This is a genomic window from Streptomyces asiaticus, from assembly GCF_018138715.1.
GTDB classification, from domain to species: domain Bacteria; phylum Actinomycetota; class Actinomycetes; order Streptomycetales; family Streptomycetaceae; genus Streptomyces; species Streptomyces asiaticus.
The window spans coordinates 57672-288357 of sequence record NZ_JAGSHX010000006.1; the positions used below are offsets into that span (position 1 = coordinate 57672).

The window sequence follows — 230686 nt, forward strand, 5'->3', positions numbered from 1 at the left end:
TGCGGAACCACCGGCTCTCACCGGCAGTGGGCAACGCCATGGCTCTCGTCATTCCCTTCTCTGGTGTTCCTGTCCTCTCGTGGACGAGAGATTCCCTCAGCTTCGAGAGTTCCCTTCCGCGCGCCCACCCACTATCTACTCACCTTCAGTGGCTCCCACCAATCGCGCCGCCCCGCATACCATTTCACGGTATCCGCCAGGCCCTCCTCGAGGGACACGGCGGGCCGGTAGCCGAGTTCGCCGGAAATCTTGGTGATGTCCAGCGAATAGCGACGGTCATGTCCCTTTCTGTCCGGCACCTTCCGCACCATCGACCAGTCGGCGCCGAGCAATGCGAGTATTCTCTCCGTGAGCTCCCGATTGGCCAGTTCCGTACCACCGCCGATGTTGTACACCTCCCCCGCCAGGCCCCTATCCGCGACCAGGGCGACGCCCCGGCAGTGGTCTTCGACATGCAACCAGTCCCGCACGTTCGCGCCGTCGCCGTACAGCGGCACCGGCTCACCATCCATGAGGTTGGTGATGAACCGCGGGATGGCCTTCTCCGGATGCTGGTAGGGACCGTAATTATTGGCGCACCGGGTCACGCACACGGGAAGCCCGTGGGTGCGGTAAAAGGCCCGTGCCAGGAGATCGGACGATGCCTTGGACGCGGAATAGGGAGAGTTGGGATCGAGTGGTTCGTGCTCGGTCCAAGAACCCCGGTCGATAGAGCCGTACACCTCGTCCGTGGAGACGTGGACGAATTTCGCCACCTCGGCTTCGGCCGCCGCCTCAAGGAGAGTGTGTGTGCCCAGCACATTGGTCCTGACGAACTCCTCGGCGCCCGCTATGGAACGGTCGACGTGCGATTCGGCGGCGAAGTGGACTACCTGGTCGGCCCCGCGCAACAGGTCGTTGACGAGCGCCGCGTCGCAGATATCACCCCGCACGAAGCGCAGCCGGGGACTGGTGGCAACTTCCGCCAGGTTGGCCTCGTTGCCGGCGTAGGTGAGCTTGTCGACCACCACCACCTCCGCGTCCACCAGGGCCTCGTACGCCCCTGTCAGTGCCTGACGGACGAAGTGCGAGCCGATGAAGCCCGCGCCGCCAGTCACGACTATGCGCATGAGTTCTTCCCCTCAGCGGTTTTCGGCCGTGATGTCCATGAGATACTTTCCGTAGTCCGTGTGTCGCAGTTGTTCGCCGAGCTCGTAACAGGCCGCGGCGTCGATGAACCCCATGCGGAAGGCGATCTCTTCGAGACAGGCGATCCGCACTCCTTGGCGCTGTTCGAGGAGCTGGACGTACTGTCCGGCCTGGAGCAGCGAATCATGCGTTCCGGTGTCGAGCCAGGCGAAGCCGCGGCCCAGGCTGATCAGCCTGGCTTTCCCGCGCTCCAGATAGACCCGGTTGACGTCGGTGATCTCCAGTTCGCCGCGCTCGGACGGCCGGATATTCTTGGCGATGTCCACGACGTCGTTGTCATAGAGATAGAGTCCGGTGATCGCCAGATTTGACGTGGGCTCCGCCGGCTTCTCCTCCAGGTGGATCAGCCGGCCCCGCTCGTCCATGGTGCCAACGCCATAGCGCTCCGGGTCCTTGACCGGGTAGCCGAAGAGCACGCAGCCGTCGATGTTGCCTGCCTCCCGGTGCAGCATCCTCGAAAAACCGGGACCATGGAAGATGTTGTCCCCGAGCACGAGTGCCACGGGCTCGTCCCCGATGAATTCCGCACCGATGACGAAGGCTTCGGCGATTCCGTTCGCCGCACGCTGCTCCGCGTACTCGATCGACATCCCCAGTTGGCTGCCGTCGCCCAGGAGCACACGGAACAAGTCCAGATGGCGCGGAGTCGATATGACGAGGATTTCCCTGATCCCGCCGAGCATGAGCACCGACAGCGGATAGTAGACCATCGGCTTGTTGTAGACGGGCAGGATCTGCTTCGACACCGCATGCGTCAATGGATGCAGCCGGGTACCGCTCCCGCCCGCGAGGACTATCCCCTTCATGCCGTAACGCGCGCCGAGGACGGGCTCAGCCGCCCATCGCCTCGATCAGGCTCTTGGGCCGCATGTCCGTCCAGTTCTCCTCGATGTACGCCAGGCACGCTTCACGGGTGTCCTTGCCGTGGGCGACATGCCAGCCCTCGGGCACGTCCGCGAAGGCGGGCCACAGCGAATGCTGCCCCTCGTCGTTGACCAGCACCAAGAACTCGGCGTCGGGGTCGTCGAAAGGATTCACGCCAGTCTCTGCCTCTCATGCCGTCCTGCGGTGGACAGGCCACCTGAACGCCACCATCCTCACGTGCCCCGGCGGGAGGGGCGTCCGCGAGAGCCACAGTTACAGGTCCCGTCACACCCTGAACCGGTGCCAGGCAATCCCTCCTATGGCACTCTTGCTGCGCAACAGCCGCCGCAAGATCCGCCCTTTGTACCCACCGTTGGGTGGCGGCGCGGTGCCGATGTCGCGCACCAGGCGGCCCGCGGATCGCCGAGCGCTCGGCGGCCGTGTATCCCGGAACGAGTAGAGGCGGAGTCGATGACCGCGACAGGTCTGATGTTGCCGTCCCGCACCGCGGAGCCCCGTAGCGTGTCGAGGCTTGCCGCTTCCGCCGCCGCGGTCGACGGCGGGGTGATGAGTAACCCGGAGGTGCTGGCGTGGCTCGACAGACGTCGTCGCGAGCACGCGCAGCGAGTGGAGCGGGTGCCGTTCGCCGCCTTGCGCGGCTGGGGCTTCGACGAACGGACGGGCGATCTGCGGCACGCGAGCGGACGGTTCTTCTCGGTGCACGGGCTGCGGGTGCGATCGGACTTCGGCCCGGTGTCCGCATGGTCGCAGCCGATCATCCGACAGCCGGAGATCGGCCTTCTCGGCATCGCGCTGCGGGACTTCGACGGTGTGCCGCATCTGCTGATGCAGGCGAAGCCCGAACCGGGGAACGTCAACGGCGTGCAGCTGTCGCCGACGGTGCAGGCGACCAAGAGCAACTACTCGCGGGTGCACGGTGGTTCCGCCGTCCCCTATCTGAAGCTCTTCCGCCGCGCGGCACCCGAATCCGTCGTCGCGGACGTTCTACAGTCGGAACAGGGCTCGTGGTTCCTGCGCAAGCGCAATCGCAACATGGTCGTGGAGGTCGGCCCCGAGGCCGAGGCGGGTGAGGACTTCGCCTGGCTGACGCTGGGACAAGTCCACGCGCTACTGCGGCAGGACAACCTGGTCAACATGGACGCGCGGACTGTCCTGTCCTGCCTTCCGGACTGGCGGCAGGAGGACACGCGGCGGGCGCTCCACACGGACCGGGAGATCCGTAGCTGGATCACGCGGCGCCGGGCCGAGCACGAGGTCGAGGTGGTGCCGATCGGCCTCGCGGAGACCGCGGGCTGGCACCGCACCGCGGACGAGGTGGCCCATGAGCGGGCGCTGTACTTCAAGGTGGTGGCGGTCGATGTCTCCTCGCGCCGGCGTGAGGTGCCCTCCTGGTCCCAGCCGCTGCTCGAACCGCACGGCACTGGAGTCGTGGCCCTGTTCGTCCGCCGTGTCGGCGGTGTACCGCACGCGCTGCTGCGGGCGCGGGCGGAGCCGGGATTCCTCGACGTGGTCGAGCTCGGCCCCACGGTGCAGTGCGTGCCGGAGAACTACACCCATCTGCCCGCCGCCGACCAGCCGCCCTATCTCGCCGAGGCACTGGCCCGCGCCGACGGCGCCGCCTACGACGTGGTCCTGTCGGAGGAAGGCGGCCGGTTCCGGAACGCCCAGAGCCGTTATCTGATCATCGAGGCGGAGAGCGACCTCCCCACCGTATCGGACGATTTCCGTTGGGTGACACCATGTCAGTTGGACGAACTGCTCCACTACAGTCATCACGTGAATGTGCAGGCCAGGACCCTGGTGGCGGCACTGCGGGCGTTGTGAGCCCGGCCAGAGTCCGGCCATTGCGGCTGGGGGCGCTCGCCACGTCGTCGATCGCCCGCAGGCGCGTGCTACCCACCGCGGTGAGCATGCCGGAGGTCGATCTCATCGCGGTCGCCGGCAGGTGCGTGGAGAAGGCGGGCCGTTTCGCCGAGCAATTCGGCTGTGCGGCGGAGACGGACTACGCGGCGCTGCTGAAGCGCCCGGACGTGGAGGCGGTGTACATCTCGACGCCGACGGCGCTGCACCGCGCGTGGGCGGACCGCGCGCTACGCGCCGGCAAGCATGTGCTGGTCGAGAAGCCGATCGGGGTGAACGCCGACGAGGCACGCCAGTTGTACTCCCTCGCGCGGGAGCGCGGTCTGGTGCTGCGGGAGAACTTCATGTTCCCGCACCATCCGCAACACGCGTTCGCCGCCGACCTGGTGCGGCGCGGACGGATCGGCACTCCGAGCACGTTCCAGGCGTCCTTCTGCATTCCGCCGCTCCCCGCTGACGACATCCGGTACGCACCCGGCCTCGGCGGCGGGGCACTGCTCGACGTGGGCGTCTATCCGTTGCGCGCCGCGGCGCTGCTGCTGGGGCCCGGGCTGCGGGTGGCGGGGGCGACGCTGCGCACGCGTGCCTCGGACGGGCTCGACCTGTCGGGGCAGGCGTTGCTGATCTCGCCTTCTGGGGTACTGGCCCAAGTGACGTTCGGCTTCGAGCACGTGTACGCGTCGTCGTACACGCTGTGGGGAGACCGGGGTCGACTGTCGGTGACGCGCGCGTTCACTCCGCCCGCGGCTCACCAGCCGGTGCTGGTGCTGGAGGAGCAGGACCACGAGGAGCGGTTCACGCTGTCGGCGTCCGACCAACTGCGCGTCTGTCTCGAGGACTTCGTGGCCGCGGTGCGCGGGGGCGAAGTGGGCGACGGGAGCGCGGAGGCCGACAAGCGGAGAGACGCGGTCGCCCTGCTGGAGTGCGTGGACGAAGTGCGCAGACAAGCCGTGCGCGTCATGACCGATGACCGATGACCGCTTATAGGCGCTGGCCGCGGCGAGGAGCGAGCAGCGGAGGGAGTCGGACATCTGGCGGCGCGGGCTACAGCTCGATGTGGAGTCCGGCCACGGCACGCGTGCGGGTACGCGGCGGCACGGTCGGGGTCGGCCCCTCTCCCTCGGCGCGCCGCGCCGCGCCGCCGTGGCCACGGACCCGCAGCGCCTACTTGCCGCGCCCGGTGACGAAGTCGCGTGCTCGGTCCACCAGCCCCGCTCCGGGGGCGAGCAGCTTGTTACCCGGCGGAGTGTCCGGAGCGCTGGGATGCGGCCGGGTGGGGGCGGTCTTCTTCGCGCGACGAACCCTCTCCCCCAGTTCGCTCAGTTCATTCTTGTCACACGCTTGCCGAAGCTGGACGAAGAGATTCTGTTCCTCGTCCTGGACGTGACTGGTGACCTCTGCTTTCAGCTTCGTGACGAGCTCGTCGAAGTCGACGGCGTCCGCCCCGCGCCCCTCCAGTTCCTTCAGCAGCTTTTCGACACGGGAATGGTCGGCGATCTCCTTGTCGGCGACCGCGTCTCCTCCGGCCAAGTGACGGCGGACGGCGGGATAGAGATGCTCTTCCTCAGCGACTGAATGTCGCACCAATTCGATGGTCACCTTGTCCAGCAGCCGCTTGCGCTCGGAACTTCCCGGAGCGGCGGCCTGAAGCTCTTCAAAGAGCGCATCAACCTCACGGTGGTCGGTGGTCAGTTCGTCGATGACATCCCCGCCATGTCCCACTACCATCACAGCCCTTCACTGTCCCTGACACCTATGGCGCCTGTCGCGTCACGGCCGGGTTCCCTCGATTCCCATCCGCTAACAAGCCTGCCGCCAGGGTTTCGGACGTCCGATGGTTTGCACGTGTTGCCGAGGGGAACTCAGGGCACCCGATCTTCTGGTTTCGGAGGCCATCACATGAGCGGACAGGACCAGCGTCATCCAGGGAAGCGCTACCCTCAGCCCGAATTTCCGCGGCAGGACCAATCCCATCCCGGCGCCACGGACCACATGGAGCCGCGGCCCGACCACGGAGAAGGCAGCTACCAGGGCCGTGGCCTGCTTGAGAACCGACATTCTCTGATCACCGGCGGTGACTCCGGGATCGGGCGGGCCGTAGCCCTCGCATTCGCCCGTGAGGGCGCCGACGTCGTTTTCAGCTATCTGCCCGAGGAAGAAAAAGACGCCCAGGAGACGGCACGTCTGATCAAAGAGGCCGGGCGCCGCGCCGTTCCGGTGTCCTGCGATATCCGTAATGAATCCGAGTGCAGGGACTTGGTGGACCGCGCGGTCGACGCCTTCGGCTCGATCGACATCCTCGTCAACAATGCCGCCTTCCAAATGGCACAGTCGGGAGGGCTCGAAGACATCACCACCGAGCAGTTCGACCGCGTGATGCGCACGAATCTGTACGGGATGTTCTGGCTCTGCAAGATGTCCCTGCCGCATATCCCGGAAGGTGGCAGCATCATCAATACCACCTCGGTGCAGGCGTACAAGCCCAGCCCCCATCTGCTCGACTACGCCACGACCAAGGGAGCCATCGTGACCTTCACGCAGGGCCTGGCCGGCAATCTGGCGGAACGCGGCATCCGGGTGAACGCCGTGGCCCCCGGCCCCGTGTGGACGCCGCTGATCCCCGCCACCTTGCCCGACACCTCGCAATTCGGCGAGCAAAGCCCCCTGGGGCGTCCGGCCCAGCCGGCCGAGATGGCCCCCGCGTACGTTTTCCTGGCCTCGCAGCAGGCCAGCTACGTCACCGCCGAAATCCTCAATGCCACCGGCGGCACGCCCCTGCCTTAGTTCCGGCCCTGCCCCGCGTCATCGGACACGTAGGAGTGCTCGACAGCGGCACCACGCCGAAAACCCCCGCGCTCCCCAACCCCGTCTCCTAACCCCGGGGGCTGCCTCGCCCGAGCTGCCGAGCACTTCACAGCCCAGTGCAACACGCTTTAGGGCCAATGCCGTTGTTTTAGGCCTTGGGCGTGGGTTCTTGGGTAGTGGTCCCGGGGGGTGGTTCGGGTGTCTGCGCGTGTGTCTGAGTTATCGGGCCTGGGGCTGTTGACCTGGGTGTATCCGCCGGGGTTGGTGGATCGGGTGGTGGCGGCTTGCGGGTGCGGGGAGCAACGCAGACGGCTGCTTCCCGCGCGGCTGGTGGTGTACTTCGTGCTGGGGCTGGCGTTGTTCTCTCCGGCTCCGTATCTGGAAGTCATGCGGCACCTGGTGGAGGGACTGCGGGGCCAGGGGCTGCTGGGCGACTGGCACGTGCCGGCGAAGTCCTCGCTGTTCCGGGCCCGGCAGCGGCTGGGCTGTGAGCCCCTGCGGGTGCTGTTCGCCACGACCGCCAAGCCGATGGCTACCGAGACGACCCCCGGCGCGTTCTGGCGGGGCTTGCGGCTGCTGGCGGTGGACGGGACCTGCTGGGACGTCGCGGACAGCGAAGCCAACGAGGCCGCCTTCGGGCGTCCGGGCAACGGCCGCGGGCCGGGCAAGAGCGCGTTCCCGCAGGTGCGGATGGCTGCTTTGGTGGAGGTGGGCAGCCATGCGGTGCTGGACGCGGAACTCGCCGGCTGCCGCACCGGGGAAGTCACCCTGGTCGGCCGCCTGCCACGGTCGCTCGGCCCGGGCCAGCTCGTCCTGGCCGACCGTGAGTTCCTCGGTGTCCCGTTGTGGCAGGCCTTCACCGCCACCGGCGCCGATCTGCTGTGGCGAGTGCCCGCCAACCGCGTCCTGCCGGTCATCAAACAGTTCCGGGACGGGTCATGGCTGTCACAGATCCGGGCAAGCTGCGGCCCTGCCCGGTATGAGCCGGTCACCGTCCGGGTTCTGGCCTACCAGCTCAAGGGCCAGGGCGGTGAGGGTGCCGCTGACGGCTACCGGCTGGTCACCACCCTGCTGGATGCCCGACGCCATCCGGCCCGGCAGCTGGCCGCGCTCTACCGCGAACGCTGGGAGGTCGAGTCCGTCTTCGCCGAGATCAAGACCCATCAGCGCGGCGCCCGTGTCGTACTGAGCAGCAAGACCCCTGATGGTGTCCGTCAGCAGATCTGGGCACACCTGCTGGTCCACCACGCCCTGCGCGAGCTCATGCTGAGAACGGCCGCCACCCGTGGTCTGGACCCCGATCGGGTCTCCTTCACCGAGACCCTGCGCTCTGCCCGGCGCAGCGTGACCGTTACACCGGGCAGCTTTTCCCCCTGATCTGCTCGTCAGGGCCTTGGTGATGCTCGAGCAGGACCTTTTGGAACGACTCCTGCCCGCCAGACGCCTGCGCAGCCAGCCCCGAGCCGTGAAACGCAAGATGTCCAGTTACCAGCTCAAACGGGCTGAACACCGTCTCGGGCCGCAACCGACCCGCACCGGCACGCAAGCCATCCTCATCACAAGACCCCAACCCGCAGGCCCGTAATGCAACGGCATTGGCTTTAGGGCGTGCATCGAAAGTATTTCCGGAGCGGTTGTCGTGCCGCTCCGCTACGGTGCGGCCATGGCGAACTTCGTGCTGGTTGCAGGTGCGCGGCTCGGATCGTGGGCGTGGGACGAGGTGGTGCCGTATCTGGGCGAGGCCGGTCATCGCGTCCACCCGCTGACACTGTCCGGTCTCGCCGAGAAGCAAGACGTGCCGGCCGGGCAGCGGACCCACGTTCAGGACATCGTTGACGAGGTCGAGCGCCAGGATCTGCGCGACGTCGCCCTGGTAGGGCACAGCTACTCGGGCATCCCAGTCGGTCAGGCCGCCGGGCTGATCGGCGACCGGCTGGCCTGCGTGGTCTTCGTCGACGCCAGTGTTCCGGCCGATGGCGAACCGTTCGTCTCCGCCTGGCCGGACGGTGGGGCGATGGTGCGGGCAGCCATCGCCGAGAACGGAGGATTCTGGCCGGTCGCGCCCGCGGCCCACTACAAAGGCCACGGTCTCACCGATGAGCAGATCGCACGGATCGTGGGCGGCTCGACGCCGCACCCGGGCGCCACGCTGACCGAACCCGCCGCGCTGGAACGGCCGCTCGACGATCTCCCGGCGACGTACATCAAGTGCACGCTCGGTGACCCGGAGCCGAGCGACGACGTGGCGAGGCTGCTGACCAACGAGCACTGGCGGCTGATCGAGATGGACACCGGTCACTGGCCGATGCTTTCCCAACCACGCGAACTGGCGCAGATCCTTCTCGGCATAGCTGCGAAGTGACTGCAGTTCCATGCTTACGGACTCCTTGCCGGCGTGCATCACGCGCGCTGGTCACAGCCACTCGTTGATGGCTGCGAGGAGGACGGTCGCCTCGTAGTGGACCGCGAGCTTGTCATACCGCGTGGCCACGGCCCGGTGCCTTTGAGGCGATTGATGCTTCAGGGGCTTCCAGTCCCTGAACGGGGTCAGTGTCTGCTACCAGGACGCCTGGGCGAGCGCGTGGCCCGGCGCCGCGGGCCCCACCTTCAGCCGGCCCTGCCAACCCCTTGGTACGGCAAGGAGACATGCCCGAAGCGACGGACCGCCGGATCGACCATGTCATGGTCCGCTGTGGTCCGCACGAGCCCACCCTTCGGGTCACCGCCTGCGAGCGAGCGCGCCGGGCAGGCGCCCGGTGTGCTTCGGGCTGGAGGCACACCCACGGGAGCAGTTCGGCTGCTCGGGGTGCGTCCTCTCGGCAGGCCCCGTCGGAGACCACGGCCCAGCTTCGGCTTCCGGGCCCTGTGGGCCCGGCCGGTGCCGGGCCCACAGTGGGGTTTCTCAGGAGTCGGGGATGAGGAGGGAGTCGTCTTCGGTGCGGGCGCCGGGGAGTTGGTAGCGGGCGGCGATCAGAGCGGCGTCGACATCGCGGGTACCGGTGGCGATGCACAGCGTGTAGGAGACATCATCGAGCCGCTGCTGAGCCTCCGGGCCGCCGTTCTCGGCGTGCAGGCCATGGAGGGTCTCGTACTGCTGGACGAGGTCGGCGAGAACCGCGGGGTGGGCCATGAGCATGAAAGGCTCCTCTTCGCTCTTCGTAGCGGTAGCGGTAGCGGTAGCGATGCGCGCTGCGCTGCCCGGCGCCCGGTGCCGGGCGCCGGGCATCAGGCGGCAGCCGGGATCGGCTGGGGCCGCGGCTCGGTCTCGACCTGTTCGCGGATGTCGTGGCAGCTGCGGGAGATGAGACGGGAGACATGCATCTGGGAGATGCCCAGCTCATCGGCAATGCGGGCTTGGGTCATATCGCGGAAGAACCGCAGGTACAGGATGTGCTGCTCCCGCTCCGGAAGCCGGTGCAGGCAGGGCTTGACCGCTTCGCGGTCGAGGACCGTCTCGTAGCGGGCCTCGGGCCGGCCGAGGGTGTCGGCCAGGGAGTAGCCGTCATCCGCACCCGTCAGCTCGGCGTCCAGGGAGAGGGAACGGTAACTGCCGAGGGCTTCCATGCCGGTGAGCACGTCCTCCTCGTTCATACCGGCGGCTTCGGCGACCTGCGCCACGGTCGGGGAGCGGTCGGCGCCTTCGGTGGTGGCCATCTCCTGGACGGTGGCGCGGACCTTGTTGCGCAGCTCCTGCACCCGCCGGGGAACGTGCAGGTCCCAACTGTAGTCGCGGAAGTACCGCTTGAGCTCCCCGACGATCGTGGGGATCGCATACCGCTCGAACGCGCCGCCGCGCTGCGCGTCGTAGCGGTCGACGGCCTTGACCAGGCCCATCGCCGCGACCTGTTCCAGGTCCTCCAGGTTCTCTCCGCGGTTGCGGTAGCGGCGGGCGAGGCGGTGAGCCATCGGCAGCCAGGCCGCCACCAGCTCCTCCACCAGCACCTCCCGCTCGGGCCCATCGGAGGCCGCGGCCAGTCGCTCGAAGTCGGCCTGGGTGTCGGGGGCGTCGTCGTGAGAGTGGCGGGCACGTGCGGGTGCGGTGATCATCGGTGTCATCTCTGCTTCCTGCTCGTTGCTGTCCAGCAGCACGGAAGCCCAGCGCGGCACATCTGGGGCTCACAGCGCGTTACGCGCGGCTCCCGCGGGGTGTGCCTGCTTTCCGAAGCACCTCGGTTGCCGACTCTCCTAGCCCCGCATACTGATGTCAAACCGTTGTGTTCCAGTGCTTGGCCGTGCCGTCGCCCTGCTCTACGCACGCGAGGGCGCCGACGTAGCCATCGTCTACCTCCCCTACGAACGGTGCGGAGGTTCGGCCGGGGTGTCCGCGCCAACGTCGTCGCACCGGGGCCCACTTGGACCGTCCTCAACAACTCCGACGATCACATGCCGCGCGAAGGGCTCGCCGATCTCGGCAGCGAGGCGCCCTGGGCCGCCCCGCCCAGCCGGAGGAAATCGCGCCGGCGTACGTGTGACTGGTTCTCCACCGCCAGCCAGCCGGCCAGTCCCAGCATCGCCGCCCGGGTCAGCGCGTCCAGCAGCCTTCGGATCCGCCGAGTGAGCCCCATGAACAGAACAACCGCGCCCTCTGCCGGCGCCAGCTGAGCTCCTGTTGTCTTCTGTCCCTGATCAGCGCCCTTTGGGCATCAGGCTGACTGCCACTCTCGCATTCCGGTTGCCCGGCCTTCACCATCCCACTGGATCTCCAGGACACCCGTGACAGCATCACGGTTGATCGGGCCGAACACATGCGGAAACAGGATGTCCGCGCCGACCCCGGGCGGTGGTACGGGGGCCGCCTCTTCCCATTCCACCCGAGAGGCAAGACGCTCCTCGTCGAGCAGTAGCACCAGCAGCGGCCTGGGCGCATCGCGGTAGAAGGCGTTCACGACGCTCAGGGTGGTCGCCTCGTCGGGGGAGCAGTGGACAAAACCGTCCTCCGCAAGCGAAGCAGGTCCGTATGGCTGCTCGGGATGGGCATTCCAGTCAGCGGCGGTCACAACGTGACGGATCATGGCCCGGTTATACCGCAGTGGGCACGACGAGGCTGCTGCCCGCTCGGCCCTTGCAGCCGTCGGCGGTGACCGACGGGCCACGACGGGCCAGGCCACCAACCGCTCAGGACCGCCGGCAAGCGCCAAGATCACCCGACGGCGGGCCCACCGTGCAGCCGTCTCACCCCCGCCACCCGTCCACTACGCCCCTTGTGGAGATCCCACAGTCCAGCCTCCCGGCCAAGCGGGAGAAAAATGAGACACCTTGGCCGCTTTCCTCGGACACTCGTCCGCCGTCGCGCACATCGTGCAACTATGGCCGGGCGATATCCGGCTGATCGACGGGGAAGATCCTCGCTCCCCTCGGCGTTGCTGCCTCGCATAAGGATTCGATGCGCGTGACAGGAGTGGAACACCGTATGCCCAGCCCTTCCACCGCCCAGCCCACCGCCCAGATCGGCGTCACAGGGCTCGCCGTCATGGGGAGCAACCTCGCCCGCAACTTCGCCCGGCACGGGCACACCGTCGCTCTCCACAACCGCACGTTCGCCAAGACCAAGGCGCTGATGGAGGAGCACGGTCACGAGGGGAACTTCGTGCCGGCGGAGAGCGCCGAGGAGTTCGTCGCCTCGCTCCAGCGGCCCCGGCGGCTGATCATCATGGTCAAGGCGGGTGCGCCCACCGACGCCGTCATCGAGGAGTTCGCACCCCTCCTCGAAGAGGGCGACGTGATCATCGACGGGGGCAACGCCCACTTCGAGGACACCCGGCGCCGGGAGAAGTCTCTGCGCGAGCGCGGGCTGCACTTCGTGGGCACCGGCATCTCCGGCGGCGAGGAGGGCGCCCTCAACGGGCCCAGCATCATGCCCGGCGGATCGGTGGAATCCTACAAGTCCCTCGGCCCGCTGCTGGAGTCCATCTCCGCCAAGGTGGACGGCACCCCGTGCTGCACCCACATCGGGCCGGACGGCGCCGGCCACTTCGTGAAGATGGTGCACAACGGCATCGAGTACGCGGACATGCAGCTCATCGCCGAGTCGTACGACCTGCTGCGGCGGGCGCTCGGCATGTCGCCCGGTGAGATCGCGGAGGTGTTCCGCACCTGGAACGGCGGCCGCCTGGAGTCGTATCTGATCGAGATCACCGCCGAGGTGCTCGGGCACACCGACGCCGCCACCGGCAAGCCGTTCGTGGACGTGGTGCAGGACCAGGCGGAGCAGAAGGGCACCGGCCGCTGGACCGTGCAGACCGCGCTGGACCTGGGCGTGCCGGTGAGCGGGATCGCCGAGGCGGTGTTCGCCCGCTCGCTGTCCGGCCACGCGGAGCTGCGGGACGCCTCGCAGGGGCTGCCGGGCCCATCCGGCAAGGGGCTCACGGGGGCCGCCGCGGAGCGGTTCGCCGACGATGTCGAGCAGGCGCTGTACGCCTCGAAGATCGTGGCGTACGCGCAGGGCATCCACCAGATCGAGGCGGGCAGCCAGGAGTACGGCTGGGACATCGACCCCGGGGCGGTCGCGCGGATCTGGCGCGGTGGCTGCATCATCCGGGCGCGGTTCCTCAACCGGATCACCGAGGCGTACGCCAAGGACCGCAAGCCCGTCACGCTGCTGACCGACGACCACTTCGCCGAGGCGCTGGGCGCGGCGCAGGACGCCTGGCGGCGGGTGGTGGCCACCTCGGTCGAGCTGGGCGTGCCGGCCCCGGGCTTCTCGGCGGCGCTGGCGTACTACGACGCGCTGCGCTCGGAGCGGCTGCCCGCCGCGCTGGTCCAGGGGCAGCGGGACTACTTCGGCGCGCACACCTACCGGCGGGTGGACCGCGAGGGTTCGTTCCACACGCTGTGGGGCGGCGACCGCGACGAGCGTACGGCCTGAGGGCCGCGACGGCCGTGCCCCTGCCCAGGATTCCGGCGGGGCACGGCCGTCGCGCTGTGGTGCCGTTGTGCCGCGGCCGCGCCGTCAGGGCGTGTAGCCGCGGCCGCGCCGTCAGGGCGTGTAGCGGCGGAACGCGGGCACCGCGACGGCGAGCCCGAGTGTGCTGACGGCCACCAGCAGCCCGCCCGCGGCGACCGCCGCGCGGGCCCCGAGGAGCGAGCCCGCGGTGCCGTGCAGCAGATCGGCGATGCGCGGGCCGCCCGCCACCACCACGGTGAACACGCCCTGCATCCGGCCGCGCATGTCGTCGGTGGCGGCGGCCTGGAGGATCGTCCCGCGGAAGACCATCGAGACCATGTCGGCCACGCCCGCGAGGGCGAGGAAGGCCACCGCCCACCACAGGTTGAGGCTGAGCCCGAATCCGGTGATGGCCACGCCCCAGGCCACCACGGCGGCGATGACCATCAAGCCGTGGCGGCGGGCGCGGGAGAAGGTGCCGGACAGCAGACCGCCGGCCACCGCGCCGAGCGGGATCGCCGCGAAGAGCAGGCCGAGCGCGAACCCCTCGCCCCAGGGCGCGTAGGTGTGCGCGGCGAGCTGGGGGAAGAGCGCGCGGGGCATGCCGAAGACCATGGCGATGATGTCGGCGAGGAAGGACATCAGCAGGATGCGGTGGGCGGCGATGTACCGGAAGCCGTCGGCCACATCGCGCCATCCGCCCCGCCGCGCGCCGCCCGTGGCGCCCTCGGTGAGGGGCGGCAGGGCGGGCAGCCGCCAGACGGCCCACAGGGTGACGCACAGCGCCACGGCGTCGATGAGGTAGAGCGCGGGCAGGCCGAGGACGGGGATCAGGGCGCCCGCGAGCAGCGGGCCGAGGATCATGCCCGTCTGGGCGACGGTGGACTGGAGGGCGCCCGCGGCGGGCAGTTCGTCGGCGGGGACGAGACGGGCGACGGAGGCGCTGCGGGCCGGGGAGTTCATGCCGAAGAAGCCCTGCTGGACGGCGAGCAGCACCATGAGCAGCGCCACCGAGTCCAGACCGGCGAAGGACTGCGCCCAGAACAGCACCGAGGTGACGGCGATGCCCACGTTGGTGACGAGCATCAGGGTGCGCCGGTCCATCCGGTCGGCCACCACCCCGCCCCACAGCGCGAAGACCACCAGTGGGAGGAGTCCGGCGAAGCTGGCGTAGCCGACCCACGCCGACGAGCCGGTGATGTCGTAGATCTGCTTGGGCACGGCGACGGCGGTGAGCTGGCTGCCGATGGCGGTGACGGTGGTGGAACTCCACAGCCGGCGGAAGGGGCGGTGGCGCAGCGGCCGGGTGTCCATCACCCAGCGGCGCCAGCCGGGTCTCGGCGGCGGGGCGGTGTCCCCGGCGCCGAGGGGCGCGTCCTCGGCGGCGGCTGTGGGTTCTATGTCGTCGTCGCTGCTTCGAGCGGTCTCCACGGCTGGTTCGATTCCTCCTACATCCATTCGGGCCGGGAACCATTGTGACGATCCCCGGCCCGGGCCGTGGCCCCGTCTCAGCCTCCGGCCGCGGACCGCATCGGCTCCTGACTGTGGATGCTGCCGCTGAGGGAGGTCAGCCGGGTGCCGCTGCCGCCCCAGCGGTCGGCGATGATCTCGGCCGCGATGCTGACGGCGGTCTCCTCCGGGGTACGGGCGCCGAGGTCCAGGCCGATCGGCGAGGCGAGCTTGGCCAGCGCCTCCTCGCCGAGACCGGTGGCGCGCAGCCGGCGGAGCCGGTCGTCGTGGGTGCGGCGCGAGCCCATGGCGCCCACGTAGGCCAGCGGCAGGCGCAGGGCGACGTCCAGCAGCGGCACGTCGAACTTGGGGTCGTGGGTGAGCACACAGACCACCGTGCGTTCGTCGATCCGGCCCGCCTCCGCCTCGGCGCGCAGATAGCGGTGCGGCCAGTCGGTCACCACCTCGTGTGCCTCGGGGAAGCGGCGCGGGGTGGCGAAGACGGGCCGTGCGTCGCACACGGTGACGTGGTAGCCGAGGTAGGCGCCGATCCGGGCCATGGCCGCCGCGAAGTCCACGGCGCCGAAGACCAGCATCCGCGGCGGGGTGGCGTGGACCGAGACGAACAGGGTGAGTTCCTCGTCCATGCGGACGCCGTCGTAGCCGAAGCGCAGGGTCTCGGTGCGCCCGCCCGCCAGCAGTCCGCGCGCGTCCTCGGCGACGGCCCCGTCCAGCCGTCCGGAGCCGAGGGATCCGGAGGTGCCGTCGGGCCGTACGACCAGCCGGCGGCCCAGCCGTCCCTCCGGGTCGGGCCCGTCGACGGCCACGCAGATCACCTCGGCCACCGGCTCCCCGGCGGCCACCGCCTCGGCCACCTCGCCCAGTTCGGGGAAGCCCGTGGGGTCGATCCGCTCCACATAGACATCGATGATTCCGCCGCAGGTCAGCCCGACCGCGAAGGCGTCGTCGTCGCTGACGCCATAGCGCTCCAGCACGGGCCTGCCGCTGTCGGTCACCTCCTGGGCCAGTTCATAGACGGCGCCCTCGACACAGCCGCCGGAGACGCTGCCGATCGCCGCGCCATCGGGTCCGACCAGCATGGACGTCCCGGGCGGCAGCGGAGAGGAATGCCAGGTCGCCACCACCGTGGCCCGGGCGAACGGCTCGCCCTCGCCCCACCATCGGTGCATCTGCGCTACGACGTCCCGCATGGAATTCATATCTCCTCGCCACGGATGTAAGAGGTTGATACATTCAATGTATGAGCCTCTCACATCACTCACCGAGTAGCGACATCACCTTGCGGATCAACGGCACGTCCCATTCCCTGACGATCGACAACCGGACGACCCTGCTCGATGTGCTGCGCGAGCGGCTGGGGCTCACCGGCACCAAGAAGGGCTGTGACCACGGTCAGTGCGGGGCCTGCACGGTGCTGGTGGACGGTGAGCGGGTGAACAGCTGCCTGATGTTCGCGGTGACCGCCGAGGAGCGCGAGATCGTCTCCATCGAGGGCGTGGCGGCGCTGTCGGACGGCGGGGAGCTGCACCCGGTGCAGCGCGCCTTCCTCGACCACGACGGGCTCCAGTGCGGCTATTGCACCCCGGGCCAGATCTGCTCCGCCATCGGGGCGCTGGGCGAGGCCGGGCGCGGCTGGCCCAGCCATGTCACCGAGGACACCGCCACCGGGGTGGCCGATGTCTCCGCGCTGGACGCGCGGGAGGTGCGCGAGCGGATGAGCGGCAACCTGTGCCGCTGCGGCGCGTACAACGGGATCGTCGAGGCCGTGCTGGAGGCCGCGGGCGCCCGAGGCGCCCAGGACACGGCCACCGTCGGGGGTGCCCGATGAAGGAGTTCGCCTACGCCCGCGCGGGCGACGCCGCCGAGGCGGCCGCGCTGATCGCCCAGCGCCCCGATGCCACCTATCTCGGCGGCGGCACCAATCTGGTGGACCTGATGAAGCTCGGCGTCACCGACCCGGGTCTGCTCATCGACGTCTCCCGGCTGCCGTACGACCGGATCGAGCACCGCGCGGACGGCTCCGTGCTCATCGGCGCCACCGTGCGCAACGGCGCGCTGGCGGGCGATCCGGGCATCCGTGAGCGCTTCCCGCTGCTGTCCCAGGCGCTGCTGGCGGGGGCCTCCGGGCAGCTGCGCACGGTCGCCACGGTGGGCGGCAATCTGCTCCAGCGCACCCGCTGCGGGTACTTCCAGGACGTGACCAAGCCGTGCAACAAGCGCGAGCCGGGCACCGGGTGCCCGGCGATCCAGGGCGCGCACCGCGATCTGGCCGTGCTGGGCACCTCCGACCACTGCGTGGCCTCCCACCCCTCCGACATGGCGGTGGCGCTGGTGGCGCTCGACGCGGTGGCGCACGTGCGGTCGGTGGACGGCGGCTCGCGCGCCGTTCCGGTGGCGGAGTTGTATCTGCCGCCCGGCGACACACCGCACCGGGAGACCGTCCTGGACCACGGCGACCTCATCACCGCCGTGGAGCTGCCCCCGCCGCCGCACGGTGCCCGGATGCGCTACCGCAAGGTGCGCGACCGCTGGTCGTACGCCTTCGCGCTGGTGAGCGTCGCCACCGCGGTGTCCGTGGCCGAGGACGGCTCGCTGCGGGACGTGCGGATCGCGCTCGGCGGAGTGGCGCCGCGGCCGTGGCGCGCCCGGATCGCCGAGGAGCGGCTGCACGGCGCCCGGCCGGACGAGGAGACGCTGCGCGAGGCGGCGCAAGCCGAGCTGGCCGAGGCTCGGCCACTTCCCGACAACGCCTTCAAGGTCGACCTGGCCACTGATCTGATCGTCGCGGGCGTCCGCGACCTCGTCGCGAGGAGGGATCGCGCATGACCACCGTCGAACAGAGCGTCGGCGCCCCGGTGACCCGGGTCGACGGCCTGGACAAGGTGACCGGGGCGGCGCGCTACGCCTATGAGTTCCCCACCCGGGACGTGAGTTACGTATGGCCGGTGCAGGCCACCATCGCCCGCGGCCGGGTGACGGAGGTGGACTCCGCCCCCGCGCTGGCCCTGCCCGGTGTGCTGGCGGTGCTCGACCACACGGGCGCCCCGCGGCTGAACGCGGAGGCGCAGGCGAGCGCGGACCTCTTCGTGCTTCAGTCCCCTCAGGTGGCGTACCACGGCCAGATCGTGGCCGCCGTGGTGGCCACCTCGCTGGAGGCGGCGCGCGAGGGCGCGGCGGCGGTCCGGGTGAGCTATGAGCGGGAGCCGCACGATGTGGTACTGCGCGCCGACGACGAGCGGCTGGAGATCGCCGAGACGGTGACCGACGGCAGCCCGGGTCTGGTGGAGCGCGGTGACGCCGATGGCGCCTGGGCCACCGCCCCGGTGCGGGTGGACGCCACGTACACCACTCCGGTGGAGCATCCGAGCCCGATGGAGCCGCATGCCACCATCGCGGTGTGGGACGAGGACCGGCTGACGCTGTTCAACTCCGACCAGGGTCCCTATATGAGCGCGCAGCTGATGTCCGCGCTGTTCGGGATCGAGCTGGGCGCGGTGGAGATCGTGGCCGAGTACATCGGCGGGGGGTTCGGCTCCAAGGGCATTCCGCGCTCGCCGACGGTGCTGGCGGCGCTCGCCGCGCGGGCCGTCGAACGGCCGGTGAAGATCGCCCTGACCCGGCAGCAGATGTTCCAGCTGATCCCCTACCGCTCCCCCACGATCCAGCGGGTGCGGCTGGGCGCCGAGCGCGACGGCCGGCTGACGGTGATCCAGCACGAGTCGGTGCAGCAGCGCTCGACCCAGGTGCCGTTCGCCGACCAGACGGTGTCCTCGACGCGGATGATGTACGCGGCGCCCCACGCCCGTACGACGGTGAAGGTGGCGCCGCTCGATGTGATGACGCCCGCCTGGTTCCGCGCCCCCGGCCACACCCCGGGGATGTTCGCGCTGGAGTCGGCCGTCGACGAGTTGGCCGGGGCGCTGGGCATGGACCCGGTGGAGCTGCGGATCCGCAACGAGCCGGAGACCGACCCGGAGAGCGGCAAGCCGTTCAGCAGCCGCAACCTGGTGGCCTGTCTGCGCGAGGGCGCGGCGCGGTTCGGCTGGGAGCGCCGTGATCCGGCGCCGGGGATCCGGCGTGAGGGGCGCTGGCTGCTGGGCACCGGTGTGGCCGCCTCGCACCACCCGGACTACACCTTCCCCTCCTCCGCGGTGGCGCGCGCCGAGGAGGACGGGACGTACCGGGTGCGCATCGGCGCGGCCGACCTGGGCACGGGCGCCCGTACCGCCCTCACCCAGGTGGCGGCGGACGCGCTCGGCATTCCGCTGTCGCGGCTGCGGCTGGAGATCGGGCGCGCCTCGCTGGGCATGGCGCCGTTCGCGGGCGGTTCGCTCGGCACCGCATCGTGGGGCTGGGCGGTGGACAAGGCGTGCCGTGCGCTGTTGAAGGAGCTGGACACCTACGGGGGTGTGGTCCCGGACGGCGGTCTGGAGGTGGTGGCCGACACCGCCGAGGACCTGGAGCAGCGGGCGGATCTGTCACGGCACACCTTCGGGGCGCAGTTCGCCCAGGTGCGGGTGGACGGCGACACCGGTGAGATCCGGGTGGACCGGATGCTGGGCGTGTTCGCCGCCGGGCGGATCGTCAATCCGCACACCGCGCGCTCCCAGTTCCTCGGGGCCATGACGATGGGTCTGTCGATGGCGCTGCTGGAGATCGGCGAGGTCGATCCGGTCTTCGGCGACTTCGCCAACCATGACTTCGCGGGCTATCACATCGCCGCCCACGCCGACGTTCCGCGACTGGACGTGGTGCTGCTGGAGGAGGACGACAACACCACCAACCCGGTGGGCGCCAAGGGCATCGGCGAACTGGGCATCGTGGGCGCGGCGGCGGCCATCGGAAACGCCTTCCACCATGCCACCGGAGAGCGGGTGCGGGATCTGCCGATCCGCATCGAGCGCTCGCGGGACGCCCTGCGGGCCGCCCGGGCCGCCGAAAGGCGCAGGCCAGGGGCGGGTGAGCCGGAATCGCGGGTCGGGTAGGGTCACCCGAATGGCACCCACCCCGAAGGGACGCGCCACCTACCACCACGGCGACCTGGCCGCCGCGCTGGTGCAGACGACCCTGGAGATCATCGACGAGGTCGGAGTGCGCGGCTTCTCCGTGGCGGAGGCCGCGCGCCGCACCTGTGTGAGCCCGGGCGCGCCGTACCGCCACTTCGCCGACCGTGACGCGCTGCTCGCGGCCGCCGCCCTGGAGGTCTCGCGGCGGCTGCGGGCCATCTACCTGGACACGGTGGCCGACGTCGAGTCCGCCCAGGAGCGGCTGGCGACGGTGGCGGGCACCTTCGTGCGCACGGCGGCCCGCTACCGCGGCGGGCTGGACATCCTCTTCGCGCCGGGGCTGCGGGCCACCCATCCGGAGCTACGGGACAGCAGCAGGGAGTTCGTGGATCTGCTGCTGCCCAGCGCCTTCGAGGTGGTCGCCCCGGGCGATGCCGCGGTGACGGCGGTGGCGTTGCTCGACGCCCTGCACGCGCTCGCCCGCGGCTATGTCGCCCAATTGCTGGAAGGGAAGTTCGGCGATCCGGATGACGTGGTCGAGGAGGTCGCCATCCGGGCGACCCGGGCCGCGAGGGCGCTGGTGGCGGGCTACGGCGTGCCGTCCGGGCCGTTCGGCGAGGAGGGCCGGGACCGCTGACGGAGGGACAGAATTTCCCGTTCCGCTTCACGTTCTTCGTTCGGCGCGCATACCGTCGATGCGGAACGGATCGGAGGAACAGATGTCCCTGAAATCCGGTAAGAGCCTGTGTCATATCCCCGGTCGGATCAGCGTGCGGCGTCTGGTGCGTGCGATCGCAAGGCGCCGGAGCGCCCTCGTGGCGGAGCCACATGGGCGTTTCGGCAACGCGGCGAGCGTGCGTGCCAGGCGTCGCACGCCCGGCCGGGGATATGACACAGGCTCTAAGGGCGCCCACCGGCGCCCCTCGCGTCTGCGCTCGCCCTACGCCCTCGGCGGCCTGGGAGTGGCGGTCACCGCCACCGTCCTCGCCACCCTCCTACCGGCCACGGCCTCGACGACCGACCCCGGCCACGACGCCGGCAACGGCCCGGCCCCCGCGGCGTCCGTCCCGCACCCCGAGCGGGACTGGATGGGCTCGACCATCGCCCGTCACGAGAAGACCGACCCCGGCGCCACGCCCCGGGCCACCAGAGCGGCCTCGGTGGAGGGCGTGGACGTCAGCGACCACCAGGGTTCGGTCGACTGGGCGGCCCTGTGGGACGACGACGTCCGATTCGCCTATGTGAAGGCCACCGAGAGCACGACCTACAAGAACCCCTCGTTCGCCGCGCAGTACAACGGCTCCTTCCAGCAGGGCATGATCCGCGGCGCCTACCACTTCGCCCTGCCGGACCGTTCCAGTGGCACCCGTCAGGCGGACTTCTTCGTCGCGGGCGGCGGCGACTGGTCGGACGACGGCAGGACACTGCCGCCCGTCCTGGACCTCGAGTACAACCCGTACGGAGCAACCTGCTACGGCCTGTCCGCCGCCCAGATCGTGAACTGGATCGGCGACTTCACCGCGCGGGTCAAGGAGCGCACCGGGCGCCAGCCGGTGATCTACACGACCACCGGCTGGTGGCAGACGTGCACCGGCGACAGCGCCGCCTTCGCCGAGCGGAACCCGCTGTGGCTGGCGCGGTACGCCGCCACCCCCGGGCCGCTGCCGGCCGGCTGGAAGGCCCACACCCTGTGGCAGTACACCTCCAGCGGGCCGCTGGTGGGTGACCACAACCGGTTCAACGGAAGCCTGGCGGGCCTCAAGGCGCTGGCCACGGGGTGAGGCGGCGGCGCCAGGGTCCTTCTGACGGACTAGCCGCCGAGCACCCCACCGACCCCGCCGAGCACCCCGTCCAGGGTGTCGCCGACACCGTCCACCAGTCCGCCCACCACGCCCTTGCCGTGGTGGCCGCCCTGACCGGGGGTCTGCGACGGCTGGCTGGGCTGCTGCGACGGAGTGGTCGGGTCGGCGCTCGGGGTCGTCCCGCTCGGTGCGGAGGGCGACGAGGGCACCTGGTCGTTCCGCTGCGCGGGGGCGGTGGGCGCCATGGTGGGCGCGGCCTTGGAGGGGGCCGCGTCCGGGGTGGCCGGGGCGGCGTGCCGCGGTGTGCCGGCGCTTCGGTCCGAACCGCCGCCGCCGGAGGTGGCGTCGGTGTGGTCGGAGATCAGCTTCGGCTTCGAGGACTCGCTGGGCGAGACATGGCTCTGCGAGGGCGAGTGATCCGCGGTGGGCTCGACGTCGTCCGGCGCCTGCGCCTGCTGTGCGTTCACATCGGACCGGGCCTCGACGGACTTGTCACCGCCGACCGTCGAGTGGAGGCCGAAGGCTATGGTTCCGGCCACTCCGAGGGCGGTGGCCGCCTTGAGCGTCGTAGTACGCGCCTGCTGTGCGGCGGTCGGTCGGCTGTGTCGACCCATTTCGCTGGTCTCCCCGTTATGGCATGGGTTGGGTGGGGTGCCCCGGAAGCCCGATTCCCAGCGGAACAGATGTCCGACGCACACGTATTAGACAGTAAAGAACCAGCCAGATGATAACCACCGCCCCCCGGTGTACGGCCACCCGTGCACCGGGGAACGTGTGTTCCTGGCTAGCGCGCGGCCTCCGGATAGAAGTCGCGCGAACGGCCCTTGCCGTCCTTGAGCTTCCCGAGCAGGCTCGCCGGGTACTCGATGGCCCAGTAGCTCACCGCGGCGGCGGCCACGGCCACCACCAGCACGATGACCAGGGCCAGCGGGAAGCCCTCCTGGCCGTCGGGCGGCAGCAGCCCCGCGTTGTACAGGCCCAGCATGATCGGCTCATGCCAGACAAAGAGGCTGTAACTGGCGAGGCCGACACCGGTGAGCCAGCGGGCCGTGAGCCATGCGTGCCACCGCCCCTGCCGCCGCACATGGATGGTGCTGTACAGCAGCAGCGTCCACAGCAGGGCGGACAGCGGATGGTAGAAGGTGGTCGGGAAGTCCTCGGCCTCCGTACCGGAGTAGGACAGCAGGTACAGCCCTACGAGGACGGCCGCCCGCAGCGGGATCGCCACCTTCGCGTCCAGCCGGCCGCGGTCGCCGAGGGCGACCATCGCCACGGCGAGGCCCATGCCCGCCGCGAACCCTCCGAAGCGGGCCTGCGGTCCGAAGTACACCGGCCATTCGGTGTGCGGGATCTCCAGCCCGTAGCGGGCGACCGCGATCCAGATGAACGGCCCGATGTACAGCAGCGCACAGCCCACGGCGCACACCGCCACCCGGGAGGCCCTCCGGCGCAGCGGACGGCAGGCGCGGACGGCCAGCGGGCCGAGCCCCACCAACGCCACATAGAACATGATTTCCAGCGACAACGACCAGGTCGGGCCGATGGTGTAGAAGATCTGCTCCTGGTCGAAGACCTGGGTGAAGGTGAGATGGTGCAGCAGATCGGACCACTCGCCGGGCAGGGTGGGATTGCGGGTGGCCCAGATGAACGTCACCGCCAGGAAGTACAGCGGGACGATCCGGATGGCCCGCCGGAAGAGGAACACCCGGCCGGGCCGGGTCGAGCCCCCCTCGATCGCCGCCCGTGCGTAGGACAGCGTCAGCAGATACGCGGACAGCACGAAGAAGAGGTCGATGACCTCCAGCGACACCAGCGCGTTCGCGTACCGGTTGGGCACCGGTGAGTGGGCGCCGTTTCGGTCGTAGACGAAGTACTGCTGCCAGACGTGGAAGACGACGGTGAGGAGCGCCGCGATTCCCCGTAGGCCCTGGATCTCCTGGCTCATCCGGTTCCGCGAGGGCGCGCCCTTGGCGGGCGTGCCGTTGACCGCCCGGGGGGCGGTGGTGGACGCGATGGCCGTGGACAGCGTGCTCATGTCCGCTTCACCGCCTTGTCACCGGGGCGCGGGGTGACCCGCCACTGGCGGTCCCGCAGCACCTCCTTGAGGAGCGACTGACGGGCCACGATGTTCTTGAAGTGGCTGTAGAAGACGGTGGACACCAGCAGATACCGCCAGAACCACGCCCTGCGGCGGCGCAGTTCGGGCGCCGCGAGCCGCCACGCGAACAGCGCCTGCACCAGCCCTGCGGACAGCGTGAACAGGGTGGCCAGCAGGCAGACCGGCACCGCCCAGTCGAGATGGTCCACTCCCCCGGCCCGCCACGCCGAGTACAGCAGTACGGGCAGGATCTGGAGGGTCAGCCACGGCTGGATCTCCCGCCACCCCAGCAGCACCAGCAGCCCCGCCTTCTGGCGGGCGGTGAAGGCCGGGGAGCGCAAGCCGCGCCACAGGTACTTCAGCGACACCTGGAGCCAGCCCTGGGCCCAGCGCGACCGCTGGTTCCACAGCGCCTTGAGGGTGGTGGGCGCCAGTTCGCGCGAGATGAGCGTGCGGTCGGTGGCGATCCGGGCGCCCTCGTGCAGGGCGCGCATCGTGGAGTCGATGTCCTCGGTGAGCATCGTGCCGTGCATCCGGGTCCTGGCGAGCAGATCGGTGCGCCAGAAGCCGTTGGAGCCGCCGAAGACGCCGAAGGTGTAGAGCCGGGTACGGCCGGGGTGGCTGACGGCGTAGATGGCCTCGAACTCCACGCCCACCAGCTTGGAGACCCAGGAGCTCTCGCCGTTGCGGATCACGCAGTGGCCCTGGACCACGTCGTAGCCGCCTGACAGCCAGTGCCAGGCGTGCTGGAAGGCGTCGGGCACCGGGTGGTGGTCCGCGTCGAAGATGCCGACGAACTCACCGCGCACCCGGGTGACCGCGGCGTTGACGTTCTGCGCCTTGGAGGTGCTGCCCGCCACCGGCATCAGCACCAGCCGCGGGTCGCGGCGGGCCATCTCGCGCAGGGTCTCCTCCACGGGCATGGGGTGCGGCGTGTTGTACGCGAGCACGATCTCCAGCTCGTTGGGGTAGTCCAGGCGCAGGAAGGACTCGATGGTGTCGACGATGGTCGCGGCCTCATTGGGCAGATACGCGGCGATGACGGCGCTGGCCGGTGGATACGGCTGCGCGGGCCGTTCCGGCCGGGGTTTGGCGTCCAGCGAGAAGAGGCACTCCAGCACGATCAGCGCGGCCGAGAGCACCAGACCGGACACCACGACCCAGTACGCGGCCGAGCCCACGTCCCAGCCCAGTTCGTACATCTGCTGGTAGAAGACGAACGGGATGCCCACCCCGAAGAGCAGCACCAGGACGGGCGAGAGCGCCGACAGCAGGGTGCGGAGCGCGGTGGCGAGGGTACGGCGGCCGCGCCGGTGGGTGCCGCGCATCCACGCCGCGTACTTGACCGGCCGCAGATCCCGGTGGCGGATCGACTCCTCGACCGCGTTCCGGGCGTTGGCGACGGCCTGGGCGCGGTCCGGGCAGTCGGCCAGCGGGGTCCAGCCGATCGCCGGGGTCAGCCGCACGTTCTCATCGGCCACCACGAAGCGGGTCCCGGCCACGGCGTTGGCGAAGTTCTGGAGTTCGCGGCGCGCGGTGTCCTCGTCCACACCGGGCATCAGCATCAGCAGATGGCCCTCGTCGTCCCAGCCGAGCCGGTCGCAGACGCCGCCCAGCTTCTCGGCCACGCCCGCGAGACGTTCGGCCACCTCCCGGCGCACCCGCGGCCCCAGCCGGGCCTCGAGGGCGGCGATCTCGGCCACGCCCACCATGGCGACGACGCCACCGGTGCGGCTGTCGTCGACCCGCTTGAGCTCCCGGTCGAGCTCGCCCAGGAAGTGGGGCTGGGAGTACAGGCCGGTGCGCGGGTCGAGCAGCAGGTTCTCGACGGGGACCGGGACCCGGCGCAGCTTGGCCTCGATCCGGGCGGAGAGCTCGACGGGGTCGGAGGTCTCCGCCACGCAGTCGTCGGCGCCGCCGCGCAGCATGTCGGCGACGCCGGTGGGGCCGGGGTCGGAGGTGACCATCAGCAGGGGGAGCGCCCGTCCCGCGGGGACGGCGCGGACCTCGCGTATCAGGTCCAGTCCGTCGTCGGCGTCGTCCAGGGCGACGATCGCGTCCGGCGGGGAGTGCCGCATCTGTCGGCTGACGTCGCCGGGCTCCGCATGGGTCACCTCATGCCCGGTGGAGACGAGTGTCCGGGTCAGCCGGTCGAGCCTGGGGCCCGGTTCGCCAACCGCCAGCACATGCCCGCTCTGTCCCGCCACGTCGCCGCGAGCGGCGGGCACGGGTTGCTGGGGTTCGCGTGATCGTGGGTGGTGCGAAGTAAGCACCTGAGGGGTTCCTTTCGTGGGGGGTGCGTCACCGAACGGGCCGTGGGCACGCGGACGTTCCGGCCTGGGTCATGGCAGGCCGCGTGGTCATGACAGACCACCGCGGTCAGGGCAGACCACGTGGCCCGTGGGCGGGTGCACAGGGGCAGGCGCCTACGGGCAGGCCGGAGGACGGCGTCGCCGGGAAGGCCGGGGCGATCCGCCGTTCGGTGAGTGGTGAGCGGCGGCTACGCCGCTACCGTGGCCGATCCGCGCGGGGAGAGGTGAGATCTCCGGCGGGGTCTCGGACAGACGGGCACGACGGCGGCGGGGATCACGCGGGCGTGCTCCAGTGAATTGCGCATTAGGTCCCATCCTGTTCGGATCGTGGGGGGCGGACCGAACATCACCAGTGCGGGGCGACCGGCCTTTTGGGCCGACCGGTCGGATTCCCCAGTCTCATCGATCACTACGGAACCACACAACACATCGAAGTAACACTCTCATTAAGCGATGAGAGAGTGCCGTTCGCCTGCCGATCGACCCCGGCCATCCCCAACTGCCCTGCGACACCCGCGTGTCGGAGCCCTGTCGGTACCGCGTCGGCCCGTCATCGACCCGGCGTCGGCGCCGCGTCGGTGGCGTGTCGGTGGCGTGTCGGTGGCTCCGGCCAGTCTTTATCGAGGCACCACATTCGGTGGTTGAATTCGGAAGGGACAACGCCATGCGGAATGCACGGGTTCTGATTTCCGGGGCCAGTATCGCCGGCCCCGCGCTCGCCTACTGGCTGGATCGTTATGGCTTCCGGGTCACCGTCGTGGAGCGCGCCGCGCGCCCGCGCCCGGGCGGACAGGCGATCGACGTACGGGGCCCGGCGCTCGAGGTGTGCGAGCGGATGGGCGTGCTGGAGGAGGTCCGGGCGCGCCGCACCGGGCTGCGCGGCATGTCGATGGTCGACGACGACGGCAAGGAGCTGTTCAGCACCACCGAGCGGACCGCGAGTGGCGGAGATCTCAACAGCTCCGACATCGAGATCCTGCGGGACGATCTGTCCTCGGTGCTGATGGCCGCGGGCGGCGACGGGATCGAGTACCTCTTCAACGATTCGATCGCCTCGCTCGTCCAGGGCCCCGACGAGGTGGCGGTCACCTTCCACCGGGGCGGTGCGCGCGCCTTCGACATCGTGGTGGCGGCCGACGGGGTGCACTCCTCCACCCGGGCGCTGGTCTTCGGCCCGGAGGAGGACTTCCTCCGCCATCTGGGGGGCTATCTGGGCGTGTGGACGGTGCCGAACTATCTGGGCCTCGACCGCTGGGAGGTCATCTACCAGATGGCCGGGGACGTCTGGGGCGGCATGATGATGAGTGTCCGCGACAACACCGAGGCACGGGTCTACATCGGCATCGACTCCGAGGAACCGCCCGCCACGCTCCTCGGCTCCCGGTCCGTCTCGGAGCAGAAGCGGCTGGTGGCCGAGCGGTACAAAGACGCGCGCTGGGAGATGCCACGGCTGCTGGAGTACATGTGGGGGGCGCCGGACTTCCACTTCGACGCGGCGGCCCAGATCCACATGGACTCCTGGTCCCGTGGCCGGGTGGCCCTGGTCGGCGACGCCGGATACTGCGGCTCGCCTGCGTCCGGGCAGAGCACCAGCGTGGCCGTGGTCGGCGCCTATGTCCTGGCGGGCGAGCTCAGGGCCGCGGACGGCGACCACACCGCGGCCTTCGCCGCCTACGAGCGCGAGCTGCGGGGCTATGTGGCGGCCAACCAGCAGCTCGCGCTGGACAACATGGCCCGGAAGCAGGCGCAGGACGCATCGGCCGGGCAGGAGCCCGACACCAACCCGACCAATATCGACGACAGCTTCTACGAGGTGGTCAACTCCTACACCCTCAAGGACTACTGACCCGGCCCGGCGGCCGTGGCCGGGTCAGCATCCGTGGCCGGATCAGCGGCCGTGGCCGGGCTAGGACACCACGTCCTTGCGGCCGAAGCCGCGGAAGGCGAACGCGACGAGCACCAGGGCGTACGCGGCGGACACCGAGACGCCCTTCACCATTCCGCCCCACTCCATATGGGGCTGGAGCGCGTCCGCCCACGCGAACTGCCAGTGCGCGGGCAGGAAGTCGCGCCACGAGCCGAGCGCGGTGACCGCGTCCAGCACATTGCCGACGATGGTGAGCCCCACCGCGCCGCCCACCGCGCCCAGCGGCGCGTCCGTGACGGTCGACAGCCAGAACGCCAGGGCGGCCGTGACCAGCTGGGACAGGAAGATGTACAGCACCACCAGAGCCAGCCGGACGAGGGCGTCCCCGACCGGCAGCTCACCGCCCGTGGGCATCCGCAGCGGCCCCCAGCCGTACGCCACGGTGCCCACCCCGAGCGCGACCAGCGGCAGCAGCACCATGGCGGCCGCGCTGAACACCAGGGCCACCGCCAGCTTGCTCACCAGCAGCCGGGCCCGGGGCACGGGCGCGGCCAGCAGATAGCGCAGCGAGGACCAGCTGGCCTCGGAGGCCACGGTGTCACCGCAGAACAGCGCGACCGGCACCACCAGCAGGAAGGCGGCGGAGACGAACAGCGCGGTGGCGGCGAGGTTGGCGCCGGAGGCGGTGGCCGTGGCCATCAAGGTGCCCCGGTCCTCCTGCCCCTCGGGGGTGCCGCCGATGGCGAACGCGATCACGAGGACGAACGGCAGCAAGGCCAGCACCAGGCCCATCACCAGGGTCCGGCGACGGCGCAGCTGCCGTACGGCCTCGACTCGCAGCGGCAGGGTGTGGCGGGCCCGGTAGCCGGGCGCGACCTCGGTGACCTGGGACAGGGAGCTCACGAGGATCCTCCTCCGATCAGCGTCAAGAAGGCGTCTTCCAGACGCCGGTTGGGCCCGAAGCTGGTCACCGGGACCTCCAGCCGCACCAGTTCGGCGAGCAGCCGCGCCGGAGTGGTCCCGTCGAGCTGGACGAGCAGTCCGTCGGTGGTGCGGCCGGCGGAGGCGACCCCGGACAGCGCGCCCACCTTGCCCACCAGGGCCTCGCTCAGCTCGCCGTCGTGGCCCACCAGCACACTGCCGCCGTTACCGGTGATCTCGCCGACCGCGCCCGCCTGGACCAGCCGGCCGCGGTCCATCACGACCAGATGGGTGCAGGACTGCTCGACCTCCGCCAGGAGATGGCTGGAAACGATCACCGTGCGCCCCGCGGCGGCGTACCGGATCATCACCTCGCGCATCTCCCGGATCTGCGGCGGGTCGAGGCCGTTGGTCGGTTCATCGAGGATCAGCAGATCGGGCAGGCCCAGCATGGCCTGGGCGATGGCCAGCCGCTGTCGCATGCCCTGGGAGTAGGTGCGTACGGCACGCTCCAGCGCGCTGCCCAGGCCCGCGATCTCCAGGGCCTCCTCGATGTGGGCGTCGGCGGCGGGGCGGCCGGTGGCCCGCCAGTACAACTCGAGGTTGGCGCTGCCGGTCAGATGCGGCAGGAAGCCCGCCCCCTCGACGAAGGCGCCGACGCGGGAGAGCACGGGCGCGCCGGGCCTGATGGCCTGGCCGAAGACCCGGATCTCGCCGTCGTCGGGGGCGATGAGCCCCATCAGCATCCGCAGGGTGGTGGTCTTGCCGGCGCCGTTGGGCCCGAGGAGCCCGAGCACCTGCCCCTTCTCGACGCGGAAGGACAGATCGCGCACCGCGTAGCGGTCGGCGGACTTGGCGTAGCGCTTGCTCAGACCGGTGATCTGAAGGGGTACGTCGGCCAGTTCGGGGTCGGGCGGCGGAGTGGCCGTACGCCGCCTGCCGGTCAGCAGCAGCGCGAGCGCCACCACGGCCGCGCCGAGCGGCAGCCCCCACACCCATGCGGGCAGCGGGGCGGGCTGGGTGTGCACGCCGGGCGCGGTGGGCACCGTCAGACCGCCGTCCGCGAGCCCGACCGTGTAGGTGGCGGGCTCGTCCGGGGAGGCGTAGCCGAGGTCGGTGGAGGCGAGCACGAGCCGCAGCCGGTGGCCCGCGATGAACTCGTGGTCCACGGCGGGCAGCCGGACGGTGACGGTACGGCCCTGCTTCGCGCCGTCGACGCGCACCGGCGCGACCAGTTGCTCGGGCAGCACCTGCTGTCCGTCCCGCCCCACGTCGTAGACCTTGGCGAAGAGCACGGCGTCGTCCGTGTCGGCCTTGACCCGCACCTTCACCTCGGGCGATCCGGTGATCCGCAGGGGCCGGTCCAGCGGCGCCGAGTCGAACCGGGCGAACTGGCCGGGGACGTCGAGGGAGAGGCCGACGCCGAGCGAGGACGCCTGGGACAGTCCGGCGATGCCCGGCACGGTGGAGATGGAGGGCGGCCCCGCCCCGGGCGGGTTGGCGAACGACTGCTCGCGTCCGCGCAGCGCCACCTTCCGGCCGCCGTCGCCGAGGCCGGGGTAGCGGTCGCCGGTGGCGCCGCGCAGCTGGACCGCGCCGTTGGTGGTGTCGATGCCGCCGGTGCGGCTGATCCGGAAGGCGGGTCCGGTGTCGGTGCCCTTGTCGCCCTTGAGGTAGCGGTCGAACCAGGCGCCGGTGCGGGCCGCCACCCGTGAGGTCTCGCGGTCGCCGCCGTCGTGCCCGCCGGCCGTCCAGTCGACGGCGACCGGCGCGCCGTTGGCCCGGATCGCCTTCGCCATGGCGTCGGCGTGGCCGAGCGGGAAGAGGGAGTCGGCCTGCCCCTGGAGGATCAGCGTGGGGACCTTGATCCGGTCGGCGACGGCGGACGGGCTGCGGGCCTCGAGCAGCCGGCGGGCGGCGGCGTCGGGCTTTCCGGCGACCGCGACCCGCTCGTACATCTCGCACAGCTCCTTCTCGAAGCGACCGCAGCCCTGGCCCTGGTCCGTCCTGGCCGCTCCCCCGCCGTTCGTCTCTCCCGGGTCCTCCTGGGCTCCTTGGCCCGCCCCGCCGCCTCCGCCTGACTGGCCGCCCTGGCCTCCCGGACCCATCCCCCCGCTGCCGCCGCCCGCGCCGCTCGTGTCGCCCTGGGCACCGCCGAAGGGGGCCGAGCCGGTGGTGAAGAACAGCCCGGCCCAGAGCTTCTTGTAGACGCCGTTCGGGAAGAGCGCGTCGGCGAGGTTCCAGTAGGTGATCTCGGGCGCGATCGCGTCCACCCGGCGGTCGTATCCGGCGGCGAGCAGGGAGATCGCCCCGCCGTAGGAGGCGCCGGCGACGCCCACCCGGGGGTCGCCCTGGCGGTCGAGTCGCACCTCGGGACGTTTCGCCAGCCAGTCGATCAGCCGCCGGACATCGGCCACCTCGTGGTCCGGGTCATTGAGCCCGATCTTCCCCGTGGATCTGCCGAAGCCACGCGCCGACCAGGTCAGCACGGCGTATCCGTCGCGGGCGAGTTCCTCGGCGTGGTCGCGTACGTCCTCCTTGCTGCCGCCGAAGCCGTGGCCGAGCAGGACCGCGGGCCTGCGGCCGGTGCCCGCGGTGAAGTACGAGGTGTCGATGCGTGCGCCCGGCATGTCCAGCACGCGGTCCTGGCGGTGCACGGTCGGCCGGTCGCCGGAGGCGGCCACCGCCCAGGTGCCCGCGCCCGCGAGGAGGACCGCGGCGGCCGCGGCGGCGACCAGGCGCCGGCCCCTCGGCCGGGTCTTTCGGAGTTTCATAGGTGAAACCCTAAGAGGGGGAGGCAAACGCCGCGGCTGACACCAGACGGATTCTCGTCCACTCCCCGGGGAGTACCCGGACACCGTCCGTACACCCGGCGCGGTATGCCCCGACCGTGGTGGCCAAGCTTTTGGATCAGTCGGATGATGCTCCATAAGATGCGCCGGTGATCATAAAGAAACGTCTGGCGACAGGCGCGTTGGGGCTGCTCGCGGCCCTCGCCTGCGGCCTGATATCCCCTCCGGCCGCGATGGCCGGCGAACCGGCTCCCGATTCCCCCAAGGTCGAACTGGTGCTCGACGTCAGCGGGTCCATGCGGGCCCGCGACGTCGACGGCGACACCCGGATGGCGGCAGCGAAGCAAGCGTTCAACGAGGTGCTGGACGCCACACCCGAAGAGGTGCGGCTGGGTATCCGCACCCTCGGCGCCAATTACCCCGGCAAGGACCGTAAGGCCGGCTGCCAGGACAGCGAGCGGCTCTACCCGGTGGGCCAGGTGGACCGCACCGAGGCCAAGGCGGCCGTCGCCACGCTGCGCCCGACCGGCTGGACGCCCATCGGGCTCGCGCTGCGCGGCGCGTCCAAGGACCTCTCCGGCGGCGAGGGGACCCGCCGGATCGTGCTGATCACGGACGGCGAGGACTCCTGCGGTCTGCCGGACCCGTGTGATGTGGCCCGGGAACTGGCCGCCCAGGGAACCCACCTGGTCGTCGACACGCTCGGGCTGACGCTCGACCGCAAGGTCCGCGAGCAGCTCAGCTGTATCGCCGAGGCCACCGGTGGCACGTATACGGCGATCCAGCACCGGGACCAGCTCTCCAGCCGCATCAAGCAGCTGGTCCGGCGCTCCGCCGACACACCCGTGGAGACGCCCACGCCGGTGCTGGGCGCCGCGCAGTGCGCGAAGGCCCCGTACCTGGGCTCCGGCCTGTACAGCGACCGGGAGAGCTTCGGCGAACACCGCTGGTACCGGATGCGGGTGGCGCCCGGTCAGGAGCTGCGGGCCTCGGCGAGCGTGGCCGTGGACCGCGCCGTGGACCCGGACTACGGCGTGCTGGTGCGGGCGGTGACCCCGGGCGGCCGGGAGCTGGTGCGCGGCAGCGAGGCGGGCAGCGGCCGTACGGACGTCATCTCCAGCGGGCTGCGCTATCCGGTCGCGGATGTGGACGACGACGAGGACGAGACGGCGCGGACGGTGTGCGTGGAGCTGAGCCAGTCGTTCTCCGCGCCCGCCTCGGTCAAGCGCGCTCCGGGCCTTCCGGTGGAGCTCGCCGTCGACGTGGTGGACAACGACGATCCGCCCGCCGATGTGGCCGCCTTCGGCCTGGGCCGCGGCTGGGTGCTGCTGGGCGTGCTCACCGTGGGCGGGCTGCTCGTGGGGTTGCTGTGGGGCTGGCTGGCCCGCTGGCGTGTCACCGTCTGGAGGTCCAACTGATGCGAGCCCTGCGTACTCTCGGCGCCGCGCTCACCCTGTGCGCCGCCGCCTGGCTGACCGCCGCCGCACCGGCCGCCGCGGACGGTAAGGACGGCACGGACGGCACGGACGGCAAGAGCGGTACGGAGGCGCCCACCGAGGCGGGGACGGGCTTCCGTACCGCCACCGAGATCAAGCCCGGTCAGCAGGCCACCGCGGCGGCCTCCACCGGCGACTATCTGTACTGGGTGTTCCCGGCCGCCGCCGGGCAGATCCCCGAGGTCGAGGCGGAGCTGAAGCTGCCCGACGCCTCGAGCCGGCACGGCAGCGCCACCTGGCAGCTGGATGTCTACGACGGTCTGCGCCGCCACCAGCCGTGCGCCTCGGGCACCCCGGCGCGCCGGGCGGCCCAGCAGGACCGGACGGTCACCGTGAGCTGCACCCTGCGCCAGGTGCGGTCCTGGTCCGAGCGCTGGGCCAACGACCCTCTACAGGGCGCCTATTACGTGCGGCTGACCGTCGTCGATCTGCCCGCCCAGGACCTCGGGCTGCCGATCGACGCCGAGGTCGAGGCGTCCGTACGGGACGCGGGCGGGTCGCACGCCGACGGCGGGGACATGACGCCGCTCAATCCGGTACTGCGGGCCGGAACGGCCCCGGGGACGGATTCCGAGCCGCCGGACGACGACACGGCCTCGGATTCCGCGGACGACAAGGGCGGGGAGGTCCCGCACGCGGTCGCCGAGCCGGAGGACGGCTGGGGCTCCGGCTGGTGGTCGGACCGCTGGGTGTGGACCGTGATCGGCGCGGCGCTGGCGGCGCTCGCCGGGGTGGGCGGCTACACCCTCACCCGGGGGCCGCGCTCTCCTGGGCATCCGCCGATCGGACCCGGATCCGACATCTGACCTGATGTCCGGAATCGGTGCGGGGCCCGCACGGCGATCGTGCGGGCCCCGCGCCGCATCGGCCCCGGTGGCCCGGTCTTCAGGGAAGCTCCCGGGAAGTCGCCGCCCGGACGCTCAGGAATAGTCCTTGCCCATGAGCTGCCCAAAGCCCTCGGGATCCGCGTCGAATCCACGAATAGCGCTCTGAATTCCCCATTCCCCCGCATCGTCCCGGGTGAATACCGCGACCGTGGCGGAAGTGGCTTCTGAGACACCGGTGAAGTCACTCGCCATGAGTTCGGTGTATCCATTGAGAATCCGGACACTGGTGTTCGGAACATCCCCGAAGGTCTTCCGCCCCGAACCCTGCTGGATGGTTATCCCGACGACCACCCGCGCGTATTCGGACGACAGCCGTTCGAGCTCGAGGGTCATGGACTCGTCGGTGCCAAGGCCCTGACCGGTGCGGCTGTCCCTGTTGAGGTTGATGGTGCCGTCCGGTGAGCGGCTGTCGAAGTGGACCAGGTACGCGGGCGCACCGTACGGATCGGCGGCGCGGTACGTCCCGGCCACGATGTCGAGATCATGGGGCGGCTCACCGAGGGGACTCGGATCCCACTTGAGCGCCACCTCGATTTTCTGAAGCCCCTTGTTGAGACCAGTCACCCGGACTTCCCTTCCCTCGAACCGTGCGGATTTGAATGCGCGTGGCGTCAAGCCTATCGCGGGCAGGGCGAGTTGAGGATTTTTCCACAGCCGGGTGCGGCGCCCCGCCGAGAGGTCTCTACTATGGGCCTCCGTACTAACGGCGGAAGGAAGCGTCCATGCGACGGTTGGGGGAGCTCGAGGCGGAGATCATGGACCGTCTCTGGGCTTGGCAGCGTCCCACGACGGTGCGGGAGATCGTGGACGACATCAACGAGCACCGTCCGGTCGCCTATACCACGGTGATGACCGTCGCTTCCATCCTCTACAACAAGGGCTGGCTGCTGCGCGCCAAGGAGGGCCGGGCGTGGGTGTACTCACCGGTCCGCAGCCGCGAGGAGTACACCGCGGCGCTGATGGAGGACGCCCTCGGCACCAGCGAGGACCGCTCCGCCGCACTCACCCACTTCGTCGAGCAGATGGGCCCCGAGGAGGTCAGCGCGCTGCGCAAGGCCCTGCGGACCGCGGGGCGGCGGACCAAGGCGTGACGGCCGCCCTCGCCCTGGCCTGCTACGCCGCCGTCGTCGGCTCAGTGGCCCCGAAGGCGCTGGCGCGCAGCGCCTGGCCGCATCGCGCCCCCGCCTTGGCGGTTGCCGTTTGGCATGGGTTGGTCCTTTCGTTCACCATCGCGTTGGCTCTGACCACTTATCACCTCGTCACCCCAACTTGGCATCTTCATAGTGGAATGTCCGGCTTGCTCCGGTTCTGCGGGTTGACGCCGGACGCCCGGATCCCGGGCACGGGCCCGGTCGGCGTTCCGGCCATCGCCGCACCGGCGTCGGTGGCGCTGATCGCGCTCGCCTTCTTCGGCCATGAGGTGCTGCGGGCCCGGCGCGTCCGCGCCCGCCACCGGAGCGTTCTGGACCTGGTCGGCCGGCGCTCGGCCCGGCTGCGCGCCACCGTGCTGGACCATGACACGCCCGCGGCCTACTGCCTGCCCGGCCGCAGGCCGCGGATCGTGGTGAGCGCGGGCGCGCTGCGGCTGCTCTCCCCCGCGCAGCTGGAGTCCGTACTGGAGCATGAGCGTGCGCACATCGCGGGCCGCCACCATCTGGCGCTGGCGGCCACGGAGGCGTTCGCGCGGGCGTTCCGGTGGCTGCCGCTGGCACGCGAGGCCAGGGCGCAGACGGCGCTTCTGCTGGAGATGGCCGCGGACGACCGCGCGCTGCGCCGCCACCCACGCCAGGCGCTCGTCTCCGCCCTCTGCGCGATGGCGGCGAGCCAAGCCCCCCATGCCCCCGGCGGCGCCTTCACCGTCGGCGGACCGGGCGCCGTGGTCCGGCTGCGGCGGATGCTGGACGCCCGGCGGCGTCCGCATCCGGCACTGTGCGGCGTGCTGGCGGCGGTCGCGGTGGGCTTACCGCTGCTGCCGCCTCTACTGGGCTGCACCCCCGGGATGTAGCGCTCCGAGGGCGCCCCAGGGCCCGCCCCGGGCCGCGCCGTGGCGCATTCCGGGCATCTCGCCCGAGGACGCCTTCTCCGGCTTGCCCCGGCCCTTGAGCCAGGACTTCAGAGTGGCGATCTCCGGGTCCTGGGCCTTCTCGATCTGCCCGGCCAAGCTCTTGATCCGCGCGTTCGACGCCCGCTCATCCGGCGACGGCGCCCACGAGCGCGAGACGGCGGTGCAGCGGCCGGCGCGGGACACGCGTGAATGCGGTGATGTCGATATACCTCTTTTTGCCAAGTATTGACTGTTCCATGGGGCGTATCGGCGCTTTACGCGCGGTTCGGCCTATATCCGCAGAACAGACCGGGCAGTGAGGTCGGGGCCGGCGAGGGAGGATCGGGCCGCGCGACGACCGCCGCCGCCACGGGAAGCCTCAGCGGCGGACCGCTCCGGCGGGCGAGCACCGCATGCAGGAGCGCTCCGAGCACCCAGACGCCGAGTACCGCCGCCGTACGGCCCGGGGGCGCCGCCGTACGGCCCGGGGGCACCGCCGTACGCCGCGGGAGCACCGTTGTACGCCGCGGAGCGCATCTCACCGGACGCATGGCCCGCCGAATGGGTCATGCCCGAGCCGGAGCCGCCGTCGGGGTGGCCCAGGGGGTGCATGACGAAGACCCCGAGCGCGAGCACGACGACGAGCAGCAGCCGCGGAAGGACTCCGTCCGCGCGCAATGGAGTACGTGCGCGGACCCCCCGAAAGCCCCCGGAGCCGCTCAGCCCTCCCGCATCGCCAGCCTGGCCAGCATGTTCTTCGCGTCATCGGCGACCTGGGCGTCCGCGACCACCTCATAGCGCGCGGCCACGATCTGGCTGCGGGACGCGAAATCTCGCCGCCCTCCGGTCATGGCATGCCCGACGAAGCCGAAGATCGCGCCGAACACCGCACCGTAGACCAGACCGCTCACCAGCAGCACGATCACGTTGTGGGCGCCCGCCGCGAACACGGACAGCAGCAGCCCGATCAGCAGTCCGAACCAGGCTCCCGTACCGGCACCCGCAAGCGCCGCCCGGCCCCTGGTCAGCCGCCCGAGCACGGTCTCGACCATCCGGAGGTCCGAGCCGATGATCGCCGTGTGCTCCACCGGGAACTTGTTGTCGGCCAGGAAATCCACCGCGCGCTGGGCGCCTTCGTAGGTCGGGTACGAGCCGACGACCGGGCGGTCGACCACCTCCGACGGTGGTTGCTGAGTCATCGCTGGCTCCCTCCGTCAAGGAGAGCGTGCGCCCGCGCCTGCCCCCTCGCAAACGGGAGCGGGACGGGAGCGGGACGGGAGGGGCGGAGAGAAACCCGCCGAGGGTCCGCGCGGCCGGATATCCGGGAACGGCCACCGCGGCTCTCCGCGGCACATTTCCCCGGCACTCCTCGTCCCTCAATTTGCGTCCGGCCCGACACCTCGCGATTCCCGGAAACCTCCGGTTCCTTTCCGCTCGGCGGAAAGGAACCGGAGGCGCGGCGGACCTTACGGGTATCAGCCGCGGGCGGCGCGGCCGGTGTGGTGGTCGGTGCGGATGAGGGAGCGCACCATCCGGCAGGTGGTGTCGGACGGCGGATGTACCCCGATCCGGGCGGCCGTGGACCGTATCTTGCGGTTGGGCGCCTGCTCGGGGCGGTAGACACCGGAGTTGAGCAGCGCGATGGCCAGGCGCATCGCCTTCAGACGGCGGTTGTGGGACTCGTACCACTCACGCGGGCGCCCGGCCGGCATCCGCTTCTTCGGCAGGGTCGGAAAGGTCGGAAGATCCTGAAGAGGGGGTCCGGCAACGGCCATCGGCAACCTCCTGAGTTGGTCGGGAAACCTTCCCTTCAACTCCCTCCATTCTACGGCCCGGTACTGACAAAGGCCCCTGGTCAGACCCCGTTCCAGGGTGCTTTCGCGGTACCGTGTGCGACATGGAGATCTGGATCAATCCGGCATGCTCGAAGTGCCGTAGCGCGCTCACCCTGCTCGACGCGGAGGGCGCCGGTTACACCGTGCGCCGCTATCTCGAGGACGTACCCGGCCAGGACGAGATCCGCGCGGCGCTCGACCGGCTCGGGCTGGAGCCGTGGGACATCACCCGCACCCAGGAGGCGGCCGCGAAGGAGCTGGGGCTGAAGGACTGGCCGCGTGAGGAGAGCGCCCGGGACCGCTGGATCGCCGCGCTCGCGGAGCACCCCAAGCTCATCCAGCGGCCCATCATCACGGCGGACGACGGTTCGGCGGTGGTGGGGCGCACCGAGGAGGCGGTGCGGGAGGCGCTGTCCCGGTCCCGCGGCTGACCTCAGGGCCAGGTCACGGGGCCACGCCTCAGGACCGCGGAAACGCCCCGGCAAACGGAAACGCCCCGGCGCCCCGTGTACCTACACGGGGCGCCGGGGCGTACGTGGTGCCCGCTGCCTCACCCGGGCCGACTCAGCGGCTCCGCGGCGCGGCCTGCTGCGGGCGCAGCAGGAACCGCTGCGTCTTACCGCTGGAGGTCTTCGGCAGCTCGGATACGAAGTGCACCTGCCGCGGATAGGCGTGCTTGGCGTACCGCTCCCTGACCAGTTGCTGGAGCTCGGCCGCGAGCGCGTCGCCCGCCTCGATTCCCGGGCGCGGCACGACGAACGCCTCGACGACCTCGCCGTACTCCTCGTCCGGTACGCCGACCACGGCGACCTCCGCCACCGCGGCGTGCCCCAGCAGCACGGTCTCCACCTCGAAGGGGCCTATGCGGTAGCCGGCCATCAGGATGATGTCGTCGCCACGCCCGGAGAAGAACAGATGGCCCTCCTCGTCGCGGGCGGCGGTGTCACCGGTGTAGAACCAGCGCCCGTCGGGGCTGAACTTCTCGGCGGTCTGCTCGGGGGCGTCGCGGTAGCCCTTGAACCACATCAGCGGGCTGCCGGCGATGTCCACCACGACCCGGCCGGGGATGTCCACGCGGGCCTGCGCGGAGTTGGTGTCCTCGCGCAGGATCTTCATTTCCCAACCGGGCAGCGGACGGCCCATGGAGCCGGGCTTGATCTCCTCGCGCAGGGCCGGGTGCCAGGCGTGTGCGATGACCATGCCCAGCTCGGTCAAGCCGTAGTGGTCGCGTACGGGCGCACCGAGCGTCTCGAGCGCCCAGTCGACGACGTCCGGGGGCAGCGGTTCGCCCGCCGCGGAGCAGCAGCGCAGCCGCAGATCGGCGGGGGCGGGGATGCCGGAGGCGCGCAGCTTGCGGTAGACGGTGGGCCCGGCGGCGAAGTTGGTGACCCCGAAGCGGGAGAGCACCTCCCAGGTGGACTCCGCGGAGAACAGGCCGTTCAGCAGCAGTCCGCGCTGGCCGAGGGCGAGGGGCCCGATGAGCGCGTAGTACAGGCCGTACGCCCAGCCCGGGTCGGCGGCGTTCCAGAAGACGTCGGTGGGCCGGTGGTCCAGGCCGAACTGCTGGTACATGGCGAAGCCCGCGACCGCCCGCAGCGGGATCGGGACGGCCTTCGGCGTGCCCGCGGTGCCCGAGGTGAACAGCTCCACGATGAGCCCGTCGCCGCCCACGGCCGCCGGCTCGGACAGCGGTTCGTGCCCCTCGGCCAGCTCCGCGAAGGACAGATCGGCCCCGGTGACCGGCCCGGTGGTGACGATCCGCCAGGGGCGCTCGCCGGGGAAGCCCGACTCCGGGTCCAGCTTGGGACGTTGATCGGCGTCGGTGATCACGACCTTGGTGTCATTGTCCGTGATCCGCAGCGCGATGGCCGGTGGGGCGAACGCGGTGAACAGTGGCACCTGGACGGCCCCGAGCCGCCAGATCGCAAGGCTCGCGACCAGCAGTTCGGCGGATTTGCCCATCAAGGTGGCGACGCGGTCGCCCACTCCGACTCCCTGGGCGGCCAGGGCGCCGGCCATGCGTGAGGAACGGTCCCGAAGCTCCCCGTACGTCATGTCATGGCCGGTCATGTCCTTGCCCACCACCGTGAACGCGACGGCGTCGTCCGGGTGCCTGTCACACAGCAGGTACGCGGTGTTCGCCGCAGGCTCACCGAAGGTCTTGAGCAGGTCAGCCATGCGCTCTTCTGGGCTGGTCAAGAGGGCTCCTAGTGCTGGTATCCACGAGTCGCGCCGGACGGGAGGGAGGGCCGGTGCCCGGCTTCGGGCGAGCGCGGACGCACCTCGGGGCGCGAGCGCACCTCGCCTTCCGGGGTGGGCTGTTCCCGGGTTGTGCTGACGAAGTCCCAGGCGGCGGCAGCTCCCGTTGGCCGGTACACGCTATCGCGCTTTCCGACCGGCGTCCCGACGCACTCCGGTCCCGCCGCACTACGGCAGTCCCGAGGCACTCCGGCACCCCGACGCACTACGGCAGTCCCGAGGCACTCCGACGCCCCGAGGCACTCTGGCGTCCCCCCTTTCCCCGTCCTACCTTTGGGCAGCGGTAGGCATACCGCTCGCACGGCTTGTCATGTCTGAGCTCCGAGACGCCCGACACGAGGTGAGCCTTGATCCTCCCCCGAAGACCCGTCGGCCGGTTGACCGTCGTCGCCACCGTCCTCGCCACCGCGGCGGCCATCGCCGCCGGACCCGCGCGGGCCACCCCCGACGGCACACCGTCGGCCGGCCCCGCCCGGCCGTCGCTGGTGCGGCCGATCGATCCGCAGCAGTGGCGCAACCCCGACGACATGACCTGGGCCGACTACCGCGCGGTCCCCGGTACCCACTGGGCGGACCCCGCCGTCAAGCCCACCCGGCGCACCTTCAAGGGCGCGCTGGTGCTCCTGGACTATCCGGACGAGGAGTTCACGGTCAGCCGGCCGGCCGGGTCCACCCTGTTCGGCAATCCGCAGCCGAGCGCCTCCGACGTTCCGCGCGACCGCCTCCCGCGCTTCTACCAGGACTTCCTCAACACACCTGGACCGCTGAACAACGGGCACACCATCAACGAGTACTGGATGGAGGACTCCGGCGGCCGCATCGGTGTCGGTCTGACCGCCTTCGGTGTGTACCGCATGCCGGGCAAGTCCTATCAGTACGGCGTCGAGGACTCGATGAACCCGGGCGCCTGCCCGGCCGGGGACACCTGCGGCAAGGACATCCGGGAGGACGGCAAGGCCGCCTGGGTGGCCGATGTCGGCGCCGACAAGGCGGATTCGTTCGACTTCGTCTTCTATCTCACGGCCGGACAGGACGAGTCGTCCACCTGGCAGGAGTTCGGCCCGATGAAGTTCCCGGGCGCACCGGACATACCCGCCGCCTGGGGGCCGCCGGCCGCCGCGGGCGACAACTCCGCCCGGACCCGCTATGTGCCGTGGACGTCCTGGCAGGCCGCCGCCCGTATCTGGCCCAACGCCGCCGACGGGTCGTCGGTGCAGGCCGAGAGCTCCGGCATGGCCGTGTACGCCCATGAGCTCAGCCACATCCTGGGCATCGGGGACAACTACAACAACCCGTACGGCACCCCCCTCAGCCGTTCGTACACCGGTATCTGGAGCATGCTCTCCCGCGGCTCCTTCAACGGCCCCGGCGGACCGCACACCCGCTGGCAGATCCCCGCCACGGCCGGGGGCTCGATGGGCTCCCAGCATGTGCTGCGCGACAAGCTGAAGCTCGGCATCGTGGACGAGAAGAACGTGCTGCGGCTGGACCGCGACGCGCTGAAGAACTCCGGCCTCGTCGTCGCCCGGGTCACCGCACGCTCGGCGCCACCGGGCGAGAAGGGGCTCTCCGGGGTCAACATCACCATGGGCAGCGATCTGTCGGAGCCCTGCGACAACGGCACCGACCCGCTGTGCGACGGCGGCGGCTACGACAACTACACCGTCGAGGTCGTCGACCGGATGGGGATGGACTCGTTCACCCCGGACCACGGGGTGCTGCTGGCCAAGACCAAGAACAAGGACCGGGCCCCGTTCGCCTGGGTGGTGGACGCCCACCCCGAGGACATCGACCTGGTGGACTTCCGGCGGCCCGACGGCACCGACCAGAAGATCACCATGGGCGACTACCGGCAGCTCAGCGACGCCCTCTTCCACGCCGGAGCCGACTCCGGCAGCCAGTACGAGTACGTCGACCGGGCCAACCGGCTGCACTTCTATGTGCTCGACCTCAAGCGCGACAGGTCCGGAGTGCTCTCGTACACCATCGCCGTGAAGTCCCTCGACGGCGCCGGACCGCAGCGCCGCGGGCTGGCCCTGCACCGCGGCGAGGCCAAGGGGGACCCCTCCCGCTCCCGGGCCGTGTGCACCTTCGACCTGGACAACACCGGACGCGCCACCGGGGACCGGGCGACGGCTCCGGCCACGTCGGTGGACTCGGATGTCTACCGGCTGGCGGCGAGGGCCTTCGGCCGAGGCTGGTCCGCCTGGCTGCCCAACCGTCTCGCCACCGCCAGGGCCGGTGGCTCGGTGGCTGTGGAGGTGGCCGTGACCGCGCAGAAGGGTGCCGAGCGGCGGGGCGCGGTCGTCCTCACCGCCCGCTCCGAGAGCGATCCGCACCGAACCGCCAAGGCGCTGTGCCGGCTGTCGGGTCGCCGGTAGGGCGACGGGTGGCGGCCCGCCGGAACCCGGCGGGCCGTCCCCGTTCGACGGTGCCACTCCGTCGGCGGTCCTACTCCGTCCCGTCGGCCGCGGTCTGGATCGGCACCCGGAGGGTGTCGGGCTCACAGCCCGCCGTACCGGCGATGATCCGCGCCGCCCCCTTGGTGAGCGGCACCAGGCTCTGCTCGTCCACCTTGTCCGGGGTGTCCCGCGGATCGAAGATGTACATGGGCGTGGTGATCAGCTGCACCAGCGGCACACCCGTGTAGTAGAAGTAGGCGCCGTCGGTGGCCGGGTTCGGCGCGAAGGCGGTCGGCGACAGGATCCACGAGCGGCGCAGGTCCTCCGCCGCGAGCGACTCGGCCACCAGCTGCTCCAGCTGGGGCGCCTGGGTGGTGAACCACCAGCGCACCTCGGGGTCGTCGGTGGGCACGACCTCCCCGTCGACCACCTCGGCCTGGCGTGCGGCGTGTTCCAGATGCATTTCGAGGACGACCTGCGGGAACAGCTCGGGGTGCGCCGCGATGAACGCCTGGGTGCCCGCCGCCCCCGCCATGTGGCCTGACGTCAGCACGAACAGCATGTTGTGCGGCCGCAGTTCCCGCGGCACCGACGCCCAGAACGTGGCCTGCGCCAGGACGAGCGCCACCCCGGAGGCGTCCTCCACGGCCGACGCCCAGGGACCGTCGTGGTGTGAGCCGACGATCACCCAGTGGTCGGAGGCGCCGGGCAGGGTGCCCACCACATTGTGGGTGGTCTCCTCGGTGATGGTGGCATCGGAGACGATCCGGCCCTCGCACTCCCCCGACGCCATCAGCTCGCGGACCCGCTGCCCGTCCTTGCCACTCAGCCAGATGCCCGGGATGGAGCGCCGCTCGGCGTCATAGGGCCAGTAGAAGTCGCTGGTCTCCCAGGGCAGTCCGGTGAGCAGGCCGACATAGGCCGTGGCGCCGTCCTTGATGGCGATGTCGAAGTCCAGCACATGGGGAAGGTCGAAGGGCACGGTCTGAACGAGGTCGGGGAACACGCCCTCGGGGTCGTAGGAGCCGGTGGCGCGGGCCTGCACCTCGGTCTGCGGCAGCCGGGTGAAGCCGATCTCCTGCACCGCGATGGAGCCCCGCACCTCCCCGTCCTCCATCCGCACCAGCCGGCCCTCGGTGCCCTCGGTCGGGGTGGTGTACGGCAGGGCGAGTCCCTCGAAGCGGATGACCTCATCGGGCCGGTCGGAGGGCCAGATCTCGAAGGCGGCGGACCGCGGCCGCCAGATGGGCGTGTCCAGCGGCTCCAGCCGTACGTCCGCCAGGCCCGTCTCCCGGAATTGTTCGGCGGCCCACTCCTCGGTCCAGCCGTCCGCCGGATAGCCCGCCCGGCGAATGCCCTGGCTGACGATCAGTTCGATCCAGGCCATCATCTCCTTCGAGGTGGGGGCCCGATCGATGTACTTCTCCAGCTCCGGCCAGCCGCTCATCGTCATCCTCCTCATCGCCATGGTCGGCATTCATGGTCGGCGGGCGGGCTAAAGCTGGCCTAATGCGATGGCTCATGCGATGCCACGTCTCGTCCGGGAGGAGGCCAAGCCGGGCGTTAGACCCACTTTGGCGGCGGCACAAATGATGGTCGCCGTATCCGGACAAGCCGCCGATCAGGTGGCTCAGCCGCAGGTCAGCGCCCGATTGACGGTTGGGAGTCGAGTGTGCGTGCCGAAAGCTCGGAGGAACGGGAACGGGAACGGGAACGGGAACGGGAACGGGAACGGGAACGGGAACCGCGGGGCACGGCGCGGCGGCGGAGGTGGACCCGGCAGGTCCCGGCCGGTGTCGTGGGCGTGGCCGCGGTGAGCCTGATCGCGCTCACCGTCTCCCCGGTGAACGCCGAGCCCGATACCAGAGCCAAACCGCCGCGCGGCAGGAATCCGCTCCCCGCTCCCCCGCAGATCCGCGACCTGGACTTTCTGCTCGGCTCCTACACCTGCGACTACACCCCACCGCCGGGCGGAAAGCCGGCCGTGCTGAAGCTGAACACCAAGCGGGCCATGGGCGGGCACTACCTCTACACGGACGCCACGCTCGAACCCGGAAGCGTGGTCGGCCGTTCGTCCTTCGGCTGGAATCCCGTGGACGGGAAATTCATCACCCAGTACCACGACAACTGGGGTTCCTCCGGAAACTACACCTCGTCCGGCTGGAAGGACGGCCACCTGATATTCAAGGGGCCCCTCACCCAGGTGATCACACCGAATGCCTCCGGGCAGACGACGGGCGTGAAGCTGGACCTCAAGGATGACTACCAGGTGCTCGGACCAGGGCATTTCAAGGACACCACGAGCTTCACCTTCCCCGACGGAAGTACTTTGCAAGGCAGTTACGACTGCCGCCGCCAATAGCGTTCAGCATTCCGGACCGAGGGAAGTGGGGGTGGCCGACCATGGCGAGCAATGAAGAGAAGCTGCTCGACTATCTGAAGCGGGTGACGGCGGATCTCCGGCAGACGCAGCGCCGTCTGAAGGATGTCGAGTCCGCGGGGCATGAGCCGGTCGCCATCGTGGGAATGTCCTGCCGCTTCCCCGGAGGCGTACGGTCCCCCGAAGAACTGTGGGAACTGGTCGCGACGGAGCGGGACGCCATTTCGGAACTCCCCACCGACCGCAATTGGGATCTGGAGAACCTCTTCCACCCCGACCCGGACCATCCGGGGACGAGTTATACGCGCGAGGGCGGCTTCATCGACGACCCCGCGGGATTCGACGCCACGTTCTTCGGCATCAGCCCCCGCGAGGCACTTGGGATGGCGCCGCAGCAGCGGCTGGCCCTGGAGGCGTCCTGGGAGGCCATCGAGCACGCCGGGGTCGACCCGGAGTCGCTGCGGGGCAGCCGGACCGGCACCTTCATCGGCTGCGACCACCTCGACTACTGCTCCGACGCCTCTCAGGTGCCCGAGGGCTCGGCCGGCTACTTCACCATCGGCAATTCCGCCAGCGTGGTGTCCGGCCGGGTGGCGTACACCCTCGGTCTTGAAGGGGCCGCGGTGACAGTGGACACCGCGTGCTCCTCCTCCCTGGTGGCCATGCATCTGGCCTGCCAGGCGATCCGGCAGGGCGAATGCGATATGGCGCTCGCCGGGGGTGTGGCCGTGATGTCCTCGACCGCACCGTTCATCGGCTTCAGCGAGCTGCGGGGGCTCGCGCCGGACGGCAGGTCCAAGGCGTTCTCGGCCAACAGCGACGGCATGACCCTGGCCGAGGGCGTGGGCGTCCTGCTGCTGGAACGGCTGTCGGACGCGCGGCGCAACGGCCACGAGGTACTGGCCGTGATCCGGGGCACGGCGGTCAACCAGGACGGCTCCAGCAACGGCCTGACCGCGCCGAACGGGCCCTCGCAGCAGCGGGTGATCCGGCAGGCGCTCGCCAACGCCCGGCTGTCGGCGTCCGAGGTGGACGCGGTGGAGGCACACGGTACCGGTACGTCGCTGGGCGATCCGATCGAGGCGCAGGCGCTGCTGGCCACGTACGGGCAGGAGCGGCCCGCGGGACACCCGCTGTGGCTGGGGTCCATCAAGTCCAACATCGGGCATGCGCAGATGGCCGCGGGCGCGGCCGGGGTCATCAAAATGGTGATGGCGATGCGCCACGAGATGCTGCCCGCATCGCTGCACATCGACGAACCGACGCCCCATGTGGACTGGAACGCGGGCGATGTCCATCTGCTGACCGAGGCGCGGGAGTGGCCGCGTGGCGAACATCCGCGGCGGGCGGGGGTCTCGTCGTTCGGCATCAGCGGGACGAACGCCCATCTGATCCTGGAGCAGGCCCCGGAGGGGGTCGCTGAGGCGGGGCCGGTGGAGTCGCTGAAGCCGGTGGGTGGGCCGGTGCCGTGGGTGGTGTCGGCGCGCGGTGCGGAGGCGTTACGAGGCCAGGCGCGGGCGCTGGTGGCACAGGTGAACGCCGACCCGGGGGTCAGTGCCGCGGAGGTGGGGTGGTCCCTGCTGCGGTCCAGGACGCTCTTCGACCACCGCGCCGTGGTCATCGGCCAGGACCGCGAAGAGCTGGTGGCCGGGCTGGAGGCACTGGCCGCCGGGGAGCCGCATCCGGGCCTGGTGCACCCCGGCGGGGCCGCCGAGGTGGTCGGTCAGACGGTCTTCCTGTTCAGCGGGCAGGGCAGCCAACGCCCCGGCATGGGCGCCGAACTCTACGACCGCTTCCCCATCTTCGCCGAAGCCTTCGACGAGGTGTGCGCCCTTCTCGATCCGCATCTGGAACACCCGCTACGGGAGCTGGTCTTCAGCCGCGACCCCGAACAGGCGGCGCTGCTGGACCACACCACCTACGCCCAAGCCGGACTCTTCGCGCTGCACATCGCCCTGGCACGGCTCCTCGACTCCATCGGCGTACGCCCCGACGCCGTCATCGGACATTCGATCGGGGAAATCGCCGCCGCCCATATCGCCGGAATCTTCGACCTCCCCGACGCCTGCCACCTCGTCGCCGCCCGCGCCACCCTCATGGGAGGACTCCCCGAAGACGGAGGCATGGCCACCATCGCCGCCACCCCCGACGAACTCACCCACGACCTCACCGCACACAACGACCAAGTCAGCATCGCCGCCCTCAACACCCCCGGCAACACCGTCATCTCCGGACCCCTCGACCTCGTCGCCGACATCAGCGCCACCTGGGCCGAACGCGGCCGTAAGACCCGCGCCCTCACCGTCAGCCACGCCTTCCACTCCCCCCTGATGGACCCGATCCTGACGCCGTTCAAGGAGGCAATCAGCGGGCTGACGTACCACCCGCCCACCATCCCCCTCATCAGCAACCTCACCGGACAACCAGCCGACGAGCAGATCACCACGCCTGACTACTGGGCCCAACACATCCGCCAACCCGTCCACTTCCACCCCGCCATCACCCACACCACACCCCACACCAGCATCTACCTCGAACTCGGCCCCGACCCCACCCTCGCCACCGCCACCCACCACACCCTCCACCACCACACCACCGAACCCGACCAACCCACACCCCTCATCACCTCCACCCTCACCCACAAACAACCCGACACACACGCCCTCACCCACACCCTCGCCCGGCTGCACACCGCCGGTGTCAATGTCGACTGGACCAGCTGGTTCCCCGCCGACCCGGCCCCCCAGGTCGTCGGGTTGCCGACGTATGCCTTCCAGCACCAGCGTTTCTGGCTGGCCCCGCCCGCCGCCCGTACGAGTTTCGAGGGGGCTGCCGGGGACCCGGCCGAGGCGCAGCTCTGGCATGCCATCGAGGAGCTCGATGTCGACGCCCTCACCAGCACACTCCAGCTGGACAAGGACAGCCCCGGCATCGACGCCCTGTTGCCCGCACTCCCCGTACTGTCCGCCTGGCGGCGTCAGCACCGTGAACGCTCCACCATCGACTCCTGGCGCTACCGGGCCACGTGGCAGCAGCTCCCCGACCCGGCCGCCCCGGCCCTGACCGGCATCTGGCTGATGGTCGTCCCTGCCGGGCAGGAGGAGCACACCACGGTCCAGGTCACTCTCCAGGCGCTACGGGCGCACGGCGCCACGGCGCTCCCGTACGCGGTCGACGCTCATCACATCGATCGCGCCACGTTCCGCGAACGTCTCGACCAGCTGACCGAGGAGTCCCAGCCCGCCGGGGTCATCAGCCTGCTCGCCCTCGACGCGGAACCGCTCGCCGGCCACTCCGCGGTGTCCGCCGGGCTCGGCGCCACCACCGCCCTCCTCCAGGCCCTCGATGACGCAGGAATCGACGCGGGAATCAGCGCGCCCCTGTGGTGTGTCACGCAGGGCGCCGTCGCCACCGGCCGCAGCGACCTCCTCCCCCACCCCGAGCAGTCGCCGATCTGGGGTTTCGGCCGCGTGGCCGCACTGGAGCATCCGCAGCGCTGGGGCGGTCTCATCGATCTGCCCGTCGCCATGACCCACCACACCGCGGGTCGGCTGGCGGCCCTTCTCGCCCCCGGGCAACCCGAGGACCAGGTCGCCATCCGCACCACCGGTACGTACGCACGCCGCCTCACCCGGGTGCCCGCCGCCGACACCGCCGCCGCTCCCGCTCCCTGGGAGCCGTCGGGCACCACGCTCATCACCGGCGGCACCGGAGGTCTCGGCGCTCAGGTCGCCCGCTGGCTGGCCGACCGGGGCGCACCCCGTCTCCACCTCGTCAGCCGTTCCGGGCCCGACGCGCCCGGCGCGTCCGAGCTCAGCGAGGAGCTCACCGCGCTGGGGACGGACGTCACCATCACCGCCTGCGATGTCTCCGACCGCGCCGCGCTCCGGCGGCTCATCGACTCTGTCCCCGCCGAACACCCCCTCACCGTGGTCATCCACACCGCCGGCACGATGGAACTGGGGCAGATCGGCGAGCTGGACCCCGGGCGGTTGCAGCCCGTTCTGCGGTCCAAGGCCCTGGCCGCCGCGCATCTGCACGACCTCACCCAGGACCTCGATCTCACGGCCTTCGTACTCTTCTCGTCGAACGCCGCGACGTGGGGCAGCGGGCAACAGGCCGCCTACGCCGCCGCGAACACCTACCTGGACGCGCTCGCCGAGCACCGCCGGGCCCGGGGTCTGCCCGCCACCAGCCTCGCCTGGGGGCCGTGGGGCGAGGCGGGCATGGCCGCCGACCAGCACACGCTCTCCCACCTCGAGCGGCGGGGGCTCTCCCCTCTCCCGACCGACCTCGCCATCGCGTCGCTGCAACACGCGCTGACACACGACGACACCGCCGTCACGATCGCGGATGTCGACTGGGAGAGGTTCGGCCGTACGTTCACCGCGCAGCGCCCGAGCCCGTTCCTGACCCGACTGATGCCGTCGAGCGCGGAGCCCGCCACGTCCACGGCGATCGCGGCCGACGACAATCCGCTGCGGCAACAGCTCAGCGCGGCGCCCGCCGCTCAGCGCCATCAGCTCCTGGTCCGCCATATCCAGACCCTGGCCGCGACGATCCTCGGCCACTCCGGCCTGGACGCGGTTCCCCCGGGGCAGCCCTTCCAGGAGCTGGGCTTCGACTCCCTCACCGCGGTCGAGCTGCGCAATCAGCTCGCCGCCACGACGGGCCTCGCCCTCGCTCCGGCGCTGGTCTTCGACCATCCGACGCCGAACGCGCTCGCCACGTATCTGGGCGCCGAACTCACCGGGCAGAAGGCCGCCGTCACCACCCACACGTCGTCCGCGGCCGCCGACGACGAGCCGATCGCGATCGTCGGCATGGCCTGCCGCTATCCGGGCGGCGTGCGCTCTCCGGAGGAGCTGTGGGAACTGGTCGTCGCGGGCCGGGACGCCATCGGGGAGATGCCCGCCGACCGCGACTGGGACCTGGACACGCTCTACGATCCCGACCTCGAGCGTCTGGGCACCAGCTATGCGCGCGAGGGCGGTTTCCTCCACGACGCGGCCGGGTTCGACGCGGCGTTCTTCGGCATCAGCCCGCGCGAGGCGCTCGCCATGGACCCCCAGCAGCGGCTGCTCCTGGAAACCGCGTGGGAGACCTTCGAGAGCGCGGGCCTGGACCGGGACACGCTCGCCGGGAGCACCACCGGCGTCTTCGCGGGCGGCACCTATCAGGGCTACGGCGCCTCCGGCAACTCCTCGGCGCGGGAGGTCGAGGGGTATCTGCTCACGGGCGGTACGCCGAGTGTCATGTCGGGCCGGGTGGCGTATGCGTTCGGCCTCGAGGGCCCTGCGGTGACGGTGGACACGGCGTGCTCGTCCTCGCTGGTGGCCATGCAGCTGGCCGCCCAGGCGCTGCGACAGGGCGAGTGCACGATGGCGCTGGCGGGTGGCGTGACGGTGATGGCCACGCCGACCACCTTCATCGAGTTCTCCCGGCAACGCGGTCTGGCGGCCGACGGCCGGTGCAAGCCGTTCGCGTCGGCGGCCGACGGCACCGGCTGGGGCGAGGGCGCCGGGCTACTGCTGCTGGAACGGCTGTCGGACGCGCGGCGCAACGGCCACCGGGTGCTGGCCGTGATCCGGGGCTCCGCGGTCAACCAGGACGGCACCAGCAACGGTCTGACCGCGCCGAACGGGCCCTCGCAGCAGCGAGTGATCGGCCAGGCGCTCGCCAACGCCCGGCTGTCGCCGGCAGAGGTCGATGTGGTGGAGGGACACGGCACCGGAACCACACTCGGCGATCCGATCGAGGCGCAGGCGCTGCTGGCCACGTACGGGCAGGAACGGCCCGAAGGGCGTCCGCTGTGGCTGGGGTCCATCAAGTCCAACATCGGCCACACCCAGGCCGCCGCCGGAGTGGCCGGGGTCATCAAGATGGTGATGGCGATGCGCCACGGGGTGCTGCCCGCCTCACTGCACATCGACGAACCGACCCCGCATGTGGACTGGAACGCGGGCGATGTCCATCTGCTGACCGAGGCACGGGAGTGGCCGCGGGGCGAGCGTCCGCGCCGGGCGGGGGTCTCGTCCTTCGGCATCAGCGGGACCAACGCGCATGTCATCGTGGAGCAGGCGCCCGAGGCGGCCGAAGCCGTCGAGGCGTACTCGGTGGAGCCGGTGGGTGGGCCGGTGCCGTGGGTGGTGTCGGCGCGCGGTACGGAGGCGTTACGAGGCCAGGCGCGGGCGCTGGCCGAACGGGTGAACGCCGACCCTGAGGTGAGTCCTGCCGAGGTGGGGTGGTCCCTGCTGCGGTCCAGGACGCTCTTCGACCACCGCGCCGTGGTCATCGGCCAGGACCGCGAAGAGCTGGTGGCCGGACTGGAGGCACTGGCCACCGGAGAACCCCATCCGGGTCTCGTACACCCCGGGGAGACGGCCGAGTCCACCGGTCAGACCGTGTTCCTGTTCAGCGGACAGGGCAGCCAACGCCCCGGCATGGGCGCCGAACTCTACGACCGCTTCCCCATCTTCGCCGAAGCCTTCGACGAGGTGTGCGCCCTTCTCGACCCGCATCTGGAACACCCGCTACGGCAGGTGGTCTTCGACAGCGATCCGGAGCGTACCGGGCTGCTGGACCACACCACCTACGCCCAAGCCGGACTCTTCGCGCTGCACATCGCCCTGGCACGGCTCCTCGACTCCATCGGCGTACGCCCCGACGCCGTCATCGGACATTCGATCGGGGAAATCGCCGCCGCCCATATCGCCGGAATCTTCGACCTCCCCGACGCCTGCCACCTCGTCGCCGCCCGCGCCACCCTCATGGGAGGACTCCCCGAAGACGGAGGCATGGCCACCATCGCCGCCACCCCCGACGAACTCACCCACGACCTCACCGCACACAACGGCCAAGTCAGCATCGCCGCCCTCAACACCCCCGGCAACACCGTCATCTCCGGACCCCTCGACCTCGTCGCCGACATCAGTGCCACTTGGGCTGCCAAGGGCCGCAAGACCAGGACACTGACCGTCAGCCACGCCTTCCACTCCCCCCTGATGGACCCGATCCTGACGCCGTTCAAGGAGGCAATCAGCGGGCTGACGTACCACCCGCCCACCATCCCCCTCATCAGCAACCTCACCGGACAACCAGCCGACGAGCAGATCACCACGCCTGACTACTGGGCCCAACACATCCGCCAACCCGTCCACTTCCACCCCGCCATCACCCACACCACACCCCACACCAGCATCTACCTCGAACTAGGCCCCGACCCCACCCTCGCCACCGCCACACACCACACCCTCCACCACCACACCACCGAAACCAACCAACCCACACCACTGATCGCCTCCGTCCTCACCCACAAACAACCCGACACACACGCCCTCACCCACACCCTCGCCCAACTCCACACCAACGGCACCACCATCGACTGGACCAACTGGTACCCCGCCACCCCCACCCCCCGCACCATCGACCTCCCCACCTACGCCTTCCACCACCAGCACTACTGGCTGTCGTCCGCCGCCCCCTCCGGACCGGAGCCCACCGAGAGAGCGGCTCTGGTCGACAGGGAGTTCTGGGAGGCGGTGGAGCGCGAGGATCTGGAAGCTCTGGCGGCGACCATCGACTCACCGGCGGACCAGCAGCCCATGCTGGGCGCTGTTCTCCCGACGCTGTCCGCCTGGCGGCGACAGCACCGGGAGCGGTCGGTCATCAATTCCTGGCGATATCAGACCACTTGGAAGCGCCTTCCCACTCCTTCCACACGTCCGGACCTCTCCGGCACCTGGCTGCTGATCATCCCTGCGGGCCAGTCCGACCACCCTGCCGTGGCAACCGCCGCACAGGCCCTGACCGGCCACGGCGCCACCCCGCTCCGCCATGTGCTCGACACCCGTACCGTCCATCGTGACGCCTTGGCGGACCACCTCACGCGTCTGGCCACGGAAAGCGAACCCGTCGGAGTGCTGAGCCTGCTCGCCCTCGACGAGGAGCCGCACCCCCCATACGCCGCCGTGCCCTCCGGACTGGCCGCGACCACCGTGCTCGTCCAGGCCCTCGGCGACGCCGAGATCCCGGCGCCCCTGTGGTGCCTCACTCAAGGCGCCGTCGCCGCGGGTCCCGGCGATCCGCTCCCCAGCCCGCGGCAGGCGCAGACCTGGGGACTTGGCCGCGCCGCGGCCCTGGAACACCCTCGCCGCTGGGGTGGCCTGATCGACCTTCCGACCGTCATCGACCACCACACCGCGGACCGTCTGGCCGCCCTGCTCGCCCCCGGTGGGCCGGAGGACCAGACCGCCATCCGCGCCACCGGCAGCTACGCCCGGCGCCTCCGTAGGGCCGGTACGCCCACCACTGCCCCCAGGACCTGGCAGCCCACGGGCACCACTCTCATCACCGGCGGCACCGGCGGTCTCGGCGCCCATGTGGCCCGCTGGCTCGCCCGCCACGGCGCGCCTCATCTCCACCTCATCAGCCGCTCCGGCCCCGACGCACCCGGCGCCACCCAACTCGTCCAAGAACTCACCGACCTGGGCACGACCGTCACCATCACCGCCTGCGACGCCTCCGACCGGGCCGCGCTCCAGCACCTCCTCGACACCATCCCCGCCGAACACCCCCTCACCACCGTCATCCACGCCGCCGGAACGTCGGACACCGAGCTCATCGCCGATCTGGGGCCGGAGCGACTCCAGCATGTGCTCGGGCCCAAGGCCCTGGCCGCCGCCCATCTGCATGAGCTGACCCAGGGGCTCGACCTCAGCGCCTTCGTGCTCTTCTCGTCCGGCGCGGCCGCGTGGGGCGGCAGTCGGCAAGGGGCCTACGCCGCCGCGAACACCTATCTCGACGCCCTCGCCGAGCACCGCCGCGCCCGGGGACTCCCCGCCACCAGCCTCGCCTGGGGCCCCTGGGGCGACGCGGGCATGGCCGCCGACGAGACCGCGCTCGCGTTCTACGGGCGGCGTGGGCTGTCCCCGCTGAGCCCCGAACTGGCCGTGGCATCGCTCCAGAACGCCCTGGACCACCGTGACACCACGGTCACCGTGGCGGACATCGACTGGGAGAAGTTCCCGACGGCGTTCACCGCGCAGCGCCCCAGCCCCCTTCTCGACGAGCTGGTCACGGCCGCCGAGAACCCCACCGGGCGAACCGCGGGCACGTCCACGGACACGTCCGTCGGCACCTCGCTCCAGCAGCGGCTCTCCGCCGCCACGCCCGAGCAGCAGCACCAGCTCCTCCTCGAGCGGATCCAGTCCCTCGCGGCCTCGATCCTGGGGCATTCCGGACCGGACGCCATTCCGCCCGGCCAGCCGTTCCAGGAGCTCGGGTTCGACTCCCTGACCGCCGTGGAGCTGCGCAACCAGCTCGCCACCGCCACGGGAATCGACCTCGCGCCCGCGCTCGTCTTCGACCACCCCACGCCCAACGCCCTCGCCACGTACCTGCGCGCCGAACTCACCGGTCAGCAGATGGCCGTCACCGCTCACACCCCCACCACCACAGCCGCCCAGGACGAGCCGATCGCGATCGTCGGCATGGCCTGCCGCTACCCCGGCGACGCACACTCCCCGAAGGAGCTGTGGGACCTGGTCATGGCCCATCGCGATGCCATCGCGGAGATGCCCACCGACCGCAACTGGGATCTGGACGCGCTCTACGACCCCGATCCCGACCGCTCGGGTACGAGCTATGTCCGCGAGGGCGGATTCCTCTACCGGGCGGCCGAATTCGATCCCGCGTTCTTCGGCATCAGCCCGCGCGAGGCGGTCGCCATGGACCCGCAGCAGCGGCTGCTCCTGGAAACCGCGTGGGAGACGTTCGAGAGCGCGGGTCTGGACCGGGACACACTCGCGGGCAGCAACACGGGCGTGTTCGCGGGGGTGACGTCCCAGGACTACATCTCCCTCACCGGCGATACGACGAGCGACGTCGAAGGCTATGTCGCCACGGGCAATATCGGCAGTGTGGTGTCCGGCCGGGTGGCCTACTCCTTCGGCCTCGAAGGCCCGGCGGTCACGGTGGACACCGCCTGTTCGTCCTCGCTCGTGGCCATGCATCTGGCATCCCAGGCCCTACGGCAGGGCGAATGCACGATGGCTCTGGCCGGCGGGGTGACCGTGATGGCCACCCCGGGCGCGTTCATCGAGTTCTCCCGCCAGCGCGGTCTGGCGCCCGACGCCCGGTGCAAACCGTTCGCGGCCGCGGCGGACGGCATGGCGTGGGGCGAGGGCGTCGGTCTCGTCCTGCTGGAACGGCTGTCGGACGCGCGGCGCAACGGCCACCGGGTGCTGGCCGTCGTCCGCGGCTCCGCCGTCAACCAGGACGGCACCAGCAACGGCCTGACCGCGCCGAACGGGCCCTCGCAGCAGCGGGTGATCCGGCAGGCGCTCGCCAACGCCCGGCTGTCACCGTCCGAGGTGGACGCCGTCGAGGCACATGGCACCGGGACCACCCTCGGCGATCCGATCGAAGCGCAGGCGCTGCTGGCCACGTACGGCCAGGGCAGGTCGGAGGACCAGCCGCTGTGGCTCGGCTCCATCAAGTCCAACATCGGCCATACGCAGGCCGCCGCCGGAGTGGCCGGGGTCATCAAGATGGTGATGGCGATGCGCCACGGGGTGCTGCCCGCCTCACTGCACATCGACGAACCGACCCCGAATGTCGACTGGAGCGCGGGCGACCTGCGCCTGCTCACCGAATCCGTCCCATGGCCCCACGCCGAGCGGCCCCGCCGGGCGGGGATCTCCTCCTTCGGCATCTCCGGTACGAACGCCCATCTCATCCTGGAGCAGGCCCCCGAGCCGATGGCGCCCGCTCCCGTATCGGACGCCGCTGGTGTGGTGCCCTGGGTGATCTCCGCACAGAACGATGCGGCGCTACGAGGCCAGGCACGGGCTCTGACCGGGCACATCATCGGCGAGCCCGAGGTAAGCGCCTCGGAGGTGGGGTGGTCCCTGCTGCGGTCCAGGACGCTCTTCGACCACCGCGCCGTGGTCATCGGCCAGGACCGCGAAGAGCTGGTGGCCGGGCTGGAGGCACTGGCCGCCGGGGAGCCGCATCCGGGCCTGGTGCACCCCGGCGGGGCCGCCGAGGTGGTCGGTCAGACGGTCTTCCTGTTCAGCGGGCAGGGCAGCCAACGCCCCGGCATGGGCGCCGAACTCTACGACCGCTTCCCCATCTTCGCCGAAGCCTTCGACGAGGTGTGCGCCCTTCTCGATCCGCATCTGGAACACCCGCTACGGGAGCTGGTCTTCAGCCGCGACCCCGAACAGGCGGCGCTGCTGGACCACACCACCTACGCCCAAGCCGGACTCTTCGCGCTGCACATCGCCCTGGCACGGCTCCTCGACTCCATCGGCGTACGCCCCGACGCCGTCATCGGACATTCGATCGGGGAAATCGCCGCCGCCCATATCGCCGGAATCTTCGACCTCCCCGACGCCTGCCACCTCGTCGCCGCCCGCGCCACCCTCATGGGAGGACTCCCCGAAGACGGAGGCATGGCCACCATCGCCGCCACCCCCGACGAACTCACCCACGACCTCACCGCACACAACGGCCAAGTCAGCATCGCCGCCCTCAACACCCCCGGCAACACCGTCATCTCCGGACCCCTCGACCTCGTCGCCGAGATCAGCGCCACCTGGGCCGAACGCGGCCGTAAGACCCGCGCCCTCACCGTCAGCCACGCCTTCCACTCCCCCCTGATGGACCCCATCCTGACGCCGTTCAAGGAGGCAATCAGCGGGCTGACGTACCACCCGCCCACCATCCCCCTCATCAGCAACCTCACCGGACAACCAGCCGACGAGCAGATCACCACGCCTGACTACTGGGCCCAACACATCCGCCAACCCGTCCACTTCCACCCCGCCATCACCCACACCACACCCCACACCAGCATCTACCTCGAACTCGGCCCCGACCCCACCCTCGCCACCGCCACCCACCACACCCTCCACCACCACACCACCGAACCCGACCAACCCACACCCCTCATCACCTCCACCCTCACCCACAAACAACCCGACACACACGCCCTCACCCACACCCTCGCCCAACTCCACACCGCCGGTGTCAATGTCGACTGGACCAACTGGTACCCCGCCACCCCCCCCCCCCCGCACCATCGGCCTCCCCACCTACGCCTTCCACCACCAGCACTACTGGCTCGCCCCGCCCGCCCCGCGCGCCGACGGTCATCTCAATGGCCACCACCCGGCCGAAACCAGGCTCTGGGACGCCATCGAGGAGCTCGACGTCGATGCCCTCACCAGCACACTCCAGCTGGAGAAGGACGGCCCCGGCATCGACGCGCTGCTGCCCGCGCTCCCCGTACTGTCGACCTGGCGGCGTCGGCACCGCGAACGGTCCACCATCGACTCCTGGCGCTATCGCGTCGCGTGGAAGCAGCTGCCGGACCCCGCCACCGCGCCGACGCTCAGCGGAACCTGGCTGCTGCTCGTGCCCTCCGGGCTGGAGGAGCACCCGGCCGTCCACGCCACCGTCCAGGCGCTGGATGCCCATGGCGCGGCCCATGAAGTCCTGTCGCTCGATGGCGTGGAGGCCCGACGCGACGCCCTCGCCCCACTGCTCTCACACCTCCCCGACGGCAGCACACCCGAGGGCATTCTGAGTCTGCTCGCGCTCGACCAGACGCCCCACCCCGACCACCCGGCCGTCCCCACCGGGCTGGCCGCCACGGCCGCCGTTGTCCAGGCCCTCGGCCAGACGCCGCTGATCGCGCCCCTGTGGTGCGTCACCCAAGGTGCGGTGGCCGCCACCGCCACCGATCCGCTCCCCCACCCGCACCAGGCCCAGATCTGGGGTATGGGCCGGGTCGCGGCGCTGGAGCACCCCCACCTCTGGGGCGGTCTCATCGACCTCCCGGCCGACGTGGACGCCCGTACCCCCGCTCGTATCGCCGCCGTACTGGTGCCTGGTCAGCCCGAGGACCAGGTGGCGATCCGCGCCACCGCCCTGGCCCGCCGGCTGGAGCGCGGCGCCTGCCCGGACACCGCGCCCACCGCGTGGCGCCCCGCCGGCACGACCCTGATCACCGGCGGCACCGGCGGTCTGGGCGCCCATGTGGCCCGCTGGCTCGCCCGCCAGGGCGCACCCCGCATCCACCTCGTCAGCCGCTCCGGCCCCGACGCACCCGGCGCCACCCAACTCGCCCAGGAACTCACCGCGTTGGGCACGGCCGTCGCCATCACGGCCTGCGACGTATCCGACCGCACCGCACTCCGGCACCTCCTCGACACCATCCCCGCCGAACACCCCCTCACCGCCGTCGTCCACGCCGCCGGGCTCGCGGAGAACATCCCGCTCGCCGAGCTGGACCTTCCGGGGATCGCGGCGGTGCTGCGGCCCAAGGCGCTCGCGGCCGCCCATCTCCATGAGCTCACCGAGGACCTCGACCTCAGCGCCTTTGTGCTCTTCTCGTCCGGCGCGGCCGCGTGGGGCGGTAGCCGACAGCCCTCGTACGCCGCCGCCAACGCCTATCTGGACGCCCTCGCCGAGCACCGCCGTGCCCGTGGCCTGCCCGCCACCAGCCTCGCCTGGGCACCGTGGAGCGATGCGGGCATGGCCGCCGACGAGGCCGTCATCGACTACTACCGCCGGCGCGGGATGCGTCCCCTGGACACCGACCTCGCCATCGCCTCGCTCCAGCACGCCCTGGACCACGCCGACACCACGATCACCATCGCGGACATCGACTGGGAGAGGTTCCCAGCCGGTTTCACCGCGCAGCGGCCCAGCCCGCTGCTGTCCGACCTGGCCGCCACCGCGTCGCCGGGCGCCGATGCCACCCCGGACGTCGACGCGACGTTGAGCAGCTCGCTGCAGCGGCAGCTGACCACCGGCTCCCCCGCCCAGCAGCATCAGCTCCTGCTCCATCACATCCAGACGCATGCCGCCGCGATCCTCGGCCATCCGACCATCGACGCGGTCCCACCCGCCCAGCCGTTCCAGGAGCTGGGGTTCGACTCCCTCACGGCCGTCGAATTCGGGCACCGGCTCTCCGCCGCCACCGGGCTCGACCTTCCGCCCACCCTGGTCTTCGACCACCCCACCCCCAAGGAGCTGGCCGACTATCTGCGCGAGCGGCTCGTCGAGGGGCAGCTGACCTCCGAGGGACATCTGCTCTCGGAGCTCGACCGGTGGGACTCGGTCTCGGAGCCATCGGCGGTGGACGAGGCGGCCCGTCGCCGGATCACCGGGCGGCTGCGGCTGCTGCTGGCCAAGTGGAGCGACACGGAACGGGAAACGGAGCGTTCCACGGCCCACAGCGAGCTCGAGACGGCGACGGCAGAAGACATCTTCGACCTCATCTCCGACGAGTTCGGAAAGTCCGACGAGCTCGGAAAGTCGTGAGCCCGATGACCCCCATCCTCCGCGACGCGCCAAGGAGCCTCCGCTAGATGTCGAACGAAGAGAAGCTGCTCGACCACCTCAAGTGGGTCACGGCCGAGTTGCGCCAGACCCGTGAGCGTCTGCGGGAGGCCGAGTCCGCCGAGCCGGAGCCCATCGCGATCGTGGGCATGGCCTGCCGCTATCCGGGCGGGGTGCGGTCGCCGGAGGAGCTGTGGCGGCTGGTGCGGGACGGCGAGGACGCCGTCTCCGGCTTTCCCACGGACCGGGGTTGGGGCGTTGAGGAGCTGTTCGACCCGGATCCCGAAAGCTATGGGAAGTCGTATGTGGACCAGGGCGGATTCTGTTACGACGCGACCGGGTTCGACGCGGCCTTCTTCGACATCAGCCCCCGTGAGGCCCAGGCCATGGACCCCCAGCAGCGGCTGCTGCTGGAGACCGCGTGGGAGGCGTTCGAACGCGCCGGGCTCAATCGAGCGGCGCTGGGCGGCAGCAACACCGGGGTGTTCGCCGGGGTGGGTTCGCACGACTATCTGTCGGTCATCGGCGACATCACCAGCGAGGTGGAGGGCTATGTCGGCCCCGGGAACCTCGGCAGTGTGGTGTCCGGACGGGTGGCGTACTCGCTCGGCCTGGAGGGGCCCGCGGTCACGGTGGACACCGCGTGTTCCTCGTCGCTGGTCGCCATCCACCTGGCGTGTCAGGCGCTGCGCAACGGCGAATGCGATCTGGCCCTGGCCGGTGGGGTGGCCGTGATGGCGACGCCCGGCGCCTTCATCGAGTTCTCCCGTCAGCGCGGCATGGCCCCGGACGGCCGCTGCAAGCCGTTCGCGGCGGCCGCCGATGGCACGGGGTGGGGCGAGGGCGCCGGGTTGGTCGTCCTGGAGCGTCTGTGTGAGGCGCAGCGCCGCAACCGCCGTGTCCTCGGGGTGATCCGGGGTTCCGCGGTCAACCAGGACGGGGCCAGCAACGGTCTTACGGCGCCGAACGGGCCGTCGCAGCAGCGGGTGATCCGGCAGGCCCTGGCCAACGCGCAGCTGTCCACCGCCGAGGTGGACGCGGTCGACGGACACGGTACCGGGACCACCCTCGGCGATCCGATCGAGGCGCAGGCGCTGCTGGCCACGTACGGCCAGGGCAGGCCGGAGGACCGGCCGCTGTGGCTGGGCTCCGTCAAGTCCAACCTGGGGCACACGCAGGCAGCCGCCGGTGCGGCCAGTGTGATCAAGATGGTGATGGCGATGCGGCATGAGCTGCTGCCCGCCTCGCTGCACGTCGACGAGCCGACGCCGCACGCCGACTGGGCGTCGGGTGCGGTACGGCTGCTGACCGAGCCGGTCGCGTGGCCGCGCGGGGAGCGTCCGCGCCGGGCCGGTGTGTCCGCGTTCGGGATCTCCGGTACGAACGCGCATCTGATCCTGGAGCAGGCACCCGAACCCGAACCGGCCGAGGCCGCCCCCGCGCCGGACACGTCGGGGGGCGGGGTGTCGGCAGGTGGTGTGGTGCCGTGGGTGGTGTCCGGGCGTGGCGCCGAGGCATTGCGCGGTCAGGCACGCGCACTGGCCGAACGAGTGGCCGCCGACCCCGAAGCATCGCCGGCGGAAGTCGGCTGGTCACTGATCGCCACCCGGTCCGTCTTCGACCACCGCGCCGTCATCGTCGGCGAACACCAAGACGAACTCCTCACCGGACTCAACGCCCTGGCCGCCGGCACCACCCACCCCACCATCATCGAACCCAACACCATCACCAGCGGCGGCATCGGACCAGTCCTGGTCTTCCCCGGCCAGGGCTCCCAATGGCTCGGCATGGGCGCCGGACTCCTGGACGCCTCCCCCGTCTTCGCCGCCCGCGTCGCCGAATGCGAACAAGCCCTCACCCCCCACGTCGACTGGTCCCTGACCCAAGCCCTGCGCGGCGGAGTCAACGCCGCCGACCTCGCCCGCGTCGACGTCGTCCAACCCGTCCTATGGGCCGTCATGGTCTCCCTGGCCACCGTATGGGACCACCACGGCGTCACCCCCACCGCCGTCGTCGGCCACAGCCAAGGCGAAATCGCCGCCGCCTGCGTCGCCGGAGCCCTCTCCCTCGACGAAGGCGCCCGCATCGTCGCCCTCCGCGCCCACGCCCTCCGCCGCCTCACCGGCCACGGCGCCATGGCCTCCCTCACCCTCAGCCACAACCAAACCCAAGAACTCCTCACCAAACTCGGCGAACCAGCCCGCAACGTCGGCATCGCCGCCGTCAACGGACCCGGCTCCGTCGTCATCTCCGGACCACCGGACCAGGTCGCCCACACCGTCACCGCATGCGAACAAACAGGCCGCCGCGCCCGGCTCATCGACGTGGACTACGCCTCCCACAGCGCCCAAGTCGACGAAATCGCCGAGGAGTTGAAGGAGGTGCTGTCGGGGATCGAGCCCGTCCAGGCCGAGGTGGCGTTCTACTCGACCGTCACCGGCACCCGCATGGACACCAGCGGGCTCGACACCACCTACTGGATCAAGAACCTCCGCGAACGAGTCCGCTTCGCCGACGCCATACGAGCACTCCTCGACGACGGCCACCGCGTATTCATCGAAGCCAGCACCCACCCCGTCCTCACCATCGGCATGCAGGAGACCTTCGAGGAAGCCGGTGTGCCCGCGGCCGCGGTGCCGACCCTGCGCCGGGACCACGGCGACCACGCCCAGTTGCTGCGCTCGGTGGCGCAGGCGTTCACCGCCGGGGTCACCGTCGACTGGACCCGCTGGTTCCCCACCGACCCCACACCCCGCACCATCGACCTGCCCACCTACGCCTTCCAGCGGCGGCGGTACTGGCTGGACGGGCGGGGTGGCCACAGTGGCGACCCGGGAGACCTCGGGCTGGGGTCCGCCGAGCATCCACTGCTCGGCGCCGCCGTGGAACTCGCGGAGGGCGGCGGCACCCATCTGCTGACCGGCCGCCTGTCGCCGCGGACTCATCCGTGGCTGAACGACCACCGGGTGCTGGACACCGTCCTGCTGCCGGGCACCGCCTTCGCCGAGCTCGCCCTCCACGCGGCCGCGCGGACCGGCTGTGACCACGTGGCGGAGCTGACCCTGCACGCACCACTGGTGGTTCCGCAGGGCGAGGCGGTCGATGTGCAGATCGCCGTGGCCGCTCCCGACCACAGCGGTGAGCGTCCGATCACGGTGCATTCACGGCCGGCGGCCGACACCGGCGACGCGGCCTGGACCCGGCACGCCACCGGGGCGCTCGCCACCTCCGCCGCATCCAACTCCGCGGCTATGAAGGCGGCTTGGCCGCCTCCCGGGGCGACACCGCTGCCCGTCGAGGACTTCTACCGGCAGCTCGCCGACCACGGCTACCACTACGGACCGTCCTTCCAGGGCCTCACCGCCGCGTGGCGGCTGGACGGCGATGTCTACGCCGAGGTGTCCCTGCCCGAAGGGGAGCGCGAGGGCGCGGCCGCGTACGGCATCCATCCCGCCCTGTTCGACGCCGCTCTGCACGCCCGTGCCCTGGACGTCGCCCCCGACTCCGAGGACGCGCACCGCATCCTGCTCCCGTTCGCCTGGAGTGGTCTGCGGCTGCGCGCCACCGGCGCGGACACCCTGCGGATCCGCATCACCCCGACGGCATCGGACCGGCTCACCCTGCTCGCGGCCGATCCGACCGGCGCGGCCGTGGCCGTCGTGGACGATCTGATCCTGCGCCCGGTGCCGGACGGGCAGTTGGGGCGGGCGCGTGCGGCGGGCAGGAATTCGCTGTTCCAGCCGGTCTGGACGCGGCTGACACCGGCCGAGGGCGGCTCCGCGGGCCGTTGTACCGTGATCGGTCCTGAGGGCGGTCCCCTGGCCGACGCGCTGCCCGACGCCTCCCACCTCCCGGATCTCGCGGCCGTGCGGGCGGCCGTGGCGGACGGGGCCCCGGCCCCCGATGTGGTGTTCGCCTTCTTCGGCTCTTCCGCCGACGGCCGGGACGATCCGGTGGAGCGCGCCCATGACCTGAGCAGGGAGGCCCTCGGGGTGCTGCGGGAGTTCCTCGCCGCTTCCGAATTCGCCGACACCCGGCTGGCGGTGGTCACCCGTGGGGCGGTCGCCCCGCAGAGCCATGACGATGTCCACGATCTGCCCGCCTCCGCCGTGTGGGGTCTGGTGCGCAGCGCTCAGTCGGAGAACCCCGACCGGGTCCTGCTGCTCGACCTCGACGGAATCGACCCCGACGGAGTCGGCCCCGACGGAGTCGGCCCCGACGCACGGGACGACTCGCGGCGGGCCCTGGTCGGCGCCGTGGCCTCGGGCGAGCCCCAGCTGGCGCTGCGCGACGGGGTGGCGTACGTACCGCGGCTGGTCCACGACGACGCTGCCAAGCGGCTCACCCCGCCGGAGGGGTCGGCCGCGTGGCGTCTGGGGCTGACCGGCCACGGCAGCCTGGACCAGCTCGCGCTGGTCGACTGCCCGGACACCACCCGCCCGCTGGGCCGGGGCGAGGTCCGGGTGGCGCTTCGGGCGGGCGGGGTGAACTTCCATGACGTCGTCGTGGCGCTGGGCATGGTGGAGGACCCCAGGCCACTGGGCGGCGACGGTGCGGGCGTGGTCGTCGAAGTGGGGCCCGGTACCGCGGAGTTCGCGGTGGGCGACCGGGTCATGGGTCTGTTCAACGGCACCGGACCGCTGGTCGTCACCGACGTCCGGATGATCACCGGGATCCCCGCGGGCTGGTCCTATACACAGGCGGCCACCACACCGTCCGCCTTTCTCACCGCCTACTACGGCCTCGCCGATCTCGCGGGGCTGCGGGCCGGGGAGAAGCTGCTGCTGCACGCGGCCACCGGTGGGGTGGGTCTGGCGGCCGTGCAGCTGGCTCGCCACTGGCAGGCCGAGGTGTTCGCCACTGCGGGACCCACGAAGTGGCACGCCCTGCGGGAGCGCGGTTTCGACGACCGTCATATCGCCTCCTCGCGCACCCTCGACTTCGAGGAGGTCTTCCGCACCGCCGCCGGATCCGTCGACGTGGTGCTCAATTCCCTGGCCGGTGACTTCATGGACGCGTCGTTGCGGCTGCTGGCCCCCGGCGGTCGCTTCATCGACATGGGCCGGACCGACGTCCGCGACCCCGAGGAGGTCGGAGCTCGCCATCCGGGGATCGTCTACCGCGCGTTCGACCTGGTCGGCGGGGCGGGTCCGGACCGCATCCAGCAGATGCTGGCCGAGTTGTCGACGCTGTTCGAGAACGGGACGCTGCAACCGCTGCCGACCACGCTGTGGGACATCCGCAGGGCCCCGGAGGCATTCCGCTACTTCAGCCAGGCCCGCCACATCGGCAAGATCGTGCTGACGCTCCCGACCGCCCTCGATCCGGAGGGCACGGTCCTCATCACCGGTGGCACAGGCACCCTCGGCGCCGCCACCGCCCGCCATCTGGTGGCCCACCACGGCGTACGGCGGCTGCTGCTCATCAGCCGCCGGGGCCCCGACGCCCCGGGGGCCACGGAGCTGGCGGCCGAACTGACCGAACTCGGCGCACACGTGTCCATCGCGGCGTGTGACGCGGCCGACCGGGCCGCCCTGGCCAAGCTGCTGGAGACCGTTCCCGACCGCCATCCGCTCACCGCCGTCGTCCACGCGGCCGGGCTGCTGCGCGATGCCACGGTCGAGGCGCTCACGCCCGATCGGCTCGATGAGGTGTTGCGGGCGAAGGCCGACGCGGCGTGGAATCTGCATGAGCTCACCCGCGACACCGGGCTGTCGGCGTTCGTGTTGTTCTCCGCGGCCGCCGGGCTGCTGGGCGCCGCGGGCCAGGGCAACTACGCGGCGGGCAACGCCTTCCTGGACGCGCTCGCCGTGCACCGTCATGCCCAGGGCCTGCCCGCCACCTCCCTGGCCTGGGGGTACTGGGCCCAGGCCACCGGGATGACCGGGGGGATGACGGATGCCGACCGGGCGCGGCTGGCGCGGGCCGGGATGGTGGGGCTGGAGACCGAACAGGGTCTCGCACTGCTCGACATCGCGCTCGACAGCGGTCTGCCAACCCTGGCGCCCATCCGGCTCGACCTGGCCACCATGCGGCGTGAGGCCCATGCCGACGATCTGCCGCCCCTCTTCAGGAGCCTGGTGCGCGGCGCCGCCCCGCAGGCGGCCACCGGGGCCATCGCCTCGGGCGGGGCGGCACCCGCGGAGGCGTTCGCCGCCATGTCCGGGGAGGACCGGCAGCAGACGCTCCTGAAGCTGGTGCGCAACGCCACGGCGACGGTGCTGGGCCATGACACGGCGGATGCCGTCCACCCCACCCAGAACTTCCGGGAACTGGGCTTCGACTCGCTGACCGCCGTGGAGTTGCGGAACCGGCTGGGCGCCGCCACCGGTCTGCGGCTGCCCGCCACGCTGGTCTTCGACCACCCCACGCCCACCGCGGTGGTGCGGCTGCTGGAGGAGCTCCTGGTCCCGGCCGGGGTCACATCGGCGGACTCGCTCCTCACCGGCCTCGACTCCCTGGACGCCGCCTTGACCGGGGGGATCGCCGACCGGGAGCAACGGGCCCGGATCGCGGCCCGGCTGCGCGAACTGCTGCGCAAGGCGGACGGCCCGTGGCAGGACGCGGACGGCGACGCCGACGCCGAGGCGGATCTGGCGTCGGCCAGCGACGAGGAGTTGTTCCGGGCGCTCGACAACGAACTGACCGTCTCCGACGACGGCCTCCGATGAACCAAGACCACTGGAACAGGACCACGGGATCAAGACCACTGGACCAGGACCGCTGGGCCAAGACCACCGGACCAGGACCGCTGAATCAGGACAGCCGTGACGATCGGGTTGATGCGATATGACGGATGACGAGAAGCTCCGCAGCTATCTCAAGCGGGCGACCGCCGATCTGCGTCTGGCCAGGCGGCAGTTGCGCGAGGTCGAGGACCGTGCCCGGGAGCCCATCGCCATCGTCGGGATGGCGTGCCACTTCCCCGGCGACGTGGCGACCCCCGAGGACCTGTGGCGGGTGGTGGACGAGGGGGTGGACGTCATCTCCTCGTTCCCCGAGGACCGTGGCTGGGACCTGGAGAACCTCTACGACCCCGATCCCGAGCACGCCGGTACCAGCAGCGCCCGCGAGGGCGGGTTCCTGCGCGATGTGGCCGACTTCGACGCCGAGTTCTTCGGGATCAGCCCGCGTGAGGCCGCGGCGATGGATCCGCAGCAGCGGCTGCTGCTGGAGACGGCGTGGGAGGCGTTCGAGCGCGCGGGGCTCACGCGGGAGGCGCTGAGCGGCAGTGCCACCGGGGTGTTCGCCGGGGTGGACTCGTACCACTATCTCTCGCTCATCGGCCAGACGACGAGCGACTCGGCGGGCTATGTGGCCACCGGGAACCTCGGCAGCGTGGTCTCGGGCCGGGTGTCGTACTCGTTCGGCCTGGAGGGGCCCGCGGTCACGGTGGACACGGCGTGCTCGTCGTCACTGGTGGCCACGCATCTGGCCGTGCAGGCGCTGCGGCAGGACGAGTGCTCGCTGGCCCTCGCGGGCGGGGTGACGGTGATGGCCACGCCCGGTGGGTTCACCGAGTTCTCGCGTCAGCGCGCGCTGTCCCCGGACGGGCGGTGCAAGGCGTTCGCCGCGGCGGCCGACGGCACGGGCTTCTCCGAGGGCGTCGGCCTGGTGCTGCTGGAGCGGCTGTCGGACGCACGGCGCAACGGGCACCGGGTGCTGGCGGTGATCCGGGGCTCGGCGGTCAACCAGGACGGTGCGTCGAACGGTCTGACGGCGCCGAACGGGCCCTCGCAGCAGCGGGTGATCCGGCAAGCACTGGCCAACGCCGGGCTGTCGCCGTCCGAGGTGGACGCGGTGGAGGCACACGGTACGGGCACGACGCTGGGTGATCCGATCGAGGCGCAGGCCCTGCTGGCCACGTACGGAGTGGACCGGCCGGAGGGACGTCCGCTGTGGCTGGGCTCCATCAAGTCCAACATCGGGCACACCCAGGCCGCCGCCGGGGTGGCGAGTGTCATCAAGATGGTGCAGGCCCTGCGGCATGAGGTGCTCCCCGTCTCGCTGCACATCGACGAGCCGACCCCGCATGTGGACTGGGGTGCGGGTGCGGTGCGGCTGCTGACCGAACCGGTCGCGTGGCCGCGCGGGGAGCGTCCGCGCCGGGCCGGTGTGTCCGCGTTCGGGATCTCCGGTACGAACGCGCATCTGATCCTGGAGCAGGCACCCGAACCCGAACCGGCCGAGGCCGCCCCCGCGCCGGACACGTCGGGGGGCGGGGTGTCGGCAGGTGGTGTGGTGCCGTGGGTGGTGTCCGGGCGTGGCGCCGAGGCATTGCGCGGTCAGGCACGCGCACTGGCCGAACGAGTGGCCGCCGACCCCGAAGCATCGCCGGCGGAAGTCGGCTGGTCACTGATCGCCACCCGGTCCGTCTTCGACCACCGCGCCGTCATCGTCGGCGAACACCAAGACGAACTCCTCACCGGACTCAACGCCCTGGCCGCCGGCACCACCCACCCCACCATCATCGAACCCAACACCATCACCAGCGGCGGCATCGGACCAGTCCTGGTCTTCCCCGGCCAGGGCTCCCAATGGCTCGGCATGGGCGCCGGACTCCTGGACGCCTCCCCCGTCTTCGCCGCCCGCGTCGCCGAATGCGAACAAGCCCTCACCCCCCACGTCGACTGGTCCCTGACCCAAGCCCTGCGCGGCGGAGTCAACGCCGCCGACCTCGCCCGCGTCGACGTCGTCCAACCCGTCCTATGGGCCGTCATGGTCTCCCTGGCCACCGTATGGGACCACCACGGCGTCACCCCCACCGCCGTCGTCGGCCACAGCCAAGGCGAAATCGCCGCCGCCTGCGTCGCCGGAGCCCTCTCCCTCGACGAAGGCGCCCGCATCGTCGCCCTCCGCGCCCACGCCCTCCGCCGCCTCACCGGCCACGGCGCCATGGCCTCCCTCACCCTCAGCCACAACCAAACCCAAGAACTCCTCACCAAACTCGGCGAACCAGCCCGCAACGTCGGCATCGCCGCCGTCAACGGACCCGGCTCCGTCGTCATCTCCGGACCACCGGACCAGGTCGCCCACACCGTCACCGCATGCGAACAAACAGGCCGCCGCGCCCGGCTCATCGACGTGGACTACGCCTCCCACAGCGCCCAAGTCGACGAAATCGCCGAGGAGTTGAAGGAGGTGCTGTCGGGGATCGAGCCCGTCCAGGCCGAGGTGGCGTTCTACTCGACCGTCACCGGCACCCGCATGGACACCAGCGAGCTCGACACCACCTACTGGATCAAGAACCTCCGCGAACGAGTCCGCTTCGCCGACGCCATACGAGCACTCCTCGACGACGGCCACCGCGTATTCATCGAAGCCAGCACCCACCCCGTCCTCACCATCGGCATGCAGGAGAGCATCGAGGAGGCGGGGGTCGACGCGGTCACCATCCCGACCCTGCGGCGCGACCACGGTGGCCCCGCCCAGCTGGCCCGGTCGGTGGCGCAGGCGTTCACCGCCGGGGTCACCGTCGACTGGACCCGCTGGTTCCCCACCGACCCCACACCCCGCACCATCGACCTGCCCACCTACGCCTTCCAGCGGCGGCGGTACTGGCTGGACGGCGAGGGCGGGCCGGGGGGCGATCCGGCCGATCTGGGGCTGACGGCCGCCGGACATCCACTGCTCGCCGCCGCCGTGGAACTCGCCGACGGCAGCACTCACGTGCTCACCGGCCGGATCTCCACGCGGTCCCATCCGTGGCTCGCCGAGCATGTGGTGGCGGGTGCGGTGCTGGCGCCGGGCGCGATGCTGGTGGAGTGGGCGCTGCGGGCGGCCGACGAGGTCGGCTGCGGAGGGGTGGAGGAGTTGGCGCTCCAGGTTCCGCTGGCGCTGCCCGAGTGCGGTGGGCTGCGGGTGCAGGTGGTGGTGGGTGCCGCGGCGGAGGACGGGCGGCGTGAGGTGCGGATGTACTCGCGCCCCGACCGTCCCGACCGTCCCGACCGGCCCGACCGGCCCGACCGGCCCGACGGCCCCAACGGCGTCGGCCCCGCCCCGGCCCTCGATTCCGACCCGGACACGGAGTGGGTGTGTCATGCCGTGGGCGTGCTCGCGCCCGCCGCCGACGCACCCGCGCCGGTGGAGGGCCTGGGCGGGGCATGGCCGCCGCCGGGCGCGGAGCCGCTGGACGTCGGCGCCTTCTACGAGCAGGCGATGGCGGCGGGGTACGGCTACGGCCCCGCGTACCAAGGGCTGACGGCCGCGTGGCGCCAGGGCGGGGATGTCCTCGCCGAGGTGGCGCTGCCCGATGCCGCCGGAGGCCGGGACGGATTCGGCATCCATCCGGTGCTGCTCGACGCGGCGCTGCACACGTCGCTGCTGATGGACCGGCCCGAGGGACAGGAGGACGACGGCCAGGTGTGGTTGCCGTTCGCCTGGAACGGCGTGTCCCTGTGGGCCACCGAGGCGGCCACGGTACGGGTACGGCTGTCGCGGGACGAGGAGCGGCAGTCGCTGCGGCTGACGGTGGCGGACACGGTGGGCGCGCCGGTGCTGACGGTCGACTCACTCGTCACCCGTCCGGCCGCGACGGACCGGCTGCGCACGGCCACCCGCACCGTGGACGGGCTGTTCACCCTGGACTGGACGCCGCTGCCCGCTCCGGCCACCGCGCCGTCCCCCACCTCGGTGGTCGGCGACGGCGGTTGGGTGGTGCTGGGTGAGGACCGGCTGGGGCTGGCGGAGCCGGTCCGGGCGGACATGGGCGATGCGGTGGCGTGCCATCCGGACCTGGAGGCGCTGATCGCGGCCGTCGACTCGGGCGAGCCCGCCCCTGCCGTCGTCCTGGCCCAGCCGTACGCCGCCGAGGGCGGCCACGGGGACGGGCTGGAGGCGACCGAGGAGTTGCTGGGGCTGGTGCAGTCCTGGCTGCGGCGCCCGGCGCTGGCCGACACGCGGCTGGTGGTCGTCACACGTGACGCGGTGGCAACGAACAAAAGCACCGATGGCGCCGATGACATCCACGACAACACACTGGACCCGTCCGGTGCCGGGGCATGGGGGCTGATCCGCAGCGCCCAGTCGGAGAACCCGGGCCGGTTTGTGCTGCTCGACCTCGCTGAGAGCCACGAGAGCCACGAGAGCCACGAAAACCGCGAGGGCCTCGTGGCGGCCGTGGTGCGCGCGATCGAGGCGCATGAGCCCCAAGTGGCGGTGCGGGGCGGACGGGTGCTGGTGCCCCGGATGGTCCGCGCGACGGCCACGGCCGGCCCCGCCATCGACGGCCAGGACCAGGAGGACACCACCCGACTCGGCACCGATGGCACCGTACTGATCACGGGTGGCACCGGCACCCTGGGCGCTCTGGTCGCCGAACACCTGGTGCGCACATGGGGAGTCAGGCATCTGCTGCTGGTGAGCCGGAGCGGCCCCGAGGCCGCCGGAGCCGATGAACTCACCGACCGGCTGGTCGAGTTGGGGACTCGGGTACACATCACCGCAGCCGATGTCACCGACCCGGACGCGGTGGCCGAGCTGGTCGCCGGGGTCGATCCCGCACATCCGCTGACCGGTGTGATCCACGCGGCCGGGGTGCTGGACGACGCCGTACTCACCACCCAGACCCCGGAGCGGCTGGCGCGGGTGTGGCGCCCGAAGGCCACGGCCGCGGCCCATCTACACGCCGCGACCGCGGAGCTGCCGCTGTCCCTGTTCGTGATGTTCTCCTCCACGGCGGGCACACTGGGCGCCTCCGGACAGTCCAACTACGCCGCTGCGAACGCCTATTGCGACGCCCTGGCCGCCCGGCGCCGCGCCCTCGGTCTGCCGGGGCTCTCGGTGGCGTGGGGCCTGTGGGCGGATGCCAGCGGGATGACCGGGCATCTGGGGGAGACGGACCGGGCCAGGATGAGCCGGTCGGGTATCGGGGCGATGTCCAGCGAGCGGGCGCTGGGGCTGCTCGACGCCGCCGTGCGCCATGGCCACCACCATCTGATCGCCATCGACCTGGACGTACGGGCGCTGGCGGGTCAGCCGGCGCTCACCCTGCCCGCTCCCCTGCGGGCGCTCACCGGAGGCGTTACGACCCGGCGTACGGCGGCCACCGCCCGGCCGCACACCGACTGGGCCGGTCATCTGGCCGCGCTGCCGGTGGCGGAGCAGCGCCGTACGCTGCTCAATCTGGTCCTCACCCATGCCGCTGCGGCGCTGGGCCACTCCGACCCGGGGCGGATCCAGACCGAGCGCGGCTTCCTGGAGATCGGCTTCGACTCGCTCACCGCGATCGAGCTGCGCAACAGGCTGACGGCCGTGACCGGGCTGCGACTTCCCACCACTCTCATCTTCGACCACCCGAATCCGGCCGCGCTCGCCGTCCATCTGCACGCGGAATTGGCGCCCGAGGATGTGGATCCGCTTTCCCCCATGCTGGGGGAAATCGACAGGCTGGAAACCGCGCTGCTTTCCGTGGCCCAGGACGGGACGGCGCATGAGGCGCTGCTGAAGCGCCTTCAGTCCACGCTGTCGAAACTGGGCGCCCTGCACGACGGCGGGACGGAGGAGGGCCAGGCGGCAAGCCGTATTCAGGACGCCACGGCCGACGAGATCTTCCAGTTCATCGACCAGGACCTGGGCCGGAGCGAAAGCGACGGAGAGCATGCACATGGGGGCACACGGTGATTGATGAGCGAAGCCGGAAGAAGCTCATTCTCGAACACAGCCGCCGGATGAACGCCGCGGATATCGACGGGCTTCTCGAACTCTACGCGGACGAGGTCACCTTCGAGGATCCGGTCGGATCGGGGCGCAGGACCGGGCGGGACGCCCTTCGTGCGCATTTCGAGGAGCTCGCCGCGGCGGGTATCACCGAGATTCCCGGTGAGCCGGTCGCGGGGCAGGACGGGGTGCATGTCCTGGTGCCGGTGACGGCCACCATGGACTATCTGCCCAAAGGCCCCGGCTTCGCCGAGCGCGGCTGGCTGACGGCCCCGGACGCCCCGGAGAACTCCCGTATCACCTGGGACTACGTCCTGATGATGCGCGCGGGGTCCGGTGGCCTCATTCAGGAATTGCAGATGTTCTGGGGGAGGTCGGACATTGGTATCGCCGGCTGATCCCCCACGACCCCGGCACCGCACAGGAGGCGTTCATGGCCGATGAGGCGACCCTCAAGAAGATGGCTCTGGAATACGCCCGGCGCATGAACGAGGGTGATGTCGAGGCCGTATTGGAGCTCTTCTCGGACGACATCGTCTTCGAGGACCCGGTCGGCGCGCCCCCGCTCATCGGAAAGGACGCGCTTCGCGAACACATCGCCTGGTCCATCGAATGCCAGGTGCACGAGACCCCGGGCCGTCCGGTCACCTCGATGGACGGCCGCAGGGTGGCGGTGCCGACCACGGTCACGGTGTACGCGCCGGCCAAACTCACCTTCAGCATCATCGGCGTGATCGAACTCGGTGATGACGGACTGGTCCATCACGCCCAGGCGTTCTGGGGCATCACGGATACCAAAGTGGGCGACGGCCCCGAACTCACCGGTGTCGCGCATTTCATGGCGGTCACCCAGAACCTCGCCAAGATGGTCCAGGCCAAGGGCAGCCCCAGTCCGATGTAAAGCCGTAAGCGGTGAAGGGACGAAAGCGAAACCATGACCGAACCCACACACGGAATCGTTCTGGGCGGAGGCTGGGCGGGAATGCTGGCTGCCCATGTGCTGGCCCGCCATGTGGAGCGCGTCACCGTCGTGGAGCGCGATGTGCTGCCGGACGGCCCCCGGCACCGCAAGGGATCGCCGCAGGGACGCCATGTCCATGTGCTGTGGTCCAGCGGAGCGCGCATCGTGGACACACTGCTGCCGGGCATGATCGACCAACTGCTCGACGCGGGCGCCCGCCGGATCGGATTCCATCAGGACCTGGTGACCTTGACGTCCCACGGCTGGCAGCACCGCTTTCCACCGCGGCAGTACGCCCTGATGTGCACCCGTCCGTTCCTGGACTGGAAGGTCCGCGACCGGGTGCTCGCCACCGGGCGGATCACCGTCCGCCAGCGCGCCGAGATCCTCGATCTGGTCGGCGACGCCAAACGGGTCACCGGGGTCCGGGTGCGCGACATGGACACCGGGGCGGGCGAAACCCTGGAGGCCGATCTGGTGGTCGACGCGTCCGGGCGCGGTTCCCGGCTCCGGCACTGGCTGTCGGCGCTGGAGGTGCCGCCGCTGGAGGAGGACATCGTCGATGCGGGCATCGCCTACGCCACCCGCGTGTACCAGGGTCCGCCGGGCGCCGCGGCCGGATTCCCCGCCGTCAACGTGGCCGCCGACCACCGGCTGCGCGAACCGGGCCGGTTCGGGGTGGTGTATCCGCAGGAGGACGGCACCTGGATGGTGACCCTGTCGTGCACCCGGGGCGCCGGACTGCCCACCCACGACGACGAGTTCCTGCCCTACGCGCGGACACTGCGCCATCCGCTGGTCGCCGATCTCATCGCGCTCGCGAAGCCACTGACCTCGGTGGCCGTCTCGCGGGTCGGCGCCAACCGGCGGCTGTATCCGGAGCGTCTCGACATCTGGCCGGAGGGGCTGCTGGTGCTGGGGGACGCGCTGGCCGCGTTCAACCCGATCTACGGCCACGGCATGAGCTCGGCGGCTCGCGCGGCCGCCGCCCTGGACACCGGGCTCCAGCGGTCCGGGATCGCCGGGGGAACCACGCACCGGATCCAGCAGGCGATCAGCACCACCGTGGACGACCCCTGGATCATGGCCGCGTCCAAGGACGTGGAGTACGTCAACTGCCGGATGAACACGACGGATCCACGGCTGACCGGCGGGGCCGTGGCGCGGCAGCGCTTCTCCGATCTGATCGCCGACCGGTCGATCCGCTCCTCGGCGGTGTGTGATGTGGTGACCGACGTCATCAGTCTCACCGCCCCGCAGTCCGAGCTGGCGTCCAGCGGCTTCCTTTCGCTGATGCAGAAGGACCGGGTCCTCCCGGAGCTCACGGAGCCGCCGCTGACCGCCGATGAGCTCGCGCTGGTGGATCTGAGCCCGCGCAGCGCAGTGGGTGCGGGCGGCTCATGAGCAACGAGGAAAAGCTCGTCGACTATCTCAAGTGGACCACCGCCGAGCTCCATGAGACCCGGCAGCGGCTGCGGGAGGTCCAGGAGGAGCTGGAGGAGCCGATCGCCGTCGTCGGCATGGCCTGCCGCTTCCCCGGCGGGGTGCGCAACCCGGCCCAGCTGTGGGATCTGGTGGCCGACGGGCGGGACGCCGTCTCCAGCTTCCCCACCGACCGGGGCTGGGACCTGGAGAACCTCTACCACCCCGATCCGGAGCACCACGGCACCTCGTACGTCCGGGCCGGCGGCTTCATCTATGACGCGGCCGACTTCGACGCGGAGTTCTTCGACATCGGCGCCCGGGAGGCGGCGGCCATCGAACCGCAGCAGCGGATGCTGCTGGAGCTGGCGTGGGAGGCGACGGAGAGCGCGGGCATCGATCCGCACACCCTGCGGGGCAGCCGGACCGGCGTCTACACGGGGGTGATGTACCACGACTACGCCTCGCGTCTGGACGAGATCCCCGAGGGTCTGCTGGGCCATGTGGGCAACGGCAACGCGGGCAGTGTGTCCTCGGGCCGGGTGGCGTTCACCCTCGGTCTGCGGGGCGCGGCGGTCAGCCTGGACACCGCGTGTTCGTCGTCGCTGGTGGCGATGCATCTGGCGGCCGGGGCGCTGCGGCGGCGCGAGTGCACGCTGGCGCTGGCCGGTGGCGCCGCCATCATGTACACCGCGAGCGTGTTCCAAGTGGCCTCCAGTCAGCGCCAGTTGTCGCCCGATGTCCGGTGCAGGTCGTTCGCGGACGCGGCCGACGGCATGGTGTACGGGGAGGGCGCCGGTCTGCTGCTGCTGGAGCGGCTGTCGGACGCACGGCGCAACGGCCATCCGGTGCTGGCCCTGGTCCGCGGCTCGGCGATCAACCAGGACGGTGCCAGTACGGGCATGGCCGCGCCCAACGGCCCCGCTCAGCAGCAGCTGATCCGTGACGCGCTGGCGAACGCCCAATTGTCCACGGGGGACGTGGACGCGGTGGAGGCGCATGGCACGGGTACCGCGTTCGGTGACTCCATCGAGCTCCAGGCGCTGCTCGCCACGTACGGGCAGGAGCGTCCGGACGACCGGCCGCTGCTGCTGGGATCCATCAAGTCGAACATCGGCCATACGCAGGCCGCCGCCGGAATGGCCGGTGTGATCAAGATGGTGATGGCGATGCGCCGGGGCGTGCTGCCGCGTTCGCTCCACATCGACCGGCCTACCCGGCTGGTGCACTGGCGCAAGGGCGCGGTGCGGCTGCTGACCGAGCGGATGGACTGGCCACGGGTGGACCGACCACGGCGGGCCGGTGTGTCCTCCTTCAGCGCCAGCGGTACCAACGCCCATGTGATTCTCGAGGAGTTCACCGAGTCGGTGGAACACTCCGCCGACGCCGGTGGCGCTCGCGACCCCGGGGTGGTGCCGTGGGTGCTGTCCGCGCGGGGCGCGGCGGCGCTGCGCGGCCAGGCCCGTGCGCTGGCCGCGCATACGGCAGCCGCTCCCGGGCTCTCCCCCACGGACGTTGGCTGGTCACTCGTCACCACGCGGTCGGTGTTCGACCACCGGGCGGTCGTGGTCGGCCGGGGGCCGGACGAGCTGCGAGCGGGGCTGGCCGCGCTGGCGGCCGGTGAGCCGCATCCCTCGGTGGTGGGGCCCGGTGTGGCCCGTACCGGCGCGGCGGCCCCGGCGAGCGGGACGGTCTTCGCCTTCGGTGGCGAGGGCGGCCATCCACCGGGGACGGGCGCCGGGCTGTACGGCCGGTTCCCCGTCTTCGCCACGGCCTTCGACGAGGTCGGCCAGGTGCTCGGGGTGAAGGGGGTAGCCGACGTGTCCTCCCGGGCCGGGCTGTTCGCCCTCTACATCGCGCTGGCCCGGCTGCTTGCCTCGGTGGGGGTGCGGCCCGACGCGGTGGTGGGCTGTGGGGTCGGTGAGATCGCGGCGGCGCACATCACCGGCGCTCTGGACCTCGCCGACGCGTGCCGGCTGGTGGCCGCCGGCGCCGAGCCGGGCGCGGTGGAGTACGAGCGGCCGCCCATGCCCTCGCTCGACGAGACCGGTGCGGTGTGGGAGCCGGGGCCCGGGGCGATGCTGCCCTCCGCCCCGGCCGCGCTGGTGCTGTCGCCCTTCCGTGGCGAGGGGTCCGAGGTGCGGGAGCTGATGTGCGGCCTGGCCCGTATGCACACCATGGGCGCCACCGTGGACTGGGCCGCCCTGTTCGACGGCGATCCGGCTCCCCGCGCCGTCGCGCTGCCCACGTACGCCTTTCAGCGACAGCGCTTCTGGCTGGAGAACGAGGCTCCGGCGGATGCCGTGCCCACGGTGGAGACCTGGGCGGAGGCCGAGTTCTGGGATGCCGTGGAACGTACGGACGCGGCGGCCCTGACCCGGGCGCTCGAGGTGCCCGCCGGCCGGCGGGAGGCGCTCGCGGAGCTCCTGCCCGCCCTGGCCACCTGGCGGCGGCAGCGGGAGTGGCGCCACCGCATCGTCTGGAAGCCCCTCCCCGACCCACCGGCACCACGGCTGACCGGCACCTGGCTGGTCGTGACGTCCGGCGACGGCGAGGACGCACCCATGGTGGCCGCCGTGACCACCGCGCTGCGCGACCATGGCGCGGAGACCGTCGCGTTCGACCCGAACACCACGCCGTCCCTTGCCGGGCGGCCGGTCGCGGGGGTGCTCTCCCTGCTGGCGCTGGATGACGCTCGGCCGGCGTCCGACGACGGTCGGGGCCCGGCGCTGGCCCCGACCGTGGAGTTGTTCGAGACGCTGCGGCGGGCCGGGGTCGAGGCCCCGGTGTGGTTGGCCACCCGCGGTGGCGTCAGCGTCGACGTGGGCGATCCGATGTCCCGTCCGGAGCAGGCCGGGTTCTGGGGCCTGGGGAGCGCGCTGGCGATGGAGCGTCCACGCTGCTGGGGCGGGCTGGTCGACCTGCCCCACTGGTTCGACGACCGCGCGGGGCGGCGGCTCGTGGGGGTGCTGGCCGGGGCGTACGGCGAAGTGGAGGTGGCCGTACGAGGCGACAGCTGCTTCGCCCGGCGCCTGGTGCGCGATGTCCCCACGGCCCTGGCCACCCCCGCCCGACGGCTCCGGGGGACGGTCCTCATCACGGGCGCCGCCACCGCCCTGGGCGCCCACACCGCCCGCTGGGCGGCCGAGGACGGCGCCGAACACCTGCTGCTCATCGACAACACCGCGCCACCGGCCGCCGACCTGGTGGCCGAGCTCGGCGCCTCGGGCGTACGGACGTCCGTGGCCACCCTCGACGTGGCGGACCCGGAAGCACTCGCCGCGGCCGTCGCGGGCCTTCCCGCGGAGTTCCCACTGACGGCCGTCCTGCATCTCACGGCGCCCCTGGCCGCGGAGGCGGGGCAGCTGGAGATGGCGCGGATCGAGCGCGAGTGGGCGGCCACGGTGGCGGGCGCGGAGAACCTCGGCGCCCTCGGCAGCGCCCACGAGCTGTCGGCCCTGGTGCTCGGATGCTCGGTCGTGGGCGTCCTGCCCAGCCCGGGTCTCGGCAACCAGGCGCCGGCGCACGCCTACTTGAGCGCGCTCGCCCAGGAGTGCCGGGCAAGGGGAGTTCCGGCGACCTCGGTGTGCTGGGGCTCGATCGACGACCCGGACACGGCCGTCGGCGCCGCCAAGCAGCTGCGCGCCAACGGGCTGCCCGCACTCCCCCAGCGCTCGGCCGCCGCCCTGCTGCGGCAGGCGGTCATGGCGGACACGGCGTCCGTGGTCATCGCGGACATCGACGGGGCCTGGATGACCGCACACGCCTCCGAGCTGGGAACACATCGGCTCTTCGATGACGTCTCCGGCCCTTCGAACACGCCGCATACGCACCGCGGTCGGTGACCGACGCCGACCGGCCCCAACCAGGCGGGAGTACCCATGAACGCACACACCAAGGTCAACAACCACACCCCCGGCGACGCCACCGAAGCTCAAGGAGACGGATCCGCGATGCAGACGGAGAAGAGCGAGACCGCACTCGACGGGACGGCGCTGCACCAGGCGCTCGCCATCGCCACCGCCGAGGAGCGCGAGGACATCATGCGGGAGACCGTACGGACGCAGCTGGCCGACATCCTGGCGCCCACCGTGGTGGACGACGACAGCAACTTCCTGGAGAACGGGCTCACTTCGCTGACCGCTCTCGAGCTCACCCGCAATCTGATGACGCTCACCGACGTGGAGATCCCCCTCGTCGCCATTCTGGAGTACCCCACCCCCACCCAGCTCGGCCACTACCTCGCCGAGGCGTACGCCGCGGTCAACTCCGGTGACGGCGCCACGGCCTAGTCCGGCCCGCGGGGCACAACGCCGCGCGGGAGGGGGATCAACCCCTCCCGCGCGGCGTTTTCGGTGCTACGGGGCAGGTGTGTCAGAAGGCGCACTCCACATGCTTGATGGCCTCGACGAAGCTGGCCACCAGCCGCCGGGGCTTCCCCACCGTACGGATCTCCGGCAGCCGGCTGAACAGCTCGCGGAAGAGCACCGTGACCTCCATCCGGGCGAGATGGGCACCCAGGCAGAAGTGCGGTCCGACCGACCCGAAGGTCATATGGGGATTGGGGTCCCGGGTGATGTCGAACTCGTAGGGGTCGGGGAAGACGTCCTCGTCCCGGTTGGCCGACCAGTAGAAGAGCAGCAGCTTGTCGCCCTCCGTGAAGCGGTGGCCGTTCACCTCGCAGTCACGCCGGACGGTGCGCCGCATCCAGTTGATGGGGGTCGCGACCCGCAGAATCTCCTCGACCGCGCCCGGCGCGTAGGTCTCGAAGTCGGAGAGCAGCAGCTTCCGCTGCTCCGGGTGGTCGCTGAGCAGCACCAGACCGCGGGAGATGGCGTTGCGGGTCGTCTCCATTCCGGCGACGACGAGCAGGATGAAGAACGACGAGAGCTCTTCGGGGCTGAGCCGCTCACCGTCGATCTGCGCCTGCACCAGCCGGGTGATCAGATCGCCCGTGGGGTTGCGGTTGCGGTCGGCGGCGAGCCGTGCGATGTAGTCGGCGAGTTCATGGGAGGTCTTCAGCAGGGCGGCGGTGGCCTGATCGGCCCGGGGAACATATTCGGGGTCGAAGGTGCCGACGATGATATTGGACCGGTCGTAAATGAACTCGTAGTCGTCGTCGGGAATCCCCATCATGCCGCTGAGCACCGCGATCGGCATGATCGCCGCGACCTTCCGGACGAAGTCGCCGGGCCCTTCCGCGATGAGGTCGTCGACAATCTTCCGGGCCGCCTTGCGGGAGGCCGCCTCGAACTCGGCGGCCATTCCGCGGCCGAACGCGCGGGAGACCAGTCGGCGCATCCGGGCGTGCTGGGGATTGTCCATATTGATCATCGATCCGAAGAAGTTGTTGAACTCCTCCGGCAGATCGATGATGCTGATCGCGGTGGGCTCGGAGCCGAAGTCCTGCGGACGCCGGCTCACCTCGGCGATATCGGCGTGCCGGACCATCGCGTAATAGCCTGACCCCTGCCCGAACCCGGGCATGACCGGCTCGCGGAAGAGAACGGGCTCCGGCCGTCCGCGCAGCGCGGCGAAGGCGGCGTCGCGGTCGCCGTAGGGCTGTGCCCAGAAGGACAAGTCGGTGAGATCGATGTTGTCGATTTGGGCGAACCTGGATTCCGGGGGATACACGGCGCCTCACTTCAGCTCGGAGTATACGGTCGGCAAGGAGGTGGGTCGGCATGAGAGTATGAATCGCCCGGCCATCCAGCATCTCGCCCCCCGCTAAAGCGCCGCTAATCCGCGCGCACATCACATCCCCAGCGGTCGAATCGGATTGGGCGGTCCGGCTAGAATTCCGCCATGGATCTCTCCGTGCCCGTAACCGACGATGTGAAATTGCATTTCCGGCACCGGCCGGGAACGGCGTCGCTTCCCTTTCTCCTGGTCCATGGCATGGCGTCGAGCGCCCGGCTGTGGGACGAGGTCGCCGACCATCTGGCCGCCGCGGACCATGCGGTGTACGCGGTGGATCTGCGCGGCCACGGGGACTCCGACACACCGGAGAGCGGATACGACATCCCGACCGCGGTCGCGGATCTGGTGGCCGCGTCCGCCGCCCTCGGGCTGGACCGGGTGGTGGTGGCCGGTCACTCCTGGGGCGGCAATATCTCGGTGCGGCTGACCGCCGAGCACCCCGAACTGGTCGCCGCGCTGGCCCTGGTGGACGGCGGCTGGCTGGAGCCGGCCAAGGCGTTCCCCTCCTGGGACGCGTTCGTCGGGGCGCTGCGGCCGGCGTCCCTGGAGGGCGCCACCGTGCAGAGCGTGAGCGACTACTTCCGCGCCATCCACCCGGACTGGTCACCGGCGGCGATCGAGGCCGCGGTGGACACCATGCGGGTGAACGCGGACGGGTCGCTGTCCCGGCGCATGTCCACCGAGCAGCACATGTCGATCCTGCACAGCATCTGGAACGAGCCGCCGAGGCCGTGGTACCCGGCCATCGACGTGCCCACCCTGCTGATGCCCGCCATCCCCAAGGGCGCGGACGCGAAGTGGGCGGACCGCATCCGCTCCCGCATCAGGGAGACCACGGCCGATCTGCGCCATGCGACGATGCGTGAATACCTCGACTCCGAGCACGATCTGCACGCCCAGCACCCGCGGCGGGTGGCCGATGATCTGCTCGACCTGGCCCGCGGCCTCCAGCCGGTGAGCAACGCTCGCTGACCGCCGGGCAGCGCCCCGAAGGGGCGCGGGGCTGTGTCGATGTGCGGCTCCGCCGCGCGGGCGCGACCGGCCACGACGGCGCCGCAGTCGGCCGACGACGCATCGCGACACTTCCTGCGGAGCGCTCAGGCCCCCCGCAGGGTCTCGGCCCGCTTCTCGATCGCCGAGATCAGCGCCCCGACCGTGGCCTCGAAGATCTGCTCGTCCGCCACCTCGGCGAGTTCGGTGCTCAGGCGGGTGATGTTCGGGAATGCCCGCGGGTCGACCAGCCGGTACTCGCGGGTCCAGGCGGACTCGTCGGCCGCGCGGGCCTCCGCGTCGAAGAGGAAATAGGCGGCCTGCTGACCGACGTAGGCGAGGAGTGAGTCCGCGACCATGCGGTAGTGGAGGGCCGCCTCGGCGCCCTCGAGTCCGGCCTCCATGACGGCGCCGAGGATGAGTTCGACGACCCGGAACTCATTGGGCCGCCGGGTGGTCCGGCTCGCCATGGCCGAGCCCACCACCGGGTATTTGAGGGCGACCGCAAGCGAGCCGTCGGCGAGCGCCCGGATGCGCCCCTTCCAGTCGAGGCCCTCGGGGATGCTGTCGAGCACCTCGCCGAGCGTGCGGTCCGCGACGGACAGCAGCAGCTCGTCCTTGTCTCGAAAGTGCCGGTAGATCGCGGTCGGGTCGGCACCGAGCTCCTCGCCCAGGCGCCGGACGGTGAAGGCGTCCTCGCTGCCGCGGGCCGCGATGCGCAGGCTCGCCTCGATGATCGCGTCGGGCGTCAGCTGACTGCCTGCGCGCTTGCTCCGGGCCGTGTTGGCGGGTGACTTCGGCATGGTGCGGCCAGTGTATCGATCCAGGAAACGATCAGCGCAATACCGTTGACAACAGCATTGCGCTGCCGTTCACTCCTCCACAACAAACAAGCCAGCGGGTCAGCCCGCCGAGCCGGAGGTTGCTTCGATGGCACAGCGCAGCCAACAGGCCGACACCGTTTTCGTGGGTGGCCGGGTCTTCACCGGGGCCGGAACACGGCCCACCCCGGTGGACGCCGCCGTCGCCGTGGGGGGAGGCCGGATCCTCGCCGTGGCCGACGCGAGCACGGTGTGGTCGCTCGCCGGCGCCACCACGGAGGTCGTCGACCTGGAGGGCGGGCTGCTCGTCCCCGGGTTCCAGGACGCCCATGTCCATCCCGTGGTGGGCGGAGCCCTGATGCTCGGCTGCGACCTGGGTGGGCGGAGCACCGCCGAGGGCTGTCTCGCGGTGGTGGCCCAGTACGCCAAGGACCATCCGGACGCGGCCTGGCTCCGCGGCGGCGGCTGGTCCATGGACAGCTTCCCCGGTGGTACGCCGACGCGCGCCATGCTCGACGCGGTGGTGCCGGACCGGCCCGTCCTGCTCACCAACCGCGACGGCCACGGCGCCTGGGCCAACACCCGCGCACTCGACCTCGCCGGGGTCGACCGCCACACCCCCGACCCGGCGGACGGCCGGATCGAGCGGGAGCCGGACGGCGCCCCGGCGGGCACCCTGCACGAGGGCGCCGTGGAACTGGTGGCCCGCCATATGCCGGTCGCGACACCGGACGAGGCGTACGCCGGTCTGCTCGCCGCGCAGGAGTACCTCTTCTCGCTGGGGGTGACCGGCTGGCAGGACGCCATGATCGGTGCCTTCCCCGGCAACCCCGACAACTTCGACGTCTATCTGCGCGCGGCCCGTGAGGGCTCGCTGCTCGCCCGCGTCGTCGGCGCCCTGTGGTGGGACCGCGAACGCGGCCTGGAACAACTTCCCGAGCTGGCGGAGCGCCGCCGCACCGGACAGGTGGGCCGCTTCAACGCCACCAGCGTGAAGATCATGCAGGACGGCGTGGCGGAGAACTTCACCGCGGGAATGCTGGAGCCCTACCTCGACGGCTGTGGCTGTCCCACCGCCAACTCCGGACTCAGTTTCGTCGAACCCGCCCTGCTCACCGAGGCGGTGTGCGCACTCGACCGCTCCGGCTTCCAAGTGCACTTCCACGCGCTCGGCGACCGCGCCGTCCGTGAGGCCCTCGACGCGCTCGCCGCGGCCCGCACCGCCAATGGCGTCAATGACAACCGGCACCACATGGCCCATCTCCAGGTCGTCCACCCCGACGACATCGGGCGCTTCGCGGGCCTGGAGGTGGCCGCGAACATCCAGGCGCTGTGGGCGGCGCACGAACCGCAGATGGACGAGCTGACGATCCCGTTCCTGGGCCCCGAGCGAGCCGCCCTCCAGTACCCGTTCGGGGATCTGCGGCGCGCCGGGGCCCGTCTGGTCGCGGGCAGCGACTGGTCGGTGAGCAGCCCCAACCCGCTGTGGGGCATCCATGTCGCGGTCAACCGCACCGTACCCCCGCAGGAGTCACCCGGCGCGGCGTACGCGCCGTTCTACCCCGAGCAGGCCCTGTCCCTGGCCGAGGCGCTCACCGCGTACACGGCGGGCAGCGCCTGGGTGAACCACCTCGACGACGTGACCGGCACGATCGAGGAGGGCAAGTGCGCGGATCTCGTGGTGCTCGACCGCGACCCGTTCGCGGGCCCCTCCCAGGAGATCGCCAACGCCCGGGTGCGCCGGACCTATATCGACGGTCGGCTCGTCTTCGCCGCGACCGACTGACGTATCCCCGCTACTTCACCGAGCCCACCCCGGACGGAGGCAGACGATGCCCATAGGGAGCGCAGGAACGAGACGACGGACACGACCATGGTGGCGCACCGGGGGGACCTTCCTCGCGGTGGCCGCGGTGCTCACCACGGGTGCGTGCAGCGGAACCGCGCACTCGGACATAGGCGGCAGCACGAATGCCGCGTACCAACTCACTGACCGAACTCCCGCTCCCACAGCGCCACTTGACTCCTTCAGCTGGTCGATCTTCGCCGAGCCCACCTCGATCGACTATGCCTACGCCTTCGACTACCCGCCCAACCAGATCCTCTCCAACGTCTGCGAAAGCCTGCTGCGCTGGAACCCGGATCTGACGACCTCGCCGAACCTCGCGTCCTCGTACCGCAATCCGACGCCCACCACCTGGGTCTACAAGATCCGCCCCCATGTGCGCTTCCACGACGGGACGGTGCTCACCGCGCACGACGTCGTCACCTCGCTGCGCCGCCACCTCGACCCCGCCGTGGGCAGCGCCTGGGCCACCTCGTTCCGCAATGTGAAGTCGATCGACCAGTCCGGTGAGCTGGAGGTCACCGTCCGGCTGAAGAAGCCGGACTCGACCTTCAACCAGGAGATGGCGGCCAGTCCCGGCACCGTCGAGTCCGCCGCCACCCTCGCCGAGGAGGGCAAGGACTACGGCAGCCCCAAGGGCGGTGTGAACTGCACCGGGCCGTTCTCGTTCGGGTCCTGGAACCCGGGCCAGTCGCTCGTGCTCAAGAAGTTCGACGGCTACTGGAATCCCAAGCTCAGCGCAAAGGCGGGCCAGGTCACGTTCGTGTTCCTGAGTGATGCGACGACCCGCGTCAGCGCCTTCCAGAGCGGTGAGGTGGACGGCGGCTGGATGGTCCCCACCGATTCCTACGCCCAACTCGGCTCGTCCCGGGCCGGAAAGCTCTACTTCGGCCGCAACACCACCGTCGCCGACGAGGTGGTCGGCGATCTCAAGGGCCCGCTGGGCGACACCCGGGTGCGCAGGGCCCTGCTGATGGCCATCGACCGCGAGGGCATCGTCAAGGCGGGCGCCGGCGGAGTCGGCGAGGTGGCCGACTCGCTGGTCACCGACAACGTGTGGAACGGCGCGCCCGCCGCGACCCGTAAGGCCCTCCTCGAGGACCTGCCGCGCTACCCGTACGACCCGGCCAAGGCCAAGAAGCTCGCGAAGCAGGCCGGAGTGCGGGGACAGCGGATCGTCATCGCGTCCAGCCCGCTCGACTCGCAGTCGACGATCACCACACAGGCCGTCGCCCAGGCGGCCAGGGACATCGGGCTCGACCCCAAGATCGACACGCTCCCCCCGGAGAAGTACTCGACGCTCTTCACCGACCCCGCCGCCCGCAAGGGCATCGACCTCTTCCTCACCTTCTGGTACACGTCGATCACCGACCCGCTGGACATGTACACCTCCCTGGAGGCCGGCGCGTCGACCAACTACGGGGGCTGGTCGAACAGGGACTTCGACAAGGCCGTCGAGCAGGCCATCGGCACCTACGAACCGGCCGCGCACGCGGAGGCCAACGCGAAGGCCCAGCGGATCGCCCTGCGGGAGTTGCCCTGGCTGCCCCTGCACACACAGCCCGTGAGCGTCTTCCTCGGCAACCGGATCACCGGCGTCCGGCCGTCGATCGCCTATCTGTACTACCCGTGGGCGGCCGAGATCGGAGCCAGGGGATGAAGCACACGGCGACACGGGCGCTCGACGGTCTGCGCAGACTGGCCGGGATGGCCACGACCCTCCTGGTCACCTCGTTCCTGGTGTTCTCCTCGCTGTACCTGGCGCCCGGCGACCCGGCGAGCTTCCTGGTGCGCGGCCGCAGCGCGAGCCCGCGGGAACTCGCCGAGATCCGCCACCAGTACGGGTTCGACCAGCCGTTCCTGGTCCGGTACGGGCACTGGCTGGACCAGGTGCTGCACGGCGACTTCGGCCGGTCCTACGTCTTCCACCAGGACGTCAGCTCGGTCATCTGGTCGCGCCTGCCGGCCACGCTGCTGCTGGTCGGGGTGTCGGCACTGCTCATCGCGGTGGTGGGCATCGCGGCGGGCATGGTCGGCGCGCTGCGCCGCGGCACACGGACCGACTCCGCGCTGGTGCTTCTGGTGACGGTGGGGGCCGCCGCCCCCGCCTTCGTCGTCGCGGTGCTGCTGAGGTCGCAGTTCGGGGTGCGGCTCGGCTGGTTCCCGACCATCGGCAACGGCACCGGCGTGCTCGACCGGCTGCATCATGTGGTGCTTCCGGCGGTGGCCCTGTCGGTGACGTTCATGGCGCTGGTGACCCGGGTGACCCGCTCGGCGATGCTGGAGGAGCTCGGCCGTGAACACGTCGAGGTCTCGGTGAGCCGTGGCACACCACGGTGGACCGTGATCCGGTGTCATGTGCTGCGCAACGCGCTCGGGCCGATCGTCACCGTCTCCGCGCTCCTGATCTCGGGAATGCTGGTGAGCACCTCCATCGTGGAGACCGCGTTCGGGATGTCGGGCGTGGGATCGCTGCTCGTGCAGTCGGTCAACCAGATGGACTTCCAGGTGGTGCAGGCGATCGTGCTGCTCGTGGTGGCCGCGTTCGTCGTGGTCAACGCCCTGGTGGACGTGGCACATCCGCTGATCGATCCGCGGGTGGCGGCAGCGGGGAGCGCACGATGAGCGCGCAGATCCCAGATGTGGCGCGCGGGCCGGTCGCCCGGCTGCGGTCCTTGGGCGGCGGCTGGTCGCAGAACCTGTGCCTGCTGCTTCTGATCCTGTTCGTCCTCGTCTCGGTGTTCGCGCCGTGGCTCGCGCCGCAGGATCCGACCTACGGCGACCTCGGCTCGGGGCTCGTGGGCCCGAGCGCCGAGCATTGGCTGGGCACCGACCAGGGTGGGCACGACACGTTCTCGGCCCTCGTCGAAGGGGGTCGTACGAGCCTGGTCGGGCCGCTCACGGTGGTGCTGTTCTCCACCGCCACGGGCATCGCCGTCGGCCTGTTCACGGCCTGGCGGGGCGGCTGGGTCGACACCGTGATCGGGCGGCTGATCGACGTCCTGTTCGCCTTCCCCGCGCTGCTCGTCGCGATCCTCGCGGTGGCGGTCTTCGGCAAGGGGATGACGGCACCGGTGATCGCCATGTCCCTGGCGTACATGCCGTACACCGCCCGGCTGGTGCGCGGCCTCGCCCTTCAGGAGCAGGCCAGACCCTATATCGCCGCCTACCGCGTGCAGGGGCACTCCGGGGTGTTCGTCGCGGTCCGCCGACTGCTGCCGAACATCGGCCCGACCGTGCTCGCCCAGTCGACCGTCAACTTCGGCTACGCGCTGCTCGACCTCGCCGCCCTGTCCTTCCTGGGCCTCGGCGTTCAGCCGCCGACACCCGACTGGGGCGCGATGATCAACCAGAGTCAGGCCGCGGTGCTTCAGGGCCAGCCGCTGTCGTCGATCGTGCCCGCCGTCGCGGTCGTACTGGTCGTGGTCGCCTTCAACGTGGTCGGAGAGAACTTCGGCGACCGGCTCGCGGGGAGGGATTCCTGATGGCACTGCTCGAGTACGAGGCGCTGAGCATCGCCCTGCCCGGCATGGCCCGCCCGGTCCTCGACGGCATCGATCTGACCGTGTCCGCAGGTGAGATCGTCGCCCTGGTCGGTGAATCCGGCTCCGGGAAGTCGGTCACCGCCCGCGCCGCCCTCGGCCTCTTCCCCGCGGGGGCGAAAGTCGAAGGCCACGTCCGGGTCGATGGCACGGACCTGGTGAGTGCCGACGCCACCGGTCTGCGGACCATCCGTACGGCCAAGGCGTCGATGATCTTCCAGGACCCCAGGGCGGGCATCAACCCGGTGCGCCGCATCGGGGACTTCCTCACCGAGTCGCTGCGCGTCGGCCACGGCTGGACCAAGGACCGCGCGCACACCCGGGCCGCCGAACTGCTCGCCGCGGTCGGCCTCCCGGACCCCGCCCGCCACCTCAAGCAGTATCCGCACCAGCTCTCCGGCGGCATGCTCCAGCGCGTCATGATCGCCGGAGCGCTCACCACCGAACCCCGGCTGCTGCTGTGCGACGAACCGACCACCGCCCTCGACGTCAGCACCCAGGCCGAGATCATGGCCATCCTGGGACGGCTGCAACGCGAACGCGACCTGGGCCTGCTCCTCATCACCCACGACATCGAACTCGCGGCCGCCACCTGCGACCGCGTCTATGTGATGTACGCCGGGCGGATCGTGGAGACAGCGCCCACCGCCGAACTCTTCGCCGCTCCTCGCCACCCCTACACCGCGGGCCTGCTCGGCTCGTCTCCTCCCCTGTCGGTGCCGAGCGGCCCGCCCGCCCGGCTGACTCCGATCCCCGGGGCCCCGATGGGTCTGCTCGACTCCGCCCCCGGCTGCTCCTTCGCGGCCCGCTGCCGCTTCGCCCGGCCCGGCGTCTGCGACCAGTCACCACCGGCCCTGGAGCGGCACGGCACGGCGCTGGTCGCCTGCCACCGCGCCGACGACCTCACCTCCGCACCCGACGCGCTCGCCGCGACGGCGACCGCTCCCGACTCACCCCAGCTGGAGGACGGTTGACCAGCGAGACGGACACGCTGCTCCACGTGAGCGGTCTGCGCAAGACCTACCGGACGGGAAAGGCTGAGCTCGTCGCGGTCGACGACCTGTCGTTCTCCGTACGGGCCGGCGGCGCGCTCGGCATCGTGGGAGAGTCGGGCTCCGGCAAGACGACCACGGCCCGGATGCTGATCGGCCTCGAACGCCCCGACGCGGGACGGATCCTGGTCCAGGGTGAGCCGCTGACCGCGTCCGTACGGGGCAAGGCGGCCCGCCTCGCCCGGGCCAAGGCGGTCCAGATCGTCTTCCAGGACCCGTACCTCTCGCTCGACGCGCGCATCAGCGTCGGCGCGACCATCGACGGGGTGCTGCGCCTGCACGGCCTGACGGACCGGGCGGACCGGGCCGCCCGCACCAGGGAGCTGCTCGCCCAGGTCGGCCTCGGTGAGCGCGAGGCGGCCGCGCTCCCCCGCAGGCTCTCCGGCGGCCAGCGTCAACGCGCCGCGATCGCACGGGCGTTGGCCGTCGAGCCCGCCGTGCTCGTGCTCGACGAGGCGGTGTCGGCCCTCGACGTATCCGTACAGGCACAGGTGCTCAATCTCCTGTGGGACATCCGCCGCGACACCGGCATCGGCCTGGTCTTCGTCAGCCACGACCTGGCCGTCGTGCGATACGTGTGCGACGAGGCGCTCGTTCTGTACCGGGGCCGCACGATGGAACACCGGCCCGTCGCGGACCTCCTCACCGACCCCGGACACCCCTACACACAGCTCCTGCTGGCGTCCGTCCCCCGACCGGGCTGGGACCCCGACTCGATCAGCGGCCGACGCCGGGAGCACAGCGGTTGACGCACCGGCGGTCGCGGGCCCGGGCCCGCGGCCGCCGGTCAGACCCCGAGTTCGCGGTCGATGAGGGCGAACACCTCATCGGCGGTGGCCGCCGTCAGATCCTGCTCGCCCGCGGGCTCATCGGTCTCCTGCGCGGTGGCGGTGTACTTCCACACCAGGGCCTGCAACCGGTTCACCAGACCGGCGCGCCGCGGATCGCCGGCCGGCAGCCCGGCCAGTGCGGCCTCGAGCTCGTCGAGGTGTCCGGACGCCGGATGTGCCGCGTCGGCCTCCCCGGGGTCCACCTCGGTCAGCAGATGACCCGCCAGTGTGCGAGGTGTCGGATAGTCGAACACCACCGTGGTCGGCAGGCTCAGGCCCGTGGCGGCGCGCAGCCGGTTCCTGAGCTCCACGGCCGCGATGGAGTCGAACCCCAGCTCCTTGAACGGGCGGTCCGGCTCGACCGCCTCCGGCGCCGGATAGTGCAGTACGGCCGCCACATGGGCCCGCACCAGGGCCAGCAGCCGCTCGACCCGCTCGTCCTCGGGCAGGGCGGCCAGCTCCCGCCGCAGCGCCGCCGCCTCGTCGGTGCCGGTGTCCTCGGCGGGTCCCCGCGCGGCCTCGATGGCCTGGCGGGCGGCCGGGACACCGTCGAAGAGCCTGCTGGGACGGGCGAGGGTGAACAGCGGCGCGAAGCGCTCCCATGCCACATCGGCGACGGTGACGCCCTGATCGTCGTGGTCGAGCACCTGGCGCAGCGCGGTCAGCGCCGGCCGGGGGTCCAGCGGGGACAGGCCCTGCCGCCGGGAGCGCTCGGTGTGCGAGGTCGCCGTCGCGTCCGCCGCCTCAGCGCCGCACGGCAGGTCCCACAGCCCCCACGCGATCGAGACGGTGGGCCGTCCGTCGGCCCGGTCGTGCCGGGCCAGCGCGTCGAGGCAGGCGGTGGCGGCCGCGTAGGAGCCGTGGTCCTTGCTGCCCCAGGACGCGGCGACGGTGGAGAAGTACACCACGGTGTCCTCGGGGCCCATGCCGCACAGTTCGTCCAGGTAGCGCCCGGTGTCGTCCAGGTGGGCGCGGATCTCCCCGGCCAGCCGCCGCGGGGTGAGCTCCATCAGCGGGGCCAGCTCGCCGGAGGCCGAGGTGTGGACGATGGTCCCGATCCGTCCGTTCTCCTCCGCCACGCGCTCGACGAGGCGCGCGGTGGCTTCCCGGTCGTCGGGCGCGTGGTCGGCCACGGTGAGTCCGGTCCCGAGCGCGTCCAGTTCGGCCGTCAGCTCCACGGCGCCGGGGGCATCGCCGCCTCCCGGGCACAGCATCACGATGTGTTCCGCCCCGTCGGCGGCCAGGTGGCGGGCGACCTGGGCGGCGGGTCCTTCGGCGGTTCCGGTGATGAGCACGGTACCGCGGGGCTTCCAGGTGCGCCGCGGGGCCCGGCCGCCGATCGGGTCGGGGACCAGCCGACGTCCGTACGCACCGGCCGGGCGCAGCGCCACCTCGTCCTCGCCCCGGCCACCAGTGAGCAGGGCGCGCAGCCGCTCCGCGTCGAGGGTGTCCGGGCTCGCGGGCAGATCCACCAACCCGCCCCACCGGTCGGGGTGTTCGAGGGCGGCCACCCTGCCGAGCCCCCACAGCTGGGCCTGGTGGGGAGCGTCGGGGGACTCCGAATCGTCGATGGCGACCGCGCCGCGGGTGGCGCACCACAGGGGCGCGGTGACGGCGGCGTCCACCAGCGCCTGGAGCAGGGTGAGCGTGCCGGTCAGGCCGGGGGCCACGCCGGGGAGCGGCGGCGCGTCGTCGTCCAGGGCCAGCAGCGACAGGACGCCCGTCGGTGGCGGCTCCTCGGCGCACCGGGAGCGCAGCAGCTCGGCGAGCCCTTCGCGGTCGATGTCCTCGGCCACCTCCAGCCGCCGCACCTGGCCGCCGTCCGCGCCCAGGGCCCGTACGCAGGCGTCGGTCCAGGCGTCGGAGGCGCCCTTGGGGTGGACCACGAGCCAGGAGCCCCCCGCAGCGGGAGCGCTATCGGTGACGGGCCGCCATTCGACGCGGTAGCGCCAGGAGTCCACGGCGGAGCGCTCGCGCCGGGCGCGGCGCCATGTCGAGAGCGCGGGCAGCACGGTGCCCAGTGAGGTCCGGTGGCCGGTGTCGTCCGGGAGACTCAGCGTCTCGGAGAGCGCGCTCAGGTCCTCTCCCTCCACCGCGGCCCAGAACCGGGACTCCTCCTCGTCCGCCGCGGGCCGGGTGTCGAAGGACACCGAGTCGGCCAGCCAGTACCGCTCCCGCTGGAAGGCGTAGGTGGGCAGTTCGACGGTGCGCGGGGCGGCGGGGCCGGTGGGGTGGAGGGTGGTCCAGTCGACCGCCACGCCCGCGGTGAAGGCCAGCGCGAGGGACTCGATCAGCCGCGCCGGGCCGCCGTGGTCGCGCCGGAGCGTGGGCACGGTGGCGGCGTCGGCCCCGGCTTCTTCGAAGCTCTCCTGCATGCCGACGGTCAGCACGGGATGGGTGCTGCTCTCGATGAACACGCGGTGGCCATCGGCCAGCAGCGCCCGGACGGTGTCGGCGAACCGCACCGGTTCACGGAGGTTGGTCACCCAGTAGCCGGTGTCCAGCGCGGTGGTGTCGATCCGGCCGGCGGTGACCGTGGAGTAGAACGCCACCGTGGACGCGACCGGCCGGACACCGGCCAGGGCCTCCGTCAGCTCGTCGGCGATCTCGTCCACCTGGGGGCTGTGCGAGGCGTAGTCCACCTCGATCGGCCGCGCCCGGTCGCCCGCCTCCTGACACGCCGCCACGGCGTGCGCCACTTGCCCGGGCGGCCCGGAAATCACCGTGGACGAGGGGCCGTTGACGGCCGCGACGCCCACGGCCGCCGTCCGGTCGCCCAGCCCGGCCAGCAGCTTCTCGGCCCGCTCGCGGCTCACTCCCAGGGAGGCCATCGCCCCGCCACCGGCCAGCCGCCGTAACGCCTTGCTGCGCAGCGCCACGACCTTGGCGCCGTCCTCCAGTGACAGGGCCCCGGCCACCACGGCCGCCGCGATCTCGCCCTGGCTGTGCCCGATCACCGCCGCCGGACGTACGCCGTGGCCCGCCCACACCGCGGCGAGCGACACCATCACGGCCCACAGGACGGGCTGTACGACGTCGACACGGTCCAGGTGGCCCGCCCCGTCGGCGTCGCGCAACACATCGGTGAGGGACCAGTCGACGTACGGCGCCAGGGCACGCTCGCACTCCGCCACGCGGGCGGCGAACACGGGTGAGGCTTCGAGCAGTTCGGCCCCCATGCCCGCCCACTGCGAGCCCTGCCCGGGGAACACCAGCACCGGGCCCAGGTCCCCGGCCACGGCGGCGCCACCGGGGTGGACCAGGCCCGGGTGCGTCCCGCCGGTGGCCAGCGCCTCCACGGCCGCCATCAGTTCGTCGCGGGTCTCGCCCACGGCCACGGCCCGGTGGTCGAACACCGAGCGGGTGGTGACCAGCGACCAGCTCACCTCGGCGACGGACGCCCCCGGATCGACGGCCATCCGCCGGGCGAGCGCGGCCGCCTGCCCGCGCAGGGCCTGGGCACTACGGGCGGACAGCACCCAGGGCAGCACCGCCGTCGCCACCGCTGTCGCCACGGGAGGGTGGTCGGCGGGCTCCTCCTGCCCGGCAGGGGGACTCGGCTCGGGGGCCTGCTCCAGGATCAGATGGGCGTTGGTGCCACTGATCCCGAACGAGGACACCCCGGCCCGGCGGGGGCGCTCGCCCCTCGGCCACGCCACCGGTTCCGTCAGCAGCCGTACCCCGCCGCCTTCCCACTCCACATGCGAGGTCGGCTCATCGATGTGCAGGGTGACCGGCAGCGTCTCGTGGCGGAGCGCCATCACCATCTTGATCACACCGGCCACCCCGGCGGCCGCCTGGGCATGACCGATGTTCGACTTGAGCGACCCCAGCCACAGGGGGCGTTCAGCGGGCCGGTCCCGGCCGTAGGTGGCCAGCAGCGCGTGTGCCTCGATCGGGTCGCCGAGGGAGGTGCCCGTGCCATGGGCCTCCACCGCGTCGACCTGGTCGGCGGCGAGGCGTGCGTTGGCCAGCGCCTGGCGGATCACCCGTTCCTGCGACACGTCGTTGGGCGCGGTGAGGCCGTTGCTGGCACCGTCCTGGTTGACGGCCGAGCCCCGGATCACCGCCAGCACCCGATGGCCGTTGCGCCGCGCGTCCGACAGCCGCTCCAGCAGCACCAGGCCGACGCCCTCGGAGAAGCCCGTGCCGTCCGCGGCGGCCGCGAAGGACTTGCAGCGGCCGTCGGGGGCCAGCCCGCGCTGCCGCGAGAACTCGGCGAACGCGGTCGGTGTGGTGAGCGCGGTGACCCCGCCCGCGAGCGCCAGATCGCATTCGCCCTGGCGCAGCGCCTGGCCCGCCAGATGCATCGCCACCAGCGACGACGAACACGCCGTGTCCACCGTCACCGCCGGGCCCTCCAGACCGAAGGTGTACGCCACCCGGCCGGAGACCACACTGGTCAGGCTGCCGGTCGTGGCGTAGCCCTCGAACCCCTCGGGGACCTGGGGCATCCGGGACAGATAGTCCTGGCTGGACACGCCCGCGTACACACCGGTCAGGCTGCCCTTCATCGTCACGGGGTCGACACCGGCGCGCTCGAACAGCTCCCAGGCCACCTCGAGCAGCAGCCGCTGCTGCGGATCCATCGCCAGGGCCTCGCGCGGGCTGATCCCGAAGAACTCCGCGTCGAAGCGGTCGGTGCCGGCCGCGCCGTCCAGGAAACCGCCGTGCCGGACATAGCTGGTGCCGGGGTGGTCGGGGTCCGGGTGGTAGAGGCCCTCCAGATCCCAGCCGCGGTCGGTGGGGAAGGCGGTGATGCCGTCGCCACCGGAGGCCACCAGCTCCCACAGCTCCTCGGGGCAGCCGACACCACCCGGATAGCGGCAGGCCATGCTCACGATGGCCACCGGCTCCTGGGACCGCTCCTCCATCTCGCGCAGCCGCTGACGGGCCTGCCCGAGATCCACCGTGACCCGCTTCAGATACTGGCGGAGTTTCTCTTCCGTACCCGACATCAGTCCTCACTCACGATCAAGAGGGCAGTTCCCTGTCGATGAACTCGAACAACTCGTCGTCCGACGCGGAGTCGAGGGCGCCGTCGTCCGCGGCGGGGCGGTGCTCGCCGGTGGCCTCGGCCGGTGTGCCGTCGCTGAGCCGCCACAGCAGCGCCTCCAGGCGCTTCGCCAGCCGGCCGCGGGCCTCGTCGTGGGCGCCGAGCCCCGCCATCGCGGCCTCCAGCCGCTCCAGCTCGTCGAACGCGGGCGCCGAGGTGTCCGGCTGCGCGGGGCACAGCTGCTCGCGCAGTTCGGCGGCGATGGCCGACGGCGTCGGATGCCTGAAGACGACGGTGGCGGGCAGCCGCAGCCCGGTGGCGGCGGCGAGCCGGTTGCGCAGTTCGACACCGGTCAGCGAGTCGAAGCCCAGGTCCTTGAACGGGGTGTCACCGGACACCGCCCCGGCGTCGGTGTGGCCCAGCACCGCCGCGGCCTGTGTGCGCACGAGCGTGAGCAGGATCCGGTGCTGCTCCTCGGCGGGCACCGCCCTGAGCCGGGTGACCAGACCGGCGGCGGGCGCCCCGGTGGCGGCGGTACGACGGGGGGTCGTCCCGCTGTCGAGGAGCGTGCGCAGCAGGGCGGGCAGGGTGTCAGCGGGCCGGGCGGCCAGGGTCCGGAGGTCCAGCTGTACGGCCGCGGGGTGCGGGGCGCCGTGCCAGCATGCGGCGTCCATCAGCCCCAGCGCCCGCGCACCGGACATGGCGGCGATGCCGGAGCGGGACATCCTGGCCAGGTCCGCCTCGTCCAGATGCCCGGTCATACCGCTCGCATCGGCCCACAGGCCCCAGGCCACCGATACGGCCGGGAGGCCCATGGCCTGGCGGTGGACGGCCAGGGCGTCGCAATAGGCGTTGGCCGCCGCGTAGTTGGCCTGGCCCGGGCTGCCCAGCACACCCGCGGCCGAGGAGAACATCACGAACATGCCGAGCCGCAGCCGCGCGGTGGCGGCGTGCAGATGGGCCGCGGCCGTGGCCTTGGGCCCCCACACCCGCGCCAGCCGCTCCGGGGTCTGCGAGGTGACCACCGCGTCGTCCAGTACGCCCGCCGCGTGGACGACACCGGTCAGGGGGTGCGCCGGGTCGACGCCCGCGACGAGGCCGTGCACCGCGGCGCCGTCGGTGACGTCCACCGCCTCGATCCGGACCTCGGCGCCCAGATCGGCGAGCCGGGCCACCAGCTCCTTCGCCCCGGGTGCGTCGGGGCCGCCGCGGCTCACCAGCAGCAGATGGCGGATGTTCCAGGTGCGGACGAGATGTTCGGCCACCAGAGCGCCGAGGGTGCCGGTGCCGCCGGTGATGAGCACGGTGCCGTCCGGGTCCACCGGGGCGGGGACGTCCAGCACCAGCTTGCCGGTGTGCTTGGCCTGGCTGAGATGGCGCAGCGCCTCACGTGCCCGGCTGAGCGGCCATGCGTGTACCGGGGGCGGTTCGAGCGCACCGGATGCGAACAACTCGCCCAGTTCGCGGAGCATTTCGCCGATGCGGTCCGGACCGGCGTGGGTGATCAGGTCGTAGACACGATACGTCACTCCGGGATACTCGGCCGCGATCAGCTCCGGGTCGCGGATGTCGGTCTTGCCCATCTCCAGCAACCGGCCGCCTTCGCGGAGGAGCCGGAGCGAGGCATCGACGAAGGGCCCGGCGAGGCTGTTGAGCACCACATCGACGCCACGTCGGCCGGTGGCCTCGCGGAACACCTCCTCGAAGTCCAGATCGCGCGACGAGGCCCGATGGGCCGCATCGATGCCCATCTCCTCCAGCACCCCGTGCTTCGCCGGGCTCGCCGTCGCGTAGACCTCCGCGCCCAGGTGCCGTGCCATCCGTACGGCGGCCGTTCCCACGCCACCGGTCGCGGCATGGATCAGCACCGACTCCCCGGGGCGCAGCCCGGCGAGGTCCGTCAGTCCGTACCAGGCGGTCAGACAGGCCACCGGTACGGCCGCCGCCTGCCGGAAGCTCCAGCCATCCGGGATCGGCGCCAGCAACCGCGCGTCGGTGACCGCGAGCGGTCCGAACGACTGGTCGAGGACGCCCATGACGCGGTCGCCCACGGACACGTGGGTCACCTCGGGGCCGATGTCCACCACGACTCCGGCGCCCTCTCCGCCGAGTCCGGTCTGGCCGGGCACCATGCCCAAACTGACCACGACGTCACGGAAGTTGACACCGGCGGCGCGTACGGCGATCCGCACCTGGCCCGCGCCCAGCGGCTCCAGCACCTCGGGGCAGGGCACCGGTACGACGTTCTCCAGGGTGGCCGTGCCCGCCGTGTCCAGCCGCCATGCCTCCGGCTGCGCCACGGGGCCCACCAGCCCCGCGCCTCCGGTACCGGCCTGGACCAGGCGGGGCACGAGGGCCCGGCCTGTGCGCAGGGCCAGTTGGGGCTCGTCCATCTGCACGGCGCGCGCCACGGCGACGCGGACGGCGTCGGTGTGGGGGCCGGTTGGGGAGTCGACTCGGGAGTCGGGCTCATCGTCGCGGTCGAGGAGGACGAAGCGTCCGGGGTGCTCCGACTGTGCGCTGCGCACGAGGCCCCATACGGCGGCCGCGGCCAGGTCCACCCGGGCGGTGCTCTCGGGGCCGTCGACCGCGACCGCGCCTCGCGTGACCACGACCAACCGGGCATCCGCCAGCCGTGGTTCGGCCAGCCAGGCCCGTACCAGCCCCAGCGCCCGTTCGGTCGTCGACAGCGCCTCGGCCGACGCTTCCTCGGCGCCCTCACGGGTGGGCTTCGTCAGGTCGGCCATATCGGCCATATCGGCCATATCGGCGAGAACGACGGGCGGTGCGGGCTCGTCGTCATCGAGGGCCGCGACGAGCGCGGCCGGATCCGGGTGGCCACCGGTGCCCAGGACCGCCCAGCCACCGTCCCCGGCCGCCGCCTCTCCGGCCCCGGCCGCGAGCGGCAGGGGGGTCCACTCGACGGTGAACAGGCTGTCCGTGACGTGGCCACCCGGAGCCACCGCCGCCCGCAGCTGATCGACGCTCGCGGGCCGCATCGCCACGGAGTCGACGGTCAGCACCGGAGCGCCGACGGCGTCGGCCACGGTCAGCCGCAGGGCACGCTCGCCCTCGGCGGTCTCCTGGTGGGGAGAGAGACGTACCCGGACCGTGGTCGCCCCGGCCGCCCACAACGTCACACCGTTCCAGGCGAAGGGCAGCCAGACCCGGCCATCGGTGGGTTCGCCTCCGGCCGTCCCGGTGTCATCGTGCGTGTCGAGCTGGTCGATCAGCAGCGCGGGATGCAACGCGGCGTCCAACAGCGCCGGGTGGATGCCGAATCCGGTCTGCTCCCCGGCGGCCTCGGGCAGAACCACCTCAGCGCATACGTCGGCCCCGTCCCGCCACACGGCCCGCAGCCCCTGGAAGGACGGCCCGTAGGCATAGCCCGAGGCCGCGACCCGGTCGTAGAACCCGTCGACGCCGAGCGGTGCCGCACCGGCCGGAGGCCATGCCCCGCCCCGTCCCGGCGCCTCGTGGGAACGGTCCGGGGGCGGGCTCAGCACACCCTCCGCATGGCAGATCCAGCCCGTGCCGGAGTCTCCTTCGCCGGCGGCGGGCCGGGAGTACACCCGCGCGTCACGGCGCCCGTCCTCGGCGGCCTCGCCCACGACGACCTGCACCCGCAGCCCGCCCGACGGCGGCAAGACGAGTGGCACGTGCAGCGCCAGCTCGTCCACACCGCCGCAGCCGACCTCATCGGCCGCCCGCAGCACCCACTCGGCCAGCGCAGCGCCGGGGACCAACACCGCGTTCGCCACCACATGCTCACCCAGCCATGTGTGCGTACGCGCCGAAATCCGGCCCGTCAGCACATGGCCACGGCCATCGGCGAGCTCCACAGCGGCGCCAAGCAGCGGATGTCCGGCGGAGACCAGCCCCAGGTCGGCCGGGTCGCCGGCGCGTCCGCCGTGGCCGTCGAGCCAGTAGCGCTCGCGCTGGAACGCGTAGGTGGGCAGGGCGACCACGCTGGGGGCCGGGGAGCTCGGATACAGGATGGTCCAGTCGACGTCGACCCCGGCGGTGAACGCCTGGGCGAGGGAGTGGAGGAGCTGGGCCCGGCCGCCGTGATCGCGGCGCAGGGTGGGCACGGTGACGGCGGGGATCTCGGCTTCCTCGAAGGTCTCCTGGAGACCGAGGGTGAGCACGGGGTGGGTGCTGGCCTCGATGAACACCCGATGCCCGTCCGCCAGGAGCGCCTGAACGGCATCGGTGAACCGCACCCGTTCACGGAGATTCCGTACCCAGTAGTCCGTATCCAGGACGGAGCCGTCGACCCGGCCACCGGCCACGGTCGAGTAGAACGCCGTGCCCGAGCCGGACGCATCGAGCGGACGGACACCGGCCAAGAGCTCGCCCAACTCCTCGCGGATCTGGTCCACTTGAGGGCCGTGCGAGGCATAGTCCACCTCGATCAGTCGGGCCCGCTCCCCCGCCTCCTGACACACGGCCACCACAGCGGCCGCCTGCTCCGGCGGACCAGAAATCACGGTGGAGGAGGGCCCGTTCACGGCTGCGACGCCTACGCCAACGGCCTGGTCTCCCAGGTCGGACAGCAGCTGCCCCGCCCGCTCCTCACCCACACCGAGGGAGGCCATCGCCCCGCCACCGGCCAGCTGCCGCAACGCCTTGCTGCGCAACGCCACGACCTTCGCACCGTCCTCCAGGGACAGCGCACCCGCGACGACAGCCGCCGCGATCTCACCTTGACTATGGCCCACCACCGCCGCAGGACGTACGCCATGTCCGGCCCACACCGCCGCCAACGACACCATCACCGCCCACAACACCGGCTGCACCACATCCACCCGCCTTAGATCCGCCGCACCCTCCACCCCACGCAACACATCCGAAAGCGACCAATCCACATACGGCCCCAGCGCCCGCTCGCACTCCGCCACCCGCGCCGCGAACACGGGCGACGCTTCCAGCAGCTCCGCCCCCATACCGGCCCACTGCGAACCCTGACCGGGGAAGACCAGCACCGGGCCGACGTCTCCCGTCAGCGCCGCCGCTCCCGACCGCACGACACCTGGATGCGACGCATCCCCCGCCAACGCCTCCACGGCGGCCAACAGCTCCGCGCGGCCATCGCCCACCACCACCGCCCGATGCTCGAACACCGATCGCGTGGTGACCAACGACCACCCCACATCGACGAGCGAGAGCTCGGACGCGCCGCCCACCCGCTCAGCCAGGGCGGCGGCTTGGCCGCGCAGCGCCTCCGCGCTCCGCGCGGAAAGCACCCACGCGACCGTGCCCATGTCGGAGGAGACTGCCTCAGCCTCCGGCCGGTCCTCCACAGGAGCCTGTTCGAGGATCACATGGGCGTTGGTGCCGGAGGCGCCGAACGAGGACACACCGGCCCGGCGCGGTCGCTCACCGTTCGGCCACTCCACCGCCTCGGTCAGCAGCCGCACCGCACCGCTCCCCCAGTCCACATGCGGGCTCGGCTCATCGATGTGCAACGAGGCGGGCAGCATTCCATGGCGCATGGCCTGCACCATCTTGATGACGCCCGCGACACCCGCCGCCGCCTGCGTATGCCCGATGTTGGACTTGATCGAGCCCAGCAGCAGCGGCCGCTCGGCCGGGCGTTCCTGACCGTACGTGGCCAGCAGCGCCTGCGCCTCGATCGGATCGCCCAGCGTCGTCCCCGTACCGTGCGCCTCCACCGCATCGACGTCGGACGGCGACAGCCCGGCGCTCGCCAGGGCCTGGCGGATCACCCGCTGCTGCGACGGCCCGTTCGGCGCCGTCAATCCATTGGACGCGCCGTCCTGATTGACCGCCGAGCCACGGATCACCGCCAAGACGTCGTGGCCGTTGCGGCGGGCGTCCGACAGCCGTTCCAGCAGCAGAACGCCCACGCCTTCGCCCCAGCCGGTGCCATCGGCGGCGGCTGCGAAGGGCTTGCAGCGGCCATCGGGGGCCAGGCCGCGCTGGCGGGAGAAACCGGTGAACACATCCGGGGTGGCCATCACCGTGACGCCACCGGCCAGTGCCAGGGTGCACTCCCCCTGGCGCAGCGCCTGCGCCGCCAGATGCATCGCCACCAGCGACGACGAACACGCCGTGTCCACCGTCACCGCCGGACCCTCGAAGCCCAGCGTGTACGCCACCCGACCCGAGACCACGCTGCCCGAACCCGCGAGCATCGCATAGCCCTCGAGCTTCACATCCGCGCCGCCGCCGCTGAGCCCGGCGGCGTAGTCGTGGTACATCACACCCGCGTAGACACCGGTCGGGCTCCCCTTCAACGACACCGGATCGATCCCCGCCCGCTCCAGCACCTCCCACGACGCCTCCAACAGCAACCGCTGCTGCGGATCCGTCGCCAGCGCCTCCCGCGGATTGATCCCGAAGAACGCCGCATCGAAGGCGTCGGCGTCATGGAGGAAGGCGCCCTCGTTGGCATAGCTGGTGCCCGGGTGATCGGGGTCCGGATGGAACAGTCCGTCCAGGTCCCAGCCCCGGCCGGTGGGAAACTCCCCGATCACGTCTTTCCCCGAGGCGACCAGGTCCCACAGCGTTTCGGGCGAGTTCGCACCTCCCGGGAAACGGCAGGTCATGCCGATGATCGCGATCGGATCGTCCGCGTCGGCCCTCGCGACGACGGGAACAGGGGATCCCGCGGTCTCGCCGGTCAGCCGGGTGCACAGATACTCCGCCAGCACCCGAGGCGTCGGATAGTCGAACACCAACGTCGCCGGCAACCGCAACCCCGTCACCACCGACAACCGATTACGCAACTCCACCGCCGTCAACGAATCAAAACCCAACTCCTTGAACGCCGCATCCACCCGCACCTCACCCAACGAACCAAACCCCAACACCACCGCCACACCACCCCGCACCACATCCACCACCACATCCAACCGACCCGCCGCATCCAACCCCACCAACTCAGCCACCAACCCCGAAACCGACGAACCACCCTCCGCGGCCCGCCGCCGGACACGGCCGGACACCAACCCCCGCAACACCGCCGGAAGATCCTCACCAGCCACCCCAGCAGGGTCGAAGTCCACGGCCACCATCAGCGGGTTCGCGCACCGGCAAGCGGCATCCAGCAGGGCCAGCCCGCGCTCGGACGCCAACGGCCTCATTCCGCGCAGCCGCGTCAGATCCGCCTGACCCACATGCCCGGTCATCTCGCTGGCCTGCTCCCACAGCCCCCAAGCGAGGGAAGTCCCGGGTAGCCCCAGCGCCCGTCGACGGGCAACCAGCGCGTCGACAAAGGCGTTGGCGGCCGCGTATCCGGCCTGACCCGCGTTGCCCACGACTCCGGCGGCCGAGGAGAACATCACAAACATGCGGAGCGGATGATCCGCCGTGGCGGTGTGCAGATGGGCGGCCGCCGTGGCCTTCGCCGCCCACACCCGCGCCACCTGTTCCCGCGTCTGTGAGGTGACCACCGCGTCATCCAGCAGCCCCGCCGCATGAATGACACCGGTCAGCGGATGCGCCGAGTCGACACCGGCCACGGCGTCCGCCACCGCGTCGGCGTCCGTGACATCCACTGCCGCGATCCGCACCTGTGCACCCAGGTCGCTCAGCCGCTCGGCCAACTCCGGTGCGCCGGGCGCGTCCGAGCCACGTCGGCTGACCAGGACCAGATGCTTGACCTGCCACGTACGTACGAGATGCTCGGCCACCAGACCGCCCAGCAGGCCCGTACCACCGGTGATCAGCACCGTGCCGTCCGGGTCGAGCCCAGCGGGGGTCGGCCCGCCGGATTCCGTCTCGTCGGCACTGTCGGTGACACGCGCGCGCATCAGCCGGGGCACCATCAGCCGTCCGGTGCGCAGCGCCACCTGTGGCTCATCCGCGCGTACGGCACGGAGCACGGCATCCGCCACCTCATCCGCGGCCGGATCGGTGGTCTGGTGGAGGTCGAGGAGGACGAACCGGTCCGGGTGCTCCGCCTGCGCACTCCGCAGCAGACCCCACAGCCCGGCGGCGGCCGCGTTCAGCTCTCCGTCGCCGGAATCCCCGCCTTCATCAGGGTCGCCGGTCGACACCGCGCCGCGTGTCACCACCACCAACCGGGCATCGGCCAGCCGGGGCTCGGCAAGCCACCCCTGCGCCAACTCCAGCGCATGGCCGACGGCGGCCAAGCCATCAGCCGCCCTCGCCACGGCTCCGGCCTCCGCGGAACCACCGTCGGCGGGCAGGTAGGTCACGGCGAACGCGGGAGGTGGCGTACCGTCGTCGAGCGCGGCGACCAGCGCTTCGAGACCCGGATGGCACACCACTCCCCCGCCGCCGGGTCCGGGCTCCACGGCCAGGTGCAGAGCGTCCTCGCCCAGTACGGCCCAGCCCATGGTGTCGGAGGCATCCGCGTCCGGCACGTCGGGCATCGGGATCCAGTCCAGCGTGAACAGCCCATCGACGCCATGTCCGCCCATGGATCGCAGCTGACGGGGGTCGGCGGGGCGCATCGTCAGGGATTCGACCGTGAGCACCGGGGCGCCCATGCCATCGGCCACGACCACCCTCAACCCGCGCTCCCCCGCCGTGCCGTCCTGATGGGGCGAGAGCCGGACCCGGACGGTGGTCGCCTCCGTGGCCCACAACGACACACCGTTCCAGGCGAACGGCAGCCGCATCCCCCCATCGTCGGCCGACTCGATGTCGGCGTCGAGCAGCATGGGATGCAGGGCGGCGTCGAGCAGTGCCGGATGGATGCCGAATCCATCCGCGTCGCCGGCCGCCTCGGGCAGCGCCACCTCGGCCAGCAGATCCGCACCGTCCCGCCACACGGCGCGCACCCCTTGGAACGACGGCCCGTACGCATAGCCCGCCGCCGCGGCATGCTCGTAGAAGTCCTCGACGTCCAAGGGCTTCGCGCCCTCGGGAGGCCAGACTCCCACCGGCTCCTCGGCCGCGCTCGGCGCGGCAGACGCCGCCGACGGGCTCAGGACGCCCTCCGCGTGGGTCACCCAGTCCGGATCGGCGCCGGGCCCGGCATCGCGGTCGGGCCGGGAGTGCACCCGCACCTCGCGCCGCCCGTCCTCGGCGGCCCCGCCCACCACGATCTGCACCCGCAGCCCACCCGACTCCGGCAGCACCAACGGCATGTGCAGCGCCAGTTCCTCGATGCCGCCACAGCCCGTCTCATCGGCCGCCCGCAACGCCCACTCCACCAACGCCGCACCCGGCATCAGCGACGCTCCGGCCACCACATGGTCGCCGAGCCAGCCGACACCGCTGGTGGCCGACACCCGTCCGGTCAGCACCAGCCCGCCATCGGCGAGACCCACCGCCGCCCGCAACAACGGATGCTCCACCCGCTGCAACCCCGCGGCACCCACATCACCGACCCCGCCGGTGGCAGTGGCCCAGTACCGCTGGCGCTGGAAGGCGTACGTGGGCAGATCGACCGTACGAGGGGTGGAGTCACCCGGGAACGCGGCCTCCCAGTCGACGTTGACCCCGGCGGTGAACGCCTGGGCGAGGGAGTGGAGGAGCTGAGCCTGGCCGCCGTGATCGCGGCGCAGGGTGGGCACGGTAACAGCCGGGATCTCGGTTTCCTCGAAGGTCTCCTGCATTCCGAGGGTGAGCACGGGGTGGGTGCTGGTCTCGATGAACACCCGATGCCCGTCCGCCAGGAGCGCCTGAACGGCATCGGTGAACCGGACCCGCTCACGGAGATTGGTCACCCAGTAGGCGGCGTCCAAGTCGGTGGTGACGGCACGGCCGCCAGTCACGGTCGAGTAGAACGCCGTGCCCGAACCGGACGTATCGAGCGGACGGACACCCTCCAGCACCCGCATCAACTCACCGCTGATCTCTTCCACCTGAGGTCCGTGCGAGGCATAGTCCACCTCGATCAGTCGGGCCCGCTCCCCCGCCTCCTGACACACGGCCACGACAGCGGCCACCTGCTCCGGCGGACCAGAAAGCACCGTGGAGGAAGGGCCGTTGACGGCTGCCACACCTACGCCAACGGCCTGGTCTCCCAGGTCGGACAGCAGCTGCCCCGCCCGCTCCTCACCCACACCGAGCGACGCCATCGCCCCACCACCGGCCAACCGCCGCAACGCCTTGCTGCGCAACGCCACGACCTTCGCACCGTCTTCCAGGGACAGCGCACCCGCGACAACAGCCGCCGCGATCTCACCTTGACTATGGCCCACCACCGCCGCAGGACGTACGCCATACCCCGCCCACACCGCCGCCAACGACACCATCACCGCCCACAACACCGGCTGCACCACATCCACCCGCCCCAAATCCGCCGCACCCTCCGCACCGCTCAGCACATCCGAAAGCGACCAGTCCACATACGGCGCCAGTGCCCGCTCGCACTCCGCCACCCGCGCCGCAAACACGGGCGACGCTTCCAGCAGCTCCGCACCCATCCCCACCCACTGCGAACCCTGACCGGGGAAGACCAGCACCGGACCCACATCACCCGCCAACGCCGCCGCACCCGACCGCACCACACCCGGATGCGACCCACCCCCCGCCAACGCCTCCACACCCGCCAACAACTCCGCACGGGAATCACCGACCACCACCGCCCGATGCTCAAACACCGACCGAGTGGTGACCAGCGACCACCCCACATCGACGGACGACAGCTCAGACGCACCCCCCACCCGCTCAGCCAACGCCCCAGCCTGCCCCCGCAACGCCTCCACACTCCGCCCCGACACCACCCACGGCGCCACCCCACCCACCACAGACGACGCCGTCGGCACATCCTCCTCAGGAGCCTGCTCCACAATCACATGCGCATTGGTGCCACTGATCCCGAAGGACGACACACCGGCCCGGCGCGGGCGCTCCCCGTTCGGCCATTCCACCGGCTCGGTCAGCAGCCGTACACCGCCGCCGTCCCACTCCACATGGGGCGTCAGCTCCTCGGCATGGAGGGTGGCCGGGAGCACGCCGTGCCGCAGGGCCATCACCATCTTGATGACACCGGCCACACCCGCCGCGCCCTGCGTATGGCCGATGTTGGACTTCAGCGAGCCGAGCCACAGCGGCCGGTCCTCCGGCCGGTCCCGGCCGTACGTGGCGATCAGCGCGTCGGCTTCGATCGGGTCGCCCAGTTTGGTGCCCGTGCCGTGCGCCTCCACCGCGTCCACCTCGGACGGGGCGAGCCGGGCGCTGGCGAGGGCCTGGCGGATGACCCGCTGCTGGGAGGGGCCGTTCGGCGCGGTGAAGCCGTTGCTGGCGCCGTCCTGGTTGACGGCCGAGCCCCGGACGACCGCCAGTACCCGATGGCCGTTGCGCCGGGCGTCGGACAGCCGCTCCAGCAGCACCAGGCCGACGCCTTCGCCCCATCCTGTTCCGTCGGCGTTCGCCGAGAACGCCTTGCACCGCCCGTCCGGGGACAGCCCGCGCTGCCGGGAGAAGCCGGTGAACACCTCGGGGGTGGTCATCACCGTCACCCCGCCGGCCAGGGCCAGGGCGCACTCCTCCTGCCGCAGCGCCTGGCAGGCCAGATGGATCGCGACCAGCGAGGACGAGCAGGCCGTCTCCACCGTGACGGCCGGTCCCTCCAGGCCGAGGGTGTACGCCACCCGGCCCGACAGCAGACTGGGTGCGTTGCCCGCGTAGCCCTCGGATCCCTTCTGCGGAAGGTCACCCGATGTGGTGCCGCCGGTGGTGGCCGTCCCGGCGTAGACGCCCGTACGGGAGCCCTTGAGGGACACCGGGTCGATTCCCGCCCGTTCGCATGCCTCCCAGGCGGTTTCCAGCAACAGTCGCTGCTGGGGGCTGGTGGCGAGCGCCTCGCGCGGGCTGATGCCGAAGAACTGCGGGTCGAATCGGTCGGCGTCGTAGAGGAACCCGCCCCGGCGGACATAGGTGGTGCCGGGGTGGTCCGGGTCCGGGTGATAGAGGCTGTCGAGGTCCCAGCCGCGGTCGGTGGGGAAGTCCCCGATGGCGTCGACACCGCCCGCGACCAGGCGCCACAGGTCCTCGGGCGTGTTCACCCCGCCCGGGAACCGGCAGGCGATGCTCACGACCGCGATCGGCTCCTGGTATCGCTCCTCCACCTCACGCAGACGCAGGCGCGTATCGTGCAGATCCGCGGAAACGCGCTTGAGATACTCGACCAGTTTCTCTTCATTCACGTTCACCATGAGGTTTCACCCGGCCCTCAGCGGTCGTCGCGCGCGGCACATTCAGGACACACCCAGTTCGTTGTCGATGAAGTCGAGAACCTGGGCCGCGGACGCGGACTCCAGCCTCTCCGCGGCGGTCATCTCTTCCTCCGCCGGCTTTCGTGTCGCCTTCCACTTCGCCAGCAGGCCTTCGAGCCGTGCCGTGACCGCCGCCGAGTCGTCGTCTGCCATCTCGAGGCCGATCAGAGTGGTTTCGAGCCTGGCCAGTTCGTTGAGGACCGGATCGGCGCCGCCCCGGCCCGGCGTGGTGCCGACCGCCGGGGCGATGCGCTCCAGCAGGTAGTCGGCGAGCACCGCCGCGTCCGGATAGTCGAAGACGAGGGCGGCGGGCAGGCGCAGACCGGTGGCGGCGGCGAGCCGGTTGCGCAGTTCGACGGCGGTCAGGGAGTCGAAGCCCAGCTCCTTGAAGTTGGTGTCCGCCTGCACCGCTTCGGCGTCGGCGTGTCCGAGCACGGTGACCACATGGCCACGGACCAACTGGAGAACGGCGCGTTGCTGTTCCGCGGCGGACAGGCCCGCCAGCCGGTCGGCCCAGTCGTCCGGCCGTGCGTCGGCTGCCGCCGCCGTACGCCGCGCCACCGCGCCACCGGCACCGGAGGCGGCGAGGGCGCGGAGCGTTGCGGGGATACTGCCGACGGGCTGGGCGGCGAGGACACGGGTGTCCATATCCGCCGCGATCAGTTGGTGGCCGCCGTGCTCGGACGCCGCGTCGAGCAGCCGGAGGGCGTGGTCCGCGGCCATCGCGGTGACGCCCGAGCGGGACATCCGGGCCAGGTCCGCATCGGCGAGGCCGCCGGTCATCTCGCTGGACTCGGCCCACAGGCCCCACGCCACCGAGACCGTCGGCAGGCCCAGCGCCTGGCGGTGGGCCGCCAACGCGTCGCAGAAGGCGTTGGCCGCCGCGTAGTTGGCCTGCCCCGGGCTGCCCATGACCCCGGCGGCCGACGAGAACAGCACGAACGCGCCCAGGCGCAGATGCGCCGTCGCGGTGTGCAGATGTGCCGCGGCGGTGGCCTTCGCCGCCCAGACCCGCGCCAGCCGCTCGGGAGTCTGCGCGGTGACGACCGCGTCGTCCAGCACACCCGCGGCATGGATGACCGCGGTCAGCGGATGCTCGGGATCGACTCCCGCCACCAGCTCGGCCACGGTTGTCGCGTCGGTGACATCGGCCGCGACGACGCGTACCCGCGCGCCCAGGGCGGTCAGCCGGGCGGCGAGGTCCCGGGCACCCGGCGCGTCCGGTCCCCGGCGGCTCACCAGCAGCAGATGCCCGATCCGCCACACGCGTACGAGGTGTTCGGCGACCAGCGCGCCCAGCGTGCCGGTGCCACCGGTGACGAGGGCCGTGCCGTCCGGGTCCACCGGGGCGGGGACGTCCAGGACCAGCTTGCCGGTGTGCCTGGCCTGGCTGAGATGGCGCAGCGCCTCACGTGTCCGGCTCAGCGGCCAGGTCCGCACCGGCAGCGGCGGCGGGGCCGCGGTCGCTCGGATGACTTCGATAGCTCCGGTGGCGCCAGTGACTCGGGTGACCTCGGTGTCTCCGGTGGCTGCCGTGAGCTCGGCGGCACCGGTGGCTCCGGCGGCGGCCCCGGTTGCCCCCGCGGCCTTGGCGGCACCGGCAACCTCAGCGGCACCAGTGCCTCCGGCGGCCTCGGCCGCCCCCGTGGTGAACAACTCACCCAGTTCGCCCAGCATCCGGCCGATGCGTTCGGGTCCGGCATCGGTGATCAGGTCGTAGACCTGGTACGTCACCCCGGGATGCTCCTCCGCGACACGCTCGGGGTCACGGAGGTCGGTCTTGCCCATCTCCATCAGCCGGCCGCCCTCGCCCAACAGCCGCAAGGAGGCGTCGACGAAAGGCCCGGCGAGGCTGTTGAGCACCACATCGACACCACGTCCACCGGTGGCCTCGCGGAACACCTCCTCGAAGTCCAGATCGCGCGACGAGGCCCGGTGCGCCTGGTCGATGCCCATCTCCTCCAGCACCCCGTGCTTCGCCGGGCTCGCCGTCGCGTAGACCTCCGCCCCCAGGTGGCGGGCGATCCGCACGGCCGCCATGCCCACACCGCCGGTCGCGGCATGGATCAGCACCGACTCCCCGGCCCGGAGCCCGGCCAGCTCCACGAGCCCGTACCAGGCGGTCAGGTACGCCACCGGCACCGAGGCCGCCTGCGGATAGGTCCACCCGGCGGGAATGGGCGCCACCATGCGGGCGTCGGTCACCGCCGTCGGGCCGAACGCGCGGTCGAAGACCCCCATGACCCGGTCACCCACCGCGAGCCCGGTCACCTCGGGGCTGATGTCGACCACCACGCCGGCACCCTCGCCACCGAGCCCGGTCTGGCCCGGGGCCATGCCCAAACTGATCAGCGCGTCGCGGAAGTTGATACCGGCCGCGTGCACCGCGACCCGCACCTGGTGCGGCCCGAGGGGCTCGAGCACCTCCGGGCACGGCACCGGCTTCACGTTCTCCATCGTGGCCGCGCCGGTCAGTTCCAGCCGCCATGCGGGCCGGCCCACCAGTGCGGCCACACCTCCGCTGCTCGCGCCACCGGCGCGGATCAGCCGGGGCACCCGAAGCCGTCCCGCCCGCAGTGCGACCTGCGGCTCGTCCAGACGCACCGCACACGCCACCGCGCCGCGCACGTCCTCCGCGAGCGGCTCGGCGTCCGGGTCGAGATCGACCAGAAGGAATCGCCCCGGGTTCTCCGCCTGCGCACTGCGCACCAGCCCGCACACGGCGGCCCCGGCCATGTCCACGCCGCCGTCTCCGGCGCCCTCCGCCTCGGGGGCGTCGATCGCCACCGCTCCCCGCGTGACCAGCACCAGCCGGGCGTCTGCCAGCCGAGGTTCGGCCAGCCAGCCCCGCACCAGCTCCAGCACCCGCTCCGAGGCCGCCAGACCGGCGGCCGCCAGGTCCGTGTCCACGTGCCTCCCGGAGGGGTCGCCGAGGGCGGGCGGATACGCGATGGCCACCGAGGGGGCGGGGTCGTCACCACCGAGGGTGGACACCAACGCCTCCAGATGCGGATGGCGTACCGCGTCCGGCACGAATGGCCCGCTCTCGTCAGGCCCCAGTACCACCCAACGGCCGCCGTCCGCCGGGTCCGGCTCCTGGCGCTCCGCATCGGTGTCCTGTGCGGGGACGGGCAGGGGCGTCCACTCCAGGGTGAACAACCCGTCCACCCGCGGCCCACCGGAGGTCTGGAGCTGGTCGACGGCGGCCGGTCGCATCACCAGCGAGTCGACGGTCAGCACCGGACCGCCCACGGCGTCGGCCACCTCGACCCGCAGCCCGCGCTCGCCATCGGCGCCACCCGCCTCCTGCCGCTGGGGCGAGAGCCGCACCCGTACGGTTGTGGCACCGCCCGCCCACAGCGATACGCCGTTCCAGGCGAACGGCAGCCACACCCGGCCGTCGTCGTGGTCCTCCTCGGGCCGGTCCAGGAGGAACGCCGGATGCAGCGCGGCATCCAGCAGTGCCGGGTGGATGCCGAACCCCTCCTGGTCTCCGGCGGCGTCGGGCAGTGCCACTTCGGCGAGCACATCGGTGCCGTCCCGCCACACCGCCCGCAGTCCACGGAACGACGGCCCGTACGCGTATCCGGACGCCTCGGCGCGTTCGTAGAACCCGTCCAGCCGTACGGGCTCCGCGCCCACCGGAGGCCACGCCCGGCCCGGCTCGTCCACCGGGCCCCGCTCGGGGCTCTGCGGGGACGGCGGGCCCAGGATGCCCTCGGCGTGGCATACCCACCCCGGGTCGGCGCCGGGCTCGACATCATGGTCGGGCCGGGAGTACACCCGCACATCGCGCCGCCCGTCCTCGGTGGCCACGCCGGCCACCACCTGGACGCGCAGCCCACCGGACGCGGGGAGGACGAGCGGAACCTGGAGCGCCAGCTCCTCCACCCCGCCGCAGCCCGCCTCGTCGGCGGCCCGCAGCGCCCACTCCACCAGGGCCGCGCCCGGCGCCAGCACGGCGCCCGCCATCACATGCTCGGCCAGCCAGCCCCCGGCGCCCCCGGCCGAGATCCGGCCGGTCAGCACCAGCCCGCCATCGGCGAGCCCGACGGCCGCCGGCAGATGTGCGTGCTCGACGCGCTGTAGCCCGGCGGCCCCCACGTCCCCGACGCCTCCGCGCGCCGCCAGCCAGTAGCGCTCGCGCTGGAAGGCGTACGTCGGCAGATCCACCGTCCGGGGCGCCGGATCGGCCGGGAACCAGCGGGCCCAGCCGACGTCCGTGCCATGGGTGTGGAGTTGGGCGAGGGCGTGGCCGAGTGCGTGGGCATCGGGCCGTTTACGGCTCAGGGTGGCGGCCACCAGCGGGCTCGGCCGCCCGGCCCCGCTCTGGCCCTCGCCCTCGCCCTCGTCGGTGTCTGCCGTCGCGTCGTCGGCGGCGGCGGCGAGGTGCTGAAGGGTGTGCTGGGTCGCGGTGGCCAGGACGGGGTCGGGGCCGAGTTCGAGGAAGGCGCCGGTTTCGGGCGCGATATGAGCGACGGCGGGGTGGAATCGCACGGGCTGACGGATGTGCCGTACCCAGTAGTCCGGCGTGGCCATCTCCTCGTCGGCCGGCTCACCGGTGAGGTTGCTGAGTACCGGAAGGGTGGGCCGGTGGAAGGTCAGGCCGTCGATGGCCTGCGCGAACGGCTCCAGGATGGGATCCATCAGCGGGGAGTGGAAGGCGTGGCTGACCGTCAGGGGCCTGGTCTTGCGGCCCTTCGCCGCCCAGGTTGCGCGGATGTCGGCGACCAGTTCGATCGGACCGGAGACCACGGTGCTGCCCGGGGTGTTCAGAGCGGCGATGCCCAGCTGGCCGCCGTATGCCGCCAGATCCTCGGCGAGTTCCTCGGCGGTGGCGGCGATGGTGGCCATGCCCCCGCCGGTGGGGAGGTGGCCCATGAGCGTGGCACGGGCAGCCACGAGTCGGCAGGCGTCGGGAAGGTCGAAGACCTCGGCTACATGGGCGGCCGCGATCTCCCCGATCGAATGCCCGATGACGGCGTCCGGGCGTACGCCGAACGAGTCGAGCAGCCGCGCCAGGGCGATGTGCAGCGCGAACAGCCCCGTCTGGGCATAGGTGGTGTGGTCCAGCAGCCCCGGCCGCTCGGCCACACCATGGAAGACCACATCGCCGAGGGGATGTTCCAGATGGGGATCGAGCAGTCCGCAGACCTCGTCGAACGCCGTGGCGAACACGGGGAATCGGTCGTACAGTCCCGCCCCCATCCCTTGCCGCTGACTGCCCTGACCGCTGAAGAGCCACACCGTCTTGCCCGCCGCCGCTCCGCTGCCGGGGAGCACCACACCCGGATGGGGGTCACCGGTGGCCAGCGCCTCCACGGCGGCCAGCAGCTCGGCGCGGTCATCGCCCAACGCCACCGCCCGGTGCTCGAACAGCGACCGGGTGGAAGCGAGCGACCAGCCCACATCGACCATCGACATCTCCGGGCGCCCGGCCATGCGTTCGGCCAGCGCGGCGGCCTGGCCACGCAGCGCCTCCGCGCTCCGTGCGGACAGCGGCCATGGGACGATCCGCAGGTGGTCGGGAGAGGTCACGGGCTCGGTCGTGACGCACTCGATCGGCTCGGTGGCCTGCTCAAGAAGGAGATGGGCGTTGGTGCCGGAGGCGCCGAACGAGGACACACCGGCCCGGCGCGGTCGCTCACCGTTCGGCCACTCCACCGCCTCGGTCAGCAGCCGCACCGCACCGCTCCCCCAGTCCACATGCGGGCTCGGCTCATCGATGTGCAACGAGGCGGGCAGCATTCCATGGCGCATGGCCTGCACCATCTTGATGACGCCCGCGACACCCGCCGCCGCCTGCGTATGCCCGATGTTGGACTTGATCGAGCCCAGCAGCAGCGGCCGCTCGGCCGGGCGTTCCTGACCGTACGTGGCCAGCAGCGCCTGCGCCTCGATCGGATCGCCCAGCGTCGTCCCCGTACCGTGCGCCTCCACCGCATCGACATCCGATGCCGACAGCCCCGCGCTCGCCAGGGCCTGGCGGATCACCCGCTGCTGCGACGGCCCGTTCGGCGCCGTCAATCCATTGGACGCGCCGTCCTGATTGACCGCCGAGCCACGGATCACCGCCAGGACGTCGTGGCCGTTGCGGCGGGCGTCCGACAGCCGTTCCAGAAGCAGAACGCCCACGCCTTCGCCCCAGCCGGTGCCATCGGCGGCGGCTGCGAAGGGCTTGCAGCGGCCATCGGGGGCCAGGCCGCGCTGGCGGGAGAAACCGGTGAACACATCCGGGGTGGCCATCACCGTGACGCCACCGGCCAGTGCCAGGGTGCACTCCCCCTGGCGCAGCGCCTGCGCCGCCAGATGCATCGCCACCAGCGACGACGAACACGCCGTGTCCACCGTCACCGCCGGACCCTCGAAGCCCAGCGTGTACGCCACCCGGCCCGAGACCACACTGCCCGAGCTGGCCAGCATGGCGTAGCCCTCCAGCCGTGCGTCGCCGCCGCTGAGCCCGGCGGCGTAGTCGTGGTACATCACACCCGCGTAGACACCGGTCGGGCTCCCCTTCAGCGACACCGGATCGATCCCCGCCCGCTCCAGCACCTCCCACGACGCCTCCAACAGCAACCGCTGCTGCGGATCCGTCGCCAGCGCCTCCCGCGGATTGATCCCGAAGAACGCAGCGTCAAACGCATCGGCGTCGTACAGGAACCCGCCTTTGCGCGCGTACGAGGTGCCGGGGTGGTCGGGGTCGGGGTGAAAGAGCCCGTCCAGGTCCCAGCCCCGGCCGGTCGGAAACTCCCCGATGGCGTCACGGCCCGAGGCGACCAGATCCCAGAGCTCCTCCGGCGAGCTGACCCCGCCCGGGAAGCGGCAGGTCATCGCCACGATGGCGATCGGCTCGTCCGCGTCGGCCCTCGCGGCGAGGGGAGCACGGGTCCCGGCGGTCTCGCCGGTCAGCCGGGCGCACAGATACTCCGCCAGCACCCGAGGCGTCGGATAGTCGAACACCAACGTCGCCGGCAACCGCAACCCCGTCACCACCGACAACCGATTACGCAACTCCACCGCCGTCAACGAATCAAAACCCAACTCCTTGAACGCCGCATCCACCCGCACCTCACCCAACGAACCAAACCCCAACACCACCGCCACACCACCCCGCACCACATCCACCACCACATCCAACCGACCCGCCGCATCCAACCCCACCAACTCAGCCACCAACCCCGAAACCGACGAACCACCCTCCGCGGCCCGCCGCCGGACACGGCCGGACACCAACCCCCGCAACACCGCCGGAAGATCCGCACGAGCCACCCCGGCGGTGTCGACAGCGGCGGCGACACAGAGGGAGCTACCCTGCGCACAGGCGGCATCGAGCAGGCCCAGCGCCTTCTCGCTGGACATCGCGGTGATGCCCGAGCGGGACATCCGGGCCCGGTCCGTAGCGGCGAGCCTTCCGGTCAGCTCGCTGGCCTGGGCCCACAGGCCCCAGGCCACCGACAGCCCCGGGAGGCCGTGGGCCTGACGGTGGGCGGCGAGGGCGTCGCAAAAGGCGTTCGCCGCCGCGTAATTGGCCTGGCCGGGGCTGCCCAGGACACCGGCGGCCGACGAGAACATCGCGAACAGCGACAGCGGAAGGTCGGCGGTGGCGGTGTGCAGATGCGCCGCGCCCGCCGCCTTGGCCGCCCACACCCGGGCCAGCCGCTCGGGTGTCTGGGAGGTCACCACCGCGTCGTCGAGGAGCCCCGAGGCATGGATGACACCGGTCAGTGGATGGTCGGTGTCGATCCCCGCCACGAGCTCGGCCACCGCCGACGCGTCCGAGACGTCCACGGCGGCGATCCGCACCCGCGCGCCCAACTCCTCGCATCGCGCCGCCAGTTCGCGAGCTCCTGGGGCCTCCGGCCCGCGACGGCTCACCAGAAGCAGATGGCCGACCTGCCAGGTGCGTACCAGATGTTCGGCCACCAGGCCGCCGAGAGTGCCGGTGCCGCCCGTCACGAGCACGGTGCCATCGGGATCGAGCGCCGCCAGGGCGTCCCGCCCCTCCGGACCGCTGTCGGCGGAGGCGCGGATCAGCCGTGGCACCCACGCCCGGCCATCCCGCACGGCCAACTGCGGCTCGTCCAGGTCCATCGCCCGCGCGACGGCGTCCCGTACATTGTCGGCACTCACATCGGCCGCCGGGCCAGGGTCGAGGGCGGGGGCGAGGTCGAGGGCGAGGGCGAGGCCCAGGTCGAGCAGCAGGAAACGCCCCGGGTTCTCCGCCTGAGCGCTCCGCAGAAGGCCCCAGAGCGCGGCGGCGGCCACATCCGTACCGCTCTCGGCGACGTCGACCGCGCCGCGCGTCACCACGACCAACCGGGCATCGGCAAGCCGGGGCTCGGCAAGCCACGTCTGCACCAGCGCCAGAGCCCGTTGTGCCATCTCCAGACCGGCGGTCGCCAGGTCGGCCACGGCGTCGGCATCGGCGTCCGGGCGCGGGAACTCGGCGAGCACCACGGCCGGGACCGGCTCCCCGTCATCGAGCCTCGCGAGCACCGCCTCCAGATCCGGGCCAGCCCCCTCGGCCGCCAGCACCGTCCAGCTGTCGCGATCGGCCACCGGCTCGTCGGTCCGAGTGGGCTGCGGCAGTGGGGTCCAGTCGAGAACGAACAGACCGTCCGCAGCACGCGTTGCCCCAGCCCGCAACTGCTCTACGGCCGCCGGTCGCGTCACCAGGGAGTCGACGGTCAGAACGGGGTCGCCCACGGCATCGGCCACCACCAGCCGCAGCCCGCGCTCGCCCCCGGCCCCGTCCCGATGCGGGGACAGTCGAACGCGTACGGTGCTCGCTCCACCGGCCCACAGCGACACCCCGTTCCAGGCGAACGGCAACCACACCTGGCCACCGTCCCGCTCCTGTTCGGGCTCCGTGTCGAGCAGGAGGGCCGGGTGCAGGGCCGCGTCGAGCAACGCCGGGTGGATGCCGAACCCCTCCGCGTCGCCCGCCGCCTCGGGCAGCGCCACTTCGGCCAACAGGTCCGCACCGCCCCGCCACACGGCCCGCAGCCCCTGGAAGGACGGCCCGTACGCATAGCCCGCCGTCGCGGAGCGCTCGTAGAACCCCTCCAGGTCCACCGGTTGCGCACCCGCCGGAGGCCATGTGCCGCCCAGTCCCTCGACCGACCGGTCCGCGGCCTCCGACCCCGGGCTCAACACCCCCTCGGCGTGGCACACCCAGCCCACGTCGGCGCCTGAGCCGGCCTCGCCATCCGGACGGGAGTAGATCCGCACATCGCGCCGCCCGTCCTCCGCTGGGGCGCCCACCACCACCTGGATGCGCAGTCCGCCCGACCCGGGCAGCACCAACGGCACGTGCAGCGCCAGCTCCTCGACCCCACCACAACCGACCTCGTCGGCCGCTCGCAAGGCCCACTCCACCAGGGCCGCGCCCGGGGCCAGGGCCGCGCCCGCCACGATGTGCTCACCGAGCCAGCCCTCACCGCCACCGGCCGCAATGCGCCCGGTGAGCAGATGGGTGCTTCCATCGGCCAGCTCCACGGCGGCGCCCAGCAACGGATGGCCCGCGGCGACCAGACCGAGGCCGCTGGGGTCACCCGCCGTGCCCGAGGCGTTCATCCAGTAACGCTGGTGCTGGAAGGCATACGTGGGCAGATCGACCGTACGAGGGGTGGGATCGGCCGGGAACGCGGGCCTCCAGTCCACCTCCACCCCGGCGATGAACGCCTGGGCGAGGGAGTGCAGGAGCTGGGCCTGGCCACCATGATCGCGACGCAGGGTGGGTACGGCGACCGCGTCCACACCCGCCCGCTCGAAGGACTCCTGCATTCCGAGGAGCAGCACCGGATGGGTGCTGGCCTCGATAAACACCCGATGCCCATCCGCCAGCAACGCCTCGACCGCGTCAGCGAACCGCACCCGCTCCCGCAGATTCCGCACCCAATAGTCCGTATCGAGGCCAGTCGCATCGACTCGACCACCGGCCACCGTCGAATAAAACGCCACCTCACCCGCACCACCGACAACCGGACGGACACCGGCCAAAACCTCAAGCAACTCCTCACGGATCCCCTCCACCTGAGGACCATGCGAGGCATAGTCCACCTCGATCAGCCGGGCCCGCTCCCCCGCCTCCTGACACCCGGCCACCACAGCGGCCACCTGCACCGGCGGACCAGACACCACCGTCGATGACGGCCCGTTCACGGCCGCCACACCCACACCAGCCGCCCGATCGCCAAGCTGCGACAGCAGTTGCCCCGCCCGCTCCTCACCCACACCGAGCGACGCCATCGCCCCACCACCGGCCAACCGCCGCAACGCCTTGCTCCGCAACGCCACAACCCTCGCACCGTCCTCCAACGACAACGCACCCGCAACCACAGCCGCCGCAATCTCCCCCTGGCTATGACCCACCACCGCCGCAGGACACACCCCATACCCCGCCCACACCGCCGCCAACGACACCATCACCGCCCACAACACCGGCTGCACCACATCCACCCGCCCCAAATCCGCCGCACCCTCCACCCCACGCAACACATCCGAAAGCGACCAATCCACAAACGGCCCCAGCGCCCGCTCACACTCCGCCACCCGCGCCGCAAACACCGGCGACACCCCAAGCAACTCCGCACCCATCCCCACCCACTGCGAACCCTGCCCCGGAAACACCAGCACCGGACCCACATCACCCGCCAACGCCGCCACGCCCGACCGCACCACACCCGGATGCGACCCACCCCCCGCCAACGCCTCCACACCCGCCAACAACCCAGCCCGATCACCACCCACCACCACCGCCCGATGCTCAAACACCGACCGCGTGGCGACCAACGACCACCCCACATCCCCAGACGACAGCTCAGACGCACCCCCCACCCGCTCAGCCAACGCCCCAGCCTGCCCCCGCAACGCCTCCACACTCCGCCCCGACACCACCCACGGCACCACCCCACCCACCACAGACGACGGCGCCGCCACATCCTCCTCAGGAGCCTGCTCCACAATCACATGCGCATTGGTGCCACTGATCCCGAACGCGGACACCCCGGCCCGGCGGGGCCGCTCGTTCCGCGGCCACTCCACCGGGTCCGTGAGCAGCCGCACCGCCCCGCCGGACCAGTCCGCGTGCGGGGTCGGCTCGTCGACGTGCAGTGTGGCGGGCAACAGCTGGTGGCGGAGGGCCATCACCATCTTGATGACACCGGCCACACCCGCCGCGCCCTGCGTATGGCCGATGTTGGACTTCAGCGAGCCGAGCCACAGCGGCCGGTCCTCCGGCCGGTCCCGGCCGTACGCGGCGAGCAGCGCCTCGGCCTCGATGGGGTCACCCAGTGTGGTGCCCGTGCCATGGGCCTCCACCGCGTCCACCTCGGCGGAGGACAGCTGTGCGTTGATCAGCGCCTGGCGGATCACTCGCTGCTGCGAAGGGCCGTTCGGCGCGGTGAGCCCGTTCGACGCGCCGTCCTGGTTGATGGCCGAGCCACGGAGCACGGCCAGCACCTGGTGGCCGTTGCGCTGGGCGTCGGAGAGCCGCTCCAGCAGCAGGAGTCCCACGCCCTCCGAGAAGCCCGTGCCGTCCGCGGCGGCCGCGAAGGGCTTGCAGCGGCCGTCGGGGGCCAGGCCGCGCTGGCGGGAGAACTCCACAAAGGTGTTCGGGGTGGTCATCACGGTCACGCCACCGGCCAGGGCCAGGGTGCACTCCCCCTGCCGCAGCGCCTGGCAGGCGAGATGCATCGCCACCAGCGACGATGAACACGCCGTGTCCACCGTCACCGCGGGGCCCTCCAGACCGAGGGTGAAGGCCACCCGGCCGGAGACGACGCTCAGGGTGTTTCCGGTGAGCAGATATCCTTCCGCGCTCTTCTCGATCCGCGGGGTGCCGAAGCCGAGGATTCCGGCGCCCGCGTAGACCCCGGTGGGGGTGCCCTTCAGCGAAGTGGGGTCGATTCCGGCGCGTTCGAGCAATTCCCAGGAGACTTCGAGCAGTTGGCGCTGCTGGGGTTCGGCCGCCAGGGCCTCGCGGGGGCTGATGCCGAAGAAGGTGGCGTCGAAGCCGTCGGCCCGGTCCAGGAATCCGCCGTGGCGGACATAGCTGGTGCCGGAGTGGTCGGGGTCCGGGTGGAACAGCCCGGTCAGGTCCCAGCCGCGGTCGGCCGGAAACTCCCCGATCGCGTCCCCGCGCGAGGCGACCAGCTCCCACAGGTCCTCTGGCGAGGTGATTCCGCCGGGAAACCGGCAGGCCATGCTGACGATGGCCACCGGTTCCTGGGCACGCTCCTCCATCTCGCGAAGTCGTCGACGCGTCTGCCCCAGATCGGCCGTGACCTTCTTGAGGTACTGGCGGAGCTTCTCTTCGGTACCCGACATCAGTTCCGCGCCTCCATCAGGGCAGTTCACGGTCAATGAGCTCGAACATCTCGTCGTCCGAGGCGGCTTCGAGGGCGTCGAAGTCGGTCGCGCCGGCCGAGTCGCCGGATCCGCCGCCGCCGTTCCACTTCGTCAGCAGGGCGCCCAGCCGTTTGGCGATCCGCTGCCTGCCCTCGTCGTCCGTGTCGAGGGCGGCCAGGGTGGTGTCCAGCCTGGCCAGCTCGCCCAGGACCGGGTCGACGGCGTCCCGCCCCGGCGGGGTCCCGTCGCCGGGGGCCAGCCGTTCCAGCAGGTAGTCGGCGAGTACGGCCGCTTCCGGGTAGTCGAAGACCATCCCGGCGGGCAGGCGCAGACCGGTGGCGGCGGCGAGGCGGTTGCGCAGTTCGACGGCGGTCAGGGAGTCGAAGCCCAGCTCCTTGAAGCTGGCCTCGGCCTGGACGGCGTCCACATCGGCGTGTCCGAGCACCGTGGCGGCGTGGCCACGGACCAGGTTGAGGACGAGTCGGTGTCGTTCGGCCGTGGACAGGCCCGCGAGCCGGGCGCCCCAGTCGACCTGCCGGCCCTCCCCGGCCGCCGCCGCGGTGCGCCGTCCGGCGCCGCCACCGCCGCCGGCCGTGGCGGCCAGGGCGCGCAGCGTGGCGGGCAGGCTGTCGGCGGGCAGTCCGGCGAGGGTGCGGGGGTCCACCTGGGCGGCGACCAGATGGGCACCGCCGTGCTGGACGGCCGCGTCGAGCAGGGCCAGACCGTGCCGGGTGCTGAGGGCGGCCACGCCGGTACGGGACATCCGGGCCAGATCCGCCTCGGCCAGGTGTCCGGTCATGCCGCTGGCGTCGGCCCACAGGCCCCAGGCGATCGAGACACCCGGCAGCCCGACGGCCCGGCGGTGAGCGGCGAGCGCGTCGCAGAAGGCGTTGGCGGCGGCGTAGTTGGCCTGTCCTGGGCTGCCGAGTGTGCCCGCGGCGGAGGAGAAGAGGACGAACATACCGAGCCGCAGTTGGGCCGTGGCCGTGTGCAGATGGGCCGCGGCCGTGGCCTTCGCCGTCCAGACCCGCGCCAGCCGTTCGGGGGTCTGGGAGGTGACCACCGCGTCGTCCAGCACACCGGTGGCGTGGATGACTCCGGTCAGCGGATGTTCGGGGTCGACCCCCGACACCAGCTCCGCCACCGCCGAGGCGTCGGTGACATCCACCGCCGCGAGGCGCACCCGGGCGCCCAGTTCCTCCAGCCGGGCGGCCAGGTCGCGGGCGCCCGGAGCGTCCGGCCCCCGCCTGCTCACCAGCAGCAGATGGCCGATCCCCCAGGCCCGGACGAGGTGTTCGGCGAGGTAGGCACCCAGGGTGCCGGTGCCACCGGTGATGAGGACCGTGCCGTCCGGGTCGACCGCGGCGGGGACGTCGAGCACCAGCTTGCCGGTGTGCCTGGCCTGGCTGAGCTGCCGTAGCGCGTCCCGTGCCCGGCTGAGCGGCCAGGGCCGTACGGGTGCGGGCCGCAGCACTCCGGCGGCGAACAGCTCGCTCAGCTCGTGCAGCATCTCCCCGATGCGGTCCGGTCCGGCGTCGGGGACCAGGTCGAAGGCGCGATAGCGGACGCCCGTACGCACGGCGGCGAGGTGTTCCGGGTCGCGGATGTCGGTCTTGCCCATCTCGGAGAGCCGTCCACCATCGGCCAGCAGTCGCAGGGAGGCGTCGACGAAGGGCCCGGCGAGGCTGTTGAGCACCACGTCGACGCCACGTCCGCCGGTGGCCTCGCGGAACACCTCCTCGAAGTCCAGATCGCGCGACGAGGCCCGGTGCGCCTGGTCGATGCCCATCTCCTCCAGCACCCCGTGCTTCCCGGGGCTCGCCGTCGCATAGACCTCGGCGCCCAGGTGGCGGGCGATCTGCACCGCCGCCATGCCGACGCCACCGGTGGCGGCGTGGATCAGCACCGTTTCGCCGTTTCGCAGCCCGGCCAGGTCCACCAGCCCGTACCAGGCGGTGAGGAACACCACCGGTACGGCGGCCGCCTGCCGGAAGCTCCAGCCGTCGGGGATCGGCACGACCATGCGGGCGTCCGCCACCGCCCGGGGGCCGAACGCGCCCTCGAACAGGCCCATGACCCGGTCGCCCACCGCGAGCCCGGTCACCTCCGGGCCGATGTCCACGACCACTCCGGCGCCCTCGCTGCCTCGGAACACCCCGCCCCCGGGGTACATCCCGACGACGATGAGCGCATCGCGGAAGTTCATGCCCGCCGCGTGCACCGCGATCCGGACCTCTCCCGGCCCCAGTGGCTCGAGCACCTCGGAGCACGGCACGGGCGCCACGTTGTCCACGGTGGACGCGCCCTCCACGGCGAGCCGCCACGCGGGCTGTGCCACCGGGCCCACCAGACCGCCGCTGCCGGGGCCGCCCGCGCGCATCAGGCGGGGTGCCCACACCCGGCCGGAGCCCACCGCCACCTGCGGTTCGTCCAGGGCGACTGCCCTCAGCACACCGTCCAGCACCGCCGCGCCGATCTCGTCGGGGTCGGGCGCGCCGTGCGGATCGCGGTCGAGCAGGATGAACCGGTCCGGGTTCTCCGCCTGTGCGCTGCGCAGCAGCCCCCACACGGCGGCACCGGCTGTGTCCACGGCCCCGGAGCCGGGGTCCTCCGCCACCGGGCCACCGGCCGCGACCGCGCCGTGCGTCACCACCGCCAAGCGGCTCTCGGCCAGCCGGGGTTCGGCCAGCCAGCCCCGCAGCAGGTCCAGGGTGCGCCGTACGGCCGCCAGGGCCTCGGCCTCCGCTGCCACGATGTCCACGGCCGTCGACGAGGCAGGTACGGCGGTCAGCGCCACCGAGGGCACGGGTGTCCCGGCGTCGATCGCCGCGACAAGGGACTCCAGGTCCGGGTGGCGGACCACGCCCGAGGGGGCCCGGTCCAGGCCCTCGGAGCCCAGCGCCACCCAGCCGCCGTCCCCGGCCACCGGCCGTGGCAGGCCCGTGTCCGCGCCGGGCGTCGGCTCGGGGAGCGGGATCCAGTCCAGGGTGAACAGCCCGTCCACGGCGCCTCGTCCGGCGGTCCGCAGCTGATCCGTACGGGCGGGGCGCAGCACCAGCGAATCGACGGTCAGAACCGGGTCGCCCACGGCGTCGGCCACGGCGATCCGCAGCGCCCGCTCGCCGTCCGCGCCCTGCTCATGCGGGGACAGCCGGACGCGTACGGTGGTCGCTCCGGCGGCCCACAGCGCCACCCCGTTCCAGGCGAACGGCAGCCACACCTGGCCGTCGTCGTGCTGCTCCTCGGGACGGCCGGGCTGACCGGGCCGGTCGGTGCGGTCGGTCCGGTCGGTCCGGTCGGTCCGGTCGGTCCGGTCGAGGAGGGACGCCGGGTGCAGCGCGGCGTCCAGCAGCGCCGGGTGGATGCCGAATCCGGCCCGGTCGCCCGCGGCTTCGGGCAACGCCACCTCGGCCAGCACATCCGCGCCGTCGCGCCACAGCTTGCGGACACCCTGGAACGCGGGCCCGTATCCGTATCCGGCGGCCTCGGCACGCTCGTAGAAGCCGTCCATGTCCACCGGCTCCGCGCTCGGCGGGGGCCAGGCCCCGGCGGGCTGGGGTGCCGGTTCGCCGTGGGGGCCGAGCACGCCGACCGCGTGGCACACCCAGACCGGGTCCGCGGTGGTTTCGGCGTCGCGGTCGGGCCGGGAGTACACCCGTACGTCACGGCGTCCGTCGTCGGCGGCCTCGCCCACCACCACCTGGACGCGCAGCCCGCCGGTGTCGGGGAGGACGAGCGGGACCTGGAGGGCGAGTTCCTCCACCGTGCCGCAGCCCGCCTCGTCGGCGGCCCGCAGCGCCCATTCGACCTGCGCCGCGCCCGGGACCAGCCGGGCGCCCGCCACCACGTGTTCGCCGAGCCAGCCCTCGCCGCCACCGGCCGTCAACCGTCCGGTGAGCAGATGGGTGCTGCCGTCGGCGAGTTCCACGGCCGCGCCGAGCATCGGGTGGTCCGCGGAGACCAGGCCGAGGTCGGTGGGGTCGCCACCCCGGCCCGGGGTGGCCTCGAGCCAGTAGCGCTCGCGCTGGAAGGCGTAGGTGGGCAGCGGCACGGTGCGGGGCGCGGGGTCGGTGGGGAACAGGGTGGTCCAGTCGACGTCGGCCCCCGCGGTGAACGCCTGGGCCAGCGACCGCACCAGCTGGGCGAGATCGCCGTGGTCCCGGCGCAGGGTGGGGACGGTGGCGGCGGGGACACCCGCCTCCTCGAAGCTCTCCTGCATGCCCACCGTGAGGACGGGGTGGGTGCTGGCCTCGATGAACACCCGGTGACCATCGGCCAGCAGCGCCTGGATGGCCTCGGCGAACCGCACCCGCTCCCGTAGATTCCGCACCCAGTAGTCCGTGTCCAGCACGGAGCCATCGGCACGGGCACCGGTCACGGTGGAGTAGAACACCGCCCCGGAGGATCCGGGCGCCTCGACCGGCTCAACTCCCCTGAGCAGCTCGGTGAGTTCCTCGGCGATCTCATCGACCTGGGGACTGTGCGAGGCGTAGTCCACCTCGATCATCCGCGCCCGTTCCCCGGTGTCACGGCAGGCCGCCACGGCGGCGGCCACCTGCTCCGGCGGGCCGGACACCACCGTGGAGGCGGGGCCGTTCACGGCGGCCACGACGACGGCGGTGGCGCGGTCGCCGAGCCCGGACAGCAGATCCGTGGCCTGCTCCTGGCCCACACCGAGAGAGGCCATGGCCCCACCGCCGGCCAGTTGGCGCAGCGCCCGGCTGCGCAGGGCCACGATCCGGGCGCCGTCCTCCAAGGTCAGCGCCCCGGCCACGCAGGCGGCGGCGATCTCGCCCTGGCTGTGGCCCACGACGGCGGCGGGCCGCACTCCATGGCCCGCCCATACGGCGGCCAGGGACACCATCACCGCCCAGAGCACCGGCTGCACCACATCCACCCGGCTCAGATCGCCCGCGCCGTCCACGCCGCGCAGCACATCGGTGAGCGACCAGTCGACGTGCGGCGCGAGCGCTCGTTCGCACTCCGCCACCCGGGCGGCGAACACCGGTGAGGCGTCCAGCAGTCCGGCGCCCATCCCGATCCACTGCGAGCCCTGGCCCGGGAAGACCAGCACCGGGCCCGCGCCACCCGTGGTGGCGGCCGTGCCGGTGTGCACGACGCCCGGGTGTGTCTCGTCGGCCGCCAGCGCCTCGACGGCCGCCATCAGTTCGGCGCGGCTCTCGCCGACGACCACGGCGCGGTGGTCGAACAGGGTGCGGGAGCGGATGAGGGACCAGCCCACCTCGACGGGTGGGGCCGAGGGGCCGGTGGTCAGCCGCGCGGCCAGCGCCCGCGCCTGGTCCCGGAGCGCGCCCGCGCCCCGTGCGGACAGCACCCAGGGCACCACCCGGGGGCCACCGGACTCGGGCTCCTGCTCGGTGCGTTCGGCCCGGTCGGGGGCCTGTTCCAGGATCACATGGGCGTTGGTGCCGCTGATGCCGAAGGACGACACACCGGCCCGGCGCGGACGCTCGTCCGTCGGCCACTCGACCGCCTCGGTCAGCAGCCGCACTCCGTCGTCGTCCCACTCCACGTGCGGGCTGGGCTCGTCGATGTGCAGCGAGGCGGGCAGCAGGCCGTGCCGCATCGCCATCACCATCTTGATCACACCCGCCACGCCCGCGGCGGCCTGCGTATGACCGATGTTGGACTTGATGGAGCCGAGCCACAGCGGACGGCCCTCCGGCCGCTCCTGCCCGTACGTGGCCAGCAGCGCCTGCGCCTCGATGGGATCGCCGAGCGTGGTGCCCGTGCCGTGCGCCTCGACCACGTCGACGTCGGCCGGGGAGAGCCGTGCGGTGGCCAGGGCCTGGCGGATCACTCGCTGCTGGGAGGGCCCGTTCGGCGCGGTCAGACCGTTGGACGCGCCGTCCTGGTTGACCGCCGACCCACGGATCACCGCCAGCACCTCACGGCCGTTGCGGCGCGCGTCCGACAGCCGCTCCAGGACGAGCAGGCCGATGCCCTCGCCCCAGCCGGTGCCGTCGGCGGCCGCCGCGAACGGCTTGCAGCGGCCGTCCGGGGCCAGGCCGCGCTGCCGCGAGAACTCCACGAAGGTGTTCGGTGTGGCCATCACCGTGACGCCACCGGCCAGGGCCAGGGTGCACTCCCCCTGCCGCAGCGCCTGCGCCGCGAGATGCATGGCCACCAGCGAAGACGAACACGCCGTGTCCACCGTCACCGCGGGCCCCTCCAGGCCGAGGGTGAACGCCACCCGGCCGGAGGCGATGCTCGGTGTGCTGCCGGTCATCAGCCGGCCCTCGACGCCCTCCGGGGTGCGGCCCAGGAAGCGGCTGCCGTAGTCGTCGTACATGACCCCCGTGATCACCGCGCAGGCGCTGCCACGCAGGCTCACGGGGTCGATGCCCGCGCTCTCGAACGCCTGCCACGCCGTCTCCAGCAGCAGCCGCTGCTGGGGGTCGGTGGCCAGCGCCTCGCGGGGCGAGATCCCGAAGAACTCGGCGTCGAACCTCGGCGCCTCGTAGAGGAATCCGCCCTCGCGGGCGTAGCTGGTGCCGGTGTGGTCCGGGTCGGGGTCGAAGAGGCCCCCCAGGTCCCAGCCGCGGTCCCCGGGGAACTCCCCGATCGCGTCCACGCCCTCGGCCACCAGCCGCCACAGCTCCTCGGGGGAGCCGACGCCGCCCGGGTAACGGCAGGCCATGCCGACGATGGCGATCGGGTCGTCGTCGGTGGCCACGACGGCCGGCGTCGTCGGGAGCGGTGTCCCCGCCGGTGCGCCGGCCAGCCGCTCCCGCAGGAAGCGCACCAGGGCGTCGGGGGTCGGATAGTCGAAGATGACGGTGGCCGGAATCCGGGTGCCGGTGGCCGCGTTGAGCCGATTGCGCAGGTCAAGTGCCGTGAGCGAGTCGAAGCCGAGGTCCTGGAAGGCCCTGCCCAGGTCGATGGCCTCCGGTGCGGGATGGGCGAGCACGGTGGCCACCTGGTCGCGCACCAGCTCTCCGATGAGCCGGTCCTGCTCCTCGGTGGACAGCCCGGCGAGCCGCCCGGACAAGGAGCCCGGCCCGGTGTTCCGCGCGGCCCGCGCGGGGACGTGCACCAGCCGCCGCAGCACGGGCGGAAGTGGCCCGGCGGCGGCCCGGGTGCGCAGCGCCGCGAGGTCGAAGCGCGCGGGGACGAGCGTGGGGTGGTCGGTGGTGAGCGCCGTGTCGAGCAGCGCCAGCGCCTGCTCGTCGGAGACGGCGGCGATGCCGGAGCGGGCCATCCGGGCGAGGTCCGCGTCGTCCAGGTGGCCGGTCATGCCACCGGCGGACGCCAGCAGCCCCCAGGCCAGCGTGTGGGCCGCCCGCCCTTCGGCGCGGCGGTGTTCGGCGAGGGCGTTGAGGAACATGTTGGCCGCGGCGTAGTTGGCCTGGCCACCGTTGCCCATGATGGAGGCGGCGGAGGAGAACATCACGAACGCGGCCGGATCCATGTCCCGGGTGAGCCGGTGCAGATGCCATGCGGCATCCAGCTTCGGGGCGAGGACGGTGTCGAGTTGCGCGGGCGTCATGGCGGTGACCACACCGTCGTCGAGCACCCCCGCGGCGTGGACGACGGCGGTCAGCGGATGCTCTTCCGGGACGGTGGCGAGCAGGGCGGCCACCGCCTCGGGGTCGGCGGCGTCGCACGCGGTGACACGTACGTCCGCCGCGCCCAGCGCGGTCAGTTCGTCCGCGAACGCGTCGATGTCCTCCGTGATGCCACCGCGCCGGCTGACCAGCAGCAGATGGCGGGCGCCGTGTGCGGTGACCAGATGGCGGGCCACCAGCCGGCCCAGCGCTCCGGTGCCGCCGGTGATCAGTGCGGTGCCGTCCGGGTCGAGGGCGCGGGGCGGGGTGTCCTGGCCGGGGCGGACGGTGACCAGACGGGGCACGTGGGCCGTTCCCGCCCGCACCGCCACTTCGGATTCGGCAGCGGCGACGGCGGCCGGAAGGGCGGTGCGCAGGGCATCGCGCGACGCGGGGTCGTCGTCCAGGTCGAGCAGGAGGATGCGCTCGGGGTGTTCGGCCTGGGCGGCGCGGACCAGGCCCCATACGGGCGCGGTGGTCAGGTCGGCGGGCGCGTCTCCGGGGCCGGTGGCGACGGCGCCACGGGTGGCGATGACCAGCCGGGCCCCGCTGAATCGCTCGTCCGTCAGCCAGGTGCGCAGGTCGCCGAGGATGTGATGGACCGCCGCGCGTACGCGGCCGGGCGTCTCGTCGGGGTGTGATGAGGTGTCCGGTGCGCCGGGGCATTCGAGGACGACGATGTCGGGGGCGGGCTGTCCGCCGTCGAGGGCGGCCCGCAGGGCGGCCAGGTCCGGATGGGACGGGAGGGCCGGGTCCGGGTCCCGGGATCCGACGAGCGCCCAACTCGCCGAGGGCAGGGCGGTGCCTGGGTTGGTGTCGGTGTCGGTGTCGGTGGAGACCGGATACGGCTGCCAGTCCAGGCGGTACAGCGGGGCGTCGGCCGTGGCGGCGCGGGCCGAGCGCCAGCGGTCGGCTGAGACCTCCCGCAGCCCGAGGGCGTCGATGGTGGCCACGGGCGCGCCGTGGTCGTCGGTCAGCCTCAGGGTGATGGTGTCCGGGGCGGTGGGGGTGATGCGTACGCGCAGCCGGGTGGCGCCGGTGGCGAAGAGCCGCACCCCGCCGAAGGAGAACGGCAGCCGGACGGTCCCCTCGGCGCCGTCCGGCGCGTGATCACCTGCAAAACGGCCGGAGCCGCCGAAGAGCTCCTCCACCGGGTGCAGGGCGCTGTCGAGCAGGGCCGGGTGCAGCCCGTAGCCGTCGGCCTCACCGCGCCGTTCGGGGGCCAGACGTACCTCGGCGAACATCTCCTCGCCCAGCCGCCATGCGGAGTGCAGCCCCCGGAAGGCGGGCCCGTACGCGTACCCCTGCGCGGCCAGGCGCTCGTACAGGTCCGCCACATCGACCGGGACGGCCCCGGCCGGTGGCCAAGCCGTGGCCGACGACGGCTCGTCGGCGGGCGGTGGTGTGGCCGCGTCGGACAGGAGGCCGGTGGCGTGGTGGCGCCAGGCGGCCGGGGCCTCCAGGGCATCGCCCCCCTCGTCGCCGGGGCGCGAGGCGATGGTGACGGTCCGTCGTCCGGTCTCGTCGGGTGCGGTGACGGCGAGCTGGATCCGTACCGCGCCGGAGGCGGGCAGGACCAGCGGGGTCTCCAGAGTGAGGTCGTCGATCAGCTCGCTGCCGGTGTGCGCGGCGGCGAGGAGGGCCAGCTCCAACAGGGCCGTACCGGGCAGGGGCACGCTGTCCGCGATGGTGTGGTCGGCGAGCCAGGCGTGGGTGTGCGCGGACAGCCGTCCGGTGAGCAGCAGCCCGCCATCGGGCGTTTCCACGGCGGCCTGGAGCAGGGGATGCCCGGTGGCGCCGAGGCCGACGGCGCGTACGTCGGCGGTGGCGTTCGGGACGGGCCGCCAGTACCGCTGCCGCTGGAACCGGTAGGTGGGCAGGTCGACATGGCCCGCGTACTCGGGGAGAGCGGCGGCGAAGTCGACCGTGCCGCCGTCGATGTGCGTCAGGGCGAGCGCGGTCAGCAGCGTACGGGGCTCGTCGCGGCCCGGGCGCAGGACGGTGGCGAACACGGGCGCGGTGTCCGGGGTATCGGCGGAGGTCGGGTCGGCGGCCAGGGCGTCCTGGGCCATGGTGGTGAGGACGGCGTCCGGCCCGAGTTCGAGGTAGCGCGTCACGCCTTCGCCGTGCAGGGTGCGCAGCCCGTCGTGGAACCGTACGGGCTCGCTGACGTGGCGCACCCAGTACTCGGGGTCGCGGAGCTGCTCGGGGTCGGCCTGCCGACCGGTGATGTTGGAGATCACCGGGATGCGCGGGGCGTGGTAGGTGAGCCGCCGCGCCACCTCGCGGAAGTCGTCGAGCATGGGAGCCAGGAGGGGCGAGTGGAAGGCGTGGCTGACCCGGAGCCGCTTGGTGCGGTGGCCCCGTTCCTTCAGGGTGCGGACGATCTCGTCGACGGTTTCGGCGGCGCCGGACACGACCACCGAGGTGGGGCCGTTGACCGCGGCGAGCGCCACGCGGTCCTCATGGCCCGCGAGCAGAGGGAGGACCTGCTCCTCTGTGGCTTCGACGGCGGCCATCGCGCCGCCGGACGGCAGCGCCTGCATCAACCGGCCGCGAGCGGCCACCAGTTCGCAGGCGTCCGGCAGGGACAGCACGCCCGCCACATGCGCCGCCACCAGTTCGCCGACGGAGTGTCCGGTCAGGAACGAGGGGGTGAGGCCGAACGACTCGACGAGCCGGAAGAGCGCCGTCTCCAGGGCGAAGAGGGCCGCCTGGGTCACACCGGTACCGTGCAGGGCCCGCGCCTGGTCGGTGTCCTCCGCCGCGAAGAGGATCTCGCGGAGCGGCCGGCCGGGCAGCGGATCGAGATGGGCGCAGACCTCGTCCAGGGTGGCGGCGAACACCTCGAACGTCCGGTACAGCTCACGGCCCATACCGGGCCGCTGGCTGCCCTGCCCCGTGAACATGAAGGCGGTGCCGCCGGAGCGGGTCGGCGCCGTGGCCCGGATCAGCCCGGGGTGGCTCTGGTCGTCGGCCAGGGCCCGCACGGCGGCCAGCAGCTCGGCGCGGTCCTCGCCGATGGCCACGGCACGGTGTTCGAAGGCCGAGCGAGTGCGGGCCAGCGACCAGCCCACATCGGCCACGGGCAGCGCGGGGTGGGCGGTGAGATGGGCGGCGAGCGCCTCGGCCTGGTCCCGTAACGCCTGGCCGGTGCGGGCGGACACCGCCCAGGGCACCACGCGGCTCGCCGTCTCCGCGGCGGTCGGTTCAGGGGCCCGGTCCGACGCGGTGGGCTCGTCGGCGGGGGGCTGTTCGAGCAGCAGATGGGCGTTGGTCCCGGAGATGCCGAAGGAGGACACCGCGGCCCGGCGGGGCCGCTCGCCACGCGGCCATCCGACGGCTTCGGTGAGCAGGCGTACGGCGCCGGTGTCCCATGCCACGTGGGGCGTGGGCTCGTTGACGTTCAAGGTGGCGGGCAGCGTCTCATGTCGCATCGCCATGATCATCTTGATGACACCGGCCACGCCCGCGGCGCCCTGGGGGTGTCCGATGTTGGACTTGACCGATCCCAGCCACAGCGGCCGGTCCTCGGTACGGTCCTGGCCGTAGGTGGCGAGCAGCGCATCGGCCTCGATGGGATCGCCGAGGCGGGTTCCGGTGCCGTGCGCCTCCACGACGTCCACCTCGGCCGGGGACAGCCGTGCGTTCGCCAACGCCTGGAGGATGACGCGCTGTTGGGAGGGTCCGTTGGGCGCGGTCAGGCCGTTGGAGGCGCCGTCCTGGTTGATGGCCGAGCCCCGGATCACCGCCAGCACCCGGTGGCCGTGGCGCCGGGCGTCGGACAGCCGCTCCAACAGCACCAGGCCCACGCCCTCGGAGAAGGCGGTGCCGTCGGCGTCGGCGGAGAACGCCTTGCACCGGCCGTCGGGGGCCAGCCCGCGCTGCCGGGAGAACTCGGTGAAGACGTTCGGGATGGCCATCACCGTCACCCCGCCCGCCAGGGCCAGGGTGCACTCGCCCTGCCGCAGCGCCTGACCGGCCAGGTGCATCGCGACCAGCGAGGACGAGCACGCCGTGTCCACCGTGACGGCCGGCCCCTCCAGGCCGAGGGTGTACGCCACCCGGCCGGAGAGCACACTGGGCGCGTTGCCCGTCACCAGATAGCCCTCGGCGCTCTTCTCGATGTGCGGGGTGCCGAAGCCGGGCAGCGCGGTCCCGGCGTACACGCCCGTCGAGGTGCCCTTCAGCGAGACCGGGTCGATTCCGGCGCGTTCGAGGAGCTCCCAGGCCACCTCCAGCAGCAGCCGCTGCTGCGGGTCGATGGCCAGCGCCTCGCGCGGGCTGATCCCGAAGAACTCGGGGTCGAAGCGGTCGGCGTCGTAGAGGAAGCCGCCCTCGCGGGCGTGGCTGGTGCCGGGCTGGTCCGGGTCCGGGTGGAACAGCCCTTCCAGGTCCCAGCCGCGGTCGTCGGGGAACTCCCCCATCGCATGCGCGCCGGAGGCCAGGAGCCGCCACAGCGCCTCGGGTGTGTCGGCCCCGCCGGGGTAGCGGCAGGCCATGCCGATCACGGCCACCGGCTCCTGGGAGCGGTCCTCCAGCTCGCGCAGCCGCTGACGCGTTTCGTGCAGATCGCCTGCCACTCGCCTCAGATAGTCGACCAGCTTCTCTTCATTAGCGTGCGTCACGGAGGATCACCCGGCCTTCAGCGAAGGGCGCGCCACGTTGTTCATGACAGGCCAAGTTCGTTGTCGATGAAATCCAGAACCTGATCGGCGGTCGCCACCTGCAACCGCTCCACGGCAGTGCCGTCGTCCGGCTGCGCCGACGAGCACATCGCCTTCCACTTGGACAGCAAGGTCTCCAGCCGGGCGGTGACCGCACCGGAGTCCACGTCCTCGACGCCGACGGCCGACAAGCTGTTCTCCAGCCTGACCAGCTCGTTCAGGACGGGGTGGGGCTGGGCCACGTCGGGGCCCGGGGCGCCCGGCTCACCGTCCGGGGAGAGCTCCCGGCGCAGATGCTCGGCCAGCACCGCCGCCTCCGGGTGGTCGAAGACGAGCGCCGCGGGCAACCGCAGCCCGGTGGCCGCGGCCAGCCGGTTGCGCAACTCCACGGCGGTCAGCGAGTCGAAGCCGAGGTCCTTGAACGACGCGTCCGGCCGCACCACACCCGGATCGGCGTGGCCGAGCACGGTGGCCGCCTGGGTGCGCACCAGGTTGAGCAGCAGCCGGTGCTGTTCGGCGGACGGCAACCCCCTGAGCCGGCCCGCCCAGTCGGTGTTCTGTCCACCGGTGGCGGCCGTGGGCCGGGCCCGCCCGCTGCCACCGACGGTGGCGAGGGCCCGTAGGGGGGTGGGAAGGGTGCCCGGGACCTGAGCGGCGAGGGAGCCGGTGTCCAGATGGAGCGCCAGCAGATGCGGATGGCCGTGGTGGCAGGCCGCGTCCAGCAGCGCCAGCCCCTCCTCGGTGCTGTTGGCCGTGATGCCCAGGCGGGCCATCCGGGCCAGATCGGCGTCGGCCAGCCGCGCGGTCAGGCCGCTGGTGGCCGCCCAGAGTCCCCAGGCCACCGACAGCCCCGGGAGGCCATGGGCCTGACGGTGGGCGGCAAGGGCGTCGCAAAACGCGTTGGCGGCGGCATAGTTGGCCTGGCCGGGGGTGCCGAGGTCGGAGGCGAAGGAGGAGAACAGGACGAACATGCCCAGCCGCAGCTGCGCGGTGGCGGTGTGCAGATGGGCCGCCGCCGCGGCCTTCGCCGCCCAGGCCCGCGCCAGCCGCTTCGGATCCTGCGAGGGAAGCATCGCGTCGTCCAGCGCCCCCGCCGCGTGCACGACGCCGGTCAGCGGGTGCGCCGGATCGATGCCCGCGAGGGCCTCGGCCACCTGGACGGCATCGCCGACGTCGCACGCGGCGACGCGTACGTCGGCCCCCAGGTCGGCGAGCTGGGCCACCAGCTCCTTCGCCCCGGGCGCGTCGGGGCCACTGCGGCTCATCAGCAGCAGATGGCGGATGTTCCAGGTACGGACGAGGTGCTCGGCGACGTGTGCGCCGATGGTGCCGGTGCCACCGGTGATGAGCACGGTGCCGTTCGGGTCCACCGGGGCAGGAACGTCCAGCACCAGCTTGCCGGTGTGGTTGGCCTGGCTGAGACACCGCAGCGCCTCACGCGCCCGGCCGAGCGGCCACGCCCGTACCGGCGGCGGCTCGAGCACACCGGATGCGAACAACTCGCCCAGCTCACACAGCATTTCGCCGATACGGTCCGGACCGGCATCGGCGATCAGGTCGTACGCGTGGTAGCGGACACCGGGGTGCTCGGCCGCGATCAGCTCCGGGTCGCGGATGTCGGTCTTGCCCATCTCCAGCATCCGTCCGCCCTCGTGGAGGAGACGGAGCGAGGCGTCCACGAACGCACCGGCGAGGCTGTTGAGCACCACATCGACGCCCCGGCCACCGGTGGCCTCACGGAACGCCTCCTCGAAGTCCAGATCGCGTGACGAGGTCCGGTGGGCCTGGTCAATGCCCATCACCTCCAGCGCCCCGTGCTTCGCCGGGCTCGCCGTCGCGTAGACCTCGGCGCCCAGATGCCGGGCGATCCGCACGGCGGCCGTCCCCACACCACCGGTCGCGGCGTGGATCAGCACGCGCTCGCCCGCTTGGAGCCCGCCCAGCTCCACGAGCCCGTACCAGGCGGTGAGGAACACAACGGGGGCGGCGGCCGCCTGCCGGAAGGTCCAGCCTTCGGGGATGGGCACGACCGTACGGGCGTCCGCCACGGCCAGCGGGCCGAACGCGCCCTCGAACAGGCCCATCACCCGGTCGCCCACGGCGAGCCCGGTCACGCCGGGGCCGGCCTCCCGCACCACACCGGCGCCCTCGCTGCCACCGAACACCGCGTCCCCGGGATACATCCCCAACACCATGAGTGCGTCGCGGAAGTTGACGCCCGCGGCGTGGACATCGATGCGCACCTGGCCCTCTCGCAGGGGCTCCAGCACCTCCGGGCACGCCACCGGCCGTACGCTGTCCACCGTCCCGGCGCCCTCGAGCCCGAGCCGCCACGCGGACTGCCCCACGGGGGCCACCAGGCCCGCGCTCGGCGCGGCGCGCACCAGCCGGGGCATCAGCGCCCGCCCCGCGCGCAGGGCCAGCTGTGACTCGTCCATCTCGATGGAGCGCGCCACGGCGTCGGTCACGAGGTCGGCGGACACCTCGGCGTGAGGGTCGAGATCGAGCAGCAGGAAACGACCCGGATTCTCGGCCTGTGCGCTGCGCACCAGACCCCAGACGGCTGCGCCCGCCACGTCCACGCTTCCGGCCGCGGGGTCAACGCCACCCGGGTCGTCGCCGGTCGCGACGGCGCCGCGTGTCACCACCACCAACCGGGCCTCGGCCAGGCGCGGCTCGGCAAGGCAGCTCTGCAACAGCTCCAGGGCCCGCTCCGCCGAGGCCAGCCCGTCGGCCGCCATCCCGCCGGCGCGGGCATGGACCGCCTCGGCGGACTCGAGTGCCAGGACGACGGCGGGGGCGGGAACGCCCGTGTCGAGCGCGCGGATCAACGCCTGCGGATCCGGATGGCATACAGCGGCGGACCCGGCCGGAGTCCGGTCCTCGGGCCCCAGGATCACCCAGTCGGTGTCATCGGCCGGGTGATCCCCGGACCGCCGCCCGTCGCCGTTGGGCGGCGCGGGAACCGGCAAGGGGGCCCAGTCCATGACGAACAGCCCGTCCACGCCCGGCCGTCGCGCCGTACGGAGCTGATCGGCCTCGGCGGACCGCAGCACCACCGCGTCGGCGCTCAGCACCGGTGCACCGAGGGCGTCCGCCACGGTCACCCGCAGCGTACGTTCCCGCTCCGCGCTCGGTTCGTACGGAGAGATCCGCACCCGTACCGTGCTCGCCCCGGCCGCCCACAGCGACACCCCGTTCCAGGTGAACGGCAGCCACACCCGGCCATCGGGCGACTCGGCGTCGCTCGGTGACCCATCGGTCAGCAGAACGGGATGCAGTGCGGCGTCGAGCAGCGCCGGGTGGATACCGAATCCCGTCCGCTCCCCCGCGGCCTCGGGCAGCGCCACCTCGGCCAACAGGTCCGCACCGTCCCGCCATACGGCGCGCAGCCCTTGGAAGGCCGGGCCGTACGCGTACCCCGACGCTGCGATGTGCTCGTAGAAGTCCACGGGGTCGATCGGCTTCGCACCCGCCGGTGGCCATGCGCCGCCCAACTCCTCCACCGGCGTGGAGCCATCGGGAGGTGGGCTCAGCACGCCCTCCGCATGGCACACCCACCCGGCCGCCGTGTCGGCGCCGTCGTCGGGGCGCGAGTACATCCGCACATCGCGTCGGCCATCGGCGCCCGGCCCGCCGACGACCACTTGCAGGCGCACCCCGCCGCTGGGCGGCAGCACGAGCGGTATCTGAAGCGCCAGCTCCTCCACCCCACCGCAGCCAACCTCATCGGCCGCCCGCAGCGCCCACTCCACCATGGCCGTCCCGGGCACCAGGGCCGCGCCCGCCACCACGTGGTCGGCGAGCCAGCCATGGGATCGCGCGGACAGGCGTCCCGTCAGCAGATGGCCCTGGCCGTCGGCGAGCTCCACGGCGGCGCTCAGCAGCGGATGGCCCGCGGCGACCAGTCCGAGGTCGGTGGGGTCGGCGCCCCGGCTGCTGAGGCCGTCGAGCCAGTAGCGCTGGTGCTGGAAGGCGTACGTGGGCAGATCGACCGTACGAGGGGTGGGATCGGCCGGGAACGCGGGCCTCCAATCCACCTCCACCCCGGCGATGAACGCCTGGGCGAGGGAGTGCAGGAGCTGGGCCTGGCCACCATGATCGCGACGCAGGGTCGGTACGGCGACCGCGTCCACACCCGCCCGCTCGAAGGACTCCTGCATTCCGAGGAGCAGCACCGGATGGGTACTGGCCTCGATAAACACCCGATGCCCATCCGCCAGCAACGCCTCGACCGCGTCAGCGAACCGCACCCGCTCCCGCAGATTCCGCACCCAATAGCCCGCATCCAGACCAGCCGCATCAACTCGACCACCGGCCACCGTCGAATAAAACGCCACCTCACCCGCACCACCGACAACCGGACGGACACCGGCCAAAACCTCAAGCAACTCCTCACGGATCCCCTCCACCTGAGGACCATGCGAGGCATAGTCCACCTCGATCAGCCGGGCCCGCTCCCCCGCCTCCTGACACCCGGCCACCACCGCGGCCACCTGCACCGGCGGACCAGACACCACCGTCGATGACGGCCCGTTCACGGCCGCCACACCCACACCAGCCGCCCGATCGCCAAGCTGCGACAGCAGTTGCCCCGCCCGCTCCTCACCCACACCGAGCGACGCCATCGCCCCACCACCGGCCAACCGCCGCAACGCCTTGCTCCGCAACGCCACAACCCTCGCACCGTCCTCCAACGACAACGCACCCGCAACCACAGCCGCCGCGATCTCCCCCTGGCTATGACCCACCACCGCCGCAGGACACACCCCATACCCCGCCCACACCGCCGCCAACGACACCATCACCGCCCACAACACCGGCTGCACCACATCCACCCGCCCCAAATCCGCCGCACCCTCCACCCCACGCAACACATCCGAAAGCGACCAATCCACAAACGGCCCCAGCGCCCGCTCACACTCCGCCACCCGCGCCGCAAACACCGGCGACACCCCAAGCAACTCCGCACCCATCCCCACCCACTGCGAACCCTGCCCCGGAAACACCAGCACCGGACCCACATCACCCGCCAACGCCGCCACGCCCGACCGCACCACACCCGGATGCGACCCACCCCCCGCCAACGCCTCCACACCCGCCAACAACCCAGCCCGATCACCACCCACCACCACCGCCCGATGCTCAAACACCGACCGCGTGGCGACCAACGACCACCCCACATCCCCAGACGACAGCTCAGACGCACCCCCCACCCGCTCAGCCAACGCCCCAGCCTGCCCCCGCAACGCCTCCACACTCCGCCCCGACACCACCCACGGCACCACCCCACCCACCACAGACGACGGCGCCGCCACATCCTCCTCAGGAGCCTGCTCCAGGATCAGATGGGCGTTCGTGCCGGAGATGCCGAACGACGACACCGCCGCACGGCGGGGCCGCTCCAGGCGGGGCCACTCCACCGGCTCATTCAGCAGCCGCAGTCCGCTGCCCTCCCACTCCACATGCGGGGTGGGCTCGTCCAGATGCAGGTTCGCGGGCAGTCCGGGGTGCCGGAGTGCCATCACCATCTTGATCACGCCCGCCACGCCCGCCGCCGCGTGCGTATGGCCGATGTTGGACTTCAGCGAGCCCAACAGCAGTGGCCGGTCGGCGGGGCGGTTCTGGCCGTACGTGGCGATCAGGGCCTCGGCCTCGATCGGGTCGCCGAGTTTGGTGCCGGTGCCGTGTGCCTCGAGGGCGTCCACATCGCCCGGGCCCAGCCGGGCGTTGGCCAGCGCCTGGCCGATGACGCGTTCCTGGGCCACGTCGTTGGGCGCGGTGAGGCCGTTGCTGGCGCCGTCCTGGTTGATGGCCGAGCCCCGGATCACGGCAAGCACCCGATGGCCGTTGCGCCGGGCCTCCGACAGCCGCTCCAGCACCACCAGCCCTACGCCTTCGGAGAAGCCGGTGCCGTCCGCGTCGGCGGCGAAGGACTTGCACCGGCCGTCCGGGGCCAGTGCGCGCTGCCGGGAGAACTCGGTGAACATGATGGGGGTGGCGAGCGAGGTGACACCGCCCGCCAGGGCCAGGGTGCACTCGCCCTGCCGTAGCGCCTGCACCGCCAGATGCATGGCCACCAGCGAGGCCGAGCAGGCGGTGTCCACCGTCACCGCCGGCCCCTCCAGACCGAAGGTGTAGGCCACCCGGCCCGAGATCACACTGGTGAGTCCGCCCGTGGTGGCGTAGCCCTCGAATCCCTCGGGGATGCGCGGGGCGCGGGAGAGGTAGTCCTGGCTGGACACACCGGCGTAGACACCCGTGCGGGTCCCCTTCAGCGACACCGGATCGATACCGGCACGCTCCAGGGACTCCCAGGCCATCTCCAGCACCAGCCGCTGCTGCGGGTCCATGGCGAGCGCTTCCCTTGGGCTGATGCCGAAGAACGCCGCGTCGAAGCGGTCCGCCTCGACGAATCCACCCTGGCGGACACAGCTGGTGCCGTAGTGCTCCGGATCGGGGTGGTAGAGGTTCTCCAGGTCCCAGCCACGGTCCGTCGGGAAGTCCCCGATCGCGTCGACACCCGAGACGAGCAGTTCCCACAGCTCCTCCGGGGAGGTGACCCCGCCGGGAAAACGGCAGGCCATGCCGACCACGGCCACCGGCTCATGGGAACGCTCCTCCACCTCGCGCAACCGCAGCCGCGTGTCGTGCAGATCGGCGGAAACGCGCTTGAGATACTCGACCAGCTTCTCTTCGTTCGCCATGAGGGTCACCCGGCCTTCAGCGATCGTCGCGCCCGGCACATTCAGGACACACCAAGCTCGTTGTCAATAAACTCAAGGACCTGATCCGCGGAGGCGGACTCCAGCCTCTGGGCCGCGCTCATCTCATCCGTCGGCTGCCGTGGCACATGCGTGCTCGGAGGGACGATCGCGGTGGGGGTGGCGTCGGTGCCGTCGGAGGTCAGCCGTCGCACCAGGTGGTGGGCGATGCCCTCCGGGGTCGGATGTCTGAAGATCAGGGCCGCGGGCAGCCGCAGACCCGTGGCGGCCGCGAGGCGATCGCGCAGTTCGACGGCGGTCAGGGACTCGAAGCCCAGCTCCTTGAAGCTGGCGTCGGCGTGCACCGCCTCGGCATCGGTGTGCCCCAGCACGGTGGCGGCGTGGTCGCGCACCAGGCCGAGGAGGGTGCGGTAACGCTCCACGGCCGACAGCCGTGCCAGCCGGGCGGCCCAGTCGACGGACGACGCTCCAGCGGCGGCAGCGGCGGCGCGCCGCCGTACGCTTCCGCCACCGGCACTCTCGGTCGCCACCCGGCCGGTGTTCAGGGAGCGCAGCTGATCGGCGTCGGCGGGACGCAGCACCAGCGCATCGATCGTCAGCACCGGGGCGCCCACGGCATCCGCGACGACGACCCGCAGTTCACGCTCGCCCTCGGGCTCGGCGGTCCGCGGACGGGGGGTGAGTCGGACGCGTACGGCGGTGGCCTCGGCCGCCCACAGGGACACACCGCTGATGGCGAACGGCAGCCACATCCGGCCGTCGCCCTCCTCCGCCCGGGTCCGGTCCATCCGTTCCATGCCGTCCATCAGCAGCGCCGGATGCAGCACCGCGTCCAGCAGGGCGGGGTGAATACCGAAGCCACCGGGCTCACCCGCGGCCTTGGGCAGCTCCACATCGGCCAGCAGATCCGCGCCGTCCCGCCACACCGCGCGCAGCCCCTGGAACGCGGCGCCGTAGCCGTATCCGGATGTGGCGATCCGTTCGTAGAACCCGTCGGTGTCCACCGGCCGCGCTCCCGGCGGGGGCCAGGTCCCGGGCAACTCCCCCGACCGGCTTTCCGGTACGGCGGGGCCGAGGACGCCCACGGCATGGCACACCCAGTCGGTGTCGCCCCCCGTGCGCAGGCTGTCGTCGGGAAGGGAGTAGATCGCGATGTCGCGGCGTCCGTCGTCGGCGGGTGGACCCACCACCACCTGGACACATCGGCCGCCCGTCGCGGGCATCACCAGCGGCAGCCGCAGCGCGAGCTCCTCCACCGCACCGCAGCCGGCCTCGTCGGCCGCCCGCAGCGCCCACTCCACCAGTGCGGCTCCTGGCACCAGGGCCACGCCCGCCACCACATGGTCGGCGAGCCAGCCATGCGTCTGCGGGGAGAGACGTCCGGTCAGCACATGGCCACTGCCGTCGGCGAGCCGCACCGCGGCGCCCAGCAGCGGGTGGTCCGCGGCGACCAGGCCGAGGGCGGCGGGGTCCCCGCCGGGCCCGCTGGGGGCGTCCAGCCAGTAGCGCCGGCGCTGGAAGGCGTACGTGGGCAGATCGACCGTACGGGGCGGGGGGTCGGCCGGGAAGGCGGCCGACCAGTCCACCTCGGCACCGGCGATGAACGCCTGCGCGACCGACTTCGTCAGCTGGGCCAGGTCCCCGTGGTCGCGCCGCAGGGTGGGCACCGCGGCAGCGCCGATCCCGGCGTGCTCGAAGCCCTCCCGCATCGCCATGGTGAGGACGGGATGGGTGCTGGCCTCGATGAACACCCGATGCCCTGCCGCCAGCAGCGCCTCGACGGCATCGGCGAACCGCACCCGCTCCCGCAGATTCCGCATCCAGTAGTCCGTGTCCAGCACGGAGCCATCGGCCCGGGCACCGGTCACGGTGGAGTAGAACACCACCCCGGAGGATCCGGGCGCCTCGACCGGCTCAACTCCCCCGAGCAGCTTGGTGAGTTCAGCGGCGATCTCATCGACCTGGGGGCTGTGCGAGGCGTAGTCCACCTCGATCAGCCGCGCCCGCTCGCCCGCGTCCTGACACGCGGCCACCACAGTGGCCACCTGCTCCGGTGGCCCGGAGACGACGGTGGACTCGGGGCCGTTCACCACGGCCACCACGACCGCGGCGGCCCGGTCGCCGAGCCCGGACAGCAGATCCGTGGCCTGCTCCTGGCCCACGCCGAGGGAGGCCATGGCCCCGCCCCCGGCGAGCCGCCGCAGGGCCCGGCTGCGCAGCGCCACGACCTTCGCGCCGTCCTCCAGGGACAGCGCTCCCGCCACCACGGCCGCCGCGATCTCGCCCTGGCTGTGGCCCACCACGGCGGCGGGGCGCACACCGTACTCGGCCCATACGGCGGCCAGGGACACCATCGCCGCCCAGAGCACCGGCTGCACCACATCCACCCGGCTCAGCCCGGCGGCGCCTTCGGCTCCCCGCAGGACATCCGTGAGCGACCAGTCGACGTGCGGCGCGAGCGCTCGTTCGCACTCCGCCACCCGGGCGGCGAACACCGGTGAGGCGTCCAGCAGTCCGACGCCCATCCCGATCCACTGCGAGCCCTGCCCGGGGAACACCAGCACCGGGCCCGCGTCAACGGCCGCGCCGGAGCGGGTGGCGCCCGGGCCCACCACGCCCGGATGCGTCTCGTCGGCCGCCAACGCCGCGAGGGCGGCGGTGAGTTCGCCACGGTCCGCGCCGACCACCACCGCACGGTGGTCGAAGGCCGTCCGGGTGGTGATCAGCGACCAGCCCACGTCCCGGGGCGACGGTGTGTTGTCGGCGGCCGTGTGGGCGGCCAGCTCCCGGGCCTGTCCGCGCAGGGCCTCGGCGCTGCGGGCGCACAGCACCCAGGGCACCGGCCGGTCGTCCGCGTCCGGCAGCGCGCCGCTGGGGGCCGGTTCCGGCTCGGGGGCCTGCTCCACGATCAGATGCGCGTTGGTGCCGCTGATGCCGAAGGAGGACACGCCCGCGCGGCGAGGGCGTTCGTCGCGCGGCCAGTCCACCGGCTCGGTCAGCAGCCGCACCGCGCCGCCGTCCCAGTTGACGTGGGGGCTGGGCGCGTCGATGTGCAAGGTGGCGGGCAGCAGTCCGTGCCGCATGGCCATCACCATCTTGATGACGCCCGCCACGCCGGCCGCGGCCTGGGTGTGGCCGATGTTGGACTTCAGCGAGCCCAGCCACAGGGGCCGCTCTTCCGGCCGCTCCCGCCCGTACGTGGCGAGCAGGGCCTGGGCCTCGATCGGGTCCCCCAGCGTGGTTCCGGTGCCATGGGCCTCGACGGCGTCCACGTCGGCCGGGGACAGCCGGGCGTCGGCGAGGGCCTGGCGGATCACCCGCTGCTGGGAGGGGCCGTTGGGCGCGGTCAGGCCGTTGGAGGCGCCGTCCTGGTTGACGGCCGAGCCCCGGATCACCGCGAGCACCCGGTGGCCGTTCCGCCGGGCCTCGGACAGCCGCTCCAGGAGCAGCAGGCCGACGCCCTCGCCCCATCCGGTGCCGTCGGCGGCGGCCGCGAACGGCTTGCACCGCCCGTCGGGGGCCAGGCCGCGCTGGCGGGAGAAGCCGGTGAACATGCCGGGTGCGGCCATCACCGTCACCCCTCCGGCCAGGGCGAGCGCGCACTCGCCCTGCCGCAGCGCCCGCACCGCGAGATGGATCGCCACGAGCGAGGACGAACACGCCGTGTCCACCGACACCGCGGGCCCCTCCAGACCGAAGGTGAACGCCACCCGGCCGGACACCACACTGGGGGTGCCGCCGGTCAGCAGATGGCCGTCGAGCCCCTTGGGCGCCTCGTGCAGCCGGGGGCCGTAGTCCTGGGGCATCACTCCGACGAACACCCCGGTGGGGCTGGACTGGAGGGCGGTGGAGCGGATGCCCGCCCGTTCGAAGGTCTGCCACGCGGTTTCCAGCAGCAGCCGCTGCTGTGGGTCGGTGGCGAGCGCCTCCCGGGGGCTGATCCCGAAGAACTCCGCGTCGAACTCCGGTGCGTCGTAGAGGAAGCCGCCCTCGTGGGCGTAGCTGGTGCCGGGGCGGTCCTGGTCGGGGTCGAAGAGTCCGGCCAGGTCCCAGCCGCGGTCCCGGGGGAACTCCCCGATCGCGTCGACGCCCTCGGTCACCAGCCGCCACAGCACCTCGGGCGAGTCGACGCCGCCGGGGAAGCGGCAGCCCATGGCCACCACCGCGATCGGCTCGTCGGCGTCGCACGCCGCGGGAGTCGTCGGCGCGGGCGGGGTGGCGGCAGGGGTGATGTGGGCGCGCAGGTGGTCGGCGACGGCCAGGGGCGTGGGGTGGTCGAAGGTGAGCGTGGCGGTCAGGGGCAGCCCGGTGGCGGCGCCGAGCCGCTCGCTGAGTTCGGTCGCCGCGAGAGAGTCGAAGCCCAGCTCCTTGAAGGTGAGGCCGGGATCGATGGCATCCGGCTCGGAGTGTCCGAGGACGAGGGCCACTTGGGTCCGTACGACCTCGAGCGGGTCCCGGCCCGGCGCCGTGTCGCGGGGCCCGGCCGTCTCTCCCACGGGCGCCGCCTGGTCCGGGGCGGCCTCCGTCCCGGTGGTGTGAGTGCCCCGCGCGATGGGTTCGGGTGAGGTGGTGGGCCAGTAGCGGTCCCGCTGGAAGGCGTACGTCGGCAGGGAGACCCGCTGCCGGGGGTGCCCGGCGCAGGCCCGGTCCCAGGCCACTTCGGCGCCGCGGACATACGTCTGGGCCATGGCGGCGGCGAAGGTGCGTACCTCGGGCCGGTCGCGGCGCAGTGCCGCCACCGCGGCCGGGCGTGGCCGCCCGGGGGCCGGACCGGGCCGCCCGGGGGCCGGACCGGGCCGTGCGGGGGCCGGACCGGGGCGTGCGGCGAGGCATTCGCGGGTCATGGCGGTGAGCGGGGCGTCCGGTCCGAGTTCGAGGAAGGTGGTGACACCGGCGTCCAGGAGGGTGTGCACTCCGTCCATGAAGCGCACCGCGTGGCGGGCGTGCCGGGCCCAGTAGTCCGGTGTGGCGAGCTCCGAGGCGGTGGCGAGCCGTCCCGTCACATTGGAGACGATGGGAATGGCCGGTGCGGAGAAGGTCAGCCCGGAGGCGACGGCACGCAGTTCGTCGAGCATGGTGTCCATGTGCGGCGAGTGGAAGGCATGGCTGACCTTCAGCAGCCGGGCCTTGCGGCCGCGCTCGCGCCATGTGGCGGCGGTCGCGTGGACGGCGTCGTGGTCACCCGAAATCACCACGGACGAAGGCCCGTTGACGGCGGCGAGGTCCAGCCGGTCCTCCCACCCGGCGAGCAGTCCCGCGGCCTCGTCCGCGTCGGCCTGGAGCGCGGCCATGGCGCCCTTCGCCGTGATGGCCTGCATCAGCCGGCCGCGGGCGGCCACCAGGGTGCAGGCGTCGGGCAGGGTGAGCACACCGGCCACATGGGCCGCGGCGATCTCGCCGACCGAGTGGCCCATCAGATGGCCGGGGGTGAGCCCCCAGGATTCGGCCAGCCGGTAGAGCGCCACCTCGATGGCGAACAGCGCGGGCTGGGTGTACGCGGTGCGGTCGAGCAACTCCGCTCGCGGGGACGGAGGTTCGGCGGACAGCACATCGCGCAACGGCTCCGGCAACTGCCCGTCCAGACAGTCGCACACCTCGTCCAGCGCCGCGGCGAAGACCGGATAGGCGGCGTGGAGCTCACGGCCCATGGCCGCTCGCTGGCTGCCCTGGCCGCTGAAGAGGACGGCGAGACCGCCGTCCGTGGCCCTGCCCCGCATCACTCCGGCGGTCTCCGTGCCGTTGGCCAGCGCGTCCAGTCCGCTCAGCAGCTCGTCGGCGCCCTTCCCGAGGATCACGGCGCGGTGGGCGAAGGCGGTCCGGGTGGTGGCCAGGGAGTGTCCGATGTCGGCCGGGGAGAGGCCGTCGTGGTCCGCCAGATGGTCCCGTAGCCGCTCGGCCTGGGCGCGCAGCGCCGCGGGGGTCTTCGCGGAGATCGGCCAGGCCACGACCGGGGGCGCGAGGGTGTCGGCGGGGGCGGGCGCGGATACGGGTGCGGGCGCGGGCGCGGGCGCTTCGCCGAGGACGAGATGGCAGTTGGTGCCGCCCATGCCGAAGGAGCTGACCCCGGCGAGCAGCGGCCGGTTCGGGCGGGGCCACTCGCCGAGCCGGTCCTGGACCCGCAGCCCGAGTTCGGCCAGCGGGATCCGTGGGTTCGGAGTGGTGAAGTGGAGGCTGGCCGGGAGCAGTCGGTGGGTGATGGCGAGGGCGGTCTTGAGCAGTCCCACGATGCCCGCGGCGCCCTCGAGGTGGCCCACGTTGGTCTTGGCGGAGCCGACGAGCAGCGGTGTGCCGTCGGTCCGTACGGTGCCGAGCGCGGCGCCGAGTGCCGCCGCCTCGACGGGGTCGCCGACGGGGGTTCCGGTGCCGTGCAGCTCGACGTACTGGACCGCGTCGGGTAAGACTCCGGCCCGCCGGTGGGCGGTGCGCACCACGTCCTCCTGGGCCGCCGGGCTGGGGGACGTCAGCCCGTCGGTGGCGCCGTCGTTGTTGACGGCGGTCGCGTGGATGACGCAGTACACCGGGTCGCCGTCGCGTACGGCCGCGGCGAGTGGCTTGAGGAGGACCGCCGCGCCGCCCTCGCCACGGACGAATCCGTTGGCACGGGCGTCGAAGGTGTGGCAGCGCCCGTCCGGGGAGAGCCCGCCGAACTGGGCGGCGGCGGCCGCCATGCTGTCCTCGGTGAGGATGAGGTTGACGCCTCCGGCCAGGGCCAGGGTGCACTCCTGGCGGCGCAGGCTCTCGCAGGCGGTGTGCACGGCCACCAGCGAGGAGGACTGTGCGGTGTCGACGGTGAGGCTGGGGCCGCGCAGACCGTAGCCGTAGGAGACCCGGTTGGCGATGATGCTGCGGTGGACACCGGTCATGGCGTGCCGGGTGGCCGCGGTGGCGTCCCGGCGCAGCAGTGCGGCGTACTCGTCCCAGATGGCGCCGACGAACACCCCGGTCGGGGTGTCCTTCAGCGTGCCGGGGCGGATTCCCGCGTCCTCGAACGCCTCCCAGGCGAGTTCGAGCATCAGCCGCTGCTGCGGGTCCATGGCCGTGGCCTCGCGGGGCGAGATGCCGAAGAAGGAGGCGTCGAAGGTGTCGACGCGGTCCAGGAAGCCGCCGTACCAGGTCGGGGCCGCCCGGCCGGAACCGTCGCTGACGGGACCCTCGGCGGCGGGACCGTCGGGGGCGGTGCCCTCGGTGACGGAGCCATCCGTGGCAGAGCCATCCGTGGCAGAGCCATCCGTGGCGGAGGCGCCGGTCCGGCGGCGGTCGTCCGGCATGGTGGTGATGGCGTTCCCGCCCTGCCGCAGCAGCCGCCAGAAGGCCGACGGGCTGGGTGCGTGGGGCAGGCGGCAGGCCATCCCCACCACGGCGATGGGCTCCGGGTGCTGAGGTGTGCGAGTGGGCTCGGCGCTATCCATCGCACCCCATACGGCGCTCGGCGAACGGCTGCGTGTTCGTGGTCATGGGCGGCACTCCCGCTCCGGATTGTTGATCGGTGCGAGCACGTGGCCCATCGTGGGGCGCGGTTCTAAAGCAAGACCAAATAGGCCACGGCCGGTGACTTTAGAGACGCGTTACCGGAACCCCGGACGATCGCTTGAGCGGGTGAGCCTTTATGTGCCCTGGGCCGACCCGATCTTTCGAGCACACAGGAGGAGTGCCATGACCTCTCCCTCGGCCGTGCCACCGGGCGGCACGGTGTCGGACTACTACAGCTCGCTGGGCCCGCTTCTCCAGATGGCGTGGGACGACAACTTCCACTTCGGCTACTGGGACGGCCCGTCCGATACCCGTTCGGTGCAAGAGGCCACCGATCGCTTCACGGATCTGCTGATCGAACGGCTGCGGGTGGGGCCGGGAGACCGGGTACTGGATGCCGGCTGCGGTATCGGGAAACCGGCGATGCGGCTGGCGTCCGCCACCGGCGCCAATGTCCTGGGCGTCACGATCAGCGAGCTCCAGGTCAAACAGGCGACCGAATCCGCCCGGCTGGCCGAGCTGTCCGACCGGGTGGCATTCCAATACGCCGACGCCATGGCGATGCCTTTCGACGACGCGGCTTTCGACGCCGTACTCGCATTCGAATCGATCAATCACATGGACCGTCCGACGGCGCTGCGGGAGATGGCCCGTGTGCTGCGGCCGGGTGGCCGGGTGGTGCTCACGGATGTCACCCCGCCGAGCGACGGCAGTTATCAGCCGGACGACGATCCCGCCGTGGTCACCTCGCTGACCCGGCTGGAGGACTGGCCCGGGCTGGTCGGTGACGCCGGGCTGGTGCTCGATGAGCTGACCGATGTCACCGAGAACACCAAGGACACCGCCAACCGAATGATCGACGGCATCCTGCGCTGTCGCCGCGAGTTCGAAGCGCGCCACGGGGTCAGCGTGCAGGAGGTACTGGACGCCGCCAAGTCGGCGCTGCCCACCGTGCCCAGCGCCGGCTGCGCCATCGTGGTGGCCCACAAGCCCTGAATCGGCGGGGGCAGCGGGCGGCAAACCTGACAGTTATTCGAGAATCCTTCATGGGTCCCGCGCAGACGGAATTTTCCACTCCTCATCAAAGCGGCGCCAAGGGGCCCATGATCTCGCAAGATGCGCTTGTCCCGGCCGATGCGATCCGCGTATTCTCTTTCGCGGACTGCAACACCTCAAGTGCGGGATATCCGGACTCCGATCTTCCGGACCGTATTGCGAATACCCGCTCCGCACCGTCGAGGATGCCGCCTCGAGGGCGCGTATATCCGGATTCTAGGCGAGGTGGGTAGTCATAGGACTCGCTTACGATGTGGGGCACCTGCCGAAGGCGTCGATCTCGTCCATCCTCTGATTCCTCGGCAGGTCCGCGATAAAAGAGGGGTGAGTAATGGCAGTCGCGAACGGCGTGCGTCAGTGGATCCGGCGGCACCGCCCGTACCCGTCCAGTGCGGAGCGGCCGGACCACTTTCCACACGCAAGCGGCTCGGCACGTGCCCACTTCCCATCCCCTTCGGGGTCGACGGACTCCGGGGACGTGACAATTCCAGCGCGCCACCCGGACGGCAAGGGTCGACGATCCGCATGGACCGCCAGAGCCCGACCCGCACACGCGTTCGCCTCCGGAAGCAGACCGCCCTCGAAATCGAGCGAACACACAGACAACCCCGCGGGCAATTCCGGCAAAGGCGCCGACTGTCCCATGACCGCACTCGTCGGCGACTCGGATGGGGCACATCGTGCGATATGAGATCATGGGACCTCTCCGCGTAGTGGAAGAGGAGAGGAAATTAACCATCAGGGCGCGGAAGATCGAGGTCCTGTTGACCGTCCTCCTCGTCCGCGCCGATCAAGTGGTCCCGATCGACCAGCTCATCACGGAGATCTGGGGAGAGGATCCGCCGCGCCGGGCGATCGCCGGGCTCCATGTGTATGTCTCCCAGATCCGTAAGTTCCTGCGCCGGCCCGGCCAGCACGAAAGCCCCGTTATCACCCGCCCGCCGGGATATGTTCTGCGGCTGGGCCACGACCGCCTCGACTTCCACTGCTTCGAACGGCTGGTGTGCGAGGGCCGGGACCATCTGCGGGAGCGGCGTTACCAGCAGGCCACGGCGACTTTCGAAAGCGCACTCGATCTGTGGCGCGATCCATTGCTGGACGACGTATGCCATGGACCGATCCTCGAAGGCTTTCAGACCTGGCTGAAGGAAGCGCGTCTGGAATGCATCGAAATGTTGACGGATTCCCGGCTCATGCTCGGCCGCCATCGCGAGCTGGTGAGCGATCTGTATCAGCTGACCACCGAGCATCCCCTGCGGGAGGCACTGCACCGTCAGTTGATGCTGGCGCTCTACCGCTGTGGCCGCCGGGCGGACGCCTTGCATGTGTATCAAGCGGCGCGCAAGACGCTCAATGAAGAACTCGGGCTCGAGCCGTGCCGGGCCTTGCAGGACATGCAGCAGGCCATCCTCACCTCGGATGACCGACTGGAACTGCATGTTCCCGCTTGAGGAGGACCGCGTAAGGAGGTGGAGATATTGAGCGAACACGTCAGTTATCTGTCCGAGGGCAGTCCGATCGAGGTCGTCCTCGAAGGCGGACCGGACGATCTGCCCCGGGCCTTCCGGGCCGGGCGGTCGACGCTCACCAGCAAGAAGCTCAAAATCCAGCACCGCGATGGATACGAGCACTTCGAACTCGTCAACGATTCCGCTGACATCACCACAGCGATCTTTCGCTGGACCATGCGTACGAAAATCGCCGAGTAGCCTCCATGGCTCCGGAACCCCGGGATCGCCGACCGGTCACCGCCGGCCGGTGGTCCCGGGCCGGGGGCCGTGGCCAGGAGGTCCGTATGCGTACTGCACGATGGCGCGGGGTCGTGATCGCCGCGCTCACGATGTCGACAGCCCTTGCCGCACTGCCCGCCGGGCCCGCGTCGGCCCGGACAGCCGCCGGACCCGCCACCAAGGTGGTGGACGGCCGCACCCAGCCGGTGTTCTCCTACGCGGACGCCGTGCGTGAGCATCTGATGGTCCAGACCCCGGTCGACAGCGACGGCGATGGCCACAAGGACCGGGTCGCGGTGGACATCATCCGGCCCAAGGAGACCCAGCGGGGTCTCCGGGTGCCGGTCATCATGTCGTCCAGTCCCTACAACGACACCGTGGGCCGTGGCTTCGAGTCGGAGCGGAAGAGCTACGACGCCCAGGGCAACCCGGTCAAGTTCCCTCTCTTCTACGACAATTACTTCGTACCGCGCGGCTACGCCGTGGTCGATGTCGATGTGACCGGCACCGGCAGATCCGACGGCTGTCTGACGGTCGGCGGCGCCGCCGATGTGGCCGCCGCCAAGGCCACGATCGACTGGCTGGGCGGCCGCGCCACGGCGTACGCGGCCGACGGCAGCGAGGTGAAGGCCTCCTGGTCCACCGGCAAGGTGGGCATGATCGGCCACTCGTACGAGGGCATGCTGGCCAACGCGGTGGCGGGCACCGGAGTGGAGGGGCTGGAGACCATCGTCCCGATCTCCGGAGTCAGCTCCTGGTACGAGTTCGCCCGCACCAACGGCGCCAAGCACTGGAACGGTTTCGCCTCGTATCTGACCACCGCGCTGGACACCGACCCGCCCCACAAGTGCCAGGCGGTGCGCGAGCGGTTGCAGGCCGGTGAGGACGACGCCACCGGCAACTACAACGCCCACTGGGACGAGCGCAATTACATCGCGCGGCCCGCGCCCGAGGTGGACAAGGTGCGCGCGAGCGTCCTCGCCGCGCATGACATCAACGACTACAACATCCGGATCAACCAGCTCGCGAACTGGTGGGACGCGCTGGCCGAGCGCGGGGTGCCGCGCAAGCTGTGGCTTGGCCGCTACGGCCACACCGATCCGTTCGACTGGCCCGGTCGGCGCGCGCAGTGGGTCGACACCGTGCACCGATGGTTCGACCACTGGCTGTACGGCATCCAGAACGGAGTCATGGACGAGCCCCGCGTCGATCTACAGACCGGTCCGGACACCTGGACGACCCAGGCCGACTGGCCCGCGGGCACCTCCTCGGTCCCCCTGCACCCCCGGCCCGACGGCTCGCTGGCGCTGAGTCCCGCGAGCGGCACCGGGACCTTCACCGACACCAAGCTGAGCGAGGCGGATCTCACCGCCGACCCGTCGGCGAACCTCCCTGGCCGGCTGGCGTTCGTCACCCCGCCCCTGCGCACCGGGGTGCGGCTCTCCGGCACACCCACCGCCGATCTGCGGGTCACGCTCGACAAGCCGACATCGAACCTCACCGCGCTGCTCGTGGACTACGGCGAGGACGAACGGATCGACTGGAACCGCAACGAACCCCAGAACCGGATCCACGACGGTCTGCGGGGGCTGGACGAGGAGTCCTGCCACGGGGAGAGCACCGTCCAGGACGACGCCTGCTACCAGCGGACCGCCAATGTGACGGCGCGCAAATCCTCCGAGGTGATCGCCCGGGGCTGGATGGACGCCCAGAACCGCCACTCGCTCACCACCCCCGAGCCGCTGGCCCCCGGCCGGTCCTACCGGATCACCTGGAAGACCCTGCCGGGCGACTACGAGCTCAAGCCGGGCCATCGGCTGGGGCTGGTCCTCGGCGGTACCGACGCCGACTTCCTCTACTTCGAGGACGCGACCGGGACGAAGGTGACGGTGGACCTGGGTGACAGCCGGGTCAGCGTACCGGTGACCGCCGCCGGCAATCTCCCCAACTCCCTTCGCCACAGGCGCGTTGATAAGGCCCGGACCGCCACCACCGGCGGTCCGGGCTCAGCCCCGTAGCCGGGCGCTCGGTCTCGAGTCCACGCGCTCAGCCCCGCGTCCAGGCGTGGATCACATGGGCGCCGAGGTCCGCGTGCGCCACGGCATCGCGGTGGCCGCTCTCGTACCGGGCCGTGAGGTCGCGGTAGCGGATGTCCTGCGTCGCGGAGAAGCCCAGTCGGCGCAGTTCGTCCGCGAGCTCCTCCGGGGTGAAGAAGCTGAGGAAGGGCTCACCGGCCTCAGCGGCCCACGCCGCGCGCGCCTCGTGCACGGCACGTTGCTCCGGTGGCAGCGCGTCCGGCGGCTCGCCGTAGTCGAAGACCACGCCCGAGCCGTCCGGCAGGGCCGCGATGAAGCCGAGCGTGTCCAGCACGGCCGTGTGGGTCAGATACGGCACCACCCCGAGCCAGAGGAAGAACGCCAGGCGGGCCGGGTCGAAGCCCGCCGCCGTCAGCCCGTCGGCCAGGCTCTGCCGCTCGAAGTCCACCGGCGCGAAGGTCAGTGACGGCGGTACGGGAATCTCCGCGGCGGACAGCCGGTCGCGCTTCCACTCCTGGGTGGCGGGGTGGTCCACCTCGAACACCCTGAGGCCCTCCGCCTCGTACGGATTGCGGCAACCGAAGGTGTCCAGCCCCGCCCCGAGCGCCACCGCCTGCCGTACCCCGCGTGTCACGGCGGCCGCGACGGCGTCCTCGGCGAACCGCGCCCGGGCCGCCACGGACAGTCGTACGTCCTCGCGCCCGGGGTGGAAGGCCGCCTCGAGGACGGGGTCGTCCGCGTCGGCGGCGAGGATGCGGAGGGCCAGCGGGTCGGAGAACACCCGGCCGCCCTCCAGCTCCTGGTGAGCGGCGCGGAACGCGGCCGCGCCGCGGGCGGTGATGCTGGGCCGGCCGGTCTGCATGGAACGTCCTCCCCCGAGGTCCCACCGCGGATACCGCGAGCGACACCCTCATGGTGTCAGCTCCGGACCCCGCGCGCGCCGTTAACGGCCCTTGTTTACAAGGGAGTTACGCGCTGAACGGCCACCCGTGGACCGTCTCGGCGGCGGCGCCGCGCGGCGGGCGGGCATTGTCCCATCACTGACCTCCGGACAGGGGTTGACCGGGCCCACCGGGTGCAACCGATCGGCCGAACCGGTGAAGCTCCCCACCACTCCGCAAGCCTCTCTGATGTCGTGCAATAAATATGACAATCCGACAATCAGAACAAAAGGGTTCGGTATGGCCGGACCAGTGCGGAGTGCACCGTGTCCCCTCACCCACGCCATCGGACGGCGCTTCTCGCCGTCGCCCTGCTCGGCGCCGCCACCGCGTGCGGCAGCGGGACACCGGCCGCCCCGAAGGCCGAGGAGAAGCCGTCGAAGACCTCGGCGGCGGCCAGAAGCGGGTCCATGAAGGACTTCACCCTCGTGGCCACCGGCGATCTGCTGGCGCACGCCTCGGTCATCCGGCAGGCGAAGGCGGACTCGGGCGGTGAGAGCTATGACTTCCGGCGCATGATCCGGCCGGCCGCACCCATCGTCGCCCAGGCCGACCTGGCCATCTGCCATATGGAGACCGTCTACGGGGCCGCCCACGGGCCGTTCACCGGCTATCCGACCTTCAAGACGCCTCCGCAGCTCGCCTCGGCCGTGAAGGACATCGGCTACGACTCCTGCTCCACCGCCTCCAACCACACCCTCGACGCCGGTCCTGAGGGGGTGGTCCGCACCCTCGACGCCATGGACGAGGTCGGGCTCAAGCACGCCGGATCGGCCCGGTCCGCCGCGGAGAGCGTCCGTCCCACGATCATGGAGGCCGGTGGCGCCAAGGTGGCCCATCTCGCCTACGCCTACGGCACCAACGGCATCCCGGTCCCCAAGGGCAAACCGTGGCTGGTCAACCTCATCGATCCGGCACGGATCATCAAGGACGCGCGGGCCGCGCGGCGCGCCGGGGCCGATGTGGTCGTCGTCAGCGTGCACTGGGGCACCGAGTGGCAGCAGGCGCCGGACAAGCTCCAGCTCTCGCTCGCGAGGAAGCTCACCGCCTCCAAGGACGGCAGCCGCCGCGACATCGACCTGATCATCGGCACCCACGCCCATATCCCCCAGGCGTACGAGAAGGTCAACGGCACCTGGGTGGTCTACGGCATGGGCGACCAGATCGCCGGGGTGATGCCCGACAAGCGCGGCCAGATGGGCTCGGCGGCGCGCTTCACCTTCACCCCGCCCTCCGCCCCGGGCAGGGCGTGGCAGGTGAAGAAGGCGGAGTACATCCCGCACGCGGTGGACAACGACCCGATCACCCTGGTGAACCTTCCCCGGGCCCTGGAGAAGAGCCCCGGCAACCCGGGTTACACCAGCGCCCTGAGCACCATCCAGGAGGCGGTGCTCAGCCGGGGCGGCAAGAAGGACGGCCTGTCCATGGGGCGTTGACGCGGCTCGCTCCCGGTGGCGCTACCGCTCCGGTTCCTCCGTCCCGCCCGGCCGCTCCGTGTGACCCGGGGGGCCGAGCTGACCCGTCGGCTCGGCGGCGTCCTGTGTGTGGAACACCAGCCGGTCGTCGTGCACATCCACCCGGACCTGGCTGTGCGCGAGCAGCTCGCCGCCGAGCAGCATCCGGGAGAGCGGATTGTCGACCTCGCGCTGGATGGTGCGGCGCAGCGGCCGGGCGCCGTACTCCGGCTGGTGTCCGTGCTTGGCCAGCCAGTCGACCGCGGCCGGGGTGAACTCCACGCGGACGTCCTGGGCGTGCAGCCGGCGCCGGGTCTCCTCCAGCAGCACATCGGCGATCTGCCGCAGCTGGTCGTCGGCGAGCCGGCGGAAGATGATGATCTCGTCGATGCGGTTGAGGAACTCCGGCCTGAAGTGCTCCCGCAGCGGGCGCAGCACCCGCTCCCGGCGCGCCGCGTCGTCGGCCTCCTCGCCACCGCCGCCGCCGAAGCCCAGGGGGCCACCGCGTCCGGTGATGGCCTCGGAGCCGAGGTTGCTGGTCATCACGATGACGGTGTTCTTGAAGTCGATGGTGCGGCCCTGGGCGTCCGTCAGCCTGCCGTCGTCGAGCACCTGGAGCAGGATGTTGAAGACATCGGGGTGGGCCTTCTCCACCTCGTCCATGAGCAGCAGGGAGTAGGGCTGGCGGCGCACCGCCTCGGTGAGCTGTCCGGCCTCCTCGTGCCCGACGTACCCGGGTGGCGCGCCGACCAGCCGGCTGACGGTGTGCTTCTCCTGATACTCGCTCATGTCGAGGCGGACCATGCGGTCCTCGCTGCCGAAGAGCGCCTCGGCCAGTGCGCGGGCGAGTTCGGTCTTGCCGACGCCGGTGGGGCCGAGGAAGAGGAAGCTGCCGCTGGGGCGGTTGGGGTCGGCGAGTCCGGCACGGGCGCGCAGGACCGCGTCGGCCACGGCGGACACGGCCTCCTCCTGCCCGACGACCCGGCGGTGAAGGTGCTCCTCCAGGCTGAGCAGCCGTTCGCGCTCCTCCTGGGTGAGGCTGGAGACGGGGATTCCGGTCTGCCGGGAGACGATCTCGGCGATGTCCTCGACGGTGACCTCGGCGACGCGCCCGCCGTGGTACTGCGTTCCGGACGCCTGCGCGAGCCGGTTGTTCAGCTCGGCGATCCGGTCCCGCAGGGAGGTGGCGCGCTCATAGCTCTCGGAGGCGACGGCCTGGTCCTTGTCCCGGGTGAGCTGCTCGACCTCGCGCTCCAGGGCGCGCAGATCGGTGCCGCGGGCGCTGGAGCGCAGCCGTACCCGGGCCCCCGCCTGGTCCATGAGGTCGATGGCCTTGTCGGGCAGGAATCGGTCGGTCAGATAGCGGTCGGAGAGCTCGACGGCGGCGAGCAGCGCCTCGTCGGTGTAGCGGACCTGGTGGTGGGCCTCGTAGCGGTCGCGGAGGCCGCGCAGGATGGCGACGGCGTCCGCGGAGGTGGGCTCGGGGACCATGATGGGCTGGAAGCGGCGGGCGAGCGCGGCGTCCTTCTCGATGTACTGGCGGTACTCCCGGAGCGTGGTCGCGCCCATCACATGCAGTTCGCCGCGGGCCAGCGCGGGCTTGAGGAGATTGCTGGCGTCCATCTGGCCGCCCTCGGAGCCACCGCCGCCGGCGCCGACCACCGTGTGCAGCTCGTCGATGAAGATGATCAATTCGTCGGAGTTGGCGCGGATCTCGTCGACGATGCTGGTGACGCGCTGCTCGAAGTCGCCGCGGAAGCGGGTGCCGGCCACGACGCTCGCGATGTCGAGCTGGACGACCCGGCGGCCGAGCAGGATGTCCGGCACATCGGCGTCGCTGATCCGCTGGGCGAGCCCTTCGACGACGGCCGTCTTGCCGACTCCGGCCTCGCCGATGAGGACGGGGTTGTTCTTGCCGCGCCGGGCGAGCACCTCGATGCTCTGCTCGATCTCCTCGTCGCGGCCGATCACCGGGTCGATCCGCCCCTCGCGGGCCAGTTCGGTCAGATCGCGCCCGAACCGGTCGAGGTTCGGGGTCTTCCGCTGGTCCATGACGGGCCTCTGATCGGCCGTGGGGGCGCTCGGAGTGAGGCCGCCGGTCGGCGGGCCGGGGGCCCGGGGTTCGAAGCGGGCGGCGCCCAGGATCTGCCCGGCGGTGGACTCGCGGTTGGCGGCGAGCGCGATCAGCACGTGTTCGGGGCCGATGTACGAGGAGCCGCGCGAGCGGGCTATCTCATGGGCGTCGAGCAACGCCCGTTTGACGGCCGGGGTGACGGCGACCGAGTTGCGCGGCGGCCCGCCGCCCGCCACCCGGTCGATCTCCGCGGCGATCCGGTCGGGGTCGGCTCCGGCGCGCGAGACCATGGTGCGGGTGGGCTCGGCGGAGAGCGCCGCCCGCAGCAGATGTTCGGTGTCGAGGTCGGTGCTGCCGTGTTCGGCGGCGTAGGAGGCGGCGGCCGAGACGAGATGGCGTGCGTTCTCGCTCATCAGTCGGCCGAAGTCGACATGGCGTGAATCGGGCCGCTGCCCGGCCGGCCCGGTCCCGAGGAAGCGTGCGAGGAAGTCGCCGAGTGGATCCGGCCCGAAGTCCTCGGGGCCCTGATTCGGGCCCTCGTTCCCGCTGCCCATATGACCAGTTTACGGGCGATCGAGTCCGATGTCCGTTTCTGGGCGGTGGCGCGAGCGGGCACCTCGGGCGGGCTACGGCTCGAGGGCGCCGCCGGGTGCGTCAGCGCTCCACCGGTGGCGTTCGAGGACGACCAGGGCGGCGTCATCGCCCTGGTGGCCGCCCGTGTGGCTGAGCAGATCGCGGTGCAGACGGTCGACGAGGTACTGGGGGCCGCCGCCGTCCGCTCCGGGGAGCCGCTCGGCGAGCGGGAAGAAGGTTCCCTCGCTGTTCCGCGCCTCGACCACCCCATCGGTGTAGAGCAGCAGCTGATCGCCCTCCTCGAACGGGAAGTCCTCGGTGTGGTAGCGGCCGACCGCCAGGTGGCCGAGGCCCAGCGGCAGTGCGGGCGCCTCGCCCTCCAGCGCCTTGACACCGGAGTCGCACAGCAGGAGCGGCGGCGGATGTCCGCAGTTGACGAGGCGGACCACCGGCCGGTCGTCGGGGATCTCCAGCACGGCGGCGGTGACGAACGACTCCCCCGCCCCGGGCGCCTTGTCGCGGGGTTCGGTCCGTTCCGCGGACAGCGCGGTGTCCAGGTGGGACGCCAGATCGGTCAGCGGCACCGGCCAGTGGGCGATCGCCCGGAAGGCGCCGAGCACCAGGGAGGCGTCCGCGACGGCGGTCAGCCCGCTGCCCCGGACATCGCCGATGATCAGCCGGGTGGCGTTCGAGGTGCGCGCCGCCGCGTACAGATCGCCGCCGATCTCCGCACCCGGTTCGGCCGCGAGGTAGACCGAGGCGATCAGCAGCGGGCCGACCCTGACGGGGAGCGGGCGCAGCAGTACCCGCTGCGCCACATCGGCCACCGCCCGCACCCGGATCAGCTCACGCATGTGCCGGTCGAGGACCGCGCGGAACAGCACGATCATCGCCGAGACCAGGGCGAGGGTGACCACCTCGGTCAGCCGGCCGGGATGGCCGAGGAACCCCTCCGAGGCGTTCGCCGCGATCTGCGCGACGACGGCCAGCAGCCCGACGGACGCGGTGAGCACGGGACCGGCGAACGAGGCGGTCATGGCGGGGGCGGCGATCAGCAGCGGGCTGAGCCGGACACTTGCCGGTGCCAGCACATCGCCGACCGTGATCAGCCCGATGACCAGCAGGGGGATCACGACCAAGAAACGGGTCCGCCACCTTGGCCGGCGCAGATCCGAGGGACCTTGCCGCGCGTGCACATCTACTGCTTACGCCTGCCGTGGCCCCCGCGCCAACCCGTCGGCCCGGTCCACGACCGCGCCCCGGGAGGCGGCTGTCACACTTCCGGCCACTGTCTCGTCCTCCTTTCTCAGGCCGGGAAGCCGAGGAGAGGATCGGGACATGGCAGAGCTGACCGCCTTCGAAGAGCAGCGCGACCGGCTGTGGGCCGTCGCGTACCGCATCACCGGCTCGGTCGCCGACGCCGATGACGCGGTGCAGGAGACCTGGCTGCGCTGGCAGGCGCTGCCCGCGGACGAGGTGGCCGACCCCCGCGCGTATCTGACCACCGTCATCAGCCGCATCTGCTACGACCTGCTGGGTTCTGCGCGGGTGCGGCGCGAGCGTTACGTCGGCCCGTGGCTGCCCGAGCCGGTGGTGGCGGCCGGCGGTCCGGAGGACCGGGTGACGCTGGACGAGTCGGTGGGTCTGGCGCTGCTCACCGTGCTGGAGCGGCTGACTCCGGCGGAGCGGACCGCCTTCATCCTGCACGATGTCTTCTCGGTGCCGTTCCCGGAGATCGCCGAGGTGGTGGGCCGGAGCCCGGAGTCCGTACGGCAGCTGGCCTCCCGTGCCCGCAAGCGGGTCCGGGCGGAGGCGCCGCGGCGCTCGGTGGACCGCGAGGAGCACCGGCGGGCCGTGGACGCGTTCCTCCGGGCGGTCATGGGCGGTGACATGGACGGGCTGCTGGAGATCCTGGATCCGGAGGTCGTCTGGCGTTCGGACGGCGGCGGCAAGGTGGCGGCGGCCCGGCTCCCGGTGCTGGGGAACGAGAAGGTGGCCCGCTTCGCCCAGCGGCTGGCCCGGGGCTTCGACCCGGCCACGATGCTGGTGCACCACCGCGACGTCAACGGCGCCCCGGGCCTGGTCATCGTCGACAGTGCGAGCGGGCAGGCCGTGGTCTTCGCGTTCTCCGTACACCAGGGTCTGATCACCGAGATCGACGCGATCGCCAACCCCGACAAGCTCCGCCACCTCGACCTGCCGAACCTGTGACCGGCATCACCGTCACATCTCGGGCCGCCGTGTCGTCCTCCTCGTGAACACCGACCGGCGAGGAGGCCGCCCATATGGAGAAGCAGCAGGTCCTGGTGCTCGGCGCGGGCTATGCGGGGCTGATGGCCGCCCTGCGGCTGGCCCCGCACACCCGCGTCACCCTGGTCGATCCGAGCCCCGCCTTCACCGAGCGGGTGCGGCTGCACGAGCGGGCCGCCGGACGGCCCGACATCACACATCCGCTCGACACGCTGACCCGGCGGGCCGGGATCGTCCACGTGGCCGCCCGCGCCACCGGGATCGATCCGGCCGCCCGGCGGATCACCACCGACGACGGCCGCGGGCTCGCGTACGACCGGCTGGTGTACGCGCTCGGCAGCCGCACCGCCGACCCCGGTGAGCGCGCCTACACCCCGGAGACGGCGGCCGAACTGCACAAGCGGCTGCTGGACGGCCCGGGTGAGCTGACGGTGGTCGGCGGGGGACTCACCGGCATCGAGATCGCGGCCGAGATCGCCGAGTCCCACGACGCCTGGAAGGTCCGGCTGATCACGGGCGAGGAGGTCGGCACGGGGCTGTCGGCGAAGGGCCGCGCCCATGTCCGTACGACGCTCACCGGGCTCGGTGTCCGGATCGAGGAGGGCCGCCGGGTGGCGCGCCCGGAGGACATCGACGCCGACGCGGTGGTCTGGGCCACCGCGATGACCGCGAACACCGCCCTGGCCGAGGCCGCCGGAATCACCCTCGACCCGGCCGGTCGCATCCGCGTCGACGCCACGCTGCGCTCGGTGTCCCATCCGGAGATCTACGCGGTGGGAGACGCGGCGGCCATGGCCACCCCGGCCGCCGGCGCCCTGCGCATGGCCTGCGCCACCGCGCTCCCGTCCGGTTCGCACGCCGCCTCCTCGATCATCGCCGAGACGCGGGGGCGGGAGCCGAAACCGTTGCGCTTCCGCTTCGTGGCGCAGTGCGTGAGCCTCGGCCGCCGGGACGGGCTGATCCAGCTGGTGCGGACGGACGACTCCCCGCGCGAGACGGTGCTGCGCGGTGGCACGGCCGCGCGCGCCAAGGAGCAGGTGGTGCGCGCCACGGTCAGGGCGCTGCGGCTGGCGGCGCGCCGCCCCGGGGCCGTCCCCCTCATTCCCGGGGTCGGCTGACGGGCCCGCGGAGAGGCTGAGTATCCCCGGCGAGCGGCCCGAGCCATGCGCCCGCGCTACGGGGTGTCCGGCGGGCCTTTCCCCTCCCCGCCCCTTCCCGTTACCGGGGGCTACGCCCCCGGACCCCCGGGGGTCCGGGGGCCCGAGGGCCCGAGGGCCCGGGGGTCCGGGGGTCCGGGGGGCCCGAGGGCTACGCCCCAGCCAAGCCGCGGAGCCGCACCGCTTAGAACGGGTAGTGCGCGTGCTGGGTGGCGAGGGTGATCCACCGGGTGTCGCTGAACGCCTCGATGCCCCAGCGGCCGCCGAACCGCCCGTACCCCGAGTGCTTGACGCCACCGAACGGGGCCTGGGGCTCGTCCGCCACCGACTGGTCGTTGATGTGCACGATGCCGGTCCGGACACGGCGGGCGACCTTGAGCCCATGGGTTCCGTTCTCGGTGATGATGCCGCAGGTCAGGCCGTGGTCGGTGGAGTTGGCCAGGGCCACGGCCCGATCGTCGTCGGCGAAGGTGGCCACCACGCAGACCGGCCCGAACGCCTCGGCGTGGTGGATCTCCATGTCCGGGGTGACATCGGTCAGCACCGTCGCCGGGTGGACCGCGCCGTCCGGTTCGCCACCGCCGGTCAGCGCCGTGGCGCCCTTGTCCACCGCGTCCTTCACCAGGGCCGCCACCCGGCGCGCCGAGTCGGCCGTGATCAGCGGGCCGACGACGGTGGACGGTTGGGCGGGGTCGCCGCACGGCAGGGCGGCCACCTTGGCGGCGAACTTCGCGGTGAACTCCTCGGCGAGGCTTTCATGGACGAGTATCCGGTCGCCCGACATGCAGATCTGACCGGAATTCATGAACACGCCGAAGGTGGCGGCGTTCACCGCGTGGTCCACATCGGCGTCGTCCAGGACGATGATGGCGTTCTTGCCGCCCAGTTCCAGCACGGCCGGCTTGAGGTGCCGCGCGGCCAGTGAGCCGATGGTCCTGCCGACACCGGTGGACCCGGTGAAGTTGACGATCCGTACGCGCGCATCGGCGATGAGCGCCTCGGCCACCTCGGCGGCGTCCTCACGGGCGTTGGTGACCACGTTGAGCACCCCGTCGGGCAGCCCGGCGTCGCGCAGCACATCGGCGACGAAGAGCCCGCAGGCGAGCGGGGCGTCCTCGCTGGGCTTCATCACCACCGTGTTGCCCGCCGCCAGGGGCGCCGCGACGGCGCGGACACCGAGGATGACCGGCGCGTTCCAGGGGGCGAAGGCCGCGACGACACCGGCCGGTTCGCGGACGGCGAGTCCGAGGGCGTTCGCCTCCTGGGCGCTGAGCACCTCACCGCGCGGGGCGGTGATCGCGGCGGCGGCCTCGCGGAGGATGTTCGCGGCCAGGCCCACGTTGAAGTGTGCCCAGGGCGCGGTGCCCCCGGTCTCCTGGGCCATGATCTCGGCGGCCCGGGCGGCGCGCGACTCCAGCAGGTCCGCCGCGGTCAGGAAGATCGTACGGCGCTCGAACGGGGCCAGCGCCGCCCAGGCCGGGAAGGCGGCGTCGGCGGCGGCCACCGCACGCGCCACGTCCTCGGCCCCGGCAGCCGCGACGGTGGCGAAGACCTCTCCGGTGTAGGGGTTGAGGTCCTCGGCGGTACGCCCCGAGACGGCCGGGGTGTCCTTGCCATCGATCAACAGATCGCGGTGGAGGGTCATATCGGATGTCCTTTGCGGTCCCTCGCCCCAAGGGCTTGTTCGCGGAATGAACTTCGGTTCACTGTGCGCGGACCGTCAGTCTCCGACGCGCCCCGGGCAGTCGTCAATGCGCGGGCGCCGCCGGGGCCACCGCACCCCGCCGGACGCCGTCACCGCCAGGAGGCCCAGGAGCGCCAGCGCGGCGGCGGGGGCGAGGACGGCCCACGGGGCACGGGTGGTGCCGGTGGTCCTGGTCAGAGCGAAGGGGCCGGTGGAGGTGCCGGCCAGATCGGCCGCCGCCTCCCCCCGCCTCGTACCGGCCTTCGTCCGGTACGCCTTGGGCGAGAGGACGGCCAGGCTCGGGCTGGACAGCCGCAGCGGCAGGGCGGAGTCGGCGGTCGCGGTGGTGACCCGGACCCGCCGCTCCCCCACCGCCTCCGCGGTGAGCGCGACCCCGGTGAGCGCGGCGGGCGGCGGATCGGCGCGGGCGGCATGGGTGAGGGCGCCCGCCACCGCCGCCGGGGTGACCTCGGTGCCGTCCTGGAACCGCGCCTCGCGCAGGGTGAACACCCAACCCCGGCCGCTCTCCCGGGTCCAGGCCTCGGCGAGGGCGGGCACCGCGCCGCCGTTGCCGTCCAGCCGGGTCAGCCCCTCGGTGACGCCGAGCCTGCTGAGCAGGGTGGCGTCGGCGCCGTACGGGGGGGGAAGCGCTCGGCGGGCGGGAAGGCCATCGCGACGCGGAGGCGCCCGCCGCCCGCCTCGGCCCCGGCGTCGTACGGCGAACCGTCGCGGGCCGCGAAACACCCGGCGAGCAGCGGGAGGAGCAGCAGCGCGGCGGCCCACCGGCGGCGGACAGCGTGCATGGGCGTGGTTCTCCAGGGGGCTGCGCGGGTACGACCGGAACACGGAAGTTATATGATCATCATTTCCATAAGATTCAGGGCGCCCCGAGGGTCATGGGCACCTCGAAGTGGACGATGCCCTGACCGCCCCCGGGCGCCTCCCGCTCATCGCAGACGACCTTCGCCAGGGACCGCCAGAACGGCTCGGCGCCCGGCACCGCCGGATCGGTGTGCAGATAGACCGCGCGATAGCCGCCGTCCGCCGCGGCGAAGTCCAGCAGCGCACGCACCAGCCGCCGGGCCAGCCCGTGGCGCCGGTGCTCGGGGCGCACATGGACCCGGCGCAGCTGGGCGGTCTCGCCCGACGGATAACGCGCGGACAGCCACGGCGGGTTGGGCGGATGGGCCGGGCCCCGGGAGTCGAGCGCGGCGGTCGCCACGACCGCCCCGTCGCCGCCGTCCACCGCGACCAGCAGGGTGTGGCGCGCGCCGGCCAGATACGCGGCGGCGGGATCGATGATGTCGGCGTGCCGGCGCGGCACATAGCCGGTTCCGAAGTCGCGGTAGACGGTGTCGAGCATCACGCCGCGGGCGGCGCCGAGGTCGTCGGGGGTCGCGGTTCTGATGCGGTAGCCGGGCACCTGCGCATCATACGCAATAAGCCCGTCCGCCGACCGTGCTGGCAGACTGGATCCCGAGGGGAGGAGAGGCCGATGGGGCGGGCACGGCCGTCGATGCAGGAGCTGATCCAGCGGCGCAGGAACGCCGGATTCGTGGGCCGGCGCCGGGAACTGGACGCGTTCCGGGACAATTTCGGGCTGCCGCCGGAGGACGCGCGGCATCGCTTCGTCTTCCATGTGCGGGGCCACGCGGGCGTGGGCAAGACCTGGCTGACGCGCCGGCTGGAACAGACCGCCCGCCAGGAGTACGGCGCGCTCACCGCCCGGATCGACGAGACGGCGAGCTCCGTACCCGAGGCGATGGCCGCCATCAGCGAGCAATTCGCCCGCCAGGGGCGGGAGTTGGCGGCCTTCGACCGTCGGCTCGCCACCTATCGGCAGCGCCGCCACGAGGCGGAGTCGGCACCGGCGGAGGGCGAGCGGCAGGGGCCCAGCGCCGGCAGTATGGCCGCCGCGCGGGCGGGTCTCGCGGGGCTCGGCCTGGTGCCGGGGGTCGGGGCGCTGGCGGGCGCCGTCGATCCGGTGCCGCTGGCCGAGAGCACCGACCGGCTGCGGGCGGCGCTCAGCTCGCGGTTCCGCGACCACAAGGACGTCCAGCTGGTGCTGGACCCGGTGGAGACACTGTCGCCGCTGCTGGTCAGGGAGTTGTCGGAGGCGGCCGCGGCGGTGCCGTGGCTGGTGCTGCTGTTCGACACCTACGAGCGCCTCGGACCGCTGCTCGACCCCTGGCTGCGCACCCTGCTCACCAGCGAACGCCTCGGCGTCCTCCCCGCCAACACCGTGCTGGTGCTGGCCGGGCAGACCCGGCTGGACCCCGGCTGCTGGGGCGATCTGGCCGATGTGGTCGCGGAGCTGCCGCTGGAGCCGTTCACGGACGCGGAGGCCCGGCAGCTGCTGACCGCCAAGGGGATCACCGATGAGCCGGTGGTGCGGGAGGTGCTGCGGCTCTCCGGCCGGCTGCCGGTCCTGGTGTCCACCCTCGCCGAGAACCCCGGGACCGGTGGCGATCTGGGCGACCCCAGCGCCACCGCCGTCGACCGGTTCCTGAAGTGGGAGCGCGATCCGGTGCGCCGCTCCGCCGCCCTGGCGGGGGCGCTGCCCCGGCGGCTGAACGAGGACGTCTTCAGGGCGGCGGTGGACGACGACGGGGCCGTGCTGTTCGACTGGCTGCGGTCGCTGCCGTTCATCGGCGACCGCGACGGCGCGGCCCGCTACCACGATGTGGTGCGCGCGCCCATGCTGCGGCTCCAGCGGACCACCTCACCGCAGCGGTGGAGCGCGGCGCACACCCGGCTGGCGGAGACCTTCGCCGGTTGGCGGGAGGCGGCCGCCGGAGGGCTCGACCCGCACGACGGATGGCGGCTGGACGCCTGGAGCGGACCGCGCCTGGAGGAGTGGTACCACCTGCTGTGCGCACGGCCGTCGGCGGCGCTGCCCGGAGCGCTGCGGGACGGGATCGGCGCCTGTGACGCGGGCCCCGCGGTGGCCCGGCGCTGGGCGACCACCCTGGTCGAGGCGGGCGAGGACGCCGACTCGGACGCGGTGCGCACCTGGGGGTGGCACCTGGTGGAGGCGCTGACGGACGAACGGCGGCGTGGTATCGACGCGATGGGGCTGCTGCTGGCCCGGGGCGGGCTGGACGCCACCGCCCGGGTCGCCGCCCTCGTCGTACGGGGCTGGCACCGCCGTTCGGTCGAGGAGTTCGACGGGGCGCTGGGGGACTTCCACCGGGCGATCGAGCTGGACCCCGGGAATGTGCGCGCGCACTTCGGACGTGCCGTGGTCCACCGGGCGACCGGGGAGTTCACCGCGGCGATGGACGCGCTGGACCGGGTGGACGCGCTGGAGCCGGGCTCGACCTGGGTGCAGCGGGAGCGCGGGGAGACCTGCCGCCGGGCGGGCCGGTACGAGGAGGCGCTGGCCCGGCTCGACCCGGTGATCGAGGCCGATCCGGCGGACCATGTGGCCCTGGGCAGCCGCGGCCAGACCAAGATGGCGCTCGGCCGGATCCAGGAGGCCCTGGCGGACCTGGACCGGGCCATCGAGCGACACGGCGACTACACCTGGGCACTGCTCCGGCGGGCCCGGGTCCGCAGCACCCTGGGGGACACCGCGGGCGCGCTGGAGGACCTGGACCGGGTGGAGGCGCTGGAGCCGGGCATCCCGGGAACGCTCGGCGAACGCGGCGACGTCCACCGCTTCGCGGGCCACTACGAGGAGGCCATCGCGGAGTACGACCGGGCGCTGGCCCTCGACCCCGGCTACGCCTGGGCCCTGGGGAGCCGTGCGATGGCCAACGAGGCCCTGGGCAGACGCGCGGCGGCGCTGGCGGATCTGGAGCGCGCGGTGGCGCTGAATCCCGGCTACGCCTGGGCCGTGGCGCAGCGCGAGCGGTTGCTCTCGAGCGGGGATTGACCGGAGGGCGGACGGAACGACGGGCCGGTGTGACCTCCCGGCACCCGTGCTTCCGGCAGTGGCCGGTCAACGGCCGGGGGTCAACGGCCCGGTCTCACCGGCCTTGTGTGTCACCGGCCTTCGTATCACCGGCCTTCGTATCACCGGCCTCGCGTATCACCGGCCTCGCGTGTCACCGGCCCGGTCGTGAAGCGCGCCCGGCGAAGCAGGACGACACGGCATGGCGTACGGCGCGCAGCACGGCGCGGCAGCGCGACAGGTACCGGGACGGGCGGGCCCGGCGGACGGGACGCGGTACGCCGGAGGGAGCCGGTACGGTCGGCGGAGCCGGCACGGTCTCCTCGGCGCACGCACCCCGAACGGTGGGGTCACCCGACCCGGGAGCGGCCGGATCCACGGCGGGCGGCGACGGATCGGCGGTGCCGACCCGTGAGGTGGCGGGGCGCCGGGTGGCTTCCGCGCGCAGCATCGCGCGCATGGCGGCATAGACATCGATGGGCATGCGGATACTCCTGCGGTCTCGGACGTCCTACGGCTGGGCGGGCAGGCCGGACCGCATCCGGGATCCGCGGGGCACGCGGAACGGGATGACGGACGGCCGGGCCCGGTCAGCAGCGCAGAACGACGGTCCGCGAGGAGAGCCGGCCGGCCGGGACGTGGCCCCCGGCGCCGAACGCGCCGACGCCCGGCGCCGGGTCGGCGGGGCGTCCACGGACCGCGCCGATCACGAGGGGGCCGAGGGACGTCGAGAGGGAGCGATGGGCGCCGAACGAGGCGCCGTGCGCCACCCGCCCGGCGTGCCGGGCCGGGTGCCCGGCGCCGTCCCGGGCGGAGTACACGGCCGACACCGAGGAGGCGGGGCGCTCGTCCTCGGCCTCCGGCGCCGGCGGAACAGGGGTGACGGGAGCGGGGGCGGACGCGCCGAGGGCCCGGGCCGATGCCGGAGCCCCCGCGTCACCCGGCGCGGACGGGGCCGGGGCCCGGTTCGGCACCCCGGCCGCCCCGGCCGCCCCGGCCTTCCCGGCCGCGCACCGCTCCGGCCCGGTGGACGGCGAGGCGCGGACGGCCCCCAGGGCCAGCACGGCATGCAGCAGCGTGGCCGCCAGCAGCAGAAGGACGGCGGCCGCGCACGGGCCGCCGCACGCCGCGGGGCGGTTCGTCCTGCCGCCGTGCACCATGCGGCCTCCCTCGCTGATCCCCCTCCAGGGAACCCCGCACAGCGGAAGACAGCACTCCGATTACCGGGAAAAGTCCAGACTTTCACCCGTGTCGGTTATCCGCTCGAACGTCCATAACGCCACATTTCGAGGAGTCATGGGCCGCGTGGTGTGATCATTCGAGTAATGCGGCCGGTGCGGCCTGCCGCCAGGAGTCGAGCAGGATGTCCCGCAGCTCATCGAGGTCGTCCAGCGCGGCGAGCCGCACCCGCACCCAGGCCGAACTCGCCTCATGGGCGGCGACCCAGAACTTCTCCGGCTCCGCCAGCACCAGCTCCTCCCGCTCCACCTTGGGACATCTGACCGCCATCGAGGTCTCGTCCTCGGGCAGGGTGGCGAACATCTTCCCGGCGACCCTGAAGGTGGGCATCGACCAGGCGATCTTCTCTGTGGTCTCCGGCAGCGACAGGGCGATGGCACGGACATCATCGGAGGTCGTCATGGCCAGACCGTAGAACACCCCACCGACACATCCGCCCCCGGCCCCCGCCGGCGTCAGGCCCGGTAGACGTACGGCGTGGTGGTGGTCAGGGGCACGAAGCCGAGCCGGCGCAGGATCGGGCGGCTCAGGCCGGACGCGTCCACCTGGAGATAGCGACAGCCGCGGTCGGCGGCGATACGGGCCCGGAACGCGACCAGGGCGCGGTAGACGCCCCGGCCGCGCCACTCCGGCACCGTGCCCCCGCCCCAGAGCCCGGCGAACGGCGCCCCCGGCGGCAGCTCCATCCGCGCCGCGCTGACCGGCCGGTCGCCGTCCATGGCCACCACCGCGGCGACCGTGTCCGGGTCCTCGGCGAGCTGGGCGAGGAGCCGGTGCCGGAGAGCGGTGCCGTCGTCGCCGAACGCCCGCTCATGGACGTCCACCACCCGTTCCACACCGGCCGCGTCGGTCACCGGGAGCAGCCGGACGCCCTGGGGCGGTTCGACGGCGGTGTCCAGCTCGGCCACGTGGGCGACCATCAGCGTCTCCTCGGGCTCGGGGACGAATCCGGCGGCCCGGAGTCGTTCGCCGAGGTCGCCGGGGCGGTCGTGCGCGTACAGCTTCCACTCGAACGTGCGGTCCGCGCTCCCGAAGTGCCGTATCTGCGCGGCGATCGCCGCATCGGCGGTGGCGTCGTCCAGATCCGACCACAGGACGCCGTTCCAGTCGTCGCGGCCACCGGTCTGCCGCACCACCGCGCCCACCCGCTCGACCCGGACGCCGGGGCCGTCGGCCCGCGCACCCTGTCTCATCTCCCGGTCGTACAGCTCACGCACCACATCACGGTCCATGCGCCCACCCCAGCACCGGGCCCCTCCCACGGCAATCGATTATCGAGCCCTCGAGGCCGGCGCGTTACGACCCGCTCTTCGCCCCGGCCGCGTAGTGGATCGCGATCCGCGCCCCGAGCCGTGCGTTGTTCTTGACCAGGGCGATATTGGTCCGCAGGCTCTCCCCCTCCGTCAACTCCACGATGCGGCCCAGCAGATACGGGGTCGCGTCCTTGCCGCCGATCCCCGCGTCCGCCATCTCGGCGAGGGCCCGCTCGATGATGCCGTCCATCCGGTCTGCGGGGATCTCCTCGGCCTCGGGGACCGGGTTGGCGATGCTCAGCCCCGCCGCCATCCCCAGCTCCCACTGGGCGCGCATGGTGGCGGCGATCTCCTCGGGTGAGTCGACGCGCAGCGGGGAGCGGAAGCCGCTCACCCGGGAGTAGAAGGCGGGGAAGTCGTCGGTGCCGTAGGTGAGCACCGGAACGCCCAGGGTCTCCAGCTTCTCCAGGGTCAGTCCGATGTCGAGGATGCTCTTGACCCCGGCGCTGATGACGGCCACCGGGGTGGTGGCGAGCTCGGTGAGATCGGCGCTGATGTCGAAGGACCGCTCCGCTCCCCGGTGCACTCCGCCGATGCCACCGGTGACGAAGACCCGGATCCCGGCGAGTGCGGCGAGCCTCATGGTGGACGCCACGGTGGTCGCGCCATGGCCGCCGCGCGCGATGACATGGGCGAGGTCGCGCACGCTGACCTTGCCCACCTCGGGGCTGGTGGCGAGCAGTTCGAGGCCGGCCCGGTCCAGACCGGCGCGCGGCCTGCCGTGGAGGACGGCGATGGTGGCGGGGACCGCGCCCTCGGCGCGGATGATCTCCTCGACCTCGGTGGCCATCTCGACGTTCTGCGGATACGGCATGCCGTGGCTGATGATCGTGGACTCCAGCGCGACCACGGGACGGCCGTCGAGCAGGGCCTCCGCGACCTCCTCGGTGAGGGTCAGCCGGGGGTGGGGGGTCGTCATGTGGTCCTCCGCAGCGTGGCGTCGAGCGCGTCCTCGATCAGACGCGGGGTCAGGTCGGGTCGTACGGTGGCGGGGGTGGCCACGGTCAGCGCGGCGGCGGCGTGGCCGTAGCGGGCGGCGTCCACCGGGTCGGCGCCGCCGAGCAGGGCGTGGGCGAACGCGCCGAGCATCGCGTCACCGGCCCCGGTGACGTCCCGCACCTCGGCCGGTGGCGCCGCCAGCGGCACCCGGCCCTCGTCGAGGGTGCTCAGCAGGGAGCCGCGGGCCCCGAGCCGCACCCACACATGCCGCACCCCGCGCTCGTGGAGGGCGGCCAAGGCCCGGAGCAGCTCCGGGTCGTCCGCGTCCGTGGCCCCTTCGAGGTCGCGCCCGGTGAGCGCGGCCAGCTCCGCCACGTTCGGCGTGACGGCGAAGACCGGCCGCCCGGCGGCGAACAGCGGGGCCAGCAGCGCCGCCTTGGGGACGCTCACCGGATCGAGCAGCGTCTGGACACCCGTGGCGGAGGCGATGTCGAGGGCGTAGGAGAGCACCCGCGTGGAGAGGTTCCCGTCCAGCACCAGCAGACCGGAGTTGCCGATGAGTTCCCGCGCGGTGTGGAGGTGCTCGGGGGCCAGCGCGTCGGTGGCGGCCATGTCGGCGATGGCCACGACCAGATCGCCGTCGGCGTCCAGCACCGCCGTATAGGTGCCGGTGGGATGGGGGCCGCGGTGCACATGCTCGATCCGCACCCCGGCGGCCTGGGTCTCGCTCAGCAGCCGCTCCCCCGCCGCGTCCTGTCCCACGGCGGCGATGAGATGGGTGGGGGTGCCCAGCCGGGCGAGGTTCTCGGCGATGTTCCGGGCCACCCCGCCGGGGCTGGTGTGGGACCGCCCCGGATTGCTGGTGCGGTACGCCACGGGGGCGAGGCTGCGCACCTTGACGTCCACATTGGCCCCGCCGATGACCACCACCGCGTGCTCCTGGCGCAGGATGTAGCCGCGCCCCAGGATGGCGCCCTTCTTGCCCAGATTCGACAGATGCACATTGACCGCGGCCCGCGTGGTCCCGAGGGCGTCGGCGATGGACTGGGCGCCGGCCAGCGGGTCCCGCCGCAGCAGCGCGAGTATTTCCCGCTCCCTGCGCGTCAGCGTCATATTCAGCAGAGTAAAGCAAACTTAGCGCGATAAACAGGTCTCATCGGGGGCCGATGAACGGGCCACTGACGGCCATGGGTTGGCCCAGGAGATCGTAAAAGAACGACGGATGACATCCTGAGGAGCCATGGCGCGCCGGACACTCTCGGCAGCGGCCCGGGGACCTGTCCGGTGACGAGGAAGAAGGCCCATGAGACTCTGCTTTCTGGTGGAGGAGCGCTATCGCCATGACGGCATGCCGCGTGAGGTGATCCGTCAGCTCTCCGCCTGGGGTCACCAGGTGGATGTGGTCCGGCCGGGTCGTTCCCTGATACGGATGTCCGACGCGGTGCGGGCGGGCAGCCATGACGCCTGGGTGCTCAAGACGGTGTCCGGGGGCCCCGGGCTGACGCTGCTGGAGGCCGCGGCCGCGGTCGGGCTGACCACCGTCAATGACGCCCGCTCCATCCGCGGCGTACGGGACAAGGCCCTGGCGGCCGCCATCGGGCGCAGCCGTGGTCTGCCGATGCCGCCCACCTACGCGGCCGCCCGGCCCGAGGCACTGGAGGAGATACCGGAGGCCGAGTTCCCGCTGGTGGTCAAGCCCGCGGACGGCAGCTCGGGGCGGGCCGTGCGGCTGGTGCCGACCCCGGACCGGCTGCGGGCGCTGCGCCCCGAGCTGGCGGCGGAGGGCATGCTCATCGCCCAGCCGTATGTGCCGAATTCGGGCATCGACCTCAAGGTGTACTGCGTGGGCGGGGAGTTGTACGCCACCGAGCGGGGGTCACCGCTCGGCCCCGACGGGGGCACCCGCGGCCGTCGGGTACCGCTGTCCGCCGAAGTGGCCGCCATCGCCGCCGAGGTCGGCGCGGTCTACGGCCTCGATCTGTACGGGGTGGATGTGCTGCTGGGCCCGGACGGGCCGGTGGTCGTCGATGTGAACGACTTCCCCAGCTTCAAGGAGGTGCCGGACGCGGCGGCCCGGGTGGGGCGCGCGGTACTGGAGTTGGCGCGCGGGGGCGGTGGCCGGTCCCGGTCCGCGCTCGTCGGCGCCCTCACCGGAGCCGAGCCGCCGGTGCGCACTCCGGAGCCGCCCGCGGCCACGAGCCGGATGACCGCCACGGTGAGCGGCGGCCGATGAGGATCGGCCTGATCACCGCCGACCCCGGCCATCAACTCCTCGCCGACGCCACGGCTCTGCTGGCCTCCCGCCATGAGGTCATGGCCCTCGACCCGCGCGGCGACGACAACCCGGCCTCCCCCGGCAACCCCGCCTCCCCCGGCGAACTCGCCGATGTCTATCTGCTGAAGGCCCGGACGCCGCCCGCGCTGGCGCTCGCCCGGTCCCTGGAGCGGCGTGGCGCCCCGGTGGTGAACTCCGCCGCCGCCACCACGCGGTGCCAGGACCGGACGGCGATGGCCGAACGGGCGCTCCGCGCCGGTCTGCCGTTCGCCCCCACCCGTACCGTGGCCTCCCTCGCCGGACTGGCGGCCGAGCCGCCGCCTCGTCCCGTCGTCGTCAAGAGCCGTCACAGCCGCCGCCATGACCTGGTGGCCCGCGTGGACGACGCCGCACAACTGCGTGCCCTGACCGCGGACTGGGCGGATGAGCCCGTGGTGGTGCAGGACTTCGTCCCGAACGACGGCTGGGACCACAAGCTGTGGGTGGTCGCGGGCCGGGTGTTCGCCGCGCTGCGCCGGTCGGAGCTGGCGGCCGGTGGCCGCGGTCCGAACCTGCCGCTGGCCCTGGACGCGCTGCCACCGGGCTGGCTGGATCCGGTGCTCCGGGTCGGTCCGGTGTTCGCGCTGGACGTCTACGGCGTGGATCTGATCGACTCGGGCGGTGGCGCGCCGCTGATCGTGGACATCAACGCCTTTCCCGGAATCCGCGGTCAGGCCGGGGCTCCCGAGGCGCTGGCGGCCCTGGCGCTGCGGACGGCCGAACGGGGCTGACTCACCGCCTCCCGCGCATGACCGACACGAGGGAAATACTAGGGGACTCCAGGCCGAAATAGGGGTGGCCGCAGCTCGGATGGGACCGGCAGGGTGGTCTACTGGTCTGCGCGCGACCCGAGGCACGCGCCTGACAGCCACCCGACAGCCGCCGCAGAGCGAGCGGCACGAAAGGACATCACGTGACCGCAAACCCCACCGGCACAAGCCTGTGGATCAGGCAGTTCCACCCCGCGCCGACCGCCGCGACGCGACTCGTCTGCCTGCCCCACGCCGGCGGGTCCGCCTCCTATTACTTCCCCGTCTCCAAGGCCCTCTCGCCCACGGTCGATGTGCTCGCGGTGCAGTACCCGGGGCGCCAGGACCGGCGCAATGAGAAGTGCATAGACAACATCGCCGAACTGGCCGACGCGCTGGTGCCCGAATTGCTGCCCTATACGGACAAGCCGGTGGCGCTTTTCGGCCACAGCATGGGCGCCACGCTGAGCTTCGAGGTCGCCCTGCGTCTGGAGCAGAAGGGCGTGCAGCCGGTGGCGCTGTTCGCCTCGGGGCGGCGCGCCCCGTCCTGCCACCGCGACGAGTCCGTCCACCTCCGCGACGACGACGGGCTGATCGCCGAGATGAAGGCCCTGAGCGGCACCGACACCTCACTCCTTGGCGACGACGAGATCCTCCGGATGGTGCTGCCCGCGATCCGCAGCGACTACAAGGCGGCCGAGACCTACCGCTACACCCCCGGCCCGCGGCTGGCGACGCCCATCCACGCACACGTGGGGGACGACGACCCCAAGGCCACCGTCGAGGAGGCCCGCGCCTGGGGCGAGCACACCACCGGTGGCTTCGACCTCCAGGTCTACTCCGGCGGCCACTTCTACCTCAACGACCAGGCGCCGCGGGTGATCGCGTCGATCCGGGACGTGCTGACCTCGAAGTCCTGAACACCCGCCCGGCCGGGGTCCCGGGGTGGCCGCCCCGACGACGCGCGGGGCGATATCGCCGTAGGTGGTTCGCGGAACCCGCGCTCGCAGGTGCCACGGCGGCGCGACCCCGCTCCTGGCCGGGTTCTTCCAGGCCGCCGGTCTCGCGGTTGCCGTCGAACGCCTCCAGCCGGTACCGGACGTGGCAGCGGATAGGTGCCTCCACGGCCCGGCGGAGGTTCTCCCGCGCATCGTCCCGTACCGGCGACGGCGGCGTTGTCCCCGAGCGGCCGCTCCATCGTGCCGAGATGGTGTCGCCGACCAGGAACCGACGTGAGTTCAGTTCAATTCGTACGGAAGCCCCGGGGAATCGCGATCGCACCGTGTCCCATTCCTCTGAGCGTAGCCCCAACCTGAACTCGGTTGTGAGTCGATCCCCGGTTGCGTTTGCCTCTTCCGCGACCACCGCGTTACCTGGAATGAGGCGCAGTGAGGCTCACCGTCACGGCGAGGAGCGGCCATGATCACGCAAGAGCAGGTCGACCGGGTCCTGCGGTTGAGGGGGGACGGCCTTCCGTGTGTGTCCCTCTACGTCCCCGTGCCGCCCGAGCAGCCCGGCCGCAGCACATTCATGACCCGGGTGGCCAGTCTGCTGGACGGCATCCGGCCGCTCTCACTGGACAGCTCGCTCGATCATGCCGCGCGGCTCTCGCTCCGCGAGGACATCGTGAAGCTGGAGAAGTCGCTGGCCTTCGAGCCGCACCAGCCCGGTGCCGTCGCCGTCTTCGCCTGTAGCGGCAAGGATGTGTACGAGGAGGTGTGGCTGCCCCGCCCCACCCGCGAGCGCATCGTGGTGGATTCCGATCCGTACGTCCGCCCCATGCTGGCCGTGCTGGATGAGTACGACCGCGCCTGCGCCGTCATCGTGGACCGGGGGACCGGCCAGATCTGGGAGCACTACCTCGACCAGGCCCGGGAACTGGAGACGATCCGCGATCGTACGCTGCGCAAGCCCAACTACGCTGCGGGGCTCGCCGAGGACAGGGTCCGCAACAAGGCCGATGAGCTGAGCAAGCGCCACTTCCGGAAGCTCATCGGCGAGCTCAAGCAGCTGTTCGGAAAGCGGGCCTTCGATGTGCTCGTGGTCGGCGGGCACTCCTACGAGGTGCCGAACTTCCTTCAGTTCCTCCCCCGTGACCTGCGGGAGCGGCTGATCGGCGACTTCACCGTCGACCGTGAGACCGCGACCCCCGCGGACGTCAGGAACCGGGTGCAGAAGATCGTCTCCGACCACGCCCACCAGAAACAACGGCAGCTCGTGGGCGACATCCTGGAGGCCAAGGGGGCCGGGCGGCCGCCGAGCGCCGTAGGGCTGGACGAGACGCTGTGGGCGGCGTCGCTGGCCGCGGTCGGCACACTGGCGGCGGATGAGGAGGCGGCCGCCCCCGGGGTCGTCTGTGACCGGGACGGGCTCCTCGCGCGCTCGGGCGAGAGCTGTCCGCTGTGCGGCGATCCGCTGAGCGAGGTCCCCGACATCATCGACGCGCTGGCCGAAACCGTCATCGACGACGGGGGCGAGATCCGCCATATCGAGCCGGAGACGGAGCTGCGCACCCATCTGACCGGGGCCCTGCTGCGCTTCGAGCTCCCGCCGCGGCCAGCCGCCGCGGGATAGCCCGCCCCGCCCCGGGGCGGCTGCCTCGGGCGCGGGGCGGTCAGCCGTGCGGCCGGTCCGCCAGGACGGTCCGTATGTAGTCCTCGACAGTGGCGTCCAGGCCCACGTCCCGGCCGGCCCGCTCGGACAACAGCCAGCGGTGCTCGAGGAGTTCGTAGTAGATCTGCGCGGTGTCGGTGGCACCGCGCAGCTCCTTCGGCACGGTCCGCACGGTGGGCCGGAAGACATCGCGGACCCACCGGTGGGCGAGCACCTCCGGGCGGGCGCCGAGCGGATCGCCGGGCGTGTAGTCGTCCTGGGTGGCCATCCAGGTCTCCAGGTCGTTCAGGAGGCTGCGGGCCTGGTTCTCCTCCGCGTCGAGCCCGGTCAGCCGCAGCAACTGCCGCTGGTGGTGGCCCGCGTCCACGACCTTGGGCACGAAGGTGACGGTGTCGCCGTCCGGCGAGCGCTCGATCTGCATCTCCGCCACGTCGAACCCGAGGTCGTTCAGGCGCCGGACCCGCTGGTCGATGGCGTGGCGCTGGGCGAGCGGATAGACCGACTGCCGGGTCAGCTCATGCCACAGCTCGCAGTAGCGCTCGACGATGGCCTGGCCGAAGAGCACCGGATCGACCGAGGGGTGCAGCGAACCGCTCGCCTCCAGGTCCATCAGCTCGCCCGCGATGTTCACCCGCGCCACCTCGACGTCGTACTCCCGCTGTCCGCTGGTGAGCCTCGGCTGGATCTGCCCGGTCTCGGCGTCCACCAGATAGGCGGCGTACGCGCCCGCGTCGCGCCGGAAGAGGGTGTTGGACAGCGAGCAGTCGCCCCAGGCGAACCCGGCCAGGTGCAGCCGCACCAGCAGCACGGCGAGCGCGTCGAGCAGCCGTCTGATGGTGCTGGGCCGCATGGTCGTCTGGAACATCGACCGGTACGGCTGCGACCCCACCAGATGGCGGGTGATCAGCGCCGGTTCCAGGGGTTCGCCGTGCTCGTCGGTGCGCCCGGTCACCACCGCGAGCGCGTCCACCGCGGGGACCGCGAGCCGGTCCAGATCGCGCAGCAGCCCGTACTCGCGCACCGCCGCCCACTCGCCGACCTCCTTGACCGCCACGATCTCGCCGCCCGCCTGCGCGAACCGCACGACATGGCGGGAGATGCCCCGGGGCAGCGCGACCAGATGCTCCTCCGGCCACTCCTCCAGCGGGATGTTCCACGGCAGATCGAGCAGGGACGCCGGATGCTCGGGCGACGTGGCGGTGATCTGCAACTCCATGACACCCCAGTGTGCGGTACGGAAGTCTCGTCGGAGCCGGTCGTACGGCGACCCGACGCACGATCAAATGGACAGAATCTGTCCGGATACATACGCTGAAGATCCAATCGGACAAGATCTGTCCGCTCAGGGAGGCCGCCGCTACAGGACCGACACCTCGAAGGGAGCCCGTGCATGAGCCACCTCGCCGGCACCACCGCGGTGATCACAGGAGCCAGCGAGGGCCTCGGCTACGCCATCGCGGACGCCTTCGCGGTGGAGGGCGCCGACTTGGTGCTGCTCGCCCATGACGGCGACAAGCTGGAGCGGGCCCGCCACACCCTGGCCGGACACGGCACCACCGTACGCGGACTCCGCGTGGACCTGGCCGACCCCGGCGCCGCGACCACCGCCGCGCGTGAGGTGCTCGCGCTCACCAAGCGGGTGGACACCCTGGTCAACAACGCGGGCACGGCGCATTTCAGCCCGCTCGCCCAGACCTCGGCCGACTCCTTCGACGCCATGCTGCACCACAATGTCCGGGTGCCCTTCCTCCTCGCCCAGGCGCTGCTGCCCGCGCTCATCGAGGGGCGCGGCAGCATCATCAACATCAGCAGCTACTGGGCCCATACGGCGTCCGCCGACCGCCCGTCCGCGGCCTACTCCGCCGCCCATGGCGCCATCAACGCGATGACCAGGGCGCTCGCCAACGAACTTGGCCCCTCCGGGGTCCGGGTCAACGGCATCGCCCCCGGCGCCGTACCCGCCCCGGCGTGTGAACGGGACCGGCTCGTCGCGATGAGCGCCGTGGAGCGGTACGGAGCCGGTCAGGCCCCGGACGGCCGTCCGCCGGGCCGCGCGGGCGAGCCCCATGAGGTGGCCGCCGCGGCGGCCTTCCTCGCCTCCCCCCGAGCCGGGTGGACCACCGGCACCATCATGAACATGGACGGCGCCAAACTGGACGGCGCACTGACCGTCCGCTGACGGCCGTGGCGGAGGCCACGCCCCGGCCACCGGCTCCGGTGACCGATACCATGAGGTCGCGATGGAGAGAATCCGCCACGCTCCCCGGGCGACGACGGGCCAGCGCCCGCTGCCCGCCGGTGGTGGCATCGACGCGCACCGGCATGACGAGCACCAGATCGTCTACGCCGGACGCGGGGTACTGGCGGTCACCACCGACGCGGGCAGCTGGATCGCGCCCGCCAACCGGGCACTGTGGATCCCGGCCGGGACCGTCCATGAGCATCGCGCGTACGGCGCCACCGAGCTCCATCTGGTGGGGCTGGCGGTGGCGGACAACCCGCTGCGGCTGGGGCAGCCCGCGGTCCTCGGCGTCGGCCCGCTGCTGCGCGAGCTGATCATCGAGTACACCGCGCGGCCGGCGGACCTCGGCGCCGAACAGCGTCGGCTGCGGGCCGTACTGCTCGATCAGCTCCGCCACTGTGCCGAGCAGCCGGTGCATGTGCCCGCCGCCAGGGATCCGCGCCTGGCGGCGGTGTGCGCCCTCCTCCACGACGACCCGGCGGACAGCCGGACCCTGCGGCAGCTCGGCGCCGCGGTCGGGGTCGGCGAGCGCACCCTGACCCGGCTGTGCGGGGCGGAGCTGGGGATGACCTTCCCGCAGTGGCGCACCCAGCTGCGGCTGCACCACGCCCTGCGGCTGCTGGCCGAGGGCGTCCCGGTCACGGCCGTGGCCCACCGCTGCGGCTGGGCGTCCAGCAGCGCCTTCATCGATGTCTTCCGCCGGGCCTTCGGCCACACCCCGGGTGCCCATCGCGCGCTCGGCTGACGCCCCGCGCCCGCGTTCAGTCCTCGGCCAGGACCACGACCGTATCGCCCTCCTCCAGGGTCAGCGGCGCGGTCCTGGACGGGTTGAGGTGGACTCCGTAGCGCGGTGGCTCGTCGCTGTGCCGGGCCAGCCGGTAGCCGATGGCCGTCTCACCGCGCTGGCGGGCGGCCTCGATGACGGTGGCGAAGTTGGCCTCCGCGCCGGGTATCAGATAGCTGGGCGCCGGTTTGAGGTAGATCTCGGAGCCCTCCGGGTCGAAGAGGTCGGCGAAGACCGCGTACAGATGGCGGTTCTCGGTGAGCTGGGTCAGCAGCAGGCTGATCACCTTGGTGGAGACGATGAAGTCGTCGGCCTTGGTGACCTGCGCGACCTCACGGTTGGCGTCGTCGTGCATCTCGGTGACGATGGAGTACGGATCGCCCAGCTGGATCTCGATGTCGCGCAGGTGGAGCAGGGTGACCAGGGTGCGGTCGTCGGCGCGTCCGGGGTCGATCCCGTCCTCCGTCAGCACCACGATGTGGCGGTAGCCCTCCAGCCCGAGCGCCTCCAGCGACGGACGGCGGGTGGGTTCGCAGTACTTGAAGCCGACCGTGAGGTTCTTCAGCTCCCGCTCGGCCTCCTCCCGGGGCGGGCGCGCGGCCGCGATGTCCACCACCGACCCGGGTTTCACCAGCAGGTCGAGCTGCGCGATGATCTTCTCCGCGCGGGAGTTCCAGCCGATGAGCAGCGTCCGGTCCGGCACCGGCGGCTGGAACTCGGCCACGGCCATCGCCGGGCGCAGGACGCGCGGCCGGGTGACCGCGGCCTTGATGAGCAGATCGTCCTCCGCGACCATCAGCAGCCGGTCCCCGGGCCCGATGACGGTGTCCATGGGCGGGTTGACCAGCGCCTCGCCGTCCGCGCGGTGCACGCCGATGGGCACACCGAGCTCGAAGGCGTTCAGCGACTCCCCGTAGGTGGCGCCGGTCAGCGCGGGCTCGTCCCAGGGGTAGATCTCATTGCCGACGAAGCTGAGCAGTTCGTTGAAGACGGTGGAGAGACCGGACTGGCGGTGGGACTGCACGATCAGCCCGACCGCGATGTCATCGGCGTCGATCACCAGCGCGGTGTCCCCCGCGGCCAGCCGGGCGGCCGCCAGGTTCGCCGAACTCTGCACGGCGGCCACCACATTGGGCCGGGTCCCGGTCCAGGTGCGGCTGTTCAGCAGCAACAGCGACTTGATGACGTCGATGTCGCTGTCGTCCCCGATGGGCGAGAGCACCATGATGGCCTTGGCGGTGTCCGGGCTCACCAGCTCCAGGTCGCCGCGCTGGAGCGGATTGCCGGAGCGGCAGACCACCCGGGTCTTGCCGGTGTCCGGGATGCGGCGCCGGATCTCGTCCTCCATGTCGACCTTGTCCCGGTCGGCGAGGATCACCACACACGAGCGCCGCTCGCTCTGGTTGGCCTCCACCAGCTCCGCTATCACCGTGAAGACCTGCTCCGACCAGCCCAGCACAATGGTGTGGTGGTGCTCGATCAGCCGTGAGGTGCCCTTGCGCAGCTGTTGGATCCGGGCCTCCAGGCCGGTGGTCATCACACCGATCAGCGCGCTGACGATGAAGATGCCGCCGATGGTCACCGTGAGCATGAGGACGAGGAACAGCGGCCGGCCGCTGTCTCCGCCCATCGTGCCCGGGTCGAGGGTGCGCAGCAGGCTCATCCAGACGATGCCCGGCCAGCCGCCGTTCTCCTTGGTGTCCTTGTGGGCGAAGGCGACCGCCGCCCCGGAGACCAGGGTGATCAACGCCAACGAGGCCAGCCCCAGCCAGCCGATCAGCGCCGGGGTGCCACGGTCCATCGTCCCGTCGAACCAGTACCGCAGCCGCTCCCGCAGCCTCTTGCGCATGCCGCATTCCTCCGTAGCCCATCGCGCCGCCGGGCCCAATGGCCCGTGGTGAGCGGCGCTTTACGCCATGAGGGTGTCGTCTGACGGGGCTTCGGCGCCAATCGGGGTCAGCCGGGGATGTCGGCCCACTGGTCGAGGAGGTCGTCGCCGGTGCATTCGCCCAGCGGTGACACCGGGGCGGCCAGGGGCTGCTCGGCCCAGATGATCTTGCCGTTGGGGGTGTAGCGGGTCCCCCAGCGCTGGGCGTACTGGGCCACCAGGAAGAGCCCTCGGCCGCCCTCGTCGGTGGTGGCGGCGCGGCGCAGATGCGGCGAGGTGCTGGAGCCGTCCGCCACCTCGCAGATGAGGCTGCGGGCGCGCAGCAACCGGACCCGGCTGGGGCGGCATCCGTAGCGGATGGCGTTGGTCATCAGCTCGCTGAGGATGAGTTCGGTGGTGAAGCCGACCTCCTCCAGCCCCCATGCGCTCAGTTGCTCGGCGGCCTCGTTGCGGATGCGGGCCACCGCGGCGGGGTCGGAGGGCAGCTCCCACTCGGCGACGTGCCCGGGGTCCAGCAGATGGGTGCGGGCCACGAGGAGGGCGATGTCGTCGCCGGGGTGCGAGGACGCCATGGTGTCGAAGACGGCCTGGCAGGTCTCCTCCGGAGTGTGTTCGGGCAGTCCGGCGAGGGTGGTGCGCAGCACGCCGAGCCCCTCGTCGAAGTCCCGGCCGCGGTCCCGGATCAGCCCGTCGGTGAACAGCGCCAGCCGGCTGCCCTCGGGCAGTTCGAGATCGACGGTCTCGATGGGCTCACCGCCCAGCCCCAGCGGTGGGCCGAGGGGGACGTCGGGGAAGGTCACGGTGGAGTCGGGGAGGACCACCGCCGGGCCCGGGTGGCCGGCGCCCGCCATCGTGCAGCGGCCGGAGACCGGGTCGTAGATGGCGTACAGACAGCTGGCACCGCTGATCCCCGGGGCGTCGGTGCCCGCGGCGGCCTGGTCCTGGTCGAACCGGCAGACCAGCTCGTCGAGATGGGCCAGGAGTTCATCGGGCGGCAGGTCGAGCGCGGAGAAGTTGTGCACGGCGGTGCGCAGCCGGCCCATGGTGGCGGCGGCGTGCAGTCCGTGGCCGACGACATCGCCGACGACGAGGGCGACCCGGGAGCCGGGCAGCGGGATGACGTCGAACCAGTCGCCACCGACCCCGGCCCGGGCGGGCAGATAGCGGTGGGCCACCTCCATGGCGTCCTGTTCGGGCAGGCCCTGGGGCAGCAGGCTGCGCTGCAAGGTGGCCGCCATCGCGTGTTCGCGGGTGTAGCGGCGGGCGTTGTCGATGGCGACCGCGGCGCGCGCGACCAACTCCTCGGTGAGCGCCACGTCGTCCTCGTCGAACGGCTCGGACTTCTCCGAGCGCCAGAAGGTGGCGATGCCCAGGGTGACGTCCCGCGCCCGCAGCGGGATGGTGATCATCGAGTGGATGCCATACTTGACGATCTTGGTCGCCTGCTCGGGGTCCTGCTCCTGCCATCCCTCGTAGGTCCGCAGATCCGCCTCGAGCACCGGCCGGCCCGCACCGAAGCCCAGCGCCTGGGGTACGCTGCCGGTGTAGGTGATCATCTTGCCGACCCGCCACAGCGGATGGTCGGACCGGATGCCACAGGTGGCGGTGCGGCGCATGGCGCTGCCCACGGGCTCGTCGCCGCGCAGCACGGGGTCCACGAGGTCGACGGTGGCGAAGTCGGCGAACCACGGGACGGCGAAGCGGGTCAGCTCCTCGGCGGTCCGTACGACGTCGAGGGTGGTGCCGACCTTCGCGCCGGCCTCGTAGAGCAGCCTCAGCCGCCGCTCCGCCACTTCGGCCTTGGCGGACAGCGCGCGCAGTTCGGTGGAGTCGCGGAGCGTGGCGACGCTTCCGAGTATCCCGCCGTCCCATCGGGTGGAGCGCTGGTTGACGGCCAGCAGCCGCTCCCCGGCCAGGTGCACCTCGTCGGTGGCGACCCGGCCCGAGGCGAGCAGCTCGGCCGTGCGCGGCTCGATGCCGAGTTCGGTGACGGGGCGGCCCTCGGCGTTGGGGGGCAGGTCGAGCAGCCGGACGGCCTCGTCGTTGGCGAGGACCAGGCGACCGTGGCCGTCGACGATGAGCACGCCTTCCTTCACGGAGTGCAGAACGGCGTCGTGGTGCTCGTACATGCGGGTCATCTGGGCGGGGCCGAGCCCCCGCGTCTGCCGCCGCAGCCGCCCACCCACCAGCGCCGTCCCACCGGTGGCGAGCGCGAGCGCACCGGCGGCGGAGCCGAAGACCAGCGGCAGCTGGCGCTCGACCCGGCCGCTCACATCGGCGGCGGTCATCCCGGCGCACACCACGCCGGCCACGGTGCCGTCGCCCTTGGGGATCGGAACGGTGGCCTGGACCTCCCGGCCGAGGGGCCCCTGCACGGACTCGGTGACGATCTTGCCCTTCACCACCGGCCGCCAGTTGGCGATGACCTCCTTGCCGATGTACTGCGGCTTGGGGTGGGTGTAGCGGATGCCGTGGGTGTTCGCCACGACCACGAAGTCCAGATGCGCTCGCTTGCGTGTCTCCTCGGCCCGTGGCTGGAGCAGGGTGGTCGGATGCTCGGTGCGCATCGCGGACGCGGTGCCCGGGTAGGTGGCGAAGGTCTGGGCGACGGCGGTCGCGCGGTTGAGGGCCTCCTGCTCACTGTCGATACGGGCCTGGAGGATGAGCGCCGTCGTGGCGGCCACGATGAGCAGGCATACGAGCAGCACTTGGACAGCGAAAACCTGCCCGGCGATACTGCGCACGCTCAAGCTGCGCAGACTCAGGAGCGAGCGGAGACGCGTCCGGGAAGGGGTGTGTGGGGCATGCCTAGATCGACCGAAGACTCCGACCACGCACCCTTCCTACCATTTATTCCCCTCCGATCGGGAAGCCTCGTGCCGCACGATCCGTGCCCGTCCCGATCCGCGATACACATCGGCACGATATGTGGCGCCCCGCCCACGCAACGCTCACCACGGCCCCGTCGACGGGCGTCACCGGCCCCGCCCGGGCGGGGGGACACGGTCACACATCGAGCCGGAGGGCCACATCGCGCATCGTGGTCCTCGCGGAGTCCAGGTCCGCCCGCGCCCGGTCGGCCACCAGATAGAGGAAGACACCCTGGCTGGCGCGCTGGCTGATCGGACGGATCAGGTGGTACTCGGTGTCCAGCGTGACGACGATGTCCTCGAGGCGCTCCGGACTGTAGCCGAGCAACTCCAGAGTGGAGAGCTTGGCCCGCAGCACATCCGTGTCCCCGTAGGCCACCTTCTCCAGGTCCGGTCCCTGCGCGGTCTGGACAGCGCCCAGGGTGATCCGGCTCAGATAGTCGACGAGCGAGGCCGCGAGCGCGCCCTCGCACTCCATCATCTCGCGCAGCGACTCCTGGATATCGGTCATGGCCCGTCGCCCTCCCGGGACCTGGAGGTCATGTCCACACATTTCATCCTTGCACAGGGTCCGCCGGTGCACCCATGCGCGCGGCCGCCCCGGCGCCGTGCGGCACTCCCCGTGGTGGCGGGCGGCCGATCGTCCTATCCTGCGCAGGCGTTGATCGACTTCGGATTGAATCGTTTGCTTCCGCTGGAGGACGCATGACCGTCGGCAGCACCCCGTCCCGGGCCGTGGTGGTGGGCACCGGCTCCCGGGCCCAGATGTTCACCGAGGCGCTGGCCCGCCGCCCACGGCTGAGGGTCGCCGCGCTGTGCGATCCGAACCCCGTGCGCATCGCCCACCACCAGCGGCTGCTGAAGGAGGCGGGCGAGCCGGAGGCCGCCGCCTGGAGCCCGGAGGAGTTCGAGCGGCGGCTGCGCGCGGACGATATCCAGGAGGTGGTGGTGACCTGCGTGGACGCGCTGCACGACGCGTACATCGTGCCCGCGCTGCGGGCCGGCTGCCGGGTGGTCACCGAGAAGCCGATGACCACCGACGCGGCCAAGTGCCGCCGCATCCTGGAGACGGTCCGGGAGACCGGCAACCATCTGGCGGTCGCCTTCAACTACCGCTTCAACCCGGTGCACGAGGAGGTCCACCGGCAGCTGTCCGGCGGCGCCATCGGCGAGGTGCTGTCGGTGCACTTCGAGTGGCTGCTGGACACCCGGCACGGCGCCGACTACTTCCGCCGCTGGCACCGCGAGAAGGAGCACAGCGGCGGGCTGATGGTGCACAAGTCCAGCCACCACTTCGACCTGGTCAACTGGTGGCTGGGGGCCCGGCCGGAGGAGGTGTTCGGCTACGGCAGGCTCGGCTTCTACGGCCGTGCGGCGGGCGTGCGCAGCGGCTACCGGCGCGAGTACGAGCGGGCCCACGGCGCCGCCGCCGCCAAGGACGACCCGTTCGCGCTGGAGCTCGCCGAGAACGACGCGATGCGCTCGCTGTACCTGGACGCCGAGGGCGCGGACGGCTACCACCGCGACCGCAATGTGTTCGGCGACAACATCACCATCGAGGACGACATGGCGCTGCTGGTCCGCTATGACACCGGCGCCACCATGACGTACCACCTGACCGCCTACTCCCCCTGGGAGGGCTACCGGGTGATGTTCAACGGCACCCGGGGCCGGCTGGAGCTGGAGGTCGAGGAGAGCGCGTGGCAGCCGCCGCTGCTGGGCACCGCCTCCGGCCGCGGCACCATCCACGGCGACCGGGCCCTGGCCAACGCGGGCGGTCCGCGGCTGGTGCTGCGGCCGCTGTGGGAGCCGCCGCGGGAGGTGGAGCTGCCGGCGTTCGACCACGCGGGGCACGGCGGCGGGGACGAGCGGATGCTCGATGTGCTCTACGGCCCGGTGGCTCCGGCGGACGGCCCGGTGGATGCGGCGGCTGCCAGCGGAGCGGCGGCCGTGGACGCCTCGGACGCCTCCCGCCGCCGGGCCACCGAGGAGGACGGGGCGCTCGCGCTGGTCACCGGGCTCGCGGCCAACCAGTCGTTCGTCAGCGGAAGGCCGGTGGCCACGGCGGACGTCGTAACGCCGTAACCGGGGCATCCGGTCCAACGCGGCTCATCCCGCCCGGCGTTGGGGCAGGATGAGCCGCATGGACACGGATGCGATCACCACACTCCCGGCGCCTCTCTTCCGGGGCGCCGCCCGGCACCGCCGAAGACGGCTGCTCGGCGCGCTCGCGGCGGCCGGTCTGCTCACCGCGTGCGGTACGCAGTCCTCCTCGGGCGTGGCCGCGGTGCCCGACGAGGCCACGTCCCGCCCGGCGGGCCCCACCGTCTCGCCGGACGCCACCGCCCCCACCGCTCCCGCGGCCTGCCCCGACTCGGGGGTGCTGCTGCGGGCCGCGGAGGCCGACGCGGCGATGGGGCTGCGGGTGCAGCAGATCGAGCTGGTGAACTGCGGCACGCGCGCCTATACGGTGAGCGGCCATCCGTCCGTCCAGGTGCTGGACGAGGACCTGGAGCCGCTGGAGGTCACGGTCAGCCACGGGGCCTCGGCCATCGCCACCCTCGACGGCTTCGAGACGGCCACCGGGCCGGTGCGGCTGAAGCCCGGTGAACGGGCGGTGGCACGGCTGGCGTGGCGGAATCTGGTGACGGATGTGACGCGCCCCGCCGCCGACGGGCGCTATCTGAAGATCGCGCCGAACGGCGGCGGGGCGGACGCCCAGACCGTGCCCGACCATGTCGACCTGGGCACCACCGGCAAGCTGGGCGTGAGCGCCTGGGCCCGCCCGACCCCGGATTCTCCGGAGCGCCCGGGCGCCCGTCCGTAGCCGCCGTACGGTCCCACGGCCCCGTCAGCCCGGGGTGCCCAGCCGCTCCTCCGACCGGTCGGCCGGGCCGGGCTCCAGCTGCTGGGCGAGCCCGGCGGCCAGGGCCTCCACGGTCGGATGCCGCCAGACGAAGTTGCCCGCGAGCTTGATGTTCAGCCCCGTCTCCAGCCGCACCCGCAGCTCCATGGCGAGCAGCGAGTCGAAGCCCAGCGACTTGAGCGGGGTCTGCGGATCGAGGGTGGCGCTGCTGAGCCGCAGCACGGCTCGGATGTGATCGGTCAGATACGACTCCAGCGCGGTGCGGCGGGCCGGACCGGCGGGAAGGGCGGCCAGCCGGGCGCGGATGTCGTCGGTGCTCTCCCGGGGGGCCGCCGGGGAGTCGTCGCCGGGGAGCAGCGGGGCGAACAGGGAGGACCGGCGGCCGGTGGCGGGGATCCAGGTGGCGGGTTCGCCGGGGATCACCCCGGTCTGCACCCGCCGATGAGCCAGCAGGGCGCCCAGCGCGCGCAGCCCCTCGTCCGTGGGGATCGTCTGGTAGCCGCGGTCGGCGAAGCCGGTGGCCACTCCGGTCTCGCCCCACGGGCCCCAGTTGACCGCGAGGGTGGGCAGCCCGCGCGCCGAGCGCCAGGCGGCGAAGCCGTCCAGCCAGGCGTTGGCGGCCGCGTAGGCGCCCTGTCCGGCGTTGCCCAGCAGGGAGGCCATGGAGGAATACACCACGAACCAGTCGAGCCGGTGCCCCTCGGTGGCCTGGTGCAGCCGCCACGCCCCGGTGGCCTTCGGCGCCCATACGCGGCGCAGCTGGTCCTCGCGGATGTTGGCCACGGCCGCGTCGTCGAGAACCATCGCGGAGTGGACGACGCCGTGCGGGGACTCCCCCTCGTCGGCGGTGGCGGCGGCCACCAGCCGCTCGGCCGTGTCCGGGCGGGCGATGTCGCCGGTGACGACGGTGATCCTGGTGCCTGCGGCGGAGAGCTCGGCGAGCGTCCGCGCGGCGGCGCCGACCGGTGCGGTCCGTCCGTTGAGCACCAGGTGGCCCGCGCCCTGGCGGGCCAGCCAGCAGGCGGTGGCGAGCCCGAGACCGCGCAGACCGCCGGTGACGATGTATGTGCCGCCGTCCCGCACCGTGAGCGGTCCGTCGGGCAGCACCGCGTCGACCTGGCCCTCCTGCGGGATGGTCAGCACCAGTTTGCCGATGTGGCGGGCGCCGGCCATCTGCCGGAACGCGTCGGTGACCTCGGCCAGCGGATAGGTGGTGCAGCGCAGTGGCTTGAGACGGCCCTCGCCGATCGCGGTGAGCACCTCGCGCAGCATCGCCGCGTACTCCCGCGGGCGGTCCAGCTGGAGCTCCCTGAGGTCCACGGTGGAGAAGGTGATGTTGTGGCGCAGCGGGGAGAGTCCGAGCGGGGCGTCGGAGAGGATGTCGCGGACGCCGAGTTCGACAAAGCGGCCGAAGGGGCGCAGACACTCGAGACCGGCCCGGATGGCGGCCCCGGAGAGGGAGTTGAGCACCACGTCGACGCCCTCGCCCCCGGTGGCCTCCATGACCTCGTCGCGGAAGTCCAGCGACCGGGAGTCCATCACCCGGGCGATGCCCATCCCCCGCAGGAAGCGCCGCTTCTCCGCGCTGCCCGCCGTGGCCAGCACCTCGGCGCCCAGCAGCCGGGCCACCGCGATGGCGGCCAGGCCGGTGCCGCCGGTGGCCGAGTGGATCAGCACCCGCTCCCCCGCGCTCACCCGGCCGATGTGGCGCAGCGCGTACCAGGCGGTGAGGAACGCGATCGGCAGCCCGGCGGCGGTGTGCGGGTCGAGGCCCTCGGGGAGGGGCACGGTGTGGTCGGCGAGGACGACGGTGAAGGAGCCGAAGGCGCCGCCGTGCACATCGGCGGCCACCACCCGGTCACCGGCGCGGAGGTGGTCGACACCGGGTCCCACCGCGCTCACCTCGCCCGCGCATTCGAAGCCGAGCCGGTAGCGGATGTCCTCGTCGCCGGGGAGCAGCCCCATGGCGGTGAGGACGTCACGGAAGTTCAGGCCCGCGGCGAGCACCCGCAGTTCCACCTCACCGGGTCCGGGCGGGCGGCGGGGGTTGGTGGTGAGCTCCAGGCTGCCGAGGTCGCCGAGGCGTCCGGCGCGCAGCCGGAAGCCGTCGGTGCCGCAGCGCACGGTGCGGGCGGCGGCGGTGGTGCGCTCGGTGTCGGTGAGCGGCGCGTGGTCCAGTTCGGCGGTGTAGCGGGCTCCGTCGCGCAGTGCGATCTCGTCCTCGGGGCCGTCGGCGAGGAGTTCGGCGGCCAGGGTGTCCGCGAGCTGGTCCGGGGCGGCCGGGTCGGTGTCCACGAAGGTGGCCCGCAGCTCGGGGTGTTCCAGGGCGAGCACCCGCAGGAGTCCGCGGAGCGCGCTCTGTCCGGGGTCGGCCAGGTCGCCGGGGGTCACCGTGCGGGCGCCCGAGGTGGCGGCGTAGAGGCGGGGCGGTTCGGGGAAGCGGGCGGTGAGTGCCTGGGCGGCGGCGAGCAGCCGGCGGATGCGGCGCAGCCCGTCCTCCGCGCCGCCCTCGGCGGGGTGCGGGCCGCAGACGAACACCACGGCGCGCGGCCGTTCCCCGGGGCGGGTGAGCCGGTTGGTGAGGGCGTCGCGGAACGCGTCGAGCCCCTGGTCGGCCAGGGGCACGTCCCACACCCGGGCGGTGGCTCCGGCGGTGCGCAGGGCGGCGGCCACCGGGCGGGCGGTGCCGGCGGCCTCCCCGACGACCAGCCACCGCCCCGGGGGCCGGGTGGCCGGGGGCCGGGCGGCGCGCCGCCAGCCGACCTCGAGGAACCACTGGTCGGCCTCGGCCGCACGCTCCGCGGCCCGGTGGACGACCCGCAGCCCGTCGACGGCCAGCACCGGCCGGCCGGCCGCGTCGAGCAGGCGGATGTGGCCGACGGTGGCCCCGGGGGTGGTCTCGGCGAGCCGGGCGTGGCAGTACACGGCGGTCCCGGGGTCGCCGAGGACGCGTACGCATCGCATCCGCGCGGGCAGCATCAGCCGCCGGTCGCCCTCGTCGAGCAGCCCGGCGATGAGCAGCTGGGCGCACAGGTCGACCAGGACGGGGTGGACACGCAGCCCGTGTCCGGGCTCGCGGGCGGCCTCGGGGACCCGCACCCGGGCCCAGAAGCTGTTGCCGTGGCGGGAGGCGGACACCTCGCTGATGCCCTGGAACGCCGGGCCGTGCGCCACGCCCCGGGCCCGCAGATTGGCGTACAGCGCTTCGGCCTCGATGGGCGCGGGATGGCGCAGGGCGAGGGTACGGACGGAGGCGGCGCGGGAGCGCGGGGGCACGGCGAGTCTGCGGAGCACCGCGGTGGCCTGCCGCACCCAGGCGCCGTCCTCGTCGCGTCCGAAGATCTCGCATTCGGCGCGGTCGGTGGCGGCCATGGTCACCGTGGTGGACAGGTCGGTGTGGTCGGCGAGCCGCAGCAGTTCACGGAAGCGCAGATCGGTGACCTCGACCTCCTCGGGCCCGGCGCCGAACACCTCGCAGGCGGCGGTGAGCGCGAGGGCGTAGGAGGCCGCGCCGGGCAGGACCGGGGCGCCGTGCACCCGGTGGTCGTCGAGCCAGGGCAGGGCCGCGGTGCCGGTGCGGGCGCGCCAGGTGTGGCGGACGGGTTCGCCGGGCACTTCGAGGTGCGCGCCGGGCAGCGTACCGGCCGAGGCCGCGTCGGAGGCCGCGGGGAGCGGGGTGTCGGCCCAGTGGCGGGTGCGGTCGAAGGTGATGGGCGGTACGTCGGCGAGTGCGCCGTCCGCGTACAGCACGGACCAGTCGACGGGGACGCCCGCGCAGTGCAGCGCGGCCAGCTGGGTCCGGAAGGTGGTCGGCTCGTCCTCCTCGCGGCGGAGTGTGGGCAGGACGACGGGGTCCTCCACCAGACCGGCGAGACCGGCCAGGACGGGGTGGGTGATGACCGGGTGGGGGGAGATCTCGACGTACACCAGGTGGCGGTCGGCCGCGGCGGCGGCGACGGCCGCGGAGAACCGGACGGGGTGGCGCAGATTGGCACACCAGTAGTCGGCGTCGAAGGCGGGCCGGGTGTGGGGATCGTCCAGGACGGTGGTGTAGAAGGGCACGTCCGGGCGGCGGGGTTCGAGGTCGGCGAGGGCGGTGCGCAGATCGGCCAGGAGCGGGTCCACCTGGGGCGAGTGCGAGGCGACGTCCACGGCGACCAGCGCGGCGGGGACGGAGCGGGCCTGCCAGCCGGCGACGAGCCGTTCGATGTGTGCGGTGTCCCCGGCCACCACGGTGGAGCCGGGGGCGGCCATGACGGCCACGGTGACGGCCTCGGCGGCGCCGCCGCTGTCGAGTTCTGCCTGCACCTCGTCGGCGCCGAGGCCGACCGTGGCCATGGCGCCGTTTCCGGCGACGCGGGTGAGCAGCGCGGAGCGGCGGCAGATCACCTTGGCCCCGTCGGCGAGGGAGAGCGCCCCGGCCACCACGGCGGCGGCGACCTCGCCCATGGAGTGGCCGATGACCCCGGCGGGCTCCACCCCGTGGGCGCGCCAGGTGGCGGCGAGCGCGGTCTGGAGCGCGAACAGCACGGGCTGCACCCGGCCGCAGCCGGTCACCGGCGCACCGCAGCGGACGATGTCGAGCACCGAGAATCCGGACTCGGCGGCGATGAGGGCGTCGGCCTCGGCGAGCGCCTCGGCGAAGGCCGGTTCGGTCTCCAGCAGCCGCCGCCCCATGCCGGGCCACTGGGAGCCCTGTCCGGAGAACACCCAGATCGGCCGGCGGGAGACCGCGGCGCCCACGGCGCCGCTCACCACGGCGGGGTGGGCCTGCCCGTCGGCGAACGCCCTCAAGGAGCCCACGAGTTCGGCGCGCGAGGCGGTGGTGACGCCGAGCCGTCCGCGGCCGGCGCCGCGGCGCAGCGCCAGGGTGTGGGCGATGTCGCGCAGCGGGGTGTCCGCGCCGTCGCCCTCCAGCCAGTCCGCCATCCGGCGGGCGGCGCCGGGCAGCACGGCCGGGGAGCCCGCGGGGACGAGGAACACCCGCGGAACGGCGCGGGTGGCGGGCCGTGGCGGTGCGGGGCGAGGGGCGGGTGCGGGCGGCTGTTCCAGCACCACATGGGCGTTGGTCCCGGAGAAGCCGAAGGAGGACACGGCGGCCAGCCGGGGGCCGGTCCGCACCGGCCAGAGGGTGAGCTCGCGGGGGATGAAGAAGCGCGTTCCCTCGGCGGCGATGGCGGGATTCCACCGGGTGAAGTGCAGATTGGGCGGGATCTGTCCACGGCCCAGGCACAGCACCGCCTTGATCAGCCCGGTGACACCGGCGGCGGGCTCCAGATGGCCCAGGTTGGTCTTGACCGAGGCCAGGGCGCAGCGGTCGCGGCCGGTGCCGTAGACCTGGGCGAGGCTGGTGAATTCGACCGGGTCACCGACGGGGGTGCCGGTGCCGTGGGCCTCGACCATGCCGACGTCGGCGGGGTCCACCCCGGCGCGGCCGAGTGCCTCCTCGTACAGGGCGTGCTGGGCGGCGGCCGAGGGCGCGGCGAGGCCGTCGGAGTGGCCGTCCTGGTTGACGGCCGAGCCGCGCAGTACGGCCAGGATCCGGTCCCCGTCGCGCAGGGCGTCGGTGAGGCGTTTGAGGACGACGATGCCGCAGCCCTCGCCGCGGACGAAGCCGTCGGCGGCGGCGTCGAAGGTGTGGCAGTGGCCGGTGTGCGAGAGCATGCCCATCTGGTCGAACGAGCGGGTGGTCCGCGGCTCGAACATCAGCGTCACCCCACCGGCCAGGGCCAGTTCGCACTCCCCGGTGCGCAGCGCCTGGGCGGCCAGGTGGATGGCGACCAGGGAGGAGGAGCACGCGGTGTCCAGCGCCACCGACGGGCCGTGGAGGCCCAGGAGGTAGGAGATCCGGCCGGTGGCGACGCAGTGCCCGTTGGTCAGGACGGAGCCCTCGACCTCCCGTTCCCGGGGGCGTCGGTCGAGCCGGTTCAGGTAGTCGTTGTAGCTGATCCCGGCGAAGACGCCGGTGGCGGTGGAGCCGAGCCGGTCGGGTGGCATTCCGGCGTGTTCCAGGGCCTCCCAGGCCACTTCGAGCAGCAGCCGGTGCTGGGGGTCGAGGACATCGGCCTCGCGTCCGGAGACGCCGAAGAAGTCGGCGTCGAAGCCGGACACATCGCGCAGATAACCGCCGCGTACGGGCGGTGCGGACGCGGGCCGGGCGGTCGTGGCGGGGTCGGCCGCCCAGAGCGCGGCGCGTTCGGCGGGCGGTTCGCCGACGGCGTCGCGTCCGTCGGCCAGCAGCCGCCACAGGGCGGCGGGCGAGTCGGTGTCACCGGGGAGCCGGCAGCCCATGCCGACGATGGCGATGTGGCCGGGGGAGCGGCCGGGGGCAGGAGTGTGCTGACGCATCGGGGTCTCCGTGGGTGGTGCTCGGCCCGGGGTGGGGGCCGTGAGGGGCCGTGGGGTGGAGATCGCCGCGGGGGTTACGGACTCAGGTGGCGTCCGGGCCGCCCAGCAGCATCGCGTGCTTCACACCACCGATCTGGTAGTTGAAGCTGAGCGCGTGGTCGAAGTCGAGGGGACGGGTGCGGGTGCCGGGGACGGGGTCGAAGGGGAGCCCGTCGGCGGGTTGTTCGCAGTTGGCGGTGGGGCACACCTCGCCGTACTCCATCATCATCAGGGTCAGGGCGAGGTCGAGGCAGCCTGAGGCCGATCCGAGGTGGCCGAAACACCCTTCCTGAGAGGACATCAGCACCGTGGAGGCGGGGCCGTAGAGCTCGCGGACGGCGTTGGCCTCCAGGGCGGTGACGACCGGGTCGCCGTCGCTCGCGCCGTTGATGTACGGCAACTGCTCGATCCCCCAACGGTCGCCCGTGCACAGGCGGACGGCCCTGACCAGTTGGGCGCCGGAGTCGTCGGCGGCGAGCGGGTTGGCCAGGCCGTCGCGGGTCAGGGCGGTGGCGAGCACCTGGCCGTAGATGTGGGCACCCCGCCGCCCGGCGTGTTCCCGACTCTCCAGGATCACGGTGGCGGATCCCTCGCCGTGGTTGATGCAGTCCGCACGCCGGTCGTAGGGACGCATCAGGGAGTCGAAGGAGGGCAGCAGATCGGGCATTCCGACGGCGTCCGTCGCGTCGTGGGCGTGCTGGGCGCCGCGCAGCAGCCGCTGGCTCTTCTGGATGAGGCCGACGTTGAAGACGTCGACGCCGGTCACCAGCGCGAGATCGGTCTCGTCGGCCGCGATGAGCCGACGGGCGTTGCCGATCTGCACGGCGGCGGACGCGCAGCCGCAGGACACGGTGAAGCAGGGACCGACGGTCCGGGCCAGGGCTCCCTGGACGAGGGCGACATCGGAGGGGGAAACGGCCTGTTCGGTCGCGACGAGCATCTCCACGGCGTCGAAGGCGGTGGCGGAGTCGGGGTCGGCGCCGAGCAGGGAGACATAGCTGTCGACATTGGCGTCCACGCCGCCTCGGCCGACGAGCACGGCCGCCTCGCCCAGTTCACCGGCGTCCACGTCCAGTTCCGCGTCGGCACACGCCTCGACGAAGGAGACCAGGCCGTAGCGGTGGGCGTTGGTGTAGTGGCGGGAGAAGAATTCGGGGATGTCGGGGAGGCGTTCGGCGAACTGCTCGGCGCTGAGGTGCACCGAGCCGTAGTGGATACCGTGCCGGCCGAGGACGGTACGGCCGTGGGAGGCGATGTCCCACACCTGGGCCGCGGTGAAGACGGGTTCGGCGCCGCCCGGGAGGCAGAAACCCAGGCCGGTGACGACGGTGTCCCGTGGGTTTCCGGGGCCCCCGGGGGCCGGCCGGGGTGGGTGCCGGCGCGGGCTCACGACGCCCTGCCGGATCTGAGGAGGGTCATGACGGTGGTCCCTTTCGCTCACACCGGAGTACGGGGCCGCCGGTACGGCGAGTCGCCGAATGCACGGTGGGACCGCCGGTGTTCCGGAATCGGTTTTCATGGTGAATTCGACGCGTGCGGCGCGGCGTTGGACGTACTCGTGGCCTTTCCCCGTTGGATGGCGAGTCGTCTCCGTCGGGAGAGCGGCTCATCGTCCGGAAAGGAGAGGTGGAATAGTTGACGCTACGCCCGGGAGGACAGGGCCGGTAGGTGGTGTCGTATCACCGCGGTGGATTCGGCCGTTCCGGCGCACCGCCCTTGTACCCCCGGAGCCCATACCGCGCGACCCCGGAGAAAAGGGGGCTCGTGCCCTGGTTCACGCCCCCTCTTGTGGAATCTTTCTGAAAGAGCGTAGAGAAAAAGACGCCTCAGGCACTCACTGAGTATGGGGCGGTTTTGAGTGCAGGGAAGAGGCCCCTTCGCGCATGGGGCGAAAGACGCAAAGGACGATAGATGATGACACATCAGGCCGTACCGTTCGATGATCTGGACCGCAAAATCGTTGCGGCGCTGGTCGCCAACGCCAGGACCAGCTTCACGGAGATCGGCGCCGCGATCGGGCTCTCGGCCTCCGCGGTCAAGCGCCGCGTCGACCGGATGCGGGAGACCGATGTGATCACCGGCTTCACCACCACCGTGCGCCCGGCCGCCCTCGGCTGGCGGACCGAGGCGTATGTGGAGGTGTACTGCGACAGCGCCGCGCCGCCCCGGCGTCTCGCGGAGGTCGTGCGCAACTATCCGGAGATCATCGCGGCCATGACGGTGACCGGCGGCGCGGACGCCCTGCTGCATGTCATGGCCACCGATGTGGAGCATTTCGAGGAGGTGCTGGAGCGCATCCGGGCCGAGCCCTTCGTCCGCCAGACGATCAGCTACATGGTGCTGTCGCACCTGCTCACGGGCAGTGCGGAGGCCGGTGCGGCCCCTCCCGCGACGGCGACGCAATGAACCGCCGCGAACCGGCCTCCGCACGCAGCATCGGTGCGCCGACACGCAGTTTTCTTTTCTTGTCTCCCCTCTCCTCCGCTTTCTACCGTTGATTCATCCCCCCGGTCGCCCGCGGAAGCGAGAGGAATCCTCCGTTGCCCCTTACGCGTGTGCCGCGCCCCAGGCGCTTCCTGACCTGTGCCCCCAGATATTTCGATGTGCGGTATGCCATCAATCCCTGGATGCGTGAGGACACCGAGGTCGACACCGACCTCGCCCAGGCGCAATGGGAGACGCTGATCCGCGCCTACCGCGACCACGGCCATCGGGTCGAATTCATCGAGCCGGTGGCGGGACTGCCGGACATGGTGTTCGCGGCGAACTCGGCCCTCGTCCTGGAGGGCCGGGTCTTCGGCTCGCGATTCCACGCACCGCAGCGCCGGCCGGAACAGCTCGCCTACGAACGGTGGTTCAAGGCGGCGGGATTCGACGTCCATCCGCCGGAATCGGTGTGCGAGGGCGAGGGCGACCTGGTGCCGGCCGGGCCCTATGTCCTGGCGGGCACCGGCTTCCGCACCACCCGGGCGGCCCATCAGGAGGTGCAGGAGTTCTTCGGGGTGCCGACCATCAGCCTGCTGCTGGTGGACCCGTACTTCTACCACCTGGACACCGCGCTGTTCGTCCTCGACGACCGGAACATCGCGTACTGCCCGGAGGCGTTCTCCCCCGGCAGCCGTGAGGTGCTGGGGCGGCTCTACCCCGACGCGCTGATCGCCACCCGCGACGACGCCATGGCCTTCGGGCTCAACTCGGTCTCCGACGGCCGGCACGTCTTCGTCGCGCCCCAGGCCACCGGGCTCATCGACCAGCTCACCGACCGCGGTTACGTCCCCGTCCCCGTCGACCTGTCGGAACTGCACAAGGCCGGCGGGGGCATCAAGTGCTGCACACAGGAGATCCGCTGATGACCGCCACCACCCCCATCGCCTCCGACTCCTCCGCCTCCGGTGCCACCGCCTCCGGTTCCGGCCCGGCCGCGGCGAACGGCGTCGCCCGCTCCTCGCAGGAGCTGATCAGGGCCGAGGAGACCTCCCTCGCGCACAACTACCACCCGCTGCCCGTGGTCGTCGCCCACGCCGAGGGCAGCTGGGTCCGGGACGTCGAGGGGCGCCGCTATCTGGACATGCTGGCCGGGTACTCCGCCCTCAACTTCGGCCACCGCCACCCGGCGCTGATCGAGGCCGCCCACCGCCAGCTCGACCAGCTCACGCTGACCTCCCGGGCCTTCCACAACGACCGGCTGGCCGGGTTCGCCGAGGGGGTGGCGGAGCTCACCGGGCTCTCCATGGTGCTGCCGATGAACACCGGTGCGGAGGCGGTGGAGAGCGCCATCAAGGTCGCCCGCAAGTGGGCGTACGAGGTGAAGGGCGTCGCCCCGGACCAGGCCACCATCGTGGTGGCGGCCGACAACTTCCACGGCCGTACGACGACGATCGTCGGCTTCTCCACCGATCCCGTGGCCCGCGACGGCTTCGGCCCGTTCGCCCCGGGCTTCCGCGTCGTGCCGTACAACGACCTCGCGGCGCTGGAGGCCGCCGTGGACGAGACCACGGCGGCGGTCCTCATCGAGCCCATCCAGGGCGAGGCGGGCGTGGTCATCCCCGATGACGGCTATCTGCGCGGGGTGCGCGAGCTGACCCGGCGCACCGGGACGCTGTTCATCGCCGATGAGATCCAGTCCGGTCTCGGCCGCACCGGCACCACGCTGGCCGTCGAGCACGAGTCGGTGATGCCGGATGTGCTGCTGCTCGGCAAGGCGCTGGGCGGCGGCATCGTGCCGGTGTCGGCGGTGGTGGCCGACCGTGCGGTGCTCGGGGTGCTGCGCCCCGGTGAGCACGGCTCCACCTTCGGCGGCAATCCGCTGGCCGCGGCGGTCGGCTCGGCCGTGGTCGAGCTGCTGCGCACCGGGGAATTCCAGCGCCGGGCACGGGAGTTGGGCGAGGTGCTGAGGGACGGGCTGGCGGCGCTGACCGGCAAGGGCGTCGTGGGCTACCGCTGCCGCGGGCTGTGGGCGGGCGTCGATGTGGACCCCGCGCTCGGCACCGGCCGCGAGGTGAGCGAGCGGCTGATGGCCGAGGGGATCCTGGTCAAGGACACCCATGGTTCGACGATCCGTCTGGCGCCGCCGCTGACCATCACCCGTGAGGAGCTGGAGGGGGCGCTGGCGGCGCTGGAGAAGGTACTCGGCTGACCGAGCCGATCGGGCTCATCGAGCTGATCGAAACCACGAAGCGCCGGGCCGCATTACGTTTCATACGGCCCGGCGCTTCATCATGTTCAATCCCGCTCGGAGATTCTTTATGAGCGGCCCCGCCGCGGTCCCGTCAGAACCTTGAACCGTAGATAACGCCCAGGTCACGGCGGCCTTTCCGCGTTTTTATGTACGTTGTTGAGCATTCCACTGTTCCCGATCGCACGGTGTGGAACACTTCGTGTCATCTCGCCGGGCCCGACAGGCGAAGACAACGGCGTGGAAAGGAGTGGCGGCTGGAGTGGACAGTGAACCGGTCACGGTGACTGCCGCATACCGGGTGGACCCCGGCCGCGAAAGCGAGTTCTATGTCTGGGCGATCGAGATGCTCAATGCCGCGGCAAGCCTTCCGGGATATCTCGGAGGCGGGGTGATGGGATCCGGTTCGACCTCCTCGGAGTGGCACGTCCTCTACCGGTTCGAGGCGGAAGGGCCGGCCCGGGCATGGGATTCCTCGCTGGAGCGCGCACGATTGGCGTCCCGTACCGGGTCCTTCGTCCAGGAAAAGGGAACACAGCGCACCTCGGGACTGGAGAACTGGTTCAAAGGGCCGGTGCGGCCGCTGCCACCACCGCCCAAATGGAAGCTGTGGCTGGTGAATCTGAGCGCGGTCTTCCCTCCGGTTCTCATCTTCAATGTGCTGGTGATCCCGTTCATCAAGGACGCCAATTTCCTGCTGCGGACCCTGGCCTTGTGTCTTGGTGTGACCGCGATGGTGACCTGGCTGGTCATGCCACGGCTCCAGCGGCTTCTGAAGAAGTGGCTCTACCCGCCGCTTCAGTCGATACGAGGACGTCACAGGCGGATGGCGGCCGACGGCCCACGCGCTCGCCGGTAGGTGAGCGGGGCGCCGCGGCCCGAGGACCGGGGCGGGTGATACCCGGTCGGTTTTCTCATCGCAAGGAGGCAAATCCGGATGGAATCGCTGAGGACACTCCTCGTCGATCATTACGACTCGTACACGTACAACCTCTTTCAACTGCTGACCGAGGTCAACGGCGAGGAACCGGAGGTGCTTCTGCATGACGCGCCGGAGTGCGCGGACATCGATCTTTCCGCGTTCGACAACATCGTGCTCTCCCCCGGGCCCGGCCATCCGGCGGATCCCCGGGACTTCGGCGCCACCGCCCGGCTGATCGAGCGGTCGTCCATCCCGGTGCTGGGGGTGTGCCTGGGGCACCAGGGGATCGCGCTCGGCGCGCAGGCGCGGGTGGTGGCCGCGCCCGAGCCCAAGCACGGGCATCTGTCCCGGATCAAACACGGCGGGCGCGGGCTGTTCCGCGGCCTTCCGCAGGACTTCACGGCCGTGCGGTACCACTCGCTGTGCGTGGCCGAGCCGCTGCCGCTGGGGCTCCAGGGAATAGCCTGGTCCGAGGACGGTGTGCTGATGGCGCTGCGGCACCGGGCGCGTCCGCTGTGGGGCGTCCAGTTCCACCCGGAGTCGGTGCTGACCGGATACGGCCACCGCATGCTCAGCAACTTCCGCGATCTGACCATTGAGCACGCCAACGGCGAGTCGGTGACCTCCACCGTGACCCCCGCCTCCGCCGAGGAGCCGCGCCGCGCCCGTAGAGCCGCCAAAGCGGCGAAAGCGGCCAAGCCGGCCAAGCCGGCCACCGCGCCGGACTCCCCGCCCAGCCCCGAGGCGGACCCCCGAACCGAACTGGCCCGGCCCGCTCCCAGGAGCGACGCTCCGGCGGAGCCGCCCCAGGAGGGCCCCGCCTACCGGCTGCACGCCCGGTGGCTGGCCGACGCCACCGACACCGAGGCGGCCTTCACCCGGCTGTACGCGAAGGCGCCGCACGCGTTCTGGCTCGACAGCTCGCGCGCCGAGTCCGGAGAGGCCCGCTTCTCCTTCCTCGGGGACGGCACCGGCCCGCTCGCCGAGTTCGTCCGCTACGACACCGGCACCGGCGGGTGCGAGGTCGAGCGGGCGGGACGGCCCGCCGTCCGGGTCGAGGGCAGCGTCTTCGACTACCTCAAGCGGGAGCTGACCCGCCGCCGGATCAAGGCCCCCGATCTGCCCTTCGACTTCACCGGCGGCTATGTGGGCTACTTCGGCTACGAGCTCAAGGCCGACTGCGGCTCCCCCAACCGCCACCGGGCCACCACCCCGGACGCCTGCTGGCTCTTCGCCGACCGGTTCGTCGCCGTCGACCACCAGGAGGGCGTCACCTACATCTGCTGCCTCGCCGAGGACACCCCCGACGGCCACCGGGAGGCGAAGGACTGGCTGGACACCACCGTGACCGTGCTCAGCGGGGTGCCGACGCTCGCCGGACCCGCCCCGCAACCGCCCGCCCTCGCCACCACGGCCGCCGTGGAGCCCTGGCTGGTGCGGGACCGGGAGCGGTATCTGGCCTCGATCGAGGCGTGTCTGCGGGAGCTGCGCGCCGGGGTCAGCTATGAGATCTGCCTGACCAACTCCGCCTGGCTGCCCGCCCCCGGCGACTCCTACGCCTTCTACCGGGCCCTGCGGCGGTTCAACCCGGCGCCGTATGCCGCCTATCTGCGGTTCGGCGGCACCGATGTGGCCTGCGCCTCCCCCGAGCGCTTTCTGCGCATCACCCCCGACGGCACCGCCGAGGCCAAGCCGATCAAGGGCACCGCCCCGCGCGGCCAGAACCCGGAGAAGGACGCGCGGGCACTGGCCGCCCTCGCCTCCAGCCCCAAGGCCCGCGCCGAGAACCTGATGATCGTGGACCTGCTCCGCAACGACCTGGGGCGGGTGTGCGCGTCGGGCAGTGTGTATGTGCCGCGGCTGATGAACACCGAGACCTACGCCACCGTCCACCAGCTGGTCTCCACCGTGCGCGGCCGGCTGCGCCCGGGGACCACCTCCGTCGACTGCGTCCGGGCCTGCTTCCCGGGCGGCTCCATGACCGGCGCGCCCAAGCTGCGCACGCTGGAGATCATCGACTCGCTGGAGACCGAGGCCCGCGGTGTGTACTCCGGCGCGCTCGGCTACCTCAGCTGCAACGGCGCGGCCGACCTCAACATCGTCATCCGCACGGCCGTGTTCACCGGCGGCCGGATGCACATCGGCGCGGGCGGCGCCATCGTTCTCGATTCCGACCCGGCCGAGGAGTACGAGGAGATGCTGCTGAAGACCGCCGCCACCATGCATGCCTACCAGGCCGTGGAGACCGCGTCCGACGGGGAGATCGACGATCTGCTGGTGGCCGCCGCCGCGGCGCCGCCCGCCGCCGCGGCGAAGGAGCTCGGCCGGTGACCGCCGTATCGGTGTCCGCCCCGCCCCTGCCCGTCGGGCCCACGGTCTCGGCCAACGTGGCCGCGCATCTCGCGGCGCTCGCGGACCGCCGCGGCTGGGCCGGCCGGGCCGCCTTTCTCGAGGGCCACCTGGTCTGGACCCACGGCGAGGTCCACGACCGAGCCGAGCGCGCGGCCACCGTGCTGGCGGACCGGGGGGTGGCGTCCGGTGACCGGGTGCTGCTGGCATTGCCCGACGGCATCATGTGGGTGACCACGTTTCTGGCCGCCGCCCGGCTGGGCGCCGTGGCGGTGCTGGTCAACCCCGCGCTCACCGCCGACGACCACCGCTTCATGGCCGAGGACTCGCGCGCCGCGCTGGCCGTCTCCGGGCCCGGTCTCCAGGACCACTTCGACGGCGTTCCCTGGCTCGGCGCCGACCAGTTGTCGGCCCTGACCGGCCCGCCCGCCACACTGGGCTCGGCGGCCCCGGCCCCGGCGGCCGAGCCGGTGACGGCCGCCACCCCGCTGTACCTCCAGTACACCTCCGGGACCACCGGCCGCCCCAAGGCGGTGGTCCACAGCCATGGCGATGTGGCCGCCTGTCACGACCTGGTCGGGCAGGAGGTGCTGGACATCGGTCCGGCGGACGTGTCGTTCTCGGTGTCCAAGCTGTTCTACGCCTACGGCTTCGGGAACGCCTTCGTCTTCCCCCTCTTCTCCGGGTCGGCCGCGGTGCTCACCCCGGACCACCCAGGCCCCGCCCTCATCGACGACCTCGTGGCCCGGCACCGGGTGACCCTGCTGTACTCGGTGCCGTCCTCGTACGCCGCCCTGGTGGACGAGCACGGCACCGGCCACACGGCCTGCTTCGGCTCCGTCCGCGCGGCGGTCAGCGCGGGCGAGGGGCTGCCGCCCGCCCTCGGTGAGCGGGTCGGTGAGCTGCTCGGCGCGCCGGTGCTGGAGCAGATCGGCTCCACCGAGGCGGGCCACGCCTTCTGCGCCAACACGGTGTGGGACAACGCCCCCGGCACCCTCGGCCGTCCGGTGCCCCGCTTCGAGCTGGAGCTACGGGACCGCGAGGGCGCGGTGGTGGCGGACGGCGCCGACGGCTCGGCCGAGGGCGAGCTGTGGGTGCGGGGCCCGACGGTGGTCACCGGCCGCCCGGAGGACGGCGGTTGGCTCGCCACCCGGGACCGGGCCCGGCGCGAGCGCGACGGGACCTATCGCCATCTGGGCCGGGTGGACGACCTGGAGATGGTCGGCGGGATCACCGTGTCGCCGCTGGAGGTCGAGGAGGTGCTGCGGCAGCACCCGTCAGTGCGGGAGGTGGCGGTGGCGGCCGTCCCCGACGAGCGGGGCGCCACCCGGCTGCGCGCCTATGTCGTACCGGCGGGCGGCCCCGGCAACCCGCGAGGCCCGGACCGCCCGGCGCTGGACGAGGAGACGCTGACGGCCGATCTGATCGCGCTGGCCCGGCGGCGGCTCGCCGCCTACAAGGCGCCGCGCACCGTGCGCCTGGTGGCCGCGCTGCCGCGCACCCCGACGGGGAAGCTGCGGCGCCATGTCGTCCGCACCGGCCGCTGGTGACCGGTCAAACCGGCTTGCCGAGCGCGCCCTGGCGCGCGGCCCCCTGACCGACTTCGAACGATGAGGACCTCGATATGTTGCAGCGGCTTCTCCCCGAGCGCGGGTTCTATCTGGGACTGATGTTCCAGGAGGCCGCGGCCCGGCACGGCAGGGTCAGGGTGACCCTGGACCGGCCACTGGACGTCGCCCCCGACGCCGGTACCGACCTCGGATACACCGAACTGGCCGATCTGGTGGACGACCTGGCCGCCCGGCTGTGGTCGGCGGGGGTGCGCCCGAGTGAGCATGTGGCGATCCTCAAGGGCGACAACGTCGACATCGTGCTGCTGACCTGTGCCGTCTCCAGGATCGGCGCGGTCCCGGCGCTGCTGTCGCCCTCCCTGGACGGACAGGTGGCCGCGGTGCTGCTGGACCGGCTGCACGCCCCCTGGCTGATCACCGACCGGGCGACCCTGGAGTCCACGCTGAGCACGGTGGACACCACCCTGGCCCGGGGCGTGCTGACAGTGGACGAGGCGCCCGGGAACACCATCGCGCTGGCCGCCCTCGCCGGGGTGCCGCGCCGCCCGGCCATCCGGCTCCACCCCCGGGAGCCCTCGCTGATCACCCACAGCTCGGGGACCACCGGGATACCGAAGCTGGCCGTGCACTGCCCGCACACCATGTGGAACCGGCTGGTGCCCCAGCAGGCGCTGGGCCGGGCCACCCGCGGGGAGGCGGCCGCGCTGCACATGTCGTTCGTCCACTCCCGCTTCTACCATCTGCTGGGCGTACTGCTGCACTTCGGCAGCCCGCTGCTGCTGCTCGTCGACCCCGACCCGGCCCACGCCGGCCCGCTGCTGGCGGCGCACCGCCCCGGCATCGTGGAGACGCATCCCAACACCTATGTGCTGTGGGAGGACCTGGCCGACGCGCCGAACGGCCCGCTGTCCAACGTCCGGGCGTACGGCTCCACGTTCGACGCCATCCACCCCCGTACGGTGCGGCGGCTGCTCGCCGCGTCCCGGCGCCGCGACCCCCGGCTGATGCAGCTGTACGGGCAGAGCGAGACCGGGCCCATCGCCTTCGGCTGGTACACCCGGCGGGGCGCGGACCGGGTGGAGGCACGGCGGGTGGGCACCGGCATCCCCGGCTTCACCCGGATCCGGGTGGTGGACGAGCGGGGCCGCACGTGCCCGCCGGGTGCGACGGGGGCCATCGAGGCCCGCACCCGCGGCCGGATCCTCACCTATCTCGGCGCGCCGGAGAGTTACGCCCGGCAGGTGGACCGGGGCTGGTGGCGGATGGGTGACATGGGCTACCGCGACCGGTGGGGCGCGCTGTATCTGCTGGACCGCGAGGTGGACCAGATCTCCACCGTGGACAGCACCCTGGAGATGGAGGACGAGCTGCTGTCGCGGTTCGCCGACCTCCGCGAAGTGATCATCGTCCACGGTCCCGGGCGGGAGCCGGTACCAGTGGTGTGCACCCGGGGGAACGAGCCGCTGGACCCCGACAGCTGGCGGCGGGCGACCGAGGATCTCCCGGCGCTGGCCGAGCCGGTGCAGTGCCGCTTCGAGGATCTGCCGCGCACGGCCACCTGGAAGATCAAACGGCTGGAGATCGCCCGGCAGCTCGCCGCGGGTGAGCTGCCCACCCTGTCCACCGCACCGGTCGGTGGCTGACATGGCGGCGGGTGAGGACGGCGGGCCGGTTCTGGTGGTGGGCGCCGGGCCGGTCGGGATGACGGCGGCGCTCACCCTGCGCGCCGCCGGGCTGCCGGTCCTGGTGCTGGAGGCCGGGGCGCGGGACCGGGTGCGCCCCGGGAGCCGCGCGCTGTTCGTGCACCGGCGGTCGCTGCGGCTGCTGGAGCGGGCCCGCCCGGGGCTGGGCGCGCGGATCGCGGCGTACGGAACCACCTGGCGCACCCGGCGCACCCTCTACCGCGGCCGCGAGGTGTTCGCGCAGACCTTTCCGCGGGCCTCCGGGGACGACGGGGCCGCGGCCCTGCCCGCGTTCACCAGTCTGCGTCAGGTGGACACCGAGCGGTTCCTGCACGAGGCGTGCGCGGAGGCGGGCGTCGAGTTCCGCTTCGACGCCGAGGTGAACGAGGTGCGCGCGGACGGCGACGGGGTGACGGTGACCGCGAAGAACGGCGGGAGCTGGACGGCCCGCCATGTCATCGCCGCCGACGGGGCCCGTTCGGGGGTGCGCGGGGCGCTGGGCATCCCGCTGGAGGGCACCCGGTCCGACGGCTATCACGTGGTCGTGGACGTGGCGGATCCGCCGGGCGGCGACCTGCCGGTGGAGCGGGTCTTCCACTACGAGCACCCCGGCACCGGCGGCCGCACCGTGCTGCGGGTGCCGTTCACCGGGGGCTTCCAGATCGATCTACAGTGCCGCGCCGACGATCCGCCGGAGTCCTTCGCCACCGAGAAGGCGCTGCGCCGCTGGCTGCCCCGGCTGGTGGGCGAGGACTGCGCCCACCGGGTGCTGTGGGTGTCGCGGTACCACTTCCTGCGCAAGGTCGCCGCGTCGTTCGCGGATCCGTCCGGCCGGGTGCTGCTGGCGGGCGAGGCGGCGCATCTCTTCCCGCCCTTCGGGGCCCGAGGCATGAACAGCGGGATCGCGGACGCCGTCGCGGCGGCGGAGGCGGTGTCGGCGGCATGCTCCGAGCCATCGCGGGGACCCGCGACGGTGGCCGGGTACGCCTCCGCCCGCCGGAGCGCGGCCCTCTACAACAGCGAGGCCGCCGGTGCGGCCCTGGACCATCTGCGGCCCCGGCCGTGGAAGCGGGCGACCCAGCGCGCGGCGGCCGCCCTGTCCCCGGTGGTCCCCCGCTGCGGGGAGTGGCTGGAAAACGCCCCCTACGGCCCCCGGGGCGGTCCGGCGCGCGGCTATTGACCGGCAATCCAGCGAGCGCGGCTAGGAACCCGGCCGGACAACGGAACAAACGGAACACCGCAATGCGGACGCAGGACACCGGGCAACGGCATCGGACGACGAGCACATCGGGACGGAGACGTGGAAGCGGACATGGTCGCCACACAGAACATCGGTCACGCCGACGCGTCGGACCAGAAGCAGTGGACGCTGATGTGGCGCGAGGACGGCGGACTGATGCCCTCCCGAGCGGTGCCGGACAGCGCGCTGCTGGCCGCCGACTCCTGGCTGGTCGACGACGGGCGGGTGCGCGGGCTCGACCGCCACCGCCGCCGGTTCGTCGCCGCGTGCGTCGAGGCGAGCGGCGACTCCCCCGCCCGGATCGAGAGCTTCTGGCGCGACGCGATCGCCGCCCTGCCCCGCACCGAGCGCTGGTTCCCCCGGGTCGAGCTGGCCGGTCCGGAACCGGCCCGGCTGTTCCTGCGGGTCCGGCCCGCGCCGCCGCGGACGGTCAATGTGACCGTATGCCTGACCGAGGAGTTCGACCCGCGGTCGCATCCCCGCCGCACCGGCCCGGACCTCTCCCTCCTGGCGCACCTCCGGGACCGGGCCGCCGCCCGTGGCGCGCAGGAGCTGCTGCTCACCACCCCCGCCGGGCTGGTGCTCGAGGGCACCGCGGCGAGCGTTCTGTGGTGGGAGGACGACGTGCTGTGTCTGCCGCCCCCGGAGCTTCCGCTGCTGGCCGGTGTGACCTCGGCCCTGATCCAGGACCGGGCGGCCGAGCTGGGCGTCCGCACCGAGCACCGCCGACGCACCGTGCAGGAGCTGGACGGCCGTGAGGTGTGGCTGGTCAACGCGGTGCACGGGATCCGCCCGGTGACCGCGTGGCTGGGCCGCCCGCTGCGGGCGGGCCCGGCGCTGCGCGCCGCCTCCTGGCAGACCTGGCTCGACGGCGTTCCCGACCCCCTGATCGCCCGGGTCCCCTGACCGCGACTGACCGCCACCGACCGCGACTGACGCCACTGACCGCGACCGACCGCGACGAAACGGAGTTTCACCGATGACGACGACCACCCCGGCCCGCACCACCGCCCGGCTGGATCTGAAGGGCCTCGCCCCCGAGGTGTCCGCCGCGATGGGCGAGCTGCACCGGACGGCGGTGCGGGCCGCCCGGGCGGCGGGGGTCGAGCCAGAGCTGCTGGAGCTGGTCAGGATCCGTGCCTCGCAGCTCAACGGCTGCGCCTTCTGCCTGGACATGCACACCAAGGACGCCCGAGCCCAGGGCGAGACCGAACAGCGGATCCACACCCTCGCCGCCTGGCGGGAGACCCCGTTCTTCACCGAGCGGGAGCGGGCCGCGCTCGCGCTGACCGAGGCGGTGACCTCGATCCAGGACGGCCATGTGCCGGACGAGGTCTACGCGGCCGTCCGCGAGGTCTTCGACGAACCGCAGGTGGCGGCCGTGATCTGGGCCGCCGTCGTGATCAACGCCTACAACCGCACGGCGATCAGCGCGCGGATGGTGCCCGGCGCCTATCAGCCCGCCCCGCGCACCTGACCCCGACGCCCGCGCGACCGCGCACCGGCGTCAGCACCCGCTGGAGGCCAGACCATGAACACCCACGGACCGCGACGCGTATTCGGGCCGCGTCCGCCCCTGCTCAAGCGTCCGGCCAGGGGGCCCAACCCGCTGCGCCGCCGGACGGACCGGATACAGACCTGGTGCACCGTGCTGTTCGCGCTGATCCTCGTGGTCGGGCTGCCGGCCGCCGCGATCAGCGCGGGATACGCGGCACACGCCTCCCAGATGCGCGTCGTGGCCGCCGAGACCTCGGCTCGGCACCAGATCACCGCACGGCTCGCCGATGCCACCCCCGGCCCGGCCCGCAGCGATGTGCGGGAGCCGCGGCAGGCGCGGGTGCGCTGGGTCGCGGACGACGGTGAGCGCCATACGGGCACCGCCACGGTGGCGGGCGAGGGCGACTCCGGGGACGAGGTACGGGTCTGGGTGAACCGCGAGGGCACCCTGGCGCAGCCGCCCTCCTCCCCGTCGACCGCGCGGACCATGGGCTGGTTCACCGGCTGTATCACCGCGGCGACGGTGGCCGCGCTCGCGTTCACGGGACGGGCCCGGATCCGGCGGGCCCTGGACCGCAGGCGTTACGCCCGATGGGAGGCAGAGTGGAAGGTGGTGGAACCCGCGTGGTCCGGCAGGAACCGCCGCTGAGCGGGGCTCCGGCCGCCACCACGGGGTCCGGCCGCTTCTGGCGCCAGAAGCGGCCGTCAGAAGGTGAGGAGCAGACCATGTCGCACACAGTGGAGTGGAAGGTCCACCTCTACCTCTCCGAGGACGAGGGGCGGACCAGGGCGCGGGTGGAGCTGGACACCGGGGCCACGGCGCTCACCGGCCGGGGACTGGCCCGGTGCAACCCGGACGACGAGGACGTGCCCGTGATCGGCGATGAGCTCGCGGCCGGGCGGGCGCTCAGCGATCTGGGGCAGCAGCTGGTACAGGCCGCCGAGCACGACCTGGAGAGCGTCGGCGCGCCCCCGTCCTCGCGCAGACCACGGCCCGGCTACGGCTGGATCGCCTGAGGGAGGTCGTGCGTCGGCCGACGGCCGTCCCCGCCGTACCGGATGACCGGGGTGGAAACCCGACCACCCAGCACTGGCCATTATTTATGAATACATCTTGACAGCCCGTTGGCGCCCCCGGACGATGAACCGATCTCTCATCTCTGTCACCGCCGAGCCGCCGACCGCGGGGAGTCCCCTGTGACGCTGTCGCCGCATCTGCCGGACAAACTGACCATCTCGCTGTGGGACTTCAGCTGGTACACCCGCACCGGCCCGGATGAGCCCTTCGCCGATCTCGACCGCGCCTTCGAGGATGCCGTGGCCCGCGGCTACAACACGGTGCGTATCTGCGCCATGCCGTTCCTGCTCTTCGGCTCCCGGCTGGATACGACCAGGCTGCGGCCGTCGGCGCTGGGCGGCGCGTACGGGCAGCGGATGCGCTGGTACGACCTGGGCGGCGGGGGCGAGATCGACGGACGGGCGTGGCTGCGCGAGCTGTTCGAGGCGGCCCTGCGCCATGACTGCTTCGTCATCCTCTCCAGCTGGGAGTACCAGCAGAGCCCGTCGTTCGGCGAGGACCGGGCCTGGTTCGACGCGCTGATGGCCGTCGACCCCGAGCGGCGCGCCGAAGTGCTCGCGGACGCGCTGGCCGATCTGATCGACTTCCTGGTGATCCACGGTCTGGACGACCGGATCGCCTTCACCGAGCTGCACAACGAGGTCCAGGGCAGCCGGCTCACCGAAGGGCTGGACGGCGCGGACAAGGTCGTCGCCCTGCGGCCGCGGCTGGAGCGGGGGATCGCCCGGTTCAAGGAGCGCCACCCGAACCGGCCGGTCACGGTCAACTACGCCAAGGTGCCGGTCGGTTCGCTGCGCGGGGTCCCGCGCGAGGTGGATGTGGCGGTCTTCCACCCGTATGTCTACGGGGTGCTGGACGAGCTGCTGACCACCTTCGCCGTCCGCGACCGGGCCCGCCCCTTCCCCCAGGAGGCGGTCCGCCGGGAGCTGCTGCGCCCCGGCGCCCCCGATCTGGCCGACTGGGCCCCTCCGCCGGGCGATCGCTGGCGGCTGGAGGCCACCACGGTCGGCCCCCGGGAGATCTACGTCCACGACTGGTGCGACCCCGACCGCTGGGACGCCTGGCTGTACGACCGCTACGCCGTGCACCGGCTGGCGATGGACCAGCGGCTGGTCACCTGGATCGAGGCGGCCGCGGACTGGGCGGCTGCGAGCGGGGTCCCGCTGGTCTTCGGCGAGGGCTGGATCGGCTACACCCCGCTGCACGGGACCTTCGAGGAGGGCCCGGTGGGGGCCGCGTTCTGCCGTCGCGCGGTCGAGGAGTCGGCACGGGTGGGCGCGTGGGGCGCGGTGGTGTGCTCCAACGCGGCGCCCCAGCACCCGATGTGGCAGGACATCGCGCTCCAGCGGGAGTGCAACGCGGCGCTGCGCGGCTGAGCGGGCCCCTACGGCGCCTCGGGCCCGTACGGCAACCTCGGGACCGTACCGGATCTGCCCGGACCTCGAGCGCCGCTGGAGCCGCGCTCGCACCGGTAACCGCGCTCCCTGACGGGTACGGACATCACATCCCCTTGGCGGTGACGGCTGAAAGGGCCCGGATGTGACGACGTCCCCAGCGGATCCCAGCGAACGTGGTGCCGGGCGGGCCCCGCGCCGTGCGCTGGTGGCCGGTTCGGTCGGCAACTTCATCGAGTGGTACGAGTTCGGTGTCTACGGCTTCTTCGCGACGATCATCGCGGCGAACTTCTTCACCCCGGACGGCGGCAGCGAGATCGAGGGCCTGGTCAAGACCTACGCCTCCTTCGGGATCGCGTTCTTCTTCCGCCCCATCGGCGCCGCCGTCTTCGGCCGGGTCGGCGACCGGATCGGGCGCCGGCCCACGCTGATCCTGGTGCTGCTGCTGATGACCGGCGCCACGACGCTCATCGGGGCGCTGCCCACGTACGACACGCTGGGCGCGGCCGCGCCCTGGCTGCTCACCCTGTTGCGGATCCTCCAAGGTCTCTCCGCGGGCGGGGAGTTCGGCGGCGCGGTGTCGATCATGACGGAGTTCGCTCCGCCGGGCCGCCGCGGACTGTACGGGGCGTGGCAGTCGTTCACCGTGGCGCTGGGGCTGCTGGCCGGGGCCGGGGTGGCGGCGGTGCTGGCCACCGTGATGAGCGAGGAGTCGCTGAACGACTGGGGGTGGCGGCTGCCGTTCCTGCTGACCCTGCCGATCGGGCTGGTGGCCCTGTGGCTGCGGCTGAGGCTGGAGGAGACCCCGTTCTTCCGCGCGACGGCGGACGGGGACACCGGCACCGCGTCAGGTGCCGGGCCGGAGCGGGTGGCGGACCCCCGTGAGGTGGCCGGGGCCATCGTCATGGGGGCCGCGCGCATCATGGGCTGGGCGGCGGCCGGTTACACCTTCCTGGTCGTCATGCCCTCGTATCTCCAGGCCACCTTGAACGCCACCTTCCAGCAGGCGCTGGTGGCCACCGTGGTGGCGAACGCGGGCTTCGCGCTCGCCATCCTCCCGGCGGGGCTGCTCAGCGACCGGATCGGGCGGCGGCCGGTGATGCTGACCGGGGCCGCGCTGGTGGCGGTGCTGGCCTTCCCGCTGCTCAATGTCCTCCAGGATCCGGGCAGTTCGGCATGGGTGCAGGGGGCGGCGGTGTTCGTGGCGGGCGTGGTGGTGGGCCTGATGGCGGGGCCCGGTCCGGCCATGCTCGCCGAGATGTTCCCGACCCGGGTCCGCTACACGGGCCTGGGGCTGGCGTACGCGCTGTCCAACGCGGTGTTCTCCGGATGCGCGGGGCTCATCATCACCGAGGTGATCAAGCACACCGGCGAGGTCGACATCCCGGCGTACTACGTGACGGTGACCTGCGTCATCAGCGTGGTCGCCCTGTTCACCCTGCGCGGGGAGAACCACCGCGGCGCGCTGCCCGACGCGGCGCGGGCGGAGCAGGGGGCCGAGCGGGAGGAGGAGACATCATGCGGGTGATCGGTCTGATGTCGGGCACGTCCCATGACGCGGTGGACGCCGCGGCGGCCGATCTGGTGCTCGACGGCGACACCGTGGTGCTGGCCCCGCTGGGGCTGGTCAGCGAGGCGTATCCGGAGGCGCTGCGGTCGGCACTGAGCGCCGCGCTGCCCCCGGCGGCCACCACCATGCGGGAGGTGTGCGCGCTCGACACCCGGATCGGCCAGGCGTTCGCCGCGCTCGCGGCCCGCGCCGACCGGGAGCTGTGCGAGGGGCGTACGGACCTCATCGGCTCCCACGGCCAGACGGTGTACCACTGGGCCGAGGGCGGGCGGGTGCACGGCACGCTCCAGCTCGGCCAGCCCGCCTGGATCGCCGAGGCCACCGGCTGCCCGGTGGTCTCCGATCTGCGCACCCGCGATGTGGCCGCGGGCGGCCAGGGCGCTCCCCTGGTCAGCCTGGTGGACGCCCTGTGGCTGCGCGGGCGGCCCGGTGTCTGCGCCGCCCTGAACCTGGGCGGGATCGCCAACATCACGGTGATCGCGGGCGCCGGGGATCCGCTGGCCTTCGACACCGGCCCGGCGAACGCGCTCATCGACGCGGCGGCCGGCGATCTGACGGGCGGCCGGCTGGACCATGACGCGGACGGCGCCATGGCGGCGCGCGGCACCGTCCACGAGCCGCTGCTGGAGCGGCTGCTGGCCGAGCCGTACTACGCGCTGCCCGCGCCCAAGACCACCGGCAAGGAGCTGTTCCACGCGTCCTATCTGCGCGCCGCCCTGGCCGCCACGGGCCCGGTGCCGGACGATGACGTGCTCGCCACCGTCACCGAGCTGACGGCCCGGACGGTGGCCGACGCGGTGCGGTCGGTGCATGCCACCGAGGTGATCGCCTCGGGCGGCGGCACCCGCAACCCCACCCTGATGGGGGCGTTGCGCCGGGAGCTGGGCCCCATCGCGCTGCGGACCTCCGACGACCTCGGCCTTCCGGCGGCGGCGAAGGAGGCGTACGCCTTCGCCGTCCTCGCCTTCCTGACCGCCCATGGGCTGGCCGGTACGGTGCCCAGCTGCACCGGCGCCCGCCATGCCAGCGTGCTGGGGTCGATCACCCCGGGGCGCCGCGGCCTCGGCCTGCCCGCGCCGGGGCGGCCCGCGCCCACCCGGCTGGAGATCTTCCGCCGCTGAGCGGGGGGCGCTGTGCAGGGGGCGGCGCCTCGCGGCCGGAGGAACCTCGGGGGGAAAGGGATGTCGGCGCCGCCCGTAGCCGGAGTACGTTTGAGAACGGCCCGGTATCGAAGGGGTGAATGTGGGTAAAGGACCCCTAGTTGCCGACGGGGGGCCTGAACGGGGGGACGGGGGCACGTGGCGGAATCCGGAATGGGCGTGGGCTTGAGAGGCCGCAGCGGGATCATCAGTCTGGTCGGGGAGTGTCTCAGGCTGGAGCCCACGGACGAGCGGCCGGTGATCATGCTGTTGGGGCCGCGCGGCAGTGGGGCCAGCGACGCCCATGGCGCGCTGATGGAGAAGTTCGGCCCCGAGACACCGTTCGCGTATGTCAATGTCGGCGGTGAGCAGGCCCTGCTGCCGCGGTACGCCCTGGCGCTGCTCGCGCGCCAGCTGGAGCGCAAGCTGCCGCGCTACCGCCGCTCGCACTTCCCGCGGCTGACGCTCGGTCTGCTCGCCTCCGACCACCAGCTGCGGATGACGAGCCTCGCGGAGGGGCGGCGCAACATCCGGCGGGAGCTGGACGCGTTCCAGGAGCAGGCGGAGGCGCGCTACGGCGACTATCTCGCCGCCTTCTTCGAGGTGGCCGGGGGCGCCGTGGGCGCTCCCGACGGCGCGTCCACGGCGGCGCTCGCGCTGCTGCGGGACGCGCTGCGGCGTGGCCGGAGGCGGCTGCCGGGCCGCAAGTTCACCAGCAGCGCGGCCTGGTACGGCGGCCATCCGCTGCTCCAGAGCCGGGATCCGTGGGAGGCGCTGGTCGAGCTCAACCTGTGGCGCCACGACGGGGACGAGGACGATCAGGAGCGGCTGGACCGGGTGCTGTTCTCGGCCCTGCTGGAGGACATGCGCAGCAATGTGCGCCACTCGTTCATGCCCCGCTCGTATCTGCTGCTGCTCGACAACTCCCATACGGAGTACGGCCGTCGCTTCCTCGATCTGCTGATCCGGGCCCGCCATGACGACGCCGTGGTGGCGGGCGCCGACTGCGATCCGCTCACCGTCGTGGCGAGCTCCAACCGGTGGCTGCCCCGCTGGGGCCCGGCCACCGGCGACCAGTGGCCGTGGCGGCTGCGCGGCCCGGACCGGGCCTCCCTGGCGGACTGGAGCGAGCACCGGCCGGGCCGGGACAGCGATGACACCTGGTGGTATCCGCTGCGGCTGCGCGACCTCAATCTGGACGAGGTGCGCACCCGGATCGAGCTGGAGCTGCGCCACCACCCCGACCTCGCGCCGTTCACCCGGCTCGCGCCCTTCGTCCACCGGCTGACCGCGGGGCTCCCCCGGGCGGTCAGCCTGGTCCTGGAGCTGCTCCGGCACTCCTCCGTGCCCGTCGAGGACGGCGCCGAGCAGGACCGCTGGCTGCGCACCCTGCCGGACCGCACCCCGCGGGAGGGCGAGGACACCCGGACGCTGGCGGAGGCCGCCCTGGACCATCTGCTGCGCGATTTCGACCCCGCGCGGCGGGTGGCGCTGGAGGAGTGCGCCGCGGCCCGCGACCTGTCCATCGCCACCCGACTGCTGGGCTCGGGCGACTCGCTGTTCGGCGAGGTCCGCGACCGCTGGCTGCTGCACAGCCCGGGCACCGTGACCCCGGCCCTGCACCCCTGGCTGCGGCGGCTGCTGCTGTGGCGGCTGGCCGGGCGTCCGGACGACTGGGACGCGGTGCAGGAGCTGCTGGCCGAGCACTTCAGGTCCGAGGGCCGCCCGGTCCAGGAGATGTACCACCGGCTGGCGGCGGAGCGGATCGACGAGGTGACCGGGTATCTGGTGGAGCGCTTCCCGGCGGTGCCCGCGGCGCAGTGGATCAGCGAGTTCAACACCATCACGGCCGCCCCCAACCGGCTCGGCCAGGCCGGCGGACCACTGGAGCTGCTCGCCGACCTCGCCCCTGACGAGCCCCCGGAGGCGGTCACCACGGCCTCGGTGATCCGGGAGCTGATCACGGTGCGCTGGGTGTGGAGCGATCCGCTCGCCGACCCCGGGATGCGGCTGAACGACATGATCGCCGACGGTTTCAACCAGCTCTCACGACTGCGGAGGAACGACATCGTGGCCCTGTTCAACGAGGCGGAGCGGTACCGCCACTGGCGCCATCCGCTGACGTCCATGAGCGAGGGGTGAGACCGGTGCCGAGACTTGAATGGCCGCTGCACATCGTGCGCCGAGTGGTGATCGGCGTGATCGTCCTGGCCGTGCTCGCGGTGGCGATCCCGCTCACCGTGAACTGGTTCCAGGAGAGGCGGGCCCGGTGCGGTGACGGCGTCGTCAAGATGGGCGACTACCACGAGTGCGTGGGCGTCACCGACGGCTCGTACACCTTCGCCGACCATCTGGCGCCCGTGGAGAAGAAGATCAAGGCGGAGAACGAACTGGTGGAGAAGCACGGTGACAAGTACGTCAGCGTCGCCTACATGACCTCGTTCACGCTGACCGAGGACGACAGCAACTCCGAGGAGTCGGTCCGGCATGAGCTCGAGGGCGCGTATCTGGCGCAGTACCGGCACAACCGCGGCGATCTCTCCTCCTCCCCCAAGATCAAGCTGTTGGTCGCCAACATGGGCAGCAGCGCGGCCCATTGGGAGCACACCGTCGATGAGCTGATCGACCGGAAAACCTCCGACGACAAGCTGGTCGCGGTCACCGGGCTCGGCCCCAGCGACACCCAGAACCTCGACGCGCTGCGGCGGCTGTCCGACCACGGTCTGGCCCTGGTCGCCAGCACCATGACGGCCACCAACATAGAGGGCATCAAGGGGCTCGTCCGGGTCTCCCCGACCAATGTGGACGAGGCGTACGCCGCTTCCGCGTATCTCAAGAAGGAGCGGGTCCGCCGGGCGGTGGTGGTCCAGGACGACGCGCGGGAAAACTACTACGCCAAGACGCTGGGTGACGCCTTCACCAAGGTCTTCCAGGACATCGAGGGCCACAAGTTGGTGGCGGACCGGATGACCTATGACTCCTCGGTGCGCGGCGCCTGGGAGAACGAGCTGCGCTACATGCCGGGGCAGCTGTGCGACCAGAAGCCGGAGGCGGTCTTCTTCGCGGGCCGCGGCAAGCACCTCACCCGGTTCCTGGACGCGATCGCCAACCGTCCGTGCCAGGACCGGGAGTTCATGGTGATCACCGGCGACGACACCACCAACCTCACCGCCGATGACCTGGCCCACGCCGCCGAGAGCAAGGTGCGGGTGCTCTACACGGGCCTGGCGCACCCCGATATGTGGCAGGAGGACCCCGACTCCGTCTCCCGCCCGTCGGCCCGGTACTTCCAGCCGGGCGGGTTGATGGCCAAGTGGTTCCCCGACGACCAGCACCAGGACGGCCAGGCCATCATGGCGCATGACGCGGTGCTCACCGCCGCTCAGGGCATCCAGATGGCGGCGCTGGGCGATGTGACCGGGGAATCGGTGGCGCGGATGTTCCACCAGATGAACAGCCGTCAGCAGGTACCGGGGGCGAGTGGGTTCATCTCCTTCCAGAACAACGGCAATCCCCGCAACAAGGCCATTCCGATCCTGCACCTCAACGCGAAGGGGCGCTCGGAACTCGTGGAGGTATCGGCGCGGCGGGGCGAGCCGGCCAGGAAGCAGTGACGGTCGGGCCGCCCCGGAAGGCGGTGACGGTCAGCCGCCCCGGAAGGCGGTGACCGTCAGCCGGCGCCGCCCTTCGGCTCGTCCCCGGTCTTCTCGTCGTCGACGATCTCCGCGTCCACGACGTCCTCCTCGGACGCGTGGGCCCGGCCCGCTCCGTCGCCGGAGGGGCCACTCGATCCGCCGCCGTCGGACGGGCCGGACTGCTGGGCCTGGGCGTAGATCGCGGTGCCGATCTTCTGCCCGATGGCGGCGGTCCGCTCGGTGGCCTCGCGGATCGCGTTGGTGTCCTCGCCCTCGAGCGTCCGCTTCAGATCCGCGACCGCCGCCTCGGCCTCCTGCCGGACGTCCCCAGGCACCTTGTCGGCCTGGTCCCGCAGCAGCCGCTCGGTCTGGTAGACGAGCGACTCGGCCTGGTTGCGGGTCTCGGCGGCCTCGCGGCGCCTGTGGTCCTCCTCCGCGTAACTCTCGGCCTCGCGCATCATGCGGTCGATGTCGTCCTTCGGCAGCGCGGAGCCGCCGGTGACGGTCATCCGCTGCTCCCGGCCGGTGCCGAGGTCCTTGGCGGAAACATGCATGATGCCGTTGGCGTCGATGTCGAAGGCCACCTCGATCTGCGGGACCCCGCGCGGCGCGGGCGGCAGGCCGGTCAGCTCGAACATCCCGAGCTTCTTGTTGTACGCGGCCATCTCGCGCTCGCCCTGGAAGACCTGGATCTGCACCGACGGCTGGTTGTCCTCGGCCGTGGTGAAGACCTCCGAGCGCTTGGTCGGAATGGTCGTATTGCGCTCGATCAGCTTGGTCATGATGCCGCCCTTGGTCTCGATACCGAGGGACAGCGGGGTGACGTCCAGCAGCAGCACGTCCTTGACCTCGCCCTTGAGGACACCTGCCTGGAGGGAGGCGCCGATGGCGACGACCTCGTCCGGGTTGACGCCCTTGTGCGGCTCCTTGCCGGTCAGCTCCTTGACCAGACCGGTCACGGCGGGCATCCGGGTGGAGCCGCCGACCAGGATCACATGGTCGATGTCGGCGGTCTTGATCCCGGCGTCCTTGATCGCCTGGTGGAAGGGGGCCTTGCAGCGCTCCAGGAGGTCCTCGGTCAGCTGCTGGAACTGCGAGCGGGTGAGCTTTTCGTCCAGGTGCAGCGGGCCCTGGTCGGAGGCGGTGATGTAGGGCAGGTTGATCGTGGTCTCACTGGCCGCGGAGAGCTCGATCTTGGCCTTCTCGGATGCCTCGCGCAGCCGCTGGACCGCCATCTTGTCCTGGGCCAGATCCACGCCGTACCCGTTCTTGAAGCGGGAGACCAGATGGTCCACGATCCGCTGGTCCCAGTCGTCGCCGCCGAGGTGGGTGTCGCCGTTGGTGGCCTTGACCTCCACCACCCCCTCGCCGATCTCCAGCAGCGAGACGTCGAAGGTGCCGCCCCCGAGGTCGAAGACCAGGATGGTCTGGTCGTTCTCCTTGTCCAGCCCGTACGCCAGGGCGGCGGCCGTCGGCTCGTTGATGATCCGCAGCACCTTCAGCCCGGCGATCTCCCCCGCCTCCTTCGTGGCGGTGCGCTGGGAGTCGTTGAAGTACGCGGGGACGGTGATCACGGCGTCGGTGACGTCCTCACCGAGGTACGCCTCGCCGTCGCGCTTGAGCTTCTGGAGCACCCGCGCGGAGATCTCCTGCGCGGTGTAGCGCTTGCCGTCCACATCGCCGGTGGCCGGGAACCGCCACCGGTCCTCGCCCATGTGGCGCTTGACCGATCGCGCGGTGCGCTCCACGTTCGTCACCGCCTGGCGCTTGGCGACCTCCCCCACCAGCACCTCGCCGTTCTTGGCGAAGGCCACCACCGAGGGGGTGGTCCGGGTGCCCTCGGTGTTGGTGATGACGGTCGGCTCACCGCCCTCCAGGACCGATACGACCGAGTTCGTCGTACCCAGGTCAATACCGACTGCGCGCGTCATCTCAGCCCTCCTCCCGATCTGCCTCCAGTATCCCAAAAGGGATATCCGGGACGGGGGCGGTGCGGAGGAGGGCCGGAGGCCGGGGGTCAGTCCCGCAGGTGGTCGACCTCGCGCATCTTGTTGGTGGCGTCGAGCGCGGCGACCTTGTAGGACTCGGCGAAGGTCGGATAGTTGAACACCGCGTCCACCAGATAGTCGACGGTACCGCCGCAGCCCATCACGGCCTGGCCGATGTGGATCAGCTCGGTGGCGCCGGTGCCGAAGCAGTGCACGCCGAGCAGCTTCCGGTCCTCCGGGGAGACCAGCAGCTTCAGCATGCCGTGGCCGTCGCCGACGATCTGGCCCCGGGCCAGCTCGCGATAGCGCGAGACCCCGACCTCGAAGGGCACCTTCTCGTCCGTGAGCTGGTCCTCGGTGCGGCCTATGAAGCTGATCTCGGGGATGCTGTAGATCCCGATCGGCTGGAGGTGGTGGATCGGGTTCACCGGTTCCTCGCAGGCGTGGTACGCCGCGCTCCGCCCCTGCTCCATGGAGGTCGCGGCCAGGGCCGGGAAGCCGATGACATCGCCGACCGCGTAGATGTGCGGCACGGCGGTGCGGTAGTGCTCGTCCACCGCGATCCGGCCCCGCCGGTCGGCGGTGAGCCCCGCCTTGGCGAGGTCCAGCGCGTCGGTGAGCCCCTGGCGCCCCGCGGAGTACATCACCGCGTCGGCGGGGATCTTCTTACCGCTCTCCAGGATGGTCAGGGCGCCCCGCGGATGGCGCTCGACGGCCGCCACGGTCTCGCCGAAGCGGAAGGTGACGGCCAGGTCGCGCAGCCGGTACTTCAGCGCCTCGACGATCTCGACATCGCAGAAGTCCAGCATCCCCTCGCGCTGCTCGACCACGGTGACCTTGCTGCCCAGGGCGGCGAACATCGAGGCGTACTCGATGCCGATCACCCCGGCGCCCACGATGACCATGGAACGCGGCACCCGCTCCATGTTGAGGACGCTGTCGGAGTCCATGATCGTCCGCTCGTCGAACTCCACGCTCGCGGGGCGGGCCGGGCGGGTGCCGGTGGCGATCACGATGTGCTGGGCGGTGAGCAGCTGCTCCTGTCCGGTGGCGTCCGTGACGGCCACGGTGTGGTCGCCCACGAACCGCCCGGTGCCGGAGAACATCGCGACCCGGTTGCGGGACAGCTGGTTGCGGACGACATCCACCTCACGGCCGACCACATGCTGGGTGCGGGCCGTCAGGTCGGCGACGGTGATCTCCTCCTTGAGCCGGTAGCTCTGGCCGTAGAGATCCCGCTGGGTCAGCCCGGTGAGATAGAGCACCGCCTCGCGCAGGGTCTTGGACGGAACGGTTCCGGTATGCAGGGAGACCCCGCCCACCATCTCCTTACGGTCGACGACGGCTACCCGGCGACCGAGTTTCGCGGCGGCGATGGCAGCCTTCTGGCCGCCCGGCCCGGACCCGATCACAAGCATGTCAAAGTCGGTCACGGGCCGAGTCTGACATCGGATGACGCCCCGCTGGAAGAGTGAATCACCGGTCAACCCGCCCCGGGGCGTGCGGGCTTGGGGCGGGCTACTCGGCGTGGGGCCAGAGATGGCCCTGGGCATCCCGGGCCAACGAGGTCAAGGACGCCAGCAGAACGAGGCCGACCAGCCCGGTCGGCAGGGCGGGCGCGGCCCGTGCGGCATGGGCCACCAGCAGCCCGCCGGCCGCGGCGCCCACCACCAGGCCGCCCAGCAGCGCGATGCTGAGCCGGCGCACCGTTCCGCTGCGCACCGCGTCGACCAGCACCCCGGTCAGGGTGCCGGTGAGATAGGTGGTGGAGAAGCCGGGCGGCCCGACGGCCCGCACCAGACCGCTCTGGCCTCCCATGGCGAGCGCGGCCACCGCCAGCAGCACGAGCTGTAGGTCGCCGGTGGGGTGGCCCCCGGCGGACGCCCACACCGCCCAGAGCCCACCGAGCACGAGCAGTTCCACCGTGAGCGCGCACCGGGCCCGCAGGGCCGGCCGGGAGCCGCGGACGATCCGGCCGCTGACCAGCGCGCCCACGATGTAGCCGCCCATGGCGACCGCGGAGTCCCGGGCGAGCGCGGCGTCCAGGGACGCGGTGGACATGCCGAGCAGGGAGAGATTGGCGGTCATGACGCTGGTGAAGACGCCGCCCAGGGCCAGAAAGCTGATCGCGTCCATCGCCCCGGTCGCCACGGTCAGCGCGACGGCGGCCACCGCTCCCCCGGCACCGCAGGCCCGGCCGGGGCGCCGTGCTTTCGGCGCGGGGTCGGTGTCGCTCTCTTCGGCCATCGGCAACCCTCCGGCCACCTCGGGTGCCCCGGGCGGCCCACCGGAAACAGCGGCCCGGGGAGCGCCGGGGGCTTCACGACCTGGACGGGGCGCCGGGGCGTCAGGAGCCGGCCGGTGCGGCGGGGCGTCAGGACCCGCCCGTGCGCCGGGGCTTCAGGACCCGCCCGGTGCGGCGGACGCCTGCCGCTGCCGGTGTTTCGCGGCCTTGGCGCTGTTGCCGCACAGCCGCATGGAGCACCACCGGCGCCGTCTGCCCGGTGTGGGGTCGAGGTAGATCATGGTGCACAGCGAGGAGTCGCACGCCCGCAGCGCCCCGCGCCGCTCCGGGTCCCCGAGCACCGCTATGAGGTCGCGGACGACGATCGACTGGAGCTCCCGCCCGGTCAGCGGACGATCGGCGCCGTCCACCTCGACCCCGGTGCCGGTGGCCCTCAGCAGCGGTTGCGGCGGGGCGGGGCGCGCCCGGTCGTTGAGCAGCGCGATGGACGCGGCGGCCGGGGTCCGGTCGTGGACAACTGCCGCCACCACGTCGTACGCCGCCTCGCGCAGGGTCCGCAGTTCGGTGCGGAGCTCCTCGGTGACGGCCTCGTCATGGAGCCGCAACCCGACGCCGTCGCACCACTCCCGCAGCCGGTCGAGGGTGCCGAGGCGCTCGATCGGGGTGCTGCCGCGCCGCCCGAGGGAGGCGATGAGGTTCAGGGCGAGGCTGCCGGCGTCGAAGCGCAGTGCCCGCAGCCCAGCGGTGACCCGCGTCCGCGGGACCTGCTCCGTCGAGGGATCCATGCGGATATAGTAACCGCCTGAAGGGTTACCAAGCGGCTGAGCACGAGGGGACATCATGCGGATCGCGATCATCGGCGCGGGTGGCGTCGGCGGATACTTCGGCGCGCGGCTCGCCGCGGCGGGGGACGAGGTCACCTTCGTGGCCCGGGGCCGCCATCTCGCGGCGATCCGGGAGCGGGGGCTGACGGTGCGCAGCCCGCTGGGGGATCTGCGGGTGCCGTCCGAGGCGGTCGTACCGACGGTCTCCGACCTCGAGGCTCCGGACCTCGTCATGGTGGCGGTGAAGCTGTGGGACACCGAGGACGTCGCCCGGCAGCTCGCCCCCCTCGCCGAGAGCGGCACCGCGGTCGTGTCGTTCCAGAACGGAGTGCAGAAGGACACGGAGCTGCGGCGCCATCTGCCCGCGGAGTCGGTCCTCGGCGGGGTCGGCTACATCTCGGCGTTCATCGAGGAGCCGGGGGTGGTGGTGCACAACGGCACGCTTCAGCGGCTGGTGTTCGGGGAGTACGACCGCAAGGAGTCCCCGCGCGCCCGCCACTTCCTCGACCGCTGTCTCGCGGCCGGTGTCGACGCGGAGATCAGCGGGGACATCGAGCGCACCATCTGGGAGAAGTTCGTCTTCCTGGTGGGCCTCTCCGGGACCACCTCGGCGGTGCGGCAGCCGATCGGGGTGGTCCGCGGGAATCCGGGGTCACGGGATCTGCTGCGTGACGTGATGCGCGAGGTGGTCGCCGTGGGGCGGGCCAAGGGGGTGGACCTGGACCCCGGTTTCGCCGACGACCGGCTCGCCTTCTGCGACACGCTGCCCGCCACGATGACGTCCTCGATGCACAACGACCTCCTGCGCGGCAACCGCCTGGAACTGGGCTGGCTCAGCGGGGCCGTGGCCGATCTCGGCGCCGAGCTGGCGGTCGCCACCCCGCGCAACCGGGCCATCGCCGACATCCTCGCCCCCTGCGCCCTGGGCGATCCGGCCGCGACGGGCGGCGCGGACGTCAGCGCAGCAGGGGGAGCTTCCCGATGAGCCTGCTCACCTTGTTCCGCGGGCCGACGAGGCTGACCGCGAGGTAGTCGAGATCCTCGGTCTTGGTGCCGGCCAGGCTGTCGAGGTACTCGTCGTAGACCCGTGAGGTCTGGGCCTGCCCGGGCATGTCGACGAGGAACAGATCGTCCTTCTCGGCGGCCTTGGCCCGCAGCTCGCGCAGCGCCTGTGGGCCGGCCGCCAGGATCGAGCAGCCGGCCCACGGCAGCCCCGGGTGGCCGGAGCCGGAGCCGTCCCTGCCGTCCGGCCCCAGCAGCTCCGGCATCGCCCGGCCGACGGCGGCGGCCATGCAGGCTGCGGCGTTCACCGCCCGGCCCGCGGGCAGCTCCTCGGCCACGACGATCACCCACTTGAGCTTGGCCTGCCGGGTGGACTGATCGGTGCGTACATCCTCGTCGGACAGCTGGGGAACGGACACGAGCACTACTCCTTGTCGATGGCTAATGTGGTGGACGGTACCCATCCATCCGAGTCGGAGCACGGCTCGCCGAATTTCCTCAGGCAAAGGAGCGCTTTCGTGGAACTTGATGCACTCGACCGTGCTCTTCTGCGGGAATTGCAGAACGATGCACGCCAGACCAATCGCGAGCTGGCCCTGCGCACGGGGGTCTCGCCGTCGACCTCCCTGGAGCGGGTCCGGGCGCTGCGGGAGCGCGGCATCATCAGCGGCTATCACGCCGCCGTCGACCTGGAGGCGGTCGGCCGCCCCGTGCAGGCGCTGATCTCGGTGCGGATCCGCCCACCGTCCCGGCCGGTCATCGAGGGGTTCCGGGAATGGGCCGCCCAGCTGCCGGAGACCATCGGGCTGTTCGTCACCTCCGGCGCCCATGACTTCCTCATCCATGTGGCGGTGCCGGACACCAATGGGCTGTACGCGTTCGTCATCGACCGCCTCACCGAGCGCCGTGAGGTGGCGGATGTGCAGAGCACGATGGTGTACGAACACGCCCAGTCGCGCTGTATCGACCCCGCCCCCGCCGAGCGCCCCGCGGCCTCGCGCCGGAGGCGATAGCGGGAAAGGGCCGGGGCGCGCCGAAGGGCGGGCGGCATCGCCGTTCGCGACACCGCCCGCCCCGAAGGGGTGACGCTACGTCAGGAGCCCGCCACCGCCGCCGTCTTCTCCGGCTGGGGCTCGTCCGTGGCCGAGGTGCACCGCGTCCACAGCGGCCGCAGCCGGTAGGTCAGCAGATAGAGCACCGCCGAGGCGCCCGCCGCGACGAACATGCTCAGATCGCCCGCGTGCGGATACGCGGAGGCGAACGCCCCGGTGTAGAGGTCGGACTGCCAGAACGGCACCGAGGCCAGCACCCCGCCGACCCAGGCGGCGAAGCCCCAGGAGAGCACCCGTCCGCGGTCGTACAGCTCGGCGATCCGGCTGGGGTCGGAGCGGCCGCCCAGGTGGTAGTCGAGCAGCAGCACGGTGGCGAACGGCGCGATGAAGTACGCGGTGAGGTTGAGGAACACCGAGAACTTGTCCTCGGTCCCGGAGTGTCCCCACAGGCTGATCACATACGCCAGCGCGCAGATGAGGGTGACGGCCTGGGTCCGGGTGACCGGCACCTTCAGCGTCTGGACGGAGATCGCGCCGCCGTAGACATTGAGGAAGTTCTGCGCGAGTGCCGAGAGCCCGATGGCGATCAGGGCGGGGATGGCGAACGGCCCGGTCAGCTGGTGCAGGGCGGTGATGGAGTCGGTGCTGGTGGCGTTGGAGCCGAGGAGCACACCGAGGATGCCGAGCCAGCAGATGGTGACGAAGTTGCCGAGCCCGGTGTACCAGGCGGTGCGCTTCACCACGCTCGGCGAGTCGGGCAGATAGCGCGAGTAGTCCGAGGCGAACGGCGCCCAGGCGACGAGGAAGGAGAGGAACCAGCCGCCGAAGGTGATCCAGCCGCCGGTGGAGCCGACGTAGTCCGCCGCCTTCGGATCGGCGTCGAAGGTGCCCGCGCCCCGCACCAGGGCCACCACCGTGATCATCACGAACAGCGGGGTGAGGACGTAGGTCAGCACCCGCTGAAGGAAATTGATCATGTTGTAGCCGTAGACGGACACCACCAGCTCGACCAGGGTGAGCGCCAACCCGCAGCCCCAGAAGGGCAGATGAGTCAGCTCGGCGATGGCCTTGCCACCGAGGATCACGGTCACCGCGGCCCAGCCGACCCCGGCGAACACATTGATGTACGCCACCGGCAGGAAGTTGCCGAAGAAGCCGAGCGGGCCCCGCGCCTGGATCTGCTGGGGCACCCCCAGCCGTACGCCCATCCGGGACATCACGGCCATCAGCAGCGAGCCGAGCCCCGCGCCGACCACGATGGCGGCGACGGCGGCGCCGAAGCTGAGGCCGAGCCCGACCGCGCTGAACCCGAGCAGGATGATGGGGAAGTTGAGACCGGCGGCGAACCAGACGAAGAACTGCGAACTGGGCTTGCCGTGCCGCTCGTTGTCGGGGATGTGGTCGACCCCGAAGGGCTCCACCTTGGTGACCGCGCTGCCGTACACCGGCGCCGTGTCATCGTGGGTCATGGGCGTGCTCCTGGGACGGGAGGAGTGGGCGTCAGGGGGTGGCGGGGGGCCGGTGGCACCGCGGATCGGGGTGGCGGTGTCTCACCACGGCAGCGGCGCGGTCCGGGAGATGTCGAAGAAGCCACCGCCGCTGTAGACCAGCGGGGCCAGCTCCTCATGGCGGGCGGACACCACCCGGCCGGTGAAGACGGTGTGGCTGCCGGCCTCCAGCCGCTCGCCGATCTCCACCTCGAGCTGGGCGCAGGACCGGTCGAGCAGCGGGACGCCGAACGCACCGGGGGTCCAGGACAGCCCGGCGAACTTGTCGTCCGCCTTGGAGGCGAAGGTCTTGGCCACGTCGAGCTGGCCGGCGGCGAGGATGTTGATTCCCAGATGGCTCGCCCGGTGCAGCGCGGGATGGGTCGTGGAGGAGCGCTGCACGCAGACCAGCACCATCGGTGGATCCAGTGAGATGCTGGCGAACGCGTTCACCGCGAGCCCTCGGGGCTTGCCCCCGTCGTCGCAGGTCACAACGGTGACACCGGTGATGAACTTGCGGTGCACACCACGGACCACATCGGCGTCGACGGCCGCCCGCTGAGTGGTGGTGATGATCCCGAGCGCCTCCAGCAGCTGGCGCGGGTCCCAGGTCACCCACTCCTCGCTGACCACACCGTGGTCGAAGCGGGTGAAGGTGGCGCCGGAGACCTCGACCGGCCTGCCGGTGGCCGGGACACCGAGGAAGTCGCCGGTGTGGCTGCCGGTGCTGCGCCAGCGGATCGCCAGCGATTCGCCGTCCTCGACGATCTCCTCGATCTCGGTGCGGAGATCGGGAAACGCCCGGCGGATGGCGCGGATGGACTCCTTGAACTGCTCTCGGTCCTGGGGGGCCGCGGCGGACCCACGGCGGCGTACATAGCCGGGGCCGAGCAGCTGGTCGAGCGCGTCGACCTCGCCCCGGTCCCAGACCGCCTGCCAGGTGGAGCGGATGCGGGCGGTGCGGTCAAGAGTGTGCGTCATGACGTCTTCCCTCAGTCAGCTCTTGTATGGCAGAGGACCGTAGAAAGGCCATCGACGGCTGTCAACACCTTGGGACAGATGCGCCGACAAAGTTCCGGGAGCTCACTAAAGGCACAGGTCAACGTTGTTTCCTTGATGTCGGCCCTTGACGGGTCCGACATGGACTCCTAGCCTCCCTGCCATGGCACAGCGTGAGCCGGAAGAACAGGACGGACGCTGCATGCGCTTTTCGATATTCCACAACCTCGGTGCCCCGGGCCGTCTCGGCGAGTACGCCGAAGTCATGGACGAGGCCCGGGAGTTCGCGGTCACCGCGGACCGGGCGGGCTTCTGGTCCACCTGGTACACCGAACACCACTTCGGGCACGAGGCGATCGAGATCACCCCGAACCCGGTGCTGATGGGGGCGGACATCGCCGCCCGTACCGAACGCATCCGGATCGGCCAGGCGGCCTCGATCGCCACCTTCTGGCATCCGCTGCGGCTCGCCGAGGACATCGCGATGCTCGACCAGCTCTCCGGGGGTCGGGTCGAGGTCGGTCTCGGCCGGGGGCTGTACGGCCGCGAGGCGCTCAACCTCAACGCCCTGGCCGATCCGCGCGACCAGGAGCAGAACCGCGCCCTGTACGACGAGACCGTGGAGGTCCTGCGCAAGGCGTGGAGCGGCGAGTTCTTCTCGCACCGGGGCCGGTTCTACGAGTTCCCCGCCCCCGGGGTGAAGTGGAACCACCCGCTCTCCCCCGCCACCCCGGACTACACCGACGCCGGTGTCATCACCAAGATGCAGGTCACGCCGTTTCCGGTGCAGCGGCCGCACCCTCCGCTGTGGCAGGTCATCGACAGCCCCCGCTCGATCAAGTCCGCCGCGGCCGACGGGGTCCAGGGGCTCTTCTGGCTGCCGCCGGTCTCGGCGCTCAAGGAGCGGTTCGAGCTCTACCGGGACACCGCGAGCCAGGCGTCCGGGCGCGAGTACGCGCTGGGCGAGGGCATCGGCCTGGTGCGCGATGTGTATGTCGCCAACACCATGGAGCAGGCCCGCGCCGAGTTCGAAGAGGCGCTGATGACCACCTACCGGTGGATCATGCACTGGCGGGGGCTGTCCAACCTCATGGAGGCCGGCGAGGAGCTCACCGACGCCCACCAGCTGTCCTTCGACTTCCTCCAGGGGCGCAATCTGCTGGTCGGCACCCCCGAGTATGTCTCGGAGAAGATCGCCGAGCTGCGCGACGAGGTGGGGTGCGAGCATCTGCTGCTGTGGACCACCCACCCCGGTCTGCCGCACCGCAACGCGATGCGCAGCCTGGAGCTGTTCGCCGAGAAGGTCATGCCGCAGTTCACCACCGGTGGCGGTCATGGCTGAGGCACGGCTGCGCAAGGTCGTCACCGTCGCCGACGAGCTGCTGCTGGAGCTCGGCCGCCCGGTCGCGGCGCCGGTGCGCCGGGTGGCGGCGGCCGCGGTGATCAGCAACCCCTGGGCCGGCGGCGGCTTCGTCGCCGACCTGGGGCCCGAGGTCGAGCGGATCGCACCGGGGCTGGCCCGGCTGCTCACCGACCGGATCAGCGAGGCGCTGGGCGGGGTCGACCGGATCGAGTCCTTCGGCAAGGCCGCCATCGTGGGCCTGGACGGGGAGATCGAGCACGGCGGCGCGCTGATCCACACCCCGTTCTTCGGCAATGTCTTCCGCGAGCTGACCGAGGGCACCTCGATCATCGTCTTCAGCGACGACCGGCTTCCGGCCGGTGAGCCGCTGACCGTGCCGCTGTGGCACAAGACCGCGGCCGCGACCCGCTCGCACTACCAGACCTGCCAGATCCGTATCCCCGACGCGCCCCGCCCGGACGAGATCGTCGTCATCGCGGCCGGGGCGTCCGGCCCCCGCCCGAACGCCCGGATCGGGGACCGCGCCACCGACCCGCTCATCCGCCTGGCCGATCTGGACGACGACCTGGAGACCGTGACATGAACATCCGCAAGATCATCACCTTCACCGAGGACATCCACAGCGAGGGCGGCCGCCCGGTGGACCCGCCGGCCCGTACGGCCGTGGTACTCGCCGTCATCGAGAACCCCTGGGCCGGTCAGGGCTTCGTGGCGGATCTGCTGCCGGGGATCGACGAGGTGGCGCCGAAGCTGGGCGAGCTGCTGGCGCCACGCGTGGTCGAGGCTCTGGGCGCGCCGGTGGAGGCGTACGGGAAGGCCGCGATCGTGGGGCTCGACGGGGAGGTCGAGCACGGCTCCGCGCTGATCCACACCCTCAAGTTCGGCGACCACTTCCGCCGCGCGGCGAACGCCACCACGCTGCTCCCGGCCGTCGAGAAGCGGGCCGCCGCGGGCACGGTCTTCGACATTCCGCTCAAGCACATCACCGACGCCACCGTCCGCTCGCACCACCAGAGCATCGAGGTCCGGGTGGCGGACGGGCCGCGCGCCGACGAGATCGTCGTCGGGCTGGCGGCGGCCGCCCAGGGCCGCCCCCAGGCCCGGCTGGCGCCGCTGTCGACGGAGCGGTGAGCGGGCGGTGAGTGACATGGGCAGGTCCGAGGCGGGTGCCCGGGTACGCGTCCCGGCCTCCCCGGCCGGTGCCCCGGTGGCGCTGAGCCACGAAACGCACGGCGACGGCCCGGAGATGGTGCTGCTGCACGGCGTCGGCCTCGACCGCCGTATGTGGGACCGGTGCCTGCCGGCCCTCGCGGCCCGGCACCGGGTGACGCTGGTCGATCTGCGCGGCCACGGCGCCTCCCCGGCCGCGGCGGCCGGGGTGTCGCTCGCCGAGCTGGCCGCCGATGTCGGGGCGCTGCTGACCGGCCCCACGCATGTGGTCGGCTTCTCGCTCGGCGCCCTGGTCGCCCAGCGGCTGGGTCTTGACCGGCCGGAGCTCACCGCCTCGCTCACCCTGGTCAGCTCGGTCGCGGGCCGGTCGGAGGAGGAGCGGGCGGCGGTGGCCCGCCGCCAGGAGCTGGCCGCCCAGGACTTCGGGGCGTCCGCGTGGGCGGCGGTCGACCGCTGGTTCTCGCCCGCCTGGCGGGCCCAGGACCCCGGGCTGGCGCGGCAGGTGCTCGATACCCTGCTGGCCAACGACCGGGCCTCCTACCTGGCGTGTTATCGGGTGTTCGCGACCGCCGACACCGGGCTGTGGCGGTGGCTGCCCCGGATCACCGCGCCCACCGTGGCGGTGACCGGCGAGCGGGACCCCGGCTCGACCCCGGCCATGTCGCACCGGCTGGCCGAGCGGATTCCCGGCGCCCGGGCGGTGATCGTGCCCGGCGCCCGCCATCTGCTGCCGCTGGAATGCCCCCGGGAACTCACCGACGTGATCCTCACCCGGACCGGAGCCCACGCCGGGACCGACACCGGAACCGACGGCGGAAACCAGACCGGAAACCGCACCCGAAGCCATGGAAGCCATACCGGAACCCACCCCGGCGCCCCCACCGGAGCCCCCACCGGACAGGAGTCCCACCGCTCATGAACCCCCTGCCGCGCCATGACCACTACATCGCGGGCGAGTGGACCGCCCCCGCCGAAGGCGGCTACTTCGCGAGCGTCAACCCGGCCACCGCCGAGCCCTGGTACGAGGCGGCGCGCGGCACCGCCGCCGATGTGGACCGTGCGGTGGACGCCGCCCGCACCGCCTTCGAGGATCCGCGCTGGCGCGATCTGAGCCAGACCCGGCGCGGTCGGCTGCTGCGGAACCTGGGCGATCTGATCGGTGAGCACGCGGAGCGGCTGGCCCGCACCGAGAGCCTGGACAACGGCAAGCTGCTGCGCGAGATGCGGGCCCAACTCGCCGGGCTGCCCGAGTACTTCCACTACTACGCGGGGCTCGCCGACAAGATCCAGGGCGAGGTGATCCCCGGGGCGAGCCGCGAGCTGCTCAACTACACCCTGCGCGAACCGGTGGGCGTGGTCGGCGCCATCACCCCCTGGAACTCCCCGCTGCTGCTCACCACCACCAAGCTCGCCCCGGCCCTGGCCGCGGGGAACACGGTGGTGGTCAAGCCCTCGGAGCACACCTCGGCCTCGCTGCTGGCGCTCGCACCGCTCTTCGAGGAGGCGGGGTTCCCGCCGGGGGTGGTCAATGTGGTCACCGGGTACGGCCCGGAGGCGGGCGGGCCGCTGACCGAGCACGACGGCGTGTCCAAGGTGACCTTCACCGGCTCCAGCGGGACCGGCCGCCGCATCGCCCGCACCTGCGCCGACCGGCTGATCGGCTGCACCCTGGAGCTGGGCGGGAAGTCGCCCAACATCATCTTCCCGGACGCCGACCTGGGCTCGGCCGCCATGGGCGTGATCGCGGGCGTCTTCGCGGCCGCGGGCCAGACCTGTGTGGCGGGCAGCCGGGTCCTGGTGCACCGGGAGGTGTACGACGAGATCCTGGAGCGGGTGACGGCCCGGGCGGCCACGATCCGCATCGGCGATCCGCTGGCGGAGACCACCGAGCTCGGCCCGCTCGCCATCGCCGAGCAGCTGGAGAAGGTCGAGTCGTACGTCGAACTGGGGCAGGCCGAGGGCGGAAAGGTGGTCTGCGGCGGCAGGCGGCCGGAGACCGGTCTCAACGGGTACTTCTACTCCCCCACCGTCTTCACCGGCACCGACAACGGGATGCGGATCTGCCAGGAGGAGATCTTCGGGCCGGTCGCGACCGTCATCCCGTTCGGCTCCGAGGAGGAGGCCCTGGCGATCGCCAACGACTCCGCGTACGGCCTGGCGGCGGGCGTGTGGACCCGGGATGTGAACCGGGTGCACCGGATGGCCGCCCGGCTGGAGGCCGGGACGGTGTGGGCCAACACCTATCGCTCGATGTCGCCGATGTCGCCCCGGGCCGGGTTCAAGACCAGCGGGATGGGGACCGAGCACGGCACGGAGGTGATCCGGGAGTACACCCGGCTGAAGAGCGTCTGGATCAACACCAGCGAGGAGCCCGCCGGGGATCCCTTCATCCTGAGGTCCTGAGCTCCCTGGGCTCCCGGACTCCTGAGGTTCTGAGGTCCCTGGGCTCCCGGACTCCTGAGGTTCCGAGGTCCCTGGGCTCCCGGACTCCTGAGGTTCCGAGGTCCCCGGCCTCCTGGACCGAGGAAGGGTTGTTGTATGGCACAACACACCTACGTCCCCACAGTTGACGGGAAGCAATGGCCACACCTAGGGTCATGTGCCATGCAACGACCCACAGGGAAGCGGCTTCAGCAGACCAGCATGCAGGCGAGGGTCGCCGAAGAGCTGCGGCAGATGATCATCAGCGGTGAGCTGCCGCCCCGCTCCAGCCTCTCCGAGATGGCGCTGTCCGAGACCTTCGGCGTCAGCCGGACGCCCATCCGCGAGGCCCTCAAACAGCTCCAGATCGAGGGCTTGGTCGAGGTGCGGCCACGGGTCGGCACGTTCGTCGCCGTACCGTCCCGGCGCGAGCTCACCGAGCTGTTCCAGATGAAGGAGCTGCTGGAGGGCGCCGCCGCCCGGCTGCTCGCCTTCCGCGGGAACGTACCGGAAGTGGAGCGGCTCGAGGCCAATATGAAGGCGGCCGACGCGTCCGTCCGGGACGGCGACGCCGAGCAGTACGCGGCGCTGGTCCACGAGTTCCACGATCTGATCGTGGTGGGCGCGGACAACAGCAAGCTGGAGGCGCACTACCGCACCCTGATGAACCAGCTGGCCTATGCCCGGCTGGTGCGCACCTCGCTGTCCCGGCCCGGCCGGCTGGACGAGTCCGACGATGAGCACCACCGTGTCCTCAATCTGATCCAGGCCAAGGACGGCGACGGCGCGGAGCGGGTGATGCGGGAGCATGTGCGGATGAGCCACCAGGCCCTGATGGCGGGCATGGACGAGCGCCGGGCCTGACGTACCGCTCGACGAGGTGGGTGCCGGAGCGCAGCCGTCCGGACACGATGAGCACACGGGCCCCCGGGCCTACCGGGGGCCCGGACGGCGATCCTGTCGTACGTTGGCAGAAGACCCAGGTGGCGGCCCACATCCCGCGCGGGGTCGTGACCGGCATGGTCTTGAGGAAACCGGGCTCGGGGAGAACCGATCGCCGAAGGCCAGGACGAAGACCATGAACGATGTGCGCAGACGTACGGTGCTCGCCGCGGCCGGGGGTACGGCCGTCGCGGGCAAGGCCGCGGCCGCCCGTGCCCAGGCCCCGCCCGCCCCCTCCGCCGACGGGTCCCGGCCGGGGCGGGAGCCCGGCCCGTACGAGACCCGGATCCAGGCGCTGATGGCGCGGATGTCCGTCGACGAGAAGCTCGGCCAGCTCCAGCAGTTCGCCTGGACCGGCGCCACCGGGCCAGGTGGCGGGCAGACCGCCGCCGCGGAGAAGGCGGCCCGCAGGGGCATGCTCGGCTCCGTGCTCAACATCTACGGGGCCCGTACCACCAACACACTCCAGCGGATGGCCGTCGAGGAGTCCCGGCTGGGCATTCCGCTGGTCTTCGGGCTCGATGTCATTCATGGCATGTGGACCACCTTCCCCATCCCCCTCGCCCAGGCCGCCGCCTTCGATCCCGCGGTGGCCGAGTGGGACGCGGAGGTGTCGGCGCGGGAGGCCCGCTCCAACGGGGTGCACTGGGCGTTCTCGCCGATGATGGACGTCAGCCATGAACCGCGCTGGGGGCGGATCGCCGAGGGCGACGGCGAGGACCCGTATCTGGCGGCGCGGCTCGCGGCCGCCAAGATCCGCGCCTACCAGGGCGACGACCTGCGCTCCCGGCGCCACCTCGCGGCCTGCGCCAAGCACATGATCGCCTACGGGGGCGTGGAGGGCGGTCGCGACTACAACACGGTGGATGTCTCCGAGGCCCGGCTGCGCAACTTCTACCTCCCCCCGTTCCGGGCGGCCCTGGACGCCGGGGTGGCCACCGTCATGGCGAGCTTCAACACCGTCAGCGGGGTCCCTGCCCACGGCTACCGGCATGCGCTGACCGAGATCCTCAAGGAGGAGTGGGACTTCGGCGGCTTCGTGGTCAGCGACTACAACGGCGTTCAGGAGATGATCGTCCACGGCTATGCCGCCGACCGCTCCGACGCCGCCCGGCTCGCCTTCAACGCCGGGATCGACATGGAGATGGCCAGCACCACCATCAACGAGTACGGCAAGCGGCTGCTGCGCAGGGGTGAGATCACCGCCGAGCGGCTGGACGACGCGGTGGCCCGCATCCTGCGGCTGAAGTTCCGGCTCGGGCTGTTCGAGCACCCCTACGTGGACGAGGACACGGCGATCACCGGGCCCACGAAGGCGTCCCGGGCGGCGGCCCGGGCGGCGGCCGGGCGCACCATGGTGCTGCTCAAGAACGAGAGGTCCACGCTCCCGCTGGACAGGTCGGGCGCCATCGCCGTCGTCGGGCCCTTCGCCGACTCCACGGATCTGCGCGGCTCCTGGGCCGGGCCCTGGGCCGAGAGGTTCCGCCCGGTCACCGTGCTGGACGCGGTCAGGGACGCGGCGCCGAAGGCCCGGATCAGCCATGTCGAGGGCGTGGACGCGTCCGGCCGGAACACCCGGGGCATCGCACGGGCGGCCTCGGCGGCGAGGGCGGCCGATGTGACCGTGGTGGTGGTCGGGGAGGCGGCGACGCTCAGCGGGGAGGCGTCCGTACGCAGCGACCTCGGCCTGCCCGGCCATCAGGAGCGGCTGATCTCCGCGATCGCGGACACCCGCGCGCCGTTCGTGGTGGTCCTGCTCAGCGGACGTCCACTGACGATGGAGGGCTGGCTGGACCGCACACCCGCCGTGCTCCAGGCGTGGCATCCGGGGCTCGAGGGCGGCAACGCCATCGCGGATGTGCTCTTCGGCACCGTGAACCCCGGTGGCAAGCTGCCCGTGACCTTCCCGCGCACGGTCGGGCAGATCCCCGTCTACTACAACCACGAGAACACCGGACGCCCTTACGACCGGGCCAACCACTACACCTCCAAGTACCTCGACCTGGCCCACGGACCGCAGTTCCCGTTCGGCCACGGCCTCAGCTACACCACCTTCGACATCGGCGAACCCCGGCTCAGCGTCA

129 protein-coding genes and 5 pseudogenes (2 of these 134 only partly in view) are annotated in these 230686 nt (G+C 72.0%); 78 read left to right on the plus strand and 56 right to left on the minus strand.

Annotation, left to right across the window (positions count from 1 at the left end):
• The 4 genes from KHP12_RS07955 to KHP12_RS07970 all read right to left on the minus strand — a co-directional run.
• A protein-coding gene (locus KHP12_RS07955; protein ID WP_086881246.1) for a thioesterase II family protein crosses the window boundary here: on the minus strand, positions 1–40 show its 5' end (the start). Its footprint begins 746 nt before the window's first position; 40 of the gene's 786 nt are visible here — the first part of the coding sequence; its start codon is at positions 38–40; its stop codon lies beyond the left edge, outside the window.
• Between the two features lie 91 nt (positions 41–131).
• Positions 132–1109: a dTDP-glucose 4,6-dehydratase gene (gene rfbB / locus KHP12_RS07960; RefSeq protein ID WP_086881247.1), complete on the minus strand. Its 978-nt coding sequence runs from the start codon at positions 1107–1109 to the stop codon at positions 132–134.
• Between the two features lie 12 nt (positions 1110–1121).
• Complete coding sequence (gene rfbA / locus KHP12_RS07965) at positions 1122–1994, minus strand: glucose-1-phosphate thymidylyltransferase RfbA (RefSeq protein ID WP_086881248.1); 873 nt, start codon at positions 1992–1994, stop codon at positions 1122–1124.
• Positions 1995–2019: 25 nt separating this feature from the next.
• Complete coding sequence (locus KHP12_RS07970) at positions 2020–2226, minus strand: MbtH family protein (protein ID WP_037956655.1); 207 nt, start codon at positions 2224–2226, stop codon at positions 2020–2022.
• A gap of 297 nt (positions 2227–2523) precedes the next feature.
• On the opposite strand from KHP12_RS07970, the gene KHP12_RS07975 reads away from it, so the two are divergent.
• Positions 2524–3897, plus strand: coding sequence for an NDP-hexose 2,3-dehydratase family protein (locus KHP12_RS07975; RefSeq protein WP_211832188.1), 1374 nt, complete (start codon positions 2524–2526; stop codon positions 3895–3897).
• The gene (locus KHP12_RS07980; RefSeq protein WP_308016719.1) at positions 3894–4910 is read left to right on the plus strand and encodes a Gfo/Idh/MocA family protein; all 1017 of its coding nucleotides are present in this window, start codon (positions 3894–3896) and stop codon (positions 4908–4910) included. Before KHP12_RS07975 ends, KHP12_RS07980 begins: the two co-directional genes overlap by 4 nt.
• A 187-nt stretch (positions 4911–5097) precedes the next feature.
• On the opposite strand, the gene KHP12_RS07985 is transcribed toward KHP12_RS07980, so the two are convergent.
• The gene (locus tag KHP12_RS07985) at positions 5098–5655 is read right to left on the minus strand and encodes a hemerythrin domain-containing protein (protein WP_086881260.1); all 558 of its coding nucleotides are present in this window, start codon (positions 5653–5655) and stop codon (positions 5098–5100) included.
• Positions 5656–5832: 177 nt separating this feature from the next.
• Between KHP12_RS07985 and KHP12_RS07990 the strand changes: the two genes are divergently transcribed.
• The 3 genes from KHP12_RS07990 to KHP12_RS08000 all read left to right on the plus strand — a co-directional run bounded on the left by KHP12_RS07990 (position 5833) and on the right by KHP12_RS08000 (position 9100).
• Complete coding sequence (locus tag KHP12_RS07990) at positions 5833–6717, plus strand: SDR family oxidoreductase (protein WP_086881251.1); 885 nt, start codon at positions 5833–5835, stop codon at positions 6715–6717.
• A gap of 231 nt (positions 6718–6948) precedes the next feature.
• On the plus strand, positions 6949–8115 hold the full coding sequence (locus KHP12_RS07995) for an IS4 family transposase (protein WP_244202714.1): 1167 nt from the start codon (positions 6949–6951) through the stop codon (positions 8113–8115).
• 286 nt (positions 8116–8401) lie between these two features.
• Entirely contained in the window at positions 8402–9100 is a 699-nt protein-coding gene (locus KHP12_RS08000) for an alpha/beta fold hydrolase (RefSeq protein ID WP_086881261.1), read from the plus strand.
• 51 nt (positions 9101–9151) lie between these two features.
• Here the strand turns inward: KHP12_RS08000 and KHP12_RS53790 are convergent.
• The 5 genes and pseudogenes from KHP12_RS53790 to KHP12_RS08020 all read right to left on the minus strand — a co-directional run.
• Positions 9152–9244: pseudogene (locus KHP12_RS53790) on the minus strand (IS5 family transposase); the annotation flags it as partial.
• 396 nt (positions 9245–9640) lie between these two features.
• Positions 9641–9874 (minus strand): DUF5133 domain-containing protein, encoded by a 234-nt coding sequence (locus tag KHP12_RS08005; protein ID WP_086881252.1) that lies wholly within the window; start codon positions 9872–9874, stop codon positions 9641–9643.
• An 89-nt stretch (positions 9875–9963) separates the two neighbouring features.
• The gene (locus tag KHP12_RS08010) at positions 9964–10794 is read right to left on the minus strand and encodes a SigB/SigF/SigG family RNA polymerase sigma factor (protein WP_086881262.1); all 831 of its coding nucleotides are present in this window, start codon (positions 10792–10794) and stop codon (positions 9964–9966) included.
• 323 nt (positions 10795–11117) lie between these two features.
• Positions 11118–11303 (minus strand): hypothetical protein, encoded by a 186-nt coding sequence (locus KHP12_RS08015; RefSeq protein WP_208652957.1) that lies wholly within the window; start codon positions 11301–11303, stop codon positions 11118–11120.
• A 78-nt stretch (positions 11304–11381) separates the two neighbouring features.
• The gene (locus KHP12_RS08020; protein ID WP_086881253.1) at positions 11382–11750 is read right to left on the minus strand and encodes a DUF952 domain-containing protein; all 369 of its coding nucleotides are present in this window, start codon (positions 11748–11750) and stop codon (positions 11382–11384) included.
• Positions 11751–12148: 398 nt separating this feature from the next.
• On the opposite strand from KHP12_RS08020, the gene gnd reads away from it, so the two are divergent.
• A complete protein-coding gene (gene gnd / locus KHP12_RS08025) occupies positions 12149–13603 on the plus strand; it encodes an NADP-dependent phosphogluconate dehydrogenase (protein ID WP_086881254.1) in 1455 nt (484 codons plus the stop codon).
• Positions 13604–13714: 111 nt separating this feature from the next.
• Here the strand turns inward: gnd and KHP12_RS08030 are convergent, their stop codons facing one another.
• Both KHP12_RS08030 and KHP12_RS08035 read right to left on the minus strand, forming a co-directional pair.
• Positions 13715–15079, minus strand: coding sequence for an MFS transporter (locus KHP12_RS08030; protein ID WP_372455183.1), 1365 nt, complete (start codon positions 15077–15079; stop codon positions 13715–13717).
• Between the two features lie 50 nt (positions 15080–15129).
• The gene (locus tag KHP12_RS08035) at positions 15130–16281 is read right to left on the minus strand and encodes an XdhC family protein (protein ID WP_211832191.1); all 1152 of its coding nucleotides are present in this window, start codon (positions 16279–16281) and stop codon (positions 15130–15132) included.
• A gap of 50 nt (positions 16282–16331) precedes the next feature.
• On the opposite strand from KHP12_RS08035, the gene KHP12_RS08040 reads away from it, so the two are divergent.
• The 5 genes from KHP12_RS08040 to KHP12_RS08060 all read left to right on the plus strand — a co-directional run bounded on the left by KHP12_RS08040 (position 16332) and on the right by KHP12_RS08060 (position 21878).
• A complete protein-coding gene (locus tag KHP12_RS08040) occupies positions 16332–16919 on the plus strand; it encodes a (2Fe-2S)-binding protein (RefSeq protein ID WP_211832194.1) in 588 nt (195 codons plus the stop codon).
• Positions 16916–17917 carry an FAD binding domain-containing protein gene (locus KHP12_RS08045; protein ID WP_211832197.1) on the plus strand — a complete coding sequence of 334 codons (1002 nt, stop codon included), beginning with the start codon at positions 16916–16918 and terminating at the stop codon, positions 17915–17917. The genes KHP12_RS08040 and KHP12_RS08045 overlap by 4 nt, the downstream gene beginning before the upstream one ends.
• Positions 17914–20076: a xanthine dehydrogenase family protein molybdopterin-binding subunit gene (locus tag KHP12_RS08050; protein ID WP_086881258.1), complete on the plus strand. Its 2163-nt coding sequence runs from the start codon at positions 17914–17916 to the stop codon at positions 20074–20076. The genes KHP12_RS08045 and KHP12_RS08050 overlap by 4 nt, the downstream gene beginning before the upstream one ends.
• Before the next feature lie 10 nt (positions 20077–20086).
• Positions 20087–20734, plus strand: a complete 648-nt coding sequence (locus tag KHP12_RS08055) for a TetR/AcrR family transcriptional regulator (RefSeq protein ID WP_086881259.1) — start codon at positions 20087–20089, stop codon at positions 20732–20734.
• A 319-nt stretch (positions 20735–21053) separates the two neighbouring features.
• Entirely contained in the window at positions 21054–21878 is an 825-nt protein-coding gene (locus KHP12_RS08060; RefSeq protein WP_372455292.1) for a lysozyme, read from the plus strand.
• Positions 21879–21907: 29 nt separating this feature from the next.
• On the opposite strand, the gene KHP12_RS08065 is transcribed toward KHP12_RS08060, so the two are convergent.
• From KHP12_RS08065 to KHP12_RS08075, 3 genes are all read right to left on the minus strand, one after another.
• Positions 21908–22513 carry an extensin gene (locus tag KHP12_RS08065; RefSeq protein WP_210608737.1) on the minus strand — a complete coding sequence of 202 codons (606 nt, stop codon included), beginning with the start codon at positions 22511–22513 and terminating at the stop codon, positions 21908–21910.
• Positions 22514–22683: 170 nt separating this feature from the next.
• The gene (locus KHP12_RS08070) at positions 22684–23934 is read right to left on the minus strand and encodes an acyltransferase family protein (RefSeq protein ID WP_211832200.1); all 1251 of its coding nucleotides are present in this window, start codon (positions 23932–23934) and stop codon (positions 22684–22686) included.
• Positions 23931–26225: a glycosyltransferase gene (locus tag KHP12_RS08075; RefSeq protein WP_308016720.1), complete on the minus strand. Its 2295-nt coding sequence runs from the start codon at positions 26223–26225 to the stop codon at positions 23931–23933. Before KHP12_RS08075 ends, KHP12_RS08070 begins: the two co-directional genes overlap by 4 nt.
• A 748-nt stretch (positions 26226–26973) precedes the next feature.
• Between KHP12_RS08075 and KHP12_RS08080 the strand changes: the two genes are divergently transcribed.
• The gene (locus KHP12_RS08080) at positions 26974–28155 is read left to right on the plus strand and encodes an FAD-dependent monooxygenase (RefSeq protein ID WP_211832229.1); all 1182 of its coding nucleotides are present in this window, start codon (positions 26974–26976) and stop codon (positions 28153–28155) included.
• A 60-nt stretch (positions 28156–28215) separates the two neighbouring features.
• Here KHP12_RS08080 and KHP12_RS08085 read toward each other — a convergent pair whose 3' ends face one another.
• Together KHP12_RS08085 and KHP12_RS08090 are read right to left on the minus strand one after the other, a co-directional pair.
• Positions 28216–29070 (minus strand): ABC transporter permease, encoded by an 855-nt coding sequence (locus tag KHP12_RS08085; RefSeq protein WP_246643494.1) that lies wholly within the window; start codon positions 29068–29070, stop codon positions 28216–28218.
• Positions 29071–29075: 5 nt separating this feature from the next.
• Positions 29076–31871, minus strand: coding sequence for an alpha/beta fold hydrolase (locus KHP12_RS08090; RefSeq protein WP_211832235.1), 2796 nt, complete (start codon positions 31869–31871; stop codon positions 29076–29078).
• A gap of 167 nt (positions 31872–32038) precedes the next feature.
• Between KHP12_RS08090 and KHP12_RS08095 the strand changes: the two genes are divergently transcribed.
• Positions 32039–33307, plus strand: coding sequence for a VWA domain-containing protein (locus KHP12_RS08095; RefSeq protein WP_086884414.1), 1269 nt, complete (start codon positions 32039–32041; stop codon positions 33305–33307).
• On the plus strand, positions 33307–34191 hold the full coding sequence (locus KHP12_RS08100) for a hypothetical protein (protein ID WP_211832238.1): 885 nt from the start codon (positions 33307–33309) through the stop codon (positions 34189–34191). The genes KHP12_RS08095 and KHP12_RS08100 overlap by 1 nt, the downstream gene beginning before the upstream one ends.
• A 114-nt stretch (positions 34192–34305) precedes the next feature.
• Here KHP12_RS08100 and KHP12_RS08105 read toward each other — a convergent pair whose 3' ends face one another.
• Positions 34306–34887 (minus strand): TerD family protein, encoded by a 582-nt coding sequence (locus tag KHP12_RS08105; RefSeq protein WP_199335959.1) that lies wholly within the window; start codon positions 34885–34887, stop codon positions 34306–34308.
• A gap of 107 nt (positions 34888–34994) precedes the next feature.
• Between KHP12_RS08105 and KHP12_RS08110 the strand changes: the two genes are divergently transcribed.
• On the plus strand, positions 34995–35363 hold the full coding sequence (locus KHP12_RS08110) for a BlaI/MecI/CopY family transcriptional regulator (RefSeq protein WP_037956606.1): 369 nt from the start codon (positions 34995–34997) through the stop codon (positions 35361–35363).
• Positions 35364–35560: 197 nt separating this feature from the next.
• Complete coding sequence (locus tag KHP12_RS08115) at positions 35561–36277, plus strand: M56 family metallopeptidase (RefSeq protein ID WP_308016721.1); 717 nt, start codon at positions 35561–35563, stop codon at positions 36275–36277.
• Here the strand turns inward: KHP12_RS08115 and KHP12_RS50830 are convergent.
• From KHP12_RS50830 to KHP12_RS08130, 3 genes are all read right to left on the minus strand, one after another.
• Positions 36251–36520 carry a DUF305 domain-containing protein gene (locus tag KHP12_RS50830; RefSeq protein ID WP_244203189.1) on the minus strand — a complete coding sequence of 90 codons (270 nt, stop codon included), beginning with the start codon at positions 36518–36520 and terminating at the stop codon, positions 36251–36253. The two genes, KHP12_RS08115 and KHP12_RS50830, sit on opposite strands and share 27 nt — an antisense overlap.
• A gap of 515 nt (positions 36521–37035) precedes the next feature.
• On the minus strand, positions 37036–37515 hold the full coding sequence (locus KHP12_RS08125) for a YflT domain-containing protein (protein WP_210608739.1): 480 nt from the start codon (positions 37513–37515) through the stop codon (positions 37036–37038).
• Positions 37516–37791: 276 nt separating this feature from the next.
• Complete coding sequence (locus KHP12_RS08130; RefSeq protein ID WP_037956598.1) at positions 37792–38091, minus strand: hypothetical protein; 300 nt, start codon at positions 38089–38091, stop codon at positions 37792–37794.
• A gap of 122 nt (positions 38092–38213) precedes the next feature.
• Here KHP12_RS08130 and KHP12_RS08135 point away from each other — a divergent pair, with 122 nt between their 5' ends.
• Entirely contained in the window at positions 38214–38582 is a 369-nt protein-coding gene (locus KHP12_RS08135) for an arsenate reductase family protein (protein WP_086879654.1), read from the plus strand.
• Positions 38583–38715: 133 nt separating this feature from the next.
• On the opposite strand, the gene KHP12_RS08140 is transcribed toward KHP12_RS08135, so the two are convergent.
• Positions 38716–40329: an AMP-binding protein gene (locus KHP12_RS08140; protein WP_246648471.1), complete on the minus strand. Its 1614-nt coding sequence runs from the start codon at positions 40327–40329 to the stop codon at positions 38716–38718.
• Positions 40330–40757: 428 nt separating this feature from the next.
• On the opposite strand from KHP12_RS08140, the gene KHP12_RS08145 reads away from it, so the two are divergent.
• On the plus strand, positions 40758–42791 hold the full coding sequence (locus tag KHP12_RS08145) for a M6 family metalloprotease domain-containing protein (RefSeq protein ID WP_211832247.1): 2034 nt from the start codon (positions 40758–40760) through the stop codon (positions 42789–42791).
• Between the two features lie 70 nt (positions 42792–42861).
• Here KHP12_RS08145 and KHP12_RS08150 read toward each other — a convergent pair whose 3' ends face one another.
• Positions 42862–44259: a M28 family peptidase gene (locus KHP12_RS08150; protein WP_211832250.1), complete on the minus strand. Its 1398-nt coding sequence runs from the start codon at positions 44257–44259 to the stop codon at positions 42862–42864.
• Positions 44260–44484: 225 nt separating this feature from the next.
• Between KHP12_RS08150 and KHP12_RS08155 the strand changes: the two genes are divergently transcribed.
• From KHP12_RS08155 to KHP12_RS08195, 11 genes and pseudogenes are all read left to right on the plus strand, one after another.
• Complete coding sequence (locus KHP12_RS08155; protein WP_246648472.1) at positions 44485–45174, plus strand: hypothetical protein; 690 nt, start codon at positions 44485–44487, stop codon at positions 45172–45174.
• An 83-nt stretch (positions 45175–45257) separates the two neighbouring features.
• Positions 45258–57170 (plus strand): annotated as a pseudogene (locus KHP12_RS08160) (type I polyketide synthase); the annotation flags it as partial.
• A gap of 58 nt (positions 57171–57228) precedes the next feature.
• Positions 57229–57459, plus strand: a pseudogene (locus KHP12_RS53795) (hypothetical protein); the annotation flags it as partial.
• A 153-nt stretch (positions 57460–57612) separates the two neighbouring features.
• A complete protein-coding gene (locus KHP12_RS50835; protein WP_308289549.1) occupies positions 57613–59526 on the plus strand; it encodes a beta-ketoacyl reductase in 1914 nt (637 codons plus the stop codon).
• Between the two features lie 47 nt (positions 59527–59573).
• Positions 59574–66215: a type I polyketide synthase gene (locus KHP12_RS08165; RefSeq protein ID WP_211832253.1), complete on the plus strand. Its 6642-nt coding sequence runs from the start codon at positions 59574–59576 to the stop codon at positions 66213–66215.
• A 118-nt stretch (positions 66216–66333) separates the two neighbouring features.
• Positions 66334–72165 carry a type I polyketide synthase gene (locus KHP12_RS08170; protein ID WP_211832256.1) on the plus strand — a complete coding sequence of 1944 codons (5832 nt, stop codon included), beginning with the start codon at positions 66334–66336 and terminating at the stop codon, positions 72163–72165.
• Between the two features lie 47 nt (positions 72166–72212).
• Positions 72213–72599 (plus strand): nuclear transport factor 2 family protein, encoded by a 387-nt coding sequence (locus tag KHP12_RS08175; RefSeq protein WP_244202766.1) that lies wholly within the window; start codon positions 72213–72215, stop codon positions 72597–72599.
• 35 nt (positions 72600–72634) lie between these two features.
• Complete coding sequence (locus tag KHP12_RS08180) at positions 72635–73102, plus strand: nuclear transport factor 2 family protein (RefSeq protein ID WP_086881670.1); 468 nt, start codon at positions 72635–72637, stop codon at positions 73100–73102.
• A 33-nt stretch (positions 73103–73135) separates the two neighbouring features.
• Positions 73136–74566, plus strand: coding sequence for an NAD(P)/FAD-dependent oxidoreductase (locus KHP12_RS08185; RefSeq protein ID WP_086881669.1), 1431 nt, complete (start codon positions 73136–73138; stop codon positions 74564–74566).
• A pseudogene (locus KHP12_RS08190) lies at positions 74563–78177 on the plus strand (type I polyketide synthase); the annotation flags it as partial. The gene KHP12_RS08185 and the pseudogene KHP12_RS08190, both read left to right, overlap by 4 nt.
• Positions 78178–78465: 288 nt before the next feature.
• Positions 78466–78876 (plus strand): acyl carrier protein, encoded by a 411-nt coding sequence (locus KHP12_RS08195; RefSeq protein WP_051574009.1) that lies wholly within the window; start codon positions 78466–78468, stop codon positions 78874–78876.
• 82 nt (positions 78877–78958) lie between these two features.
• Here the strand turns inward: KHP12_RS08195 and KHP12_RS08200 are convergent, their stop codons facing one another.
• Positions 78959–80218, minus strand: a complete 1260-nt coding sequence (locus KHP12_RS08200) for a cytochrome P450 (protein ID WP_086881667.1) — start codon at positions 80216–80218, stop codon at positions 78959–78961.
• A 171-nt stretch (positions 80219–80389) separates the two neighbouring features.
• On the opposite strand from KHP12_RS08200, the gene KHP12_RS08205 reads away from it, so the two are divergent.
• Complete coding sequence (locus tag KHP12_RS08205) at positions 80390–81256, plus strand: alpha/beta fold hydrolase (protein WP_086881666.1); 867 nt, start codon at positions 80390–80392, stop codon at positions 81254–81256.
• 125 nt (positions 81257–81381) lie between these two features.
• Here the strand turns inward: KHP12_RS08205 and KHP12_RS08210 are convergent, their stop codons facing one another.
• Complete coding sequence (locus KHP12_RS08210) at positions 81382–82077, minus strand: TetR/AcrR family transcriptional regulator (protein WP_086881665.1); 696 nt, start codon at positions 82075–82077, stop codon at positions 81382–81384.
• A gap of 127 nt (positions 82078–82204) precedes the next feature.
• Between KHP12_RS08210 and KHP12_RS08215 the strand changes: the two genes are divergently transcribed.
• The 6 genes from KHP12_RS08215 (at position 82205) to KHP12_RS08240 (ending at position 89284) form a co-directional block, all read left to right on the plus strand.
• Positions 82205–83881: an amidohydrolase gene (locus KHP12_RS08215; protein WP_211832293.1), complete on the plus strand. Its 1677-nt coding sequence runs from the start codon at positions 82205–82207 to the stop codon at positions 83879–83881.
• A gap of 118 nt (positions 83882–83999) precedes the next feature.
• The gene (locus KHP12_RS08220) at positions 84000–85601 is read left to right on the plus strand and encodes an ABC transporter substrate-binding protein (protein WP_244202765.1); all 1602 of its coding nucleotides are present in this window, start codon (positions 84000–84002) and stop codon (positions 85599–85601) included.
• Positions 85598–86566, plus strand: coding sequence for an ABC transporter permease (locus tag KHP12_RS08225; protein ID WP_086881662.1), 969 nt, complete (start codon positions 85598–85600; stop codon positions 86564–86566). The genes KHP12_RS08220 and KHP12_RS08225 overlap by 4 nt, the downstream gene beginning before the upstream one ends.
• The gene (locus tag KHP12_RS08230; RefSeq protein ID WP_086881661.1) at positions 86563–87426 is read left to right on the plus strand and encodes an ABC transporter permease; all 864 of its coding nucleotides are present in this window, start codon (positions 86563–86565) and stop codon (positions 87424–87426) included. The genes KHP12_RS08225 and KHP12_RS08230 overlap by 4 nt, the downstream gene beginning before the upstream one ends.
• Positions 87426–88457, plus strand: a complete 1032-nt coding sequence (locus KHP12_RS08235; protein ID WP_211832295.1) for an ABC transporter ATP-binding protein — start codon at positions 87426–87428, stop codon at positions 88455–88457. Before KHP12_RS08230 ends, KHP12_RS08235 begins: the two co-directional genes overlap by 1 nt.
• Positions 88454–89284: an ABC transporter ATP-binding protein gene (locus tag KHP12_RS08240; RefSeq protein ID WP_211832298.1), complete on the plus strand. Its 831-nt coding sequence runs from the start codon at positions 88454–88456 to the stop codon at positions 89282–89284. Before KHP12_RS08235 ends, KHP12_RS08240 begins: the two co-directional genes overlap by 4 nt.
• A 38-nt stretch (positions 89285–89322) precedes the next feature.
• On the opposite strand, the gene KHP12_RS08245 is transcribed toward KHP12_RS08240, so the two are convergent.
• From KHP12_RS08245 to KHP12_RS08275, 6 genes are read right to left on the minus strand one after another with little or no spacing between them, the layout of a single operon-like run.
• Positions 89323–94323 (minus strand): type I polyketide synthase, encoded by a 5001-nt coding sequence (locus KHP12_RS08245; RefSeq protein WP_211832301.1) that lies wholly within the window; start codon positions 94321–94323, stop codon positions 89323–89325.
• Positions 94324–94339: 16 nt separating this feature from the next.
• The gene (locus KHP12_RS08250; RefSeq protein ID WP_211832303.1) at positions 94340–106462 is read right to left on the minus strand and encodes a type I polyketide synthase; all 12123 of its coding nucleotides are present in this window, start codon (positions 106460–106462) and stop codon (positions 94340–94342) included.
• Positions 106463–106504: 42 nt separating this feature from the next.
• A complete protein-coding gene (locus tag KHP12_RS08260; RefSeq protein WP_246648474.1) occupies positions 106505–118852 on the minus strand; it encodes a type I polyketide synthase in 12348 nt (4115 codons plus the stop codon).
• A 16-nt stretch (positions 118853–118868) separates the two neighbouring features.
• Entirely contained in the window at positions 118869–131069 is a 12201-nt protein-coding gene (locus KHP12_RS08265; RefSeq protein WP_211832317.1) for a type I polyketide synthase, read from the minus strand.
• A 41-nt stretch (positions 131070–131110) separates the two neighbouring features.
• Complete coding sequence (locus KHP12_RS08270) at positions 131111–137815, minus strand: type I polyketide synthase (RefSeq protein WP_211832321.1); 6705 nt, start codon at positions 137813–137815, stop codon at positions 131111–131113.
• Positions 137816–137856: 41 nt separating this feature from the next.
• Entirely contained in the window at positions 137857–145242 is a 7386-nt protein-coding gene (locus tag KHP12_RS08275; RefSeq protein WP_246648475.1) for a type I polyketide synthase, read from the minus strand.
• A 244-nt stretch (positions 145243–145486) separates the two neighbouring features.
• Here KHP12_RS08275 and KHP12_RS08280 point away from each other — a divergent pair, with 244 nt between their 5' ends.
• From KHP12_RS08280 to KHP12_RS08295, 4 genes are all read left to right on the plus strand, one after another.
• Complete coding sequence (locus KHP12_RS08280) at positions 145487–146299, plus strand: SAM-dependent methyltransferase (protein ID WP_086882943.1); 813 nt, start codon at positions 145487–145489, stop codon at positions 146297–146299.
• Between the two features lie 740 nt (positions 146300–147039).
• Entirely contained in the window at positions 147040–147810 is a 771-nt protein-coding gene (locus tag KHP12_RS08285; RefSeq protein WP_037950606.1) for an AfsR/SARP family transcriptional regulator, read from the plus strand.
• An 18-nt stretch (positions 147811–147828) separates the two neighbouring features.
• On the plus strand, positions 147829–148068 hold the full coding sequence (locus tag KHP12_RS08290; RefSeq protein ID WP_308016725.1) for a DUF5988 family protein: 240 nt from the start codon (positions 147829–147831) through the stop codon (positions 148066–148068).
• An 86-nt stretch (positions 148069–148154) separates the two neighbouring features.
• Positions 148155–150107 (plus strand): Xaa-Pro dipeptidyl-peptidase, encoded by a 1953-nt coding sequence (locus KHP12_RS08295; RefSeq protein ID WP_211832324.1) that lies wholly within the window; start codon positions 148155–148157, stop codon positions 150105–150107.
• A 28-nt stretch (positions 150108–150135) separates the two neighbouring features.
• On the opposite strand, the gene KHP12_RS08300 is transcribed toward KHP12_RS08295, so the two are convergent.
• A complete protein-coding gene (locus KHP12_RS08300) occupies positions 150136–150987 on the minus strand; it encodes a class I SAM-dependent methyltransferase (RefSeq protein ID WP_086882941.1) in 852 nt (283 codons plus the stop codon).
• 345 nt (positions 150988–151332) lie between these two features.
• On the opposite strand from KHP12_RS08300, the gene KHP12_RS08305 reads away from it, so the two are divergent.
• Positions 151333–152502, plus strand: coding sequence for a CapA family protein (locus KHP12_RS08305; RefSeq protein WP_086882940.1), 1170 nt, complete (start codon positions 151333–151335; stop codon positions 152500–152502).
• 21 nt (positions 152503–152523) lie between these two features.
• On the opposite strand, the gene KHP12_RS08310 is transcribed toward KHP12_RS08305, so the two are convergent.
• Positions 152524–155148: an ATP-dependent Clp protease ATP-binding subunit gene (locus KHP12_RS08310; RefSeq protein WP_244202956.1), complete on the minus strand. Its 2625-nt coding sequence runs from the start codon at positions 155146–155148 to the stop codon at positions 152524–152526.
• 72 nt (positions 155149–155220) lie between these two features.
• The gene (locus KHP12_RS08315) at positions 155221–156300 is read right to left on the minus strand and encodes a PP2C family protein-serine/threonine phosphatase (RefSeq protein WP_308017041.1); all 1080 of its coding nucleotides are present in this window, start codon (positions 156298–156300) and stop codon (positions 155221–155223) included.
• 205 nt (positions 156301–156505) lie between these two features.
• Here KHP12_RS08315 and sigJ point away from each other — a divergent pair, with 205 nt between their 5' ends.
• Positions 156506–157378, plus strand: coding sequence for an RNA polymerase sigma factor SigJ (gene sigJ, locus KHP12_RS08320; RefSeq protein WP_086882938.1), 873 nt, complete (start codon positions 156506–156508; stop codon positions 157376–157378).
• Between the two features lie 74 nt (positions 157379–157452).
• Positions 157453–158535, plus strand: coding sequence for an NAD(P)/FAD-dependent oxidoreductase (locus tag KHP12_RS08325; RefSeq protein WP_211832327.1), 1083 nt, complete (start codon positions 157453–157455; stop codon positions 158533–158535).
• A 223-nt stretch (positions 158536–158758) separates the two neighbouring features.
• Here the strand turns inward: KHP12_RS08325 and KHP12_RS08330 are convergent, their stop codons facing one another.
• From KHP12_RS08330 to KHP12_RS08340, 3 genes and pseudogenes are all read right to left on the minus strand, one after another.
• A complete protein-coding gene (locus KHP12_RS08330; protein WP_210608745.1) occupies positions 158759–160219 on the minus strand; it encodes an aldehyde dehydrogenase family protein in 1461 nt (486 codons plus the stop codon).
• Positions 160220–160426: 207 nt separating this feature from the next.
• A pseudogene (locus KHP12_RS08335) lies at positions 160427–161061 on the minus strand (ABC transporter substrate-binding protein); the annotation flags it as partial.
• Positions 161062–161135: 74 nt separating this feature from the next.
• A complete protein-coding gene (locus KHP12_RS08340) occupies positions 161136–161681 on the minus strand; it encodes a GNAT family N-acetyltransferase (protein ID WP_086881015.1) in 546 nt (181 codons plus the stop codon).
• Positions 161682–161753: 72 nt separating this feature from the next.
• Between KHP12_RS08340 and KHP12_RS08345 the strand changes: the two genes are divergently transcribed.
• Positions 161754–164135: a tetratricopeptide repeat protein gene (locus KHP12_RS08345; RefSeq protein ID WP_244202680.1), complete on the plus strand. Its 2382-nt coding sequence runs from the start codon at positions 161754–161756 to the stop codon at positions 164133–164135.
• A 172-nt stretch (positions 164136–164307) separates the two neighbouring features.
• Here the strand turns inward: KHP12_RS08345 and KHP12_RS08350 are convergent, their stop codons facing one another.
• The 6 genes from KHP12_RS08350 to KHP12_RS08375 all read right to left on the minus strand — a co-directional run bounded on the left by KHP12_RS08350 (position 164308) and on the right by KHP12_RS08375 (position 168757).
• On the minus strand, positions 164308–164637 hold the full coding sequence (locus KHP12_RS08350) for a hypothetical protein (RefSeq protein ID WP_086881016.1): 330 nt from the start codon (positions 164635–164637) through the stop codon (positions 164308–164310).
• A gap of 106 nt (positions 164638–164743) precedes the next feature.
• Positions 164744–165313, minus strand: a complete 570-nt coding sequence (locus KHP12_RS08355; RefSeq protein ID WP_086881017.1) for a hypothetical protein — start codon at positions 165311–165313, stop codon at positions 164744–164746.
• A gap of 154 nt (positions 165314–165467) precedes the next feature.
• Positions 165468–165794 carry an MmcQ/YjbR family DNA-binding protein gene (locus tag KHP12_RS08360; protein WP_086881029.1) on the minus strand — a complete coding sequence of 109 codons (327 nt, stop codon included), beginning with the start codon at positions 165792–165794 and terminating at the stop codon, positions 165468–165470.
• Positions 165795–165847: 53 nt separating this feature from the next.
• Positions 165848–166624, minus strand: a complete 777-nt coding sequence (locus tag KHP12_RS08365; protein WP_086881018.1) for a GNAT family N-acetyltransferase — start codon at positions 166622–166624, stop codon at positions 165848–165850.
• A 64-nt stretch (positions 166625–166688) separates the two neighbouring features.
• Positions 166689–167624 carry a pseudouridine-5'-phosphate glycosidase gene (locus tag KHP12_RS08370; protein WP_086881019.1) on the minus strand — a complete coding sequence of 312 codons (936 nt, stop codon included), beginning with the start codon at positions 167622–167624 and terminating at the stop codon, positions 166689–166691.
• The gene (locus KHP12_RS08375) at positions 167621–168757 is read right to left on the minus strand and encodes a PfkB family carbohydrate kinase (protein ID WP_211832330.1); all 1137 of its coding nucleotides are present in this window, start codon (positions 168755–168757) and stop codon (positions 167621–167623) included. The genes KHP12_RS08370 and KHP12_RS08375 overlap by 4 nt, the downstream gene beginning before the upstream one ends.
• Before the next feature lie 190 nt (positions 168758–168947).
• Here KHP12_RS08375 and KHP12_RS08380 point away from each other — a divergent pair, with 190 nt between their 5' ends.
• From KHP12_RS08380 to KHP12_RS08395, 4 genes are all read left to right on the plus strand, one after another.
• Entirely contained in the window at positions 168948–169877 is a 930-nt protein-coding gene (locus tag KHP12_RS08380) for an ATP-grasp domain-containing protein (protein WP_086881021.1), read from the plus strand.
• Positions 169874–170689 (plus strand): ATP-grasp domain-containing protein, encoded by an 816-nt coding sequence (locus KHP12_RS08385; protein WP_211832332.1) that lies wholly within the window; start codon positions 169874–169876, stop codon positions 170687–170689. The genes KHP12_RS08380 and KHP12_RS08385 overlap by 4 nt, the downstream gene beginning before the upstream one ends.
• Before the next feature lie 182 nt (positions 170690–170871).
• Positions 170872–171627 carry a thioesterase II family protein gene (locus KHP12_RS08390; RefSeq protein ID WP_086881023.1) on the plus strand — a complete coding sequence of 252 codons (756 nt, stop codon included), beginning with the start codon at positions 170872–170874 and terminating at the stop codon, positions 171625–171627.
• Between the two features lie 499 nt (positions 171628–172126).
• Positions 172127–173281 (plus strand): baeRF10 domain-containing protein, encoded by a 1155-nt coding sequence (locus tag KHP12_RS08395; RefSeq protein WP_086881024.1) that lies wholly within the window; start codon positions 172127–172129, stop codon positions 173279–173281.
• A gap of 40 nt (positions 173282–173321) precedes the next feature.
• On the opposite strand, the gene KHP12_RS08400 is transcribed toward KHP12_RS08395, so the two are convergent.
• The gene (locus KHP12_RS08400) at positions 173322–174536 is read right to left on the minus strand and encodes a DUF4032 domain-containing protein (RefSeq protein WP_086881025.1); all 1215 of its coding nucleotides are present in this window, start codon (positions 174534–174536) and stop codon (positions 173322–173324) included.
• A 174-nt stretch (positions 174537–174710) separates the two neighbouring features.
• Between KHP12_RS08400 and KHP12_RS08405 the strand changes: the two genes are divergently transcribed.
• Positions 174711–175499 carry an SDR family NAD(P)-dependent oxidoreductase gene (locus KHP12_RS08405; protein ID WP_086881026.1) on the plus strand — a complete coding sequence of 263 codons (789 nt, stop codon included), beginning with the start codon at positions 174711–174713 and terminating at the stop codon, positions 175497–175499.
• 61 nt (positions 175500–175560) lie between these two features.
• On the plus strand, positions 175561–176307 hold the full coding sequence (locus tag KHP12_RS08410; protein WP_211832335.1) for an AraC family transcriptional regulator: 747 nt from the start codon (positions 175561–175563) through the stop codon (positions 176305–176307).
• A gap of 16 nt (positions 176308–176323) precedes the next feature.
• Here KHP12_RS08410 and KHP12_RS08415 read toward each other — a convergent pair whose 3' ends face one another.
• From KHP12_RS08415 to KHP12_RS08425, 3 genes are all read right to left on the minus strand, one after another.
• Entirely contained in the window at positions 176324–178195 is a 1872-nt protein-coding gene (locus KHP12_RS08415) for a CASTOR/POLLUX-related putative ion channel (protein ID WP_210608747.1), read from the minus strand.
• A gap of 107 nt (positions 178196–178302) precedes the next feature.
• Positions 178303–180999, minus strand: a complete 2697-nt coding sequence (locus KHP12_RS08420) for a SpoIIE family protein phosphatase (protein ID WP_372455294.1) — start codon at positions 180997–180999, stop codon at positions 178303–178305.
• Between the two features lie 241 nt (positions 181000–181240).
• Positions 181241–181615 carry a hypothetical protein gene (locus tag KHP12_RS08425; protein ID WP_211832341.1) on the minus strand — a complete coding sequence of 125 codons (375 nt, stop codon included), beginning with the start codon at positions 181613–181615 and terminating at the stop codon, positions 181241–181243.
• 194 nt (positions 181616–181809) lie between these two features.
• On the opposite strand from KHP12_RS08425, the gene KHP12_RS08430 reads away from it, so the two are divergent.
• On the plus strand, positions 181810–183189 hold the full coding sequence (locus KHP12_RS08430) for a Gfo/Idh/MocA family protein (protein WP_211832344.1): 1380 nt from the start codon (positions 181810–181812) through the stop codon (positions 183187–183189).
• A gap of 58 nt (positions 183190–183247) precedes the next feature.
• Positions 183248–183931, plus strand: a complete 684-nt coding sequence (locus KHP12_RS08435) for a DUF4232 domain-containing protein (RefSeq protein ID WP_167442613.1) — start codon at positions 183248–183250, stop codon at positions 183929–183931.
• Between the two features lie 24 nt (positions 183932–183955).
• Here KHP12_RS08435 and KHP12_RS08440 read toward each other — a convergent pair whose 3' ends face one another.
• Both KHP12_RS08440 and KHP12_RS08445 read right to left on the minus strand, forming a co-directional pair.
• Positions 183956–190318, minus strand: coding sequence for a type I polyketide synthase (locus tag KHP12_RS08440; protein WP_211832347.1), 6363 nt, complete (start codon positions 190316–190318; stop codon positions 183956–183958).
• An 82-nt stretch (positions 190319–190400) separates the two neighbouring features.
• Positions 190401–191747, minus strand: coding sequence for a beta-ketoacyl synthase N-terminal-like domain-containing protein (locus tag KHP12_RS08445; RefSeq protein ID WP_086884067.1), 1347 nt, complete (start codon positions 191745–191747; stop codon positions 190401–190403).
• A 524-nt stretch (positions 191748–192271) separates the two neighbouring features.
• On the opposite strand from KHP12_RS08445, the gene KHP12_RS08450 reads away from it, so the two are divergent.
• From KHP12_RS08450 to KHP12_RS08530, 17 genes are all read left to right on the plus strand, one after another.
• A complete protein-coding gene (locus tag KHP12_RS08450) occupies positions 192272–192763 on the plus strand; it encodes an Lrp/AsnC family transcriptional regulator (RefSeq protein WP_037950578.1) in 492 nt (163 codons plus the stop codon).
• A gap of 134 nt (positions 192764–192897) precedes the next feature.
• A complete protein-coding gene (ddaH, locus tag KHP12_RS08455) occupies positions 192898–193707 on the plus strand; it encodes a dimethylargininase (RefSeq protein ID WP_086884066.1) in 810 nt (269 codons plus the stop codon).
• The gene (gene rocD / locus KHP12_RS08460; protein ID WP_244203130.1) at positions 193707–194993 is read left to right on the plus strand and encodes an ornithine--oxo-acid transaminase; all 1287 of its coding nucleotides are present in this window, start codon (positions 193707–193709) and stop codon (positions 194991–194993) included. Before ddaH ends, rocD begins: the two co-directional genes overlap by 1 nt.
• A gap of 301 nt (positions 194994–195294) precedes the next feature.
• The gene (locus KHP12_RS08465; protein ID WP_086884065.1) at positions 195295–195891 is read left to right on the plus strand and encodes a putative antibiotic biosynthesis monooxygenase; all 597 of its coding nucleotides are present in this window, start codon (positions 195295–195297) and stop codon (positions 195889–195891) included.
• Between the two features lie 78 nt (positions 195892–195969).
• Positions 195970–198285 carry an aminodeoxychorismate synthase component I gene (pabB, locus tag KHP12_RS08470; RefSeq protein ID WP_210608751.1) on the plus strand — a complete coding sequence of 772 codons (2316 nt, stop codon included), beginning with the start codon at positions 195970–195972 and terminating at the stop codon, positions 198283–198285.
• Positions 198282–199853, plus strand: a complete 1572-nt coding sequence (locus KHP12_RS08475; RefSeq protein WP_086882576.1) for an AMP-binding protein — start codon at positions 198282–198284, stop codon at positions 199851–199853. Before pabB ends, KHP12_RS08475 begins: the two co-directional genes overlap by 4 nt.
• Before the next feature lie 74 nt (positions 199854–199927).
• On the plus strand, positions 199928–201517 hold the full coding sequence (locus KHP12_RS08480) for a class I adenylate-forming enzyme family protein (RefSeq protein ID WP_086882575.1): 1590 nt from the start codon (positions 199928–199930) through the stop codon (positions 201515–201517).
• A gap of 1 nt (position 201518) precedes the next feature.
• A complete protein-coding gene (locus KHP12_RS08485; RefSeq protein ID WP_086882574.1) occupies positions 201519–202736 on the plus strand; it encodes an FAD-dependent oxidoreductase in 1218 nt (405 codons plus the stop codon).
• 132 nt (positions 202737–202868) lie between these two features.
• A complete protein-coding gene (locus KHP12_RS08490; protein WP_208653048.1) occupies positions 202869–203702 on the plus strand; it encodes an aminotransferase class IV in 834 nt (277 codons plus the stop codon).
• Positions 203703–203775: 73 nt separating this feature from the next.
• On the plus strand, positions 203776–204273 hold the full coding sequence (locus KHP12_RS08495; protein ID WP_210608752.1) for a carboxymuconolactone decarboxylase family protein: 498 nt from the start codon (positions 203776–203778) through the stop codon (positions 204271–204273).
• A gap of 54 nt (positions 204274–204327) precedes the next feature.
• A complete protein-coding gene (locus tag KHP12_RS08500; protein WP_086883890.1) occupies positions 204328–204942 on the plus strand; it encodes an Rv1733c family protein in 615 nt (204 codons plus the stop codon).
• A 77-nt stretch (positions 204943–205019) separates the two neighbouring features.
• The gene (locus KHP12_RS08505; RefSeq protein ID WP_086883894.1) at positions 205020–205310 is read left to right on the plus strand and encodes a DUF1876 domain-containing protein; all 291 of its coding nucleotides are present in this window, start codon (positions 205020–205022) and stop codon (positions 205308–205310) included.
• Between the two features lie 180 nt (positions 205311–205490).
• Entirely contained in the window at positions 205491–206747 is a 1257-nt protein-coding gene (locus KHP12_RS08510) for a cellulase-like family protein (RefSeq protein WP_211832349.1), read from the plus strand.
• A gap of 163 nt (positions 206748–206910) precedes the next feature.
• Entirely contained in the window at positions 206911–208293 is a 1383-nt protein-coding gene (locus KHP12_RS08515; protein WP_086883888.1) for an MFS transporter, read from the plus strand.
• Positions 208284–209456 (plus strand): anhydro-N-acetylmuramic acid kinase, encoded by a 1173-nt coding sequence (locus tag KHP12_RS08520; protein WP_086883887.1) that lies wholly within the window; start codon positions 208284–208286, stop codon positions 209454–209456. The genes KHP12_RS08515 and KHP12_RS08520 overlap by 10 nt, the downstream gene beginning before the upstream one ends.
• 177 nt (positions 209457–209633) lie before the next feature.
• On the plus strand, positions 209634–211616 hold the full coding sequence (locus KHP12_RS08525; RefSeq protein WP_308036082.1) for a hypothetical protein: 1983 nt from the start codon (positions 209634–209636) through the stop codon (positions 211614–211616).
• 5 nt (positions 211617–211621) lie between these two features.
• Entirely contained in the window at positions 211622–213088 is a 1467-nt protein-coding gene (locus KHP12_RS08530) for an ABC transporter substrate-binding protein (RefSeq protein ID WP_086883893.1), read from the plus strand.
• A 56-nt stretch (positions 213089–213144) separates the two neighbouring features.
• On the opposite strand, the gene dnaK is transcribed toward KHP12_RS08530, so the two are convergent.
• The 4 genes from dnaK to KHP12_RS08550 all read right to left on the minus strand — a co-directional run bounded on the left by dnaK (position 213145) and on the right by KHP12_RS08550 (position 218127).
• Positions 213145–215040: a molecular chaperone DnaK gene (gene dnaK, locus KHP12_RS08535; protein WP_086883885.1), complete on the minus strand. Its 1896-nt coding sequence runs from the start codon at positions 215038–215040 to the stop codon at positions 213145–213147.
• Between the two features lie 86 nt (positions 215041–215126).
• Positions 215127–216530, minus strand: a complete 1404-nt coding sequence (gene sthA / locus KHP12_RS08540) for a Si-specific NAD(P)(+) transhydrogenase (protein WP_086883884.1) — start codon at positions 216528–216530, stop codon at positions 215127–215129.
• Between the two features lie 85 nt (positions 216531–216615).
• Positions 216616–217344, minus strand: coding sequence for a YoaK family protein (locus KHP12_RS08545; protein ID WP_086883883.1), 729 nt, complete (start codon positions 217342–217344; stop codon positions 216616–216618).
• A 153-nt stretch (positions 217345–217497) separates the two neighbouring features.
• Positions 217498–218127, minus strand: a complete 630-nt coding sequence (locus KHP12_RS08550) for a CGNR zinc finger domain-containing protein (protein ID WP_211832352.1) — start codon at positions 218125–218127, stop codon at positions 217498–217500.
• A 55-nt stretch (positions 218128–218182) separates the two neighbouring features.
• Between KHP12_RS08550 and KHP12_RS08555 the strand changes: the two genes are divergently transcribed.
• On the plus strand, positions 218183–219151 hold the full coding sequence (locus KHP12_RS08555; RefSeq protein WP_086883882.1) for a ketopantoate reductase family protein: 969 nt from the start codon (positions 218183–218185) through the stop codon (positions 219149–219151).
• Here the strand turns inward: KHP12_RS08555 and KHP12_RS08560 are convergent.
• Positions 219123–219587 carry a DUF2000 domain-containing protein gene (locus tag KHP12_RS08560; RefSeq protein WP_037950554.1) on the minus strand — a complete coding sequence of 155 codons (465 nt, stop codon included), beginning with the start codon at positions 219585–219587 and terminating at the stop codon, positions 219123–219125. The two genes, KHP12_RS08555 and KHP12_RS08560, sit on opposite strands and share 29 nt — an antisense overlap.
• Before the next feature lie 99 nt (positions 219588–219686).
• Here KHP12_RS08560 and KHP12_RS08565 point away from each other — a divergent pair, with 99 nt between their 5' ends.
• On the plus strand, positions 219687–220181 hold the full coding sequence (locus tag KHP12_RS08565; RefSeq protein WP_086883881.1) for an Lrp/AsnC family transcriptional regulator: 495 nt from the start codon (positions 219687–219689) through the stop codon (positions 220179–220181).
• An 80-nt stretch (positions 220182–220261) separates the two neighbouring features.
• Here KHP12_RS08565 and KHP12_RS08570 read toward each other — a convergent pair whose 3' ends face one another.
• Both KHP12_RS08570 and KHP12_RS08575 read right to left on the minus strand, forming a co-directional pair.
• Positions 220262–221689, minus strand: a complete 1428-nt coding sequence (locus tag KHP12_RS08570; protein WP_086883880.1) for a purine-cytosine permease family protein — start codon at positions 221687–221689, stop codon at positions 220262–220264.
• A gap of 81 nt (positions 221690–221770) precedes the next feature.
• Positions 221771–222688, minus strand: a complete 918-nt coding sequence (locus KHP12_RS08575) for a flavin reductase (RefSeq protein WP_086883879.1) — start codon at positions 222686–222688, stop codon at positions 221771–221773.
• Between the two features lie 220 nt (positions 222689–222908).
• On the opposite strand from KHP12_RS08575, the gene KHP12_RS08580 reads away from it, so the two are divergent.
• The 7 genes from KHP12_RS08580 to KHP12_RS08610 all read left to right on the plus strand — a co-directional run.
• On the plus strand, positions 222909–224048 hold the full coding sequence (locus tag KHP12_RS08580) for an LLM class flavin-dependent oxidoreductase (RefSeq protein ID WP_211832355.1): 1140 nt from the start codon (positions 222909–222911) through the stop codon (positions 224046–224048).
• The gene (locus KHP12_RS08585; RefSeq protein ID WP_037950550.1) at positions 224041–224652 is read left to right on the plus strand and encodes an amino acid synthesis family protein; all 612 of its coding nucleotides are present in this window, start codon (positions 224041–224043) and stop codon (positions 224650–224652) included. The genes KHP12_RS08580 and KHP12_RS08585 overlap by 8 nt, the downstream gene beginning before the upstream one ends.
• Entirely contained in the window at positions 224649–225200 is a 552-nt protein-coding gene (locus KHP12_RS08590; RefSeq protein WP_086883878.1) for an amino acid synthesis family protein, read from the plus strand. The genes KHP12_RS08585 and KHP12_RS08590 overlap by 4 nt, the downstream gene beginning before the upstream one ends.
• 16 nt (positions 225201–225216) lie before the next feature.
• Positions 225217–226158 (plus strand): alpha/beta fold hydrolase, encoded by a 942-nt coding sequence (locus KHP12_RS08595; protein ID WP_245009818.1) that lies wholly within the window; start codon positions 225217–225219, stop codon positions 226156–226158.
• Positions 226155–227642: an aldehyde dehydrogenase gene (locus tag KHP12_RS08600; protein WP_211832358.1), complete on the plus strand. Its 1488-nt coding sequence runs from the start codon at positions 226155–226157 to the stop codon at positions 227640–227642. The genes KHP12_RS08595 and KHP12_RS08600 overlap by 4 nt, the downstream gene beginning before the upstream one ends.
• Positions 227643–227843: 201 nt before the next feature.
• The gene (locus KHP12_RS08605; RefSeq protein ID WP_086883139.1) at positions 227844–228524 is read left to right on the plus strand and encodes a GntR family transcriptional regulator; all 681 of its coding nucleotides are present in this window, start codon (positions 227844–227846) and stop codon (positions 228522–228524) included.
• Positions 228525–228738: 214 nt separating this feature from the next.
• Positions 228739–230686: the 5' portion of a glycoside hydrolase family 3 N-terminal domain-containing protein gene (locus KHP12_RS08610; protein WP_211832360.1), read on the plus strand. The gene runs 338 nt beyond the window's last position; 1948 of the gene's 2286 nt are visible here — the first part of the coding sequence; the start codon lies at positions 228739–228741; its stop codon lies off the right edge, out of view.

Bases quoted from the DNA above. Each gene is read 5' to 3' on its own strand.
- rfbB (WP_086881247.1), bottom strand. From the start codon at position 1,109: ATGCGCATAGTCGTGACTGGCGGCGCGGGCTTCATCGGCTCGCACTTC.
- rfbA (WP_086881248.1), bottom strand. From the start codon at position 1,994: ATGAAGGGGATAGTCCTCGCGGGCGGGAGCGGTACCCGGCTGCATCCA.
- KHP12_RS07975 (WP_211832188.1), top strand. From the start codon at position 2,524: ATGACCGCGACAGGTCTGATGTTGCCGTCCCGCACCGCGGAGCCCCGT.
- KHP12_RS07990 (WP_086881251.1), top strand. From the start codon at position 5,833: ATGAGCGGACAGGACCAGCGTCATCCAGGGAAGCGCTACCCTCAGCCC.
- KHP12_RS08000 (WP_086881261.1), top strand. From the start codon at position 8,402: ATGGCGAACTTCGTGCTGGTTGCAGGTGCGCGGCTCGGATCGTGGGCG.
- KHP12_RS08005 (WP_086881252.1), bottom strand. From the start codon at position 9,874: ATGCTCATGGCCCACCCCGCGGTTCTCGCCGACCTCGTCCAGCAGTAC.
- KHP12_RS08010 (WP_086881262.1), bottom strand. From the start codon at position 10,794: ATGACACCGATGATCACCGCACCCGCACGTGCCCGCCACTCTCACGAC.
- KHP12_RS08015 (WP_208652957.1), bottom strand. From the start codon at position 11,303: ATGGGGCTCACTCGGCGGATCCGAAGGCTGCTGGACGCGCTGACCCGG.
- KHP12_RS08020 (WP_086881253.1), bottom strand. From the start codon at position 11,750: ATGATCCGTCACGTTGTGACCGCCGCTGACTGGAATGCCCATCCCGAG.
- gnd (WP_086881254.1), top strand. From the start codon at position 12,149: ATGCCCAGCCCTTCCACCGCCCAGCCCACCGCCCAGATCGGCGTCACA.
- KHP12_RS08030 (WP_372455183.1), bottom strand. From the start codon at position 15,079: ATGGATGTAGGAGGAATCGAACCAGCCGTGGAGACCGCTCGAAGCAGC.
- KHP12_RS08035 (WP_211832191.1), bottom strand. From the start codon at position 16,281: ATGCGGGACGTCGTAGCGCAGATGCACCGATGGTGGGGCGAGGGCGAG.
- KHP12_RS08040 (WP_211832194.1), top strand. From the start codon at position 16,332: ATGAGCCTCTCACATCACTCACCGAGTAGCGACATCACCTTGCGGATC.
- KHP12_RS08045 (WP_211832197.1), top strand. From the start codon at position 16,916: ATGAAGGAGTTCGCCTACGCCCGCGCGGGCGACGCCGCCGAGGCGGCC.
- KHP12_RS08050 (WP_086881258.1), top strand. From the start codon at position 17,914: ATGACCACCGTCGAACAGAGCGTCGGCGCCCCGGTGACCCGGGTCGAC.
- KHP12_RS08055 (WP_086881259.1), top strand. From the start codon at position 20,087: ATGGCACCCACCCCGAAGGGACGCGCCACCTACCACCACGGCGACCTG.
- KHP12_RS08065 (WP_210608737.1), bottom strand. From the start codon at position 22,513: ATGGGTCGACACAGCCGACCGACCGCCGCACAGCAGGCGCGTACTACG.
- KHP12_RS08070 (WP_211832200.1), bottom strand. From the start codon at position 23,934: ATGAGCACGCTGTCCACGGCCATCGCGTCCACCACCGCCCCCCGGGCG.
- KHP12_RS08080 (WP_211832229.1), top strand. From the start codon at position 26,974: ATGCGGAATGCACGGGTTCTGATTTCCGGGGCCAGTATCGCCGGCCCC.
- KHP12_RS08090 (WP_211832235.1), bottom strand. From the start codon at position 31,871: ATGAAACTCCGAAAGACCCGGCCGAGGGGCCGGCGCCTGGTCGCCGCC.
- KHP12_RS08100 (WP_211832238.1), top strand. From the start codon at position 33,307: ATGCGAGCCCTGCGTACTCTCGGCGCCGCGCTCACCCTGTGCGCCGCC.
- KHP12_RS08110 (WP_037956606.1), top strand. From the start codon at position 34,995: ATGCGACGGTTGGGGGAGCTCGAGGCGGAGATCATGGACCGTCTCTGG.
- KHP12_RS08115 (WP_308016721.1), top strand. From the start codon at position 35,561: ATGTCCGGCTTGCTCCGGTTCTGCGGGTTGACGCCGGACGCCCGGATC.
- KHP12_RS08125 (WP_210608739.1), bottom strand. From the start codon at position 37,515: ATGACTCAGCAACCACCGTCGGAGGTGGTCGACCGCCCGGTCGTCGGC.
- KHP12_RS08130 (WP_037956598.1), bottom strand. From the start codon at position 38,091: ATGGCCGTTGCCGGACCCCCTCTTCAGGATCTTCCGACCTTTCCGACC.
- KHP12_RS08135 (WP_086879654.1), top strand. From the start codon at position 38,214: ATGGAGATCTGGATCAATCCGGCATGCTCGAAGTGCCGTAGCGCGCTC.
- KHP12_RS08140 (WP_246648471.1), bottom strand. From the start codon at position 40,329: ATGGCTGACCTGCTCAAGACCTTCGGTGAGCCTGCGGCGAACACCGCG.
- KHP12_RS08150 (WP_211832250.1), bottom strand. From the start codon at position 44,259: ATGAGCGGCTGGCCGGAGCTGGAGAAGTACATCGATCGGGCCCCCACC.
- KHP12_RS08165 (WP_211832253.1), top strand. From the start codon at position 59,574: ATGTCGAACGAAGAGAAGCTGCTCGACCACCTCAAGTGGGTCACGGCC.
- KHP12_RS08170 (WP_211832256.1), top strand. From the start codon at position 66,334: ATGACGGATGACGAGAAGCTCCGCAGCTATCTCAAGCGGGCGACCGCC.
- KHP12_RS08175 (WP_244202766.1), top strand. From the start codon at position 72,213: ATGAACGCCGCGGATATCGACGGGCTTCTCGAACTCTACGCGGACGAG.
- KHP12_RS08180 (WP_086881670.1), top strand. From the start codon at position 72,635: ATGGCCGATGAGGCGACCCTCAAGAAGATGGCTCTGGAATACGCCCGG.
- KHP12_RS08185 (WP_086881669.1), top strand. From the start codon at position 73,136: ATGACCGAACCCACACACGGAATCGTTCTGGGCGGAGGCTGGGCGGGA.
- KHP12_RS08195 (WP_051574009.1), top strand. From the start codon at position 78,466: ATGAACGCACACACCAAGGTCAACAACCACACCCCCGGCGACGCCACC.
- KHP12_RS08205 (WP_086881666.1), top strand. From the start codon at position 80,390: ATGGATCTCTCCGTGCCCGTAACCGACGATGTGAAATTGCATTTCCGG.
- KHP12_RS08210 (WP_086881665.1), bottom strand. From the start codon at position 82,077: ATGCCGAAGTCACCCGCCAACACGGCCCGGAGCAAGCGCGCAGGCAGT.
- KHP12_RS08215 (WP_211832293.1), top strand. From the start codon at position 82,205: ATGGCACAGCGCAGCCAACAGGCCGACACCGTTTTCGTGGGTGGCCGG.
- KHP12_RS08225 (WP_086881662.1), top strand. From the start codon at position 85,598: ATGAAGCACACGGCGACACGGGCGCTCGACGGTCTGCGCAGACTGGCC.
- KHP12_RS08230 (WP_086881661.1), top strand. From the start codon at position 86,563: ATGAGCGCGCAGATCCCAGATGTGGCGCGCGGGCCGGTCGCCCGGCTG.
- KHP12_RS08235 (WP_211832295.1), top strand. From the start codon at position 87,426: ATGGCACTGCTCGAGTACGAGGCGCTGAGCATCGCCCTGCCCGGCATG.
- KHP12_RS08245 (WP_211832301.1), bottom strand. From the start codon at position 94,323: ATGTCGGGTACGGAAGAGAAACTCCGCCAGTATCTGAAGCGGGTCACG.
- KHP12_RS08250 (WP_211832303.1), bottom strand. From the start codon at position 106,462: ATGGTGAACGTGAATGAAGAGAAACTGGTCGAGTATCTCAAGCGCGTT.
- KHP12_RS08260 (WP_246648474.1), bottom strand. From the start codon at position 118,852: ATGTCGGGTACCGAAGAGAAGCTCCGCCAGTACCTCAAGAAGGTCACG.
- KHP12_RS08270 (WP_211832321.1), bottom strand. From the start codon at position 137,815: ATGGCGAACGAAGAGAAGCTGGTCGAGTATCTCAAGCGCGTTTCCGCC.
- KHP12_RS08275 (WP_246648475.1), bottom strand. From the start codon at position 145,242: ATGGATAGCGCCGAGCCCACTCGCACACCTCAGCACCCGGAGCCCATC.
- KHP12_RS08280 (WP_086882943.1), top strand. From the start codon at position 145,487: ATGACCTCTCCCTCGGCCGTGCCACCGGGCGGCACGGTGTCGGACTAC.
- KHP12_RS08295 (WP_211832324.1), top strand. From the start codon at position 148,155: ATGCGTACTGCACGATGGCGCGGGGTCGTGATCGCCGCGCTCACGATG.
- KHP12_RS08300 (WP_086882941.1), bottom strand. From the start codon at position 150,987: ATGCAGACCGGCCGGCCCAGCATCACCGCCCGCGGCGCGGCCGCGTTC.
- KHP12_RS08310 (WP_244202956.1), bottom strand. From the start codon at position 155,148: ATGGGCAGCGGGAACGAGGGCCCGAATCAGGGCCCCGAGGACTTCGGG.
- sigJ (WP_086882938.1), top strand. From the start codon at position 156,506: ATGGCAGAGCTGACCGCCTTCGAAGAGCAGCGCGACCGGCTGTGGGCC.
- KHP12_RS08325 (WP_211832327.1), top strand. From the start codon at position 157,453: ATGGAGAAGCAGCAGGTCCTGGTGCTCGGCGCGGGCTATGCGGGGCTG.
- KHP12_RS08330 (WP_210608745.1), bottom strand. From the start codon at position 160,219: ATGACCCTCCACCGCGATCTGTTGATCGATGGCAAGGACACCCCGGCC.
- KHP12_RS08345 (WP_244202680.1), top strand. From the start codon at position 161,754: ATGGGGCGGGCACGGCCGTCGATGCAGGAGCTGATCCAGCGGCGCAGG.
- KHP12_RS08350 (WP_086881016.1), bottom strand. From the start codon at position 164,637: ATGCCCATCGATGTCTATGCCGCCATGCGCGCGATGCTGCGCGCGGAA.
- KHP12_RS08355 (WP_086881017.1), bottom strand. From the start codon at position 165,313: ATGGTGCACGGCGGCAGGACGAACCGCCCCGCGGCGTGCGGCGGCCCG.
- KHP12_RS08360 (WP_086881029.1), bottom strand. From the start codon at position 165,794: ATGACGACCTCCGATGATGTCCGTGCCATCGCCCTGTCGCTGCCGGAG.
- KHP12_RS08365 (WP_086881018.1), bottom strand. From the start codon at position 166,624: ATGGACCGTGATGTGGTGCGTGAGCTGTACGACCGGGAGATGAGACAG.
- KHP12_RS08370 (WP_086881019.1), bottom strand. From the start codon at position 167,624: ATGACGACCCCCCACCCCCGGCTGACCCTCACCGAGGAGGTCGCGGAG.
- KHP12_RS08375 (WP_211832330.1), bottom strand. From the start codon at position 168,757: ATGACGCTGACGCGCAGGGAGCGGGAAATACTCGCGCTGCTGCGGCGG.
- KHP12_RS08380 (WP_086881021.1), top strand. From the start codon at position 168,948: ATGAGACTCTGCTTTCTGGTGGAGGAGCGCTATCGCCATGACGGCATG.
- KHP12_RS08385 (WP_211832332.1), top strand. From the start codon at position 169,874: ATGAGGATCGGCCTGATCACCGCCGACCCCGGCCATCAACTCCTCGCC.
- KHP12_RS08395 (WP_086881024.1), top strand. From the start codon at position 172,127: ATGATCACGCAAGAGCAGGTCGACCGGGTCCTGCGGTTGAGGGGGGAC.
- KHP12_RS08400 (WP_086881025.1), bottom strand. From the start codon at position 174,536: ATGGAGTTGCAGATCACCGCCACGTCGCCCGAGCATCCGGCGTCCCTG.
- KHP12_RS08405 (WP_086881026.1), top strand. From the start codon at position 174,711: ATGAGCCACCTCGCCGGCACCACCGCGGTGATCACAGGAGCCAGCGAG.
- KHP12_RS08410 (WP_211832335.1), top strand. From the start codon at position 175,561: ATGGAGAGAATCCGCCACGCTCCCCGGGCGACGACGGGCCAGCGCCCG.
- KHP12_RS08415 (WP_210608747.1), bottom strand. From the start codon at position 178,195: ATGCGCAAGAGGCTGCGGGAGCGGCTGCGGTACTGGTTCGACGGGACG.
- KHP12_RS08425 (WP_211832341.1), bottom strand. From the start codon at position 181,615: ATGACCGATATCCAGGAGTCGCTGCGCGAGATGATGGAGTGCGAGGGC.
- KHP12_RS08430 (WP_211832344.1), top strand. From the start codon at position 181,810: ATGACCGTCGGCAGCACCCCGTCCCGGGCCGTGGTGGTGGGCACCGGC.
- KHP12_RS08435 (WP_167442613.1), top strand. From the start codon at position 183,248: ATGGACACGGATGCGATCACCACACTCCCGGCGCCTCTCTTCCGGGGC.
- KHP12_RS08440 (WP_211832347.1), bottom strand. From the start codon at position 190,318: ATGCGTCAGCACACTCCTGCCCCCGGCCGCTCCCCCGGCCACATCGCC.
- KHP12_RS08450 (WP_037950578.1), top strand. From the start codon at position 192,272: ATGACACATCAGGCCGTACCGTTCGATGATCTGGACCGCAAAATCGTT.
- rocD (WP_244203130.1), top strand. From the start codon at position 193,707: ATGACCGCCACCACCCCCATCGCCTCCGACTCCTCCGCCTCCGGTGCC.
- pabB (WP_210608751.1), top strand. From the start codon at position 195,970: ATGGAATCGCTGAGGACACTCCTCGTCGATCATTACGACTCGTACACG.
- KHP12_RS08480 (WP_086882575.1), top strand. From the start codon at position 199,928: ATGTTGCAGCGGCTTCTCCCCGAGCGCGGGTTCTATCTGGGACTGATG.
- KHP12_RS08485 (WP_086882574.1), top strand. From the start codon at position 201,519: ATGGCGGCGGGTGAGGACGGCGGGCCGGTTCTGGTGGTGGGCGCCGGG.
- KHP12_RS08490 (WP_208653048.1), top strand. From the start codon at position 202,869: ATGGTCGCCACACAGAACATCGGTCACGCCGACGCGTCGGACCAGAAG.
- KHP12_RS08495 (WP_210608752.1), top strand. From the start codon at position 203,776: ATGACGACGACCACCCCGGCCCGCACCACCGCCCGGCTGGATCTGAAG.
- KHP12_RS08500 (WP_086883890.1), top strand. From the start codon at position 204,328: ATGAACACCCACGGACCGCGACGCGTATTCGGGCCGCGTCCGCCCCTG.
- KHP12_RS08505 (WP_086883894.1), top strand. From the start codon at position 205,020: ATGTCGCACACAGTGGAGTGGAAGGTCCACCTCTACCTCTCCGAGGAC.
- KHP12_RS08520 (WP_086883887.1), top strand. From the start codon at position 208,284: ATGCGGGTGATCGGTCTGATGTCGGGCACGTCCCATGACGCGGTGGAC.
- dnaK (WP_086883885.1), bottom strand. From the start codon at position 215,040: ATGACGCGCGCAGTCGGTATTGACCTGGGTACGACGAACTCGGTCGTA.
- KHP12_RS08545 (WP_086883883.1), bottom strand. From the start codon at position 217,344: ATGGCCGAAGAGAGCGACACCGACCCCGCGCCGAAAGCACGGCGCCCC.
- KHP12_RS08550 (WP_211832352.1), bottom strand. From the start codon at position 218,127: ATGGATCCCTCGACGGAGCAGGTCCCGCGGACGCGGGTCACCGCTGGG.
- KHP12_RS08555 (WP_086883882.1), top strand. From the start codon at position 218,183: ATGCGGATCGCGATCATCGGCGCGGGTGGCGTCGGCGGATACTTCGGC.
- KHP12_RS08570 (WP_086883880.1), bottom strand. From the start codon at position 221,689: ATGACCCACGATGACACGGCGCCGGTGTACGGCAGCGCGGTCACCAAG.
- KHP12_RS08575 (WP_086883879.1), bottom strand. From the start codon at position 222,688: ATGACGCACACTCTTGACCGCACCGCCCGCATCCGCTCCACCTGGCAG.
- KHP12_RS08580 (WP_211832355.1), top strand. From the start codon at position 222,909: ATGCGCTTTTCGATATTCCACAACCTCGGTGCCCCGGGCCGTCTCGGC.
- KHP12_RS08585 (WP_037950550.1), top strand. From the start codon at position 224,041: ATGGCTGAGGCACGGCTGCGCAAGGTCGTCACCGTCGCCGACGAGCTG.
- KHP12_RS08590 (WP_086883878.1), top strand. From the start codon at position 224,649: ATGAACATCCGCAAGATCATCACCTTCACCGAGGACATCCACAGCGAG.
- KHP12_RS08595 (WP_245009818.1), top strand. From the start codon at position 225,217: ATGGGCAGGTCCGAGGCGGGTGCCCGGGTACGCGTCCCGGCCTCCCCG.
- KHP12_RS08600 (WP_211832358.1), top strand. From the start codon at position 226,155: ATGAACCCCCTGCCGCGCCATGACCACTACATCGCGGGCGAGTGGACC.
- KHP12_RS08605 (WP_086883139.1), top strand. From the start codon at position 227,844: ATGCAACGACCCACAGGGAAGCGGCTTCAGCAGACCAGCATGCAGGCG.